The sequence below is a fragment of the Candidatus Obscuribacterales bacterium genome, assembly GCA_019744775.1.
GTDB lineage: Bacteria > Cyanobacteriota > Vampirovibrionia > Obscuribacterales > Obscuribacteraceae > SBAT01.
Map to the genome: position 1 here is coordinate 57,672 of JAIETZ010000013.1, position 165,324 is coordinate 222,995.

140 protein-coding genes, 2 tRNA genes and 1 rRNA gene (1 of these 143 cut by a window edge) are annotated in these 165,324 nt (G+C 47.0%); 73 read left to right on the top strand and 70 right to left on the bottom strand.

Annotated features, from left to right (window positions below; all coding sequences use genetic code 11):
• A protein-coding gene (gene moaA, locus K2Y22_17155) for a GTP 3',8-cyclase MoaA (protein MBX9880190.1) crosses the window boundary here: on the top strand, positions 1-86 show its 3' end. The gene continues 898 nt to the left of window position 1, outside the view; 86 of the gene's 984 nt are visible here — the last part of the coding sequence; its start codon lies off the left edge, out of view; it ends in the stop codon at positions 84-86.
• A gap of 30 nt (positions 87-116) precedes the next feature.
• Here moaA and K2Y22_17160 read toward each other — a convergent pair whose 3' ends face one another.
• The 7 genes from K2Y22_17160 to ric all read right to left on the bottom strand — a co-directional run bounded on the left by K2Y22_17160 (position 117) and on the right by ric (position 4,736).
• Positions 117-320, bottom strand: a complete 204-nt coding sequence (locus K2Y22_17160) for a hypothetical protein (GenBank protein ID MBX9880191.1) — start codon at positions 318-320, stop codon at positions 117-119.
• Between the two features lie 64 nt (positions 321-384).
• A complete protein-coding gene (locus K2Y22_17165; protein MBX9880192.1) occupies positions 385-1,782 on the bottom strand; it encodes a hypothetical protein in 1,398 nt (465 codons plus the stop codon).
• A 191-nt stretch (positions 1,783-1,973) separates the two neighbouring features.
• On the bottom strand, positions 1,974-2,648 hold the full coding sequence (locus tag K2Y22_17170) for a class I SAM-dependent methyltransferase (GenBank protein ID MBX9880193.1): 675 nt from the start codon (positions 2,646-2,648) through the stop codon (positions 1,974-1,976).
• A complete protein-coding gene (locus tag K2Y22_17175) occupies positions 2,641-3,009 on the bottom strand; it encodes a DUF488 domain-containing protein (GenBank protein MBX9880194.1) in 369 nt (122 codons plus the stop codon). Before K2Y22_17175 ends, K2Y22_17170 begins: the two co-directional genes overlap by 8 nt.
• Before the next feature lies 1 nt (position 3,010).
• A complete protein-coding gene (locus tag K2Y22_17180) occupies positions 3,011-3,238 on the bottom strand; it encodes a hypothetical protein (protein ID MBX9880195.1) in 228 nt (75 codons plus the stop codon).
• 41 nt (positions 3,239-3,279) lie between these two features.
• A complete protein-coding gene (locus tag K2Y22_17185; GenBank protein MBX9880196.1) occupies positions 3,280-3,738 on the bottom strand; it encodes an Rrf2 family transcriptional regulator in 459 nt (152 codons plus the stop codon).
• Between the two features lie 41 nt (positions 3,739-3,779).
• Entirely contained in the window at positions 3,780-4,736 is a 957-nt protein-coding gene (gene ric, locus K2Y22_17190; GenBank protein ID MBX9880197.1) for an iron-sulfur cluster repair di-iron protein, read from the bottom strand.
• A 222-nt stretch (positions 4,737-4,958) separates the two neighbouring features.
• Between ric and K2Y22_17195 the strand changes: the two genes are divergently transcribed.
• The 3 genes from K2Y22_17195 (at position 4,959) to upp (ending at position 7,824) form a co-directional block, all read left to right on the top strand.
• Positions 4,959-5,927 (top strand): hypothetical protein, encoded by a 969-nt coding sequence (locus tag K2Y22_17195; protein ID MBX9880198.1) that lies wholly within the window; start codon positions 4,959-4,961, stop codon positions 5,925-5,927.
• 70 nt (positions 5,928-5,997) lie between these two features.
• Complete coding sequence (locus K2Y22_17200) at positions 5,998-7,173, top strand: 1-deoxy-D-xylulose-5-phosphate reductoisomerase (GenBank protein ID MBX9880199.1); 1,176 nt, start codon at positions 5,998-6,000, stop codon at positions 7,171-7,173.
• 12 nt (positions 7,174-7,185) lie between these two features.
• On the top strand, positions 7,186-7,824 hold the full coding sequence (gene upp, locus K2Y22_17205) for a uracil phosphoribosyltransferase (GenBank protein ID MBX9880200.1): 639 nt from the start codon (positions 7,186-7,188) through the stop codon (positions 7,822-7,824).
• Between the two features lie 167 nt (positions 7,825-7,991).
• Here the strand turns inward: upp and K2Y22_17210 are convergent, their stop codons facing one another.
• Positions 7,992-8,195, bottom strand: a complete 204-nt coding sequence (locus K2Y22_17210) for a dodecin family protein (GenBank protein MBX9880201.1) — start codon at positions 8,193-8,195, stop codon at positions 7,992-7,994.
• Positions 8,196-8,636: 441 nt separating this feature from the next.
• Between K2Y22_17210 and K2Y22_17215 the strand changes: the two genes are divergently transcribed.
• From K2Y22_17215 to ppk2, 9 genes are all read left to right on the top strand, one after another.
• Positions 8,637-9,629 carry an ATP-binding cassette domain-containing protein gene (locus K2Y22_17215; protein MBX9880202.1) on the top strand — a complete coding sequence of 331 codons (993 nt, stop codon included), beginning with the start codon at positions 8,637-8,639 and terminating at the stop codon, positions 9,627-9,629.
• Entirely contained in the window at positions 9,622-10,419 is a 798-nt protein-coding gene (locus tag K2Y22_17220) for an ABC-2 family transporter protein (protein ID MBX9880203.1), read from the top strand. The genes K2Y22_17215 and K2Y22_17220 overlap by 8 nt, the downstream gene beginning before the upstream one ends.
• A 6-nt stretch (positions 10,420-10,425) precedes the next feature.
• On the top strand, positions 10,426-11,232 hold the full coding sequence (locus tag K2Y22_17225; protein MBX9880204.1) for an ABC-2 family transporter protein: 807 nt from the start codon (positions 10,426-10,428) through the stop codon (positions 11,230-11,232).
• The gene (locus tag K2Y22_17230; protein MBX9880205.1) at positions 11,229-12,173 is read left to right on the top strand and encodes a TonB C-terminal domain-containing protein; all 945 of its coding nucleotides are present in this window, start codon (positions 11,229-11,231) and stop codon (positions 12,171-12,173) included. The genes K2Y22_17225 and K2Y22_17230 overlap by 4 nt, the downstream gene beginning before the upstream one ends.
• Before the next feature lie 218 nt (positions 12,174-12,391).
• Entirely contained in the window at positions 12,392-14,098 is a 1,707-nt protein-coding gene (locus K2Y22_17235; protein MBX9880206.1) for a TolC family protein, read from the top strand.
• Positions 14,095-15,294 (top strand): efflux RND transporter periplasmic adaptor subunit, encoded by a 1,200-nt coding sequence (locus tag K2Y22_17240; protein MBX9880207.1) that lies wholly within the window; start codon positions 14,095-14,097, stop codon positions 15,292-15,294. Before K2Y22_17235 ends, K2Y22_17240 begins: the two co-directional genes overlap by 4 nt.
• The gene (locus K2Y22_17245) at positions 15,294-18,404 is read left to right on the top strand and encodes an efflux RND transporter permease subunit (protein MBX9880208.1); all 3,111 of its coding nucleotides are present in this window, start codon (positions 15,294-15,296) and stop codon (positions 18,402-18,404) included. The genes K2Y22_17240 and K2Y22_17245 overlap by 1 nt, the downstream gene beginning before the upstream one ends.
• Positions 18,401-19,189 (top strand): hypothetical protein, encoded by a 789-nt coding sequence (locus tag K2Y22_17250; GenBank protein MBX9880209.1) that lies wholly within the window; start codon positions 18,401-18,403, stop codon positions 19,187-19,189. The genes K2Y22_17245 and K2Y22_17250 overlap by 4 nt, the downstream gene beginning before the upstream one ends.
• Positions 19,190-19,194: 5 nt before the next feature.
• Positions 19,195-20,019, top strand: coding sequence for a polyphosphate kinase 2 (ppk2, locus tag K2Y22_17255; protein ID MBX9880210.1), 825 nt, complete (start codon positions 19,195-19,197; stop codon positions 20,017-20,019).
• An 8-nt stretch (positions 20,020-20,027) separates the two neighbouring features.
• Here ppk2 and K2Y22_17260 read toward each other — a convergent pair whose 3' ends face one another.
• The 12 genes from K2Y22_17260 to rpmG form a co-directional block, all read right to left on the bottom strand.
• Positions 20,028-20,417, bottom strand: a complete 390-nt coding sequence (locus K2Y22_17260) for a hypothetical protein (protein MBX9880211.1) — start codon at positions 20,415-20,417, stop codon at positions 20,028-20,030.
• Between the two features lie 104 nt (positions 20,418-20,521).
• Positions 20,522-20,932, bottom strand: a complete 411-nt coding sequence (locus K2Y22_17265; protein ID MBX9880212.1) for an SseB family protein — start codon at positions 20,930-20,932, stop codon at positions 20,522-20,524.
• 10 nt (positions 20,933-20,942) lie between these two features.
• Entirely contained in the window at positions 20,943-21,383 is a 441-nt protein-coding gene (locus tag K2Y22_17270; GenBank protein ID MBX9880213.1) for a GNAT family N-acetyltransferase, read from the bottom strand.
• A gap of 65 nt (positions 21,384-21,448) precedes the next feature.
• Entirely contained in the window at positions 21,449-22,663 is a 1,215-nt protein-coding gene (locus tag K2Y22_17275) for an acyl-CoA dehydrogenase family protein (GenBank protein ID MBX9880214.1), read from the bottom strand.
• Between the two features lie 21 nt (positions 22,664-22,684).
• Positions 22,685-24,205 carry an aldehyde dehydrogenase family protein gene (locus K2Y22_17280; GenBank protein MBX9880215.1) on the bottom strand — a complete coding sequence of 507 codons (1,521 nt, stop codon included), beginning with the start codon at positions 24,203-24,205 and terminating at the stop codon, positions 22,685-22,687.
• Between the two features lie 65 nt (positions 24,206-24,270).
• The gene (locus K2Y22_17285; protein MBX9880216.1) at positions 24,271-25,572 is read right to left on the bottom strand and encodes an aminotransferase class III-fold pyridoxal phosphate-dependent enzyme; all 1,302 of its coding nucleotides are present in this window, start codon (positions 25,570-25,572) and stop codon (positions 24,271-24,273) included.
• A gap of 130 nt (positions 25,573-25,702) precedes the next feature.
• Positions 25,703-26,425 (bottom strand): 50S ribosomal protein L1, encoded by a 723-nt coding sequence (gene rplA / locus K2Y22_17290; GenBank protein MBX9880217.1) that lies wholly within the window; start codon positions 26,423-26,425, stop codon positions 25,703-25,705.
• A 121-nt stretch (positions 26,426-26,546) separates the two neighbouring features.
• The gene (gene rplK, locus K2Y22_17295; GenBank protein MBX9880218.1) at positions 26,547-26,969 is read right to left on the bottom strand and encodes a 50S ribosomal protein L11; all 423 of its coding nucleotides are present in this window, start codon (positions 26,967-26,969) and stop codon (positions 26,547-26,549) included.
• Between the two features lie 68 nt (positions 26,970-27,037).
• Positions 27,038-27,598: a transcription termination/antitermination protein NusG gene (gene nusG / locus K2Y22_17300; protein MBX9880219.1), complete on the bottom strand. Its 561-nt coding sequence runs from the start codon at positions 27,596-27,598 to the stop codon at positions 27,038-27,040.
• Between the two features lie 22 nt (positions 27,599-27,620).
• On the bottom strand, positions 27,621-28,061 hold the full coding sequence (gene secE / locus K2Y22_17305) for a preprotein translocase subunit SecE (GenBank protein ID MBX9880220.1): 441 nt from the start codon (positions 28,059-28,061) through the stop codon (positions 27,621-27,623).
• A gap of 33 nt (positions 28,062-28,094) precedes the next feature.
• Positions 28,095-28,165, bottom strand: a tRNA-Trp gene (locus K2Y22_17310).
• 53 nt (positions 28,166-28,218) lie between these two features.
• On the bottom strand, positions 28,219-28,353 hold the full coding sequence (gene rpmG, locus K2Y22_17315) for a 50S ribosomal protein L33 (protein MBX9880221.1): 135 nt from the start codon (positions 28,351-28,353) through the stop codon (positions 28,219-28,221).
• A 239-nt stretch (positions 28,354-28,592) separates the two neighbouring features.
• Here rpmG and K2Y22_17320 point away from each other — a divergent pair, with 239 nt between their 5' ends.
• Genes K2Y22_17320 through K2Y22_17330 form a run of 3 tightly spaced genes read left to right on the top strand, consistent with a single transcriptional unit; the run spans position 28,593 to position 32,030 of the window.
• Positions 28,593-30,185 (top strand): peptide ABC transporter substrate-binding protein, encoded by a 1,593-nt coding sequence (locus K2Y22_17320; protein MBX9880222.1) that lies wholly within the window; start codon positions 28,593-28,595, stop codon positions 30,183-30,185.
• Entirely contained in the window at positions 30,185-31,105 is a 921-nt protein-coding gene (locus tag K2Y22_17325) for an ABC transporter permease (GenBank protein ID MBX9880223.1), read from the top strand. The genes K2Y22_17320 and K2Y22_17325 overlap by 1 nt, the downstream gene beginning before the upstream one ends.
• Position 31,106: 1 nt before the next feature.
• Positions 31,107-32,030 (top strand): ABC transporter permease, encoded by a 924-nt coding sequence (locus tag K2Y22_17330; GenBank protein MBX9880224.1) that lies wholly within the window; start codon positions 31,107-31,109, stop codon positions 32,028-32,030.
• Between the two features lies 1 nt (position 32,031).
• On the opposite strand, the gene K2Y22_17335 is transcribed toward K2Y22_17330, so the two are convergent.
• Positions 32,032-33,072, bottom strand: coding sequence for an alcohol dehydrogenase (locus K2Y22_17335; GenBank protein MBX9880225.1), 1,041 nt, complete (start codon positions 33,070-33,072; stop codon positions 32,032-32,034).
• A gap of 125 nt (positions 33,073-33,197) precedes the next feature.
• On the opposite strand from K2Y22_17335, the gene K2Y22_17340 reads away from it, so the two are divergent.
• From K2Y22_17340 to K2Y22_17390, 11 genes are all read left to right on the top strand, one after another.
• Positions 33,198-33,455, top strand: a complete 258-nt coding sequence (locus K2Y22_17340) for a type II toxin-antitoxin system Phd/YefM family antitoxin (protein MBX9880226.1) — start codon at positions 33,198-33,200, stop codon at positions 33,453-33,455.
• A gap of 10 nt (positions 33,456-33,465) precedes the next feature.
• A complete protein-coding gene (locus K2Y22_17345; protein ID MBX9880227.1) occupies positions 33,466-33,885 on the top strand; it encodes a type II toxin-antitoxin system VapC family toxin in 420 nt (139 codons plus the stop codon).
• A 203-nt stretch (positions 33,886-34,088) separates the two neighbouring features.
• On the top strand, positions 34,089-42,461 hold the full coding sequence (locus tag K2Y22_17350; GenBank protein MBX9880228.1) for a hypothetical protein: 8,373 nt from the start codon (positions 34,089-34,091) through the stop codon (positions 42,459-42,461).
• A gap of 84 nt (positions 42,462-42,545) precedes the next feature.
• On the top strand, positions 42,546-43,565 hold the full coding sequence (locus K2Y22_17355) for an NAD(P)-dependent glycerol-3-phosphate dehydrogenase (protein ID MBX9880229.1): 1,020 nt from the start codon (positions 42,546-42,548) through the stop codon (positions 43,563-43,565).
• Positions 43,566-43,569: 4 nt separating this feature from the next.
• Positions 43,570-44,877 (top strand): glycosyltransferase family 4 protein, encoded by a 1,308-nt coding sequence (locus K2Y22_17360; GenBank protein MBX9880230.1) that lies wholly within the window; start codon positions 43,570-43,572, stop codon positions 44,875-44,877.
• Positions 44,878-44,893: 16 nt separating this feature from the next.
• Positions 44,894-47,461: an NTP transferase domain-containing protein gene (locus K2Y22_17365; GenBank protein ID MBX9880231.1), complete on the top strand. Its 2,568-nt coding sequence runs from the start codon at positions 44,894-44,896 to the stop codon at positions 47,459-47,461.
• 82 nt (positions 47,462-47,543) lie between these two features.
• Complete coding sequence (locus K2Y22_17370; protein MBX9880232.1) at positions 47,544-47,978, top strand: hypothetical protein; 435 nt, start codon at positions 47,544-47,546, stop codon at positions 47,976-47,978.
• Between the two features lie 112 nt (positions 47,979-48,090).
• Entirely contained in the window at positions 48,091-48,303 is a 213-nt protein-coding gene (locus K2Y22_17375) for a biotin/lipoyl-binding protein (protein ID MBX9880233.1), read from the top strand.
• Between the two features lie 21 nt (positions 48,304-48,324).
• On the top strand, positions 48,325-49,263 hold the full coding sequence (locus tag K2Y22_17380; GenBank protein MBX9880234.1) for a hydroxymethylglutaryl-CoA lyase: 939 nt from the start codon (positions 48,325-48,327) through the stop codon (positions 49,261-49,263).
• Positions 49,260-50,081: an enoyl-CoA hydratase/isomerase family protein gene (locus K2Y22_17385; GenBank protein ID MBX9880235.1), complete on the top strand. Its 822-nt coding sequence runs from the start codon at positions 49,260-49,262 to the stop codon at positions 50,079-50,081. The genes K2Y22_17380 and K2Y22_17385 overlap by 4 nt, the downstream gene beginning before the upstream one ends.
• A gap of 16 nt (positions 50,082-50,097) precedes the next feature.
• A complete protein-coding gene (locus K2Y22_17390) occupies positions 50,098-50,772 on the top strand; it encodes a molybdenum cofactor guanylyltransferase (GenBank protein MBX9880236.1) in 675 nt (224 codons plus the stop codon).
• 6 nt (positions 50,773-50,778) lie between these two features.
• Here the strand turns inward: K2Y22_17390 and K2Y22_17395 are convergent, their stop codons facing one another.
• The 11 genes from K2Y22_17395 to tadA (K2Y22_17445) all read right to left on the bottom strand — a co-directional run bounded on the left by K2Y22_17395 (position 50,779) and on the right by tadA (K2Y22_17445) (position 64,698).
• On the bottom strand, positions 50,779-51,576 hold the full coding sequence (locus tag K2Y22_17395) for a hypothetical protein (GenBank protein ID MBX9880237.1): 798 nt from the start codon (positions 51,574-51,576) through the stop codon (positions 50,779-50,781).
• Positions 51,577-51,585: 9 nt separating this feature from the next.
• The gene (gene pilO, locus K2Y22_17400) at positions 51,586-52,350 is read right to left on the bottom strand and encodes a type 4a pilus biogenesis protein PilO (GenBank protein ID MBX9880238.1); all 765 of its coding nucleotides are present in this window, start codon (positions 52,348-52,350) and stop codon (positions 51,586-51,588) included.
• A gap of 8 nt (positions 52,351-52,358) precedes the next feature.
• On the bottom strand, positions 52,359-54,425 hold the full coding sequence (gene pilM / locus K2Y22_17405) for a type IV pilus assembly protein PilM (protein MBX9880239.1): 2,067 nt from the start codon (positions 54,423-54,425) through the stop codon (positions 52,359-52,361).
• A gap of 35 nt (positions 54,426-54,460) precedes the next feature.
• Positions 54,461-55,501 (bottom strand): prepilin peptidase, encoded by a 1,041-nt coding sequence (locus K2Y22_17410; GenBank protein ID MBX9880240.1) that lies wholly within the window; start codon positions 55,499-55,501, stop codon positions 54,461-54,463.
• The gene (locus K2Y22_17415) at positions 55,502-56,287 is read right to left on the bottom strand and encodes an ABC transporter permease (GenBank protein MBX9880241.1); all 786 of its coding nucleotides are present in this window, start codon (positions 56,285-56,287) and stop codon (positions 55,502-55,504) included.
• 2 nt (positions 56,288-56,289) lie between these two features.
• Positions 56,290-57,057 carry an ABC transporter ATP-binding protein gene (locus K2Y22_17420; protein ID MBX9880242.1) on the bottom strand — a complete coding sequence of 256 codons (768 nt, stop codon included), beginning with the start codon at positions 57,055-57,057 and terminating at the stop codon, positions 56,290-56,292.
• Complete coding sequence (locus K2Y22_17425) at positions 57,038-57,925, bottom strand: sigma-70 family RNA polymerase sigma factor (GenBank protein ID MBX9880243.1); 888 nt, start codon at positions 57,923-57,925, stop codon at positions 57,038-57,040. Before K2Y22_17425 ends, K2Y22_17420 begins: the two co-directional genes overlap by 20 nt.
• A gap of 126 nt (positions 57,926-58,051) precedes the next feature.
• A complete protein-coding gene (locus K2Y22_17430; protein ID MBX9880244.1) occupies positions 58,052-59,356 on the bottom strand; it encodes a type II secretion system F family protein in 1,305 nt (434 codons plus the stop codon).
• 14 nt (positions 59,357-59,370) lie between these two features.
• On the bottom strand, positions 59,371-60,486 hold the full coding sequence (locus K2Y22_17435) for a type IV pilus twitching motility protein PilT (protein MBX9880245.1): 1,116 nt from the start codon (positions 60,484-60,486) through the stop codon (positions 59,371-59,373).
• Positions 60,487-60,499: 13 nt separating this feature from the next.
• Positions 60,500-62,629, bottom strand: coding sequence for a Flp pilus assembly complex ATPase component TadA (gene tadA, locus K2Y22_17440; protein MBX9880246.1), 2,130 nt, complete (start codon positions 62,627-62,629; stop codon positions 60,500-60,502).
• 11 nt (positions 62,630-62,640) lie between these two features.
• Positions 62,641-64,698 carry a Flp pilus assembly complex ATPase component TadA gene (gene tadA / locus K2Y22_17445; protein MBX9880247.1) on the bottom strand — a complete coding sequence of 686 codons (2,058 nt, stop codon included), beginning with the start codon at positions 64,696-64,698 and terminating at the stop codon, positions 62,641-62,643.
• Between the two features lie 102 nt (positions 64,699-64,800).
• Here tadA (K2Y22_17445) and K2Y22_17450 point away from each other — a divergent pair, with 102 nt between their 5' ends.
• Complete coding sequence (locus tag K2Y22_17450; protein MBX9880248.1) at positions 64,801-66,312, top strand: glycosyltransferase family 39 protein; 1,512 nt, start codon at positions 64,801-64,803, stop codon at positions 66,310-66,312.
• Here the strand turns inward: K2Y22_17450 and K2Y22_17455 are convergent.
• The 3 genes from K2Y22_17455 to K2Y22_17465 all read right to left on the bottom strand — a co-directional run bounded on the left by K2Y22_17455 (position 66,299) and on the right by K2Y22_17465 (position 70,471).
• A complete protein-coding gene (locus K2Y22_17455; GenBank protein ID MBX9880249.1) occupies positions 66,299-67,321 on the bottom strand; it encodes an NDP-sugar synthase in 1,023 nt (340 codons plus the stop codon). The genes K2Y22_17450 and K2Y22_17455 overlap by 14 nt on opposite strands.
• A complete protein-coding gene (argH, locus tag K2Y22_17460) occupies positions 67,318-68,784 on the bottom strand; it encodes an argininosuccinate lyase (protein MBX9880250.1) in 1,467 nt (488 codons plus the stop codon). The genes K2Y22_17455 and argH overlap by 4 nt, the downstream gene beginning before the upstream one ends.
• Positions 68,785-69,217: 433 nt before the next feature.
• Positions 69,218-70,471, bottom strand: a complete 1,254-nt coding sequence (locus tag K2Y22_17465) for an MFS transporter (GenBank protein ID MBX9880251.1) — start codon at positions 70,469-70,471, stop codon at positions 69,218-69,220.
• A 268-nt stretch (positions 70,472-70,739) separates the two neighbouring features.
• Here K2Y22_17465 and K2Y22_17470 point away from each other — a divergent pair, with 268 nt between their 5' ends.
• Complete coding sequence (locus K2Y22_17470) at positions 70,740-72,308, top strand: protein kinase (protein ID MBX9880252.1); 1,569 nt, start codon at positions 70,740-70,742, stop codon at positions 72,306-72,308.
• Here the strand turns inward: K2Y22_17470 and K2Y22_17475 are convergent.
• Together K2Y22_17475 and accD are read right to left on the bottom strand one after the other, a co-directional pair.
• A complete protein-coding gene (locus K2Y22_17475) occupies positions 72,301-73,275 on the bottom strand; it encodes an acetyl-CoA carboxylase carboxyltransferase subunit alpha (protein ID MBX9880253.1) in 975 nt (324 codons plus the stop codon). The two genes, K2Y22_17470 and K2Y22_17475, sit on opposite strands and share 8 nt — an antisense overlap.
• 8 nt (positions 73,276-73,283) lie before the next feature.
• The gene (gene accD, locus K2Y22_17480; protein MBX9880254.1) at positions 73,284-74,219 is read right to left on the bottom strand and encodes an acetyl-CoA carboxylase, carboxyltransferase subunit beta; all 936 of its coding nucleotides are present in this window, start codon (positions 74,217-74,219) and stop codon (positions 73,284-73,286) included.
• 160 nt (positions 74,220-74,379) lie between these two features.
• On the opposite strand from accD, the gene K2Y22_17485 reads away from it, so the two are divergent.
• The 3 genes from K2Y22_17485 (at position 74,380) to K2Y22_17495 (ending at position 76,664) form a co-directional block, all read left to right on the top strand.
• On the top strand, positions 74,380-75,210 hold the full coding sequence (locus K2Y22_17485; GenBank protein MBX9880255.1) for a 16S rRNA (uracil(1498)-N(3))-methyltransferase: 831 nt from the start codon (positions 74,380-74,382) through the stop codon (positions 75,208-75,210).
• A 142-nt stretch (positions 75,211-75,352) separates the two neighbouring features.
• Positions 75,353-76,003: a YggS family pyridoxal phosphate-dependent enzyme gene (locus tag K2Y22_17490; protein MBX9880256.1), complete on the top strand. Its 651-nt coding sequence runs from the start codon at positions 75,353-75,355 to the stop codon at positions 76,001-76,003.
• 154 nt (positions 76,004-76,157) lie between these two features.
• Positions 76,158-76,664 (top strand): cell division protein SepF, encoded by a 507-nt coding sequence (locus K2Y22_17495; GenBank protein MBX9880257.1) that lies wholly within the window; start codon positions 76,158-76,160, stop codon positions 76,662-76,664.
• A gap of 213 nt (positions 76,665-76,877) precedes the next feature.
• Here the strand turns inward: K2Y22_17495 and K2Y22_17500 are convergent, their stop codons facing one another.
• Positions 76,878-77,744 (bottom strand): M23 family metallopeptidase, encoded by an 867-nt coding sequence (locus tag K2Y22_17500; GenBank protein MBX9880258.1) that lies wholly within the window; start codon positions 77,742-77,744, stop codon positions 76,878-76,880.
• Between the two features lie 64 nt (positions 77,745-77,808).
• Positions 77,809-78,024 carry a transcriptional coactivator p15/PC4 family protein gene (locus K2Y22_17505; GenBank protein ID MBX9880259.1) on the bottom strand — a complete coding sequence of 72 codons (216 nt, stop codon included), beginning with the start codon at positions 78,022-78,024 and terminating at the stop codon, positions 77,809-77,811.
• 126 nt (positions 78,025-78,150) lie between these two features.
• On the opposite strand from K2Y22_17505, the gene obgE reads away from it, so the two are divergent.
• Complete coding sequence (gene obgE, locus K2Y22_17510; protein ID MBX9880260.1) at positions 78,151-79,431, top strand: GTPase ObgE; 1,281 nt, start codon at positions 78,151-78,153, stop codon at positions 79,429-79,431.
• Positions 79,432-79,508: 77 nt separating this feature from the next.
• On the opposite strand, the gene K2Y22_17515 is transcribed toward obgE, so the two are convergent.
• Positions 79,509-79,661 (bottom strand): hypothetical protein, encoded by a 153-nt coding sequence (locus K2Y22_17515; protein ID MBX9880261.1) that lies wholly within the window; start codon positions 79,659-79,661, stop codon positions 79,509-79,511.
• Positions 79,662-79,740: 79 nt separating this feature from the next.
• Positions 79,741-80,217 (bottom strand): NUDIX hydrolase, encoded by a 477-nt coding sequence (locus K2Y22_17520; GenBank protein ID MBX9880262.1) that lies wholly within the window; start codon positions 80,215-80,217, stop codon positions 79,741-79,743.
• A 199-nt stretch (positions 80,218-80,416) separates the two neighbouring features.
• On the opposite strand from K2Y22_17520, the gene pheS reads away from it, so the two are divergent.
• The 3 genes from pheS (at position 80,417) to K2Y22_17535 (ending at position 85,196) form a co-directional block, all read left to right on the top strand.
• Positions 80,417-81,379: a phenylalanine--tRNA ligase subunit alpha gene (pheS, locus tag K2Y22_17525; protein MBX9880263.1), complete on the top strand. Its 963-nt coding sequence runs from the start codon at positions 80,417-80,419 to the stop codon at positions 81,377-81,379.
• Between the two features lie 3 nt (positions 81,380-81,382).
• The gene (pheT, locus tag K2Y22_17530) at positions 81,383-83,845 is read left to right on the top strand and encodes a phenylalanine--tRNA ligase subunit beta (protein MBX9880264.1); all 2,463 of its coding nucleotides are present in this window, start codon (positions 81,383-81,385) and stop codon (positions 83,843-83,845) included.
• Between the two features lie 103 nt (positions 83,846-83,948).
• Complete coding sequence (locus K2Y22_17535) at positions 83,949-85,196, top strand: roadblock/LC7 domain-containing protein (protein ID MBX9880265.1); 1,248 nt, start codon at positions 83,949-83,951, stop codon at positions 85,194-85,196.
• Here K2Y22_17535 and aspS read toward each other — a convergent pair.
• The 3 genes from aspS to K2Y22_17550 all read right to left on the bottom strand — a co-directional run bounded on the left by aspS (position 85,193) and on the right by K2Y22_17550 (position 90,177).
• Positions 85,193-86,500, bottom strand: a complete 1,308-nt coding sequence (aspS, locus tag K2Y22_17540; GenBank protein ID MBX9880266.1) for an aspartate--tRNA(Asn) ligase — start codon at positions 86,498-86,500, stop codon at positions 85,193-85,195. The genes K2Y22_17535 and aspS overlap by 4 nt on opposite strands.
• Positions 86,501-86,780: 280 nt before the next feature.
• A complete protein-coding gene (locus K2Y22_17545; protein ID MBX9880267.1) occupies positions 86,781-88,697 on the bottom strand; it encodes a thioredoxin family protein in 1,917 nt (638 codons plus the stop codon).
• A gap of 13 nt (positions 88,698-88,710) precedes the next feature.
• The gene (locus tag K2Y22_17550; protein MBX9880268.1) at positions 88,711-90,177 is read right to left on the bottom strand and encodes a glycoside hydrolase family 1 protein; all 1,467 of its coding nucleotides are present in this window, start codon (positions 90,175-90,177) and stop codon (positions 88,711-88,713) included.
• 110 nt (positions 90,178-90,287) lie between these two features.
• Between K2Y22_17550 and K2Y22_17555 the strand changes: the two genes are divergently transcribed.
• From K2Y22_17555 to K2Y22_17565, 3 genes are read left to right on the top strand one after another with little or no spacing between them, the layout of a single operon-like run.
• Entirely contained in the window at positions 90,288-92,660 is a 2,373-nt protein-coding gene (locus K2Y22_17555; protein MBX9880269.1) for a glycosyltransferase family 39 protein, read from the top strand.
• Positions 92,661-95,132 (top strand): glycosyltransferase family 39 protein, encoded by a 2,472-nt coding sequence (locus K2Y22_17560; protein ID MBX9880270.1) that lies wholly within the window; start codon positions 92,661-92,663, stop codon positions 95,130-95,132.
• Between the two features lie 3 nt (positions 95,133-95,135).
• Positions 95,136-96,167, top strand: a complete 1,032-nt coding sequence (locus K2Y22_17565; GenBank protein MBX9880271.1) for an AI-2E family transporter — start codon at positions 95,136-95,138, stop codon at positions 96,165-96,167.
• Positions 96,168-96,252: 85 nt separating this feature from the next.
• Here the strand turns inward: K2Y22_17565 and K2Y22_17570 are convergent, their stop codons facing one another.
• Together K2Y22_17570 and K2Y22_17575 are read right to left on the bottom strand one after the other, a co-directional pair.
• Positions 96,253-96,777 (bottom strand): hypothetical protein, encoded by a 525-nt coding sequence (locus tag K2Y22_17570; protein ID MBX9880272.1) that lies wholly within the window; start codon positions 96,775-96,777, stop codon positions 96,253-96,255.
• Positions 96,774-97,868, bottom strand: a complete 1,095-nt coding sequence (locus K2Y22_17575; protein ID MBX9880273.1) for a quinone-dependent dihydroorotate dehydrogenase — start codon at positions 97,866-97,868, stop codon at positions 96,774-96,776. Before K2Y22_17575 ends, K2Y22_17570 begins: the two co-directional genes overlap by 4 nt.
• A gap of 118 nt (positions 97,869-97,986) precedes the next feature.
• Between K2Y22_17575 and K2Y22_17580 the strand changes: the two genes are divergently transcribed.
• Positions 97,987-99,318 carry an MFS transporter gene (locus tag K2Y22_17580; GenBank protein ID MBX9880274.1) on the top strand — a complete coding sequence of 444 codons (1,332 nt, stop codon included), beginning with the start codon at positions 97,987-97,989 and terminating at the stop codon, positions 99,316-99,318.
• Here K2Y22_17580 and K2Y22_17585 read toward each other — a convergent pair.
• The 4 genes from K2Y22_17585 to K2Y22_17600 form a co-directional block, all read right to left on the bottom strand.
• On the bottom strand, positions 99,305-100,534 hold the full coding sequence (locus K2Y22_17585; GenBank protein MBX9880275.1) for a protein kinase: 1,230 nt from the start codon (positions 100,532-100,534) through the stop codon (positions 99,305-99,307). The genes K2Y22_17580 and K2Y22_17585 overlap by 14 nt on opposite strands.
• A 1-nt stretch (position 100,535) precedes the next feature.
• A complete protein-coding gene (locus tag K2Y22_17590; protein ID MBX9880276.1) occupies positions 100,536-102,431 on the bottom strand; it encodes a serine/threonine-protein kinase in 1,896 nt (631 codons plus the stop codon).
• Between the two features lie 102 nt (positions 102,432-102,533).
• On the bottom strand, positions 102,534-102,803 hold the full coding sequence (locus K2Y22_17595) for a hypothetical protein (protein MBX9880277.1): 270 nt from the start codon (positions 102,801-102,803) through the stop codon (positions 102,534-102,536).
• A gap of 90 nt (positions 102,804-102,893) precedes the next feature.
• On the bottom strand, positions 102,894-103,448 hold the full coding sequence (locus K2Y22_17600; protein ID MBX9880278.1) for a tetratricopeptide repeat protein: 555 nt from the start codon (positions 103,446-103,448) through the stop codon (positions 102,894-102,896).
• Positions 103,449-103,563: 115 nt separating this feature from the next.
• On the opposite strand from K2Y22_17600, the gene K2Y22_17605 reads away from it, so the two are divergent.
• Both K2Y22_17605 and K2Y22_17610 read left to right on the top strand, forming a co-directional pair.
• Positions 103,564-104,055: a GNAT family N-acetyltransferase gene (locus K2Y22_17605; GenBank protein MBX9880279.1), complete on the top strand. Its 492-nt coding sequence runs from the start codon at positions 103,564-103,566 to the stop codon at positions 104,053-104,055.
• 81 nt (positions 104,056-104,136) lie between these two features.
• A complete protein-coding gene (locus tag K2Y22_17610; GenBank protein ID MBX9880280.1) occupies positions 104,137-105,480 on the top strand; it encodes a hypothetical protein in 1,344 nt (447 codons plus the stop codon).
• An 11-nt stretch (positions 105,481-105,491) separates the two neighbouring features.
• Here the strand turns inward: K2Y22_17610 and K2Y22_17615 are convergent, their stop codons facing one another.
• From K2Y22_17615 to K2Y22_17640, 6 genes are all read right to left on the bottom strand, one after another.
• The gene (locus K2Y22_17615) at positions 105,492-105,986 is read right to left on the bottom strand and encodes a hypothetical protein (protein MBX9880281.1); all 495 of its coding nucleotides are present in this window, start codon (positions 105,984-105,986) and stop codon (positions 105,492-105,494) included.
• Positions 105,983-106,216, bottom strand: a complete 234-nt coding sequence (locus tag K2Y22_17620) for a hypothetical protein (protein ID MBX9880282.1) — start codon at positions 106,214-106,216, stop codon at positions 105,983-105,985. Before K2Y22_17620 ends, K2Y22_17615 begins: the two co-directional genes overlap by 4 nt.
• A 184-nt stretch (positions 106,217-106,400) precedes the next feature.
• The gene (gene preA, locus K2Y22_17625) at positions 106,401-107,741 is read right to left on the bottom strand and encodes an NAD-dependent dihydropyrimidine dehydrogenase subunit PreA (protein ID MBX9880283.1); all 1,341 of its coding nucleotides are present in this window, start codon (positions 107,739-107,741) and stop codon (positions 106,401-106,403) included.
• 60 nt (positions 107,742-107,801) lie between these two features.
• Positions 107,802-109,190: an NAD(P)-dependent oxidoreductase gene (locus K2Y22_17630; protein MBX9880284.1), complete on the bottom strand. Its 1,389-nt coding sequence runs from the start codon at positions 109,188-109,190 to the stop codon at positions 107,802-107,804.
• Between the two features lie 18 nt (positions 109,191-109,208).
• On the bottom strand, positions 109,209-110,096 hold the full coding sequence (locus tag K2Y22_17635) for a hypothetical protein (GenBank protein MBX9880285.1): 888 nt from the start codon (positions 110,094-110,096) through the stop codon (positions 109,209-109,211).
• A 120-nt stretch (positions 110,097-110,216) separates the two neighbouring features.
• Positions 110,217-111,524: an aspartate aminotransferase family protein gene (locus K2Y22_17640; GenBank protein ID MBX9880286.1), complete on the bottom strand. Its 1,308-nt coding sequence runs from the start codon at positions 111,522-111,524 to the stop codon at positions 110,217-110,219.
• Positions 111,525-111,728: 204 nt separating this feature from the next.
• Here K2Y22_17640 and K2Y22_17645 point away from each other — a divergent pair, with 204 nt between their 5' ends.
• Positions 111,729-113,246 (top strand): hypothetical protein, encoded by a 1,518-nt coding sequence (locus tag K2Y22_17645; protein MBX9880287.1) that lies wholly within the window; start codon positions 111,729-111,731, stop codon positions 113,244-113,246.
• Between the two features lie 7 nt (positions 113,247-113,253).
• The gene (locus tag K2Y22_17650) at positions 113,254-114,636 is read left to right on the top strand and encodes an SGNH/GDSL hydrolase family protein (protein ID MBX9880288.1); all 1,383 of its coding nucleotides are present in this window, start codon (positions 113,254-113,256) and stop codon (positions 114,634-114,636) included.
• A 55-nt stretch (positions 114,637-114,691) separates the two neighbouring features.
• Here the strand turns inward: K2Y22_17650 and K2Y22_17655 are convergent, their stop codons facing one another.
• Entirely contained in the window at positions 114,692-117,388 is a 2,697-nt protein-coding gene (locus K2Y22_17655) for a glycosyltransferase family 39 protein (protein MBX9880289.1), read from the bottom strand.
• A 39-nt stretch (positions 117,389-117,427) separates the two neighbouring features.
• On the opposite strand from K2Y22_17655, the gene K2Y22_17660 reads away from it, so the two are divergent.
• Positions 117,428-117,499: transfer RNA gene (locus K2Y22_17660), tRNA-Lys, on the top strand.
• An 8-nt stretch (positions 117,500-117,507) separates the two neighbouring features.
• On the opposite strand, the gene K2Y22_17665 is transcribed toward K2Y22_17660, so the two are convergent.
• On the bottom strand, positions 117,508-117,969 hold the full coding sequence (locus K2Y22_17665; GenBank protein ID MBX9880290.1) for a hypothetical protein: 462 nt from the start codon (positions 117,967-117,969) through the stop codon (positions 117,508-117,510).
• Positions 117,970-118,050: 81 nt separating this feature from the next.
• On the opposite strand from K2Y22_17665, the gene K2Y22_17670 reads away from it, so the two are divergent.
• The gene (locus K2Y22_17670; protein MBX9880291.1) at positions 118,051-118,725 is read left to right on the top strand and encodes a hypothetical protein; all 675 of its coding nucleotides are present in this window, start codon (positions 118,051-118,053) and stop codon (positions 118,723-118,725) included.
• Positions 118,726-118,782: 57 nt separating this feature from the next.
• Entirely contained in the window at positions 118,783-119,835 is a 1,053-nt protein-coding gene (locus K2Y22_17675) for a proline dehydrogenase family protein (GenBank protein MBX9880292.1), read from the top strand.
• A gap of 258 nt (positions 119,836-120,093) precedes the next feature.
• Here K2Y22_17675 and lipA read toward each other — a convergent pair whose 3' ends face one another.
• Entirely contained in the window at positions 120,094-121,035 is a 942-nt protein-coding gene (lipA, locus tag K2Y22_17680; protein MBX9880293.1) for a lipoyl synthase, read from the bottom strand.
• A gap of 151 nt (positions 121,036-121,186) precedes the next feature.
• Between lipA and pdhA the strand changes: the two genes are divergently transcribed.
• The 7 genes from pdhA (at position 121,187) to K2Y22_17715 (ending at position 130,140) form a co-directional block, all read left to right on the top strand.
• The gene (pdhA, locus tag K2Y22_17685; protein MBX9880294.1) at positions 121,187-122,341 is read left to right on the top strand and encodes a pyruvate dehydrogenase (acetyl-transferring) E1 component subunit alpha; all 1,155 of its coding nucleotides are present in this window, start codon (positions 121,187-121,189) and stop codon (positions 122,339-122,341) included.
• Positions 122,342-122,343: 2 nt separating this feature from the next.
• Positions 122,344-123,324 carry an alpha-ketoacid dehydrogenase subunit beta gene (locus K2Y22_17690; protein ID MBX9880295.1) on the top strand — a complete coding sequence of 327 codons (981 nt, stop codon included), beginning with the start codon at positions 122,344-122,346 and terminating at the stop codon, positions 123,322-123,324.
• Between the two features lie 5 nt (positions 123,325-123,329).
• Positions 123,330-124,676 (top strand): 2-oxo acid dehydrogenase subunit E2, encoded by a 1,347-nt coding sequence (locus K2Y22_17695; protein ID MBX9880296.1) that lies wholly within the window; start codon positions 123,330-123,332, stop codon positions 124,674-124,676.
• A gap of 6 nt (positions 124,677-124,682) precedes the next feature.
• Positions 124,683-126,113: a dihydrolipoyl dehydrogenase gene (lpdA, locus tag K2Y22_17700; GenBank protein MBX9880297.1), complete on the top strand. Its 1,431-nt coding sequence runs from the start codon at positions 124,683-124,685 to the stop codon at positions 126,111-126,113.
• Positions 126,114-126,186: 73 nt separating this feature from the next.
• Positions 126,187-126,804 (top strand): hypothetical protein, encoded by a 618-nt coding sequence (locus tag K2Y22_17705; protein MBX9880298.1) that lies wholly within the window; start codon positions 126,187-126,189, stop codon positions 126,802-126,804.
• A gap of 99 nt (positions 126,805-126,903) precedes the next feature.
• Positions 126,904-128,427 carry a CoA-acylating methylmalonate-semialdehyde dehydrogenase gene (locus tag K2Y22_17710; GenBank protein ID MBX9880299.1) on the top strand — a complete coding sequence of 508 codons (1,524 nt, stop codon included), beginning with the start codon at positions 126,904-126,906 and terminating at the stop codon, positions 128,425-128,427.
• Positions 128,428-128,439: 12 nt separating this feature from the next.
• Positions 128,440-130,140: a response regulator gene (locus K2Y22_17715; GenBank protein ID MBX9880300.1), complete on the top strand. Its 1,701-nt coding sequence runs from the start codon at positions 128,440-128,442 to the stop codon at positions 130,138-130,140.
• Here the strand turns inward: K2Y22_17715 and K2Y22_17720 are convergent.
• Complete coding sequence (locus K2Y22_17720) at positions 130,137-130,925, bottom strand: acyl-CoA desaturase (GenBank protein MBX9880301.1); 789 nt, start codon at positions 130,923-130,925, stop codon at positions 130,137-130,139. The two genes, K2Y22_17715 and K2Y22_17720, sit on opposite strands and share 4 nt — an antisense overlap.
• A gap of 210 nt (positions 130,926-131,135) precedes the next feature.
• Here K2Y22_17720 and K2Y22_17725 point away from each other — a divergent pair, with 210 nt between their 5' ends.
• The 7 genes from K2Y22_17725 to K2Y22_17755 all read left to right on the top strand — a co-directional run bounded on the left by K2Y22_17725 (position 131,136) and on the right by K2Y22_17755 (position 142,158).
• Positions 131,136-132,173, top strand: coding sequence for a patatin-like phospholipase family protein (locus K2Y22_17725; protein ID MBX9880302.1), 1,038 nt, complete (start codon positions 131,136-131,138; stop codon positions 132,171-132,173).
• Positions 132,174-132,384: 211 nt separating this feature from the next.
• Complete coding sequence (locus K2Y22_17730) at positions 132,385-132,981, top strand: ATP-binding protein (protein ID MBX9880303.1); 597 nt, start codon at positions 132,385-132,387, stop codon at positions 132,979-132,981.
• Between the two features lie 98 nt (positions 132,982-133,079).
• On the top strand, positions 133,080-134,351 hold the full coding sequence (locus K2Y22_17735; protein MBX9880304.1) for a glutamate dehydrogenase: 1,272 nt from the start codon (positions 133,080-133,082) through the stop codon (positions 134,349-134,351).
• A 140-nt stretch (positions 134,352-134,491) separates the two neighbouring features.
• Complete coding sequence (locus K2Y22_17740; protein MBX9880305.1) at positions 134,492-137,449, top strand: hypothetical protein; 2,958 nt, start codon at positions 134,492-134,494, stop codon at positions 137,447-137,449.
• 138 nt (positions 137,450-137,587) lie between these two features.
• Positions 137,588-139,492 (top strand): OPT/YSL family transporter, encoded by a 1,905-nt coding sequence (locus tag K2Y22_17745; GenBank protein MBX9880306.1) that lies wholly within the window; start codon positions 137,588-137,590, stop codon positions 139,490-139,492.
• Between the two features lie 50 nt (positions 139,493-139,542).
• Positions 139,543-140,778: a hypothetical protein gene (locus K2Y22_17750; GenBank protein MBX9880307.1), complete on the top strand. Its 1,236-nt coding sequence runs from the start codon at positions 139,543-139,545 to the stop codon at positions 140,776-140,778.
• Between the two features lie 75 nt (positions 140,779-140,853).
• Entirely contained in the window at positions 140,854-142,158 is a 1,305-nt protein-coding gene (locus tag K2Y22_17755; protein MBX9880308.1) for an MFS transporter, read from the top strand.
• 48 nt (positions 142,159-142,206) lie between these two features.
• Here the strand turns inward: K2Y22_17755 and K2Y22_17760 are convergent, their stop codons facing one another.
• Entirely contained in the window at positions 142,207-143,085 is an 879-nt protein-coding gene (locus K2Y22_17760; GenBank protein ID MBX9880309.1) for a tetratricopeptide repeat protein, read from the bottom strand.
• Between the two features lie 113 nt (positions 143,086-143,198).
• Between K2Y22_17760 and K2Y22_17765 the strand changes: the two genes are divergently transcribed.
• From K2Y22_17765 to K2Y22_17780, 4 genes are all read left to right on the top strand, one after another.
• The gene (locus K2Y22_17765) at positions 143,199-143,810 is read left to right on the top strand and encodes a Rieske (2Fe-2S) protein (protein ID MBX9880310.1); all 612 of its coding nucleotides are present in this window, start codon (positions 143,199-143,201) and stop codon (positions 143,808-143,810) included.
• Positions 143,810-144,892 carry a cytochrome bc complex cytochrome b subunit gene (locus tag K2Y22_17770; GenBank protein ID MBX9880311.1) on the top strand — a complete coding sequence of 361 codons (1,083 nt, stop codon included), beginning with the start codon at positions 143,810-143,812 and terminating at the stop codon, positions 144,890-144,892. Before K2Y22_17765 ends, K2Y22_17770 begins: the two co-directional genes overlap by 1 nt.
• A gap of 122 nt (positions 144,893-145,014) precedes the next feature.
• Positions 145,015-145,455, top strand: coding sequence for a thrombospondin type 3 repeat-containing protein (locus K2Y22_17775; GenBank protein ID MBX9880312.1), 441 nt, complete (start codon positions 145,015-145,017; stop codon positions 145,453-145,455).
• A complete protein-coding gene (locus K2Y22_17780; GenBank protein ID MBX9880313.1) occupies positions 145,455-146,312 on the top strand; it encodes an aminotransferase class IV in 858 nt (285 codons plus the stop codon). Before K2Y22_17775 ends, K2Y22_17780 begins: the two co-directional genes overlap by 1 nt.
• An 8-nt stretch (positions 146,313-146,320) precedes the next feature.
• Here the strand turns inward: K2Y22_17780 and K2Y22_17785 are convergent, their stop codons facing one another.
• A complete protein-coding gene (locus K2Y22_17785) occupies positions 146,321-147,544 on the bottom strand; it encodes a 1-acyl-sn-glycerol-3-phosphate acyltransferase (GenBank protein MBX9880314.1) in 1,224 nt (407 codons plus the stop codon).
• A 144-nt stretch (positions 147,545-147,688) separates the two neighbouring features.
• The gene (gene asnS, locus K2Y22_17790; GenBank protein MBX9880315.1) at positions 147,689-149,095 is read right to left on the bottom strand and encodes an asparagine--tRNA ligase; all 1,407 of its coding nucleotides are present in this window, start codon (positions 149,093-149,095) and stop codon (positions 147,689-147,691) included.
• 92 nt (positions 149,096-149,187) lie between these two features.
• On the opposite strand from asnS, the gene K2Y22_17795 reads away from it, so the two are divergent.
• Positions 149,188-150,630, top strand: coding sequence for an L-serine ammonia-lyase (locus K2Y22_17795; GenBank protein ID MBX9880316.1), 1,443 nt, complete (start codon positions 149,188-149,190; stop codon positions 150,628-150,630).
• On the opposite strand, the gene K2Y22_17800 is transcribed toward K2Y22_17795, so the two are convergent.
• The 3 genes from K2Y22_17800 to K2Y22_17810 all read right to left on the bottom strand — a co-directional run bounded on the left by K2Y22_17800 (position 150,627) and on the right by K2Y22_17810 (position 153,699).
• Complete coding sequence (locus K2Y22_17800) at positions 150,627-151,472, bottom strand: radical SAM protein (GenBank protein MBX9880317.1); 846 nt, start codon at positions 151,470-151,472, stop codon at positions 150,627-150,629. The two genes, K2Y22_17795 and K2Y22_17800, sit on opposite strands and share 4 nt — an antisense overlap.
• Before the next feature lie 95 nt (positions 151,473-151,567).
• Entirely contained in the window at positions 151,568-152,692 is a 1,125-nt protein-coding gene (locus tag K2Y22_17805) for a tetratricopeptide repeat protein (protein ID MBX9880318.1), read from the bottom strand.
• A gap of 41 nt (positions 152,693-152,733) precedes the next feature.
• On the bottom strand, positions 152,734-153,699 hold the full coding sequence (locus K2Y22_17810) for a tetratricopeptide repeat protein (protein MBX9880319.1): 966 nt from the start codon (positions 153,697-153,699) through the stop codon (positions 152,734-152,736).
• 147 nt (positions 153,700-153,846) lie between these two features.
• On the opposite strand from K2Y22_17810, the gene K2Y22_17815 reads away from it, so the two are divergent.
• The 6 genes from K2Y22_17815 (at position 153,847) to K2Y22_17840 (ending at position 161,773) form a co-directional block, all read left to right on the top strand.
• Positions 153,847-155,994 (top strand): hypothetical protein, encoded by a 2,148-nt coding sequence (locus K2Y22_17815; GenBank protein ID MBX9880320.1) that lies wholly within the window; start codon positions 153,847-153,849, stop codon positions 155,992-155,994.
• Positions 155,995-156,462: 468 nt separating this feature from the next.
• Positions 156,463-158,136 carry a hypothetical protein gene (locus K2Y22_17820; GenBank protein ID MBX9880321.1) on the top strand — a complete coding sequence of 558 codons (1,674 nt, stop codon included), beginning with the start codon at positions 156,463-156,465 and terminating at the stop codon, positions 158,134-158,136.
• A 50-nt stretch (positions 158,137-158,186) separates the two neighbouring features.
• On the top strand, positions 158,187-159,068 hold the full coding sequence (locus K2Y22_17825; protein ID MBX9880322.1) for a hypothetical protein: 882 nt from the start codon (positions 158,187-158,189) through the stop codon (positions 159,066-159,068).
• Between the two features lie 98 nt (positions 159,069-159,166).
• Positions 159,167-160,408, top strand: a complete 1,242-nt coding sequence (locus K2Y22_17830; protein ID MBX9880323.1) for an acetamidase/formamidase family protein — start codon at positions 159,167-159,169, stop codon at positions 160,406-160,408.
• Complete coding sequence (locus K2Y22_17835; protein MBX9880324.1) at positions 160,398-161,288, top strand: hypothetical protein; 891 nt, start codon at positions 160,398-160,400, stop codon at positions 161,286-161,288. The genes K2Y22_17830 and K2Y22_17835 overlap by 11 nt, the downstream gene beginning before the upstream one ends.
• 11 nt (positions 161,289-161,299) lie before the next feature.
• Positions 161,300-161,773, top strand: coding sequence for a hypothetical protein (locus K2Y22_17840; protein MBX9880325.1), 474 nt, complete (start codon positions 161,300-161,302; stop codon positions 161,771-161,773).
• Positions 161,774-161,794: 21 nt separating this feature from the next.
• Here K2Y22_17840 and K2Y22_17845 read toward each other — a convergent pair whose 3' ends face one another.
• Positions 161,795-163,156, bottom strand: a complete 1,362-nt coding sequence (locus K2Y22_17845) for a tetratricopeptide repeat protein (GenBank protein MBX9880326.1) — start codon at positions 163,154-163,156, stop codon at positions 161,795-161,797.
• Positions 163,157-163,266: 110 nt separating this feature from the next.
• On the opposite strand from K2Y22_17845, the gene K2Y22_17850 reads away from it, so the two are divergent.
• On the top strand, positions 163,267-163,716 hold the full coding sequence (locus K2Y22_17850; GenBank protein ID MBX9880327.1) for a GNAT family N-acetyltransferase: 450 nt from the start codon (positions 163,267-163,269) through the stop codon (positions 163,714-163,716).
• Positions 163,717-163,735: 19 nt separating this feature from the next.
• Here the strand turns inward: K2Y22_17850 and K2Y22_17855 are convergent, their stop codons facing one another.
• The 3 genes from K2Y22_17855 to K2Y22_17865 form a co-directional block, all read right to left on the bottom strand.
• Positions 163,736-164,317, bottom strand: a complete 582-nt coding sequence (locus K2Y22_17855; GenBank protein ID MBX9880328.1) for a hypothetical protein — start codon at positions 164,315-164,317, stop codon at positions 163,736-163,738.
• On the bottom strand, positions 164,317-164,634 hold the full coding sequence (locus tag K2Y22_17860) for a hypothetical protein (GenBank protein ID MBX9880329.1): 318 nt from the start codon (positions 164,632-164,634) through the stop codon (positions 164,317-164,319). The genes K2Y22_17855 and K2Y22_17860 overlap by 1 nt, the downstream gene beginning before the upstream one ends.
• 277 nt (positions 164,635-164,911) lie before the next feature.
• Positions 164,912-165,324, bottom strand: a 16S ribosomal RNA gene (locus K2Y22_17865); the annotation flags it as partial.

Here is a 165,324-nt window from a genome sequence, read left to right on the forward strand (position 1 = left end):
CAGTCTTGATGAAACCAGAGGCGCATCCCCCGATGGAAGAATTAGCAAACACTGCCAACCGAACAATGATCGAAATCGGTGGTTAGTGGCGAAGCATTTGTTTGATATCTGGGCAATCAGCCGCCGTGCCATTCATCTTTGCCCGTCAACAAATCGTCGCCAGGATTGTTTTCCACGTATATAGGGATTAGGTCATCGTGGCGCGCATTGCCACAAATTGGACAGGTGAGTGGTCCGTTTGTGTATTTGAACTCACAGTCACACCAGATACAAAGGTAAGTGGCTTTTTCCGGAGCTTTTCTGGGCATTTTTGCCTTCACGACTATTACCTCAATCAATTGGCGTTACTTCTAGTATTGCACTAAATGCTTCAACTAACCTCCCTCATCGGTTCCACACTTGTGCAAAGCCTGTTTCGGACATTGTGCGCATGTCCTCTTCAAAGAAAAAACTTTCCGCACCAAAGGCGGGACGTAGCTCGTCCAGCCACCTTGCTTCTTCATCATATTTGGCAAAGAAAATCTTGTTGCACCAGCGGGGATTTCGAGCCTGTATGAATTTGAGAACGAATACTTTTTCGCCTGACAGTTCTGTGACGCCGTCAACTAAAACCTTTCCAGGAGTGCAGGACATAGATGGGCCGCGAACGGTCCGTGCCAGTCCGGAAACTTTTTGGTAAGCGTTTTGGAAAATGTCTAAGCAGCGGTAAAGAGGTAGCTCAAAGTATTCCCGAGCTCCTGTATCGCGAGCTACAAACATGTAGTACGGAATAGTGCCTAATTTGACTTGTAATCGCCACATCTCCGACCAAATTTTTGGATCATCATTTATGTGTTTCATTAGAGGTGCTTGACAGCGGATGACCGCTCCAGTGCTTGTAACTCGTCTTATAGCTGCTTCTGCGATATCGGTCTTAAGCAGATTAGGATGACTGTAATGAGCCATTATAGACATCGAACGTTTTGATTCTACAACCTGTGAAAATAACCGAAGCAGATCATCTGAGTCTGTATCGGAAACAAATCGATATGGCCAGTAGCCCAGGGCATAGGTGCCAATGCGAATGCTCGTTATTTGTTCGAATTCCGGGGTCAGCAGCGGCTCGATATAACGCCTGAGTAAATCGCTACGCATCACCATCGGATCACCGCCGGTGAAAAGCACGCTCGTAACTCCCTTGTGATTTCTCAAGTAATCAAGCAAAGGAGTGACTTCAGTGGAAGCAAACTTTAGTCCTTCCATGCCTGTAAATTGCGGCCAGCGGAAGCAATATGTACAGTACGCAAAACACGTTTGGCCGGCGGTAGGAAAAAACAGTACAGTTTCCCGATACTTATGTTGAATTCCCGCAACGGGTGTGCCGGCTAACCTGGGCACGTTTAGATTCATTTGTCCGGCCGGATGCGGATTTAAACGTGAGCGAATTTCATTGGCTTGGGCTTGTATTTCCGCTTCGGAAGCTTCTGCTTTGATTAATCGCATCATGCTTTTTAGCTCATCAGGACGCAGCATGCCTGGTTGTGGAAAAGTGAGCTGAAATATGGGATCGTCAGGTACTTTTTCCCAGTCTATAAGATCTTCAACAAGGTAGTTGTTTACGCGGAACGGTAATACTGCCGATACAGCCTTCATTTTAAGAAGCGCTAGACGGCCAAGTGCCTTTAGCTGCGGCAATGAATCAAGATTACCACGTTGATAGACGGTAAATGGTCTTGGACAGTCCGTCTTTTGTAAGGTGACAGAAAAATCCGGGCAGTTGTAGTTGATTAAAGATGGATACATGCTTGTAAGTCGTGCGTTGAATTCTGGCGTTGTACGCCTCTATTTCTATTGTAAACATGGAGATTTCCAGAGTATTTCACCAGATAGCTTTTGCCAAAGTGCCCGTGCAATGTAGAGGCGCTTTGCATGCGCCCTTTTGCACGTCATTCTGAGCAACGCGAAGAATCTCGCGAGTTAAAGACGTGAGCCTGCTATTTCTGCGCTACCATCTGCACTACGAGATCAATATGATTTTTACCTTCGTGGAAGCGGATGGCATTGTGTGTTGATAGTGTTGTGAATTTGTATCCGGCAAATTCATTTTTTAGTTCATCACGCGATGCCCAAAATATTTCGCCTGGCCTTGGAACATAACCCTCGTAAATTATTAGCCCGCCCGGCTTAAGACTTTCACGAACAACCGCAAATCCTTTATGGCGGATACTCGGCAGCGTCGGCAAGTCAATGATGGCAATTACGTCGTAAAAGTTTTTCGGTGTACGTGGTTCTGCAAAATCCGCTATCCAGTAATTGAAAGTGACTCCATTGGATTTTGCTAGGGCTATTGCTTTTTCTCTACCCTTGACACTGAAATCAAATGCATCTACATACCAGCCGTGGCTTGCAGCGTACACCGCATTGCGTCCTTCACCTTCTCCGGGCAGAAGTAACTTGCCTCGTCTTAACTTGCTCAATTCGTCGACGAAGAAATCGTCTGGTTCTGTGCCGATGAAATATCCTTTCTTGCTATAGGCTTTATCCCAGAATTGCTTGAGCTCGCTTGCATATTCCTGAGCGGTCAGCGGTTTTTGAGCCTGCTTGGCTTGAGCGGGCTGCAAAAAGCACAAGCAGAGAAATAGAGTTAGCGACAGCAGCAGTTTATGCATTAGATGCCCTTCCAGGCAGTTTGGCTTCTAAATATTGCTTTAGAGCTTCGGCATTGTTGTGTCTGACATCTTTGGCTGCGTAGATAAGAGTCATGTGGTGACGCTGTGCCTTCTTCAGAAGCGGCTGCCAGTATACCTGGTTATGGTCCAGCTCCTGAAAGTATTTAATGAGAAACTGGCGCCATCTTTCGGGCTTATGTGCAAACCACTGCCGAAGTTCTGTACTTGGACTAACTTCTTTAATCCAGTCATCGACGACAAGTTTCTCCTTGCTGATTCCGCGAGGCCAGAGCCGATCAACTAGAATGCGCAGTCCATCGGTCGGCTCCGGCTCATCATAAACTCTCTTTGTTCGGATCATTTTATGATACCCCTGCTGTGCCGGCAGCATCAAAAAACTTTTGGAGGTCGAGAATTAAAGCATCTACATCGTCGATGTGGCACATGCTGTCACACAACTCCAAATTACAATCCAGAATGCTTTCGTCGCACGACAAGGGCACATCGACCCCGTGCTGTAGGAACACTTGGGCGGCATCGGGACAAGCGTCCATAATTTCTTTTACTGTTGTCTCTCTTGTGATAATCATAATGGCTCACCTCTACTTTCTTAAATACTATAACTGGGATGTTACTTGCGGACGGCAGGAGCCTTGGAAGGCTTGCATGTAGAGTCGCACAGCGGAATAGATTTTGTCGGACGCGCCAGCACGTCGGCAATTGTGGTATCACGGAACGCCTTTTCGATGACCGCTGTTGCATCGTCGAGTTGCTTGTGCAAAGCACAAAGATTGGTGCCATGTGCTTTGAGTCCCAAGGGGCAGGTGTTGATGCGCTGGATTGGATCGACGGCGCTTACTACTTGCAAGATTGTTACCGCTTCCGGTGGCTTTGATAACACGAAGCCCCCACCAATGCCCCTTTGAGATTGTATTAGGTCTGCCCTGACCAGCGATTTCAACACCTTAGACAAATAAGCAGCAGGTACTTTCGTGGCAGCCGATATTTGTTGTGTGGTATAAGCGGCATCGCCGTTCATTGACAGGAATACGATTGCGCGCAAAGCATACTCTGCTGTTTGAGAAATCATTGTCTTGCTCCTTAGGCTTTGAAGCGCTTTGAATGCAGCAATTATTTGGTCGCTGCAGCTGACTTGAGATAATCTATTGCCCGGGGGAACAATATGTTGTTCTCCTTATGAACATGCTGATGCATGTCCAGTTCAAGCTTGGCTAGTGAATGCAACAGAACCTTGAAAGTATCACATGCATCCTCCGGCGGCGTGTAGTTATTCGTGAGCGTCCGCATGGCGAACATGGCTTCGCCGGCATCATCGTGCTCCTGTATCATCACTTCTATGGGATGTTCGATGCCGCCACCACAGCCAAATGATGTTGGGTTGCCTCCATCCTCCAGAGCGGAAATGCCTGGGAAGAGAATCAACTCCTCTTTTTGCATATGCAACTCAAGCTTGTCTTTGAATGTCTTAAGCACATCCAGTACCTTCAGCATTTTAGGATGATTGTCACCATGGACTTTGGCGACCTTTTCGGCGAGCGCCTTTAGTCGGGGCAGTTCCTGCCGCAATGGTTGATGATATGAAGAGACTATATGATGGACAAGTTCCTTGAGGCTGGATTGTGTCCAGTCGGGTTCAGCGCCAGCTGGGTCTTTTTGTCCGGCGGCAACAAGTTTTGTAAGCACTTCTTGAAGGCTGAGATTTCTTTGCCTGCAAGCTTCAGCAAGCGTCACTTTGCCGCCGCAGCAATAGTCGATGCCGTATTGTTCTAATACACAAGCGCGCTTGGGATCTTGACTGACTAAAAGACCAACAGGAAGCGCGGACATTTGTGCGCTTTCCCTCTGGGATGCATTTTCCGCCGGGCGGACGCAAGTCTGCTCGTAGATATGAAAACTCACGCATGAGCAGGGTTGGAACATATCCTTAGAAGAATTGCACTCAGGGCACTGCCAGTTATCAGGCAGATCCTCGAATTTAACAGCCGGGGAAATAGCCTGGCGAGGTTCTCCCAGTTTCTCATCAAATATATAGTTGCACACTGTACAGATTGTTTTACCGTTTGTCATGATAGCTACCTCCGCTTTATGGATTTATGCATCTCTATATCCATAATAGCATAAACGGGGTCGGCTGGATCATACTTTAGGATGAGGTCAAGGGAAAATGCCGACCTGGCGCTTGTAACTTCTGAGCAACAGTCGGCGCCTACTACGTATTTGCCGCATTGACGGAAACGCCCAAAATGTAGACCATTTAATAAATCAATATTGGACTAGTGTGCCTACCGTATGAGTGAGTTCAACGAGTTTAGCCAGCCGAGCGCTTTAGCCTGGAAGTCGGAAGTATCCGGCTCATGGTTGGCTTATGAATCTCAAGACACACAACGCAAGCTTTCTACGGCTGCTCAGAAGCCGGAGCAGGCTCTATTGCAGCCTGATATAGATGTGGCCAGTGGCCGCGCAGGCGACACGCTGAACTTCAGCAAAGACGAGAATGGCTACTTCTTCTTCAAAGTAAAAGGCGACGACAATTATGCTCGCCACTATTTCAACAAAGCTCAGCAGTGGGCTCGGTTGGAAACTTTAGACAAAAATGGTCACCGCGTAGTTATTTCCTATGAGTTGGCCACACAACGAAACAAAGTTGACGAATGGTTGGCAACGAAAAAGCCAGTCGAAACTCCGGTGAAGACTCAGCCGAGTCATTTGGAAGTGACTCCGGCATTCACCAATGTTGAACAACAAAAATCTGTCGGTAGACCGATACTTCCGGATCAATATCATTACTTGTCCAATATCACTGATTCCATGAATTTTAAAATAGGAAAAAACCCGTTGGGTGTTCTTCGAATGATTTCCGACATAGCTGACAAAGTTGGAAATATGACTGATGATCAACTTGGTGCGATGCACGATTATATTGAAGGGACGCGCAATCGAGATCCGAAATTGAGACTGCAAATGGCAGTTGCAGAGTTGGCTAGAGCTTCGCAAATGATTCTGTCAAAGAACGAAAACGGCGAATTGGTATTCAGCGTTAAGGACGACAGTCCGGCTGGCGCCTACATAAACGCAGCAGTAGCGGAATTGGATAAAGCCATCCAATCATCCGACAGCCTAAAGGCATATGCAGATTACAGGCGGACTAATAACAAGGCTCGCAACCTCAGGGCAGCTATAAACTTTGTGAAAACATCACTCGACACCGGGGACTTGAAGGTCCTGAACGGACGCCCGCTTCCTGAGCTTCTGCCTTAGCTTTGACTCATCTAGACACCCCTGTTTTCGAGCTAAAATGCTCCTTTGTAACTGTCTATAAGGTCTCTCCGTGAAGCGCATTGCCATCCTAGGCTCTACAGGCTCTATCGGACGCCAGACGCTCGACATTGCGCGGGCTCAGGCTGCCGAATTGAAGGTCGTTGCTTTGGCTGCCGGCTCAAAAAATTTGCCGGAGCTCTGCCAGCAGGTCATCGAATTTAAGCCCGAACTCATTTGTGTTCCGACGGCTGAGGCAGCCAAGGAAGTCGCCGGAAAGCTCACTTGCATGAAGGAGCTTCCCGAAATTGTCTACGGAGACGAGGGGCTAATAGCTGTTGCTACCCATCCAAGCGTCGAGACATTGGTGACGGCAGTTGTAGGATTTTTAGGATTGAAACCGACAGCAGCCGCAGTGCGTGCCGGTAAAACAATTGCTTTGGCTAACAAAGAGACTTTGGTGGCAGCAGGCAGTGTCATCATGCCGATGGCCAAACAATATGGTGCCAACATTGTTCCTGTCGATAGCGAACATTCGGCTATTTTCCAATCTTTGTCAGGCTATAAGTCCAAAGACATCAAAAAGATTTGGCTCACTGGTTCTGGTGGTCCATTTAGAACATGGGACAAAGCAAAGATTGCAGCGGCTCGTGTTGAAGATGCGCTGCGTCATCCGAATTGGGCGATGGGCGCCAAAATAACGATTGATTCGTCGACTTTGATGAATAAGGGCTTGGAAGTAATTGAAGCGCGTTGGTTGTTTGATATCGAGCCGGAGCGCATCAAAATAATTATTCATCCACAATCAATTTTGCATTCGGCAGTGGAATTTGTTGATAATTCAGTCGTTGGACAAATGGGATTGCCTGACATGCGTTTGCCGATTCACTTCGCGCTTTTCTATCCGGAGCGTGTGTCATCTACTGAAGTGCCGCCGCTGGATTTGATTAAGTTGGGTAGTCTTACTTTCGAGGAGCCGGATTACGATCGCTTCCCGTGTTTGCGATTGGCTAAAGAAGTTGCATCGAAAGAAGATACTTCAGCCTGTGTCTTGAATGCTGCCAACGAAATTGCCGTTGATGCATTTTTGAAGGGACGCATCAAGTTCATGGAAATTCCAGAACTTATCGAGAGAGTTTTGAACAAAACGAATTTCGTCTCCAAGCCAAACTTGGAACAAATCATTGAAGCGGACGAACAAAGCCGCAAAACAACTAGTGAATTGATGATGGCATTGGCCACAAAATAACCAGGGGGAATCATGACAGTGACTGCTACGGAAGTTCAAGTTTGCAACCATCCACTTTTGCAACAGCATCTAACTAGACTGCGTGACTTTCAAACGCCAACTAGCGAATTTAGACGTCGCGCGGCTGAGTTGAGTCGTTTCCTTGTTTACGAAGCGATTCGTGATTTGGCGGTAAGACCAGTTGGAGTCGAGACTCCACTTGGACCAGCTAAGGGGACTGTCATCAGTGATTACGTGATTCTGGCACCGGTTTTGCGCGCAGGGCTTATCTTGGCTGAATCAGCGCAAGATATCTTGCCTAATGCGCGAATTTATCACATTGGTTTGAAGCGCGATGAAGAAACTCTGCAAGCAATTTCTTATTACGCCAAACTTCCCGATGCACTTCCATCGGAGGCTCGCGTGTATGTGTTGGATCCAATGCTCGCTACCGGTGGCTCGGCAGTTGCTGCGATTTCTGTATTCGATAAGATGAACGTGAAGAACATTCACCTTGTATCTTTCGTTGCCGCTCCGGAAGGCATCAAGAAAGTGCAACAGAAATATCCGCACGTCAAGATTACAACAGCGGCCATCGATGACAAGCTGAACGACCACGGCTACATCGTGCCAGGCTTGGGCGACGCCGGCGATCGTATTTTCGGGACGTAAACCCATTCGTCGCAACGGGCGCATGCAATGCGCCCCTACAAACACGATGACACATGGTCTTGAATTCGAGGGGCGCAATAGTTTGCGTATCTGTGTGCGACGCTTGTTTCCGGGCGCACTGGGGCACTAGTCTGCGTAGGGGCGCATTGCATGCGCCCTTTTGGAATCTAGTCTTCCAACTTAAAGCCGATGCGTACCTTTACTTGGTATTCGCCAACTTGTCCGTCTTTGATTGTGCCGCGTTGTTCGACTACTTCGAACCAGCTGCAGTTACGTAGTGTTTTGGCAGCGCGTTTAACGGCTTCTTGGGTGGCGTCAGCGTAGCTCTTTGTTGAAGTGCCGACGATTTCAGTCATCTTGTATACGGCCATGGAAAACTCCTTGCATGCATGAATATCCTTCAACCAATCTAATCTAATGGAAACCTACTGGAGCCTAGCTTTGCAAAATGTGACATTTGGGTTGACAATGGCAAAGTTTCAGGAATAATGAAGAGGCTATGTTGAAAATGATCACAGTACTCGCCGTCATTTACCCAGCACCTCAAGGTTGCTTGGTCAGAGGCAGTCGTGCATCTATCTTCACGTAAGTGATTTAGTTAACAACTAGTAGATAGAAAGCTGCCTCCCATACCAAGAAGGGGGGCATTTTAATTAGGAGACTAACTTCAAGTGAGCACCAAGTACATGTCATTCTGAGCGGTAGCGAAGAATCTCATAGCTTAAGTAGTGAGATCCTTCGTCGCAGATGCTCCTCAGGATGACAGCAGTTGTTGACTCAATATCTACATTGGGAGAACAGAGGACACAAACATGAACGCCGTTGAGTTGGAAAATTTACGCAAAACCTTCGTCCAAAAACTTGGACGCGGATTCTCGCGGGTAACAAAAGAAATTGTCGCCGTTGATTCGGTAAGTTTCGAAGTGCCCGTTGGACAATCTGTTGCGTTTATTGGTCCTAACGGCGCCGGTAAATCGACAACCATTAAGATGCTCACCGGTATTTTGAATCCGACATCAGGCAGTGCTCACGTTTTGGGTGCTGTGCCTTGGAAGGAGAGAAATAAACTCACCTACAATATAGGTGCTGTATTTGGTCAGCGTTCGCAGCTCTGGTATCACCTGCCAGCCAGGGATACTTTTGAACTGCTGGCAAAAATCTATAGCCTAGATACGGCCGAGTACAAAAAGCGCGTAAGTGTTCTTATTGATCGTTTTGCATTGGAATCCTTTTTGGACACCCCAGTGCGTAAACTTTCGCTCGGGCAAAGAATGCGGTGCGAAATCGCTGCCAGCTTGTTACACAAACCACAAGTGTTGTTTCTTGATGAACCAACCATCGGTTTGGATGTAATAGCCAGACAAGAGCTTCGCGATCTTATAAGTGAATGGAATCGTGAAGAGGGTTTGACCATCTTCCTAACCAGTCACGATGCCGGAGACATCGAAAGTGTCGCTAAGCGTGTGATTGTTATCAATCACGGGAGAGTTGTGCTTGATGATTCCGTCAACGCAATGAAACGTCAATATCTTTGTGAAAAGGTAATCGGCGTTAAATTCCACGATGCGCACAAGAGTCTCGATGTGCCTGGCATAAAGATACTCAAGTCCAACAGTCATGCGCTGAAGCTAGAAGTGGATACTCGTGTAATGCCAATTGAAAAGGCACTGCATGAGGTTATGCAAACTGGCTCTGTTGCGGACATCACAATTGAAGATCCGCCATTGGAAGAGATCATCGCTCACATATACAGCCAAGGTCCTGAAGCTGCAGTTGACGAAAAGGAGGTGACCATAAGTGAATAGTTTTAAAAAGTACTTCTGGGTTGGACTCATCTCAGGAAAATCCAATCTTGCTTACTTTGGCGAAACTCTCGGCAGAATATTCTTTCTCGGAATAATTCTGTTTATCTTCCTTCGCTTATGGCAAGTTACCTATTCGCAGACCAATGCGACTATTCTTGGTGGCTTCACGATAGCTCAGATGCTGTGGTATCTGGTGGTAACTGAATCCATCATGTTGTCGACTCCAAGGGTGTCGTATTACGTCGACCAGGCGGTACGGACAGGTGCGATCGCAGTTTATTTGCTGCGGCCGATGTCATATCCGATGCACGAATTGTTTGCGTGCTTGGGTGAAAGATTCATCCGGTTTGGTCTCAACCTGGCGGTTGGATCGGTCATTGCGCTAATTTGTGTCGGACCGATTCCACTTAATGCTCAGGGACTATTGCTATTTTTATTAGCAATACCCTTCGCGTTTGTGCTCGACTTCATGGGTTATTTCCTGGTTGGTCTGTGCGCATTTTGGATGGAAGATACAACCGGACTGGTATTTCTCTACTCGAGAATAACCATGGTACTCGGCGGAATGCTCATTCCAATTGAGTTGTTTCCTGAAACCTGGCAGCCTATATTGCGTATCTTGCCGTTTTCATCAATTGTCTACGGACCGGCGCGCATGTTTGTCCGACCGGACTTCACTGAATTCGTTCAGTTGATAGTGCGTCAGGGACTGTCCATCGCTGTCTTTTCACTTGTTGTTTACCTCGTCTGGAACGCATGCCTCAAGCGTGTGTTCGCCAACGGAGGATAAAGGAAAATGTTTAAACTAACTTCAAAACTGATCAACTATCTTTCCATGGCATGGTCCTACGTGCGCTTGAATTTCTTTGCGCAAATGGAATACAAGGCCGCTTTCTGGTCGCAGGTAATTGGAATGATTCTGAACAACTGCGTTTGGATTGTTTTTTGGAGCGTGTTCTTCACGCGATTCGACAATCTCGGTGGTTGGACTGTAAAAGACGTCTTGACCGTCTGGTCGATATCGGCTGGCGGCTATGGACTGGCATATAGCATCTGCGGCAATGCGCTTGGACTTGCTTCGTTGATAAGCAATGGTCGACTTGATGCGTGGATGTTATATCCACGTGCCTTGTTGTCGCACTTGCTGATCGGCAGAATGAGCGCGACTGCTTTCGGAGACATATTGTTTGCTTTGATTGTCTATGTCTTCTTTGTGAGACCGGATCTCCCACATTTCTTGTGGTTCTGTGCTCTGACCATCTCCGCTGCAGTCGTCTTTGTTGGCTTTAGCATACTGACCAGTTGCTTGAGCTTCTTCTTGGGAAATGCAGACGCGTTAGCGGAAAACGGCCGATTTGCTTTGGTCACCTTCAGCACCTACCCGGCTAGTATATTTCAGGGAGCATTGAAGCTACTCCTGTTTACTGTGATACCGGCCGGATTCGTTAGCTACCTGCCGGTGGAAGCGTTGCGTGAATTGTCAGTCGAGAAAACACTTATGTGTTTTGCTGGCAGCTTGTCTGTTCTAGTCGTCGGAGTTGTCGTATTCTATTGGGGACTTCGTCGTTACGAGTCGGGCAATCTCATGGAGATGCGTGGGTGAATTTCAAGCCATTTCTTTTCCTCATTTCTTTGCTGGTTGGAGCTTCAGCGTTTGCGGCAACGCCGGCACAGAATGAGGAAAAGTACATGCGTACCGTTGTTTCGAAGGTGCGCAAGAATTGGAAGCCTCATAGGACAAGTGAGCCTTTAAAAATACGGGTGTCCTGGCAGCAGCATAAAGACGGTTCGATTTCGAATGTGCATGTGATCAACCCCGGTAAAACGCCTTCAAACGAGAAGGAAGCAATTGCCGCAGTACTGAAGAGCGCGCCATTCGATCCGCTTCCGGCTAGCAGTTCGAAGTCTGTTGACATAGAACTGCACCTCGAAACCAGTCCTGTGCTTCGCATGACTGTTCAGAAGGCAGTTGAGACTTATGGACCTGCCTCAAGAGAAGTTCTTCGCGAGCGCTGTCGTATGGCAGGCATTTCTTATCCTCCGAAGCGCTTAACTCTGATTGGGTTAAAGCAAGAGAAATTGCTTTTGCTTTATAGCGGAGATGATAAAAGAAAATTGCTCGGCAGTTTCCATCTTGTAAGTTATAGCGGTACTCTTGGACCGAAGCTCAAACAAGGTGACCTGCAAATTCCCGAGGGCATCTACCGTATTACTCATCCCGAGTCTTACAACATGTTGGCGCTGGGTGTGAATTACCCAAATGTTACTGACAGAATAAATGCCGCCGCTGATCATCGAACAAAGCTCGGCAGCGACATTCTCGTGCATGGAGGTTCGCTTTCGACGGGATGTCTAGTAGTTTCCAATGAAGACATGGAGCAAGTTTTTGTTGCTGTCTACGACGTCGGTTGCGCCAACACCAAATTGATAATTGCACCCTGCGATTTGCGCAAGACAAGACCAGATATCGACCTGAAAAAACAGCCCAAATGGCTGCCTGATTTGTACAAGTCCATCAGAGCGCAAATGCTCAATTATCCATGACCTGGAAACGTCACCCTGAGCAAAGCGAAGGGTCTCGCGCCTTTAACCCGTGGGATTCTTCGCTCCCGTAGGTCGCTCAGAATGACTATCACTGAATATTTACCTAATCTACGACTTTCGAGAACTCGGAGTAGTACCATTAGCACCTGTGCCCTGGAGAGTCTCGGGTTAGCGCTTTCCGCGTATATATCGACCCGTAGACGCAGCTGGAAACCCCCATGCGCAGATTTACTACGCTACTTCTTGCATTGTCGTTGGGAACGCTGAGTCCGTCTGTCCTAGCGCAGTCGTCAATAGGCGCTGTAAAATCACCTGCTTACAACTCCGGCAAGAAAAAATTAGCTCAGAAGTATGACGCACCGCCGCCGGACACGATGGTGCCTCCTGTAAGTTCGAATATGCGCCCTTCCGACCCCGGAGTTCTAGAGGATCTCAAGCCTATTATTGGCGACCTGACGCCGGAAGTGCAGTTGGAAGATTCGGTAATCATCCCTCCTGTCCCGTTCAATCAGATAATTCCTATCGGTCAAAACAAGCTACCGCCGATTAAATTGGAGGCGAGCTATACCGAACCTATTTCTCTCAAGCAAGCGCTTATGGTTGCTTTGGGAAATAACTTGCCTATTCAAATTTCCAAGGCCGACTTTGACACCAATTACTACAAGTACTTAGGTTCATTCGGTGGTTTCCTTCCGACAATGTCGATGAGTTACATCGCTCAAAAGACTAGTAGCGGACCAATAACAACTTCGCAATCACCATTTTTCATTATGATGATCTATCCGGTGTTCCAGGGTGGTGCCAGTTTATTTGGAATGCTGCAGGCGCGTCATACGCAGGTTGCCTCTAAGTATGCTTACTCCGCACAATCAAAGGATGTGTTGCTTAGAGTTGCAGAAAAGTATTATGACCTTGTCTTGAACAGAGCACTGTTGACCATTCGCACGAAAGCAGTTGAGGTTTCGAAATTCCAACTCAAAGTCAATGAGGATTTGAAAGCTGCTGGTCACGGTACAGATTTTGAAATCATGCAATCAAAGACTCAGTTGGCTGAGGACAAACAAGATCTCATCAAACAACAGGTTGCTTTTCGCAAAGCAGCACTTAGACTGTCGGTTGCATTGAATTCCAGTTTGCTTGTGAATCTCGCGCCTATCGACGATCGAATTACCAAGACGGAACTGGTCGATCATAAATTGTCTCCACAACAGCTAACGGCGTTAGCGATTGCCAATCGGCCGGAATTACAGCAGTATGAACATCTGCGTCTAGCTGCTCGGCGAGCAGTACAAGTAGCGGCCGCGCCACTTTATCCGCGAGCTGGATTCTTTACCGCCAATATCATGAACCAAGGAGTAAGTGGCGGTGGCGCTGGTGGGCAAAGCAGCAGTAGTGTAGTTATTCCTGTTGGTGGCAGTGTTTCAGCCGGCGGTATCTCTGAAAGCGGCAGTGGCGCCAATTCCACATTTAGCCGAGGCTTTATTTTGAACTGGCTTCTGTATGGCGCAGGTGTTGGCAGTTTAGGCGACATGGCTGCAGCGAGAGCGCAAGCTCGTAAGGCAATGCTTAGTGCCAATCAAGAACTGCAAACGGTCATTGAAGATGTGCGCGAATCATTCTTAGACTCCGAGACTTCAGAAAGCGAAATTGAAGTTACATCGGAAGCGGTGGCTGCCTCAGGCGAAGCTCTGCGTTTGGCTGATTTGCGTTTGCGCTATCAGTTGGGCACTAACTTGGAATTGATTGAAGCGCAGCGTGATTACATCAATGCATTATCACGGCGTGTTGAGGCTTTCATTGGCTATCGCCAATCGCAAGCCAAACTATTGCATGCCATTGGACTTATTTCAGTCGATACCTTATGTGCTGAAAAGCCCAGTGATTTTAAGGTCAATTTTGGAAAGTACCGAGGAAGAAATCCATGAACGTAAAGCGCGCAATGCTAGTAGCACTAGCTGCACTAACGCTAACATCCTGCAGCCAGGAGCCGGCAAAAGAAGGCCGCCCGCCAGCGCACGTCACAACGACACGGATTGACTCTGCCACCGTCACTACGGCGAGCACCCTTATCGGGGAAATGGATTCCCGTAAGTCAATTGACCTTTATCCAAAAGTTGATGGTTATGTTAGAGCTATTCCTGTTCGTCCTGGCGAAAAGATAAGAGCCGGTCAGCTAATTATCGCTATCGATCCAACCAAACAAGAGGCAACTGTTGCCGCCAAGCGCAGTACCGTTGAATTGGCTAGGGCAGACCTAGCCAAGGAAATCGGAGAATTGAAATCGCAGGAAGCAGACTTGTCGGCTCAAGAAGCTCAAGTCCAATTCAATGATATCGAATACAAGCGCTATTACTGGTTGGGGCAGCGGGGAGTAGTCGCTCAAGCAACGGTTGACTCGCAAGAACGTGATTTGAAAGTTGCTCAAGCAAAACTAAAATCGCTCAAAGAAGCAATCGAAGCTCAAAAGGAAGTTATTGTCAGGGCACGACGTCGCGTTGACGAAACTAGGGCTGAACAAAAGGAAGAGGAAGCTCAACTCAGTTACTTCTCAATGAAAGCTCCCTTCGATGGAACCATCGGAAATATTCCAGTCAAGATTGGAGACTACGTCGCGCAATCTACTAAGTTAACCTCCGTTAGCCAAGTCAAGCCGCTTGAGGTCAATGTCCTTGTTCCAAAAGACGACGCTGCAACTCTTAAGCAAGGCATGACTATGGAACTCTTAGATCGTGATGGAAATGTCGCCGGCACCAGCACTATTTTCTACATCTCACCAATTGTCGACTTGGCTAACCAGTCAGTTCAAGTAAAAGGACTCTATCCAAATGACGGACTACAGTTCCGTCCTGACCAAACATTGGAAGTGCGCATCATCATAAGCAAAGCGTCTGGAATTATGGTCCCAACAGAATCACTAACCTTTGTCGCAGGACAGCCATTTGTCTTTGTCGTTGAACAAAAAGACGGGAAGACAGTGGCTGCACAACGAGTGGTTCACATTGCTGACATTCGTGACAATAAAGCAACTCTGACTGATGGAGTTAAGGTTGGCGAAACTTTAGTTGTTTCCGGTGTGCAGAATTTGTCTGATGGAACTCCGGTGGTGGTGGATAACAAGTAATGTTTGCCGAATTCTTCATTAGCCGACCAGTATTTGCCACAGTATGTTCAATCATTATTGTGATTGCCGGCGCCGTCTGCATACCTGCTTTGCCTATTTCCCAGTACCCATCCTTGGCGCCCCCGCAAGTTCAGGTAACCAGTACATATATCGGTGCCAGCGCAGAACAAGTTGAGTCGTCAGTAACGACAGCTCTTGAAAAAGAAATCAACGGTGTTCAGGGATTAAAGTACATTCAGTCAACAAGCGGCAATGACGGCACCAGCAAAATTACAGCCACATTTGATCTTGAGCGCGGTATTGATCAGGCTGCGGTTGATGTGCAAACAAAAGTAGCAACTGCTCAAGGCAGACTTCCGGAAGACGTAAAACGTCTTGGCGTTTCGATTAACAAAGTATCTACATCTATTGTTCTTGCTTTAGCTGTCTATGCAGATGGCGTCAATTACACGCCGGAGTTTATTAGTAATTACATCGACCTTTATGTCAAAGATCCATTGAAGTCAATTTCCGGGGTCGGTGATGTGAACATTGTGGGTGAGCGGAAATACGCCATGCGTATATGGCTTGATCCCAACAAGCTTTCCGAATATTTGATGAGCCCGCTTGATGTGGTTAATGCACTACAAGCGCAAAACAAGCAAGTGGGAGCAGGTGATTTGGGGGGAGCACCGGCACCAACTGGGCAGCGTTACCAATACAACATCAAAGTTTATGGACGTATGTCTAATCCGCAGGAGTTTGCCAATATCGTTGTGAAGCGATCAGGTGATGGCACGCTCATTCATGTACGCGATATCGGACGTGTTGAATTGGGTGCTGAGAATTACGTTACCAACAGCGTATATAAGGGCAAAGATGCAATCGCGCTGGTTATTTATCTCCGCTCAGGTGGTAATGCCCTTCAAGTAGCAAAGGAAGCGCGTGCTGTCTTAGCTAAGCTTGCTGAGAATTATCCACCAGGTCTAAAAGTTGATGTCTGTCTTGATACGACTGAAGCTGTCAGCGAGTCTATTGAAGAAGTCAAACACACCTTGTTTGAAGCAATACTTTTGGTAATTCTAGTCATTTTTGTATTCTTACAAGACTGGCGCAGCATGATTATCGCTTGCGTGACGATTCCGGTTTCGTTGATTGGCACGTTTGCCTTCATGCAGCTATTTGGTTTTTCAATTAACACTCTGACGCTTTTTGGTTTGACATTGGCGACGGGTCTTGTTGTTGATGATGCCATTGTCGTTGTGGAAAACGTCAAGCGCCATATGGAAGAATCTAAGCTTTCAGCCTTTGAAGCTACGAAAGTCGCAATGCGAGAGACAGCCGGTGCGCTTGTGGCGACAGCATTGGTACTTGTGGCAGTATTCGTCCCGGTAGCATTTTTCCCTGGTACAACCGGACAGCTTTATAAGCAGTTTGCTTTGACGATTGCAATTTCAGTGGCGCTATCAGCATTCAATGCTCTGACACTTAGTCCAGCTCTTGCAGCCTTGCTTCTCAAGGGTGAAGAGCATCCGAATGCAATTTTCACTAAGATAAATCAAGCAATAGATTGGTTGCGCCGAACATATGAGTCGTCGTTGGCTTTTGTTCTCAAGGTAGAACCATTGGTTATATTGCTGATGATTGGTGCAGTCGGGCTGACGTGCTGGTTATTTAAGATTCTGCCGACAGGCTTTGTGCCCTATGAAGACCAAGGCTATTTCTTCACGTTGATACGGGCTCCTGAAGGTTCATCGCTGGAATACACGACTGATGTTGTTAAGAAAGTGGCGAAACTGGAGGACAGTGTACCGGAGGCTAACTCATCGCTTGGACTGTCTGGATTTGGTTTTTCGGGCAACGCGGCTAATTTGGGCATGGTCTTTTCTAACTTGAAGCACTGGAAGCATCGCGAAGGACCGGAGCATTCATTAGATGCCATCATTCAGCGATTACGCAAGCCATTATCTGAAATTACGGAAGCAAGCTGTGTGCCCTTTAATCCACCAGCTTTAGAAGGACTAGGTAACTTTGGTGGCTTTGTTTATGAATTGCAAGACTTAACTGGAAAGTCTATTACCGATCTGGCTAACACTGCTAAGCAGCTCACCCTTGCCGGAAATAAAACTAAAGGGCTCGAAGGTCTTTTCACTACGTTTAGCGCCAGTACTCCGCAGTTACAGTTGAAAGTAAAGCGCGATCTAGCCGAGGTTCTAAACGTCGATACGTCTTCTGTTTTAGATACCTTGCAGGTATTGTCCGGTTCTTCGTATGTAAATGATTTTGATTACTTGAACAGAAGTTACCGAGTATATGTTCAAGCCGACAAACAATTCAGAGCTAATCCGCAAAGTATTTTTGAATACTACGTACATTCACGCGATGGGCAAATGATTTCCTTGCGCAATTTGTTGGATTTCGAACCAGCGCTTACTGCCAGCACCATAAATCACTACAATCTTTTCCGCTCAGTGGAAATCAACGGTAATCCTGCTGCTGGTTATAGCTCGGGACAGGCAATTGAATTTATGGACAAGTTATCCAAGGACGTGCTGCCGAAAAATATGACATTTTCTTGGTCTGGAATTTCACTTGAAGAAATAAGTGCCGGCAGCAGTGCTGTGTTCATTTTCATACTTGGATTGGTTTTTGTATTTCTCGTTTTATCGGCGCAATATGAAAGCTATACTGATCCGGCAATTATTCTTTTATCCGTTCCGCCGGCTATGTTGGGCGCTCTGCTTTTCCAGTGGCTGCGCGGGTTAGAAAATGATGTCTTCTGTCAGATTGGTCTAGTAATGCTTGTTGGACTAGCCAGCAAAAACGCAATCTTGATTGTCGAATTTGCTAATCACCTATTGGAGAAGGAAAAATTGTCCTTCAAGGAAGCTGCCCTGAAAGCCGCAGGATTGCGTCTGCGACCAATTCTAATGACTTCGTTGGCATTTATAGTGGGTCTTCTTCCACTCGTGCTCGCAAACGGCGCTGGAGCCAACGCCAGGCAGTCACTAGGTACCGCAGTCTGCGGCGGCATGTTGGTGTCTACTTTCATTACCCTTTATCTGGTGCCTGTAGTGTTTTCATTGATGAAGTCGTTTTTGGCGAAGTTTAAGAAGGGGGATGTGCAATGACGGGAAATAGAATGGTCGACGCAGTTAGATCAACCGACGAAAAGTCGAAACGCTGGAAAGCTACTTTCGCTGCCTCGCGCATGGCGTACCAAACTGGCGAATTTCGTCAGGCGGAAAGCCTTTTGGCGCGCGCCCTTGAACTTGCAAGCGACATTCCTGACCGCAGCTTTGCCATAAGTGCCACGCAAGTGGGAATAGGTGCTGTATTACTCGCTGAGAGCAGAATTCGCGAGGCTCTGAGCCAGTTTCGAAAGGCTGTAACCGGTCTAGAAGGACATGGCGACGACGAGCATAAAGAACTGTTGGCAGTTGCACTTAGATTCTATGCGCAAACACTCTCCGAGAGTGGCGATGAGCGCGGCGCAGAAAAGGAATTGCTCAGATCAATAGATATTCTTCGTGGACTGGGCGCTGATGGGCGTGTTCAAATGGCATATTCATTAGCCGATCTGAGTGGACTGTATCTAAGTGTGGGTCGTCGTAGCGAAGCGGAGAAATACATTGGCGAAGCAATGAAAATCGCCGCATTCTTCTTGGAGCCTGGTAGCGCTGAATATACGCGTGTCGATATGATCTACCAAATAAGCAAGCCGATGCCCGAAGAAGAGCGTCACGATATGGCTCAAGATGGAATTAGACGACTTCAGTATGCGTATGGTGCTAAACATCCGAATATCGCTTGGGCACTAGAGCGTTATTTCAAGGTTCTCACTGAAAGCGGAAACACTGCGAAGTTGGAAGAAGCAAAGGAAATGTTTGGCATTACTGATAAGGCTGGGAAGTAGAAATTATGAAAAAAACAGCTAAGAAAAAGAAGATAGAATCCGAGTCCAAGTCCAAGATGGATAGAGAAACCTATGAGCACGAACTGACAAAACTGCAAACCGAGCTTTGTCATCTTCAAGATTGGGTGAAGCGTACAGGTGAGCGCATTGTTATTGTTTTTGAAGGAAGGGATGCCGCAGGCAAGGGTGGTGTCATCAAGACCATCACTGCCCGGGTTAGTCATAGAGTCTTTCGCGTGGTTGCATTACCGGCGCCGTCGGATCGCGAGAAAACACAACTGTATGTGCAGCGCTATTTGAAGCACTTTCCCGCCGCCGGCGAAATCGTTATTTTCGACCGTAGTTGGTACAACCGAGCCGGTGTCGAGCGCGTGATGGGATTTTGTACTGAGGCACAGTATGAAAAGTTCCTTGACGATTGCCCTTCTTTTGAGGCAACTATCGTTGAAAATGGCATCCGTTTATTTAAGTATTGGCTGGAGGTAAGCAACGAAGAGCAAGAGAAGCGATTTCAAGCAAGAATTGATGACCCCAAGCGCCAGTGGAAGCTGAGTAATATGGATTTACCATCCAGAACTCACTGGTATGACTATTCACGCGCGCGTGATGCGATGTTTGAAGCAACCGATACTGAATTTGCTCCCTGGTATATTGTTGACTCCAGCGATAAGAAGAGAGCGCGTCTCAATTTGATTTCACATTTTTTGGGCAATGTTCCGTACAAGAAAGGCAAGCACGAAAAGTCTAAGTTGCCGAAGCGAAAGACGAAGGATGCCTACGATGACGTTGCTTCTATCAAAAATCGCAATTGGATTCAGGAAAAATACTAGGCCGCCAACTAGGTTTTAGACCGCTCAAGATTGAGCAAGCGTTCTTCGTGATTGATTAGCTTCTCGTCAATTCGAAGCAACGACGCCCTGATTTCATGGAGTTGCCCGTTTGTGTCCTTGCGAAATGTAGTCAGCTCTTTGTCGATCCTGTCAATCTTGCCGCCGAGACCGGTGCTGACGTCATCAATTCTGTGATTCAGCCTAGACTCCATTTGGTTCATTTCAAATTTGAAGTCAAGTGACATGTCGGACATTCGTTTATCGACTTCGGTCAATATATCAATTTTCTGTTGGACCATTTGCTTTCCGACTTCGGTTAAAACATAGTCCATGCCCTTGTGGAGTTCAAGGACTAGTCCGTGAATAAGCTCTTCATTGAATCTGTTGGCGTCTTGCATATTGAAATCATACCCCATTTTCAAGTGGTGATGGATTAGAGCTACATAGGGCTCTATATAAAAGACGGAAAACTCGGCAAAAAGTTCAAATTGGGAGATGAAATTTACGATGCGTCCGTACCGAAGTCGCGAATAATGCCATCCATGCCGTCTGGGGAGATTTCTAAGCCGGCATAGAATCCGGGATTTATTAGTATCCCGCAATTAGGGGCAATGGTTCTTAGCCACTTCAATGCTTCGCTGCCGTGGGGAATTGAGAGACAGAACGTAAATTGTGGTGCGACTTTTTCGATACGTTCCCGGGTGGTGAACACGCCAATGAAATTGTTGTCGTTCTTCGTTAGCAACATTGGTGAAAAGCCTGAACGATCTTCACTGACTTCAGTTTCACTCGGTACATGCAATTCCAATTGCATAAGAGCCTCTAAAAATTCTTCTAGTGGAATGGTTCCGTCTTGGGCTTTTGTCAACATAAGCTCCAGCTTGTTTACCGGAGTAAAGTTATCGTTTTGCATTGATGTATCCCTAATTTGTTGTTTGCGTTTCTGAACCTTGATTGCGATTGCGGATTTCCATTCTATTTTCCGGAAATTCAGTTACTTTGAATCCGAATTGTTCGTATAGTTTGTGAGCGTCTTTTGTAGCCAGCGCCCATTTCTCAATTGATTGCAATTGCGGATGTTCCATTGTAGTTTTCATCAACAGTTTGCCCAGGCGTTGTCCTCGATAGTCTTCATGAACAATTACATCGCAAATGTAGGCATAGGTCGAGTAATCAGTGACTATTCTTGTGAAGCCTATCTGTCGATCGCCATCGAATATACCGATGCAACAGGAATTTTTGAGCGATATCTCAATTGCGTCTTTGCTGCGATTTGCAGCCCAGTAAGAACGCCATAGCATGTCGCAAATGTCAGCCAAGTTCATATCGGAGGTGTTAGTGGATATTCGGAAGTTGGTGTCCATTACTTACTCAAAGAGAGAGGGTGATCGATAGACCACCCTCTCATCGTTTCTATTCAGGGTGCTGTTTATACACCGACTCCGGCTAATACAGCTCCGGCCAATGCGGTCGGCTTGCCTGTTGGCTTACCGTTAGCGTAACGGATGCCGAGAGCATCTTGAGCGATGATCATGCGCTGAATTTCGCGGGTGCCTTCGTATATGTTCAATACTTTGGCATCGCGGAAGTAGCGCTCGACTGGGTACTCATCGGAGAAGCCGTAGCCACCGAAGATTTGTACTGCGTCGTGACCGGCACGGTTAGCTGCTTCGCCGCAAAATAGTTTAGCTATTGATGTCTCCAAGGTGTTGCGAACGCCGCGGGTTTTCAAATCGGCAGCGCGGAGGTACAAGAGACGTCCAGCTTCACAATCAGCAACCATGTTGGCGATCATGGCTTGCACTTGTTGGTGCTCACCGATAGGCACTCCGAAAGTGCGACGCTGCATGGCGTACTTGGTGCACTGATCGATACAACCTTGTACAAGACCAACTGCACCGGCTGCGACTGAGAAGCGACCGTTATCCAAAGCGGACATGGCAATTTTGAAACCATCGCCAACTTCGCCGAGCATGTTTTCTTTCGGTACGCGTACTTCATCCAAGAAAAGTTCGGATGTGTCGGAGGCGCGTAGTCCTAATTTGCCGTGGATGCTGCGGGCTGTGAAGCCTTTTGACTTGGTATCAACGATAAAGCAGCAGATGCCTTTGTGACCAAGTGACTTGTCTATGGTTGCAAACACGAGAGCGTGTGTAGCAATTGATCCGCAGGAGATCCAGGTCTTTTGACCGCTCAACAAATAGTCAGTGCCATCTTTGACAGCTTTTGTTTGTTGGTTGGCGGCATCTGATCCGGCTTCTGGTTCGGTCAAACCGAAACAACCGATAAATTCGCCATTACACATCTTCGGCAGGTACTTCATCTTCTGCTCTTCTGTTCCCCATTTGAGGATTGTCAAAGCAACAAGTGATGTCTGTACTGAGAACAATGTACGGGTGGAGGAGCACACGCGGTTGACTTCTTCAGTCATCAAACCGTAGGCGATGTAGTCCATTCCCAAACCGCCGTATTTTTCCGGCACTGGGCAGCCTAGGAAACCTTCAGCGAAGATTTTCTTGGCGATATCCCAATCGAATTTGCAATCGCGATCGTTCTTTTGTGCCTTAGGGGCAATTTCACGATCAGCAAATTCGCGCATGTGGTTGCGCATATCGAGCTGTTCTTGTGTGAATTCGAAGTTCATTGTTTCGTCTCCAGTGGGTAGTTATTGATTGTTGTTGTGTGTGTCGATCTGCGCTTTTTGCAGTTTGCCAGAGTAGTCGACGTAGATTGATTTCCACTCTGTGAATTGTTCGATAGCGGTGATGCCGGCTTCACGGTGACCGTTGCCGGTTTGCTTGACGCCGCCAAACGGCAACTGAATTTCAGCACCGATGGTTGGAGCGTTGATGTAAACGATGCCTGATTCCAGCTCTTCAATAGCTGTGAAGGCACGGTTTACATCTTGTGTGTACATGGACAAGGACAAGCCGTAATCGGTGCCGTTAGCTACTTGAATGGCTTCTTCAAAGGACTCAACCGGCATTACTGCGGTGATTGGTCCAAAGATTTCTTCCTGAGCAATACGCATGCCTGGTTTTACATCGGCAAATACTGTCGGCTCGTGGAAACAGCCTTTACCCATTGCGCCGTCGTCGAGGATGTTGCCGCCGACAACGAGCTTGGCGCCGTCTTTTTTACCGATATCCACATAGCTGTGAACGCTCTCCAATTGAGCTTTGCTGACGACTGGACCTACATCTACTGATGGATCTAGTCCGTTGCCAATCTTAAGTGCTTTGGTGCGGGCTTCAAAGCGCTCGAGGAATTCCTTATAGCGCTTTTTGTGAACGATGATGCGGCTGGTCGCTGTGCAGCGCTGACCGGCTGTTCCAAATGATCCCCAGAGAGCGCCTTCAACAACGAGGTCCATATCGGCATCGTCCATTACGCAGATAGCGTTTTTGCCACCTAGTTCGCACGATATCTTCTTCATCAACTCGCCGCAACGACCGGCAATTTGACGACCGACTTGTGTCGAGCCTGTTACTGAAATTACGCGTACGCGTGGATCTTCAACCAATGGCATACCGACTTTGCTGCCGGAGCCTGTAACGAAGTTGATAACACCTGGTGGTAAACCGGCATCGATCAATACTTGCACAAACATCTGAGCGCAAAGTGGTGTGTCGGTTGCCGGTTTGAAAACGATAGTGTTACCTGATACCAATGCCGGCAGAATCTTCCAGCTTGGAATAGCTACTGGGAAGTTCCATGGTGTAATGACACCAACAACGCCCATTGGTTGGCGAATTGCCATAGCGAACTTGTTACGCAATTCAGATGGCGTTGTGTGACCGAAAAGACGTCTGCCTTCACCAGCCATGTACTTAGCCATGTCGATAGCTTCTTGAACATCACCACGAGCTTCTTTGATGACCTTACCCATTTCACGGACCATTGTCTGGGCCATTTCTTCTTTGCGGGTTTCCATCAAAAGAGCTGCTTTGAGGAGGAGTTCAGCACGCTCTGGAGCTGGCGTTTTCTTCCACTCTGGGTATGCTTTAGCAGCAGCATCAACAGCAGCAGTTACATCTTCCGGTGTGGAAGCTGCAAATTGACCAACTACCTCATCGACATTGGCAGGACTTGTGCTGACGAATGTTTCGCCGCCTTTGGCCTTCTGCCATTTGCCACCAATATAGTTGCCGTGAACTTCGGTCTTTTCCAGCGTCTTTGCTGCCATTAGCTTCTCTCCTGTTTGTATGCTCCGGTCTCGCTTGTTGCTCGACCTTTGCTTATTTTTCTATTCTATGCCTTCACTGAAGCAATTGCTTTTTCAAGGATGTCGATGCCTTTGTTGGCTTCGTCATCGCTCATATTCAGAGGCGGAATCAATCTAATTACTTGCCCGTACGATCCGCAGGTGAGGACAAGTAACTTATTCTCGAAGCACTTGTCGGCGACAGCATGGGCAATTTCCTTGGATGGCTTGCCGTTCTTGTCGCTAAACTCAACGCCTATCATTAAGCCGAGACCGCGCACATCAGATACGTGCGGGTGGGACTTAGCGAATGTCGTTAATCTGTCTATGATCTTCTTGCCGAGAGTTGCTGAACGATCAACAAGCTTCTCTTCTTGGATGACGCCGATGGTGGCAAGGGCGGCAGCGCAAGAAACTGGATTGCCACCGTATGTGGAACCATGACGTGCCGGCTTCCACTGTTCGCTTATTTCGCGGCGTGTAGCAAATGCTGAAATTGGCATGCCGCCACCAATGGCTTTAGCCATGAGCATAATGTCCGGAACCGTTTGGCTGTGTTCGACTGCGAATAATTTACCTGTGCGACCAAAACCTGATTGCACTTCGTCGGCAATTAGCAATATGCCGTGGCGGTTGGCGATTTCTTTCAGCTTAGGCAGGAAGCTTGATGGTGGTACCACATAGCCGCCTTCACCAAGAACTGGCTCAACGATAATTGATGCTACTTGTTCCGGGCTGATGAACTGATTGAAGAGTACGTTGAAGTGCTCGAGGACTTCAGCAACGCAAGCTTCCGGATCATTAGGTGTGTTGGAGCGGAACACATAAGGATATGGCAGCGTGTAGACAGGTCCCGGCAATGGCTCGTAGCGCTCGCGGTAATAGAGCTTGGAGTTGGTGAGCGCGGTTGCCATAAATGTGCGACCGTGGAAAGCGCCCTTGAAGTTGATGATGCCTGGGCGTCCGGTTACGTAGCGTGCCATCTTAATGGCACCTTCTACTGCTTCAGCGCCGCTGTTGGAGAGGAAGATAGACTCTAAGCCCTTCGGAGTAATGGTGCTCAGCTTCTCGCAGAGATCAATATATGGTTTGTGGTGCGTCACAACTGACGTGTGCATCAGCGTTGCCACTTGCTTCTGTACTGCTTCTACTACTTTAGGATGGCAGTGACCGACATTGTTGACGGCAATACCGGTGCTGAAATCGAGATATGCGTCGCCATTCATGTCATAGAGGTAGGAGCCGGCGGCACGTTCAGTGACGATGTGGAAATACCTGTCCAAAACTGGATTTACGAAAGACTTGTCTTTGTCGAGGTATTGTTGGTTCTTATTCATTGTCTCTGCCATGACCATGGTTGGCTCCTTGTGTTTTTTATGTAACCTTGATTTTCTCTAAGTTTTTGTCGCCTAAAAGAAGGATCCTCGCTTTTCTTGTTTCTCAGCAAGGACCCTCCTGTTTGTTTGTGTTTGGTTTGCCTTAGCCAACCAGGTATTTGTGCAACTCCGGCAAGCGGGCAACGTCCAGCTTGAGTCCAGGACCCATGGTCGAACTCAGATAAACAGCTTTGATGTATACGCCTTTGACGGTTGGTGGCTTGATTTTTTGTACTTGTTCAAATACAGCAGCCAAGTTCTTCAGCAAGCGTGCATCGTCGAACGACATCTTGCCGATAGCCATTTGTACAACGCCGCCATCTTTCTCAGAGCGGAAGGAAACCTTACCGGCTTTGAGATCTTTGACGGCTTTGCCAACTTCTGGGGTTACGGTGCCGTCTTTCGGGTTTGGCATCAAACCGCGCGGTCCTAATACCTTACCGAGTTTGGACAACATTGCCATTGCATCAGGTGTAGCAACGAGTTTGTCGAATTCGAGGAATCCGTCGCCGATTTTGGCAACGAGTTCTTCGGCTCCGGCAAAGTCAGCTCCTGCTGCTTCGGCTTCTTTCACCTTCTCGCCTTTGGCGACGACAGCTACGCGGACTTCTTTACCGGTACCACCTGGCAGAGCCACTGTGGAACGAACAGCTTGGTCGGACATCTTGGGGTTGATACCCAGACGGAAAGCCACTTCGACGGATTCATCGAACTTAGGCTTTTTGAATTCTTTGAGGATTTTGATTGCATCTTCAGCAGCGAGCAATTCTTTGTTTGCCTGGGCAACTTTTTCGAGTTGCTGTTGACGCTTTGTTGGCTTTGGCATTGTGTGGTCCTTTTGTTTTCTGGTGTGTGTAGTGCTCAGGCTTTCGCCCTCGCTTCATTCCATTTTTCGCTCGGTTCGAGATTGTTATTCACAACCCTTGCCTTGCTTCCAGATGGTTTGGTTATTCCTGGACGGTGAGACCCATATTGCGGGCGGTACCTGCAATCATGCGCTCTGCTGATTCGATTGTTGTGGCGTTCAAATCAGGTAATTTGATCTTGGCGATTTCAGTGATTTTGGCTTTGCTGATCGAACCAATTTTGGTTTTGTTCGGTGCAGCAGAACCCTTCTCGACGTTAGCAGCCTTCTTCAAAAGTTCAGCAGCTGGTGGGGTCTTTAAGATGAAATCGAATGAACGATCTTCGTAAACCGAGATTTCTACCGGGATAACGGTTCCGGCTTTGTCCTGCGTCTTGGCGTTGTACTCTTTGCAGAATTGCATGATGTTGACGCCGTGTTGACCCAGAGCTGGACCAATAGGCGGTGCTGGGTTGGCTTTGCCAGCCTGAATCTGTAACTTGATTTTACCTACTACCTTTTTCACTGCTCTAGATCCTTATATTGCGAACGGACATTGATCTTATGGCCCAAACGGGCTTAAAGACTATAGATTTACACTTTTATAACCTGGTTAAACTCTAGTTCCACTGGGGTTGCGCGACCAAAGATGATGACGGATGCCTTCAAGCGCTCGCGCTCCAGATTGACTTCGGTGATTTCACCAGTAAAGTCGGCAAACGGTCCGCCTGTAATACGGACGAAGTCGCCAACCTTGACATCGATGACGGCTGTCTTTTTGCCTTTGCCACCGGTGACTGCCATTTGGCGGCGCAAGATTTTGCGGATTTCAGCATCTTGTACTGGAATCGGCTTCTTGCCTGCACCGACATATTTGGTGACGCCAGGAGCTTCGCGTACGACTCTCCAAGAATCGTCATCCAAAATCATTTCAACAAACACATAGCCAGGGTACTCGCGCTCTTTCTTCTCGACGCGCTTTCCTTCCTTGACCTTTGTTACAAGCTTCTCGGGAACAATGACACCGAAAATCTTGTCGGATGCGCCCATGGTGACGATGCGCTTTTCGATGTGCTCTTTTACTTTGTTCTCGTGACCCGATGCTGTTTGTACTGCGTACCAGCGGCGCTGACCATCACTCTTTATGAATGCCATCTAACTGCTCCAAAATTCCTAACTAACTACGTGTAAGCCCGCCGCCGAGCATGCGAGACCAGTGCTCCAGCGGACCAAAAACTGCATGTCCCAAGACCCAGTCAAAACTGAGGACCATGAGAGTGATGACTGTGACCAAGAAGATGACGGAATACGTTTCGCGAATTACCTGGGCTCGTTCCGGCCAGGTGATTTTCTGGAACTCAATTAACACTTCTTTTAGAAACTGGCGAATGTCTTTGATGGACTCGCCTACTGGAGCGTCATCGTCGCCTTTCTTCTTTTTCTTCTTGTCGTCGCCCTTGCCCAGTGCGTCGCCCACGAGCTTCTGCATGGGACTGACGCCTTGTTTGCCGCCGGATTTACTGTTTTTTGCTGACTTAGAGCCGCCGTCCTTGCCCTTAGCCTTCGTGGCTTCGGCGTCATCGGCTATTGCGTTCTGGCCCTTTTTCTTTTCTGCCATTTGTTTGCTTCAATCCGGAGGTAATGTGAGACTCGCGCCCTGAAGGAATCGAACCCTCGCTAACGGTTTTGGAGACCGCTGTTCTACCGTTAAACTAAAGGCGCACAATAGCGTGATTGTGCCAAAGGCACGACATCACGCGCGAGTGAGCCCAAGCTTATTTCTTGGTCTCTTTATGCTCTGTGTGCGAACGGCACCAGCGGCAATACTTGGATAGACTGATTCTTTCCGCGTCGTTTCTCTTGTTTTTCATGGTGGTGTAATTGCGTCTTTTGCAATCACCGCAAGCCATCGTAACAATGATGCGGTCGTCCTTCTTGGCCACGGGATTATCTCCTTAGGTTCTTAAACTCTGAAAACCGGCTGGGGTTCCAATTTTTCGGTTGATTGGAAAATCAACCAGAAAAAAAAGACCTCCTGCGAGGCGTCCAGTTAAGTATATCCAAACTTCGAAAATAATGTCAATTCAACTTATATGCAAACTGGCTAAGCCTTATGAAAAATCAATAATTGGCGCTAAAATTAAGCCTGATGAAGTTCCTCTTACCATTGTTGGCTGTTGCTCTTATCCTGGTCCTTGTCGGTGCCGGGTGGAATCAAAAGGCGGTAAAACCCGAAGCTGGCTGTTTGCGGATCAACTTAGGTACCGAACCGCCCAGTTTGGATTGGTCGGTAACCGTCGATAACTATTCGTTTGATGTGATTGCCAACTTGATGGTTGGCTTGACGCAGTATCGCAACAATTTGACATGTAAGCCTTCGGTTGCCTCGTCTTGGGAAGTGCTCGATGGCGGCAAGCGCTATGTCTTTCACTTGCGCAAAGACGTCGTTTGGACAGACGGCAAGTCTGTGACGGCGCATGATTTTGTTTATGCCTGGCGACGAATGCTCACGCCGGCAACTGCTGCTCAAAATGCTTTTCTCTTTTACGATGTCATAAATGCCTATGAGTTCAACACAGGCAAGATAAAAGACTTCCAGCAAGTTGGCATAAAAGCGCAGGATGATTACACGTTGGAAGTAAAGTTGCGCAGGCCGGTTGCTTACTTCATCAACATCACTGCGCTGTCCCCGGCTTTTCCGTTAAGACAAGACATTGTTGAGCGTTATGGTGACAGTTGGTGTGAACCAGGACACATTGTTACCAATGGACCATTTTTACTAACTAAATGGCAGCATGAATACAAAATTGAATTGGCTGCCAACCCGCGTTTCTTTGAAGGAGAGCCAAAGCTCAAGAAAATAAAGTATTTCATGGTACCGGAGCCATCAACCGCACTCGCACTCTATGAAAATGGCGAATTGGATTTTATTGATAATCGCAGTTTCCCAACACCTGATGTTGAACGCTATCGCACTTCGCCTGAGTATCACAACTATCCTTTGCTGAGAAATAACTATGTTGGTTTCAATGTCACAAAGAAACCGTTTGATAACAAGCTAGTGCGTCAAGCATTCTCTGCTGCAATTGATCGCGACGTATTTCCGAAAATCTTGCGCCGAAAGGAATTCCCCAGCTCTTGCTGGATACCGCCTAGTCTTATGGGTTACGATCCAAACTCTGGACCGAGGTTTGATGCCGCCCGTGCACAAAAGCTCCTTGCTGATGCAGGATATCCCGATGGGAAGGGTCTGCCTCCAATTACGTTTCTCTATCCGCAGCGCGAAGATGTGCGTTTAGTAGTCGAAGCCATGCAAGACCAGCTTAAGAAGAATCTGCATGTAAATGTAGAGTTGATCAATCAAGAATGGAAAGTATTTCTGGCTACTTGTCGCAATGATGCTCCGCAAATGTATCGTTCGTCCTGGGGTGCGGATTATCCTGATCCAGAAACTTTCATGAGCAATTTCACTAGCCGCAATGGCAACAACCACACGCGCTGGAAGAATAAAGCATATGACGATTTGGTTGAAAGAGCCGGTGGTGAACCCAATCAAGCAAAACGTGCGGCGCTGTATAAGGAAGCAGATACTCTGCTGTGCAAAGAAGAATCACCGCTTATTTGCACGTACTTGGCTAGTCAAAATATTCTCGTTCGTCCATGGGTAAAGGGACTTGAATTTAACGCCATGGATTTGCAGTTTTTCAAGTCTGCCTATATTGAAACCAAAGGATTTGAATAATGTTGGCGTTGGTTCTTAAGCGAATAGTCTGGGCGATACCGGTGCTGTTTATCGTAGCCACGATATCGTTCGGCTTGATGCGCATAGTTCCTGGCGGTCCATTCGATGAAGAAAAGTCATTGCCTCCGGAGATTATTGCCAACATCAAAGCAAAATACCATTTGGATAAGCCAATCCCTGAGCAGTACATCATTTATATGAGCCGGTTGGTTAAAGGCGACATGGGTGTTTCTTATAAGTACGTCAATCGCACCGTCAACGATATTCTTGGTGATGCGTTTCCAGTATCGCTTGAGCTTGGTCTATTAGGATTAGCTTTGGCGATTGTAATCGGTGTGCCTTTAGGAACCATTGCTGCTGTTAATCGGGGAAGTAAGCTTGATTTTCTATCTATGCTTATTGCAACAGTGGGAATTTCTGTCCCGGGATTTGTGACTGGTGCGCTTTTGATTTTAGTCTTTGGACTCTGGTTGAAGCTGGCGCCTGTTGCGTTGTGGGAGTCCTTCAGGCATATGCTGTTGCCGGCGCTCACTCTAAGTTTGTCGCCTGCTGCTTACTTGGCTCGACTAACAAGAGCCAGTGTGCTGGAAGTAATGGAAAAAGATTATGTGCGAACAGCTCGCTCGAAAGGATTGTCGTCCAGCAAGACAATCGTGAAACATGTTCTGAGAAATGCGCTTGTGCCTGTGCTTACAGTGCTGGGACCGTTAACGGCAATCGTCATTACCGGCTCATTTGTCGTTGAATATATGTACGCAATTCCGGGTATGGGTAGATTTTTCATTACTGCCGTATCCAATCGTGACTACGACTTGATCATGGCGACCACTCTAATATTTGCGGTACTGCTTGTCATAGCCAATACGATTGTTGATGTTCTCTACACGGTTCTCGATCCAAGAATGCAGGTGAAGGGGTAAGATGTCCAATCTTGAACAGTTATCCATAGAACCTGCCGGCGGGCCGGAAGAAGTCACTAAGCGTATCGAGAGCGGCAATCCAGTCATTACCGCTTGGAGAAGACTAAAGAAAATCCCAACGGCTGTCGTTGCGTGGGTAATAATTTCCCTGATGTTGGCATTGGCAATTGCTTCGCTTTTAGGCGTGCCGTTAACTCCATATTCTTTTGATCAAACAAGTACGACTCTACTGGCTGATCCTAGTTGGCAGCATTTGATGGGCACGGATGAATTGGGGCGCGATGTTCTCACTCGTGTTATTTACGGCTCACGCTTGTCTATAAGCATCGGAATAACAACTGCCTTGGTGGCGCTAGTAATTGGCACGGTCTATGGAGCAACCGCCGGATACTGCGAAGGCAAAGTTGATTCATTCCTCATGCGCGGTGTCGACATCGCCTATTCATTGCCTGACTTGTTGGTGATGATTTTAGTCGGAGTTCTTGTTGGTCGCGGCACGCAAGGGATTCTGTTCGCGCTTGCTTTAGTGAGTTGGATGGGTACAGCAAGATTAGTCCGAGCGCAATTCATGCAGTTGAAGCACGAGGAATTCATCGAAGCGGCTCGTGCCTGCGGTCAACCAGTGCTTCCTCTTATATGCAAACACTTCTTGCCCAATGCCATGGGACCAATTATCGTTGCCCTCACATTTATTGTTCCATCGGCAATTCTCTCCGAATCCACATTGAGCTTCATCGGGTTAGGTCTTTCACCGCCCGCCTGTAGCTGGGGCACACTTGCTGCGGATGGTTGGCGCTCGTTACGCACTCATCCGCATTTGATTCTTTTTCCGAGCCTATTTATTTTCCTGACTGTGCTGTCGTTCAACTTCTTGGGCGATGGACTGCGTGACGCCCTCGATCCGCGAACGAGATTGAAAAAGTAGATTAATCGGGCTGCGTAATTACCACGCGGAATCTTGCTTCACCACTCATCATGCGCTCGTATGCTTCTTGAGCCTGATCGAACGGATACTCTTCGATCATTGGTCTTATGTCGAAGCGTGCTGAGAATTCCAGACATTCCTCGGAGTCTTTTGCCGTTCCGCTGGGCCAGCCCATAATCTGTTTTCTGCCACCGATGAGTTGAATGGGGGAAATATTTAGGGGCTCTGTATCCGCACCAACTATTACCATTTTGCCGCCGATTGTTAGTGCATCAACCCATGGCGACATTGCCTTTGAGCTGGCAGCAGTTGCAAGAATGACTTTGGCGCCGCCAATATTTTTCAATTTTCTTACGGCGTCTTTGCTCTCCGAATTGATGTATAAATGCGCGCCTAGATTGCCTGCAAATTCCGCTTTGTCATCGCCGCGTGCGATTGCAACAGTGTAGAAACCCATTTTGTTAGCGAATTGAACGGCTAAATGTCCTAGTCCACCAATCCCAATTATGGCTACTACATCGCCACCTTTTGCTCCGGAATGGCGCAAGGCATTGAATGTTGTTACGCCGGCGCAAAGCAAGGGTGCAGCATCGGCAAAATCCAATTCGTCCGGTATTAATGCACACACCGATTCGGAAAAAATTGCGTATTGGGCGTACCCGCCGGCAATTGAAATGCCCGGCGTTTTCAGCAGACTGCAAGATATGAAATCACCGCTGCGGCAAGCGGCGCACTCACCACAATGTCCGCCATGCCAGCCGACGCCGACGCAATCACCCGGTTGCAGACGTTTCACATCCGGTCCGACGCTTTCAACGGTTCCGGCAATTTCATGTCCGGGACAAACTGGATATTTTAGTCCGGGGAAGTGTCCATCCATGGCAAAACTATCGCTGTGACAAATTCCACAGGCTGCTACTTTGACAAGTACCTGATCGCCTTGCGGTATTGGATACCTAACTTCTCGAACAGAAAAACTACTCTCCGGTTTGTCCAAAAAAATTGCTTTTCCTATGTGTTCGGTTTGTTTGGTGTTTGGCATGCTTAGTCCTCTCAGCAGAGCAAATTAGATTAGCAGGCTTCCTGCGTCTGTCTAGATTTTGAGCATCTTGACAGGGTTGTTCGAAAATTATATAATCTAGACAGTCTAGACAGGAGTAATCTTCCATGTGGCAACTTCAAGAAGCTAAAAATCGCTTGTGCCAGCTTGTTGATGAGGTTCAAAAGAAAGGGCCTCAAGTCATTACACGCCGAGGGACTGAAGTTGCTGTTTTGCTTTCTTACAACGATTTCTTGAAGCTCAAGGGAAAGAAAGTAAATGAAAAGAAGCAGAGTCTAGCTGAGTTTTTGATGGCATCTCCACTTGCAGGAAGTGGTATCAAGATTGAAAGAGATAAAAGCTTAGGCAGGGAAATAGAGTTGTGAGATTCAAGAAATGAGTTTTCTTCTTGATACGTGTGTAGTTTCTGAATTTGTGGCGCCTCGCCCTAACCAAGCTGTCACAAAATGGCTTCACGATTTGGTAGAAGAGTCCGCTTATCTTAGTGTCGTTACCATCGGCGAGATTCGACGTGGAATAAGTCGAACACCAAGTGTAAAGCGGCGCGATATGTTAGCCAAATGGTTACACGAGGAATTGCTAATCCGTTTTGATAATCGGATATTGCCACTTGATACCGGCGTTCTGCTCGATTGGGGCGAGTTTACCGGCAGTCTCGCAAATGAAGGAAGACCGATGCCAATAATGGACTCATTGATAGCGGCAACAGCAGTCCACCATGGACTTACCGTCGTCACTCGGGACACTGAAGACTTTAGTAGAGCGCGCGTTCGGGTTTTCAATCCATGGAAATGATGTGTGTGAAATCCCTGCTTTGCTGGGTGTAACTCAAATACTCATGGATTAAAAAGGCTGCCGTCAGATAAGAAAAAAGCCGGCTGTCAATAGCTAAATGATAAAATAGACATATATTTTCGACCTTGGCGGGGTCGTGGTGGAGTTGCGGCCGATTTGTCCTCGGCACCAATTGGGTGCTTGTTTCAGGCGTTGGAGGGCGAGTGAGAAACGTACTAGTTGCCGTCTTGGTATTGGCTTTGAATTGGCTTCAGTGCCCAATTCTGGCGCAAGAAATACCTGTTGACCCCGTACCGGATGCTAGCTTGGCTGCCCAGAGCGCAGCGGCGACTGCGCCTGATGCTGGGCTGAATTTGAATTTGTCCTCAACTGTCGCCTCGATGACGGCTCCAACATCCATGACCAATCCTGTCAACGTTAATTTGGGCGGTGTGCTTACGTCCATTGCGCCTGGCAGTGCTGTTACGCCTGCGCAAATGGTTGCCCTTCATCAGATAATGCGAACGGGTGTGCAAAGCCTGGTTCTGGACAGCATGGGAGCAGCGCAGGGTGGCACTATGACCATTGGTAGCCATTTGGGTTCGATGCTGGGCTCGCTTACTATTCCGTCAGGAGTCACGGTTTTGTCCAATGCAGCTTCTGCTGGCGCCATCAATCTGACCGGTAATCTTGTAAATTCAGGCAGCTTTTATTTGTACTCAACAAACGCTGCGACAACGTCTGCTTCAGTTAGTGCTCTCAATATTTTCAATAATCAGGGAGCAATGCTATCGACGGTTTTGCCATCTACCTTGCAGGCGAGTTTGCCTTCAGCATTGTCCAGCTTGAACCTGAACCTAAGCGCTATCAACAACATTGTGAATGCCGGAACAATTGCCAGTTCCGGCAATTTAAATCTTTATGCCGGAGGCTCCATTACCAACGTCGGAGCTAATGCAGTCATGCAAGCGATGCAGTCTCTGGCACTCACCTCAATGGCAGGAAATATAACCAACGCCGGATTAATGGCCGCTACTTACGGAAACATCAACGTCAATGCGGCACAAATTACAAACATGACGGTGAATAATCTTGGCGGCGTGATGCAAGCTTTGAATGGTTCAATCAACTTTCGCGATCAGGCATATGCCGGTGCGGCAAATATTTCTTTGCTTGGCGGTGACTATCTATCAAAGGTGTTGAATCTCCATGGCGGACAAGGCACTGTTGATTTGAATGTCGGTAATGTGACTGGTGTTTTGAATGCGTGGGGACAATGTGTACGCATGACTGTTGATGCGCCGGTTTTGCAATTGGGTACCATCAATGCCACTGGCGATCCGTATGTCGTGGTGACTGGCGATTTGAATTTAAATTCAGTTGTTTCTGCTCCTTACTTAGTAGCGATTGCCGGACAAAACATCTTCACCTCTCAGACAAATACCCAATTAATAACCAATGGAGGCAATCTCGTTTTGGCCGCCGGTGCCGTGGCGGTTGATGCCTCCGGCTCTTGTGCTAACTGCATAAACATAGATAGGTCGGAGTCCGGTGGCGATATCTTCTTGACCGCAGGTAGAAATTTCGGGCCTTTTGCCAGTCAAAATATCCAGGCTATTGATACAAGCAGCGGTTCCGGCAAGGGAGGCAACTTAACTCTAATTGCATTCGCTGATTATGAAACCGGACAAACGCGAGGAGGTCATGTTGCTCTGGCACCCGGAGTAATTGTACGGACTAATGGTATCGGCGCGTCAGCAAATGGAAATGTGACTGTCGTTGCTGAAGCTGCCGGCGGAATGGCTATTGGAATGGGTGGTATCAATACACCGGCTTCTTCTTTTGGTGCAGGTGGTGGTGGCATTGTTGCTTTGAATGTTGCTACACCAAATGCCGGGCCCGGCGGGCCGACTGTGGACACCGCCAACGGCAATGTCGTTGGTTTGTTCACATCGAATAATTTGCAAAACGGATCAATATTAGTAGGACAGATTGTGACTGGTGGAGCATTTGCCGATGCAACGCATACAGCAGGAACCGTCAACATCTCGACAGCCGGAGCGATTAACACAGGGCTCATAAATGCAGCCGGTGCTGCCGGTACCGGTGCCCCGCGCAATACGGCTTTCAACGGCAACGCTCAATGGGGTGGTAACGGCGGTAACGGTAGCAATGTAACCCTGATAGCAGGTGGACCGATCACTACGCAATCAATTCTCTCTTTTGGAGGAGGAGGTGGTGGCGGTGCCGGGGCGAGTGCCAACACTTCACTAGTTGGTGGCGAGGGAGGCAGCGGCGGCTCGGGCGGTAACATTTATCTTGGTACAACCAGCACTACCGGCAATACAATTTTCGTCACGGGTGATGTTAATTCATCAGGCGGTGGCGGAGGAGGCGGCGGTGGTGGTTCTGTAACCGATGGCTTCAATCTACAAAGTGGCCCCGGCGGTGACGGTGGTGTCGGCGGTGATGCTGGTACGATCACGATTTCTGCTCCTTCTGCAGTATCCGTTACGGGAGGCTTGTACGCCGTCGGAGGTGGCGAAGGTGGTGCTGGAATGGTTGGAGCGATACTCAGTTTTGATTCGCCCGGCGGAGGAGGCGGTGGTGGCGGCGGGAGTTTTGGCGGTCCAGGAGGAGGTGGTGGCGGCGGATCAGGCAGGAGACGAACTGGCGGTAGCGCCAGTGAATCCGGAAAGGGTGGCGGCAGCGGTATTAGCTATGACGGAGCTGGATTTGGTGAAGATGGTCTGTATACGACGACGCTTAGCTTTCAGTGGGGCGGCGCCGGTGGAGGCGGTGGTGGCTACTCCCAGGACTTTTCCCATATCCCTCAGGGTGTAGGCGGCGGCGGTGGGCTTAGCGGCGGCTTTAGCGGTGTGGCCCTATTACCTCCCGGTGAAAGTGGCTTTAATGCCGGTGGTGCCGGTGAGTCAGGCACCTCGAACGCGATCTCCTTGCATGTTGACGCAGTGAGTGTAGGCGGCGTAATTAATTCAAAGAATAGTTCGGTTGAATTTATTCCCTATCGCGCAACAGGCGTTATTTTTGGAGGAAGTGGTTCGACTCCTTCAGTGCTCTACCTTGATAGTGCTTTGCTCTCGAATATTACTACCGGCGTTTTAACTGTCGGCTCACCCACTTATGCCGGCGGTATTTTTGTGGCTGCGGCGACAAGCGTTCCATATAACTTGACTTTCTTGACGGATTCATCAGGTGGCGTTGAGACGATTTCAGGCGTTCTTTCAACAAATACTCTTGCAATAAACTCTGGCTATATCGGCAATGCGTTGCAGCCGTTGCTCGTTTCTGTGCCCAACTTGAGTGCAAGATCCTCAAGCGGAGACGTCTATATACAAGACAACACGAGCGTGAATTTATTTAACTCTGGTGTAGCAACATCAGGAATAATAATCGATTTTCATATTTTGGTTCCCACTACAGGCAGTTCAATCACAATTCAGTCGCCAATCGTTATCGATGGTGCCGGAGGGAAGATTGATTTATCCGCTGATGGTGACATCATCGACACATCCGGTTCAGCCTTGCAGGCGGACAACATTATACTCTCAGGTAATCATGTAGGAGATGTTGATCATCCGATTTATATAGCAGCCGGTTCCGGAAACGTTGTTAACTTATCACTTAATTCTGCCGATGATTATATTGTCGATGCAAATCCTGGCGAAAACATCAATATTGGAGCTATTACATCGACAGGACCAGTGTTCATATTGGAAAACGGTTCAATCACAGTATCTGGGCCGATTTCGACTAACGGCACTGTGACGTTAGCTTCAATTTTAGGAAGTAACGGTTCGATTATTGTCAATGACACCATTACTGCGCATGACAAAATTCGCCTCACTGCTGATGGAACAGGAACAATGGATATTAATGCCGGCATATTATCCAATAATGCGGACATTATTCTCTCGGCTGCCAATATTGTAGCGACAAGTACTATCGATGCCGGTACCGGCGCTGTTAGACTAATTCCCTCTACGAATGAACCAATTGTTGTGAATGGTTTGTCGGTTGGTCCGGCGGGGACATTTTATGCAACGAGTAGTTTACTAAATGCAATTACAGCTGATCGAGTGATTATTGGTTTACCTAGTTCACAGGGAGCCACTTCGTTAGCTGCACCGCTAAATCTTGGTCTGGGTGGCTATGAGTTTGATCTTGCCTTCGCAAGCGGCGGACCATTTCAGGCAAATAGTCAACCCATATTCTCCAATGGTAAATCGTTAACCATAGCAGCAGGTTCCAGTCTTGACTTGCATACCGTGCGCGTCATTAATGGGGCTGCTGTTTTTGTCTCGCGTGGAAATATCAACTTTGTAGCGATTGATACATCTTCCACTGTGGGCGATGGAGGCAATATCGTAGCGGTTGCTGGTGCGGATTACACAAATGATGGTGACAAAATTACCGTAATCGGGTCTTCACCTTCGGGCGGTTCAATTGTACAGAATTTTGGCTCAAACGCTTTAAGGTCATCCAGCACTGTCGGCAAAGGTGGCGATATTACTCTTGTTGCTTTTGCTACCATGCTGAGTGCGCTTGACGGTACCGGAAGAATTACCTTGCACCCCTCGGTAACCGTGGAGAGTCAAGGTGCTGGCGCAGACAGTGGCGATGTTATGATAATTGCCAATGGTGGTGGATCCGCTATCAATTTAGGTTCAATTAGAACTGCTGGTGGTACTGCCGGCTCTGGAAACATCAACATTTCAGCGACCGATCCGATGGGATGGCCGCCTACACCAACTCCAGTTGATATAAATACACAGACTGGTGTCACTAGCGCTTCTTTCTGTTGCGGTCCAGCTTCGTTTGGTTCGATTAGTATTAACACTATTACAGGTGTGGGTGAAAGCAATGTTACGGTGATGGCGGGTAATTTCTTGCATATTACTCAAGTAGTTCTTGATGGCGGACCAGGTCAAAACGGCGGTCACCTTCAACTTGCAGCTGGTGCGTCTGGAATAGCAGCACCACGGGCATTTATAATTGGTAGCTTTGCTGTCAACGGAGTGGACAACATATCACTGCAGCCAGGTGTAAATGCTACTCAATATGGCACAGTCTCAGTCAGTAATAATGGCAATATCAATGTTAACCAACTAATACGAGCAGAAACAATATTTATGGTCACCGGATTTTCAGGTGGTCCTGCGGCTGGTTTTATAAAAGATATAAGCGACGGCGCTCCTGGCTCGACCTGGCTGCAAGCAAATACTATTCAGTTGGCTACATTTGGCACGGGTCTACTCGATAACCATATCGGTGTGTCTATAGCTAGCAACGGCAATGCGAGTGTACGTTTACAGGCGATAAGTGGTAATGACAATCTCAGCATTCGAAGTGCATCCAATGTGGATGTATTTATAACTTCAAGTGCCGGCAATGACAAAGTATTCAGTCTGACCACAACTTCCGGCAGCAATGCTTCGATAATTATTAACCACGACATAATTGTCAGCGGCCCTGTCGGCACGATCAATCTTACTGCCGATGGATCGGGCACCATAACCCGTCCTAATTATCAGGGCACTTTGTTTGCGCATACGGTCAATCTAACAAGTAGTTCGGGCGATTTAGGAACCGACGCTTCACACATTGATATGCAATCTCCGGACTTTCATTTCAGCACGACTGGCAGTGTTTTCTTGGATTCTGTGGGACCAATTATCCTGCCTGTTGTAAGCATGTCCGCTTCGCAGAAATTTGCCTTTACGACAAGATCGGACGTCAATGGTGATGCCTCCATAACGCTTGTAAGCAATGGCAGTAATCCGACAATTCAGGCAGGAACAGTAAAACTCTCCCATCAATCAGGAAATAATACCGGTTTTCTCATTCAGCAAGCCCCAGGCACCATTGCTTCTATCTCTGCCATCAATTTATCGCTGGACGGTGGCTCGAATGTAACCATTACAAATAAATTGGATAACACCGGCGTTCACTTAACTTTCGGCCACACCAATTCCACTTCCAATGTGACAAGTATCGGTAATGTTTACTTGGCCGGATCTGCTGGTTCCGGGGGCGATTTCACATTGACGGCCAAACCTGATGCATTAGGCAATGCCAATATTGGCGCTGATCCGGGAGTGTTTTTCCACATGCCTAAAACCAATATTACACTTATAACAACCGGGGCTATGTCTACTATCAATACAAACCAGCTGGCTACATCGAGTGGTACTGGCGGCGGCAATTTGCGTTTGGTTACGCAAGGCGGGGACATTACCACTGGTGATATCTTCACTGATAACTTGCAACAGATTTTTAGTGGTTCAGGAACTCCTCCCAATCATGCGGGCAATGTTGAAATTACAACTGGTACTGGAAGCATCAATGGCGGCAATATTGTCGTGGGTAATATTAAAGCGAGTTCTTATACTTTCGATTCTAATCTCGCTTCGTTCTTTCCAAATGGATCTAATGGAAAGGGCGGAGACGTAACGCTGACGTCTCAGGGTGCCACATCATCGGGTTATATACAGACTGGAACAATCAGAACGGAAGGAGATAAGGGTGCTGGCTCAGTTAATCTAATCAGTGAATTTTCCTCTGTAACAACAAATGCGATTACATCATTCAATGGAGCGCGCCTGATCGGCTTTTCTGGTGTTATGCCGGGATTAAATGGTGGGGACGTCAATTTAACGGCTGGTACAAATATTACAGTCAACGGTGCAATTGACAGCCACGCATCGTACTTTGTGCCTGGCGGAAGCCCAGTCGTGGCTAGGACAAATGGCGTTGGTGGCAATGTGCATCTTGTAGCTAATGGTTCAAACGTCGCGACCGGTTCTATTCTGGTCACTGGTGACATTATTACTATTGGTGATCTCGGATCGGGTAATGTCGTAATAGAAAGTCGTGGCGGCAATATCAGCCTGCAAAACATTCACGCTGAAAATTTCCATAGGATCTTTAATGGTGTAACACACGTCGTTGGTTCTGTGACAATTGCAACGGGAACTCCTATTGTTAATGGTGGTAGCATCGTTGTCGGCAGCATAAATACAAGTTCACGTCCGCTTACTATTAACGTGGGTGACATCGGCGGAGATGTAACTTTGTCTTCGACGGGAAATGATCCGGCTTTAGGATCAATAACAATAAACGGCGATATTGATACCATTGGTGTTAACGGCAATGGTAAAGTTCAAATAACGACAAGGGCGGGTAATGTGGTGCACGCTGCCGGTGAGATAAAGGCAGGCTTGTTAAGTTTTGACAGCAACACTGGGAACTTTGGTTCTCGACCGGGCTTGGGTGGTCGGGCCATTACGACTGCGATATCAAGCCTTGAGTTCAGCACTGTGGGCGATGTCTATATTAACCAAACTGGTGATTTGATTATTGATTCATCTTCTGCCAGTAGCTTTCCATTTAATTCAAGAGTGGAAATTTCTTCCACAGGATCGATTTTTCTCAACGGCTTCATTGGTTTTGCGCAATTCTTAACCTTAGTATCTGGCGCTGATATCTTAAATACCCCTTCAATGTCCGGTCAGTTTACTTTGGCTGCAGACTACATAACACTTCAGGCAGCCGGAACAATCGGCACGGTTAGCGATCCTCTAAGAATACGTACGTTTTTGGGTTATACTGCTTCCAATCCTAATTACATTGATGAACAATTTTATTCCCCACTTCCTTTACCACCGCCGCCGCCTCCTCCATTACTAGGACAGTCGCCGGAGACGTTACAGGATATTTTCGAGTCCAGTGTTTTTGCCAACGAAATCAACGATGTGCAGACATTGGGCCAAACAGGCGCCAGTCTCGAGCACCAGTTAGTGGGGAATTCCAACGTGAACTACCTTCAAGGTGGCCAGCAGGTAGCGCTGGATGTGCAAATGGGTAACAGCCACGGGCTCGCCAATACGATTAATTCCGCAAATTTCATAGGGGATTCCGGTCATGACTTGCCGGGCAATCAACCTACGACAGACAACCAAGCCCTTGGGCAAAGTTTTTCTTATTGCGATGCTGCTGAATTCAATTCAAATTCTGTAGGGCAAATGCAGTCTCATGGAGCATCGATTGGTTCATCGACGGTAGGCAATCTATGTGTATTGCAACAAGGCAATTTTGTGTTTCAGCCGCACGCAGATATTACCGTGCAGGTGCAAGAAGGTAGTGTTGAAATTCCAACCGGCGCAACAGTTTTGGTTATGGAAACAGGCAATGATGTCGCCGTATTTGACATTAGCGATGGTCCGAAAGGTCGTGTTCGTGTGAAGTCGGGCAACAAGATAATTACGATGTCGCCAGGAAAGCAAGTCGTGTTAACAAGACAATTAGATGCGGACTTCGACAAGATAAATCCATCGAAACTTATAGGCTACAAAAACCCGAAGAGCCAATTGGTGGCAGACGACATTCGTGCTTATTCAGCCGACTTCTCGCTGCCGTCTGTGATGATGAGCGTTGCCCCAATGAAGCGCCTGCTTACATCAGACAGCCCGGCCGACAGAAAACTTGTCCAGCGCATGATCAAAAACGCTGTAGTCTTGTCTATGCTGCCATCGAAATCAGGACCATTTAAGACGTCTGGAAATAGTCATCCATAGGCAGTTGTCAAAAGTTTGTCACGAAACGATAGAACTTCACTCTTTGACCAGATTACAAGCGTAATTGCGCGCTAAAATTTATCTATGGCAATCGAGCAAAATTCTTCTCGCATAGCAATTATGGGAGCGGGTAGTTGGGGATCCACTCTCGCTTGGCTTTTCTCGAATCACGGTCGTGAAGTTTCCATTTGGGTTCGGGAAACAGAAAAAGTCGCACTGAAAAAAGAGCACAGGCATCCAAAAGGCGGTGCCACAGTTCCTACTCTAGTTCGCATATCATCAGATATGGCCGAGGCAGTCAAAGGAGCCGAGGTTATACTCTTTTGTTGTACGTCCCAGTCGATGCGTGAGGTCGCCGGCAAATTCTATAAAGCCTGGCAGGCTCAAGAATCAAATGGCAATGCCAAACCAATTCTTGTCACGTGCGCAAAGGGATTTGAACTTTCCACTCTGAAGCGTATGACGGAAGTCTTAAAAGAGTGCGCACCTGGTTTTGCGGTAGCAGCGCTATCGGGGCCCAATTTAGCGGGTGAAATAGCTAAAGGGTTGCCAACGGCAACTGTTGTAGCGTCCGATGACGAGAAGACTGCCTCTGCTGTGCAAGTTGCTCTTTCCGTTTCGTCGTTTCGTGTCTACACCAATGATGATGTGATTGGCGTTGAATTGGGTGGGGCGTTGAAAAATATCTTTGCAGTTGCGTCCGGATGCGTTGATGGTTTGGGCTTAGGAGCTAACGCGAAGTCAACATTGCTCACGCGTGGCTTGGTGGAGATGATGCGCTTGTCTGGAAAGCTTGGCGCAAAGCCCTCTACCTTGACAGGTCTTGCCGGAATGGGCGATCTCTTTGCTACTTGTTCCAGTGAATTGTCTCGAAATTACAGACTCGGTAAACAAATGTCGCAAGGAGCATCGCTGGCTGACGTAATTAACAACTTGGGCGGAGTTGCCGAAGGAGTTTGGACTGCAGAGGCAGTTTGCGAAATGGCAAAGAATTTGGGAATTGATTTACCGATTGTGACGCAGATTAACGCCACAATTAAGGGAACAACTACACCAGAGCACGCGATTATGACCTTAATGACAAGACCTCTATCCAGTGAGTAGCAAAATGCCAAATAACAATCACCGCGATATCAAACCGGCAAACGGAACCAAAAGATTGCTCATGCTTTCCTGGGAGTATCCGCCGCGCATTATTGGCGGACTTGCTCGCGTTGTAGCTGAACTATCATACGAGCTTGTTAACTTGGGTTGGGAAGTTCATGTAGTTACAGCGGATCATCCCGGCGCTAAAGAGCATGAGATGGACAATGGTGTACATGTGCACCGTGTAAAAAATCAAACAGATTCCACACCGGACTTTTTGAATTGGGTTTCGCGTCTGAATTTTGGTCTTTTGCAATATGCAATTGAGTTGCATCGTAAAACGCCATTTTCACTTGTGCATGCTCATGATTGGATGGTGACTGATGCTGCATGGGTAATGAAGACAGGTTTTGGGCTGCCTATAGTCTCGACGATTCACGCTACAGAAGCTGGGCGCATGCATGGAATTCACAACGATGTTCAGCGTTATATACACCAAGTCGAATGGCGCCTTACGTTTGAATCCTGGGATGTGATTGTTAACAGTCAGCACATGCATCATGAACTTATGAGGCTGTTTGGAGTGCCGGCTGACAAAATTGTGGTCATTCCCAATGGTTGCTCACCTGAAAAATTCAATCAGTCATTTGATGTGCAAAAATTGCGCAGCCAATATGCAACTAATTCTGAGAAGGTTATTTTGTACGTTGGTCGCATGGTGCAAGAGAAGGGAGTGCAAGTCTTACTAGATGCAGCACCGCATATTCTGGCAGCGGTTCCTAACGCTAAATTTGTTTTTGTCGGCAGTGGTTATTTCCTCGATGAACTGAAAGCCAAGGCTGACTATTTGGGTGTCGGACATAAGTGCCGTTTCTTGGGTTACGTAAGCGATGAAGATTTGGTGCGCATCTACAAAATAGCTGATGTCGTTTGTATTCCTAGTCTTTATGAACCATTTGGCATTGTCGCTCTGGAGGGTATGGCAGCAGGTGTCCCCGTTGTATCTACAGACACTGGCGGTCTCACCGATTTTGTTGAGCACATGGTCACGGGAATTACAACTTACACAGGGGACGCCGGTTCATTGGCTTGGGGTGTTACAGAAGCTCTGCGCAACGAAAAGCTGGCAACTGAGCTCAAGAAAAATGCCTATGACAAAGTGACACACATCTACAATTGGAAAGTCATAGCAAAGCGCACAAACGAAGTCTATGAAAAAGTCCTGATGCAAGCAGCAGCCATGGGTGCTGACGGTGTTGCTTCTCGTCCTGAAAAACCAACTTTAAAGGCCGCCAAGGCCGTGGTGCCCCCGTCGATGGCCAGATCCTAAAAGGAGCTAGACAACAATGAAAGCCGTAATCATGGCCGGTGGTTCAGGCACCCGCTTGAGACCTTTAACCAGCGATTTGCCAAAGCCCATGGTACCCGTGGCTAATAAGCCTATGGCTGAGCATATAGTCAACCTTTTGAGAAAGCACAATTTCGACGACATCGTTTTTACGCTGCACTATTTGCCTGAAGCAATTGAGAATTACTTCGGTGATGGCAGTGAGTTTGGTGTCAACATTCGATACTCAACTGAGCACGGCAAGCCGTTGGGTACAGCGGGCTGTGTCAAAGCGATTCAAGATAATTTGGATTCAACTTTTCTTGTTATCTCAGGTGATTGTTTAACTGACATTGATTTGACCAAGGCCATTCAGTTCCATAAAGAGAAAAAATCCAAAGCAACAATTGTTTTGAAGCGTGTGGAAAATCCACTTGATTATGGCGTAGTCATAACCGATGGTGAGAATCGTATTCAACGTTTTGTGGAAAAACCGGGCGCATCGGAAATATTTTCAGACACGGTAAATTCTGGAATATACATACTGGAACCGGAAGTTCTGCTCTATATAATTATGGGCCGCGAGCAAGATTTCTCCAACGATCTTTTCCCATTGCTGCTTCTGCGCAATGAGCCAATGTATGGATACGTTGCTGATGGTTACTGGTGCGACATAGGCAATTTGGCTGTATATCGCCAAGCGCATCTGGATATTCTTGATGGCAAAGTGAAACTAGAAATTGCCGAACAACAAATAGTTCCCGGTGTGTTTGTTGGACAAGGGACAGAAATTGATCCCAAAGCTAATTTGGAAGCCCCAATATTAATAGGCAGCAATTGCCGTATTGGACGTGATACCCATTTGGGTCCACACACTGTGATAGGCGACAATGTCATTGTTCAAGAAAAGGTTTCACTGAAGCAGCCAATTATTTGGTCGGGTTCTTATATAAGCAACGAAGCACAACTGCGCGCCTGCATTCTCTGTAAAAGCGTGACTGTGCACAGAGGTGCAGAAATTCTTGAAGGTGCTGTCATCGGTGCGGACTCGTCTGTGGGACAAGAAGCCCATATTGCTCCGGATGTGCGAATCTGGCCCAATAAGTCAGTCGATTCAGGAGCCAGTGTAACTTCTTCTGTTATTTGGGGGACGCGTGCGCCGAGAAGCCTCTTTGGTGCTCGTGGAGTATCTGGACTGGTTAATGTGGAAATTACTCCGGAGTTTGCTGTTAATTTGGCGGCGGCTTATGGTGCCACTATTAAAAATGGACCCGTGCTTGTCAGCCGCGACTATTGGGGCGTCAGTCGCATGATCAGCCGAGCAATTGTCTCTGGGTTGATGTCTGTCGGTGTTGAGGTGCAAAACCTGGAAGCGATGCCTTTGCCGATTGCTCGTTTCTATGTGAAAACACAAAGAGCGGCAGGTCTCATTCATACGCGAGTTTCGCAGCGTGAAACTGACAAGATCGCCATTGAGTTTTTCAATAGCGATGGAACGGTAATATCTAAATCAATGGAGCGCAAGATTGAAGGTACCTTCTTTAAGAAAGACTTTCCGCGCTGCTTGCCGGCTGATGTCGGAAATATTAGTTATCCAAGTCGCGTGCGCGAATACTACATGGCCGAATTCTTGACCCACATAAAAGGTCAGGTGTTTGAACAAGACAAAGTGGCATTCTGTGTGATGCCCGGTTCGACATTCACACGTATGACCAAAGATGGTTCGTTTACCACGCGTGCGCCAAAGGTTGCAGTTGATTATGCGATGGCTGAAACTGGCGTAATCTTGCCTGACTTGCTTGGTCAATTAGGTGTGGAAACCGTTGTCTTGAACGCTTCTATCCGTGGTGTGCCGCCACGGCAAGAAGAGCGCATTGCCATGCGCAAGCAATTAGCTGATGTTGTAAAAGCTTTGAAGGCTGATTTGGGTATCCAGATTGGTCGCAATGGTGAGCAAATAACTCTCGTTGACGAAACAGGACAAATTATTCGCGGTGAATTACTGCTTGCCACAATTGTCGATATCGTTTTACGCGACAAACCAGGGCGCTCCGTTGTTGTGCCTGTAAATTCCAGCTCTGTAATAGAGCGCATTGCCGCTCGCTACGGCTCGAAAGTTGTGCGCTGCAAGGCATCGGAAACAGAAATTGGCGTGACGGTTTCGCAACTTTCCGATGCTGCTCTAGGGGGCTCGTCCAATGGATGTTTTGTTTTCCCGGAATTCCAAAATGGCTATGACGCTATGTTTGTCATAGGTCAGGTCTTGGAGCATCTAACATATCAAGGACGCACACTGTCGCAGGCGGTTAATCAGTTGCCGACGCTTATTTATCAAGTTGATTCGGTGCACTGTCCATGGGAACGCAAGGGACGCGTTATGCGTTTGCTGGTGGAAAAACATCACAACAAGCCCATGGAACTTCTTGATGGTGTTAAGATTCAGACTAGGCCGGAGCACTGGATTCTAGTGCTGCCGGATCCGGTCGATCCCCTCGTCCATGTATATGCCGACGGTATTGACCTGCAATCAACTTCGGCGGACTTAAATGAGTACACCCAGCTGGTTCGATACCTGCAACAAGTTTAAGTTTCTGATTAAATCGCCCTTTAAGTGGTAATAGATCTATATAGAAGGCTCTAATGGCCTGGTTTTGAGGTAATTATCAGTCGTGCCCAGTATTAACCCCGATGTATTAAAGCAAACGCTTGAGCACTTTGCCGAGCAAGAAGCTGCAGTTGACGCTGAAATTCAGCAGTCTGAAGAGCAGATAGCTGAGCTGGAAGCCAGAATTGTCGAATGTGGCGAGCGCTTGAAAACGGTCGAGGCGGACAGGGATCATGTCATGGAAATCATGAATCGCTATGCCTCGAAATCGGCTACTAGCGAGGCTAAACCACCGGCTAAGGCGGAAAAAGCTGAAGCTAAAGCCGCTCCAGCAGCGCCCAAAGCCCAGCAAGGCACTGCTAAACCTATTAAAGAACCACCAAAAGCAGCTCCTAAAGCTCAACCGGCTGCCGCTGAAGAGAAAAAGGCGGAAGAAGCCGAGGGTGATGACGACACCGTCAAGAACATCAACGACGCGCTACGTGGTCTCTTTAGATAATTCTTTTGGCGAAAATTAAACCGCATCTGATAACATTGAGGGCGTTGCGCATTCCTATGTATCTCAATGTAGATTGTCGCGATTTCCTATTGTAGATTTGGCGGGTGGAAAAGTGAGTGAAGTAACGGCCATGATGGCTGGCATCGTAGTAGACGTTCTTGTCAAAGTCGGCGACGACGTGAGCGACGGACAAGATGTCGTCATACTTGAATCAATGAAAATGCAATTGCCGGTTCATTCAACTGGTGCAGGAAAAGTAGCCGAAATAAAAGTCGGCACTGGTGACTTTGTTAACGAAGGCGATGCTCTGCTGTCACTTTCCTAGAACGTAACGAGAAGGTTCGAAATGTTCGAGAAGTTGCCTGGACAAGTTACGGTATTCGAAGTTGGTCCACGCGATGGGCTGCAGAATGAAGAGCGCTTTGTGCCGACTGCGGACAAAGTTCGCTTGATTGAAGCGCTGGCCTCTGCTGGTCTGAAAAATATAGAAATTACTTCTTTTGTCAGCCCGAAATGGATACCGCAATTGGCTGACGGCGCTGATGTTGCAGCTTTATTGAAGTTGCCTGCTGATGTAATTACATCTGCCCTTGTGCCTAACTTGAAGGGGCTGGATTCCGCTCATGCTGCCGGCGTGCGCAAAGTAGCGGTATTTATGTCTGCATCTGAAAGTCATAGCAAGCGCAACATAAATAAAACAATCGACGAAGCTGTCACGACACTTTCTGAAGTGGTAATTGCCGCTAAGGAAAAAGGACATTTGGTTCGGGGTTACTTGTCTGTTGTATTTGAATGTCCGTATGAAGGATCTGTTGATCGTAATCAAGTTGCGCGATTGGTTGAGCGTTTGCTTTCTATGGGTATCGATGAACTTTCACTGGGTGACACAATTGGTGCGGCAACACCTGGACAAGTTGCAACGCTGGTTAAGTTGTTGTCCAAGAGCGTGCCGTTGGAGAAAATGGCGCTGCATTTTCATGACACTAGAGGTACGGCATTGGCAAATGTCGTTGCCGGATTGGAAAGCGGCGTGACAACATTTGATGCTTCTATCGGCGGTATGGGCGGTTGTCCTTATGCGCCTGGCGCTGCCGGCAATTTAGCGACGGAGGATTTGATTTACATGCTCAATGGCTTGGGCGTGAAAACAGGAGTTGATCTAAATAAACTAGTTGATTGTGGTGCTCTTGCGCAAGAAATCATCGGTAGGCAATTGCCGGGAAGATATTTGAAAGCAGCACTGGCATCAAGAGACAAGGCGAGTTGCGTGGAGGCTAAGAAGTGACGGCAATGACTATGACTGAATCACTAATTGTTGAAAAGCAAGGTTCAATAGCTTTTCTCAAACTCAATCGTCCGGATGTGCTCAACAGTCTCAATAGAGACTTGTTGACCAATCTTCTCAAAGCCTGCGATGAGCTGAGTTCTGACAAGGATTGCCGTGTGGTTGTGATTATTGGCTCCGGCACAAAAGCTTTCTGTGCAGGCGCTGATCTTGCCGAGCGCAAAGGTATGACTGAAGGACAAGTTTTGGATTACTTGAGCTTGATTCAAAAAACAATGCTGGCGGTTGAGCGTCTGCCTCAAGTAGTAATAGCTGCCATCAACGGATCGGCTTTTGGTGGTGGTACAGAATTGTCTCTAGCTTGTGATTTGCGCATGATGGTTGAAGAAGCGAGTTTGCGATTGACTGAAGTAAAACTTGGAATTATTCCTGGTGCCGGTGGCACTCAGCGTTTGCCTCGTCTAATCGGCAAGTCAAAAGCAAAGGAATTAATTCTCACGGGTTCACCTATTTCAGCTAAGGATGCGCAAGCTTTTGGGCTTGTGCACCGTGTTGTCCCGGCGGCAAGTGCAGGCAGTGGTGCCTACCACCAGGAATTGCTGAAACAGGCAGAAGACTGGGCGAAAGAAATAGCTAACAATGCGCCACTTGCTCTAAAGCAGGCAAAATATGCCATAGACAATGGATTTGATAGAGATCTCGAAGCTGGATTGGCAATCGAAACAAAAGCTTATCTTCAATTGCTCAATACAAAAGATCGTTTGGAAGGCTTGAAAGCATTTGCAGAAAAGCGCCCCCCACAATACACTGGCGAATAACAGACAGGAGAGGAACATGTTCAAGGGTGGAAATTTGATGGAAGCATCCCTAGATAGACAGCATCCGGATATTCTTGACACCGCTGGTCGTGAGACTTTGCCTTTGCCTGTCACCGGACTAATTCTATGTGGCGGCAAGAGCAAGCGTATGGGCAGACCTAAGGCGTTTCTGCCTTATGGTGGACGCACAATCGTTGAACATCTAGTCGACAGATTTACAAAATTGTTCGACGAAGTATTTCTTGTTGCTAATGAGCCGGATGCCTTTTCGCAAATGACCGTTGATGTTGTAAAAGATATTTTGCCTAACCGCGGACCCGTTTGCGGCATTCTTTCAGGACTGTTGGTAGCAAAGCATGAGCATGTTTTTGTTGTTGCTTGCGACATGCCTCTTATAGATAGAAAATTGGTCAGGGAAATGTCTCGCCAGAGGCGTGATTATGATGTCGTAGTTCTGGGACACGATGGCGAAGTTGAACCGTTACTTGGCTTCTATGCCAAGTCCTGCGTAAAACCGTTGGAAGATGCGTTGTTTGCCGGGAAAAATGCAGTGCATGAAGTGCTAACAGGTGTCTCGGCGAAGGTGTTTGACTATAAGCAAGTGGTCAATACATCCGTGCAATTGCCGGCATATTTCAATGTCAACACACCTTTGGATTATTCCGAGCTTTTAGCTAATACAACCAGATAAAAGCGCCTAGCGAATACGCTCAAGAGTCTTCACTGAGCGTTCGCCATCTTCTTCAATAGTCACGCTATCAGGTGCAACTCGGACGACTTCCAGTGACTCAAACTTTTCTCCACTGCCTAATGTAATTGTGGGCGGCCATTTGTTGTCTGCGCGAAGACGTCCATCGGTTATTTTGAGCACAGCCCGGTCGGCCAAAACAGCTACTAGGCGTACCTTGTGCGAGAGCATTGGCCTTGACGGTGGTTCAGGTATTTGGTCTGAGGCAAGCACTGGTGGGGCATAAGTATGTACAACCGGTGGCGGAGGCGGCACGAGCATGCGTTTGCTCTTGATTGGAGCAGTAGGTGTTTCCTCGTCCAGTGAAGCGCCGTGGCTCGGAAACGGCTTCAATCCAGTTATTCCAATAAAAGGATCCTTTCTTCCAGCACCCTTTCGTGCGACTACCTCGGCGTCAACGCGACCAGTAGCAGCAATTTTTGTTGGTTCTTGCGCTTGCGCAGGCACTGCAGGCATTGGCGTCTGGTTCGTGCCGGTCATTGTTGTAGTCGGGGGTATCGTTGGCTGTGGCATTGTATTACCAGGTTGGCGAACCGGTTCGGCCATGCCAACCTTAAACTCCGGCGAAGGCGGTTTTACAGCTACCACAGCCATCTTCTTGATTTTTGTACGTTTCGCCTTTATTGGTCTGTCGGTAATTTCTTCTTGTTTTGCAATTTGTGCATTTTGCCAAACATTGACGCCGCCGATGAGCAGAGCGCCGGCGAGTATTAACAGTAAGATTCGTGTTCGCTTGCTATCTGGCATCTTTCATCTCTAAGGTAAATAGTATGTCGTCAAAAGAAAGGAGATGTCCAATTTCTTGTTCAGCTCAACCTGCATTTTTTTCTTGTCGGATGCGCTCATCTCCGGTAAGTCAATTTCAAGTTGGTTGATACCAATTACACGTTGATAGGCTTCCAGTTTTTTCATCAACTCAACAAATGATGGATAGTCGCCCGTTACGCTACATTGAACCAGCAATGTGTTTAGTCCAGCTTCTTGTTCTGGGGTGAGTACTTCTTTGGGCTTTTCTTTAGTCTTGCCTTTAGCCTTCTTGTCCTTCTTGTCCTTATCTTTTGCCTTGTCTTTATCCTTATCGGGACCGCTTATAGCCTCTGACTTATTCTTGCCGCCTAAAGACAACTTGCCTCCGGATTTTTCCAGTGCTTGTTGTTGTTCTTTGTCCTCTTGAGCAATTTCTTTTAATTTATCTTTGCCTGGTGGTTGGACACTGACCAAGTCCATTCCTGACTCCTGGCACATTCTTTCCACATCAATCATCAAAAGATCGATATCGGGTGCTTTCGGTACGGAAGCTCGTAGTGCTTCTATTTCTACTTCAAGTTTCTTTTGATCATCCTTGAGTTTGTTGAGGTTGGTAATTTTGCTTTTCAGAACTACTTGTTCTTTGGATTTATCCTTTAATTCCTGATCTTTAGCCTGCCAATCAGTAACTGCCTGACTGGTAACGGCAAACCACATTACAGCCGCCAACGCGAATGGCAAGGCGCAGACTAAGATTTTTTCTCTAAGTTGCATTTATCACCTCACCTGCTACTGCCATTTTGTGCAACGGTATAAAGACGTGACATAGCCTTCATTAATGCATCGCGACCCTGGAAGCCAACCATGTGATCCAAAACTTGTCCCTGTTGTCCAAGGAAAAACATATTGGGTACGGCACGAACGTTGTAATGCTCAACTAGTGCTTTATTTTTTGGATCGTCAATATCGATGGAGACAAATTCAATCTTGTCTCCATATTGACGTTGCGCTTCTTCTACGTGCGGCTTCAATGCTTTGCATGGGCCACACCAGGTAGCATAAAAATCCAAAAATTGTGGTTTGGAGGATTGTGGACGACTAGAAATTGCATTCGGTACATTTGGCGCTCCTGGCGCTGTTCCAGGCAATGCATTTACCGGATTGATTATTCTTTCAGGAGTTATGGCTGCCGTGATAGCAAAGTTGATAATGCGCGGATCTTTTTCTTCTCGGGATGCTGATTCCACCTCAACTGTCGGAGCAAGATGCGACCCTTCAATGTTGATTGCCAGGTGGCTGACGCCTTTGAAATCAGTTGCGTGTCCTTCCAGGCGCAGCGTGCGCTGTGACAAGACAATCTTTCTTATCTGCACGCCTTCCGGCGTATCAGTTCTTATGGTTTCCAGAGTCTGTGACCAAGGGTGTCTTTCCTTGATGATATTTACCAGAATTACTTTGCGCCGTTCTAACTGCTCGGTGGCTTCTTTTATCTCGGGCAATTGTTTTAGCTGGACTTTCTGTCTGTCAAAATCCGCCTGTTGACGGTCAATTTGAGCTTGTTTTTGTGGGATATCGACTTGTGTGGCATAAGCCCAGAATCCGGCTACCCCGAGAAGAATAGCAGTGCCCACAGCCAGTGCAGGCATAAACCACGGAGTAGTTTCTTCAGCTACGACAGAAATTCCGGCAACAGGACCCAAGCCTTCCAGCAGAGTTGCTGATGGTCCTTCTCTATTTAAATCAAGATCCACAGTTGAGACAGGCGACCAGGCCGGCTCAACCAAAAGTCCCAACGGCAATGCGTAGACTGCTCGCTGGTTCATAGGGATAAGTTCAGAGTTAACCAAATTCTGGAACGGATCAATTATTGTCGAAGGGATATTTAGCCTTGTCTGCAAGAAGCGATCTACTTGCGGAACTATAGAACCTGGACCGGAAACATACATCTCCTGAATTTCCACTTCACCGACTTGCGAACGATAGAAATCAATCGAACGAATAATTTCATCGGAAATATCACCAAGTACAGTTCGGGCGATTTGTGCTGCTTGAGTGAGAGCAGCGTCATTGCTGGTTGTTTGCAAAAGAGGAATGTGCGGAGCTAAACCGCGCGCTTCCATCACTGTAATGTCCAGACTACGCGCAATGGATTCCGTTAAGGTGTCCATACCCAGCACAACAGAGCGGCTGAATAACGGCGTGCCTGCCTTCAGGAAATTGATGTCTGTGCCGTCGTGACGGACGGAAACTGACATAGTCAGTTTGTCATCTTGTACGCCGTATCCGGCAAAAGCCAATGCTCTAATTGTCGACAGTGACGAGACACTTATAGTGTTTAATGGAATGCCTACAATGTCTGAAACATGCCAGAAAGAATCCACAATGTGTTTTTGGATAGCTGCCAAAATTACATCGACTCTTTGTACGCCATCAACATCCGTGCGCTCAGAAGCTGGCAATAAGGACCAATCAAGATTAGCTTCTTCCAGTGGAAACGGCACGTGATGCAAGGCTTCTTGCCTGACAACGTCGGCAAGTTCTTCCGGCGGAATACCTGTTGGTACAGGCAGCAAACGAATAATTACTGATTGCCCAGGTGCGGCCACGTTTAGAAGCGGTAACGGCCGGGCTATTTTGATACCGGCTGATTGGATTACTTCTTTCAGTGTATAGCCGACTGCTTCCGGATCAACAATAATTCCTTCACGAACGGAGTTGACCGGGCTTGGCTGATAGGCAAAACGGACGAATTCAATGCCCCTTTTGGTCTTCTCGACCTGGATAAGGGTAATTGTCTCACTATTAATATCGACGCCCAGCTTTGGGCCTGTCTTATTTAGGGAGAACACTGACTATCAAACCCCGCTGCGCGCATCCAAAGTCATTATCTATCACCTGCTTGAAAGATGCCACCGCCAGTCCAAAAAATGGCGGCCATTGCCCCTGCTGCCAGCGCCGGACCAAAAGGAAATGGCTTGGAGACCTTGCTGCCGACTGAAATAAAGCCGAGCATACCGCCGGCGATTGCCCCCAGGGCGCAAGATCCCAGCCATGGCGTAGATAAAGCAATCCCGCCGGCCGCCATTTGAAAGGCGCCTAGAATGGCTCCCACAATAACAATCCCCAGGGATGCTCCGAACAGCACAGGTCTTAGGCACTGGCTGATAATCCCGTGCTTGTACATTTCGCGTGCCAAATAAATGACACCCATTATGGTGCCGACCAGAAATCCAATAATTAGAGCAACGAGTAATTTCTGCCAACCAAGCCAGGCGGATATCACCGCCGATAGTACCGCGTCGCCACCGCCCATTACTTCTATCTCTTCATTTTCAGCATCTGCTTCCGCCAGAGCTTCGCCGGCTTCGACTGGTGGCGTTTTGTGGAAACACAAATACCATTTCAGTCCGTAGTGAGCGATGAAATCAAAGAGGATGTAACTTATGCCTATGCCTGCAAGCGTTCCTAAAAGATCATTGCGAATGAAATGACTGTAGGCGATACCCACAAGCATCGAAGGGTAGGTGATGTCATGCGGTATCAGTTTTTCTCTTAAATCGGTTACGGTTATCGCAATTAGCGTAGAGGAAAATGCCATCATTGCTGCCGTTTGCCAGGTTGGACCAAACGTCTTAAATAGGATGATGAAAATTATTGCCGTAAAAAATTCTACAAGTGGATACTGAATGGAAATCTTAGCCTGGCAGAAGCGGCATTTCCCTTTGAGGATGAGATAAGAAATTATTGGAAAATTGTCGTACCACTTAATGCTTTTATTGCACGACGGGCAATGCGACGGCGGCCACAATATGGACTCATTTGCCAATGTGCGCGATGCCAGAACATTCAAAAAACTGCCGCAAGCAAGACCAAGAATTACAACCAGGACATCTTGGGTAAGCTGTGAATTGAGGTCTATTGGCATCTAGGAAAATTCGCGTCGTTCGGTAATAAGTGTTGACAGAGCAAGCAGTAAAACTATATAGGCCATGATATAGGCAACCAGATAAGTAATCAATTCAGAACCGGGATTGACACCACTTGTTAAATCCGAGCGTACTAGAGTTAGTTTTGCCAGATCGGGCATGACCCAATAGGCAGTTTTTAGAATGAGCTTTGTCGAGGCTGAGTCTGTAATCTGGGCCAGAGCAAGCAGTGACTGTCCCAGATGTCCTATCAACCAGGCGCCTAGTGTAAATACAACACTCATCATTGGGGTGGCAAAAGTTGAGAAGAATGTTGCTATTGCCGTTATGAACAGCAATTCCAAATAAATAAGCGGCAGCGAATAGATTAAATCGAAATTGATCTTCTGATCAGGCGACATGTACCAAGCTAATGCCACAAGAAAGCTGCCCATAAGAATGGTCACGATTAAAAGACAAATTGCCAGACCAAGAAATTTCCCCAAGACAAATTGCCAACGTTTGATCGGTTTGGTGACAATTAGGTAGATGGTGCGTTTTTCAATTTCCTTATAGACAAGCGCAGTGCCGACAAAAATTGCAATAATGCCACCAAAAACGGAAATGGTGGCAAGCCCCAGATCTACAAGAATGCGCAGGTTCTGCCCGACTGATAAACTTCCCAGGACAATTCCTGCCAAGGTCAAAATAAAGGCAAACAGCAAAAATGCATAAAGTACACGATCGCGCACCGTTTCACGCAGTGTGTTTAGAGCAATTGTCATAACGGCGTTAATGGCGTTCATAATTAGTTGCCCTTCTTATGATTTGCTTCCGCTTCTTGAATGGTGGCAAGGAAGAAGTCCTCTAGTTTTAGGTAGTTGCCACCGGCAGTAATGTCGGAAACCTTGCCTTGGTAGATTAGCTTGCCTCTGTTGAGAATACCTATGCGATCACAGACTTCGCTTACATCAGGCAATAGATGTGAATTAAAAAATATGGTCTTGCCTTCACTCTTTAGTCTGTGCAAGATAGTCCGCACATCTCGCCTGCCGATTGGATCAAGTCCGGATGTCGGTTCGTCCCAAAAGATAAGTTCCGGATCGTTCAAAAGAGATTGGGCAATTCCCAGGCGCTGCATCATCCCTTTGGAGAATTTGCCAATTGGCCTTTTGGCCGCATCAGTCAGACCGACTAGTTCTAAAAGTTCTTTGGCTCTTTCTTTCCTTTGCTTGTTAGGCAAAGCAAATAGACGTCCGGAGAAATCAAGGAATTCTTGTGCGCTTAAATAAGAATAGAAATAAGGAGCTTCCGGCAAAAATCCCACTCGAGCGAGTGCTCGTGTATCGCCTGCGTCGTATCCCAAAACTTTTACTTCGCCGGATGTCGGGCGCAAGAGGCCGAGGAGTAATTTGAGCGTTGTTGTCTTGCCGGCGCCGTTTAGTCCGAGCAAGCCAAATGTCTCGCCTTTACCTATTGTCAGGCTCAGTTGGTCTAGAGCCTGAAATCGTTTTCTCAAAAAATTGCTGAAGTGTACTTTGCCTAAGTTGACTGTTTCAATGACGGCTTGGGTCATGGTTGTTCTTTTGGCTGGCGCCCTTCTTGCTTTGGGTGATTATCTTGTACAGCTCGCTTGTTGCTGCTCTCAGTCTTCTGGAAACTTGCATTTGAGATATCCCTAGGCGGCGAGCGACTTCAGTTTGGCTCAAGTCCTCATAGAAAGTCAACTCAACAACCTCACGCAAACCATCGCGCAATTGCTTGATAGCTTCGCCCAGCATGAAACGGTCTTCTTTGGCTATTTGCAAATTCTGGTATTTGCCGTCAACCAAGGTGTCAACAAGAGACTGCTCGTTGCCGGCATCTCCTGTTAAGGCTTGGTCAAGGGAAATCATCGTACGGCGTCTGTCTACCTCATAGGCTTCGTTAACGCGCGATACCGGGATTTGCAGCTCGCCGGCAATTTCCACATCGGTGGGCTCTCTGCCCAGGCGCAATGTCAGGTTTTGCACCAAACGGTTGATGCGGAAGGACAATTCCTGCAATTCTCTGGGAGCACGGATCATTGCCGTCCGGTCTCTTAAATAGTGGCGTATTTCGCCTGTTACTAAGTGGGTAGCATAAGTCTGAAACTTAGCTCCGGCATCAGGCTTAAACTGGTCCACAGCCTTGATAAGCCCAATTGAGCCCACTTGAATCAAATCCTCGACAGGGTCAGTCGAACGGCGGGCTAAGCCGTAGGCAATACGCTTAACAAGCGGAATTGCCGCCTGGATGACAGCATCACGTACAGCTGGATCCCTTGTCTCGGCATAGACTTTCAGCCACTGATGAATTTGATCGTGGCTTCTGTCCTTTTCGGACCTATCAGACCCCGGTCCGAGGTCTACTTTCTGCTCGAGTGCCGGTTCTTCCGGCGGCGTTGGCTGCGTTTTTTCTTGCAAGCTCCGGTGCACCATTTATTGCCTCGTGACGACTAATTTATATTGTAATTGATTGTAATCGGCATTGAAAAGCAAAGGCAAGATCTTTGACGGCTTAACCTGACCAATCTTTATGATTTAAGGCGATTATTTAACCTGGTTGATAATGGTGAAGATGGGCAGGTACATGCCGATAACGACAGCGCCTACGATTCCGCCAATGCCTACAACCATGATTGGCTCAAGCAAAGAGGTAAGGGCTTCTACCGAGTTTTCGACCTCAACATCGTAAAAGTCGGCGATTTTTTCCAGCATCTCATCCATACGACCGGTTTCTTCACCAATGGCAACCATCTGTGTGACCATGGGTGGAAAGATTGGATCTCTGGAAAGGGGTTTGGAAACCGTTCCACCCTGTCGTACTTCGTTGTGTACGTTTTCAATGGAGCGCATTATTACAGCATTTCCGGCCGTCTCCTTAACTACTTCCAGCGAAGAGAGCATTGGGACGCCTGAGTGAATTAATGTGCCGAATGTGCGAGAAAAACGAGCGATAGCCACCTTCTTTAAAAGATCGCCGAATATAGGCAGCGTCAGGAGAAAAGCATCAATTTTGTAGCGGCCGTCTTCAGTCTGATACCACTTAGCAATACCGGCACCAGCTCCTAAAGTAGCCAGAAATAGAATTAGCATCCATATGGATCGAACAAAGTCCGATAAGGACAAAAGCAGCTGGGTGAACGCAGGCAACTCTGCGCCCATTTCCGTAAACATCTTGGAAAAAATAGGCAGAATGAACGTAAGCATGCCCCACAAAACCAGTAGAGCAACCAGCAATACAGCAATTGGATAATACATTGCTGATTGTACCTTCTGCGTAAGTCTTGACGCAGACTCCTGAAATTCGGCTAATCGAGCGAGAACTTCATCGAGAATACCGCCTGTTTCGCCGGCGCGAATCATTGCCACGAAAAGCCGGTCAAACACATCTGGGTGGTGGGCCATGGCATCGGATAAAGAAAGACCTTGTTCAACGGATTTACGCACAGATTCAAGAGTGGCTTTCATTTTTTTGTTTTCGCATTGCTCGACCATGACGGACAGCCCGCGCAGAATAGCTACACCCGCTTTCACCATTGAGGCAAATTGGCGTGAAAATACAACAAGATCCTTAAGTCCGACTCGTGGCTGTAGAAGCGCTACAACTTGAGTCATTATCGGGCTTGATGCGCCCTGAGTACCAAATGTCTTTTTAGCGGCTTCAAAAATTGCGTCCGCTGCAACGTCCTGGGGTTTTGCTGCCGCATCCGATGTCTTTTTTGCGCGTATCTCAACAACACTCATGCCGCGACTGGCCAAACGCGCACGCAAGGCCGACGGTGATTCGGCCTGTGCTGTGGCTTCCAAAACCCGCCCTGTTCTGTCTCTAACTCTGTATATGAATTCGACCAACTAGCTAACTCCTCTCAACGTCGCCCACCCGCACCTGCATATTGTGTACCGGCAAGTAGGCGCTGTAAATCCTCCGGATGCGAGGATTTGGTCAGAGCGTCTTCCAATGAAACCTGTCCTGTTTTACATAAATTGGCAAGACATGATTCAAGCGTTTGCATGCCGTGAGCGCCGCCTGTTTGGATTGCAGAATAGATTTGAGCTGTCTTTGCTTCACGAATTAGGTTGGCAATGGCAGGAGTATTAACAAGGATTTCCAGAGCGAGTACCCGACCTTTGGTCAAGTTGGTGCCACCTTGGGTCTGTTGCAGCTTGGGAAGAAGAGTCTGGCTCAATACTGCCACTAATGATCCTGAGAGCATCACGCGCACCTGCTCTTGTTGTGCTGGAGGAAACACGTCGATAATTCGGTCAATTGTTTGTGCAGCTGAGGATGTGTGCAAGGTGCCAAAGACAAGGTGACCTGTTTCAGCGGCTGTCAGCGCTAGTTGAATAGTTTCCAAATCGCGCATTTCACCTACAAGAATTACATCGGGATCTTCACGTAAGGCAGCTCTTAAGGCATTGCCGAAACTCCTTGTGTCGTTGCCCAGTTCGCGCTGGGAAACAACTGATTGTTTGTTGCCGTGAATGAATTCAATTGGATCTTCAATAGTTAGGATGTGCTCGCAACGGTTTTCATTGATCCAGTCAATCATCGATGCCAGAGTTGTAGATTTACCAGAGCCTGTTGGTCCTGTTACCAATACAATTCCGCGAGGCTTATGGACAATTTCTTTAATTAGTGGGGGCAGTCCGAGTTCATTCATATTAGGAACTTTGGCGACAATTGTACGCAAAGCTGCCGCATAAGAACCCCTATCTCTATAAGCATTAACACGCCAACGTCCAAGTCCTTCAAGACCATAGCTGCAGTCTAACTCGTAGGTCTGCTCCAGAGTCTTGCGTTGTTCTTGGTTGATAATCGAGAAAATTAGCCGCTGCGTATCTTCTTTTGTTAATGGATCGAACTGTGTGCGAATGAGTTTGCCGGAGACACGAATAATAGGAGGCTGACCAACCTTAACGTGTAAGTCGGAAGCTCCGCGGTCATAAACCACTTGCAGTATCTCTTGCATTTCTATGGACATTATTACCGCCTTTCTAGAGGGCTATAGCCTCATTCCCCGATTGTTGTTCCAATGGTTTTGCCGGTGGTTTTTCTACCTGCTTCACCGGCTGAACGATTTTTCTTTTTGTCTGGCAATGCGGGCAGCAATGCCACGACCCAGGTACATTTGCCTGGCAGCATTCACACCTGCCATCTAACGCCGCCTCGAGTGTTGTCAGTCCGCATTTGGGACAGCTTGACCAGTGTGCTTCTTGGAAGGTGCCACATCGTTTGCAGGTTTGTTTTAGGTCGACGCGACAGAACGGACACTTCATGAAGTCGACGCCTATTGGGTTGCGGCATTTCGGACATAATTTGTCTTCGCCGCCGGTGTCGGACATTGTCACACGAATGATTTCATCAATTGTCGTCATTCCTTCACCGACCAGACGTAAGCTGTAGTCTTTCAGCGGTATCATGCCTGATTGCTTTGCTGCAAATCTGAGCATGGCAGTTGAGGCTCCTGACGAGATTAGCTCGCGAATTTCGTCATTGATACGTAAGACTTCATAAACACCAACGCGACCTTTGTAGCCGGTCTTGTTGCAAACGTCACAGCCGACACCTTTATAAAAGATAGGCAAATTGTTGTTGCCGACATTCAGGCGATAGTACTTTATCGTTGCATCTGCCAATGCCTCCTGCCCTTTGTCGAGCATGCCGATATATTCTAACAACGCTCTATCAGGAACGTAGTCGGTTTTACATTCAGCGCAAACTTTTCTTACCAGGCGTTGAGCAATAATGCCGATAGTTGCAGATGCCACAAGGAAAGGATCGATATCCATTTCTGCTAGACGTGTAATTGCGGAAGGCGCATCGTTGGTGTGAAGCGTGGTGAAAACAAGGTGACCTGTAAGAGCTGCTTCCACGGCTACCTTGGCTGTTTCTTTGTCGCGCGTTTCACCGACGAGCATGACGTCGGGATCTTGACGGAGGAAGGCTCTCAAAATACGGGAAAAATCCAGTCCTTTTTCTCTCAATACTTGAGTCTGGTTGATGCCAATCATTTCATATTCAATTGGATCTTCGGCTGTTACGATATTGACTCCAGGCGAGTTCAATTCCGCCAGTGCTGAATAGAGTGATGTACTCTTTCCGGAACCGGTTGGACCTGTAACAAAGATAATGCCGAATGGTTTGCGAATCATTTCGCGTATGTGACCCAAAGAATCGCTGTCGGTAATTAGTTTGTCCAACGACAATTGCACGTTGGAAGAATCCAAAATACGCATGACCACTTTCTCGCCGTATCGTCCAGGTACGGTGGAGACACGGAAGTCGATATCTTTGTTGGCGAAGCGCACTCTGATGCGACCGTCCTGCGGCACGCGCCTTTCCGCAATATCCAGAGATGACATCACTTTGAAGCGGGATACAAGAGCGGAGATAATTGCCTTTGGTAGTTTGCGATCTACGTAAAGCACACCATCTAGACGATAGCGAATAATCATATCTTCTTCTTGGGGCTCCGCGTGAATATCGGAGCATTTTTGCTTAATCGCTTTAGCAATAATTTGATTAGCTAGATAAATAATTGGAGCATCTTCAGCAGAACGTGCAAGGTCAATCTCGTTGATGCTCATATCGAGATCGGTGTCGATTGTATCCAGTGTGGATAAATCTACATCACCCTCGATGAACTGACGCTCTTGCTCTTCCGGAGATACGAAAAGCTCAGCTTCTCGACGAGCGTACATGGTTTCCATAAAGCTTTGGAAATCATCTTCGGTGCAGACAAGTGGACTTACTTGGAAGCCCTTTAGTCTGTATTTGATGTCGTCTAGAGCTAGGAGATTATTGGGATTGACCATGGCAATGGTCAATCTATTACCTTGGCGGGACACAGGCACAAGTTGGTGCTGGCGCATGATGCCGTCGGGCAACAGAGTCATAAGCTCCTCGTCCGCTTCAACTTTAGCCAGCGCTACATAGGGCACGCCATACTGTAACTCGAGTGCATTTTTTAGGTGGCTTTCACCAGCTAGTCCCATTCGTGAAAGAATGACGGTCAGCGGATCGCCTGTGCGGGCGCGTTCTGCTTGTACGAGCTTCAACTCCTCATCGGTAATTAAGCCGTTTTCTACAAGTAATTCGCCAATTTCTTTCTTGATAAGGGCCATTGTTTTAAGCGTTACCTCCCATTTTTTGCCGTTTGACAGTAGGGACAAGTGTCCAAAATTTCGCTGACTTCCGCCTGGCATGTCCGGCAAGAGGTTTCACATGACGCATCGTCTTTGGAAAATCCGCACTGAGCACAACTTTCCCAGGACGCTTCTTGGAAGGCGCCGCATCGTTGGCAAGTTTGTTTCAAGTCATATTGACAGAACGGACACTTAACAAAATCATCGCCGATGGGGTTGTGACAGGTGGGACAGAGTTTGTCTTGTCCTGTGGTGTCGGACATCGTTACACGTATGACTTCGTCGACACTTGTCACTCCTTGTGCAACCAGACGTATGCTGTAGTCTTTGAGTGGTATCATGCCGTTTTGCTTGGCGGCAAATCGAACATGGGATAAATTGGCGCCGGAAGCAATTAGCTGACGCAATTCATCCGATAGTCGCATGATTTCGTAAACTCCGGAACGTCCTTTGTAGCCGGTGTTCTGGCAGGTATTGCAGCCTTTGCCTTTGTAAAATATGGGCATGCCGTCATCATTTATTTTCAGGCGATAGTAATTGACCGTTGCTTCGGCGACTCTGTCATGGTGCTTTTCCATAAGACCTAAATATTCGAGCACGGATTTTTCCGGTACATATTCTTCGATGCAGTCAGTGCAAACTCGTCTTACCAATCGCTGGGCAACAACCCCGATTGTGGCTGCCGCCACCAGATATGGGTCAATTGACATTTCGGACAATCTTGTAATTGCTGATGGTGCATCGTTTGTGTGGAGCGTGGTAAATACAAGGTGACCGGTTAGAGCTGCTTCAACAGCTATTTTGGCTGTTTCTTTATCGCGTGTTTCTCCAACGAGCATAACGTCTGGATCTTGGCGCAGAAATGCTCTCAGCACGCGAGCAAAATCCACGCCTTTTTCGCGCAGTACTTGCACTTGTGTAATGCCCTTCATGTCATATTCAATCGGGTCTTCGACAGTGAGGATATTTATCTCTTTCGAGTTGCGCTCGGCAAGAGCCGCATAAAGACTAGTCGTTTTTCCGGAACCTGTCGGACCGCAGACAAAGATAATGCCATATGGCTTATTTATCATGTCTTTTATTTCGTCGAGGCTTTCCTTGTCGGAAACAAGCTTGTCCAATTGCAGTGCCGTATTGCTTTTATCGAGAAGTCTCATCACGACCTTCTCGCCGTGTTTTACAGGAAGCGTAGAGACACGGAAGTCCGTATCGCGTCCGGAGAATCTTAAGCGCATACGTCCGTCTTGCGGCACGCGTCTTTCGGCAATATCAAGGCTGCTCATGATCTTAAAGCGTGAGATTAATGGACCTAAAACCGCCTTTGGTAATTTGCGGTCAATGAACAGGACGCCGTCTAAACGATAACGAACGACAATTTGTTTTTCTTGCGGCTCGATGTGGATATCGGAATAGCGCATCTTAATTGCTTTAGCCAATATCTGGTTTGCCAGAAGAACAATTGGCTCGTCAGCCGCCTGCTTGGCCATCTCAATTTCAGAAAATTCTTGCTTCTGTTCGTTGATGATGGACAAGGCTGAGGTTAAGTCGACTTCTTGATCTAAATACGCTTGCTGAGCTTCCTCGTGTTCGCCCGGGCCGGCTTTAGACATGAACTTGCCATAGCAAGTCTCCATGAAATATTGGAAGTCATCTTCGGTGCAGACCATTGGTTTGATATGCAAACCTTGCAGTCTGTATTTGATGTCATCGAGCGCCACCAAGTTGTTAGGATTTACCATCGCCAACAGGAGCCTATCGCCCTCTTTGCCAATGGGGGCGACTTGGAATTTACGCATGATGCTTTCAGGCAGCATGCCAAGGGTGTCATCATCCGGTGTGCTGTTAGCTAATGCGACATAGGTGACGCCGTATTTGAGTTCCAGGGCGGTCTTGAGGTGGTTTTCTGTAACCAACCCCATTTTGGCCAGTACCATGGAGAGCGGCTCCCCTGTACGGGCGCGCTCTTCTTGGGCCTTTTGTAACTCCTCGTCGGTGATTAGCCCGTTGTCGACGAGAAGGTCGCCAAATTCCTTTTTGACAAGGGCCATGGTAGCCTTCCGTGTCACTCCGTCAGCTTTTAATGTTCCCGAAAGTTTGGACAGCTAAACATTTAACCTAAAATAGACTGATTAATATAATTGGAGGCCACCGTGCTCCGCAAAGACGTCCAGACCCTAGTTTTGATCCTCATCTTGGCTTTTGGCTTGCGCCTATCCGGCTTGGGCTTTGAGAGTCTTTGGCTGGATGAGTGTTATCAAACGCTGATTGAGACCTATGGGCATGAGGCTCCTGATTTTGCCTCAGTAAGCGATACGCCGTATCTCTTTCAATTCAGAGACTTAGTTGATACCGCCGCGCTTATGAAGAACTTTTCCAAGGTGGATTCGGTTTGCCCGCCTTTATACGCGGTAATCCTCAATAAGTGGCTGCAAGTCTTCGGTGGTTCTGATATTGAAATTCGGTTTTTATCTTGTTTTACTTCCCTTTTGGCGCTGGCAGCCGTTTATGTCGTAAGCCGAAGTATATTCAATACTCAGACCGCAATATTTGCCGGACTGCTGATGGCTGTTTCGCCATTTGATATCGGCTATGCACAGGAAGCGCGCATGTATAGCCTTGTTGAACTTGCCTCTGTTGTTTCGTTTGGCAGTTTGATTATTATATGCCGCTGGAAGGATTCTAAGCTGCCCATTTTGCCTTGGGCATTTTATGTGACTTTTACTTGGGCACTACTTAATAGCCACTACACTGCACTGTTTATTGCTTTTGCCGGCGGTTTGTGGGGCCTCATAGAAATAATCCGAAAGCGCAGTCTCAGACTTTTCTTGACTCTTTGCGCCGGCTGGCTGGCAGTTGCAATCTTATGGCTGCCTTGGTTGCCCTTTCTTTTCAAAGCGATTAGTGCTCGCAAGGGCTCGCTCTATGTAGCTAGGGAATTTTCCTGGTCTTGGCCTTTGTATGCGTTGTTTTGCAAGATACCTATCAATTGGTTGTCTTATATATGCGGGCGGCGCGTTGCAGTGATACCGCTCTATGCCACTGCCGCCTCGTTTTTATTGTTGGCGCTGAGAAAGACATTGGCTAAATCAGAGCAGTTAAATTCATTTCTAGCACTTTGGTTTTGGGTGCTGGTGCCGGCTTTGTGTATTTGGTTAACCGATGTTGTACAAAGTAATCGCATTATAGAAGTCTCTCGCTACTTGATTGGTACCGCTCCGGCAATGTACATACTGTGTGGTGCGGGATTAGCTTCCGTCAGCAAGCACTACAAGTTTTGGTTGTATGTGCTCGTATGCCACAGCGTGTTGGCAATGGCTAATAACACTTACCAACACATTGTCCCTCAAAAGGAACCATGGAGACAAATGGCTCAAATGGTGGAGTCCAAGGTCGCAGACGATATGCTCTTTGTTTGCCAGCCCTACGACATTGTTTGTTTGGATAGATATCTGCACAGTCCGCGCAAGCAAATTGGTCTTAGCACCGCCATGAATGAGGAAACCGTGTCGAAGACCGTCGGCAAATACAACAGGTTTTGGCTGTTAACAGCTTTGGATGGCGAAGCAATTATTACGCGCATGCCCAAAAACCTTGCTGTAAAGCAAGAATTTAAACTTGGGCGGGGACTGAATTTGCGTTTGTATGAGGTTACGAAACAGTAGCGGCTTCTAGGTGGCGCGAACCGTTTTTAACCACGCAATTGTTGCCGATGACGCATTGAGTCAAGCTGACGCCCGGCTCAATGTTGCTGTCTGACCAGACAACCGTATCGCGCAGCTCGCTGTCTGCACCAATGGTGCAATTGTCGCCAATTATCACATTGCCGAAAATCTTTGCGCCGGCTTCAATGCGGCTATTTGCTCCAAGCATCAAATTGCCTTTTATGCGGGCGCTCTCGTCAATGTAGGCATTGTTGCCGACATATCCGAAGTCAACGTGATTTCCCGGCATTTTGAGTTTCAATTTGCCTTCTAAGGCATCAAAGTTGGATACGCGATATTGCTTGATAGTACCCACATCCGACCAATAATCAGTAATTTCATAGCCTAGAACAGGCAGACCTTCTTTTACCAAAAGGGGAAACAGTTGCTTGCCGAATCCAAAAGACCCGTCTTTGGGAATGTGGTTGAAGACTTCCGGCTCAAGAATGTAAATGCCTGTGGAAGCTAAGTCGGACAGTGCTTCTTTTGGATCCGGCTTTTCTTGAAAACCAGTGATAAAGCCGTCTTTGTTAGTTAGCACAACGCCGAATTGGCTGACGTCATCAACGCGTTTGATACCAATAGTTGCCAGAGCTTTTTTCTCTTTATGTGCTTTGATCAATTTTGAAAGATCTGCATCTGTGAGCAAGTCGCCCATTAAGACTATAAACGTGTCATCCTGCAAAAACTCTCTGCAAGCGCGTACGCCGCCGGCATCCCCGCTTAATTCTTTTTCGTGATGCCAGGTAAGTTTAGTACCGAACTTAGAGCCGTCACCAAAATATTCGATAAGCTTGTCCGGTAAATGGTGCAAATTGGCAATAATATCGGTTATGCCGTGGTCTGAAAGCAGGTTGATTATGTGTTCCATAACAGGAACATTACAGACTGGAACCAGTGGTTTCGGTATTTGTGTCGTCAGGGGATCCAGCCGGGAACCAACTCCAGCTGCCAGTACCATTGCTTTCATGATTTGGTTTGCTTCTCCTTTTGCTTATTGTCCATTTGTTTTTCCAACAGCCTATTGGCAAATTTGCTGGGTAATCTTTGTCTGTCGTGAACAAGAAATTCTTCTGCGCGTTTTAGAGCGGCTGAAACTTGTTCAAGTGATGTGCCGCCAAAAGATGAACGAGCTGAAACAGATCCCTCAATAGTTACGTGCTCGTAAATTTCATTGTCAAAAGCAGCAGAGAAATGCTGCCACTCGGAAAGAGCAAGATCCGAGAGATCTTTGTTGCGCTCTTTGCAGTATTGAACAATTGATTCGATAATTTTTGCCGCCTTGTCGGGAGCGGTGTCACGCTCGACTAGATAGTCAACGGCATTGGCAGCGTTTGTCAGATCTTGCGATGCCGCTTCTTTCATTCGCTCAGCATCAAAGCGCAATGCCGGCAAAAGTTTTCCTGTCAACTCAAGTAGAAACTTCAAGGTATCAACCATGTCAATTAAGCCTGGTAGACATTCTTGTAGGTCCTGACTGAAGGCAAATGGCAACCCCTTTAATTCGGCGCAAAATTCGTTTAACCGACCAAAAATTTGCGATGGACGCGAACGCAGTATTTCTAGGAGCTCGGGATTGCGCTTTTGCGGCATGTTCAAACTGCGTAGTCCAAAAGCCCTCGGCAGTTTTACAAAGGCGAATTCTTGTGTTGCCCATAGAAGCAAATCAGAACTCATTTGCGACAAGTGAATGCCGACAAGCGCCGCGAAGGAACCAAACTCGATTAAATAGTCGCGGTCGGCAACTGCATCAAGGCTATTTTCGATGACATCGGCAAAGCCTAGATAAGATGCCACCAGTTTGCGGTCGATGGGTTGAGTGGTGCCGGCTAAGGCACTGGCACCCAGAGGCAGTGTGTTTAATCTGCCGTAAAAATCCAAAAGTCTTTCCGTATCGCGGCGTAGTCTAGCTTCATTAGCCAGCCACCAGTGAGACAGGAGAATTGGAACAGCCGGCTGCATGTGCGTGTAGCCAGGCATGGAAACACTCAAGTCACGCTTGGCCAATTCCAGAAGACTTTGCCTGACTGCTAAAAGGTGCTCGAAGATTTCCACTGTCGAGTCGCGTAACCAGAGCCGAATGTCGGTGGCAATTTGGTCGTTGCGCGATTTTGCCAGCTTAATAGCTTGGCTAGCCTCGCCGATTAATTCAGCCAAGCGTCTTTCAACGCCGGCATGGATGTCTTGATCTTCGCTTTTTAAAGGAGACTTGCCGTTCTTAACTTCGGTAAGGATAGTCTGCAGACCGTCAATTACCGTTTTTGCAACTTGCTTGTCGATAATGCCTTGTTCACCAAGCATTTGTACGTGCGCTTGAGAGCATGCCAAGTCATGCGGTAACAACAACTGTTCCACACGTGGATTTTGCCAGAAGCGACCTACTTGCTCGCAATTGGCAGAAATTTCAGAGCTTTGATTATTTTCGCTCGTCATCGCAAACACCAGTCTGACTAGTTATTAGCGTAGCAGATAGGTTGTAGACCTGATTGAGCAGTGGTTAACTAAGCGGCTTTAGTCTTAGACTTGAGCTTCTTGACCTTTTCAATTTGCTTCTGGTAGCGATTGAATTCCTGTTGATATCTTTTTTGCACGTCTTGCGTGGGTGTTTCTTTCTTGGCTGACATAGCTTTTCGCTTTGACCTTCTATTTCATTCTTCGTTTAAATCTTTGAGCTGGATATGATATTTGCTTGGCAGCTCTCCAAGCTTTTCGACTATTTGAGGCAACTCGCCTTTTAGGAAAATTAGTGTGGACAATATAGCATATTTTTAATGATTCACAACCCTCGTTGACTGACAGGGCTTCTTGAAAACCCTGTATTTTTTGTTTTTTCTCTTGAGACTAATATGCCCAAAAAGGGCCTTTCTTAGACAACTGCAGCGTTGTCAGGCGTCTTTTTCTTCCCGTTTGAGTCTGAGCCGTTAGGCTTCAGGTCCGGCAAGGTGAAGCCCAAGCCGGCTACAACCAGCATGGTTGCTGCACCTATAAGATAGGGCGCTCCCAATCCCAGGTGTTCGAAAGCAAAGCCGCCGGCAATTGGTCCTAAGATGCGACCAAGAGTGGAAAGCGATTGACCGACACCCATAATGCCGCCTACTTTTCCCTTGTCCGACAAGCGAGACAACATGCTTTGGTTGGAAGGAGTGTTAATTCCAGAGCCGAGTGCTAGAAGGAATAGCGCTGCATACAAAACAGGCACACTTGTTGTTGCCGGAGTTAAAAGCAATCCGGCTGCCACCAATATTGAGCCTGCGACTATCAACTTCTTTTCGCCGAATCGCTTGGACAAGCGTCCAATTAATCCGCCTTGCACGAACACCATGATGATACCTATAAAGAAAAACATCCAGGCGTTTTGTGCGGCAGAAAAGTGAAACTGTTTTTCCGTCAGCAAAACAAGTGTGGCCTCCATGTTGGCAAAAGCAAACGTGGAAATGAAAAATATCAGCAATGATGCTTTCAATTTGTCATTGCGCAAAGTGTTCCAGTAGAAGTTTGGTTCCACTGAATAACGTTCGTGAGCGGCCTGTGACCTAGTCTCAGGTTCAGGCAGCAGGAAAAACGTAAGCACCAAATCAATGATGCTGCATGCGGCTGCTAAATAACCAATAGTGTTTAAACCAAATGGTGATGCCAGTCCACCAATGGCTGGTCCAAGTACAAAACCAAGACCAAATGCTGCACCAATTAATCCCATGCCTTTTGCGCGATTTTCTTCAGTTGTTACATCAGAGATGTAAGCCTGAGCTACAGCCAAATTGGCGTTGCCGAATCCAGCGACGAGACGGGACAAGAAAAGCATCGGCAGGGAAGCGGAAACTCCCCAAATTAGATAGCCGATGGCAGATGCCAGCAAACTCGTTAGAAGAATTGGGCGTCGGCCGACTTTATCGGATAAGCGTCCCCAGAAAGGTGTAAAGAAGAACTGCATCAGAGAATAAGATGCCAAGAGGAGCCCAACCAGTGTGGCATTGGCGCCAAACTTTTCTGCGTAGGTTGGCAAGACCGGGATGATGATGCCGAATCCAACAAGGTCAATAAAGACCGTTAGAAATATGAGCAGAAGTGCCATTTTGCCTGGCTTGGCTGGGTTTTCAGAAGCTTTTACTTGGTTAGTCATAATCTCTTTTGAGTTCTTCGGGCACCTTGCCGAGGAGCTCTGTTACCTTACGAACCGACTAGTTTAACCCTTTGTCGCTTTGCTTCCCACGCTAAGCATTTAAACTTTGGCGCTTCTATGTCACCATAGTGACGCGAGCGAAGCCTTGTCTGGGTAAGAAAATACAAGCGTAGCGCAGAGCGGCGAAGAGCCGGTCGCAGCGAAGCGAAGAAGGAACTGCCGGACGGCGAGCGAAGGTGAAGCGAAGCGCAACCGGAGCGTTACCAACTTGAAATTATGTCTTAATTGTGGCGGCAAATTTGACGATGAGAAAACTCATTGTCCAGCCGACGGAGTGAAGTTAGTTTCATTGGAAGGCGGCTCATTAGTCGGCACCGTTATAGATGATCGCTACAAGATTGAATCTATAATTGGGCGTGGTGCTCTAGGTACGGTTTATAAAGCTAATCAAGAATTAGTTGGGCGACCGGTAGCCGTCAAAGTTTTGCACAACTATCTAATTGCCGATCCTGATACCGTTAAAAGATTTCAGCAAGAAGCCCGCGGTGTAAGCAGACTGAAGCATCCGCACATCATTACCGTTTTTGACTACGGACTTTTGCCCAACGGACTTCCCTACATCGCTATGGATTATCTTGAAGGCGACACTCTTGCCAAAGTTTTGCATGAGCGCAAATTGCTTTCCGTAAAAGAGTTGATGCCGATAATCAAACAAGTCTGTGATGCGCTTGAGGAAGCGCACAATTGTGGTGTCATTCACCGTGATGTCACTCCGGACAACATCGTGCTTATTGAACAAGGTGGGCAACAGAATTTTGTCAAAGTCGTTGACTTTGGAATTGCAAAATTATTGCGTGTGGATGGCGAGACATTATCCAGCTTGACCAAAGCCGGCGCTGTCGGCGGCAGTCCTATCTATATGAGTCCGGAGAGAATTACTAATAAGGATATCGATAATCGAAGCGACATTTATTCGCTTGGTGTAGTCGTTTTTGAGGCGTTGGTTGGTCGTCCGCCTTTTGCCTCGACTGATGCGGCAAGGCTTATGCTTGCGCAAGTGAATGAAGTTGCGCCAAGGCTCAAGGATGTGCGTCCGGATTTTCTCTTTCCGCAAGAGCTTGAAGATGTAATTGCAAAGGCGTTAGCCAAAGCACCGGAAGATCGCCAATCTTCTATGGCGCAGTTGCGTGATGAGTTAATGTCCGCCACTAACAAGATGCTTGCCAGTTTCGGCAAAATCGACCTTGCTGCTGAATTGGAAGCAGCTGCAGCTCCTAAGGAGCCGGAATCTGTTTCCGGACAGGAGATGTCCGATCTCTTCCGTAATGTCGTGGAAAGCAAAGGCAAAAAACTTGCCGAGCATATTCAGATGCGCGAAGAAATTGCCGCTGAGCAAGAGAAGCAACGCGATCGCCAACGAGATCACGCTTACAAAGTAAAAACGGACGTGTCGATTTTTAGTCGTTTGGTTGCCTATGTGCAAATTTTGGTGCCGTACTTGATGTGTTTGATTTTGCTGACGGTGCTCATTTGGTTTGTTCGCACTGAACCCATGTTTTCCTCTTTCTTCAAAGACAACAAAGTAAGCCAGTCGGAAATCGACAAGCTAATAAGTGCCGGCAAATTGCATCAAGCAAAAGAACTTTTGGAATCTGCGCAGAAATCAGGCATATTAAGCAATGCGGATTTCGAGACGCTTAACAGGGTTTATTTGCGTCTGGCAAAGCACTACATCAAATACAAGGATTATCGCCAGGCAAAAGCTGTTTTGGAGAAAGTTTCTCCAAAATCCACCATTTATAAACAGTCCCAGTCTTTGCTGAAACGACTTAAATAGACTCTCTAAAAGCGCCCATATTGCGGAACTTGTTTTGTCTGTCCGCTCTGATTTGTTCAGGCGACATTTTTGTCAAGTCTTTCAGGTGAGTAACAATTTTTGCTTTGGCATTAAGGGCAGCAACTGCCGGATCATGTTGCGCACCGCCTAATGGTTCACTGATTACTTCATCAGCTACCGCCAGCGACAAGATTTCGCGAGCAGTCATTTTCATTGCCTGGCAGGCTTGTGAAACTTTGTCTGCTGATCTCCACAGAATAGATGCGCAGCCCTCCGGTGAAATTACCGAGTAAACAGCATGCTCCAACATGAGAATGCGATTGGCAACGCCTATCGCCAGAGCACCACCTGATCCACCTTCACCTGTGACAACAGCTATAACAGGCACCGTTAGTCCGGCCAATTCGCGCAAGTTTCTGGCGATTGCCTCAGACTGATTGTGTTCTTCAGCGGTCATACCAGGATAAGCTCCCGGCGTGTCGATCAATGTAATGATCGGCAGGTTGAATTTTTGTGCGTGCTGGAAAACCCTTAAAGCTTTGCGATATCCTTCAGGTTGAGGCATGCCGAAATTGCATTGCTGCTTGTCGCGCAATGCGCGACCTTTTTGCGTACCGACTGCAACGCAGTTGAATTGATCCATTGCTACCAAGCCGGCAACCATAGCCGGATCGTCAGCACCGCGTCTGTCACCGTGTAATTCGACCCAATTGGGATCCCAGTGAGCGAAATAATCTCTTGTATAAGGACGCTGCGGATGACGAGCGATAGCCAGGTGATCGATAGCTCTCAAATTTGTATATAGTGTGCGGCGAAGTTGGTTGTATTGCTCGCTCAGTTGAGCAATGTCTTTAGCTAGCTCCGGGTTTTCGGCAAGCTGCGTTTCCAAAGCTTCAATTTGCGCTGCCAGATTAGCCAGCGGCATTTCAAACTCTAAAGGTGCGGTTTTCTTTTCGGTTGGTGGCATGACAGCTCCTACGAGGCTGAATAGATTTTTGATTGCGAATGCGACTGTGATTTCACCGGCGGCTTATTGGAATTTTGTTTGCCGGCATGATGGAACGCGACCAATTTGCCCAGCATCTGCTTCATATTGCCTCTGTCGACAACCATGTCTACTTGACCATTTTTCATCAGGTATTCGGCAGTCTGGAAGTCAGCCGGCAGTTTTTGTCTTATTGTCTGTTCAATAACACGGCGACCGGCAAAACCTACACGGGCTCCCGGCTCGGCAATGATAATGTCTCCGAGCATGGCAAAGCTGGCTGTTACGCCGCCAAATGTCGGTTCTGTAAGAATAGATATGTAGAGCAAACCTGCTTCATCAAGTAATTGCAGCGCGGAACTCGTCTTAGCCAATTGCATGAGCGAAAGGATTCCTTCCTGCATTCGAGCCCCGCCTGAGCTGGAAATGATAATTACTGCCATATGGTGTTTGATGGCATACTCAACCAGTCGAGCAATTTTTTCACCGACAACTGAGCCCATTGAGCCGCCGAAGTGAGCAAAGTCCATGACAGCTAAAGCAACGGCATTGCCGTCAATTTTGCAGTGCCCCGTAACGATGGCTTCCTTAAGTCCTGATTTGCGTTCGGCATCAGCCTGGCGCGAAGGATATGGTTCACTGTCAACGAACTCTAATGGATCGGCGGACACTAAATTGGCATCTAATTCAACAAATGTATCGGCATCGGACAATTGCTCTATGCGTTGCATGGCACCGATGCGGAAGTGGTACTGGCATTTAGGACAGACGTGCAGATGATTGCGCAGGTCGCGAGTGTAGAGAAGCTCGCGACATTGAAAGCATTGTGTCCACAGAGCGCAGTACTCTTCCGTGGTCAGAGGTTGCTTAACCTGTAATGTGTCGCGCCGTTTTTGCCGGTTTGCGAACCACTCCTTCAGGTCCATCTCGTACGCCATCCTTTTTTGTATTGCGCCCGTTATGCTTAACTAGCGCTGGAGTTGATTGGCCAACTTATGCCATCTTCGACATCTCGACGGCTAAACTAAACGATTAGCCGGAGGGCAAAGAATCCATAATAATGAACAAGGGAAGATTATATCATTGATGACCGAGCATCCTCTTAGCAAGTCCTTATCTAGATTTTTTGTCGATCCGGTCCTTGTTGACAAAGCGGCAAGGCGGGCACGTATTGTCGATTTGCAGCAAATTAAGCAAATAAGTAATGTCTTGAGACTGAGCGTTGGAAGTCATATAGTAATACTGGATGGCAAGGGGCTTGTTGCTCGCTGCTTGATTACCGAGTTGAGTAAGAAGCAAGTCCTGCTTGACATTATTGAAGAACTTGAAGCAATTGCTGAGGCGCCAGTGTCGGTTACAGTGGCCATGCCTCTTTTAAGAGGCGGACGCTTTGATTGGGCATTGCAGAAAATGACTGAACTCGGTGTCCATCAAGTGACTCCCATAATTTGCGCGCGATCAGTTGTGACTGTTGATCTGCGAAACGAGAAGGACAAGAAGGAAAAGCTTGATCGTTGGACGGCAATTGCGCGTGAAGCAGCGGAGCAATGCGAAAGATCAATAGTCCCGGAAATTCGATCTCCAATTGCGTTCGCGGATCTTATGGCACCATCTGCGGTGAGTGATGAGATGTGGAATCTCAAAGTAATTTGCGCTGAGAGATCCGACGGAACTTTGTTAAGTCACGTGTTACTTACATTGCTCAACGAGGGAAATGGCCATCAGATCTCTCATGCATTGCCGATGAATATACTTGTAGTTGTCGGTCCTGAAGGCGGATTTACAGACGAAGAGATCGAAAGTGCTGATCAGGCGGGCTTTCAATTGGTATCACTTGGACCCAGAATACTGCGCTCTGAAACGGCAAGTGTATATGCGTTAGCACAAGTCATCACCATACTCGGTGATATTGAATAATCGCGTCGTAGATTAATCTCGATCTTCAAAGCTTGACAAAATATAAAATTCAAAGTCTTATAATAGACGGTGATTGAAATTCACTGCGAACACATGCGTGTGTTTTTGGCATGTTTACTATTAGCGTTATTAGGTCATGGTTGTGGCTGACAATTTAGCAAGGGTGAGGGAAGCGATCGGCGCAGCGCCGGTGAGACTCGTTGCCGTTACTAAGACAGCCTCCATAACGCAAATTGAAGAAGCATATGCGGCTGGTGTCACTGATTTCGCTGAAAATCGCGTTCAGGATGCGATCAAAAAGCAGGAACAGCTATCGCCGGAAGTGGCCGATAAAGTAACTTGGCACTTCATCGGGCATTTGCAAACGAACAAGATCAACAAAGTGATCGGCCGCTTCGATTTGATCCATTCGATCGATTCTTTCGATCTCGCAGAAGAAGTTTCGCGTGCTGCGATCGCAAAAAAGATCGTTCAACCCGTTTTGTTGCAAGTGAAAATGGCCGACGATCCAAACAAAGGTGGCTTCACGCCTGATGATCTGAAGGATCGTTTTTCGGATCTGCAGAGGCTTTCTGGTATCAGAGTGGATGGATTGATGACGATTGCACCATTCACCACCGATAACACCACTTGGCGATTTTGCTTTAAGGGGTTACAATTATTGCGCAGCGAACTAGAAAGCGTTTACGGCGTCAAATTGAAAGAGTTATCCATGGGAATGACGCAAGACTACAAAGAAGCGATAGCCTGTGGATCAACAATGGTGCGTTTAGGACGAGCGATATTTGACTGACACAGGAAGCGGAGCAAGAGCGGCGATGAGCCGGTCGCCAGCGAAGCGAAGAAAGGTAGCCGGACGGCAAGCGAAGGTGTAGCGATAGCGAAACCGGAGCGAAACAAAAAAATTTATTCCAGGTAAGGCAAGGATTTAGGTAAGGAGGAACTCAGTGAGCAACATCGTGCAAAAGTTTAAGAACTTCTGGTTTGGTCCTTCAGAGAACTATGACCAAGAAGATTTTGAAGAGCTTTTCGAAACCACTGATGATATCTACGCAACAAGCGGGCAATTAGCATTGCAAAAAGCACCAGTAGTAGATCCAATCAGATCGTTGAAGCATGCAATCAGCGGCGGTCAAAAGGTCGTCGATCACCCAAGCGCACAAGCATCATCGGAAGTCTTGGTAATAGAGCCGAGATCATATGATGAGTCGCTTGAGATAGTGGAGCATCTGCGTGGACGCAAGTCCGTATTGATGAATCTCCATCATCTTGACAATGCGGAATCACAACGCGTCATTGATTTCTTGTCGGGGGCAACCTTTGCCATCGATGGTCATCAGCAAAAAATTGGCGACCAAGTATTCCTATTTGTGCCGGCAACAGTAACTATCTCTGCCGAGTCTACCCATTCAAAAGCTATCAAAGAAGCTTTCTGGATGAAGCAGAACGGCTAAGTCCAAAAGTATAAGTAAGGATTTTCTCCTAACACTTGTGGAAATAAAAGAGGGCGGGCAACCGCCCTCTTTTATTAGTGGGCGCATGCAATGCGCCCACTACAACTTTGTCATCTCGAGCGACCGAACCCAGTGAGGGAGTCGAGAGATCTCGCAAATCAACTGGTGGTTCTTGCCGGAGTCGTCATTAGTGACTGTTACTCCGAATGGTTGCTAGTAAACCTGCTTGTACCAATCAGTCGGATTGGTGGCAACTTGATTTACATATAGACTGAAGTGCAAGTGCGGTCCATTTGCTCGGCCGCTTTGTCCAATCTTTCCGATCACTTCACCCGCTTTAACCGTGTCGCCTTCTTTGACGAGCATTTTACTTAAGTGAAGATAGAAAGAAACGACGCCTTGTCCGTGATCAATACAAATTACATTACCATGCAGTTTATAACCTGAGCGTGCCAGTATCACTGTCCCTGGTGCAGTTGCTTTGACTGGTGATCCTAGTCCACCTGCGTAATCAATTCCTGAATGGAAATAGTCATCCTGCATTTTGCCGTTAACGATTCTCTTCAAACCAAATTGCGTTGATATGCGAGCCGGTGAAGGAATAGTGAATACATTATTCCAAAGTCTTTGACTGCTCAAAGTCTCTTTGCACTTTTGAATGGCTTCCATTTCTCCTGGTGCCGGTTCAAGTGATGCAACCTTTTTGGGCAAAGACAATCTCTGCACAGGAAATTTTCCATCGATGACTTTAATTGCGCGCTCATCGCTGCCGATTTTCATTTTGTAATCGCCCGGTTTTAGGTCTGCAGGCACACCAATAAGCGTTTGGTAAGTCGATTCTCTTGCATTGGTATCACTTGCTACCGGTTCTGTTTGGAATGTCTGATAAGTCGATTTGTTGAATGACACTACAGGCGGAGTATCAAATATGCCTTTGATCTTGACTTCGATTGTTTGGCCTTGTTTTGGTGTCTCTCTGGAGATAGCTATTTCTGATGCGATTGTTGCTCGTGCGGACGTAATTAGAACAACTACTGCTGCGAGTGCTAGCGTGAAACTGCCTACCTTATTATGCGTCACTATCTACTCCCTACAAAAAATCGAAGGCCAATTGGGTTGGCCTTCTGAAACACTTTCAGCCCTATTACTTCTCTTTGGGAGCCAATTCATCCAAAGCTGCGCGTAAAGCGTCAACTTTGTCCAGCGGAAGCGCTACACCCTTTTTGGATGGCTTTGACTCGCCGTCCTTATCGAGGTACCACTCGCGAATGTGCAGATAGCGTGTGCCGCGATACTCGTCGATGTAGACAGTAATGGTTTCGCCGCGTGATTTTTCGTGTATCGTGACTTTGTTTTCCAAGGGAAGGTCCTCCACCTTTCGAAAATTTACCCTGCCAAGTGCTTCCTGAATCTACTATCTCATACAAGTATATAAAATTATTAGGAACAATAGAACTTTAATTTAAAATTGCGAGAAACTTACGTTATGAGTCAGTTTATCGATCAAGTCAAGATAACGGTACGTTCCGGCGACGGCGGCAACGGCATGGTTGCCTGGCGTCAGGAGAAGTACGAGCCCATGGGCGGACCCTTTGGCGGCAACGGCGGTCGGGGCGGCAATGTTATTGTCCAGGCAAGCCCTGATTTGGGCACACTTTTGGACTTCCGCTACAAGGTCAATTATGAGGCTGCCCATGGAGCCAAAGGCGGCTCCAAGCGCAAACACGGAAAAGATGCCCCGGACTTAGTGATTAAGGTGCCTGTCGGAACAGTCGTCTATGACGCGCGCACAGGTACCGCTATTGCCGATTTAAGTGCGCCACACCAGAAAGTAATGGTTGCCCAAGGCGGGCGTGGCGGGCGTGGTAACGCCGAATTGGCAACGCCGACAAGAAGGGCTCCGGCCTTTTGTGATCCGGGCGAACCGGGCATCGAGCGCGAGCTTGAATTTGAGCTCAAGCTGATGGCAGACGTCGGCATAATCGGTTTGCCGAATGCCGGCAAATCGAGCTTGCTATCGCGACTGACGGCCGCTCATCCCAAAATTGCTGCCTATCCGTTTTCGACGCTTGAACCCAACTTGGGTGTTGTAAAAAGACCTGATGGTGACGGCTACGTTTTGGCCGACATTCCTGGACTAATTGAAGGCGCGTCCACTGGTGTTGGACTCGGACACAAGTTTTTGCGGCACATTGAACGGACGAGATTGCTTGTGCATCTTGTTGATATTGCTGCCGAAGATCCAATTGCCGATATCGATATCATCAATAAAGAGCTTCTCCTCTATGAACGCGATTTAGACAAGTTGCCGCAATTGCTTGTTGTGAACAAGGCGGATTTGTTGCCCGAAGAAGATCGCGACAAACTAGTTGAAGAATTGAAAAAGAAGTTGAAGGTACCTGTCTACGTTATTTCCTGTGCCACCAATTTCGGCCTCGATGATTTGAAAAAACTTCTGCTGGATAATTTGGCCAAATTGGGACCGAGATTTGTGCCGACGGAAGTCGAGGCAGACGAGTTGGCTTTCCAGCATCCTGATGGCGGCTTTGAAATTGTGCGTTCGAAAAAACAATTTCACGTTCTCGGTGACAGAGTAGTTAGACACTTAGCGGTTACAAATTTGCGCGATCCCGAGGCGTTGTTTCACTTCCATAGAGTTTTGCGGGCAATGGGTGTTATCGATGCGCTGCTTGCCGAAGGTGCTGTACCCGGAAGTGAAGTTGTGATTGGCGAGACCGTCTTTGCCTTTGGGGCAGACTGGGGCTAAGACTGAACCCATCAAAACAAAAAAGACGATCGTCTCAGTTAGACGATCGTCTTTTGCAAATTCAAGAAAGCGCGAAGTTAGGAAGCGGCAGCTTCTTGCTCTTGTTCTTTACCGGCGTTTTCTTCTTGGCGGATAAGACGCTTGATGTTGGCTTCTTTCTTGCGAATTACGAGCTTTTTCTTGCGGTTGGCTACCTTAATGGCGCGCTTAAAACCTTTTTGTTGTGGCATGACTATATTTCCTTGTTCTAATGAACACGTTAGTGAACACACCAGGTGTTCTTGTGGAAGGAAGGAAATTTTACTATACCTAAACCCACATATTGCCGAGATATTGAATACCTTTACTGAATTTGTGGTCATAACCGGCAAGTAGCTGCCTGGCTACGGGTGGAAATAGCGTCATTTTGTCCAGCTCGTCCATAGGGAAAAAGTCCACTCCGGCTAATACCGGCTCATCACCGAGCTTCATCTCGCCGCCTGTTACATGTCCCTTAATGTAAATGTTGACAATGTGGCGTGAGCGGTCAGGGGCAATGGATTCGGATAGAAAAACCAGCTCGTCGCACTCAATATCCAATCCAGTCTCTTCCTTAAGCTCACGAACGGCGCATTCCTGGAAGGTTTCGCCGTACTCAAGCCTGCCGCCCGGAAGCACCCAGTAGCTGCGATTACCCTTCCGGTGACGCACTAAAAGAATCTTCTTGTCATCCGTGATGATGATGACGGAGACTCGTGTTGTGGGAATTGTCGGCTTTCGTCTTTGCTTGAATCGATGTTTCGGCATAGTTTCGTCATTTTAATGTAATTGAGGTCTAATTGCCTACGGTAAACATGCTGGTACAAGAGGCGGAAATTGAAATGATGGTCTGTTAGAGTTAGTAGACCTCACCTGTAAGGGGCTTTCCGTGGGCGTTGCCGAATTAGAAACACAACTAAAAGACGTTGAGAAAAGGGCTTTAGCAGCTCTTGCCGACATTAGCGACATGGCTTCTTTGGAGCAAGTTCGCTTGAATTACCTGGGGCAGAAGGGCGAATTGACTTCAGTGCTTCGCGGTCTCGGCGAATTGAGCAAAGAAGAGCGCCCAAAAATCGGGCAGCTTTCCAATCAAGTAAAAGAAAGTATTCAGCAACGCCTGGATGCTTGCAAGGCGCAACTTTCAAGCAAAGAATTGGACGCAAGACTTTCTCGCGAAACAATCGACGTGACGTTACCCGGTGGCGGTCGCCGATTGGGACACATTCATCCGCTTACACAACTAAGTGAAGAGATCATCCAAATATTTTTCGGACTTGGTTTTACATTCGTCGATGGTCCGGAGATTGAAACCGAATACTACAACTTTGATGCGTTGAATACGCCGGATGATCACCCGGCTCGTGATGAGCAAGACACGTTTTACACAAATGTAGGACCGCAAGTAATTTTGCGCAGCCAAACATCGCCTGTGCAAATTCGCGCGATGGAAAAACAGAAGCCGCCACTGCGAATAATCACAATCGGCCGCGTTTATCGTAATGAAGAGATAAATGCGCGTAAGTATCCTATCTTCCACCAGATGGAAGGACTGTACGTAGACAAAGATGTAACCATGGGACAACTAAAAGGCGTGCTCAGCGAATTTATTCGCTTGCTTTTCAAAAAAGATTTGAAGACGCGTTTTCGTCCGGACTTTTTCCCATTTACAGAGCCGTCGGCTGAACTGGATAGTCAATGTCCATTTTGTGAAGGTTCAGGCTGTCGTACCTGCGGTCATCGTGGCTGGTTGGAACTTTTAGGGTGTGGTCTTGTTGATCCAAATGTCTTGAAAGGCGTTGGTATCAATCCCGAGGAATGGAGTGGCTTTGCCTTCGGTATCGGTATTGAGCGACTGGCAATGCTTAAGTACGGTATCAACGATATCCGCCATTTCTATTCAAGCGATCTTCGTTTTCTGGAGCAGTTCTAAATTATGCGTTTGTCCTTTGATTGGTTGTCTGACTATGTAGATCTCGACGGAGTGTCCATCCAGGAGTTGGCTGAGAAGTTGACCATGGGCGCCTTTGAAGTTGAGGAAGTGCGCAAGGTTGGTCCGGATATTCAAGGACCGCTTATTGTCGGCGAGATTGTCGAAATCAATCCGCACCCAAATGCCGACAAGATTCGTTTGACGAAAGTAAAAGTTAGTGCCAATGATGCACCTCTGGAAATTGTTTGCGGCGCAAGCAATATCGTCGTCGGTCAAAGAATTCCTGTAGCTTTACCGGGTGCTCGTGTCATTAACCGTCACGACGGTACTGCTTTTGAGATAAAAGAAACAAAAATCCGCGGTGTACATTCTTCCGGAATGCTGTGCTCACCGCCGGAGATTGGCTTGAATCTGCCGGAAAGCGAAGGCATTCTTGTATTGAATGGCGGGGCTGAACTGGGTGCTGATGTGAAAAAACTTTTGCATCTGTATCCTGATCATGTCTTGCATGTTGAACCACGCTCTAATCGTGGTGATGCACTCTGCGTATTCGGCATGGCGCGTGAAGTTGCAGCATTGCTCAAGCGCCCGCTCAAACACGTTGACTGGCGTCTGCCGGAAGAAAGCTTCGCTCAAGAATTTGAAGTGCGCGTGGAAAATGCCGATGACTGTCCGTATTTTACGATTCGCTTACTTGCCGATTTGAAAGTGGGACCGTCACCTGCGCGAATTGCTCGCAGGCTGGAAGCAATTGGTGTTCGCACTGTTAACAACATCGTCGATGTGACAAACTACGTTTTGCATGAGCTAGGACAACCCTTGCATGGCTATGATTTGACTAAGCTGAATGGCGACAAGCTTGAAGCGCGCCGTGCTAAAAAAGGCGAGAAGCTAACAACTATTGATGACAAAGAGCGCGAACTCACAGATGAAGTTCTCGTGATTGCCGACAAGGATAGAGTCGTCGGTGTCGCTGGTGTCATGGGTGGCAAGGAAAGCGAAATAAGTGATGTAAGCAAAAACATTGCCTTGGAGGCAGCTTGCTTCAATCATGCGCGTGTGCGCCGATCGAGTCGTCTTTTGGGACTATCCAGTGACAGCAGCTTGCGTTTTGAGCGTGGCGTTGATTTGTGTTCTGTAGCCAGGGCATCAGATCGAGCTGCTCACTTAATTCTGGAAGCTTGTGGCGGCAAACTTGGCAAACTTAAATACGCCGGTCAAGACATGGTCAAGCCCATGACCGTCGATTTGCGTTTGAGCCAAGTCAAACGCTTATCGGATATTGAAATTACGCCGGAGGCGACAATTGAACTTTTGGAGCCTTTGGGCTTTGCCGGCAAAACAAAAGGACAAGGTGTTGTTGAAGTTCTTGTTCCAAGTTTTAGGCAACGCGATGTTTATCGCGAAATAGACCTCATTGAAGAAGTTTGCCGTCTGTGGGGTTATGACCGTATTGAGCCGGCAATGCCGCGCACGACCATGGCGCCTTCTCCGCCGGATACTTTGCCTTTATTAGCTCGACAAACGCTTATCGCAAGTGGATTGAACGAAACATGGACCAGCAGTCTTGTCGGCAAGGCTTTAGAAGAAGGCGATAAGAAGGCCGTTTCCGTTCTCAATCCATTGTCACCGGAACACAAGGTTATGCGCCAGAGTCTGGTGCCAGGACTTGTCGATGCTGTTGCCTACAATCACAATCATGGACAGCACGAGGCTTGGGTCTTCGAAATCGGTCGCGTGTATGAGCGTCAATCAAATTCAGATGACAAAAACACAGGCACCTATGAAGAAATGCGTCTGGCAGGAGCAATAAGTGGCTCAAATATTTTGAGCCAGTGGCAGGAAAATACTCAACTTGGCGATGGCAAAAGTAACTATGCCGGCAAGCGTGAATCAGTCGTCGATTTCTATTCTGCAAAAGGCGCAGTAGAAAACTTATTGAGCAAATTAGCAGTGGACACAACGAAAATCAAATACGTTGCTAACACAAAAAATTCAGCGTTGATGCGTTCACAATTTCATCCAGGACGTTCGTGCGTCATTGAGCATGAAGGCGAAGAGATTGGTTGCTTGGGCGAAATTCATCCTGCGCTAATAGAAGAAAAGTCCTTGCGTAGTCCGGCCTATTTGTTTGAGCTGAGCTTGGATAAATTACGCCGAATTGGGGTTCCAACTAAATTCAGCGAGATTTATACGACACCCTATGTGGTTAGAGACCTTACAGTCGATGCTGATAAGACAACACCGCAAGCCAAACTTTACGATTTGATAGTAAAGGCCGGCGAACACCTGATAAAGGTCGAATTGGTCTCCCAGTTTGAGTTGGACGCCCAAAAGCGCAGCTTGTCCTATCGTTTGACCTTCCAGCACCCGACTGAGACGCTAAGAGCCGAAACAGTCGATGCAACGCTCAAAATGATGCGTCAGTGCCTGTCTGAAAATGCCGGCGCTACTTTTAGGCAATAAATTCCTCCAATAATTTAAATAATAGGCTGTCTATTGATTGGGTATATAGGTCACTGAGGACAAGCTTTGTCCTCTTGGCAGGCTTTGGGCTGGCTCGTACCGAATGTACAAAATCTCCTTTCATCCAAATACGACTTTATTTGTCCTGACGCTGGCAGCAGCTATCGCTGGCGTGATTTTTCTGCCGCAGTTATATCCGGATTTTGTCGTTGAATTGCCGCTCATAGCTTTCTATGCCGGTGAATGCGGCTTGGCTTTGTTGCTGGCGCTTCTCTTTTATGAAAACGCTTCGACCGATCAGGCTGTTCAAATTTCAGGCGGCATTATTGGTTTCACAATGGCTGTTGGTGTTGTGGGTAATTTGTGGGGAGGATTTACCGGGCAATCGACGCGCATGTTGCCTGAGACTTTCGTGCTCATCAACTGGGTGCAATTAGGAGTCATGAACGTCGCAGGTGTCCTTGCCACAGTGAGTATTTTGAAGTTGGAATTGAAGGATCAGTATAAGTTTGTAGTCGGCACTATCGTCAAAGACGCTGAAGCAGTAAGACGCGTTGCTACTCCGCAAGATGTGACTGCTAAAGTCGAAGAGGCGCCGGAAAAGGCAGAAGACTTTGCTGTGCCTGGTGAATCTGTTGTTGATCCGACTGCATTTGCGCAGGCTCGTTCTACGGAATCAGTTAAAGACATTTTGGAGAAACTTGATGTCGAACGAATCGACGCCTTGGAAAAGCAAATCAATCCAGAGCAAGTTTCGTTAGAACACTTATTTGGTGAAGAAAGCAGGGCGGCTCAGGCGGCCAAAGACGCTTCCGGCGAAGGAAAAGGCAAGGAATTAAAAGACTTCGGCAGACTAAACCCCAAAGCGGCTAAGCCAGACTCGCAGCCCCCAGGCACGATGCGGACGATAGGCAAAATGCTTCTAGATTCCCAAGCTGTTGAAACTATTATTCGTTCGGGTGAACAGGGCGGACTATCGACGGCCAAAATTATTACCGAAGACAAAGGACAGGAATTAACTACTATTCTGCAGAAATTGCGTAACTTTCCAGGAGTTACCGGCTGTTTGATTGTCGGACATGATGGTCTGGTTATTTCCTCCACGCTGGAATCAGACATGGACAGCTTCAGCCAGGGCGCCATGGCGCTGGCTGTTTTCAGTCCGAGCGGCAATGCCATCAAGAAGCTCGAATTCGGAAACTTGAAGCAGCTCATTGCTCACACCGCTGACAAATTAACGGTATTCTCTGAAGTGCCCAATGGGATTTTAATTGTCTTCTCGGATTACGCGGAAACAGGCAGCATCGTTGGACTCTTAGATGCTGTTAGTGCACTCAAGACATCCACTTAAGGGCTAACTCGGCTACGATCTCTGGGGAAGAGTGAAGCTAGACGTACGTTGGATAGATTGAGCAATTGCTTTGTCAGTCTCTCCAGCCCAATAGCTAAGCCGCCGTGCGGTGGCATGCCATAGCGGAAGCATTGCAGATAGTCAGCGAATGCTTCCGGCTCCATGCCGCGAGACCTTATGCTTTGGCAAAGCTCCTCGTGTGAATGTATACGCTGTCCGCCGGTTGTTACTTCAAGTCCTCTGAAGAGCAAGTCGAAGCTGCGCGTCAATTCATTTAACGGCATTGTGTAAAATGGACGCGATTCTTTTGGGTACCGAGTTACAAATACGAGGTCGCACGATTCCATTTGCAAAAAATGTTGGCAAAGTAGTCTCTCACCTTCAGGGTCGAGATCCGGCGTGCCGGTTGTTTGTGGCTTCCAGCCGAGTTTTTCTGTAAGTATAGAAAAGGCTTCTGCCAAAGTTACTTGAGGTATATGTTTTATCTCCGGAACCTTTGCTTGTAATAACTTGAGTTCCTCCGCGCAGTGTTCTTGCAAGCTCGCAAAGATATGCTGGAGAAGTTTTACCTCCAGGTTTATTACATCTTGTTCGCTTTCGATGAAGCCCATCTCGTAGTCCATGCTTATGTACTCGTTTAAGTGGCGCGAGGTTTCATGTTCTTCGGCACGATAAACAGGACCAACTTCAAATACGCGCTCAAATACACCCACCATCATTTGCTTGTAAAACTGAGGGCTTTGGGCAAGATAAGCTTTCCCGCCAAAGTAGTCGACTGTGAATAATTGCGCACCACCTTCAGTTCCTGTCGCAACAATTTTTGGTGAATGAATTTCCACGAATTTCTCTTTAGTTAGAAATTCGCGAAATGCCCTGACAATTTCAGTTTCTATTTTAAATATGGCGCGTATGGATGGCGCCCGGAGCGTCAATGGACGATAGTCCAGCATGGCAGAAAGCGACAGTGATTCAAGTTTACTTTCTTTGTTGATTTCAACCGGTAGTGGTCCTGCTGATTTCGACATGATCTTAATACTGGAAAGCAACATTTCGGCGCCGCTTGCTGACTTTGGTTGAGCTTGAATTTTGCCTGCAACGGCAATTGTTGATTCCAATCCAAGTTCTGCAATTGTTTCCAATTGCTCGGGATTTTCAACAACGATTTGCAGAAGACCATCTGAATCGCGAAGTACCAGAAAGGCTAAATTGCCAAGCTTGCGCACGGCATGAACGTGACCTTTTACAGTCACTTCTTTGCCAATGTGCAGCTTAGCTTCACTGGTTCGTATCGATTCAGGTTCCATAACTCTTCTCCAAAAGAAAAACCGCAAGACCCGTAGGTCTTGCGGTCTGTAACTTATACTTTGCTATTTATATAACTAAAGTAATTCCGACTGCAAAACCTGACGCCAGAGGTCATTATCCGAGTTGTTATTATCTCGATCGCAAACGAAATTACCGGCTGTGAAAGCCGCCACTGGTGCTTGAATTGTTTGATTTGTAGACATTACATCATTCCGCACAGGGAGACTCATCTTAAGTGAGGACGTAGAAACGGTCAAGTGAGAAACTACCAATTGTTGCTTAGGACTTGCTCTTGCCGGCTAAATCGAGCTTCTCTAAAACTAGACTTTGAGTAATAACTTCAGGCAGCACAATTGGATGTTCAGGATCATTTCCAGGGAAAATTACATAGAGCGGGACCCCGGAGCGACCAAATTGCTGCAGAAGGGCACCAATGTCCGGATTCTGTTTCGTCCAGTCTGCTTTCATGGTTACAACACCAAGTGATTTGAATTTGTCGATAACTGGCTTCGTGGCAATAACAGTTTTCTCGTTTACCTTACAGGTAAGACACCAGTCGGCAGTGAAATCCAGGAAAACTGTTTTGCCTGAACGTAGCATTTTGTCCAGCAACTCTGTCTTGTAGGGCATCCAGATAATTCCGTTTTCTTCTTCTAGAGTTGCTGTCTCAGTAGTGCTGGAATTGGCGGCTTGGAATACGGCAGGTAGGAAAATTTGATAGGCGCCCGCGCAAATTGCCAGAGCAACTGCCCATGTCGTGAATTTACGCTTTGACGATGAACTTAAATTGATAAATCTGCCTGTTATCCAGGTAGCAAATGACACAGCCAATAGGAAAGCCAATGTATTTAGAACGCCAATGAGTCCAACCTGTTGTCCAAGAACGGATAAGAGCCAGACAACTGTTGCTAAAAGCAGAAAGCCCATTGCTTCTTTGAATTGTTCCATCCAGGGTCCAGGCTTCGGCAGGTAGCACATCCATTTTGGTTGAGCTGTCAGAAGTATGTAGGGTGAAGCCATGCCTAAGGACACAACGAAAAATATTGTTAGTAAAACCCAAGCAGGTTGTGAAAAGCCAAAACCAATTGCAGTGCCGAGAAAGGGTGCTGTGCATGGTGTGGAAAGCAGGGTTGCGAGTACACCTTTGCCGAATGTGCCAAGCGCGCCTTCCCGATTGGCAACGCGGTCAACTCCCGATTGTGCTTGTGTTGGCGCTGAGACGTAAAACAGACCCATTAGGCTGAGCGACAATACAAGCACAACAGTGGACATGGCGATGAGAAATGCTGGATGTTGAAATTGAAATCCCCAGCCGATACTTTGTCCAAAACTCTTCAGTGCCAAAACAAGAACGGCAAGAAACATAAACGAGGCAATAATGCCCGAAGAAAAAATCAGTCCCGACTTGAGAATTTCCTTGGGCTCATCGCGTGATTGTTCTAGTAAGCTCAGTACCTTTATTGAAATAACAGGCAATACGCAGGGCATGAGGTTCAGTAAGAAGCCTCCTATAAAAGCAAAAGCAATATAAGTGAAGAAGTTGGTGCTTTGCTCAGATGTTGTCCCCGTTGATACGTTATGTCTTTCAACAGAAGAAATAGTCGGAGGAGGTGGCTCTTTATCCATGGAGTGAGAGCTATTGCCGGCTGACTTTTGCGGAGTGGCTACAGTTGGTGCTTTGGCTGCTGCTTTAATTGAAAGGCTTAACTCGGCTTTGCCTGGTAAACAAATTTCTTTGCAGGAAAGCCATTTGACTTTGGCTGTGAATGAATAAGGCTCGCCATCCTTTAATTGTGCTGGCGGCGTAATTTTTGTTCTTAATACTGTTTTCTTCTGATATCCATATGTAGTAACACCAGCTTCGACAAATTTTGTTGGTTTTTCCCATTCAATTTGACTAGCTGAAAAACCTTTAGGCAATGTCCAGTCAATTGATGTGGCAAGTCCGGATTCGCCTGGATCTTTGTAATAAGTGTGCCAGCCCGGCTGCATGTTCAACTGCACGGCAAGTGTGAAAGGCTCACCTGCTTGTATCTCCTTGCTTTCAGATACAAGAGTTGCCTTTACAGGATTCGTAATGGATTTTTGGGCTTCGGCAATATCTTCAGCTGCGCTGTTTTCAGCTGAAGTTGGTAAGGTAGCATTTACTAGGGGCACTAGCAAAAGGGCTAATGCGAGCAATTGTACTTTTTTCAATTTAGACTCCGCTCTATGTATTGGAGGTAACCGCTCGTTCACTGCCTTGGAGCATTTGCATGCCCAGTCCATTATTGCGAGCAATCTCCGCGTAGACTTTTGCACTTTCACGCATGGTTCTTTCCTGAGTAGGAAATGCCACGCGAACCAGTCCAAATCGTGCTTCCAATCCGTCGGCCCATTCAAAATTATCGAGAAGCGACCAGTGCAAATAACCCTTCACGTTGGCGCCATCGGCAATGGCGCGATGCATTGCTTTGATGTGTTCGGTCAAGAAATTGACGCGCTCAGTGTCATTGAGAGACCAATCACCATCTATCATGTGCGCTGGAAACTTGGTTGCCATGCCATTTTCTGTAATATACGTCGGCAGTTGCTTACCTTGTGAATTAACGCTGTATTCAGGCAACTCTTTGGTGAGCACGTCATACAGACCTTGGGGATATATTTCCCAACCAAGTCCAGTCTTGGCATTTTTGTGAGTCTCAGCTTGCTGACCGAAAAAGTCCGGTGGATAAGCCCATTGGAATTCACAAGTCTCATGCGTGTAGTAATTGAGGCCAATATAGTCCATCGAATCCTTCAATCCGGTGATTGGTCCACTTATGCTTTGAACTACGCGCTCGCAATTAATTGGAAACGGGAAAATTAGACGCCCTTCTCGAATTGCCAGTAAGAAGATGTGGTTGAAGACATGATTGCGCAAATAACGTGCAAACTGATCGAGAGGATTAATTGGATTGCGTGCTGAGAAGATCCGCCAGTGAATAGCAAAACTTACTTGCGCGTCTTTTACATTGCTGTGAATTTCATGATAGGCAGCAGCATGCCCTTCAAGCATTGAACGAATTGTCTTAAAGGCGAGTAGAAAGTCGCCTTCATAGCCAGGTGTCCAAACTCCGGCAATATAACTTTGATAGGCATAAACCAAAGGCTCGTTGATGGTAATCCAAAAATCAACTAGATCGCCAAATTCTTGAGCACAGAGTTCGGCGAATCTTGCAAATTCACGAACCGTTTTTGGATTGGTCCAGCCGCCAATGTCGGCTAACCAATTAGGTAAGCAAAAATGGAAAAGGCTGACAAAGGATTTCATTCCTTTGGCTCGAATTTCCGTCAAAACCTTTTTGTAATAGTCGACCATCTCGCGATCGAGTGATGCACCAGGCAATGGAATGAGCGCCGCCCAATTTAGGCTCAAGCGAAAGGCGTTCATGTTCATGTTTTGACAAAGTGCAAGGTCGTCTTTGTAGCGATAGAAAAATTCGCATGCTCTGTCGGCATTCGATTGATCGATTATCTTGCCGTCGCAATTAGTCCACATTGACCAGTCCGACAAGCGGCCAGCCATTTCCTTTGGGTTGCCTTCAACCTGGAAATGTGAGGTTGCGACACCCCATAGGAAGCCATCTGGAAACTTGAGTTCGCTGCTACTAATGACTATTTCTCCCTGACATGTTGTTAAACCAAGCCAAATCATTTTATGACATTAGTATAATTGAAGATCGGCTGTTCTGGGGCAATTTTGGCTGTTTTGAGCCATTGTCAGCCCTCATTTGCTGCGAAAATAGGGGCGAAAGGGAGACATTCTTGTCTACAAATACCCAAAATGGGGAGATCAAGAGGCTCTGGCTGCCATTGTTGTTAATGGCAGCTTTGATAGCTATCAATTTCGTCTGCTTCGGCAGGACTCTTGGTGGCTACTATCTCGCCGATGACTATATACATGTTGCCTATTTGAGCAGAGTGTTTTCAGGGCATCCTGAGCTTTTATGGCAAAACTTTTATACCAATTGGCTGCAAACTCAGGGCACGCAATTCTATAGACCGCTTATCTCTTTGACTCTGGCATTGGACTATTTGTTTTGGGGAGTAAATCCACTTGGATATCACCTGACAAATACGTTGTATCAGTGTGCATCTTCGATATTTCTATTTCTACTTACGCGCAGGATGCTGAGAGAATTCGGCGAGCGGCAGGCTACAACAGTTGGATTTTTTGCGGCGGCAATTTTTGCAGCATGTCCCCTTCATGCCGAAGTTGTTAGTTGGATAATCGGCCGCGTTGATGGTGTTTGCACGGCGTTTTATCTTGCGGCGTTTTGGTTGTTTATATGCTGGTATCAAGATAGAAACAAAAAATATCTTTGGTTTAGTCTGGTGGCATTTGTTCTTGCTTTGCTGTCAAAAGAGATGGCTGTTACTTTGCCGCCGACGTTAGTCGTTTATGTGTTGTTGGCGCATTCGCGGGATACAAAGAACTGGATTGGACGTGTGAAGGAAGCCGCATGCGATACCTGGATGTTCTGGGCGATGCTCGGCGGATTTATGGTAGTTAGGACATTGTCGCTGGGGACAGTTGCAGGCGGATATATGGGCTCCATCGGCGAGGGACTTAGTGGGTCGTTCTACAAGCGGATGTTTCTTGATGGATCTGCTATGCGCGTGCTGTTTCCTTTTGATGCCTCAGTGTTTTCGTCTTTTGATAAGTTGCGAAAGTTGCTGATGAATCTCTATGTCATGAGCGGTGCGGCGGTTCTATTGAGATTAATATTCAGCTTTAAGCAGAATGGCATAACGAGATTCATTCCTTTTGCGATTTTGTGGTTTGTGCTTTCGATGATTCCGACGTATCAAGTATTCAACTTGACGGATAATTTGCAGAGTAGTCGGTTTATTTACATGGGGACGGCGCCTTTGGCGTTGTTGTTGGTTTTACTTGTTTATCCGTTGGTGGATTTGGAAAAGGGCGCATGCAATGCGCCCCTACAAGGCAAAGTGACGAGGATTGCTCAGTCCATAGGTGTTTTCTTGCTTGCTGGGTTTGTTGTTTGCTTTGTACAGATTGCGCAGGGGAATAACAAGCCGTGGGTTGCAGCAGGTAGAGAAGTGCGAGCCTTGCGGCATGAGTTAGAAAGGCGTGTTGAGGATCTTGATCCGAAAAAGAAGCTTGTTCTCTTAAACTTGCCGCAACGTGTGGGTGGAGCCCATGAGTTGTATAACGCTGCTATGTTGTGGATACTCTTGCAGCCACCTTTAACGTCTCCCGGTATTTCCGATAGGGTAGTTACTTTTGAACCGATGACTTATGGCGATTCGGAGATATTCATAGTCTCTCGATTGAGACAGATGATCGAGAAGAATCCGGAAGGATACGACTTCTATTCATGGGATCGCGAAAGAAATGCGCTGGTGCCTGTGCATTTAGAGTTAGCTTCCGGAGATATGAATTTTGCAAGCACCAAGTTGACTTCGTTGTCGCCGGAAAAAGATATGTTTGTTGTTTCGCCGGAAATGGAAATTGCTCCTGCAGCTGTTGACTTCGTAGATCTAGATGTGACTGTGCGCAAGAGCAAGAAGCCTGCATTGCTGTCGCTTTATTGGAATAGCGAGGCGGAACATAATTTCTTGCCACGACGAAGATTGACTCTCGCATTAGAAGCTGACGGTAAAGCGCATAGTTATCGATTCAATGTATCGGAGCACAAAAGCTGGGTAATGTCCGGCAATATATCGCGACTGAGAATTGATGTGCCGGAAGGTGCGACTATTAATAGGCTTGGTTTAAAACAAGGCAAATCGGAAATACCTTGCCTTATTCCTGATGATGCCACAGTTCGACTTGATATTGAAGGCGCTTATCGAATTCCTCAGGGCAAGGCTTTATTTAATTACGACGCGTCTTCAATTGCTCACGCCAAAGACGTTGCTGTGGAAATATCGAAACCGGATAGTTGGTTTGAGCACTACACAGGACAGTTGAGAGACCAAGCCTTATCGGATAAGAGTTTGAAAACATGGCGTCTGGGCAAAGTCAAAGGAAGTTTTGAGATAGATCCAAATAGCTTGCCGATAGCGGCGTATTACCAAGTACGCATCGCTGCAATTGATGCTAGCGGTAAGGTTTTGGGCTATGTATCCGATCCGATTAATTTACAAGTAAATCCAGTAAGGACTAATTAAGTGAGTCAATTAGAACAACAGAAAACTGAGTTTGAGCTGGAAAAAGCCACTTTGGATTTGCGGACGTCTAAGGTGCAAATGATAGTCGGAGCGGTGCTGGCTATTGTCACTTGCTTCATTGTTTATGCGCCGACCTTGCATGTTGGATTTCTGCTGGATGATTTTTTGCATCTGGATTATGTCGCACGTGCAGCTCATGGTGACTGGGGTGATTTTGTTCATAACTTCTACGGCAACTGGGCCGGTTCGGACATCATGAGATGTTATAGACCACTGTCCTCTACTTCGTTTTTCATTGACTATCTAATTTGGGGAGCTAACGCCTTTGGTTTTCACTTGACCAATACTATTTTGTTTGCTCTTTGTGCTCTGTTTGTCGGACTTACCACCTTGGAATTGACTGGAGCCTACGGCAACAGGCTAGGTGCTGTAGCGGCACTGTGGGCCGGATTGTTGTTTGCCGTTTATCCTTTGCACCCGGAAGCAACTGCTTGGGCTATTGGGCGTGTTGATTTGTTGTGCGGTGTTTTTTACTTTGCTTCGCTGTTTTTCTACACACGTTTTCGCTTGCTGCATGAAAAACCGTATTTTTGGCTTTCACTGGGTTGCTTCGTATTGTCGTTTGCCAGCAAGGAAATGGCGGTTACTTTGCCGGTCGCCGTTGCACTGTATGAACTTTTGATGGTTCGCAGCAGGACAACCAGAACTCTAAATAGAATGACGTTTGTTGGGACTTACTTTGTAGTATTGGTAACGCTCAGCATCATCAGAACTTTACTTCTAAGTACGGTTATTGGTGGTTACGAAACGTTGGGTGCTGACGGTCTCTTGAGTATCGTCGGAGTCTTTTTAGATAAAGCCACTCTTCTCAAGCTATTTGTTCCTATCAATGAAGAAGTTGCAATTGCAACATGGGTTATTCCGGCACTCTATGTTTGCTATGGACTAGTTGCTCTTTTGTTGTTGAGTCGATTGATTGTGCGTTCGGTTTCAATTCGACCATTTCTATTTTTATTTGCTTGGGCTGTAGTTCTAATTTTGCCGACGTTTCAGGTCTGGCATATTCATCCCAATCTTGTCGGTAGCCGTCTGTTCTTTCTGTCGTCTGCACCATTTTGTATGTTATTTGCGTTGGCGGCATTGCCGGCTATTGATGTTTTGAGTAAGCGAGTTGCCCGACTGATGACGCTTGTAGGGGCGGTGGCTCTATCTGTTATTTTCCTTTGCTGGGGCATTTTGCTGCAAGCGAATCTTGAACCTTGGATTGGTGCAGGTAAGTTGATGTCGGGACTACATTCGCAAGTAATAAAGTTGGCCGCTGAAACCCCTGAGGGTTCGCGCGTTTTGTTGCTGGATATTCCCCGTGACTATTCTGGTGCCGGACTTTTAACTAGACCACAGTATTTGTCGTTTATGGCTCAGCAACCTGTTAGCGATAAGGACTATAGTAAGAAACTGATTACAGTCGAACCTGTAATCTCGGGCAGTCACGACTTTATCTGGCCGACACAATTTAAGACGTTGTTGAAAAATAAAGCGGTCACCAGAGCCATGATTTGGAACCAATCCAATGGAGCATTTGTGCCTTGGACCGAAAGATCTAATGGAACAACCGATTACAAATTTGACTTTGCTGCTAACGGCGTCAAAGGTTTAGCTCTTGATCCTGCAAATACCATCTTGGCTGATGCTAAGTCATGGCATTTGATGTCGACTGTCGTTCCATGCATTGAAAGGACGGCTGATTCGGCAAAGGTCTATCCATCTGCTAGCGGGTTGATCATGTGGTTGCCTGTAAAAGGACTTGATCCTACAAAGGCAAGTGTCGTCATTGCCGACCTTAGCAAGGAAGATGCCGTAGGTTGTTCGGCTTGTTTGGGCGGCAAGGTTTCGCTTGCCTGGCAAGTAGCAGGTGACAGCAAAATCCACGAAGCACCAATAATGCATGGGCAACGAGGACATTACGTGCTGTGGATCGGGCGTTATCGTGCATGGACTTTAGCTGGAAATATAGAAAAGGTCGGTTTGTCCTTTAAACCAGGTGATTATCATGTCGACTTGAAGTCATTGACTATTGGCAGCGATGCAACAACAGTACCGAAGCTCAGCCTTATTGGAGTAACTGATGTAGTGTCTGCCTGGATGCATACAGTCAGATTCGGTGAGAAATTGCAGCTGACCTATGACGTCTCGGAAATTCCTAACGCCGAATTGATTAAGTTGTATGCGACCAAGCCAGGAGTCACGGCAGAAGCAAATGGTGAAGCAGAAATTGACGCATATATGCCTTTGTCTGCCCAATCTACGTCGATGAACGACTGGGAAATAAAAGGAGTAAAGGGCGTAGTTGATTTGCCGCAGGAAGTTTTGAACTCGAAAGGTGTGCATCAAATGCGTATAATTGCTCTGGATGCAAACGGTTCGATGATTGGATTCCCGAGTGAACCTATTACGATTAATGTTGCGGAGTAGTCAATGAGCGTAGTCAAAGAAGTTAAGGACCACTGGAGACAAGCCTTTCCCGTATTTTTGTTCTTTGGCATATTGCTGTCCTTGATATTCATTTACGTTATGCGCGGTCTGATAGTCAACCTTTTGATTGCTATTACTCTGGCTGCCGGAATTGCTCCTGTTGCCGAATGGGCTGAAAAAAGAGGAATACCGCGGATTGTGACAATTGTCCTGCTCTATATGGGTTTCGGACTTGTTTACGCGGCGCTTGCGTATTTTCTGGCACCAGCTCTCTGGGAGCAAGCTGCTCAATTGTATGAGAATGTTCCGCACCAGATGGCCGGACTGACAACTTGGTACAACCAATTGCTTACGATGGCTGGACAGACGCCGGATGCATTGTCCCTTGAGTGGACCGACTTTCGTGATCCTGTCTTGAAGATGGTCAAGCAGACATTGAGTTTGACGACTGGTCTTGTCGGACTAATGCTTAGCTTCATTCTTATTCTGTTTTTGACAGCATATTTTGTAATTGAAGCCAATCAAATATGGAAAGGACTATTGTCCTGGCTGCCTAAACATCGTCGTGAGAGAGCTGCATCTTTAATTGTGCCTCTCGGTAATTGCATGGGCGGATATGTACGCGGACAAATTCTAGTAAGTATTTGCGTCGGCTTATTCCTTGGCACGGGATTGAGTCTTTTAGGAGTGCATTATGCGCTTGTGCTTGGCGCGTTAGCCGGCGTGCTCAATTTGATGCCATTTGTTGGCTCCATGCTGACGGCGTCTTTTGCTGTAGTGGTTGCTTTCAATCAGGACCCGATGTTGGGATTAATGACAATTGGTCTATTTGTGCTTGAGCAGTGGGTGGAAAGTAATATCATTGTGCCGCAATTGCTTGGTAAAGCTGTTGACGTACATCCGGTAATTATTCTCTTTGCCATCTTAATCGGTGCATCACTGATGGGTGTAATGGGCGCCTTGGTTGCCGTGCCGGTTGTAGCTGCGAGCTTGTACCTGGCTGACGAATTTTATGTAAAACCGTTAAACGAGTAGCAAGTCTTACGACTCGAACTTCGCATCGCTGCTGGAAGATTTCTCGACTTCGGGCTGCGCCCTCCGCTCGAAATGACAAAGGGGGCTATTCTTTAACCAATGTCGCGGACTTGAGGAAGTCTAGCCATTTGGTGCGTTCGGCTTCGCTCAGGAATTGAGTTTTTTTGACGTAGTGCACCATGTGTATGCCTTGCTCGCCGAGGATGATGCGATCCATTTCGTCTTGGTCGGGGTCTTCTTTGGAGCCATTGAGAACCCATTCGACAATTACATCGTTTGGTTTGTTGAGGTAATACATGACTTTTACGTTTGGCTCTTTCTTTCTAATTTGTTTGATAAAGCCGGCAGCAAACTCTTCGCAATTTATCTTTTCCTGCAATCCCGGATAAAACTCAAAAGTGATGAGTTCCTTCCAGTTCTCGACGTTCTGTCCTTTAGGCACGAATTCTAGGATGTAGACTTCGCTCGATTTATTTGACCAACCTAATTCCCAATCTTTTTCATCAATGGCAAAATTCAGTTTTATGGCTTCATGCCACTCTTCTGCAATGGATGCCTGAGGAACCATCAGCACACTTAAGCAGACAAGAATTTTCAGCAGATTCTTCATGCTTTTATTCTGCCTTCTGATCCGATTGCCTCTGTTATGGACATCCCTTGCGATTTGAGCAATGCCGACAACTCTTCGCAAATTTGTTTCGGCAATGTGGGCCCTTCATAAATTAACCCGGTATAGATTTCTACAACAGTTGCACCGGCGGCAATGTAATCAAAAGCATCTTGTCCTGAAAATATTCCACCTACGCCAATAATTGTTTGATTGGCGTCTTTCAATTTCGCGATGCGACGGCACAAAGACAATCCCAAGTCTTTTAGTGGACGTCCACTTAATCCACCTGTACCAATCTGTTCGATCATTTGAGAATTACTGCGCAGAGACTTGCGTGTTGTTGTCGTGTTACCGCAGACATAACCGGCAAGATTGTTGCCGATAGATTCTTCCACCATGTCGTGCAACAACTCGTCACTGCTGTCTGGTGACAATTTGACAAACAAAGGCAATTTTCCTAAGTTCAATTTTTGCACTTCCGAAAAGATAGTGCCAAGTTGTTTTTTCTCTTCCAGTATTCCTTCTTTGGTATTTGGACAACTGGCATTAATCGTCACGTAAATAGCAGGCAGATCTTTTACGGCTTTGAAGCTGTGGAGAATATCTTCGACGGCGAGATCACCTTTTATCGAAGGGTCGTTTGTTTTTGCGATGTTTATGCCGATTGGTAATGAGAGATTTGTTGTTTTAAGCCGTTGCGCAACAACTTCAGCTCCATCTCCGTTTAGTCCTAATCTGTTGATCAATCCCTCGTCATCGACCAAACGAAAGAGCCTCGGTTTGGGATTGCCTGCGCTTGGCTTGCCGGTGACGGAGCCAATTTCCGCAAACCCGAAGCCAATGTTTCCAAGCATCGATGCCAACAAGCCGTTCTTGTCGAAGCCGGCAGCTAGCCCGACTGGATTTTCCAGTTTGGTGCCGGCAAGATTTACTGAAAGGTCCGTACCTTGATATTTGAGGTCATTTGCAAACAGCGGAAATAAGGAGCCTGCCAAGTGTCCAGCTTCATGCGCCAGTCTGTGTGCGGACTCCGAATCGAGCTTGAAAAGCAGTGGTCGAATATATTGCTTATAGAAAAGGGCGTGATCCATATATAACAGGATATAACACGCATTAAATTAGCGGTGAAAGCAACTCATAGAATAAAATCGAATAAAAAGCATGCGAACTTCCGATAACATATAGGCGTTGCCTTTAGAGGAAGAAACAATGCTTGTGGAAGAACGACTGAGCGCTCCGATTACTCATTCAGGAAAGGACGCGGCATCGCCTCGTGAAATCTCTGCCTGGGTGATATATCACTTTGCCAACTCAGGTTTTTCCGCAGTTGTGCTGACGGCGGTATTCAATGCATTTTTTGTAAATGTGATCGCTAAAGGTGCCGGCTTTGATCAAGGCACTTCCACACTTCTCTGGACATTGGTAATTGCTGTAGCCAATCTCTTTGTCGTTGCCAGCGCTCCGGCTTTAGGTGCACTTGCTGACTACAGCGCAGCGAAAAAGAAAATTCTTCTAGTCGCCACAATAGGTGGGGTAATATTCACCGCGCTTCTTTCTCTGACAGCTCCAGGAACAGTCGTACTTGCTTCAGGTCTTCTCATTGCTGCATGTTTGATGTGCGCCACGGCTGAAGATATGATCGCGGCATTTTTGCCTGAAATTTCCACGACTGAAAAAATGGGACGCACATCAGCCTATGGTTGTATGGCTAGCCACCTAGGTTGCCTGCTTGTTTTGGGACTTTGCTTGGCATACGTTAGCTGGGCTCAGTCAATGGGACAAACAGAAGCACAATTTGTGCCGATGACTATGATAATTGTTGCTGCCATTTACGCTGTCTTTTCCGTACCGATATTTTTGTGGTTGAAAGAGCGTGCTGTTGAGCAACACTTGCCGCAAGGACAGAGCCTTTGGCAGCATGGATTTATAAGATTGAAAGAGACCATGAATCATGCTCGTCATTTTCAAGACTTGTTCCGGTTTTTAGCCACGCTTCTAGTCTATTCAAGTGGAACAGCTACGGTTGTTGTCTTAGCGGCCGTTTATGCGCAACAAGTGATGGGCTTCAAGTTGAATGAAACCATCATTATGATTTTGCTGGTAAATCTAACTGCAGCTATTGGAGCATTTGCATTTGGTTTTGTTCAAGACAAGCTTGGTTCAAAACCAACTCTGGCAATCACACTTGTGCTTTGGTGTATAGCTATTTTGATGACTTTTGTCACCACCGATAAAACAATGTTTTGGGTAGCAGCAAATCTAATTGGCGTTGCTATGGGTTCAAGCTATTCTGTCGGACGCGCTCTGGTTGGACAATTTTCACCTCCTGATAGAGCCGGTGAATTTTTTGGTCTCTGGGGATTGGCAATGAAAACAGCAGCCATAATTGGACCCATCAGCTATGGGCTTATTACATATTTGAGCGCCGGTAATCACCGCATGGCTATTGCCAGCACAGCAGCATTTTTCATCATCGGTTTGATAATGCTTACGACTGTCAATGAGCGCCGCGGACGCGAAGCAGCTCTTACAACGAAGTAAGTACAGATTGCAAATCTGTTTTAAGATCGTCCATCGATTGATAACGATTCATCGGATCGAGTTCAAGCGTCTTTCTCACGATGTCGTTGAGCAAGGGCGGAATATGCGCTTCCGGATTTAGATCCATCAAGTGGGGCGGTCTTTCATGCAAACGCTTGTGAATGGTTTCCATGACGGTTTCGCCATGAAATGGTGCTTCGCCGGTAAGAGTCTCGCATATCACGCAGCCTAGTGAAAAAATATCCGCGCGCTGATCTTGTTTGCTGCTTGTGCACTGCTCAGGACTTACATACAGCGGGCTGCCGCAAAACTCGCCGGTGCGAGTCAATTGCTGTGAGGTATCAAGTAATTTGGCAATTCCGAAATCAAGCAGCTTTGGTATCTCTTCGCCGTTTTCTTCAGACAGCATGATGTTGCTGGGTTTGAGATCGCGATGGATAACGCCATGATCGTGAGCGTAAGATAATGCATCGCAGACTTTTACAAATATATTTATCGCGCGACGCACTTCCAGCCTTTGATTCAACACAAGCAGATTATATAGAGTGCGCCCCTCAATGAAATCCATCACCATAAATGGTCGACCATCACTGAGAACTCCATAGTCGTGCACCGTGGCTATGTTTGGGTGTTTCAAGCTGTCCACTGCTTGAGCCTCTCGCTTGAAACGTGCCACCACAACTTGATCGGTGGCATATTCTGGACGCAAAAGCTTAAGTGCAACAAGTTTGTCCAGAAATTTGTGGTGCGCTTTGTAAACCATACCGACGCCGCCTTCTCCTATTATCGAGATGATTTGGTATTTCTCGGCAATAATGGCGCCGTTTTCAAAATGCAAAGTGCCTTTTGGTTGTTGTCGCCGCCTAATGAGCGCCTTAATGCGCATGGAAAATTCCTTGGGATTAAACGGTTTTGTTAAATAGTCATCGGCGCCGGCATCGAAACCCGCCTCTTTGTCTTCCATCAATTTTCTGCCGGTGAGCATCAAAACAGGAGTCGTTCCGCCGGCGTCTCGAAAGTTTTTGAGAATGTCAATGCCGGACATGCCGGGCAATTCCCAGTCGAGTATAAGCAAATCAAAAGTCGTCTTTTGCAGGCATTGAAATGCATCTAGTCCATTATCGAAAACATTGACCTGGTACTCTTCCTTAAGCAAGCGCTCGTGCATCATCGCTCTTAGATCATCGTGATCTTCTACGAGCAAAATGCGAGGCATTTTATTTCCCCTGCGGACGATTAGCATTTTCAATTTGCGCCAATCGTTTTTCTACAGCTTCCGCTTCAGGAAAACGACTTGTCTTTCTAAGTAGATCTGCATAGTCTCTCAATGGTTCGTCAAGACTTATGTCGTTGGGCCCTTGAGTTTCGTATGCGCTAATTGCCTTTTTGTACATCGCCTCGGCTTCAATATATTTGTCTTGGCGCTGGTACAACAGTCCCAGGTTGGTCAAAATATCGGCAGTAGCTGGATTGTTGGCACCAAGAGTGGCTTCTCTGATTTTCAGGGCGCGGCTGTATTCGTCTTTCGCCTGTGCGTACTTGCCTGTTGCAGAATGAAGCATGCCGAGACTGTTGAGAGTCACTGCAGCAGATTCATCGTCTGGCTCGCCATCTTTAGATTTTATTGTTAGTGATCTTGTGAAGAAGTCTTCCGCTTGCTTGAATTTGCCTTGCTTGCGGTAAATGGCACCTAGATTGTCCAGACAATCGGCCACTTCTGGGCTTTCGGGACCATTGAGTCGTTCGCGAATTTGCTGGCTGTCAAACAAACATTTCTCTGCTTTCTTATAGTTTTCTGTCAGCCTGTACAAAGCACCTAAGTCATGCAAGCTGTCGCCCAATTTTTCGTTTGTAATTCCAAGTTTTTTTGCTTCAATTACAGCTTGCTCAGTCGAGCGAATCGCTTTATTGAAGTCATATTCCTGCACGGCCTTTTCCGACTCGTCCGTCAATTCTTGCCAACGCTTGCTGGCTAGGCTCTGTTGATATGGACCTTGAGGTGAAAGCATAGCCCAGCCTATGAGCAAAATACCTGCTAGGACTCCGGCTCCAATGCCGGCGTAAAGTTGCTTTTTGCTTACAGGTGGCTGCCAGCCTGTTGCTCTCAATGTCGGAGCTTTTCCGTGACTGTCTTTCCAGTCTGTAGGTCCTCCGGCAATTAGTAGGTCTTCCTTGAACTCTGCCATTGTTTGATAACGTTTGTCAGGCTCTTTGGCAAGCGCTTTCCAAACAACAGCCTCGATTGCTTCAGGAATATATTCTTCAGGAAGGGCATCGGCAAAATGCGGAGGCTCCTGAACAAGGTGTTTGTTCATGGTGTCGACGGCGTTGCTTCCGAGGCATGGCGGACGACCTGTTAGTGTTTCGTAAATCACACAACCCAGTGAATAAATGTCAGAGCGCACATCAAGTTGTCTGCCCAGGATTTGTTCAGGGCTCATGTACAGCGGTGTGCCGAAAATTTCTCCAGTCTGCGTGAGCTTCACTGCCTCTTCTCCATCACGCGGAAGCATTTTGGCAATTCCAAAGTCGACCACTTTGACTATCTCATGTCCATCCTCATCAACGGTGAGCATGATATTTGCCGGCTTAATGTCTCGGTGGATGATGTTCTTGTGGTGGGCATGTGTGAGCGCGTCGCAGGCTTGCGTGAAAATTTCTACGCAGCGTTTTACTGGTAGATGCTTCTGTTGTTTGACAATATCGGACAGGCTTTCCCCCTGCAGGTAGTCCATTACTAGATAAGGTAAACCTTGCGATGAAAGACCAAAGTCAAAAACCAAAATGACATTAGGGTGAGTAAGCGCACTTACAGCCTTTGCTTCCTGCTGGAAGCGGCTGATAGTAACAGGGTCGCTTATTAAGTCTGCATGCAGCATTTTAATTGCCACGATGCGGTCCATGAGCAGGTGCTGGCCCTTATAGACTACACTCATGCCGCCGCGTCCAATCTTGGACAAGATTTTATAGCGCCCGGCCAGCGTAGTGCCGATGAGCGAGTCTTTCAGCTGCAGCTTGGTGCCGTCCAAGGGGCAGGTGTCATTTATGCCAGGAAAGTCCGAGCCGCAGGTAGGGCAGGACTTAGTCAGCTCTCTTTCAATGCTTGATTCCATTGGAATTTGAATCCCCTAAAGAACTAGTCTAAACGAGAAACAATTACTTGGGTTGCTTATGTCAAGGCGATTGAAATATACCTCTATTTTGGCGGCTGATAATTAGTACCATCTACGATGTCTTCTATCCCAATAAGCCTCCCTATCCCATCTGTTGTGATGTTTGTACCAGCCTCTATGTAATCCATTATCGCGGCGATAGTATGGATTTACGTACGCTCTGCGTCTAAAGTTGTCGCGGTAATAAGGACTGCGGTAGTGCGTTCTACCATCAAGATCTACATACACTGATTGTCCTTGAGCAACCTGCGGCATGCTCAGCACGGAAACAAACATTGCTGTACTTAAGGTGAACCAAGCTAATCTCTTCATATTTAAACCTCCTGGGCTCAGGAAGTTTCGATGCTGTATGGGAGGAGAAGTTCCCTTTTGTTAGATCTTGAGACAGTTTGGCACAATCAACTAGTCTGATTCGTCTATATCACTTAATGGCTGTACATCAAGGCTGCGACCGCCGCTCATCATACTTGTTACCGTAGCAAGTTCGGTGACGAGTTTGGCACGGTCATTTGGGGGCACATCTAATTGCAATGCACTGCCCAAGGCATCACGTGCTTCTGAATATTTCTTCTGCACGTATAAGACGCTGGATAAGCGATGCCAGGATTTCCAGTCGCTTGATCTTAGACTGAGAGCCTTACGGTAAGCAGATTCTGCGTCTTCCATCTTGCCGCCGGATGCCTCAATGGCGCGTCCTAGATGATAGAAATATTTGTGGTCGTAAGGATAAAGGGTAATGGCGGCATTAAAATGCTCGATGGCTCGTTGATATTGCTTTACTTTCATATCAGCCATACCGGCCTGGAATTCGGGTTTGGATGACTGCCACTGTTCGATGCTTCCAACACCAGGGAATGTGTCTTTGACGACGACGACCTGTGTTTGTGCCTGCACAGGCATTTGTATGTTGATGGTTAATGACAAAAGCGCAATTATTGGCAAGATTCTAGCTCGCATTATGCCTCCAGTTTTTTGGGTATGTCTAACCTGACTTAGCTATGCCCGATTATGCGACCAAGCTTACATTGTGTAACGGGCGTGCTGATAGAATTGATATTCACGGTGAAATGATATGAATTCCGTAATTGAGCCACTCTCGGACAAATATCGCAATTGCGTGGCCGAAAGGACTAATGAACTTTTCGGCGGCACGACTGTGGTCAGTCGCGGAGTCTTGCATGAGCCTGCGAAGTTGCCTGGCTTCATTGCTCTTAGTGGCAAGGAGCTTGTTGGGCTTGCTACTTACTTCATTTCTAGTAGTGAGTGTGAACTAGTTACAATCGATGCGCTAATTCGTGAGCGTTCGATAGGAACTCAACTCCTCGCTGCCGTTGAAGCTGTTGCCCAAGCTACTGATTGCCGTCGCTTATGGCTCGTCACAACCAACGACAATGTTGATGCACTGCGCTTTTATGAAAAGCGTGGCTATAGCGTGAAGCAAGTGCATAGAAATGCCATTGCCAAAAGTCGCATGATGAAACCGACAATCCCTGAATTTGGTAATTATGGAACTCCAATTCGCGATGAGATAGAGCTGGAAAAGGCTTTCTCAAAGCCTCTTTAGATAACAGGTTTAATTTAATAATTAAACTAGCTGGGTACGTAGATCTAGGATTTGCGGTAGTTGCTGGTTGGGGGCTTTCTTATGACAGACAAGCGTGCAGAGATTAACAATCAGGCTCCGGATGCTAATGTCGGGCAGTCCAGCGAAAAGTTTTCACATGAAGCTCAAGAGAAATTTTCCTTCAAAAGGGCTCTGGGAGCCATTGCTAAAGTTGGACTCAGCGCAGCCAGCAATTACATCGATGGTGGTCACCTGAACATTCCTTATGCTGGAGGCATTTATCCACCGCATGGCGGATATAATCACATTCCGGTCGACAAAATAGCTAGATCGCTTTCGCGTGCTACACAGCAACCTCATGATACTAGTCAGCCGACTGGCACTGGACAGCCAATTGACACAAGTCGACCGACAGGCACCAACTCGCCTTTCGATGCCCAGCAACAACAACCGCAGCAACCAACAGATGCTCAATTGCGCGCTGCCTGGGATGCACAGCAAGCCCAGATCGCAGCTGATGCAGCTAAACAAGCCGCAGCTGATGCTGCTAGACTTGCGGCTCTGGCTGCCGAACAGCAAAGACTGGCAGCTGCTAAGCAACATATGGCAGATGTTGTTCAGCATCAAAAAGACAATGTCAAAAATATGAATGCTGATATCAACAACGACACAAATCCTTTTACCAATCGCAATAGGCACTATGAGTTGGTTGGGCACCAATCACCAGATGGACGAACTCAATACACTGTCGAAGAAAGACCTGGTCACATTGAGTACAGACCAGATGGATCAGCAGTAGTTACAGACAAGGCTCATGGAAATCGTCCGCTGAGCACGATAGCAGCAGATGGTCATCACCTTATTGATTACAGTTACGATAATCAGGGACATCTAACGAGTCTAAAAGGAGCCGATGGACATCAGAATACTTTTGCCTACAATAATGACGGACAAATTTGTCAGTTCACCAGTCACACTGGCGATACTTGGGTGAGCCAAAACAACGATGGCATTCACTGGCAATGCGTTGGCGGTCCATATACTGGTGAAACAAGCACTGGTCCGTTAGCTGTCAGACAAGATGGCACGCTGGCAATGATAAATATGGGACCACCAGTAGAGATGATGAAGTCGCACGTTAGAGGCGATGGACAATGGGATGATGGAAATTTAGATCCATGGGTCGGCTGGAAGATGGTGATGGACGACTATTTTAAGAAAAATATCCCTGGGGGAATAACTCCTGATCAGATAAACGATAGATTGGCGAATCCGAAATCCGAATATGATCGATTTGTGATGTCGGCAATCAAGGCATTTCAGGACGACCGCGCAAGGCAGGCTGGTTTCGGGCTTGCTGTGCCGGTGGTCTTGCGCAACGAAGTCGATGCAATCGTTGATTACATCGTGAAGCAGACTACATAATGCTGTTCTATCTAGGCAATTGTTTTCTTGCGTGATTTACTGCCAGCAAATTCTTTCTTGAGCAGGCGATCGAGATTCATTTCCAAAGTTGAAACGCGGATCTTCAGTTCTTCAAGCTGTCCTTTGTTGGGAGCCTTTTGATTGCGTGCTTTTGTAGCTCCTTCCCGGTGCTCCCAAGTAAAGAGCAGGTAATCAACAATTTCTCCTGTGGAACATTCGAAGTCTTCGGCGATTTCCTTTATTCGTTTCTTTGTCTCTGGACGGACATCAGAATTTAACGCAACACCACCTTTTGCTGGACGTCCTGGTCTTGAATAACCGGGTACTCGTCCCTCTAAGTAAGCTTCGTAAGCGTCATCTAAAAGATCAGAGAATGTTTTTGCAGCTTCTTGTGGTGTGTCACCGACACCGAGCACAGAATCGAACAATGGAGATTCTTTCAAGTAGCATTCATCTTCTTCGCACCAGTAAAGAACTGCTGTCTTGGCGATAGCCTTCTTATTCACTGTTCCTCCTTTTGTTCATCACTTGCTCGCTTTTCCTGAATCAATTTCAAGAACCGCTTTACCCATGAACGTTTGACTTCACGACCGCGAACACTTGCAAAACCGGTTACGCGCAAATTGTCTTTGTTGTCTCGCACTTCCCATTCTTTTGTGGTTTTTTCAATTCGACAATCCCATTTGTGTACAAGCAGTCTGAAATCTCCAAGGCGCATTGGCGAGTTGTCGCCCATAATTGGCCTCCTTTTCAGTATAATAAATGGCACCTAATATGACAATATGGGCACCCAAAAGATGCAATCCGAATTTTGCGCCGCTATAGTGGGACACACGAATCGAATGCCGTATAAATGTATGGCTATTTTGACTGATTCAATAAAATTGGCAAGTTAAATTAACGGAGATCGAAGTTTTCTTTTAGTGAATATCGATATTTGCTGTCTTGCGATACTCTTCCATCTTGCCCCACTCCTGGACAACAGCTGGTTTTGCTTTGCTTAGCTCATTCCAGGTGATGTGCGGGCGGCCGGTTTCGTGTTCGACCATCGTGATGCAATCGTCTATTGGGCAGACGCGTGAGCAGAGGTCACAGCCTACGCAGTCGTCTTCGCGGACGACTGGCCATAGACGTTCGTTTACACGGCTGTCGATTTTCAATTCCTTCAAGTCTATGCACTGGTGGGCTGCATCTTCACAGGCAATGTAGCAGAGATTACACTGAATACACTTGTCGTGGTTGATGCGGGCGACAGTCTGGAAACCGAGGTCAAAGTCTCCAAAGTTGGAGATTCTGTGCACTGACTTGCCGATGATTTCATCCATTGTCTTGAAGCCTTTGTCGTCCATCCAGTTGGATAGACCGTCAATCAAATCTTCAACGACACGGAAGCCGTAGTGCATTACAGAAGTACAGACTTGTACGGAAGTTGAGCCTAGGAGAATAAACTCCAAGGCATCTTTCCATGTTTCGATGCCGCCCATGCCTGAGATTGGCAGTCTTGCTTTCTGTACTTCTAGATCGCTGGCGACAGCAGAAAGTAAGTGCAGCGCAATTGGTTTGACTGCTGGTCCGGCATAACCACCGTGTCCGCCTTTGCCACCGACGTTTGGTTTGATTTCAAACGTATCGGTATCGACGCCAATGATGCTGTTGATGGTGTTGATGAGCGAGATGGCTGAAGCTCGTCCTTTAACTGCTGCGCGTGCCGGTTGCACAATGTCGGTGACGTTTGGTGTCAGTTTGACGATGACAGGCTTGGTGGCGACATCCATTACCCATTCGGTAACCATGCAGGTGTATTCCGGCACTTGTCCCATAGCTGAGCCCATGCCGCGCTCGGACATGCCGTGAGGGCAGCCGAAATTCAATTCAAAACCGTCGGCGCCTGTTTGTTCAACGCGCTTGATTATCTCTTGCCAGGCTTCTTTCTTGGACTCAACCATGACGCTGACAATAACTGCGTTGTTCGGGAAGTTGCGTTTGGTTTCGGCAATTTCCTTGAGGTTGATTTCAATGGGACGATCGGAGATGAGTTCGACGTTGTTTAAGCCGATTATCTTCGACCCTTTATAATCCATCGTTCCGTAGCGATTGCAGACATTCAATACAGGAGCGCCGATGGTTTTCCATACGGCACCTCCCCAGCCTGCTTCAAATGCTTTCTGGATTTGATAGCCTGAGTTAGTCGGTGGAGCAGAAGCCAGCCAAAAAGGATTTGGAGACTTGATACCGGCAAAATTGATTTCTAAGTTAGCCATTTTCCTATGTCCTACATTTGTAAATAGTTTGCATGGTCAGCGGGCGCATGCAATGCGCCCCTACGATATGGAAGCGGCGAGTTCGCCTTTGCCAACTAGTTGCTCGTGAATGGCACGAGCGGCAATCTTGCCGTCTTGTACCGCCATAACTGTTGATGCTTCACCAATGCTTCGCACGCAATCGCCGCCGGCAAATATTTTTGGATTTGCGGTGCGGTTGGTTGTGGTGTCGACAGCAATGTAGCCTTTGGTTTCTTGGACACCAAATGTTGCCAGCTTTTGCATTACATCTGTGTGTTTCTTTTGACCGATGGCTTTGATGACCATGTCGCATTCGACGATAAATTCGGAATTCGCCACAGGTACAGGAGCGCGGCGACCGGATTGGTCAGGTGCTCCTAAGTCCATGCGGATGCACTTCAAGCCTTCGACACGGCCGTTGCCGACGACTTCAATTGGCTGAGTGAGGAACATAAAGCTCACACCTTCGCCCAAAGCAAATTCGTATTCGAAGTGATAGGCAGTCATTTCTGCTTCTGAGCGGCGGTAAATCATGTTTACGCGCTCTGCACCAAGACGGCGAGCAATTGTGGCAGCGTCGATAGCGGTGTTACCGGCACCGATGATTGCAACACGCTTGCCGAATTTGATTGTGTTCAATGGCTGGGTTTTTGTCTCAGCAATGAATTCCAAGCCGTCGTGGACACCAGGCAGATTTTCGCCGGGAATTTCCATGTTTGGCACATCGCCCAAACCGATGGCAACGAACACTGCATCATTCTTTTCAATCAAGTCTTCGAAAGGTACGTCTCTTCCAACTGTTATACCGGTTTTGACTGTGACTCCCAATTCTTCGATCATTTTGACTTCGCGTAAACTGACTTCAATTGGTTCACGGAAGACAACGATGCCGTAGGTATCAAGTCCGCCAGCGAGTTTCTGACGCTCATAGATGGTGACATCGAAGCCGAGTTTGGCAAGTTCGCCGGCGCAAGAAAGTCCTGCCGGACCAGCGCCAACGATGGCTACCTTTTTACCATTGGGTTTGCCCTTCTCGAAAAACTTGATGTTCTTTTCTATGGCATAATCTGTCGCGTATCTTTGTAGACGACCAATAGCAATTGGTTTGTGATCATGCTCAAGCACACAAGCCCCCTCGCAGAGTTCTTGCACTGGGCAAACTCTGGCGCAGGTCGCACCCAACAAGTTGGATTCGAGAATGGTGCGTGCCGAACCTTTGACATTGCCTGTAGCAATCTTCTTAATGAAGGTTGGAATATCGATGTGGGTTGGGCAAGCGTCCATACACGGAGCGTCGTAGCAGAATAAACATCTATTTGCTTCAACGGTTGCGTCGCGCTCGGAAAGCGGTGGATAAACTTCTTGGAAGCGTTCTTCCAAGCTCATTTCCCAAGCTTTGTATTTAACGGGCTTGTAATGCTCAGCCATGATTATTATGTCCTTGAATTAAAGAGCGACGAGTTCTTCGTAGGTTTCCGGTCTGCGATCGCGGTAGAATTGCCATGTATTGCGCACTTGGGCGATTTCTTCGAGATCCAATTCGCTTACGAGCAATTCTTCTTTGTCGCGAGTTGCTTGGGCGATGATTTGACCTTTTGGATTGCAGAAGTAGCTGGAGCCGTAGAACTCACCGATGTTCCATGGGGATTCGGTGCCGACGCGGTTGATGGCGCCGATGAAGTATCCATTGGCTGCAGCGTGAGCTGGTTGCTCTAACTTCCAGAGGTATTCGGAAAGACCGGCTACGGTTGCCGACGGGTTGAAGACGATTTCAGCGCCGTTCAAGCCGAGGACACGTGCGCCTTCTGGGAAGTGACGGTCGTAGCAGATGTAGACGCCTACTTTTGCGTACTTGGTTTCAAATACTGGATAGCCGAGGTTGCCTGGACGGAAGTAGAACTTCTCCCAGAAGCCAGGGTTGACTTGTGGAATGTGGCTCTTGCGGTATTTGCCGAGGTAGGTACCATCTGCGTCGATAACGGCGGCGGTGTTGTAGTAGACGCCGGTTTGTTCTTTTTCGTAGATGGGGATAACCATTACCATTTTGAACTTGGCGGCAAGTTCTTGCATTTTCTTGATGGTTGGACCATTTGGAATTTCTTCGGCCATTTCGTACCATGCTGGATTTTGCTCAGCACAGAAGTATGGTCCGTTGAAGAGTTCTTGGAAGCAGAGGATTTGTACGCCTTGCTTGCCGGCTTCTTCAGCGAATTTTACGTGCTTGTCGAGCATGTTCTTTTGGATTTGCTGGATCATTTTTGAATCGGCGGCGTTTAGCGGCGGAATAACATCGTTGGATGCTTGGACTAGTCCGCATTTGATTTTGTTGGACATACGTTGTATCTGTTCCTCCAGTGAACTTGATTGAACTTAGTTTAGTTACGAGATTTCTCCACTCCCTTCGGTCGGTCGAAATGACAAAACAAAGAAGAGGTCGAAATGACAAAGATTCCTTTACCTTGCGGCGACTTTTACCACTGAATCCAAAGCTTTACGCATGACGCCTAAGGTGGTGTCTACGTTTTCTTTGGTGATGGTGAGTGCCGGCTTAATGCGGATCACATTACCGAATATACCGCCTTTGCCGAGTATCACGCCATTGTCTTTGGCGAATTCGACAATTTTGGCAGTCTCTTGCACCATCGGTGTCTTGTCTTCAGCAGCGATTTCCACGCCGAGCATCAAGCCCTTGCCGCGGATATCGGCCATGATTGGGAAATCCTTGGCGAGGTCTTTCAAGCCTTCGATGAAGTAGTCGCCTACGACACGGGCATTTTCCATGAGCTTTTCTTCTTCAATGGTTTGAATGACAGCTAGTGCCGTTGTTGAAGAAACAGGATTGCCGCCAAATGTATTGATTACTTGCTTGGTGGAAGCTTCAGCAATGTCGGCTGTTGTGATGTAAGCGCCTATTGGCACGCCATTACCCAAGCCCTTAGCCATGGTGATCATGTCCGGTTGAACATCCCAGTTGGAAATGCCGAACATGTGCTTGCCAGTACGACCAAATCCTGTTTGTACTTCGTCTGCAATAAAGAGAACGCCGTAGTTATCGAGAATTTTCTTGACCATTTGGAAATAGCCATCTGGCGGAGTGATTGTTCCACCGACGCCTTGAATTGGCTCGGCTATCATCACAGCCGGTTGACCGGATGTTTGTGTTTGGATAACACGTTCAACATCTTTGGCGCACTCGAGACTGCAATTGTCCGGTGTTTTCTTGAATGGACAACGATAGCAGTATGCGTTTGCAGCAAAAACAACACCAGCTGCTGCCATTGTTTGTGGACGCCAGCCGTGATTGCCTGTCAACGCATTGGCTAAGTGAGAAAAGCCGTGATACGAATGCTCAAGAGCAATTACTTCGTTTTTGCCTGAAGCGAGACGAGCATTGAGAATTGCCGCTTCGTTTGCTTCTGTTCCGGAGTTGGTGATGTAGGCCTTTGAAAGATTGCCTGGTGTAATTTCAGCAAGCTTCTCTGCCAAATCGACCATTGGTTGCGTCATGAAAATGGTCGATGTATGTTGTAGTTTTTCAATTTGCTCGATGGTGGCTTTTGTCACCTTTGGATGACAGTGCCCAACTGCAACAGTGACAATACCTGCAAACATGTCCAAGTACTCGCGACCAGTCTCATCGATGAGATACTGCCCACGACCTTGCACAAAATGCGGCGGATTACTGTAAAGGTGTTTGACTCCGGGGACGATGAACTTATCGCGCTTGGCTTTGAGATCTTTAGCCGAAAGAGGTGCTTTCACAACGTTTCTCCGTTAGATGCAAAGTGCTCGTCTCATGCCAATTAGCTGAGTCGGATAACGCGCGATACTACTAATACATTATTAATAACGTCAAGAGAATGTAGTTAATAGTAGATTCGTCCATATAGATAAACAGTAGCTTAGTAAGAAACCACCCTTGCACTTGTATACTTGGTGAGTTCAAAAGGTGGTCGTCAAGAGCCAATGATTTTCAGCAGTCTGCAGTACCTACTCTTCTTGCCGGCGGTAGCATTTCTCTACTGGCGCACAAGTGGTTTGACTCGCCTAATTCTAGTCGTCGTTGCCAGCTACTTCTTCTATATGAGCTGGCTGCCGGTTTATGGTGTCTTGCTTTTTGCTATGTCCACAGCCACATGGTTGTTGGCATTGGCAATGGAGGGCGTGAGAAACAAATCGAAAGCGGCCGAAAAGCTTATTCTGGCAGTTGGGTTGTTTCTCAATCTTGGCTGTCTTTGCTATTACAAGTACACGAATTTTTTCCTGAGCAATATTGCTTATGGACTGAAACTTACTAAGTCGACCGATGTCCCAATCTTTTCCTGGGTGCCGACTTTTGATGCGCCTGTGTTGGATGTCATTCTGCCACTCGGCATTTCTTTCTTCGTATTTGAATTTGTTCATTACTTAGTCGACATTTATCGCGGTGACAAACCAGTTAAGTCTTGGTTGGAGTTTGCTGCCTTCGCCGCGTTTTTTCCATCGCAAATTGCCGGACCAATTAAGCGCTATCAAGATTTTCTTGCCAAACTTCATAAGCCGGAGCCTTGGTCGTCGTCGCTTTTCAACGAAGGCATGTCTTTGATGATGCAGGGCTTCTTCAAGAAAGTTGCTATTGCCGATCCAATTGGTTCAGTTGTATTTGTTGGATTTTCATCAACCACTACTTTGTCTTTTCCTGACGCGTTGATGGCGGCAGTTGGTTTTGTTATTCAGGTCTATTGCGATTTCTCCGGCTACACGGACATCGGTCGTGGTTCGGCATTGCTACTGGGCATTCGCTTGCCGGAAAACTTCGACTTGCCGTATCTCGCACATGACTTGAGCGACTTCTGGCGTCGTTGGCACATGTCGCTTTCTTACTGGTTGCGTGATTATGTCTACATTCCATTGGGTGGCTCACGCGTCAATTGGCTTTTGAACTGGCGCAATTTGTTTATTACGATGGTCGCCTGCGGTCTCTGGCATGGCGCTGATTGGCACTATGTCATTTTTGGATGCATGCAAGGCTTTGGTTTGATCATTAACAACATTTGGAAGAAGGTGCTCAAATCTGTTCAGCCTTTGTCCGCTGTTTGCAATACATGGGTCGGCAAAGAGTTGGGTACGCTCACAACTATGGCTTTCATCACGATAAGCTACGTTGTCTTCCGTGCGCCGGATATGCTGCATGGCTTCAATGTCTTGAATGGACTAGTCAACTTCAATGACATGAGTTCTCTGCTCCTTGATCCGACACTTCGATCCGGTTGCATTTACTTCTTGCTTGCCTATCTGGGTTATTGGGGCGTAATTGAAATAATGAAGCGTAAACCCAGTTGGACTAACTTCACTTGGCTCCTTGGTTTTGCTGGACGCCCAGAAGTCACTAACAAACTATTTTTCCCATCGTCAATTCGTTTGGCTGCCTGGACGGCTGCTGTAATGCTCATGATTGCCGCCAAACCAATTGCTCCTGTTCCTTTTGTTTACTTCCAGTTCTAGGATAACCATGAACATCGCCGTCACAAGAAAACCAGAGACAAAGGGCACAGCGCCCAAGGCAAAGAAAAATATCTTTGCCGGTCTATTCGGCTTTATTGTTTGGCAGGCAATTGCAATTTTGTTTGTTGAGATGATCCTCTTCATGGCTGGACTTGGCGAAGAGGAAATGTTCAAGCTGGATCCAGACCTTGGCTCCAAGCACATGGTGAACAAGCGTATTACCTGGCGCTCTGAAGGCTATGCGGTCTCTTATCTCGATGCTGACGGTATGAGAGAGCCGGGGTTGACTATTGCAAAGCCCGCAAACACCTATCGCATTGCCTTGCTTGGTGATTCGATGGTTGAAGGCTTCCAGGTGCCAATTGAAAAAACATTCGGTCAACTGCTGAACAAAGAATTGACGACAAGTGACAAAAAGGTCCAAGTATTGAACTTTGGAACATCCGGCTATTCAACAGCACAAGAATATGTGCAGTTGAAAAAGCAAGTGATGAAGTACAAGCCGGACCTGGTCCTTCTCGGCTACAACAGCCGTGACATATTTGAAAACTGGTCGGCACCTGATCAAGTAATCACCAACTTGCGTCCAGTTGCTTTGCACTTGCCTGGTGGTAAGTTGATCATTGATACGTCGCCTGTCACCTTGTGGATGAATTCCAAGCGTGCGAAATTCCTCATGCAAATAGATTGGATTCGCCAGAATAGCCGCATATGGGGTTACTTCTCTGCGCTGCAGACAGAGATGAGCTATCACAACCCGCTCTATAAAGCATTCACCAATTTCATTGATAAGCCCGGTAAGAATTGGCAGCCGCTTTTAAGCGAGATCGCTAATTCCGTTATCCCGACTAAAGATGCGAAACCTTCTTTCACCATCGCCAAGTTTGAAACTGTTGCAGGTGATGATAAGAAAGCCGCGCCAAAGAAAGAAGAAATCAAAGAAGAGCTTATTAGTTCCGCTCCGAATAAAGTCCTAAGTAAAGGCGCTGAAACAGCTGCTAAAGCCGCTCCATCAAAAGCAGAAGACGGACGCAGTACTTATATTGAGCTTATTACTCGCACGCAGAAGTCGTTGTTCAACGAAATGCGCAAAATCTGTGAAGCTCAAGGCGCCCACTTTGCTGTCGTCGTAATGCCGGTGCGCTCTGCCCTGTGTCCGATACCCGGCATGGAGACGTCCTTCATGTTCATCGATTACCCACAAGAAATTTCCATGGTCTCCACCATGTGCAAAGAAATCGGTGTACCTGTCTGCAACATCCAACAAGAAGCGAAGAAATTGGATTCCGAGTCGCAAGCCAGCCTATTCTACTCGGTCCACTTCACACCGAAGGGACACGAATACATGGCACAGCAACTCAAGCCTTTTTTGCAAGAGCAGGTTAAGTAGTCCCTTTGTCGTTCTGATTTGTAGGGGCGCATTGCATGCACCCTTTCCGGCGTTGCTAGTAAATCCGCCAGTCGGCGTCTTTCGGAATTTCCAGCGGTGGCAAGATAGCAAAGTTAAGCCCACGAATCGCCCCGTCTTTTGAAAGCGCATCTTTCCGCTTCAAAAAGAGTTGGTCCGGAGTAAAAGGCGAAGCAAGCACGCTGACTTTCAGATCTTTCCATCTCAACACGTCATCTGGAACGATGTCGGCAAACGAAGCTGATCGCCATTCAGGATAAGTTGTTATCGAAGCCGGCTGCCAGAGCGAATTCCAGTGACCTGGTTTGTTGCCGTCGGTGCCGGTGAAATCAACAGAAATGTACGCATTGCCTGGATTTTCAAAGCCTTTCAGATCGCAATATATATATAAAAGTGCGCCACTCGGCAAATTGGGTGGCAGAGAAATTGGCTGTGGAGTCAAGATCAGAGTAGCGAGATCTTTGCCGACCAGCGCGTGAGGCTTGTCGTCAGGGACTATTTCAAATGCAGGAGTGTCAATTTGGCTATTGTCGGCAGAAGTCGCAGTTTTAGCAAATGGAACCACAATGCGAATACGGTACTGAGCACCACGTTGTGCAACGTCGTTAATTTTGCCTTTGAAGCCGACCGGCTCATACACTCGTGAGTCCAGATGATCGTAAGTAGCAAATCCCTTCGGCCACGAAATCCTCGTAAACGAAGGCTGCCTCATCGTGCCGTTGATTTTAGACACGTAGTCGCCATAGAAAGAGAGATTGTCGTTAAGCTGATTGACGCCAGGCGCTAAGCTAATGATATTTGTGCCACCAAAATGCAATGAAGATGTCGGCACAGGAAACGCCCACCACTGCCTAAATGTCTTAAGGTCTTTTCCCATTCCCTGCCCTTGAATGGAAAGCACCTGCAGAGCAACAGAACTCACTCCCCGTACTACTGCCCAAGGCAAGGGCGGATGCAGCTGTTGTTCGCCGTTGAGATTAAGTAATACTGGCGGCAATGATGCTGTTGATGTTAGGTCAACCAAGATGTACGACGTCGGCGCAGGTTTTTCACCGTTCAATCCGGGCAATTCAATCGTCTGCATAGCCGATTCCGATGTAAGTTTGAATGAGCGTGACCATTCGCGCCAGCTGGGATCAGCCACCACGCAAGCAAGAACAACCAAAGCGGAGCCTACACTAATCACACCTAACGCAAGGGTGGAAGTTTTGCGAGCACCGGCATCTTCAAATGCGCGATCTAGCCAGCGTTTGGCAAATAAGACCAGAATGATAAACAAGCAAATCCAAATGGCAGCTTGTATCCAAGGCAGCAGAGACATTTGCTCAATAGTCAGCAGTTGGGCGAAAAGTGGTTTGAGTACATATGCCCTAGCCAAAATAGAAAAGAGAAATACCGCGTAAGCAATAGTCATTAACGAAGGTAGCAGCAATTTATTGGCCCGAGCGTGCGATATGGCATAGCTAGCAAAGACAATCACCAGCGGCATCGCAGTAATGTTGTATCGCGAGATAGGTTCAAACGCGCAATATATATAGTGCAAACCGATAATGCCACCCATCACAAAGGCACAATTCCATTGGTGACTAAATCTCTTTTGCCCGATGAGAACTAGCAATGTTCCCAAACCGCCAAGCAGCAGTAAAAGGTCATGCCAGAGAGTTTGTAATTCCAGTGAGATACCAAAGAGACTGTACTGGTATTCGTTCCAAACACCAACCCAAAGACGCGCAAGTTTCTTCAACTCCAACGCAATAAATTTAAGTGGTTTGTGCGAAGCTTGCTGAAGAATGGCTTCAGCAGCCTTTTTTGTGCCACTGGGAATGAGTTCTGTTTCCGGCCAGGCACGCCAACCGTCAGTGGCAAGTTGATTTCCCAAATACAAGTTATACGAAGGGGCACGACTGACAAATATAGAAAAGTTACCGGTGACTGCATGCGTAAACCAGAGCCAGGGACCAAGAAAAATGCTAAGCCCGAGAATTAGCGGAGCTAACTGTTTTAGATGCACTCGACGTTTTTCAATAACGGCAAGGGCAAGAAAATATGCACCAAACATAGGTGGGATGAGAACAAAAATCGGTTTAGCCAACATCGTGAGCGCCGCCAACATACCAACTAACAACCACGAAAAAATTGACCGCTTCTTCTCCGTTGAATCATCAAAGCAAACATTCAAGAAAAAGAGCAAAATGAAATATGCGTATGGCTCGCTATAGCAATGTTGAGTGTTGATGATTGCCGGTGGATAAAGCGCAAAGATAATTCCTGAGATTAGCCCCGTGCGTCTGTCAAAAGCAATTTGACCCAACCTATATATAAGTAGACAGGAAACGCTGTCGATTATTGAGTTGAATAGCGAAAGAGGTAAACACAGCGAATCAAATATAGGCGCCTGAGTATTTACTCTCATCACCCATTCGACCAGTGCCAAATGCGTGGGATAAACAGGACCATCTATCAAGAGTCTGTCAGCCAGTGACAATGACATCATTGTATTAAGTCCGGTCAGAGCCGGGTTATGCTGAGCTACTAAAGTGGAGACAAGTTGCGCAAAAGAATGACTTTGCTGAATTAGCGCTAAGAGACTATTGCCAGTATTTAGAAAGTAAAAAGCATCTCCGAAATGGCAGACTCTGTGCTCCAAAGAGAGGTTGTAGGCAACTCTTGCGATTAAAGCAATCACAACAACCAATGCTGGTTGCCACAAATCATTAACTAGTCTTCTTGACACTCGAATCACTGGTTGATAGGATTGCCTACTTGTTGCTATGCGCTCGTAGCTCAGTGGTAGAGCACTCGGCTTTTAACCGATTGGTCGTGCGTTCGACTCGCACCGGGCGCAAATTTTTATTACCAGGGAAAGTTAAACCGAAAAAACATTGGCGCTGATCTGGATGTCAAACCCTCGGTAAAGTCTAAAACCCCAATCTGCACCCCCCTGTCGTCCAGAGATGACGGATACAAGTAAAGGGAGGCGCTGAATTTTGCTACGTGCCCATGGTTGGTCGCACCCTTGTCGAGTGAAAAGACGGCTTCCAGCCCACGTGGCGACTTGAGTGGATTGTCCAGCTCAAAATACTTTTCCTGCAGAGGATCATCGCCGTATGGCGGCGGCTCTTCGAAATCAATCGGATCGCTGTGTGAAGTCCATTGCCACAAGACCAAATCCGAGCCTGCCTTCTTCAGCGTGACATTCAGGCGTGGAAACCAATGATCTTCACAATCAGAGTCTCTAAAAACGCTCAGGCGACCTTTCGTTAATAGCGGTCGGTCGATTAGTAACTGTCTTCCTTGCGCGTCAATTTCATCCATTGCTCTACCTCCGGAATCTTAAGCATAGCACTGCCGTCTAAGGTTGTAATACGAGGTAGAATCACGGCTTAAGGTAGGGACATGCAATTTATTCGGTCAGTCAAAAATTTAGGCGTGGGGCTGCTTTTCGCTGCTCTTGTCTTTCCAGGCGTGGCCCTGGCTCAGCACTTGATTGCGCCCGAAGCCGCTGAACCTGAAGTCGAAATTGAGGAAGTGCACAACGTAGACCGCCTCCACGTGCTTTCTTCTGTCACCTGGTGGTCACTCGATAACAGAGGCTATCATCCAGCCGTTCTTGTCAAGATTCAAAACATTAGTGGTCATGATTTGACCGGCAAGCAAATGCAGTTCCAAGCCAGATTTATTGATACGCGTACTGGAGCAACAACTGTCGGTAAATCCGAATCCAGACATGCATTCCCCAAAAATAAGTTAATTTACATCTTGCTTAAGGGCAAAGACGCTTATGACCTTTCTAACAATATTGATGAGTGGCCGCCCTTTGAATGCAAGCTGATGTGCCGTGTAGGCGATGTTGGGCATGAAGGCACCCAGACTTTGCTGGTTTCCAAAGTAGAACTTGTTGCAATGACAGATGACGACGCTTTATATAAGATCAACCGCATGGCTGATTTGCCGCCTGTCGAACCACCGGCTCCGGTCAAAGAAGAAGTACCGGTTGTGAAAAGACATGTACTTCCTAAACCACCGGCAAAAGCAGCTACGTCAAAAGCAAAAGCCAAAAAGAAAACCTAAACAGGTAAAACAATGCCAGTATTAGCGCCCACAAGGGAGAGTTTGGCGGAAAAGCCAATGGATTCACACAAACGAGATCAACAATTTTCTGTAGTCGATGCCCTTCCTTTGAGTCTCGTTCTCTGGCTAGCCCGTCCGTATCTCGCCGGTCAAACATCTGCCCAGGCAATTGACCTGGCTCACGAGATTTATTCACGACACAAATTCGCTTCGACAATTGATATTCTTGGTGAAGAATCGCGCAGCGATGAAGATTGTGAACATGCAGTGGCTGCTTATCGCCAATTGATTGATGGGGTTGCTGCCAAACCAATTAGTGTTTCGGGACATTTTTCAAAAAGCGCGCAGATGACCATTTCCATTAAACCGTCGATGTTTGCGGTAGTGGAAGAGGTCGGTGGAGAGCTGGAAAGCAAATATCTCGATCGCGCTTACGAGAGAATTGAATCGCTTGTTGGTTATGCTAAATCCAAGCAAATTAATATGACGCTGGAAGCCGAAGATCATCGCTGGACTGATTTTCATTTGGATACCTATGCCTCGCTGATTAATAAAGGCTACACAAATTTAGGCACAGTTCTTCAATCGCGCCTGTTCCGCACAAGAGAAGACGTAAGACGCTTTGATGAGCGTATGCGTGTGCGCATGGTAATTGGTATCTACCAGGAACCGGCGGAAATTGCTCAAACGCAAAAGCCGGTTATGAAGTCTTTGCTTGTGGAATACTCTAAAGAATTATTGGCTCGCGGCACATATGTGGAAATTGCCTCTCACGATGAAAATTGTGTCGACCAATTTATTAAAGAGGCAGTTCTGCCGCTGAAGGCTCCTGTTACCCAATTTGAGTCCCAGTTTCTTCTAGGCGTACCGAGAAAAGAGTTGGAGTCTAAACTCACCTCGGGTGCTTATTTCCGCCACATGCTTGAAACAAACAATCAACTGAATGCTGCTGAGAAAGAACATTTAGAAAAACTTAGCGTCACTGGCGAACTTGTTCGACTCTACCTTCCGTACGGCGAAAACAAGCTTTCGGCAGCCTACTGCAAACGCAGATTAAAAGCCAATCCCAACATGGCTTTATTCGGCATCAAGAATTTGCTGCGCATTTAATATTCAGGTGGAAACTTATTTCCCCTAAATGCACCTTATTCACCAGAGAGTGCTGAACCACTCCCCGGTCAAACCAAAATTTGACCGGTTCTTTTTTTTTTGTTGTTAGATAACTTCATAGCGACGGCAGAAGTGTAGCTTATCGTCACCATCAGCACCTACTCACTCGACAGTAATGTCGCAACAGTAAGATTCGAAAAGTGTAGTTTCTGCAATGCAGGTTGATGCAATGTAGGTCGATGGATTCAGCTCAGCAATTTATTGTTGAGCTGAATTCTTTAGAAGAGCTTGTTCTTCGGCGTGATAACTTGAGCGCACAAGCGGTCCGGAGAAGACATTCTGGAAGCCCATGGACATGCCTTCTTTATGCCACTTCTCAAATGTATCTGGATGCACCCAGCGTTGTACAGGTAAATGCTTTGGTGTCGGCTGCATGTATTGTCCGATTGTTACCAGATCAACATTTGATGCTTTGAGTTCGCGCAAAACTTCTGTGACTTCTTCATCACTTTCACCAAGTCCGACCATCAGTCCGGATTTTGTCGTGAAGCCTTTTTCTTTGGCTAGTTTCAAGAGTTCCAAACTGCGTGTAAATTTGCCCTGTGGTCTAACTTGAAGATAAAGGCGCGGTACTGTTTCGATGTTGTGGTTCAATACGTCAGGTTTTGCATTAAGGACAATATCTAGCGCTTCCCAGTTGGAGCAAAAGTCGGGAATTAAAACTTCTACTTTTGTATCCGGTGATGACTCGTGAATTTGACGTATGGTTTCTGCCCAAACGGATGCGCCACCATCAACTAATTCATCTCTGTTTACGGAAGTGATGACGGCATATTTCAGTTGCATGCTTTTTACAGCATCGGCAACACGACGCGGTTCATCCAAATCAAGTTCTGTTGGACGCCCGGTGATGACGTTGCAGAAGCCGCAACTACGCGTGCAGATGTTGCCCAAAATCATAAATGTGGCAGTAGATCTTGACCAACATTCACCTCTATTTGGACACGCTGCTGATTCACAAACCGTGTGAAGATTGAGATCTGTTACAAGGCGCTTCAAGTTTTGATAAGGAACGCTTGTCGGCAAACGGACCTTGAGCCAGTCTGGTTTTGCACTTGTGTCGGTTATATCCAAGACAGAGATAGGCAACTGGGTGCCGTTTTCAGCATCTTTGATGTCAGTAGTTATTTTTGTTTTCATCTAGCAAAATCCAGACAGAGCTTACCTCGGCAAGAGGTGCCGGTAAATTCCCTATAAGGCCTGCCTGTGCCCTATTTGATCTATGACATACTTTCTCTGCTTTTGACGAAATAGTCAAGCAGAGTCAATTCAAAATTCGGTAATTTAAGCAATGCCAAGAAAAGAGCTGGAGTTCGATTACACAGTCGAGACTCTCTCCATCGTTGATGAAGAGGGCAATGTCGACAAGGCTTTAGAGCCTAAGCTGAGCGACAAAGAATTGTTGGACATGTTCCGCTGGATGCTTTATTCCAGACGTGTGGATGAGCGTCAGCTCAATTTGCAGAGACAGGGACGCATCGGTACGTTTCCGCAGTCCACAGGACACGAGGCGATAGGACTTGGTTCCGTGTTTGCTATCGAAAAATCCGATTGGTTTGTGCCTGCATATCGCGAATTAGTTTGTTTCCTTTACCGCGGTTGGCCGTTAGAAAGACTGCTTCTCTATTGGGCAGGCTTTGAAGAAGGCGCTGTGCCACCGGAAGGCGTCAATGATTTGCCTATCTGCGTGCCAGTAGCTTCACAGTTGTTGCATGCATCCGGCATCGGTATGGCTAACAACATCAAGGGCGAAAACAAAGTTGTTTTGACTTACTTCGGGGACGGATCTTCTTCGGAAGGTGATTTCCATGAAGGCATAAATTTTGCTGCTGTGTTCAATGCACCGGTTATTTTTGTTTGCGAAAACAACCAATTCGCCATATCCGAGCCATTGCACAAGCAAACCCGCACAAAGACAATTGCTCAAAAGGCAGTTGGCTATGGCGTACCTGGCGTACGAGTTGATGGCAATGATGTCTTGGCAGTGTATGTTGCCACCAAAGAAGCCATTGAGCGTGCGCGCAAAGGCGAGGGTCCTACCTTGCTGGATTGTTTGACTTATCGTTATACCCCGCACACCACTGCTGATGATCCGAAGAAATATCGCTCGGATGAAGAAGCACAAAAGTGGGCTAAGCGTGAACCTCTGATTCGTTTTGCTAAATACCTTGAGAAGAAAGGATTGCTCAACGATGAGAAGAGACAAAAAATGGAAACAGAAATTGACGAGGAGATAAAAGAAGCCGTGAAGAAGATGGAAACTTTAGCTAAGAGCAAAGAACTCATGGAACCATTGGCAATGTTCGATTTCCTTTACGCCGATGTTCCAGTGCACTTGGAAGTTCAGAAGCATGAATTAGCCGAGTCCCTCGGACGTGGTGATGAAGTTTCCACCAAGTCCAATCCGCAGCGCAGCATTGCCGGAACGGCAAAAAGAGGTGGCTAAAGATGGCTGAGATAAATATGGCCAAGTCCATCAACATGGCGCTCTTTGAGGCAATGGAAAAAGACAGCCGTGTAGTCGTTCTTGGTCAAGATGTTGGCATTGATGAAGGCGTTTTTCGTATTACCGAAGGTCTTCATGCCAAATTTGGCGATAAGCGCGTATTTGACACGCCACTAGCTGAATCCGGAATTATTGGTACCTCAATTGGTATGGCAATTAATGGACTCTTGCCGGTTGCCGAAATTCAGTTTGCCGGTTTTGACTATTACGCATACCAGCAATTGGAATCACACGCAGCGCGTTTTCGTAACAGAACCCGTGGTCGCGTAACTGTTCCCATGGTAATGCGCGCTCCATCAGGTGCGGGTATTCGTGCTCTTGAGCACCATTCGGAATCGCGTGAGGCTATCTACTGCCATACACCAGGACTGAAAGTTGTGATGCCATCCGGTCCAAGAAATGCTCGTGCATTAATGCATGCTGCGATAAATGATCCGGATCCGGTTATCTACTATGAGCCAAAAGCTTTGTATCGTCTTTTCAAGGAAGAAGTTCCGGATGAGATTGAAGTGATGCCGATTGGCAAAGCACAAGTTGTGCGTCCTGGTTCGGATATCACAATCATTTCTTACGGAGCAACGATGCGTCCTTGTTTGGAAGCAGCGGAACTCTTGATGGAAGAAGACGGCGTTAAGGCTGAAGTCATTGATTTACTTTCGCTTATGCCACTTGATACTGAAACATTTGTCAATTCAGTTGCTAAAACAGGTCGTGCGGTTGTTGTCCATGAAGGACCTCGTGCTTGCGGTGTGGCAGCTGAAGTTGTCTCGCGTATCAATGAAAATGTTTTCCTCTATTTGGAAGCACCCGTCATTCGTCTGACAGGCTACGATGTTCCTGTTCCTTACTTCTCTAAGGAAAAGTTCTACATTCCTGATACAGATAAAGTGGTTGAAGCTTGCCGTAAGACACTGAGGTTCTAGAAAATATGTCGACTGAGTTTTTATTACCGGACCTAGGTGAAGGAATTCACGAAGCTGAGGTTCTGGGTATCCTTGTTAAGGAAGGCGAATCCATCAAAGAAGATCAAGGTATCTTCGAGGTGGAAACCGACAAAGCCGTTGTAGAAATACCCTCGCCTGTTACAGGCATCGTGGAGAAAATTCACGTCAATGTTGGGCAAACAGTTAAGGTCGGCATGGTTATGGTGACTTTCGGTGAATCCAAAGGTGCCCAGCCGGCTCGTGCTAAAGAAGAAGCGAAAGCTTCGACAGTTGCCGCCAAGACTTCTGAAAAAATCGCTCACGAAACGGCGCAACCAGTTGCTGCTCGCAGCAACGGCGGACAAGCTGTGACGGGTCGTCCGGTGCCGGCTGCTCCTGCGACAAGAAGAGTAGCTAGAGAATTAGGAGTTGATTTAACTCAAGTAATAGGCAGTGGTCCTGCTGGTCGCGTTATGCGCGAAGATGTAGTCGCCTTTAAAGAAGGCGGATCGCCAAGCAAATTGCCGGCGTCACCTAAAGTTCCGGATACCGTATCTGTTACAACAATGTACGGTGGACCGAAAAAAGAAGGCGAGGCTTTGGAGCCGTTCTCCACAAGCTATGTCGAAATGCCTGATTTCAGCAAGTACGGTCCAGTTGATCGCGTACCGTTGCGTTCCATCCGTCGCAAAATTGCTCAGAGCATGGCTACATCGTGGGCTCATATCCCGCACGTAACTCATTGCGATGAAGCTGACATTACTCATTTAAATGAGTCGCTGAAAAAGCATGAGAAAGAAATTGCTGAGCGTGGCGGCAGACTGACACTGACTGTCGTTGCCCTTAAGGCAGTTGCTTCAGCTCTGAAGAAATATCCGCAATTCAATTCCAGCCTTGATGAAAAAACAGGCGAAATTGTCTTCAAGCGCTACTACAATATTGGTATCGCTGTAGCAACCGAGCGCGGTTTAATCGTGCCGGTAATTAGAAATGTCGATCAAAAATCATTGCCGGAATTGGCCATTGAATTGAACGACATTGCTCGCAAGACTCGCGAAGGCAAAATAGAGTTGGACAGACTACAGGGCGGCACATTCACCATCACCAATATTGGTGCAATCGGTGGGACAAATATGGTGCCGATGGTTAATTACCCTGAGTGCGCTATTCTAGGAATGGCACGTTCTGTGCAAAAGCCAGTTGTGAGAGACGGTGCAATTCAAATCCGTTGGATACTGCCTTTGGCAATGTCCTTTGATCATCGTCTAGCAGATGGCGCTGAATCCGCTTACTTTGTAAGGCACGTAATCAACTGCCTGGAAGATCCGCTACAACTCTTACTGGAGGTCTAACTCACTATGGTTATGGGCGAAATGGCGCAGAATGTCGATCTTGTAGTCATCGGCGCCGGACCTGGTGGTTATACCGCAGCTCTACGCGCAGCTGAGTTGGGCATTAAAACAATGCTCGTCGACAGCCGTGAAAAGCCGGGTGGCGTTTGCTTGCACGTTGGATGTATTCCATCCAAAGCGCTATTGCATGCTGCCGAAGTAATTGATTCCAGCAAAGCAGCTGCTCAATTTGGCATTACATTTCAGCCTCCCAAAATCGATATCAATGCATTGCGCACCTGGAAGCAAGGCGTAACAGACAAGCTTGCTCAAGGCATTGTCGGCATGTGCAAGAGTGCAGGCGTTGAAATAGTTGTTGGTCATGCAGAGTTTCAAGACTCAAAAACACTTCGTGTTGAGCAAGAGCACGGCTCCATGCGCGTTAACTTCAAACACGCAATTCTAGCGACCGGTTCGCGTCCTGTTGTGCCGAAGGGTTTAGACCTGCAAAGCAAGCGTTTGATGGATTCAACATCAGCCTTAGCCATTGAAGAAATACCTAAGAAGCTATTGATTATCGGTGGCGGCTACATTGGTTTGGAAATGGGAACTGTTTACGCTGCTTTGGGAGCTGAGGTAACCGTTGTCGAAATGATGGACGGACTTCTGCCTGGCGTGGACAGAGATCTCGTAAAACCATTAGCGCAACACTTACAAGAAACGTTCAAAGCAATTTACTTGAACACAAAAGTTGCCGGTATCAGAGAAGAACAAGACGGTATTGTCGCTTCATTTGAAGGCAAGGATGTTCCAGCTACTGAAAAATTTGATCGCGTTCTAGTCTCAGTCGGTCGTAGACCAAATAGCGATAATCTGGGATTGGAAACAACGCAAGTCAAAATCGACAAACACGGTTTTGTCGAAATCGACGATCAATGCAAAACTGCCGACAAGCGCATTTTGGCAATTGGTGATGTCTCTGGACAGCCGATGCTCGCCCACCGCGCAATGCGTCAAGGTATTGTTGCAGCTGAAGTTTTGGCAGGACGTGACACAGTATTTGATAATCGCTGCATTCCGGCAATTGTTTTCACTGAGCCGGAAATTGCTTGGGTCGGTATTACTGAAACCGAAGCAAAAGCTCAAGGCGTTGAAGTTGTTGCCGCCAAATTCCCATGGTCGGCTTCCGGTCGTGCCATGACTTTGGGCGAGCCGGTCGGACAAACGAAGATTATTTACGATCCGAAAACGACGCTTGTTTTAGGTGTAGGTATCGTTGGACCACGTGCCGGCGAATTAATAAGCGAAGCTGCATTGGCAATTGAAATGGGCGCCGTGTTGGAAGACTTGCTTGTCACAATTCACCCACACCCGACGCTTTCTGAAACGGTTAATGAAGCTGCAATCGTCGCCAACAAGCGCATCGAAAGACAGAGCAAAACAGCAGCCAAGGTTTAAGTTTCAAAAATCTCATCTTGTGGCATGTTACCAGTGAGGTAACGACAGAGTGTCACAGGAATTTGATTTCCGAATGTCTAATGATTTGCCGGAATTTCTTCGGCATTTCCCATTTGTTGAACGCAATTGGGATGGCAGTGAGTTCTACCTATATCATGGTACGAATTGCTACCGTCGCTTTGAAATAAGAACAGCTGGTCAAATCGAACTTGGGCGTGCCGGACTCATTTTCCTCTGCACAAACGCAGATAGAGCGTATGATTTTGCGCGCGTGGCAAGCTTGCGTGACCAAAACTTCGGCTATCGCAATAATTTGAGCCACGAACCTGTCTTGCTCAAGATTAAGTTCGACAGGCGGCATCTAGAGGACATAGATTTTGTCTGTAATCTCAATCCTGATGAGCCGATGGGCTGCGACCTATCTATAGCGGTCAATGAACCTACTGAGGCAGACCGGATTGTGCAGGTCATGCACTGTGACCATAGTCTGGACTTCCTGCACGATGATAGCGCCTCCAGAGCGGCACAGGACGATGAAATAAGGCAGGGCATTAAGGTGCTGCGTGGAAAGGCTATCGGCAAAAAGGCTGAAATATGGGCTGCTAGGGGCTTTGAACGGATTAATCAAAGCAATTCGCCTGAACTTAGCCTGGATGACGAATTGAGACGTCTCCGCAGGCGTAGTCGATAATAAACCTCTTAGAAAACCTCCGAAAACCGGCACTGGATGCCGAAAATACGCGTTTTGGCAATAAAATTAGGCTATTCGGTTCATGTGGAGGAAATTCAGATGCCAGTAGCGGAGAGCAAAGCGACTGCCTGTCAGCTTTTTATTGGTGGTAAGTGGCAAGATTCCCAAGCCACAAACTTCAGCAACGTAAGCAACCCAAATACGGGTGAAGTTATTGCCCGCGTTCCAATGTGCGGTAGCGGTGAAGTAGACCTGGCTGTTCAAGCAGCGCAAAAGGCGTTTGCTGATTGGGCTGAAACTCCTGTAGTTGAGCGCGCTCGCGTGATGTTTCGCTTTAAGGCTTTGCTTGAAGCTAACTATGAAGAGATTGCAAAAACAGTTACACGTGAACACGGCAAAACATTGCCTGAAGCAAAAGCTTCTGTTCAACGTGGTATCGAAGTTGTTGAATTTGCCTGCGGTATTCCCAGCTTGATGATGGGTGAATCGTTGGAAAACATTGCCCGCAATGTCGACTGTGAAACTATGAGACACCCCCTTGGTGTTTGCGCTGGTATCACTCCTTTTAACTTCCCGGCAATGGTGCCTCTCTGGATGTATCCAATTGCCATCACATGCGGAAACACATTTGTTTTGAAGCCATCGGAAAAAGTGCCGATGTCCAGCATGATCATTGCAAAATATCTTGCTGAAGCTGGATTACCTGAAGGCGTATTGAACATTGTCCACGGTGGCAAGGAAGCAGTTGATGCACTTCTTGAGCATCCATTGGTGAAGGCTGTATCTTTCGTTGGTTCAACTCGCATCGCTAAATACATCTACGAAAAAGGCACTCTCAACGGCAAGCGCGTGCAAGCAGCTGGTGGAGCTAAAAATCACATCATCATCATGCCTGATGCCGATATGGACCAAACCGTACAGGCGCTGCAAGCTTCAGCTTTCGGCTGTGCCGGTGAGCGTTGCATGGCAGGCTCATTGGCTGTGCCTGTTGGTGAAGCTGCCGACATTCTTATTCCCAAACTCGCAGATGCCACACGTAGTCTCAAAGTCGGACGTACCGATATGGGCGGCAGTGTCGATATGGGTCCTGTTATCAGTGCTGATCACTTAGCTAAAGTGAAGAGCCTGATTGATAAGGGTGTCGCTGAAGGTGCAGATGCCGTTGTTGACGGACGTTCCATCAAAGTTGCTGATTCTCCAAATGGCTATTTCCTCGGACCGACAATTCTCGATCAAGTAAAACCACAGTCAACGGTTGCTAAAGAAGAAATATTTGGACCAGTTCTTTCTGTTGTCCGTGTAAACACAGTTGAAGATGCCATCGAACTGGGTCAACAGTGTCCATTTGGTAACGGAGCCGTAATGTTCACCAGCAGCGGACGAGCTGCTCGTGAATTTAAGCATCGCTTTAATGCCGGCATGATCGGAATTAATGTTGGCGTACCGGCACCGATGGCGTGGTTCCCCTTCACAGGTTGGAACGCTTCTTTCTTCGGTGACTTGCATATTCAAGGCAAAGAAGGGATTCAGTTTTACACCCAACAGAAAATGACTATGACACGTTGGTTTGGAACCTCTAGCAAAAAAGGCTTCGACGATCCAATATGGAAAGGTAAGTCCTAGTCGTTTAAGAACATGAACGGACCTTTTCTCAATTCGATTGAAGAAGAACTAGCCATGTTGTCCTTTGTCTTCGATAGTATCGAAGAAGGCGTGGCTGTTTGGGACTGCCTTGGAAAATTTCAGTATCGTAATCGAGCAGCCAAAGAAATATACGGGCTGGCTGATGTGCCGAGCTATCCTCCCGAAGATTGGGTGAAAAGCTTTGGTTGCTTCCTGTCTGACGGCGTAACGCCTTACGAATTGAAAGATTTGCCGGCCTACAGGGCTTTGCATGGCGAAGACGTGCCCGATGCGGAAGTTTTTCTGCGCAATGAGACAGTACCAAATGGTCTTCTGTTGCGTTGCAACACCAGAACATTGCGAAATAAGGAGGGTGAGATAATTGGCGCACTCTGCATATTTAGTGATGTCACAGCGAAAAGAGCTGCTGAATCAAACATTCGGAAACTAAACATTGATTTGCAGAGCCGCGTAACTGAACTAAATGAAGCTAACCAGTCTTTGCAAATGCTTACTATGGAACTTGAAAGAGCGCGCGATCAAGCTCTTGAATCTTCCCGCATTAAGTCGCAGTTTGTCGCCAACATCAGCCATGAAATCCGTACGCCTCTTGCAGCAGTTATTGGATTGACGGAAATTCTACTTTCGCAAACATTGAAAGATGAAGAAGCCTTGTTGGCTTTGCAATGCCATAAATCGGCGCAATCACTGCTCGAAATTGTCAACGACATTCTAGATTTCTCCAAAATAGAAGCAGACAAATTAGGTTTGGATATTGGCGATTTTGACTTACGGGCTATGGTTGCCGAGACAGTAGAACTATTCGAGCGTCAGGCAGAAGAAAAGAAATTACAACTTTCGATGGCGGTCGACTCCGACGTCCCTCAAATATTAAGTGGAGATTCGGTCAGGCTGAAACAGATTCTCACCAATTTGCTCAGCAACAGCGTCAAATTTACTGAGCGTGGAGAAATAAACGTCGTTGTGCGTTTGGTTGCGCGCGATGACGGACACGCTACCGTGGAGTTTTCGGTTAGTGACACGGGCATAGGATTGTCTCAGGAAGAAATTGAGACTTTATTCCGCCCGTTCGTGCAAGTGAATGGTGAAAGTACTCGCAAACAAGGCGGCACAGGACTTGGTTTATCTATAAGCAAACGACTAACAGAGCTTATGGTCGGCGAAATTTCTGTTGAAAGCAAAAAGGGTGTTGGTTCACGTTTCTGGTTTGTCGTTAATTTGAGAGTTCCGGATATTTCAGCGGATTCTGATGTCTGGAAATCGAAACAAAAGTTTCTGGATACAATTCCGCCCGCAAGTGCTGTAAATGCCGACCGTGCTGCCAAAGAAGTCTTGATAGTGGAAGATAATGCGGTTTTGCAAAAACTGATTACGTTTCAGCTAAGACATTTGGGATTGACTGGAGAAGTAGCATCGACAGGGTTACATGCGCTCGAAGCATTTAAGAAAAAGAAATTCTGCCTTATTCTAATGGATGTGCAAATGCCTGAAATGGACGGTTTCCAGGCAACATTGGAAATTAGAAAGTTAGAGGCTGGCTCTGCCAAGCACACACCAATTGTTGCCCTTACTGCCTCTGCAATGGAAGGCGACCGCGAAAGATGTTTGGCCGCGGGAATGGATGACTATCTAGTTAAGCCGGTAAAACTAGATAGGTTCAAAGAAGTTGTTGAAAAATGGATCAACCGCTAACTGTTTGATCTAATATGCTTCGGCGGACGCACGATGTTTTTTGATAATCCAAGTTTTTCTAAAACCCAGACAGCGTACCAAGTAACATCAATTTCCCACCAGGCAAAACCATGACGAGCTGACTTAGGTACGGCATGGTGATTGTTGTGCCAACCTTCGCCAAGCGCGAGTAATGCTACCCACCAGACATTGCGGCTCTTGTCGCGCGTGTCGTTAAGTCGGTAACCCATGGACGGCATGTGACAAATGGTGTTAACCAGTTGCGGGCTCCAGAAAACCATGCCCGAAGCAAGTAGGTCGGCAGCTAGTGCTATCCAGCCGAAGAAATAAAGGATTAGCAAGCGAAATGCAATGTTTGCCGCCAAGCATGCATAAGCCTGCATTGGATTGTGTGTGCTGCCGAGTCGGCTATAGATAGGATCAGCCATTAAGTCTGGACAAAGGCGATGCAAATCTTCACTAGACTGCTTGTCCTTCATTCCAAGCATCCAGCCAAATAGCGCGTGAATGAAACCTTCTTCCGGCGCGTGTGGATCACCAGGCATGTCGGTTTTCTGGTGGTGCAAGCGATGCACGCCTACCCAAACGACGGGTCCACCCTGCAAACAGAAGTATCCGCCTGAAACAATCAAATAGCTGAGCCATTTGGGTACTGTTAATGCCTTATGAGACAGAAGGCGATGATAACCCAGAGTAATCCCAAGTCCGTGATAGAGATAGAAGCCGATAAACCAAGCTACAAACGTCAAAATCGTAGCTAAAACTACTGAAGAACCTTCTGCCATGCCAGTCTCCGAAAACGAGCCACCTTTCCGATATTAACTTATCAGCTCGATAGTTGCATGGAAAACCGCTAAAGGAGCTGGTTTCAGCGCCTGCAGGAAAGTTCCCGCGTTTACAAAATTTTACCCCTGCCCCTGGGAATAGGTTGGTTTTCAAGTGGTGCGGGTAGGTCAATAGTGTGACCTCTCTTCTCTGAGGAATTGGTGACAAGAATGGAACTAAAATCGAGAATTTCTCAAAGCTTAGTTGCCGTTTTTTTAGCAGCAACAACAATGTTGCCGTCAGCCAGTGCTTTAGAACCTAACAATAACCATCCAAAAGTTGCATTAGTAATGGGTGGCGGCGGCACACGTGGTTGCGCACACGTAGGTGTTTTGCGCGTGCTCCATGACGCAGGCGTGCCCATTGATTTCATTGTCGGCACAAGTATGGGTTCTGTAGTGGGCGGGTTATATGCCGCTGGTTGCAGCCCGAGTCAAATTGAAAAAATGATCTTAGATAAGTCCATGATGAGGGCTTTTGATACTGTGCCCATTAAGATGCGCGTTGCGCTCACGCCGGTCTTTTTCGTGCCTCGTGTATTTGGGCGTCACTCTTATGAGGGGCTTTATGGTGGGTCGAAGTTTTGTAAGTATCTAAACGGTCGTACTTCGTCTTCGTGTTCCGGCAATATCGAAGATTTCAAAATACCTTTTTATGCGGTAGCCACGGATCTCTTAAATGGTGAACCGGTCATTCTTAAGTCCGGAAAATTGGGAACCGTCTTGCAGGCAAGCTGCGCGGTGCCTTTTCTGAGAAAACCTGTGCAGATTGACGGCAAGCTACTTACAGATGGTGGCATTGTTTGCAATTTGCCGGTGAAAAAGGCTCAAGAACTCGGTGCGGATATCGTCATTGCTGTAGATGTTAACGAGACTATCAAGGAAATGCCTGATGAGTACTTCCACCACCTTGGCTCTGTGAGCCGCCGGTGCTCTTCGCTTATGTTGGAAAAACTAGACAAAGAGGACGCAGCAGCTGCCGACGTTCTTATTAAGCCAATGACCACCGGCATTTATTTGCTATCAAGAAACATGGATGATGCCAGAAAAGCAATTTCTGAGGGAGAGCAAGCCGCACGTGACGCTTTGCCGAAGATTCAACAGGTGCTGAATGATAGGGGAGTCCTGGCGAAAAACGACAGTGGGCTTATCCAAATGGTCGAATACAAGGCAGAAGACAAGGACAGTCCGCAAGTAGGGCGCTTCTAGTCAATCTAAATTCCGCTTTAATTGGGATTTTTCCCCATTTTGGCCCTTGCCTATTCCTGTACTTTTCATTAAAGTCACTCTATTCACCTTGGGCGAAGCCTTCCTCTTAGAAGCGAAGCAAGGGTTGCGACATAGCAATCCGCCGCGGAGCGAACTAGCGCAGCCGGATGGCCAAGCGAAGGTGGGGCGTTAGCACCAACCGGAGCGTTATATGAGAATCGTGATAACTGGTGGGCCTTCGGTTGGCAAGACTACGCTGATTCAGCTTTTGCAGAAGCGCGGTTACCCGGTTATTGAGGAGCAAGCAACTAAGACCATCAAGGACGGCAAGTTCTTGCCTTGGGAAGACCGCAATGCGTTTCAACACGAAGTCTTGCGCTGTCAGCTTGATGAAGAATCCCGCCTGAACGACGAAGGGCGCGTCATTTTCCTTGACAGAGGCGTTTTTGACGGCGAAGCTTACTTTATCTACGATAGGCTTTTTGTGCCGGCGGCATTTTCAAGACTCAATGCCGACCGTTATGACTTGGCGTTTCTCGTTGAAGAACTGCCGTTTTTTGAAACCAACGATGTGCGCAGGGAAAATATTGAATTCACTCGCGAAATATCCAACATCTTGGAGCGCTGCTACATCAAGCGCGGTGTGCCCGTTGTACGCGTACCGTTTATGACTCCGGAAGAACGAGTTAACTTTGTAATATCGGAAACACGCAAACTAGTGCCGTCTGTAACAATGATGCATGCAGACAACCAAAAATCTATGCCAGTCGGCGCCATGCTGGCTGAAGCCCTAGTAAACCTGGCTTAAGTCTTGAATTTGTAGTGCGTCACAAGCTGATAACCTAACGCGTCTTTTAGCTTGCAGGGAATATAGAGACTGAGAATTTCCCTCAAGAAAGATTAGTTATGCACGCATCAGAGGCAACTCGCTATTACTTTTCGCGAGCAGCGAAAAGACTTGGTATCGGACAACGTCTGGAGCGCATTCTAGTTGCTCCAAAAAGAGAAGTAAAAGTCGAGTGCACTATTGAACGTGACAACGGTGAACTGGCAACGTATGTTGGTTTCCGTGTGCAGCACGATAATTCTCGCGGTCCCATGAAGGGTGGCTTACGCTATCACCCTGATGTTGATCCCGATGAAGTGAATTCGCTTGCCTCTTTGATGACCTGGAAAACTGCCGTTGCTAATTTGCCTTATGGTGGCGCCAAGGGAGGCATTAATTGCGATCCTACGCAATTGTCTTACTCTGAATTGCAGAGAGTCACTCGCGCCTTTGTAGACAACATTCACGACATCATCGGACCGGCACTTGATGTTCCTGCTCCTGATATGGGCACCAACGCTCAAACAATGGCGTGGATTGTGGATCAGTACTCCAAATATCATGGTTGGACACCGCAAGTAGTCACAGGAAAGCCGCTTGATTTAGGCGGTTCCGAAGGGCGTGAAGCAGCAACTGGGCGGGGTTTAGTTTTCGCATTGGAAGCTTTGCTTGCCGATCACGGCAAGAAAATTTCCGATATGACTTACGCCATTCAAGGATTCGGCAATGTAGGCTCGTGGACAGCTCGTTTCATAAATGCTGAAGGCGGCAAAATTGTTGCAGTGTCGGATGCAGGCGGTGCCATTCGCAATAAAAATGGCATCGATATCGAAGACTTGATCAATTACTCAATGGTTAGAGGTGGCATATCCGGATTTACTCATGCAGAAGCTGTACCTGCCGATAGCCTTTTGGCTACAGAGTGCGATGTCTTAATACCAGCTGCACTGGGCAACGTTCTAACGCATGAGACGGCGCATTCTGTAAGAGCGAAATTCATTATCGAGGGCGCTAATGGTCCGACTACCCCTGAGGCAGACGAGCATTTCATAAAAGCCGGTACAGTGGTACTGCCTGATATTTATGCCAATGCCGGTGGCGTTATCGTAAGCTATTTTGAATGGGTGCAAAACGTTCAGCAGTTCCGCTGGAAAGAAGATCGTGTGAATGCCGAACTCAAGAATTTAATGAGCGATGCGTATACCGAAATTAAACGTATCGTTAAACACAGCAATACCGATTTGCGGACTGCAGCCTTCCAGCTGGCTATCTCCAGAGTGGCAAAAGCAGCTGCCCTGCGTGGTTTGGAGAACGAAAGCTTCTGCATGCTTGTGCCCCCCAAGATGCCCTAAGGTTAGAAAATGAGGCTGTCAGTTACACGGCCAGTCAATAAGGGAATAAATCTTAGGCTTAGCCCTATTAGAATTCGGACTCCAGTGTATGTATGACACTGTGAGTTGGTCTGGCTTAGTTTATAAATCGAGGTGCCCCCATGCATTTAAAGCGTCGACAGAAAGGCAATATGCTGATTCTGTTGGTAACAGTCGTTGGCTTCGTAGTCTTGATTGGTGTTCTCGTGCTGAACGTCAACCAATTGATAGGTGTTCACAAGCAAGCCCAGAACGCAATTGACGCAGCGGCGCTACAGGCAGCTATAGATATGGGACGTGTAGTCGTTGACGGTCCGCAAGGACGTCTAGCGCTTGTTGATGATCCCGAAGGTGACATTAAGTGGCCTGTGCGCGGAATTAATACGCAACTTGCTACCTTAAGACTTGACGCCATCATTGCTGAAAAACTCGGCAGCAAGTCGATGCAGTATATGGTCAATCATGATCTTAATGAAACCAAAGCTGCAATTAAACTATTGCGAGAAAAGATTGCCGCCTCAGCAGCCGGTGCAAGTGGTGCTGTCGATCGCAACAACAAACCTGTAAACATAAAAGAATCGGCTTATCAAGTCTACATTGCCAATAACGTGAGAATTTCGGGAAGCGCGGAGCCACCTAAAGACTTTCAAGTTTCAGTGGGACATTTCAATGATATTGTTCAAAAGGGTGCAATCCAAATTCCTGTTCCTACACCAGAGACAATAGACTCTGTCTCGTACAGTGCAAGTAATTCTAGAACCGCAGCTGATGGACGGAAGTACTACGTCGCTGACGTTGAATATCCGCTTGCCGGCACAATGGAGAAGGTCCGCTTTGGATTTGTCGCAGGACAACCCAGTCTTGTTGAAAATTCCGCGTTTGAAAAAATTGGCGACGACATTCCGGTATTAGCTCAAGTAATGGCTGCACAACCTGTGAGCAGTGTGGCCGAAACCCAAAAGGAAGAACAGCAGACGGAGCAGGAAAAGAAGATTCAGTTTCTCAGCAGCATTGCTACAGCACAGGTCGGCAATCGTGTTTTACTTGCAAAACCAGGTGTATTAGAAGTCGCCTTTAATGGTGCGATACCTGCTGATGGACCAGGTGGAATCCCAAGCTTTAAAAGCGTCAAGTCAATTATGAATTCCTCCCAGTTGGATGCGTCGAATTCTAGTTCAAAGAGTCCGTATGCGGGCTGGGATAAAGACACCCCTGGTGAGTGGTTCCAAATAGAAGGTGGTCCGTATACTGGGGGAGGATCGCCTGTTAGTAAGCCATTTAAAGGAATCACCGGTCGCGATGATGATGATCCGTCTGTCGCATTAGCTTTCTTTGCTTATGACTGGCTACGCAGTCTTGATTATCGTCCGAACGGACAAGCAGTCATTGATGCTTTGAGCGCGCCATTTGCTCAAATTGGCGCAAGCGCTGGTGAGAAACAGATATTTGCCGGTCGCGTTGACGATCTCTTGCAACCAGTTTATGCTCAATCCGCTGGATCTACTGTAACCAGTGGAGAACTGTTTATCATTCCCGGTGAATTTACACACAACCAAATTATGGTTAATGGGCAGTGGTTGAATGGTAGCGATCCAAGAAATCTCAAGCAATACAATAACGATCCGGCAGCGTATCAAAGGCAGAATGCTCGCATGTGGGGCTACGTGCCGGCTGAAGGAGTATTGCCGCCAAGCACCGCAATGGTCAAGATTGAACCGGCTTGGTATGGACCAAATGTAATGACTCTGGATGGTAATCCGTTTTGGCACTTACAAGCGTGTATTGATCGTATCCAAGCTGTGAATAGCTCGGCCGCAATTCTGTACCAAGCGGTTGCAGACATCACCAATGAAACTCTCAAGAATGATCCTCAACTTAAAGAAATGAATGGTAAATTAGGTAGCGCTCAAAGCAATGCGCTCAGCAACAAGGAAATGGCTGGTGCCTACCAAAGTGCAGGTTATGATGCCATTGCCAATTCTCTTTCAAGTGGCGCCGTTACAGATACCCCGCTTGCGGACAAAATTGAATTACGTAAGCAGGAAGTTGTTTCGAAGTTGTACAAGGATAAGCCGAAGTTATTGGCGGCTCTTATCAATGCGACTTATGCTTCAGAAGTAACGACTGCTATGGTCAAACACATGAAGGCATTGTCCGGAGGTGGTGCCAAATTCAATAGCGGCACGCACTTCGTATTGTCCGGCACAGATTTCTTTCCTCCAACTTTGCCTTATTCCGGAATGATGGCATATGCTGGTGGTTATACAAATGTCTATGTGACGCACGCCTATAGTTATGTTCGTGGCGGTACGGATTTTTCGCAGGAACTTGCTCATATTAAGAGCCAAATGCTGAGCGATAAGGGTACTTTGCCTACAGGACAGGACTTCAAGGCTCCCGGAGCAAAAGACTGGTTGGCTCTGCCTAAGAATGAGGGCGGCAAAGCTGTTAGCCAATTGCAATTTTACAAGCACACGGCCGAGCCTTTGATCGGCAAAAAAGAGGGTCATTCAACTTGGATAGTACCTGCGCTTGCGCAATCGGCCACACCGCCGGCAAAACTTATTTATCATTTTCGACTCGCAGACAATTCACTAAATGATCCTGCCGGTACTCAGAAAATCGCTACGGAAGTAGATAAGGTAGCCAAATATGCTTCGGTGCCAATCAACAAGGGACAAGTGATGTATCAGAGTACTTCCGGGCTCGTCTCTGCACCGACCAAAGACAATCCGACAATCATGTATCACATTTATGGTCGTGATATGCACGCCAATGCGCATCCTGCTGATCACTTTGGCGAGTTGGCCGCTGCCTGGGCTATAAGTTGTCCTGTTGTGCCGGCGCAGAAAACTCCTGTGCCACCAACTATTGATATTTTTCAGTTTGCCTATAGATGGTGCGGTGGATCGGCAGACAGCCAGGCATTTAGTGTCTTGGAATTCTCCGGCTATCCATTCCTTTTCAGCACTATAGTCAATGACGATCCGGTAATAAGCACGCCGTGGGGCAATTGGCAGACTCGTCGGTATGGAGCAATCATCACCACTCCGCCACCGCCGCCTCAATACATAACCTAATTGTCGCTATTGGTTAGAAAATTGGTTGACAAGCTTTGTTTAGAGCTTGATAGTTAAGCTTTATTGCAAGACAATTATCTGCTGTAAGTCGTAACTCTGCACCTTGTTGTTGGCAACTGGGTGCAAACTGGAGGGTTCGTGGGCACAGCGGCAACCGTAGTCGGTAAGGAAACTCGTGAAGGCACAAGTACAGATTCACCGGGGCAGCCGATGGAAATATTAGCTCACTTGCAAAGCATTGAAGACGTAGAAGCCAGACAAGAGTATTGGTACAAAAACATATATCAAGGACATAAGGTGCCGCAGCTAACTTGGCGTGCAGTCGTCATGGGCGGAATTCTTGGTTCGCTTATGTCCATTTCCAATCTATATACAACGCTGAAGATTGGCTGGTCATTCGGCGTAGCGATTACGGCTTGCGTTTTGTCTTTCGTCATTTGGAATGCATTTAGAGCAATCTTTCGTAAACTGACTCCTATGTCCATTTTGGAAAATAACTGCATGCAATCGACAGCCTCTGCTGCCGGTTATTCAACTGGAGCAACTATTGGTACTGCATTTGGTGCCTTGCTGCTTATAACGGGACACCACATCACCTGGCAGATTGTCTTGCCATGGACTTTAGTAACAGCAGCACTTGGTGTATTTCTGGCAATTCCTATGAAGCGCCAGATGATTAATATTGAACAATTGCCGTTTCCAGATGGCATTGCTGCGGCCACAACATTGAATAGCTTGTACGCAAAATCTCGTGAAGCAGTTTTGCAAGCTTATTCTTTGATAGCTACGTTAATTGCTGGAGCTGTTGTAGGTTTCTTAGGTAAAGGCGAATTTGCCTGGCAAAAAGCAATGGGTTTGAAATTGCCTGAGCTGATTCCATTCACTGCAAAGATAAATGGCGTTCAACTTTCGCAAATGCCAAGTTTTGGTTTTGAACCAAGTCTTCTTCTAATTGCGGCTGGCATGATCGTTGGACTGCGTACTTCTATCTCGATGCTTGCAGGAGCAGCTTTGCTTTATTTCGTTATTGGACCAATGATGATTAATCAAGGCGAAATCGAAGCACCGGCGAAATTAATTAGATGGGCGCTTTGGAGCGGTACGGCAATTATGGTGACCTCGGGCCTTACATCTTTTGCTTTGCAGTGGAAGACAATTGCTCGTGCTTTTACAGGATTCAAGGCAAAGACAAATGTAGCTGAAACTGCTGAAATGAATTCGGTTGAAGTGCCGCTCAAGTGGCTAATTGCCGGACTAATACCGCTGGTAATTGCAATTGTTGCACTTCAGTATGTAGCGTTTTCCATTAACCCTATGCTTGGTCTTGTGTCAGTGGCTATGAGTGGAGTCTTGGCTCTTGTTGCCTGTCGTGCAACCGGCGAAACTAACATTACTCCAATAGGAGCAATGGGTAAGATCACTCAGCTGACTTACGCTGTGTTGGCTCCATCAAATGTCACTACAAATCTTATGGCAGCTAGTGTTACTGCAAACATTGCCAGCAGCTCAGCTGATTTATTGACTGATTTGAAGAGCGGTTATCTCTTGGGTGCAAACGCACGTAAGCAATTCATTGCTCAATTCATGGGAGTATTTTTTGGCGCTGTGGCAGTTGTTCCCGCCTGGTTCCTCATGGTTCCCAATAAAGCAGCCTTGGAAGCTTTCAATCCACCGTCGGCAAACATGTGGCGCGCCGTTGCTGAAGCTCTCTCGTATGGAATCCAATATGTGCCTGTTACAGCGCGGTGGGGCATTCTAATCGGTGGAGTCCTGGGCATAGTCTTGGCTTTGTTGGAAGCTTGGTATCCGAAGGCTCGTCCTTATATTCCATCTGCGATGGGCTTGGGACTTTCCTGGGTAATGCCATTTGCAAACTGCTTGTCATTCTTTGTTGGCGCTATTCTTGCTCTTGTCTGGACAAAGATCTCGCCCAAGACAGCAAATGCCTATGTAATTCCGACGGCTTCCGGAGCTGTTGCCGGCGAGTCGCTAGCTTGTGCTGTGATTGCTATGATTACCGCTATAAGCGCACTAGCCAAATGACACGAAGTGTCATCCTAAGCAACGCGAAGGATCTCAAATAACGGACGAATATGAATGTAGCTGCTCCAACAGCCGCCAAGGCGGAAAAGAAACTTGTCATCAAAGCTATTGATGATCTAGGTAGGCACGTAACGCCGGCCGATGTGGCAACCAAAACCGGATTGCCTATTTTAGCGACCACGGCTACGCTCAATCAGGTGGCTGCCGAAACAGGCGGACATTTGGAGGTAGGTAAGTCAGGAGAAGTTGCTTATCGCTTCAATCTGGGATTTCAAAATGCTTATTTGACCAAAGGCTTCATGCGCATTTTGCAAATGATTGGCGAGAAGGCATTTCAGATTGGCTATTACCTTCTGCGCATTTCTTTCGGGATAATGCTCATACTTTCGTTTCTCATTGTTATTGGCTTGATTATTGTCATAGTCTTGCGGGGCGGCGGTGACCGAGACAGAGATCGTGGTGGCGGAGACTTTAACTTCGACTTTTTCGATTACATAATTCTGCGTGATTTATTTTGGTGGGGAACTGACGCGACGATGTATCGCCGTGACAGACGCGCTGTGCGAAAAGACAACAACTTTTTGTTGAATTGCTTCTCCTTCCTATTTGGTGATGGTAATCCTAATTACGATATAGAAGAAAGACGCTGGTCGGCAATTGCCGAGATGATTCGCAACAACCAGGGTGTTGTTACAGCTGAGCAGTTAGCGCCTTTTACGGGTGCTAGTCCTAAAAGTGAAGATGGTGTCTTGCCCGTGCTTGTTCGTTTTAATGGCAAGCCGGAAGTTACTGAGACAGGAAATATCGTCTATGTTTTTCCGTCAATGCAGGTCAGCACGAAAAACGATTTGCGTGAAAATACAAGGACAATTTATCTGAAAGAAAAAAATTGGAAGTTTACTGAAGCTTCGTCAGAGTCTTTGGTGCCGGTGTATCTATTAGCTGGTTTCAACTTCTTCGGCAGTATGTGGTTGTGGAATACGGTTGCTCATTCGGTTGAATTACTGCCGCTTTTGCCTCTAATAAATTTGTTAGTGATTTATGGATCATTTTTTGTAGCCGTCCCATTCATTCGCTGGATGGTGCAACTCTGGCTCAATCAAAGAATCGATGCGCGTAATAAGGCGCGACAGGGTTACGCGCAACAAGTGGCATCTCCGAGCGGTGACCTGCAGGCGAAACTTTTGGAGGCAAAACAATTTACCGTTGAGGGTCAACGTCTGTCGACAAAAGATGCCGTCTATACGACCGAGAAGGAATTGCTCGACCAGCAGTTTGAGCCATAGATAAAAGTCGGCCATTATGCTAGTATGTCCAACTGGCTTAATTGTAGATATGTGATGACGGATTTTTCGCCCACCGTGGCTGTTACGACGAGCAAAACCAGCACGAGGACTAGCTTTCGCTGGGTAGTTATTGCGCTGGCTTTCTTCATCACGATTGTCAATTATTTGGATCGCTCTGCCATTTCTTACGCTATCGGTCCTCTGAAACGTGAATTCGGTTTAAACGACGCAGACTTTGGAATGATAGCGGCTGCCTTTGGCATCGGCTACATAGTAATGACTTTTATAGGTGGCATCCTTGTCGATCTTTGTGGCGCACGCAAAATGTGGGCAGGATCGGCAATCCTTTGGTCGGCTGTAACTGCGCTTATGGGGTTGGCTAGCGGATACTGGATGTTATTCATTCTTCGCACGGGATTAGGCATTGCCGAAGGTCCGAATTTTCCTGCTTTGACACGAGTAGTTGCTGATTGGATGCCGGCATCGGAAAGAGCTCGCGCGACAGCTATTGGACTTGCTGCGGTACCACTGGCATCGGTAATTGGTGCGCCATTGCTATCGCACTTAATCATCAACTGCGGTTGGCAAACGATGTTTTATATTTTGGGCGGACTGGGACTTATTTGGGTGGTGGCATTTGTTGCACTATTTAAAGACTATCCAGAAAACAGTCGTTTTGTTTCAACAGCTGAACTTCGCCATATTCGTGAAGGTAAAACATTTTCAGAGCATATGTCTGATCAGGAAATTCGCCAACACAAACTCACAAAGGGCGAGACTACCTGGACATATATGTTGTTCAATCCCGCTCTGTTATCTAATAACATTGCCTTCTTTGCCTTTGGCTATTTGCTCTTCTTCGCTCTGACATGGCTTCCGGGTTATCTGGAATCTACGTATGGATTACAACTCAAGCAAATCGGCATTTTTCTAATTGCTCCGTGGTTGACAGCCTTTGTCTTATTATTGCTGGCCGGCTATTTGTCTGATTACTTACTTGCTAAGACAGGCAGTATTCGCATGGCACGCTCGCACATGATCTGGGTATGTCAATTGCTCTCTGCGCTTTGTTTTTTACCTGTTGTTCTTGTTCACTCACTGCCTGTAGCAATTACATTTATATCCTTAGGCGTCGGCATTGGTCTTATGCCGAATGCTTGTTTTTACGCATTGAATACTGATCTTGCAGAAGATCGTGCGGCGACTAGTCTTGGAATTATGGATTGTTATTTTGCTGCAGCCGGTATAGCTGCTCCAATGCTGACGGGTTTTATGGCCACTGCCACAGGTAACTTTAATTCAGCAATTATTTTGATGATGGGATTCACGATCATTGCTGTGCTGGGCGTTATTTTCTTCCAGCATCCTGATCAGAAGTAAAACCTCAAGGGCGCATGCAATGCGCCCCTACAAATTACATGACACTTCTTACTTGTTGTCTTCTTTGGCCGCCATGGCGGCAAGTTGTTCATGACCGGCGACAGTGTGTACCGACATGCCGACTCGGTCGCGCACATATTGCAACTCAGCATATTTGGGATCTGTGGCAATTGAATCTCTGTAGTAGCGAAGAGCGTTTGTCTTATCGCCTTTAGAGAGCGAACCGACAGCTAGTCCATATAAATCAGCCGCGCTAGGCTTTTTGCTGTTTGCAATAGCCTTGTGCCATTTAGCAAGTGCCCCCTCAAGATTTCCCTGGTCATAAAGCAAACAAGCCCAGGTATTTATGTACTCCGGATCGTCAGGCTTCAATCGCAAAGCCTCTTGCACTTCCTTGACGCCGTCAGTCAAGTTATTTATGCCACCAAGCTTGTACAGGGTCCAAGCTAAAGCGTTGTGCGCTTCGGCATTACTTGGATCTGCTTGAATGGCCACGCGATAAGCGGCTGCAGCGCGATTAATTTGCCCACCGCTATAAAGTAAGTTGGCTTTGACGACGAGATCGCTCGGCTTTGTATTTTTAATTTCCATCGCTTCGTTTAAGCGAGACTCGCACGTGGCGCAAGCTGGATCAATTCCAATGGCGGTCATGAATTCGGAAATTGCACCATCAAGGTCGCCACGTTCTTCCAGCAAAAGTGCGCCCAGTTGCATGTGACCGTCGACATTATTTGGTTGAGCACGCAAGCCGCGTTTGTATTCGGTAATGGCAGTTTCGGTCTGCCCGGCAAAACGAGCCTCAAGAGCGTGGCGAAAATGCTGTCCACCGTCGTCCTGAGCTGGAGCGGCAGGAGCAATGAGAATAAGCCCGGAAAGGAGAATTGGCAGGTATGATAGTCGTGTTGTTGGCGGACGCTTGGATTTCAAGATTTCCAACTTTCATAAGCGGGATACTACTTGAAAAATACCACCTTTCCTTTAGGTTAACTCGGATTTTGACGCACCTGACAAGTGACTTTTAACGTCTTTAGGGGACCGGAATGAACGACTCGACAAAAGGAAACGACAGGCGCCACTTTCTGGCAGCTGCCGCCGGCTTGGTTCTTCTAGCCAGTGCCTCGGCTGTAACAATTTTTCGCTTCATCTTTGGCAAGTCCAAAACCGACTGGACACTACAAGCCGAACGGCTGCGCCTGCTGAGTCAAGATGCTGAATTAGGCAAACTTGAGCTGCAGCGGCAAACGCAGGGCGAAATCTTAATAGGACGCTTGTCGGATTTAGATGCTGCCAAGGGAAGGTATTTTACCGATTATCAAATGCAACAGGCGCTGGCTTTTATCGACAAGGACAACTTGCCTATTTTGCTTTCAGCCAAATGTACTCATTTGGGCTGCACGGTTGGATCGCAAGTCGACGATCAGGGTCGTGTTCTTTGCCCGTGTCATATTTCTTACTTTGACATAGTAACTGGGCAACCAAGCCCGGGATCACCGGCTAAAAAGCCGTTGCCGCATCTAAGCTGGATTGTCAGAGATCAAAATGGTGATGTGGTGGCAAAGAAAATTGCCGATGGGCAAATTGAAGGGCTCCGCGATTTAAGCAACTCGGATAACCTGAGTGTCTTTTTGCTTAAGGACAAGAAGGAAGGCTAATGCTGCATTTTATTAGCTCACGATTTCCTTCTGAAAAGCTCAATTTCAATTGGCTCGTTAATGAAAAGTACGTGCCCATTCATAAGATGACGTGGGGTTACTACACTGGCGGCCTTGTACTGTTCTTTCTCACTATCCAGATAATTACGGGGTTACTCTTACTCCTAAATTATCAGGCGACTGTCAGCGATGCGTTTGTTTCAGTGAAAACAATTATCGATAACGTGCATGGTGGAGCGCTAATCCGCAATATGCATGTCTGGTCGTCTTCACTGATGATATTTTTTACTCTTGTCCATTTGCTTACAACATTTTCTATGAAGGCGTTTGCGTCACCTCGCGAGATAACATGGGTGGCTGGTGTTTTGTTGTTGTTCGTCACGTTTGCTTTTGGCTTTACTGGCTATTTGCTGCCGTGGAACCAATTATCAGTTAATGCAACAAAAGTGCTTTTACAGTCTTTAGATCAGGCAGGTGCTCTGTTGCCGACTTTCTTGGCGGAAGTCCCTCAATTGATGAAACAGTTGTTGCAGGGAGGTGAGACAATCGGTCAGGCAACCCTTAGCCGCTTCTTTGCACTGCATGTGGTCATTTTGCCGACATTGCTGCTTGTTGTATTGGGAATTCACTTGCTGTCGGTACAGGTCCACGGAATGAGTCATGGCGTGGATGACTCGTCTAGTAAGTCAGAGAAATTCTTTCCTTTATTCCTCTGTCGCGATTTACGACTTTGGTCTTTTGCCTTTTTCATACTCTATACTTTCTCACTTTGCTTGCCATTTGATTCATTCATTGCCTTCCCCCTTTTGCAGCCGTATGATCCATTTGGCGCAACGCCTGAGGGCATCAAGCCGGAATGGTACTTTTACTTCATCTATTATCCGCTTGAGCTTTTGCCTTTCTGGTTGGTCATGCTTCTTTTGTCCTTTGTCTGTCTAATTCTGTTATTGACGCCGTGGATATTTTCTAAGACAAGCCGCAAATTGTTGACGGCCTTGGCTCTTATGGCAGCCGGTTATTTGATTGCAATCACAGTTTTTGGACAAAGCATTTACAGCTATTTAAGAGGTGGGCAAAGTTGAAGCGTCACGCCAGTATCGTCTTTGTTCTTTTGCTTCTGTCGTTTAACAGTGCGCCCGCATTTGCTTATCCGGCTTTTCAAAGATTTTCGGAAAAGCATTCTGGGAGAACTGTCAATTGCGCTATGTGTCATGTCAATGCGCAAGGACCGTCAGGTTCGGGTTATGGTCAATTACTAAGTCTGACCGCTGACGAATTGGCGAAAGTGGATGCAGCGCGTGACGCAGCTAAGCCGGGCGTAGAAGTTGACAGTCCAATCATGAATAGATTCGGTAATCACATAATAAAAACGTTGGGTATGGAAACGGTTAGTGATGCCATTGGTGCGCCTGAATTGCTGGCAAAATCGCTTGGAGATAAAAGCGATCTTGACGGAGATGGCATAAGCGATGCACAAGAGTTCCTTGATGGCACTGACCCATTGGATAAATTCAATGGAGAACCGAAACGACTATTTCTAATCAATTTATCTCGTTACAAATTTGAATTGCTGTTTGTGGCCGTAGCAATTGGTTTGATCATATTTGGATTGACAGGTTTTATAAAAGCTAAGGAGACCAAGTAATGGCAACGACGTTAGCCAACTGGAATGGGCAAGAAATGCCTTTGGACGAGGTGAGGGTGTCCGTTCTAGATCGCGCATTTTTGTTTGGAGATGCTGTCTATGAAGTGATTCGTCTCTACGACGGCAAGCTCTGGATGTACGACAGGCATATCGGAAGATTGGAAACAGGTTTAAAAGCATTGCGTATAGCCGGCGTCAATATCGATGTTCTGAAAACTCGTATTGAGCAAACTGTCAAGAATAGTGGAATCGCCGAGGCACTTGTCTATATTCAAGTAACTAGAGGCGTGGCTAAGCGCACACATCACTACCCTGAGAAGAGTGAGCCGAACCAGTTGATCTACGTGGAACAGTTTGATGATCCTTGTAAGCAGATGCGTGAGTCTGGAGTCAATGTGATTAGCTATCATGATTACCGCTGGCAGCGTAATGATTTGAAGGTCACAAGTCTCATGGCTAACTGTATGGCTGCGCAAGTGGCACATGAAAATGGCTGTATCGAAGTAGTTCAAATTGGCTCAGATGGCTATGTTACTGAAGGAAGTCATACGAGCATTTTTGCGGTGAAAGACGGCAAGATTCTTGTATCGCCGTCCAGCTCTAGGGTTCTGCCCGGAATTACAAAGCAACAGATTTTGGAGTTGTCCGCTGCGGCAAATATCGGCTTGAATGAAACACGCGTAAAAAAAGAAGAGCTGAAAGACGTCGATGAAATGTTTTTGACGGGGACGCCGGAAGAGATAGTGCCGATTATCAAAGTTGATGATTTGGTAATTGGTGATGGCAAGCCGGGACCAGTAACGCGGAAGTTGCAACAGGCGTTTAAGGACTCGGTGCAGAACTGGTTGAACAAGTAGCACGGGCGCTACTCGAAATTTCGTGTGTAGCGTTGCTTGATGTCTTGGATCATGTTTGCCAGCTGAGTGGACATTTGGTCGCGGACTTTTTGAATTGCGGACTTTTTGTTCTTCTTGTATTCGTCTAAATAGTTCATCAAGTTAATTGGGTCGCCGACTTTAAGTAGAACCAGGCGCGGGCCCTTGTTGTAAGCGTGGCCGAAGACTTCTCTTTCTAGGATTTCTATCGCTTCGGCGAGATCTTCTTGTGATGAGTGTGCATCGGGTAGGTTGCGATCAAGGCTGACGAAATTCAAGACGTGTGCGATGTCCTTGTTGGCGCTTGTTATGAATTCGTGCTTGGTAATGGGAGTTGCGTCAGGCAGTTGTAGTTTGCCGCTCGCGTAATCTGTGAGAGCTTTCTGTAGAAAGTGCACCCAGTCGAGATGAGGTATTGCATCTGGCAGCGTTACCCCAAGTCTCTGCGCTAGTCCCTGCAGAATTGCAATGCGTAAATTCTGAATGCGTTCGGCTAGGGACATTTTTCTTTTGGGAATACAATCGTAACGGATCTCTAATCGACCAAGCAAAGCCTCTGCAGCATTGCGGATACGTGATGGAAAGTCTTCTTTGATGCCATAGAATCCAAACTCTACTTCCAGTTTTTGCAAGCTTCTTGAAAGGGCATTGGTAATGTCGCGGCGATAGAAATATTTGATCGCTAGAGGTACTACGTAGATTGTCGAACCTGGCTTTATTTCTTGCAGGTCATCCAGTGCGGAGAGTGCGATTTGTGCAGCGCCTGGTTCAAGAGTCATAAGCGAATCGCTGTCGTGCGAGACTTCGCCTTCAGGAAAGATTACAAGCTTTCTTTTGCCGCGTAGGAGTACATTTATTGTTGTGCGGAAAGCGTGGAAGTCCGGTACGCCTCTTTTGACTGGATAGCAGCCCATGTGCTGGAGGAAGAAGGCATTCATGCCTTTGTGTCCGTAGAAAAGAACATGAGCTGCGAGGTAGTTGAATTCCTCGTTGAGGATTTTGGATAAACCGAAAACGACATCGGCATCGAGAAGTGATGGGTGGTTTGGGCAGAGGATGACGCGTTTAGTGTCTAAGGCTTTGAGGCGGCCTATTCCGTCGTCGATGACTTTTATCGTTACGGGACCGAATTTTAATTGTATGGAGACAGGCCAAATTGCTTTCAGAAATGAAAGCACGAAGGGGTTGTCTTTGGGTTGTCTGCCGGTGGACATGGGTTACGAGTTACATGTTGGTCAACATGAACTATTTACCCGGTGTGGGATCTCTCCATGCGCCATGCAGGGCGCATGGAGAGATGATAAAAATGACGGGCGCTTGCAATGCGCCTGTACGCAAAGACAGACCTTTATCGGTTACTAGAAGTCGGCAGTTTTAGGGGCGCGGGGGAAGGGGATTACGTCGCGGATGTTGGTCATGCCGGTGCAGAATTGCACTGTGCGCTCAAGACCCAAGCCGAAGCCGGCATGCGGGACGCTGCCGAAGCGGCGCAGGTCTAGGTACCACCAGTATTCTTCCGGGTTTAAGCCTTGAGCCCTCATGCGCTCTTCAAGAATTTCCAGGCGATCTTCTCTTTGGCTGCCGCCGATAATTTCACCGACTTTAGGCACAAGCACATCCATTGCGCGGACTGTCGTCTTGTCGTCGCTTAACTTCATGTAGAAGGCTTTGATCCCGGCTGGGTAATCAGTGACGATGACAGGCTTCTTGAATTTCTTCTCGGTTAAATAGCGCTCGTGTTCTGATTGCAAGTCACATCCCCAGGAGACTGGGAATTCAAATGACTCGCCACAGCTTTTCAAAATGTCCACAGCTTCGGTGTAGGTTATTCTGGCGAAATCACTATTGACGATTCCTTTGAGAGTTTCGATAACAGTATTGTCGATGCGCTCATTGAAGAATTCCATGTCTGTTGGGCAATTGGTCAAAACATCGTTGAAAATTGTTTTCAAAAATGATTCAGCACAATCCATGTCACCTTCGAGATCGCAGAAAGCCATTTCCGGCTCAACCATCCAGAATTCAGCCAAGTGACGAGAAGTGTTGGAATTTTCTGCTCTAAAAGTTGGACCGAATGTATAAACATTGCTTAGTGCCAGAGCATAGATTTCTGCTTCTAACTGACCAGACACAGTAAGGTTGGTTGGTCTGCCGAAGAAGTCTTGCTCAAAATCAATAGCTTTGCTGTCGCCGTTTTGATAGGGAATATTGTTTAAATCCAGCGTTGTGACGCGGAACATTTGTCCGGCGCCTTCGCAGTCGCTGGCAGTAATGATTGGCGTGTGGATATACATGAATCCACGAGATTGAAAGAAATTGTGAATCGAACGGCAGATTTCGTTGCGCACGCGAGCAACTGCACCGAATGTGTTTGTTCGTGGACGCAGGTGCGCAATTGTGCGCAGGAACTCCATGGATGTTCCTTTCTTTTGCAACGGGTATGTTGCTGGGTCTGCGTAACCAAATACTTTTACTGACTCGCTTTTTACTTCTGTCGCTTGACCTTTGGCTGGTGATTCCACAATAGATCCAATGATTTCAACGCTGCTGCCGATTCCCAGCTTCAATACTTCCGATTCATAGTTGGACAACTTGTTTTCGACCAGCACCTGGACGTTCTTTATTGTCGATCCGTCGTTGAGTTCCAAGAATGAAAACCCAGCCTTTGAATCGCGCCTTGTTCTAACCCAACCACAAATGCGTACTTTCCTGCCTATGCTAGCCGGCTCAAGAGCCTGAGCAACCGTTGTTCTTTCCAATGCCATTTTCCCCAAAGCCATTCCTGTGAATGCCCTCCCGGTCTTAGTCTTCTGTTTATACCAGATCCAGCCTATTAGTAGTAAGATTCTTACGATAGATGAGCACAGCATGGGCTGTGGCTTTCGGCAATACTTACGAACTGATGAATCCCTTACGCGCAGATCATATTAGTCCTCTCGACATGTTCAAAATCGGTGTTGGTCCGTCCAGCTCGCACACGGTTGGACCAATGGTTGCTGCCATTGCTTTCCGCGAAGGCATCATCAAGGACTTGGCAGGTCAAGATAAGGCGGGTTTAAGGCTGCAGGTCGAGCTATTCGGCTCGTTGTCGGCCACCGGACAGGGGCACGCAACAGATGGCGCTGTCTGTGCCGGGCTATGTGGTTTAAGTCCGCGCTGTGCTGATGTGGATGATATTTGGGCGGCAATGCCGAATCTGCAAAAGGAACCGGTACTGCATCTGGACAATTTGGCAGTTGCATTTCAGCCGGACAAAGACATTATTTGGCAGGGTTGGTTTATGGACGGGCAACCGTTGCCGCATCCCAACACTATTCGATTTCGTCTCTATGATGGCGACAAGAAACTTGCTGAAAGGGTAATACTTTCAGTCGGTGGTGGCTTTGTTGAATCCGTTAATCCGGCTACAGGCATGCGCTCGGCTCCAGCTGATCGTGACGCGCAAATTCAAGTTGCTTATCCTTATAATTCAGCTCAGCAATTTGTTGAACAGTGCACGAAAAACAAATTGCAACCGTGGCAAGTTGTTGTTGCTAATGAAGAGTCACGTGGTCTTGATGAAAAGATGCTTCGTTCAAAACTTGACGAAATTCTCGACACAATGGAAGCTTGTATAGAGCGCGGATTGCACACGGATGGAATATTGCCCGGTGGTTTAAACGTTCAACGTCGTGCAAAAAAGCTTTACGAACAAATTATGACAGGTGCTGTTCCCGGTTGGGCAGGAAATGATTTAAGACCATCCGTTTTTGCGATGGCTGTCAACGAGGAAAATGCAGCAGGCGGACGTGTTGTGACAGCTCCGACCAATGGCTCTTCGGGATTGATACCAGCAGTATGGCGTACACTTAAAGAGACAGAAAATCTTTCACGCGAAGTGATGCAAAATGGGTTAATCAGCGCATCGGTTATCGGCGCTCTTGTGAAAACTCACGCTTCTATTAGTGGTGCAGAAGTTGGCTGCCAGGGTGAAGTCGGCACTTCATGCGCAATGGCCGCAGCTGGTGCCACTATGATGCTCGGCGGCAATGCAGGTCAGATGGAAATGGCGGCAGAGATTGGTATCGAACATCATTTGGGAATGACTTGCGATCCGATTAAGGGGCTAGTGCAAGTACCATGCATTGAACGCAATGCCATGGGTGCTGTGAAGGCATTGAATGCTGCATCGCTTGCCCTGGCTTCCGATGGTACGCATCTTATCTCGCTGGATAGGGCGCTGGAAGTGATGAAGCAGACCGGTCTTGATATGAATCAAAAATACAAAGAAACAGCAACCGGTGGACTTGCCTTGGGTTAAGCGCTAAATAGCTGCAGCTGTTCGGGTTTATCTGATGGCACTGCGTGTGGTTTAGTTGAATTTGCTAGAGTTCGATGCGAATTTCGATTGCGAGGACGAGCGAATTCTTTTCGAAGAAGACTTATTGTTTTATCGTAATTTTTAAAAGAAAAGAAGTCAGGAAATTTCTCTTTCAGTTCAGGAGATCGATTTATTTCCGGCCAATTCATCTGATCTACCCATGCACCCACAACATGAGGCTTGAGCATTTGTACAAGCTTGTCGGGATCGCAAGGTAGCAGCGGTGCCAGCGACGCATAAACGCGGATACCGTTTTCCTTTAGTTTCTCAATAGTTTGAAGGCGGCGTTGAATACTAGGGGCTTTTGGTTCAAAGAGTTTTCTGATTTCATCGTTGTCTGTTGTGAAACTAAATCCGACATTTAGTCTGTTACCAAACTCCTTGAGTAGGTCAATGTCTTGGAGAATCAAATGACTGCGAGTGTGAAGAGTCAATTTTGCCGGCTGATACTTAAGTAATTCCATTAAGCATTTTCTTGTTAGCCGATATTTGAGTTCCAAATACTGATAAGGATCAGTTGCCGAACTAAAAAAGATGCGACTGCCAAAGACCTTTAACCGATCTTTGGCAATTAAATCAGGTGCGTTTGTTTTGACTTCCAGCCAATTCCCCCATTCTTTAACCTCGTGCCTGGCATTGGGAAACTTTGGCACGTAGCAGTAAGAGCAGGCAAAAGCGCATCCTGCGTATGGATTTAGGGAGTAGTCAAAAACTCCTTCTAGCGAGCCGACCTTCTGTGGCGTCAGAATGGATTTGGCTATTATCTCTTGGACATTCCGCATAGGCGGTCGGCTCGAATTGGGAAACCATATATATGTATGGTAAAACAACAAGCCAATTTTGACAAGCCCTTGTTCTTACTGCCGGATCTCTCTATTTAGAGACTCTTTAGCGACTTGGAGCGAGCCAGCTGAGTCTCTGCTTCCTGATAGCGCTGCGTCTTCTTAAGCAGCACGGAATACTCTTCCAGTATTGGAGAAATCATGCAGGTATCTTTGCCGTTTGATTTTTGCGTTATCGAAATTGCCGTTTTAAAGGCTTGCTCGGCTGCTGCGTACTGACCTTCTTTTGTATATGTTTGTCCAAGTGCCAGATAGCATGATGCAGTATTCCAGCCTTTAGATAGGATTTGCTTGTACAGCTGCTCAGCTTCGGCATACTGACCGGTGTGAATATAACAATGACCTAAATCATCCATTTTGCTGAATAGCAGCGGATTGTTTTCACCGAGCGTCTTCTTGCTTGTCTCCAACGCTTTTTTGAAAAGCACGGTTGCTTCTTGATTCTTATGCTGATTCAAATAAATGAAACCCATATTTCCATAGGCACGAGCGAGCGCAAGATGTCCTGGTGTTAGAGTCTTCTCGCGGATTGCCAGCGAATATTGCAAGAGCGGTTCGGCTAGTGTTTTATTTCCGCGGAGGCGGTAAATGCTACCAATTGTGTCGCATGCAGTTGCCAGGTCGACAAATTTAGTCAGTGTGGCAGCCTTTATTCTGCTGTCCGGATTCGCCAATGCTTTAGGAGCTTCGGCAACTTTCTTTGAGGCAAAACCAATTAGCTTTTCAGTTAGTCTATCGGCTTTGGCAATTTCATTTTGTGTAATTCGAAATTGAATTAGTGATACCACACTGGCAATTACTTCTGAACTATCAGCGCCAAGTGAAGCTTCTTGTGTGCGTATCGCGCGCTCATAATAAGGCTCTGCTTTAGCAGGCTGATTTCTCAATTTGTAGAAGTCTGCAAGTGCCTTCAGGCTTTGTGAAAGGCGAATGTCTTTTGTTCCGAACGCTTCGGCTTCCTTAAGAGTAGCCAACATACTTGTTTCGGCTTGCCCGTAACGCCCTTCTGCCAAATATTCAATTCCGGCGTGTCTGTGGTCTTCGTAGGCTTGGTATTTCGCTGTGAGCCCTAGTCCAGTGGTTGAAGCCAGTGCACCAGGGGCTAGAAGCACCTGCAGGCTCAAAAAACAGGATGCCAGACGACTTATCTTTGAGTTCATAAGAGTTGTCCATTGCCAACGACCGGACAATCTTAGCCTATTTAAGATTTCAGATCATGAGCCAGACATTCATTAGGCTCCAGCCAGTTTAATTGCGGAGCAGGCTTGCTGGTATCCTTGTCCGCCTCCTGAAGGAGTTGGACGTCCTTATTAGCCTTTTCGGCCTTTGGTCCGGACTTCTCTTGATCAAACAATTTAGCAGCTGTTTGCAAATCAACAATTGCGCCGGCACGACTGCCTAGTTTTTCCCGCATGAGCCCTCGTGCGAAATATGCATCAGCACACTTGTCGTTAATCTCTAATGCCTTATTCAAATCATTGAGGGCCGCTTTGTAATTGCCGGTATCAGCTTCTATGTACGCAATTCCAAGAAAGCCCGGCACGTATTTTGGATCCAATTTGATTGCTTGTTGAAAGTCCGGCCATGCATCGCGCGTGTTGCGCATTTTGATCTCCGTAGCGCCTCTATGAAAGTAAGCTTGAGACAAAGTCGGATCAAGTTTTATTACCTGTTTGAACTCATTCAATGCGCCGTCATTGTCGTTATTTTTGCATTTCAACTCTGCTGTTTGCATGTAGAGCTTGGCAAACACTGTCGGGAATTTGGCTTCAACTTCAGATCTGAACATAATAGCCAGACCAAAAGCGCCTGCAAGGACAACAAGCAGACCTAAGCCGACAAAGTTAAATCCGCGCTTTTGCGTGGTCATGGGACCACTGTTGTCTTTGTCAGACCAAATGCCTCTGTTGCCGTCGGACTTTACTTCGTCCATAGCATAAGCGCGCCTTTTACCACCGCTATCGCCCGGTAAGAGTGAAGCAAATTGGAGCTGCTTGCGAAAACGGGCGATTGTATTGAGCGGCTCCCAGCCCTGAGTGGCGGTGGGACACCATACTTTAGCGCCCGCCGGCAATATTTTCTTGGTGACCATCTCCAAAAGCGACCTCTCGGAGACGGGCCCCTTTTGTTGACCTTCTTCGAGGTAATACCATTGCTCTTCAGCCATGCTTGCTACGTACCCGACCCGGAATGCCGTCAAACCGGAATTATTGCAATGCTTAACAGTTGCAAGCCGTGTCCATTAGGGATATTACGGCTGACATTATTAGCCAGTCTAATTATCCTTTCACTTAGTAAATGGACTGGATGATTAATGGATAAGACCGGCAAAGAATCTAACCCAGAAATTGACCCGCAATCGGCAGCGGCAAAAGAGAAGCTCTCGGAAGAGCTTGCTGACACCCGAGTGTATTTTCGTGACGGGCTGGTAAGTGGACTTGAAGGAAAAGACGGGCAGCGAACGACGGTTGTTTATGATCAAAACAACGACCATAAAGTGAAATACAGATATGGTGCACCCCTTGTCTCTGAAGTGATTTTTGCAGACAATTCCAAATTGAAACACTTGCCTGACGAGGGACTTTGGCAGAATGATCATGGCGAAAGAATTGATGCACGAGTAGTCGTGCATCAACCGTCAATGATGGATAACCAGGCATATGTGCGATATCGCACGGCTAACGGCGAACTCAAAACAATTTTTGCTGCAAGAGAGGTTACTGGTGCTTGTCTGCCTAACGACGGGCAACTTCTCATGGACCTCTGGAAAAAGAATTTGCCAAGCATCGATCGTGATTCAGACAAAGAAATTCGCTTAAGCGAATTGGTTAAGGCAGTTGCTGATCCATCATTTACTGGATTGGATGCCATTTTTGTAGCAACACTAAAGCGACGATTTGACATCATAAGCGGATTTGGCAAACAGAAAGATAGAGAGACGGTTGACGATAATAAGGACGGTAAGCTGAATTCGCCGGAAGTGCAAAAGGCTCTTCTGGAAAATGACTATGATCTCGATACTTTGGAGAAAGTCAAAAAAATTCAAGAAGTCAAAAGATTCAGCAATCCATTTGAGTTGAAGAAGGCTTTAGCCAAGCCTGCTATTTCCCAGGGCGATATAGAAAGTCTTGCTCAAGCTTTTTCTGATTTTAGACCGGCTTATACAGGGAAAGTGTCTAAGGTTCATGACGATGTCGATACGGTGTTCAACAGTTGGATCTTGTATCAGAACAAAGCATCTTTCATAACTGATAAGTTGTATGAATATGGTCCGAGCGCGAGCATCAAACCGAAGTATGTTCTGCAAGGTGATTCCGGTGATTGTTACTGGCAATCAAGCTTAATGGCACTGGCGCAAACAACGCCGAAACTAATTAAGGACATGATACGACCTGGTGACACTACGCCTTGGAATGTTTATTTTCCTCAGAAGGGCTGGACTAAGCAGGCAATTGCAGTAAGCAGACCAACCGACGTTGAACAACTCCTCTATTCAGGAGCCGCCGGTGGTGGACTGTGGGCTGGTGTGCTGGAGTCGGCGATGGCTATTAATCGAGACAAGTGGTCGGATAAACATACGCGCAGAACAGAAGATCAAACTTTGCAGGACTATGCAGATGGCGGTGTTCAGCGCGAAATGATGCAAATGCTCACCGATAAATTTACAACAACGACTAGTCCACATGTAGAAAAACCAGAGAATTTAGAGAAGCTATTACAGCAATCGATAGATAAGAAGTTACCTATGGGTGCTGGTATGGACAAGCCGACGGTCGAAGGGCTGCATGGCAATCATAATTACGCAATTCTCGGTTACGACAGGGACGCCAAAACGATTGAGATGTTGGACCCAAATCATTATTTGGAGCCTGTTGATAAGAAGGATTTTGCAAAAGACGGTGTGCGCGATGGTAAATTCACGCTGACAATGGAAGAATTTCGCGGTAGTTGTGATGAGTTGAGCTACATGGAAAAAAGTCCAGTGCCGGAGAAGTATATGACTGATCTTTACGACGACAGTAACATTATCAGAGACGATGTCGGCAAGGTTGTGTCCGTTACTCAAGATGAAGCAATCAAGCTCTGCAAACAACAGGGTGGACATTTACCGACTGCTCGAGAATATGCCGAGTACATAAATCCCATTGGGATTTTGGAAGTAGATTACTTAGAGAAAAAATTGAACGGTAAAGTCCCAGATGGTTTTTACAAAGTCGAATGTGTAAATCCGGATGGCAAAGTTGATTCTTTCTATTACAACAATGAGAACTCCCAGAAGTTAACTGGAGAGATTTCGAAATTGTCTTTTTGGACTTCTTCAAAAGTGGTGGGCAATGACAAATATGGACATGTCTTTTACGGTTGGCTTGGTGGTGGTCGCCAGTCGAAAGATGACCATGAAGCCAACTACAAGCATGCAGTTTTGATCATTCGGGATAAAGTGGTCGAGCAAGATCAGTAGCACAGCATCTTGATGCTTGCTTTATTCGTCGGTAGCCTCTAACTGCTTTATCACTTCCCGTGCACTGGCAGCTCTGCTGAAAAACTGACTTTGACGGTGAGCTCTTTTGTGTGGGCGCGTGTATGGTGACGCGTGTGTGGTGAATGGAATGCTCCCGAATCTCACAATACGGATCTTTTGTGCAATATCCGTGGGGTCCGCAATTTGTGGTGATGGACCAGGCCTTCGTCGTGGACAAGACGGACCGCAGGACGAACCTTTACGATTTAGATAAATCCTTTGTATATATCATGGCCGGTGTATCGATATGCGCACTCGCGGGAAGAGCGAATCTGTTTTAGGTCTGCATGAAAAGCAGAATGCTGATTACGCAGGGGCATGAAGCGTATATGCAAAAATGTGAACATTGAATTTTACTAATTCGATCCAGTGTGCCACAATTTGCCTGACTGGTTGGGGCGGATTGAAATGGTGTCATTGCGAAACAGAATTGTCTCGGCGTTTCTATGTTTTGCTGTTGCTTCGCCACCATGTTTTGCGTACAGAGCTAACGGCCCGGCAGGATTTAATAAAGACGAAGCACTGCAGGCGGCCGACATACTTGGTGTTCGTTCGCATGTTGATCGCTTGCTTTCAATGCGTGAGCGTGAACATCTTTCCGATGATGAGCTTGAGCAATTGCTCCTAATGAAGAGCATCATTGTAAGAAAAATTCTGCGCGGTGTTTTGGAAGTCAGAGAAGCCTGTAATAAGGTAGATCTGGAACTCGCATATACATACGATATAGCGAGAAGGGAGGAGAGGCGTCAGGCTTTCATCAACTCTCTCTTTAACCTTGCCGTATTCTCTGAGTTATCTACGTTCTATACCTTGGAACCATTCATGCGAATTCACAAGTATTTTGTGACTTCGGCAGTTTTTACAACTACTAGCGGTTCGCTTGGTACAACCATTGCCACATTGTCGAGAATCCATGGCAAGTATGCAAAAGCAAGTCATGTTCAACCTCCAAAAGTTTTGGACAACGTCGTTGACGGACGCCCTGTAGATACTTCGGGCATGCCGCCTTTGGTTACGAAATTCATGGATTACCCTGAGCCGGGTGACAGTCAGTCTCGTCGAGACGAATTATTTGCAATGTGGAAAAAGCACTATCACATTGATACAACTAATAGAGAAAAGTTGTTTGGCATAGCCGACAAAAAGAGAGCCAGCCTCGGATATCTCAACACCAGAATATTGTTGCTGTGGTCATTGCACACTTTCGTGCAAGATTTTGATCGTAATTTGTTATCTTTGCTAAAAATGGTGCGTAATCCAGCCGTTGATAATCCGGATCTATTGCTTTCCTCTCGCAAGCGCGGTCAGCAATTTAGCAGTGGCTATGACGAAGTGACCGCACTCTTGAATCTGCAATCTTCAGTCGAAGAGCTTAAGCATTTGCGTCAAGCCAACACTCAAAACGTTAGACGCGATGAATTAGAACTACAAATCGTCGAATCGGCTCTAGAAGGGGCGCTTGAAGTACAAGTGGCGGCCGACAGAGTCGACGAAGAATTGAACTACAACTACCACATTGTGCTTGCCCAGCTATTGCAAAGCAGGGCTAAGGCGCTGCAACTTATATATGATGCCAACTTTATTCAGTCAGGCATTCTAGGAATTATTGCCGGTAAATCATATCTGTCGAAAAACTCTATAACAGGCGACACTATGTTCGTGATATCTGGTGGCATAGGCACTGCCATGACAACTTTGGCAACTTTGACTAATCATGGATTCTGGAGGAGAGTAGAGACTGGTCCAACTGGACTGGCGCAAGTAATGGATCTTAACCCTGCCGAAAACTATCGTTTTTCTCCTTTTGTCTCGCACTTCTTAAACGACATTCCTCCAGGCTCAACAGAAGGAAAAACAAGAAGCGAGTTATTGAATAAGCTATGGGCTGAGCGCAAAGTTAGCTCTGTCAAAATTAGCAAACAAAAGAATCGCGAAGCATTAGCCAATATGCCGTCGCATAAATTTGACACCATCAAACTGGTTACTAATCGAATCAAACTTCTGCATTCCTTGAAAAAAGAGTTGGAATTATTCCATGTTGAAGTGTTGGATCTCCTGAAAACAACGGAGCAGCCAAGCTAAACATGAATATAGGCAATCTATATCAGAAGTTGTTTGCAGTAGGGTTTGGAATGTTTCTCGCTATACCCACTCCTGTCTTGGCTGCGAATGTAGATGAATCAACTCGACTAATAGCTGATGCTCAATCTGCAACCGGTACACAGATTTCTCCAAATGCAGAGGAAGTCGCCAAATTGTTGGGACTTGATGCGCAAATACATAGATATTTGGAATTGAAGCGCAATGGCAAACTAGACGTCTTCGATAGAGAAGCTCTTCAGTTGCAGACATCACTAATTAGAAAAGTGATGACGATTGGACTTGAATTGCGCACAGTGTCTGCGCATTTCGACAAAGAAATTACCATTGAACGGCAAGCCGTCGATAGGCTTTCAAACGAACGCGACTTCATCGTGGCGCAGACAAACAATCTCAACTTTTATCAGTTGGGCATTCTATCGATGATTATTGATGGTCCCTTGGCGCAAACTGAAAATAAGCACCGAATTCTGGCAAGTAATCAATTGAATATAGTCTCCGGCTTAATGGTCGGTGGATTGGCGGCTCTGGCATTTTTGGAACGCCGAGGCGGCATTAGACATACACGCGCAGAGCCAAACTTATTAGGTCAAACGTTGGGACTCAATGCTCCAAGTTACGAACAACTGCCTCCATTCTTGTGGACTTATTTGAATTCAGTTGCGCCTGATTCAACTAGTGGTCTAACGCGCAGGCAGCAATTGCTCGAATATTGGAAGCATGGCAGAAATCTTTCCATCAACATCAAGAAGCCCAAAAATATTGAGAAAGTATCTGTGCTTGGACCTCATCACCATCAGTGGTGCGAATCGATCAAGCTAATTAATAACCGACTATCAATGATGTTTGATTTACGCGCCATGATTGATCTTTTAAATACCGGTTTAGCGGAATTATTAGAGGCGCTTGATTAACAAGTCGCTCTGTAAAGGTTTTCAACTCAATTTGTTAAAGCACAGTCTCTCCACCGAATGCTGGGTAGAACCAAGCATAGGTACAAAGGAGACTAAAAATGCCGAAGCAAATTTTATCGCTTGCCTTAAGCTTGGGTTTAGGGCTATTTTCAATTAATCCGTCATTTGCTGACGAGCAAACGGCCAGCGCCTTGTTTGCCGAGCCCAGTACTATCCTGCAGCGGTTGCGATTGAAGGCTGGCACATTGGTGGATGGTTCCTATTATGTACCTGCGGTCTTAGGAACCATTCGCTGGGGCTATCTGCCGAATAAGGATTCAAGACCAATACTAACCGTACCTTCCGGCAGTCTGATAACGTTTGACACTTTGTCATCGGAAGGAATGGTCGAGGATCAAGGTCGTGATCCTGTTAAATTCTTTGGCAAATTTGGTGTTCAAGAAAATGACGTACTCAACGATGCAAAGGAAATATGTGCATCCAAGTTAGTGCACGACATAACAAAGGACGGACCGCACATTATTCAGGGACCTGTGGCCGTAGAAGGCGCTCAGCCTGGTGATGTTCTGAAAATAGATATTGTCTCACTGACGCCACGAGTGCCGTATGGCATTGTCGGAAATAGACATGGAAAAGGCGCTCTACCGGGCGAGTTCCCACAAAATAATGGACCAGAGCCAGGTGCCAGCGCAGAGCATCCGGAGTTATACGGTAATGTTTTTAAGTTTGTGCCGATTAAGAAAATCAATGGAGAATGGTATGGCGTTTTCCACAACGCAGCCGGTAAGGAAATAACATTTCCTATTCACCCATTCATAGGGACAATGGGTGTAGCTGCTAACACATCAGCAAAGCTAAATTCTATACCGCCATCCTCATTTGGTGGCAACCTGGATTTGAAAGATTTGACGCCTGGATCGACTCTCTATGTCCCAATACAGGTGCCTGGAGCGAAATTTTTCATAGGCGATCCGCACTTTGCGCAAGGTGATGGCGAAGTTGCTCTAACTGCTTTGGAAGCATCGCTTCGCGCTGAAATTAGACTGACACTTCTCAAGGAAGGTGATCCGGCAATTCCAGGCAAAGGTTTATTTACAGAACCATTTGCAGAAACCCCTGAGTATTGGATGCCTATTGGACTGGATGCCGATCTTGATGAAGCAATGAAAAAGACTGTAAGAGCCGCAATAAAATTTCTGGTCGATAAGTTAGGTATGGATCCGGCAACAGCAATGGCCTATTTAAGCGCGGCTACTGACTTTGAAATAACTCAAGTTGTTGACGAGACTAAAGGAGTCCACGCCCATATCAGGAAGAAGGATTTCGCTAATGCCAAATAGAGATGTACAACTTGCAGCCGTGCTGATACTGTTGCTTTGGCAATTGGAACCAGCCTTGTCGCAAGTGGCTCCGAGTCGCGATACGAAAAAAGTTGTAATTTCCAGTCAAGTTGAAAGTGGGCTTGAACGTATTACATACGCAACTGTCAACGGTAATGTAATAGCCACACTGCCGGCTGAAATTGCGCCGGATGACAATATTTGGGGCACTGTTACGTTGGCTCCCTCAGGTAAATCTGAGCAGGATCGACGAGTTAATTTCAATGCGCTGAAGAAGCTCTTGGTAGAACTAAAACCTGAGCATGGCACCGCCATAGTGATGGCGCCTGGTTGCCAACCAAAGGTTTTGCATATACCAAAAGATTGTGCAGAGATACAGGCTAGTCTCTATGATCCTGACGACAGAAGCATGACTACATACCGTCTAAATTGTCTTCCCAATAAACCCAAGAGCGACTTAGGCAACAGTCAGGCAAAGATGCCACAAGTGGCAACGCCAAAGCGCTTTTTTCGCTGTGGAGCAAACACTGATGGATCGCCTGGCAATGGTGCTTGCACTATGAACGGCGAGAACTGTCCTGCAATAGCTGGCAGTCCTCGTGATCAGTTTTTTGCTGCTCCTAATGACTTACCGCAAGGACCAGTATTGATGAAACTCTATCTGCCGGAAACAAATCAGGTTGCCGAATCACAAGTCTCCGTCATGAAACCAAAAATTTCTGCTGATAAGTTACTGAAGGTCGGAGACCGCGGACAAATTAAAATTTCGGTTGAAGGAATGAAGCCGGGTACAAGTGCCAATTTGATATTTCGCAATTTGTCGCCTGAAGTAATTAGCGTTGCCGGTGGTGACTATCAAGTAATTCCGCTGTCGAAGTGAGTAATTAGAAAATGAAAATAGCTTTTATAGCTCTTAGTTTGTGTTTTATCTGCCCGGCGTATGCTAATGACATGGCGCCGCCCAGCACTCCACCGCCTGATGATCAGCCGAACGTTGTATTGCAAATGCAAGCAAAACAACCGGGAGATTATAACTTTCAGGCTTCAGTGCAGGCACCACCAAAATCAGTACCGTTTAGTGGCGGTAAATTGGGCATGATAACGCCGGTTATTTTAAATGGACTGAAGTACGTTGACCTTGAAACAGGTCTGGAAATACCGCCGCCATGGGCTAAAACCATACCGCCAATGCCGAATCTATCCTTGCCACCAGTCCCGGAGCCTGAGCCGCTTCCACCGGCACCAAATCCTCCTAATCACGGACGAATTATGGCTGTAGGTCGTGATCCATATAATCCCGGCGGTGTCATCATTACCTATCAAGATGGCACCATTGAACGCGTATCGCCTCCAGCTAAGAAGTAGCACTGCATTCGTTTCAGTTATTTATCTATTTTCTGCAGCAGGCAATCTATTGCCGTTGAGAGACAAATACTGATGCACCAGCATTGGCAGTGTTCCGAACTGAATTATCATGTTTATCAGGTTGAATAGAATTCTCGGCATCATCGGGACGAATTGATTGTAGTTCAAGCTCAACACAGAAACAGCAATTAGAACTATCAAAGAAAAAACAGAGGAAAAGAAAAATAGAAAAATAGGGGCGTGCATATAGTGCAGAACTTGCCAAACGTGTCCCTTTGTAAGTGAGCTACTTGTCGAAAGGCTGGCTAATGGACCTTTACCTTCTGCAACTGCGGCTACGACGGCAAGGGAATAACGAGCCATCCACCAAATACCTGGAACAACTAAAAATACCATTAGTATTATGGCAACCCAGCCGTAAATTAGGTTAATCAAAAAAATCGTGCCAACGGGTAATTGTATTTTGTCTACAAATTCGCTCTGAACGTCTTTGTTTCTGAGACTATTTTGAAGGATTTTGGCGGACAAGAAAATTGCCGGATAAATGGCTGCAATTGCAATAAATGAAGCGCGCGGGAAAACTGTCGCTAAGCATGTGCAACCAAGTAACCAAAATGTCATGCCTTTAGATTCGCTCAGAGAAAGCCAAACAACAGGCAGGTAATTACCAAAGTCTCGCCAGCTTGCTTTCGCTGAATCTCTCGAAATAAGCATAACTATGACAAAGACGACAAACAGAAACAAAGCTCCGACAATAATCATGCCGAAAGGACCAGAAGCTACCAATGATTGCCACAATAGATAGAAGATGGCCTTAATTCCATCGTTGGTTGCTTTGTCACCCTGCCCGATCTTGGCATATGCATGAGCGCGAGCGAGATACGTGTAGGCATCCGATGGACGCAATTCAATATCGTTGGTGTAGTCGTCAATTGCCTTCTCGTACTGTCCAAGATCACTATAAATTGCACCGCGGGCGCGAAATACATAGTCATACTCCGGATTCAATATAACGGCTTGGCTAAAGTCATCAATTGCTTTTTGATGATCTCCTTTTTGTTCATAGGCGTCTGCTCGACAGGAATAGCCATATTCATTGTTCTGATCAAGACTGATTGCTTTGTTAGCATCTTCAAACGAGTCCTGACCGGCGTGAAATTTTGCGTCCGCTCTAGATGCATAGGCATCCGCACTTTTCGGATTTAGCTCAATTGCCTTGTCCAGGGCAACAATCGCGCCCTTAAAATCTTCCTGGTCAAAAAGGTCTTGTCCTTGTTTGAGTGCATCGTCAAAAGGGGTTGATACCGCGCTCAGTTGACACACAGTAAGTAGCGCGAAAGCTATTGTAAAATACCGCACTACACCGCAAGCCGATTTAGACATACCAGTCACCAATACTTTTAAAGGAAGCCTAATCGAAAGTATACCCGCCTGTCCAAGTGGTGAGGCACAATAGACGTCTGATAACGGAGTTATGTCTAGCATGTTAAGCTATGCGTATGATTGCAATTCGTTCAGCTATTTTTTCCGACTCTAAAGCGATGGCGGAATTGTTGTCTGAGTCTAAGATGCAAAACCAAATCATCCTGTCGAAGAACTCTGAGTATTGGGTGTACTACGACGGTGAAACGCTGGTCGCTATGGTAGGAAACGAATACGTTGATAGTCTTGCTCTGATTAAGAGCTTAGTTGTTCGCGGGGAAATGCGAGGCAAAGGTATTGCAAAAGACCTACTGCAGAAGGCGATTAAAGAAGCTCTAGAGAAAAAATGCACTAATATCTATGCAATTACCAGCACTGCTCCGGAGTTCTTTGAGAAATTTGGATTCACTGAGGTGCCTCAAAATGAGGCTAGAGAAAAGCTCAAAGGTCTACCACAGGTAGACTACTTCAATGATCAAAACGATTGGCCTGAAAAGCGCAAAACGTTTCAATACAAATAAAAAAAGAAGGCTTTCGCCTTCAGGGGAGTTTAAGTGAGCTTGCCAACCAATTTGGTTTTGTCTCGGCTATAAATTTGGTCTGGACGTTCACCACCTCAAGGACAAGCTTAGGACTCTGACCAGGGCGGCTGTTGTCGTAAACCCTAAGTCCATCCATTTCGCTAATCGCTAGAGGCAAATTTTTCAGGCTGGACTCGTAAATTAGTCTGAGTTGATTGACTGGAGCTGAATGTCCTCCTGCAAAGCCCCTCGCAATGACACGCTTAAGGCAATTATCAAAACTGCCGCCGCAGACATAAAGCATCTCGATTTGGAATCCTGCTTCCCTTGCGAGTTTCGCTTGATTGAAAGTGACGTCGCTGCGGAGTGTAGTCTCAATAGCAAAACTTTTTTGCCTCTTAATCTGCTCAATGACAAAGTCTTCGAATTCTTTGCCGACGCGTTTACGCACAGCAAGAGTAATGCCTTGATACGATCCGCCGTTTAGTTCGGCGGCGCGATCATCTGCATTGAAATAGTCCAACCCAAAGCTCTTAACCGGGAACGCAGTGGATTTCCCGCTTCCCGGCGGACCAGCCACAATCACCATTCTCGGCTGCATTAGCCGCCAACGTCACGGTCGGAGCCTGGTTCCATGTCTGCAGGCAGTCCGCATTTAAGTAAGGTACCGTTCTTGTCCACGATACCTTGCTTTTGTAGGTCTTCAAAAGCTTTCTTTACCCGCTTTCCTGCCTGGGCTTCTTCCTGCTTGAAGAAAGCTGCTCTTTCGGAGGGTAAATGCAAATCGACGTTTGACCAAGTCGGGCTGGTAACTTTTGTGTCCAGCTCGTGGCGAAGATCAATGAGATCCTCTGGTGAGAGTTGGTCAACAAGTTTCAGTACTTGCTCAAGGCTCGGTTTTTTCTTGGGTTGAACCATTGGTTTCTCCAATACACCCTAATTCTACGCCTTCCACAAAATGTGGCAAACAAAAAAGAAGGCTTTCGCCTTCCATCTTTTTTGTTCTTATTCAGGTTTGAACCCTGATAACTGAACAGCCATTAAGAGCGCCTATCGTCTCGACTAACCAGGTCTTTTGAGCTTTATCTACCTTTGGTTAGCTTCATTGACATCGACCTAGAGAAATGCGACACGTGAGTGTCACGATGGCAGAGTTCAACCCCACACCAATGGGGCATATCTGCTATCTCCCTAGAAAGGAGGTGATCCAGCCGCACCTTCCGGTACGGCTACCTTGTTACGACTTCGTCCCAGTCATCGGCCCTGCCTTAGGCGGCTGCTTCCTTACGGTTAGCGCACCGACTTCGGGCGTGACCAACTTCCATGACGTGACGGGCGGTGTGTACAAGGCCCGGGAACGTATTCAACGCCACGTGCTGATTGGCGTTTACTAGCGATTCCGACTTCACGCAGGCGAGTTGCAGCCTACGATCCGAACTGAGACTGGGTTTGGCGATTCGCTCCACCTCGCGGCTTTGCATCGCATTGTCCCAGCCATTGTAACACGTGTGTAGCCCAGGGCATAAAGGGCATGATGACTTGACGTCGTCCCCACCTTCCTCCGGTTTGTCACCGGCAGTCTCGCTAGAGTGCTCAGCATTACCTGAT

Bases quoted from the DNA above. Each gene is read 5' to 3' on its own strand.
- K2Y22_17165 (MBX9880192.1), bottom strand. From the start codon at position 1,782: ATGTATCCATCTTTAATCAACTACAACTGCCCGGATTTTTCTGTCACC.
- K2Y22_17170 (MBX9880193.1), bottom strand. From the start codon at position 2,648: ATGCATAAACTGCTGCTGTCGCTAACTCTATTTCTCTGCTTGTGCTTT.
- K2Y22_17175 (MBX9880194.1), bottom strand. From the start codon at position 3,009: ATGATCCGAACAAAGAGAGTTTATGATGAGCCGGAGCCGACCGATGGA.
- K2Y22_17180 (MBX9880195.1), bottom strand. From the start codon at position 3,238: ATGATTATCACAAGAGAGACAACAGTAAAAGAAATTATGGACGCTTGT.
- K2Y22_17185 (MBX9880196.1), bottom strand. From the start codon at position 3,738: ATGATTTCTCAAACAGCAGAGTATGCTTTGCGCGCAATCGTATTCCTG.
- ric (MBX9880197.1), bottom strand. From the start codon at position 4,736: ATGACAAACGGTAAAACAATCTGTACAGTGTGCAACTATATATTTGAT.
- K2Y22_17195 (MBX9880198.1), top strand. From the start codon at position 4,959: ATGAGTGAGTTCAACGAGTTTAGCCAGCCGAGCGCTTTAGCCTGGAAG.
- upp (MBX9880200.1), top strand. From the start codon at position 7,186: ATGACAGTGACTGCTACGGAAGTTCAAGTTTGCAACCATCCACTTTTG.
- K2Y22_17210 (MBX9880201.1), bottom strand. From the start codon at position 8,195: ATGGCCGTATACAAGATGACTGAAATCGTCGGCACTTCAACAAAGAGC.
- K2Y22_17215 (MBX9880202.1), top strand. From the start codon at position 8,637: ATGAACGCCGTTGAGTTGGAAAATTTACGCAAAACCTTCGTCCAAAAA.
- K2Y22_17225 (MBX9880204.1), top strand. From the start codon at position 10,426: ATGTTTAAACTAACTTCAAAACTGATCAACTATCTTTCCATGGCATGG.
- K2Y22_17235 (MBX9880206.1), top strand. From the start codon at position 12,392: ATGCGCAGATTTACTACGCTACTTCTTGCATTGTCGTTGGGAACGCTG.
- K2Y22_17240 (MBX9880207.1), top strand. From the start codon at position 14,095: ATGAACGTAAAGCGCGCAATGCTAGTAGCACTAGCTGCACTAACGCTA.
- K2Y22_17245 (MBX9880208.1), top strand. From the start codon at position 15,294: ATGTTTGCCGAATTCTTCATTAGCCGACCAGTATTTGCCACAGTATGT.
- K2Y22_17250 (MBX9880209.1), top strand. From the start codon at position 18,401: ATGACGGGAAATAGAATGGTCGACGCAGTTAGATCAACCGACGAAAAG.
- ppk2 (MBX9880210.1), top strand. From the start codon at position 19,195: ATGAAAAAAACAGCTAAGAAAAAGAAGATAGAATCCGAGTCCAAGTCC.
- K2Y22_17260 (MBX9880211.1), bottom strand. From the start codon at position 20,417: ATGCAAGACGCCAACAGATTCAATGAAGAGCTTATTCACGGACTAGTC.
- K2Y22_17265 (MBX9880212.1), bottom strand. From the start codon at position 20,932: ATGCAAAACGATAACTTTACTCCGGTAAACAAGCTGGAGCTTATGTTG.
- K2Y22_17270 (MBX9880213.1), bottom strand. From the start codon at position 21,383: ATGGACACCAACTTCCGAATATCCACTAACACCTCCGATATGAACTTG.
- K2Y22_17275 (MBX9880214.1), bottom strand. From the start codon at position 22,663: ATGAACTTCGAATTCACACAAGAACAGCTCGATATGCGCAACCACATG.
- K2Y22_17280 (MBX9880215.1), bottom strand. From the start codon at position 24,205: ATGGCAGCAAAGACGCTGGAAAAGACCGAAGTTCACGGCAACTATATT.
- K2Y22_17285 (MBX9880216.1), bottom strand. From the start codon at position 25,572: ATGGCAGAGACAATGAATAAGAACCAACAATACCTCGACAAAGACAAG.
- rplA (MBX9880217.1), bottom strand. From the start codon at position 26,425: ATGCCAAAGCCAACAAAGCGTCAACAGCAACTCGAAAAAGTTGCCCAG.
- nusG (MBX9880219.1), bottom strand. From the start codon at position 27,598: ATGGCATTCATAAAGAGTGATGGTCAGCGCCGCTGGTACGCAGTACAA.
- secE (MBX9880220.1), bottom strand. From the start codon at position 28,061: ATGGCAGAAAAGAAAAAGGGCCAGAACGCAATAGCCGATGACGCCGAA.
- rpmG (MBX9880221.1), bottom strand. From the start codon at position 28,353: ATGGCTTGCGGTGATTGCAAAAGACGCAATTACACCACCATGAAAAAC.
- K2Y22_17320 (MBX9880222.1), top strand. From the start codon at position 28,593: ATGAAGTTCCTCTTACCATTGTTGGCTGTTGCTCTTATCCTGGTCCTT.
- K2Y22_17325 (MBX9880223.1), top strand. From the start codon at position 30,185: ATGTTGGCGTTGGTTCTTAAGCGAATAGTCTGGGCGATACCGGTGCTG.
- K2Y22_17330 (MBX9880224.1), top strand. From the start codon at position 31,107: ATGTCCAATCTTGAACAGTTATCCATAGAACCTGCCGGCGGGCCGGAA.
- K2Y22_17335 (MBX9880225.1), bottom strand. From the start codon at position 33,072: ATGCCAAACACCAAACAAACCGAACACATAGGAAAAGCAATTTTTTTG.
- K2Y22_17340 (MBX9880226.1), top strand. From the start codon at position 33,198: ATGTGGCAACTTCAAGAAGCTAAAAATCGCTTGTGCCAGCTTGTTGAT.
- K2Y22_17345 (MBX9880227.1), top strand. From the start codon at position 33,466: ATGAGTTTTCTTCTTGATACGTGTGTAGTTTCTGAATTTGTGGCGCCT.
- K2Y22_17355 (MBX9880229.1), top strand. From the start codon at position 42,546: ATGGCAATCGAGCAAAATTCTTCTCGCATAGCAATTATGGGAGCGGGT.
- K2Y22_17360 (MBX9880230.1), top strand. From the start codon at position 43,570: ATGCCAAATAACAATCACCGCGATATCAAACCGGCAAACGGAACCAAA.
- K2Y22_17365 (MBX9880231.1), top strand. From the start codon at position 44,894: ATGAAAGCCGTAATCATGGCCGGTGGTTCAGGCACCCGCTTGAGACCT.
- K2Y22_17380 (MBX9880234.1), top strand. From the start codon at position 48,325: ATGTTCGAGAAGTTGCCTGGACAAGTTACGGTATTCGAAGTTGGTCCA.
- K2Y22_17390 (MBX9880236.1), top strand. From the start codon at position 50,098: ATGTTCAAGGGTGGAAATTTGATGGAAGCATCCCTAGATAGACAGCAT.
- K2Y22_17395 (MBX9880237.1), bottom strand. From the start codon at position 51,576: ATGCCAGATAGCAAGCGAACACGAATCTTACTGTTAATACTCGCCGGC.
- pilO (MBX9880238.1), bottom strand. From the start codon at position 52,350: ATGCAACTTAGAGAAAAAATCTTAGTCTGCGCCTTGCCATTCGCGTTG.
- K2Y22_17410 (MBX9880240.1), bottom strand. From the start codon at position 55,501: ATGCCAATAGACCTCAATTCACAGCTTACCCAAGATGTCCTGGTTGTA.
- K2Y22_17415 (MBX9880241.1), bottom strand. From the start codon at position 56,287: ATGAACGCCATTAACGCCGTTATGACAATTGCTCTAAACACACTGCGT.
- K2Y22_17420 (MBX9880242.1), bottom strand. From the start codon at position 57,057: ATGACCCAAGCCGTCATTGAAACAGTCAACTTAGGCAAAGTACACTTC.
- K2Y22_17435 (MBX9880245.1), bottom strand. From the start codon at position 60,486: ATGTCCATAGAAATGCAAGAGATACTGCAAGTGGTTTATGACCGCGGA.
- tadA (MBX9880246.1), bottom strand. From the start codon at position 62,629: ATGGCCCTTATCAAGAAAGAAATTGGCGAATTACTTGTAGAAAACGGC.
- tadA (MBX9880247.1), bottom strand. From the start codon at position 64,698: ATGGCCCTTGTCAAAAAGGAATTTGGCGACCTTCTCGTCGACAACGGG.
- K2Y22_17455 (MBX9880249.1), bottom strand. From the start codon at position 67,321: ATGAAAGCAATGGTACTGGCAGCTGGAGTTGGTTCCCGGCTGGATCCC.
- argH (MBX9880250.1), bottom strand. From the start codon at position 68,784: ATGACGAGCGAAAATAATCAAAGCTCTGAAATTTCTGCCAATTGCGAG.
- K2Y22_17465 (MBX9880251.1), bottom strand. From the start codon at position 70,471: ATGACTAACCAAGTAAAAGCTTCTGAAAACCCAGCCAAGCCAGGCAAA.
- K2Y22_17475 (MBX9880253.1), bottom strand. From the start codon at position 73,275: ATGCCACCAACCGAAAAGAAAACCGCACCTTTAGAGTTTGAAATGCCG.
- accD (MBX9880254.1), bottom strand. From the start codon at position 74,219: ATGGACCTGAAGGAGTGGTTCGCAAACCGGCAAAAACGGCGCGACACA.
- K2Y22_17485 (MBX9880255.1), top strand. From the start codon at position 74,380: ATGACCGAGCATCCTCTTAGCAAGTCCTTATCTAGATTTTTTGTCGAT.
- obgE (MBX9880260.1), top strand. From the start codon at position 78,151: ATGAGTCAGTTTATCGATCAAGTCAAGATAACGGTACGTTCCGGCGAC.
- K2Y22_17515 (MBX9880261.1), bottom strand. From the start codon at position 79,661: ATGCCACAACAAAAAGGTTTTAAGCGCGCCATTAAGGTAGCCAACCGC.
- K2Y22_17520 (MBX9880262.1), bottom strand. From the start codon at position 80,217: ATGCCGAAACATCGATTCAAGCAAAGACGAAAGCCGACAATTCCCACA.
- pheS (MBX9880263.1), top strand. From the start codon at position 80,417: ATGGCTTCTTTGGAGCAAGTTCGCTTGAATTACCTGGGGCAGAAGGGC.
- pheT (MBX9880264.1), top strand. From the start codon at position 81,383: ATGCGTTTGTCCTTTGATTGGTTGTCTGACTATGTAGATCTCGACGGA.
- K2Y22_17535 (MBX9880265.1), top strand. From the start codon at position 83,949: ATGTACAAAATCTCCTTTCATCCAAATACGACTTTATTTGTCCTGACG.
- aspS (MBX9880266.1), bottom strand. From the start codon at position 86,500: ATGGAACCTGAATCGATACGAACCAGTGAAGCTAAGCTGCACATTGGC.
- K2Y22_17550 (MBX9880268.1), bottom strand. From the start codon at position 90,177: ATGATTTGGCTTGGTTTAACAACATGTCAGGGAGAAATAGTCATTAGT.
- K2Y22_17565 (MBX9880271.1), top strand. From the start codon at position 95,136: ATGAGCGTAGTCAAAGAAGTTAAGGACCACTGGAGACAAGCCTTTCCC.
- K2Y22_17570 (MBX9880272.1), bottom strand. From the start codon at position 96,777: ATGAAGAATCTGCTGAAAATTCTTGTCTGCTTAAGTGTGCTGATGGTT.
- K2Y22_17575 (MBX9880273.1), bottom strand. From the start codon at position 97,868: ATGGATCACGCCCTTTTCTATAAGCAATATATTCGACCACTGCTTTTC.
- K2Y22_17580 (MBX9880274.1), top strand. From the start codon at position 97,987: ATGCTTGTGGAAGAACGACTGAGCGCTCCGATTACTCATTCAGGAAAG.
- K2Y22_17585 (MBX9880275.1), bottom strand. From the start codon at position 100,534: ATGCCTCGCATTTTGCTCGTAGAAGATCACGATGATCTAAGAGCGATG.
- K2Y22_17590 (MBX9880276.1), bottom strand. From the start codon at position 102,431: ATGGAATCAAGCATTGAAAGAGAGCTGACTAAGTCCTGCCCTACCTGC.
- K2Y22_17595 (MBX9880277.1), bottom strand. From the start codon at position 102,803: ATGAAGAGATTAGCTTGGTTCACCTTAAGTACAGCAATGTTTGTTTCC.
- K2Y22_17600 (MBX9880278.1), bottom strand. From the start codon at position 103,448: ATGCGAGCTAGAATCTTGCCAATAATTGCGCTTTTGTCATTAACCATC.
- K2Y22_17605 (MBX9880279.1), top strand. From the start codon at position 103,564: ATGAATTCCGTAATTGAGCCACTCTCGGACAAATATCGCAATTGCGTG.
- K2Y22_17610 (MBX9880280.1), top strand. From the start codon at position 104,137: ATGACAGACAAGCGTGCAGAGATTAACAATCAGGCTCCGGATGCTAAT.
- K2Y22_17620 (MBX9880282.1), bottom strand. From the start codon at position 106,216: ATGGGCGACAACTCGCCAATGCGCCTTGGAGATTTCAGACTGCTTGTA.
- preA (MBX9880283.1), bottom strand. From the start codon at position 107,741: ATGGCTAACTTAGAAATCAATTTTGCCGGTATCAAGTCTCCAAATCCT.
- K2Y22_17630 (MBX9880284.1), bottom strand. From the start codon at position 109,190: ATGGCTGAGCATTACAAGCCCGTTAAATACAAAGCTTGGGAAATGAGC.
- K2Y22_17635 (MBX9880285.1), bottom strand. From the start codon at position 110,096: ATGTCCAACAAAATCAAATGCGGACTAGTCCAAGCATCCAACGATGTT.
- K2Y22_17645 (MBX9880287.1), top strand. From the start codon at position 111,729: ATGATTTTCAGCAGTCTGCAGTACCTACTCTTCTTGCCGGCGGTAGCA.
- K2Y22_17650 (MBX9880288.1), top strand. From the start codon at position 113,254: ATGAACATCGCCGTCACAAGAAAACCAGAGACAAAGGGCACAGCGCCC.
- K2Y22_17665 (MBX9880290.1), bottom strand. From the start codon at position 117,969: ATGGATGAAATTGACGCGCAAGGAAGACAGTTACTAATCGACCGACCG.
- K2Y22_17670 (MBX9880291.1), top strand. From the start codon at position 118,051: ATGCAATTTATTCGGTCAGTCAAAAATTTAGGCGTGGGGCTGCTTTTC.
- K2Y22_17675 (MBX9880292.1), top strand. From the start codon at position 118,783: ATGGATTCACACAAACGAGATCAACAATTTTCTGTAGTCGATGCCCTT.
- lipA (MBX9880293.1), bottom strand. From the start codon at position 121,035: ATGAAAACAAAAATAACTACTGACATCAAAGATGCTGAAAACGGCACC.
- pdhA (MBX9880294.1), top strand. From the start codon at position 121,187: ATGCCAAGAAAAGAGCTGGAGTTCGATTACACAGTCGAGACTCTCTCC.
- K2Y22_17690 (MBX9880295.1), top strand. From the start codon at position 122,344: ATGGCTGAGATAAATATGGCCAAGTCCATCAACATGGCGCTCTTTGAG.
- K2Y22_17695 (MBX9880296.1), top strand. From the start codon at position 123,330: ATGTCGACTGAGTTTTTATTACCGGACCTAGGTGAAGGAATTCACGAA.
- lpdA (MBX9880297.1), top strand. From the start codon at position 124,683: ATGGTTATGGGCGAAATGGCGCAGAATGTCGATCTTGTAGTCATCGGC.
- K2Y22_17705 (MBX9880298.1), top strand. From the start codon at position 126,187: ATGTCTAATGATTTGCCGGAATTTCTTCGGCATTTCCCATTTGTTGAA.
- K2Y22_17710 (MBX9880299.1), top strand. From the start codon at position 126,904: ATGCCAGTAGCGGAGAGCAAAGCGACTGCCTGTCAGCTTTTTATTGGT.
- K2Y22_17715 (MBX9880300.1), top strand. From the start codon at position 128,440: ATGAACGGACCTTTTCTCAATTCGATTGAAGAAGAACTAGCCATGTTG.
- K2Y22_17720 (MBX9880301.1), bottom strand. From the start codon at position 130,925: ATGGCAGAAGGTTCTTCAGTAGTTTTAGCTACGATTTTGACGTTTGTA.
- K2Y22_17725 (MBX9880302.1), top strand. From the start codon at position 131,136: ATGGAACTAAAATCGAGAATTTCTCAAAGCTTAGTTGCCGTTTTTTTA.
- K2Y22_17730 (MBX9880303.1), top strand. From the start codon at position 132,385: ATGAGAATCGTGATAACTGGTGGGCCTTCGGTTGGCAAGACTACGCTG.
- K2Y22_17735 (MBX9880304.1), top strand. From the start codon at position 133,080: ATGCACGCATCAGAGGCAACTCGCTATTACTTTTCGCGAGCAGCGAAA.
- K2Y22_17740 (MBX9880305.1), top strand. From the start codon at position 134,492: ATGCATTTAAAGCGTCGACAGAAAGGCAATATGCTGATTCTGTTGGTA.
- K2Y22_17750 (MBX9880307.1), top strand. From the start codon at position 139,543: ATGAATGTAGCTGCTCCAACAGCCGCCAAGGCGGAAAAGAAACTTGTC.
- K2Y22_17765 (MBX9880310.1), top strand. From the start codon at position 143,199: ATGAACGACTCGACAAAAGGAAACGACAGGCGCCACTTTCTGGCAGCT.
- K2Y22_17770 (MBX9880311.1), top strand. From the start codon at position 143,810: ATGCTGCATTTTATTAGCTCACGATTTCCTTCTGAAAAGCTCAATTTC.
- K2Y22_17775 (MBX9880312.1), top strand. From the start codon at position 145,015: ATGTGTCATGTCAATGCGCAAGGACCGTCAGGTTCGGGTTATGGTCAA.
- K2Y22_17780 (MBX9880313.1), top strand. From the start codon at position 145,455: ATGGCAACGACGTTAGCCAACTGGAATGGGCAAGAAATGCCTTTGGAC.
- K2Y22_17785 (MBX9880314.1), bottom strand. From the start codon at position 147,544: ATGTCCACCGGCAGACAACCCAAAGACAACCCCTTCGTGCTTTCATTT.
- asnS (MBX9880315.1), bottom strand. From the start codon at position 149,095: ATGGCATTGGAAAGAACAACGGTTGCTCAGGCTCTTGAGCCGGCTAGC.
- K2Y22_17795 (MBX9880316.1), top strand. From the start codon at position 149,188: ATGAGCACAGCATGGGCTGTGGCTTTCGGCAATACTTACGAACTGATG.
- K2Y22_17800 (MBX9880317.1), bottom strand. From the start codon at position 151,472: ATGCGGAATGTCCAAGAGATAATAGCCAAATCCATTCTGACGCCACAG.
- K2Y22_17805 (MBX9880318.1), bottom strand. From the start codon at position 152,692: ATGAACTCAAAGATAAGTCGTCTGGCATCCTGTTTTTTGAGCCTGCAG.
- K2Y22_17810 (MBX9880319.1), bottom strand. From the start codon at position 153,699: ATGGCTGAAGAGCAATGGTATTACCTCGAAGAAGGTCAACAAAAGGGG.
- K2Y22_17815 (MBX9880320.1), top strand. From the start codon at position 153,847: ATGGATAAGACCGGCAAAGAATCTAACCCAGAAATTGACCCGCAATCG.
- K2Y22_17820 (MBX9880321.1), top strand. From the start codon at position 156,463: ATGGTGTCATTGCGAAACAGAATTGTCTCGGCGTTTCTATGTTTTGCT.
- K2Y22_17825 (MBX9880322.1), top strand. From the start codon at position 158,187: ATGTTTCTCGCTATACCCACTCCTGTCTTGGCTGCGAATGTAGATGAA.
- K2Y22_17830 (MBX9880323.1), top strand. From the start codon at position 159,167: ATGCCGAAGCAAATTTTATCGCTTGCCTTAAGCTTGGGTTTAGGGCTA.
- K2Y22_17835 (MBX9880324.1), top strand. From the start codon at position 160,398: ATGCCAAATAGAGATGTACAACTTGCAGCCGTGCTGATACTGTTGCTT.
- K2Y22_17840 (MBX9880325.1), top strand. From the start codon at position 161,300: ATGAAAATAGCTTTTATAGCTCTTAGTTTGTGTTTTATCTGCCCGGCG.
- K2Y22_17845 (MBX9880326.1), bottom strand. From the start codon at position 163,156: ATGTCTAAATCGGCTTGCGGTGTAGTGCGGTATTTTACAATAGCTTTC.
- K2Y22_17850 (MBX9880327.1), top strand. From the start codon at position 163,267: ATGCGTATGATTGCAATTCGTTCAGCTATTTTTTCCGACTCTAAAGCG.
- K2Y22_17855 (MBX9880328.1), bottom strand. From the start codon at position 164,317: ATGCAGCCGAGAATGGTGATTGTGGCTGGTCCGCCGGGAAGCGGGAAA.
- K2Y22_17860 (MBX9880329.1), bottom strand. From the start codon at position 164,634: ATGGTTCAACCCAAGAAAAAACCGAGCCTTGAGCAAGTACTGAAACTT.